Source organism: Pseudonocardia sp. MH-G8 (assembly GCF_002262885.1).
Taxonomy (GTDB): Bacteria; Actinomycetota; Actinomycetes; order Mycobacteriales; family Pseudonocardiaceae; genus Pseudonocardia.
Map to the genome: position 1 here is coordinate 190,382 of NZ_NKYF01000003.1, position 230,686 is coordinate 421,067.

A 230,686-nucleotide genomic window follows, 5' to 3' on the forward strand; every position below is an offset into this window, starting at 1 on the left:
ACCGACGTTGTAGCTACCCCGGTTGTAACTACCCACGTTCCCGCTGCCGACGTTGGAGTCGCCGACGTTGCCGTTGCCCCGGTTGCGGTTGCCCCGGTTCCGGCTCCCGAAGTTCCCGTTGCCGATGTTGTAGCTACCGACGTTGCCGTTGCCCCGGTTCCCGTTACCCCGGTTGCCGTTGCCCCGGTTGCTGTCACCGACGTTGCGGTTGCCCTGGTTGTTGCTGCCCCGGTTCCCGTGGCCCTGGTTGTTGTTGCCGTGGTTGTTGTTGCCCCGGTTGGCGTTGCCGGTGTTCCCGTTCCCGAGGTTGTTGTCGCCGACGTTCCCGCTGCCCCGGTTGCGGTGGCCGCGGTTGCGGTCGCCGACGTTGCCGTTGCCGGCATTGCCGTTGCCGAGGTTGCGGTCGCCCTTGTTGCCGGTACCTCGGTTGAGGTCGCCCCGGTTGCGGTGGCCGACGTTGCGCTTGCCGACGTTGTGGTTCCCGATGTTGAGGTCACCGACGTTGTGATCGCCGACGTTCTGGTCACCGACGTTGTGGTCGCCGCGGTTGAGGTCGCCCCGGTTGTGGTCGCCCACGTTGAGGTTGCCGACGTTGTAGTCACCGGTGTTGCCGTCGCCGACGTTGCCGACGCCGACGTTCATCTCCTCCTTGACCGTGCCGGTGCACCCGATGCCGCAGCCGACCAGCACCGCGTTCATCCGGGAGTTGCCCGACGGTCCGCTGCGCGGCTGCACCGCGGCCGGCTGCTCGGTGACGGCGTCGTCGATGACGAACTCCGGGGCGCTGGAGGCCTGGGACGTGGTCTGGCCGATGCAGCCGCCGCCCCCGGCGACCGTGCAGGCAGCCGTGCTGTTCGAACCGCGACGCCGCTCGCTCACCCCGAGATCGATCGCACTGGTCTCGCCGGCCGCCCGGCCGCCGCACGAGAGGGAGCCGACGGGGCAGCGGCTGTCGGCTCTCGAGCGCGAGACGCTGACCGGTCCGGAGACGTGCACCGGCCCGTGAGCGGTCATCACCGGTTCGTTGCGGTCCTGCACCAGCGTGTCGGTGTCGGCACTGCATCTGCCGCCCGCGCCCCGGGTCTCGCAGGACGTCGTGCCGACGCTGTCGCGGTAGGCGACGTCGCCGGACGCGGAGCCGGTCGTGGCACTCGCCGCCCGGCCCGAGCAGTCGGCGGTCTGGCAGGCGACCTGCGCGTGCGCCTCGCTCCACGCGATCAACGGGCCGGTGTCGCCGGTCGAGGTCGTCTTCTCGTTCTCCTCAGCCGGAGGCGGTGCCTGGGGGTCTGTGGACTGAGCGGAGCGGACCCCGGCCGCGGCGGCGCGGGTGGTCGACTCGGCCGTACGCGCGGCGAGCCACTCCTCGGCGGCGGTCGACTCGTGGTTGTTGCTCACACGTGAGGTGGAGTCCGACACGCAGCCGGTGGCGTTGGCCTCGCAGCTCGACGTCCCGGTGGTCTCGCGGACCGGGGCAGCCCCGCCGCCGGCTGCGACCCCGGTGCCCGTGGCCCGGGTGGCGCTCGCGCCCGTGCCGCCGCAACCGACGACACCCGTGCAGTCGACCACCGAAGCGGCGGAGGCGGTGCCGGTCGACCGGGCGCCGGTGGCGCTCGATCCGGACGCCTGGTCGAACGGGTCGCTGTGGTCGGCCGCGTTGTCCGCCACGGCATGGCTGTCGGCGTGGCAGGCCCCTGCGGTGACCGTGCAGCTGGACTCAACCCCACCGAGCCGCTCGACGCCCGTTGCGCCGCCCGCCTCCGCGCTCGTCGTCGTCGAGCCCTCGCCCGTGCAGCCGGCCACGCCCTCGCAGTCGACGCTCGTTCCCGTCGTGCTCGACGCGAACGCGTCGCCGTCCGACAGCACCGAGGCGCCGTCCGAGTCGTCGCCGGTCCGGGACTCCTCGATCGCGGACTCGGTACCGGTGCGGCTCTCGGACTCACACCCACCGCCGCGGACCGCGCACGACGCGGAGCCCGTGCTGCCGCGGCTCGCCCCGGCCGCCAGCCCGCTCGCAGCCCCGCTCGTCGCGGTCGTCCCGCGGCCCGAGCAGTCCGCCGCGTCGCAGTCGACCTCGACGGAAGCCGCGCTGTCGGTCTCGACGCCGTCGTCCGCCCCGTCGACCTCGGACTCCGCCACCGCACGGCACGCGCCGCCCGAGACCGTGCAGCCCGCGTCGGACTTCGCGGCCGATGTCGGAGCTGCCGTCCCTGCCCTCACCGTGTCCGCGGTAGCGGACTCGCGGTCCGCGCCGGTCGAGCCGGCCGCCGAGCCGGTGCACCCGGCACCGCAGTCGACCTCGGCCTCGGCCCGCGCCTCACCGTCCTCGTCCAGCTCCACGGAGCTGGACGTCGCACAGGCGCCGCCCTGGCACCGCGCCGACCCGCTGCCCGATGCGCCGCTGCGGATGTGCTCGTCGCGGTCGAAGTCGTCGCGGTCGAAGTCGTCGCCGCTCAGACTCGCCAGCTGTGCCGCTGCATCGGGTCCGTCTCGCCCGTTGCCGGAACTGTCGCTCTCGCACGAGCCGCCTGCGCTGTCGCACTCGGCGGACGCCTGGTCCGGCTCGGCCCGGGAACGCTGCGCGCAGTCGCCGGTGCAGCGCGCCGACGCCTGCGTGGCCGTTCCGTCCTCGTTGCGGCTCGAGGCCGCGCTCTCGCAGGCGCCGGACGCGTCGCACGACGCCGACGCCTCGTTGTCGCCCGATTCCGAGGACGCCCCGCAGCCGGACAGACCCGATATGCCCACGCACCGGTCGGAGTCGCGCTCGCCGTCGGCGTTCTCGGTCGCGGCGCCGCACTCGACGAACACGCCGCTCGACCCGCACCCGGAGACCGATCCCTCGCCCTCCAGGTCGTCCTCGGACACCGCGTCCGGGTCGTGCCCGGTGGCCTCCATCAGCTCGTCGGTGGCGTCGTACACGTCGTCGCGCTGCGCCTCGAACTCGTCGACGTCGCGCTCGTGCGCCTTCTCGCGGGTCGTGCCCGACGAGGCCTGCTCCTCCTTGGCGGCCAGTTCCTGTTCCCTCTCGGAGAGGTCCCGGTGCCCGTCGACGACCTCGTCGATCAGATCGGCCCGATCGGACGACAGCCGCTCCCGATCCGCCTCGACCTGCCTCTCCAGCTTCCTGTGTGCCGCCGCCTGCTCGGCGTACTCGGCCCCGGTGGAGGTGCCCGACGCGACGTCCTTCTTCGCCCGCTCGAGCTTCCGCTCGCTGCCGTCGAGCTCGATCTCACCTTCGAGCACCCGCTCGGTCCGCTCCGCCGAGTCGTCGGACTCGCGATCGGAGTCGTCGCGATCACGGTCATCCTCGGATGCCGACTCGCGCAGCAGGCTCATCACCACTTCGCCGGACGGAGGACCGCGGCTGTCAGCGTCCGAGTGCCGGGACGACCGCGCCGGCTCGGACCGGCGGGCGGCCCTGCTCCGCTCTCCGTCCTCACCGAGCCGGGCCCGGACCGTCCACGCGCCACCGGACGGCTCGTCCTCACCGGATGCCTGCGAGAGCGCGTCCCGCGTGGCCTCGACCGCCCGGCGCATCTCCCCCTTCCCCGCTCCGGCAGCGCTGTCGAGCGCCTCCTCCACGAGTCCGGTCACGGCGCGAGCGACGTCGTCGCCCTCGTCGGTGTCGCCCTCGTCGGCCCTCTCCCGGACGACGTGCGCGGTGCGCCGCCCATCGTCCTGAGCGGCCCGGTCGCGGTCGCTCTCCTCCCGATCGTGCTCGCGGACCCGTTCTCGAACGGCCTTGCGGACCGCTCCCGCGATCTCGGCCCCGCTCTCCCCTGCGCGCTCGCGCGCCCGGCCGCTCAGCTCCTCCGCGAGCTCCGTCCGGTCGCGAGATCCTCGCTCCTCGCCGCGTTCCGCGGAACGCCGTTCGAGCGCCACGCGCTCGTCACCGGTGTCCTCGCCGGCCGCGTCGGGCCGCCCCCGGTCTTCGAACCGCTCGTCATCGTCGCGGGCGGACCCGCGCCGCCCGCTGTCGCGGTCCTCACGATCCCGGTCGAGGCGACCGACGCGCTCCGCGACCTCGTCACGGATCTTCCGGACGCGCTCGTCCGCTTCCTCCGACCCCGCCCGCGCATCCCCGGCTCGGCTGCGTACCTGCGCAGCGGAACCGACCATTTTCTTGTCAGCATGCTGCGAACGGTCGCGACCGGCCTTTTCGCCGTCGTCGTCCCCCCGGTCCCGCACCTCGGACCGCCGAGCGGCCGAGTCCCGGTCCAGCGCGTCCCAGCCCGCGTCGTTCCGGTCCGCGGCGTGACGGCCCTCGGCCTCACGGCTCCCAGCGTCCCGACCGACCGCGTGCCGCCTGTCGGGCTCGCGATCCGAGGCGCTCCGGCGTCCGGCTGCCCGGTCCCCGCCGTCCGCGCCATCCCGGTCCGCGGCGCGATGTCTCGCGGCCTTCCGGCCATCGGCGTCTCGAGTCGGGGTCTCCTCGACTCCGGCGCGATCGTCCTCGGCGCGCGGGGATCCGTCAGCACCCGTGCGTGACGACGACTCGCGGTTGATCTCACGATCCGCCGCGCTGTCTCGTTCGTCGGCGCGATCGCCCTCCTCGCGAGGGTCTTCCTCACCGGGTTGCGAGCGCGAGTCCCGGTGGCCTCCGCGCTCGCGGTCGTCGCCCGAACCGCGCTCCTCCGGACGGCGCCCCCCGGAAGCGTCGACCCGTTCGGAGTCGGACCGGCTGTCGCGCTCGCTCGCCTCATCTCGGCCGGCGCGGCCATTCGAGCCGTCCGCCGTCCGCTCCCGGGCCTCCTGCCGATCCGACGTCTCGTTCTCCGGGTCGGCTCCCCGCTCCTCCTCGGAGGCGGACTCCCTCTCGCGCTTCTCGCCCGACTCGTCCTGCGTCGAGCCCCTCTCGACCGAACCCTTGCCTCCCGAACGCTTCTCCCCGTCGGGCTCCCGCGCTCCGGACTCCTCGTCGGCCTTCTTCGCGTCGGGCTTCTTCGAACCAGGGCTTTCGTTGTCGGATTCCTGGTCCTCGTCGTTCGGCCGCTTGCCGGAGTCCTCCGCCTCGGACTTCTCCTCGTCGGAGTCCTTCTTGCTGGACTCTTTCTCGCCGGCGCCCTTCTTGTCCGACTTCTCCTTGCCCGACTCCTTCTTGCCCGACTCCTTCTTGCCCGACTCCTTCTTGCCCGACTCCTTCTTGCCCGACTCCTTCTTGCCCGACTCCTTCTTGCCCGACTCCTTCTTGCCCGACTCCTTCTTGCCCGACTCCTTCTTGCCCGACTCCTTCTTGCCCGACTCCTTCTTGCCCGACTCCTTCTTCCCGTCCGACTTCTCACCCCCCGAGTCCGACCCTCCGGACCCGGAGTCGTCGCCGCCCGACCCTCCGTCGCCGCCGCCGCCGGCCGGCCTGATGCCACTCGCCTTCAGCAGACCCTGCTCCACCGCCGCAGCGGGCGCCGGCGCAGCCGCGACCGCCTGGGTCGCCGTCAGGAACGCCGCTCCGACCCACAGCACGACGACCGCGCCGGCGAGCGTGCAGGCCCATCGCAGCGCCTGCCACAGTCGATCCGCGAGCGAGAGTCGCAGTCGCACAGCGTCGAGGTCAGCGCGCCGAGCGGGGCCGAAGCCCGCGCCCACTGACACCACACCCATGACGGAATCTCCAGACGTTCACCGCAGCACGCGGAACAGGAAGAAGGATCAGAGAGGGGCGCGCGACCGAAACGGGTACGCGAACGCCCGAGGCACGGGGATCCGCTGCACGTCACGCCTGAGGCAGTGACCCGCTGCGCGGCCGTTCCGCACCGGGCCTCGCTGCGCACCAGTTGCGACACGTCAGCAACCAGCACAGCCCAGCGAGGGCAGCGATGAGACTGCAGGCACCGCACGTACGACCGACGCCGCGCGGATGACCTACCGATGCCTTCTTGGTGACATCTCGGTGGCGCAGCTCCCGCCGGCCCCTCGGGCGCCTGGCCGCCGGAGGGCGACCGGCATCGCGCGGGGCCTCGTCGTCAGGTACTGCCGCGAGGACCGTGACGTGATCACCAGTTCGGTGCAGGAACGGCCGGATATCGCCGCCTTTGCACCAAGCCGACGATCACGGACGGTGGAGCGTTCCGCTGAACCCGCTCGCCGTGGTCGCTGAACCGACCAGATCACGCCGGGCCGCCCGTCGAATTTCGTCGGATGCTCGGTACGCCTAGACCGGGGAGGCGGAGGCGGCAAGGAGCGGATGCACGGTTGCGACGACCATTCGGCCGGCGTCGTCGATCTGCACCCGATCGGCGCGGACCTCGGCGGCTGCGCCGTGCAGAATCTGGTGGATCACGCTGACGAGCCAGGTGACCGGCAGGTCGGTGCGGAACACGCCCTGGGCCTGGCCGCGACGCAGGAGTTCCTCGACGCGCGCCGCGGGACCGGCGTGCAGCTCCCGGATCCGTGCAGCGGGCAGGGTGTGCTGGGCGGCGGTCAGCAGCGCGATCGACTCGGCGATCAGGGACCAGCTCGACTCGAGCAGCCGGGTCACCGCGTGCCGCGCATCCCCGGTCAGATCCACCGCCGAGAGCGTCCGTTCGCCGGCCCGCAGGCCGTCGACCACCGCGGCCTCGACCAGCTCGGCCCGACTGGAGAAGTGGCCGTAGAGCGTCATCCGCCCCACCCCGGCGGCTCGGGCGATGTCGTCGATCGTCGCCTCCGGGTCGGCGCCCAGGCTGCCTCGTGCCGCGGAGACGATGCGGGCGATGTTGCGTTCGGCGTCCGCACGCCGGCGCGGACGGGCGTCAGCGGTGGCCATGTTCGCGATCCTAACAACTTGTACGCCGACGTACAGGATAGTAGCGTCGGTCCCATAACTCGTACTCCATAGCGCGAGCTGTTGCCGGGGAGGTCGTGCGGTGCCCGAGGCCGAGGAGTCGCCGCCGACGTCCGACCAGCGCCGTCGGGCATCCGGGGGATTCCAACGCTGGCTGCCGTGGCAGGGGCCCACCACCCGCATCGACCTGGCACTGATCGGCGCGATCCTCGGAGTCGTCGGGCTGGGACTGGCGATGAGACCGCTCAAGCCGTTCCTGCTCGCCGACCACCCGGTGCTGCTCGGGTTCGTCACCGGCGACCTGGTGGCGATCGGCGCCGGTGACGCCTTCGCCCGCATCGGCGAGGTGCCGCTCTGGCTGGTCATCGCGGCAGGGGCACTCGGGATGGTGAAGTTCGACTGGCTGACCTGGTGGGCGGGACGGCAGTGGGGCGCGGGCATCATCAGGATGTTCACCGCAGGCGCGCACGCTCAGCGCTTCGCCGCCCGGGCCACGCGGTGGAACCCGTGGCTCCTGCGGCTCGCCGTCGTCGTCGCCGTCCTGCCCGGTATCCCGACCCCGGTGGTGTACGCGGCGGCCGGCTGGGCCCGGATGCGGCTGGGCACCTTCCTGCTGCTCGACTTCGTCGGTGCGGCACTGATGACCGCCTCGGTCGCCGGCCTCGGCTACAGCCTCGGCCAACGGGCCGTCGACGTCGTGCTGTTGATCGACCGGTACGCCTCGATGGTCAGCCTGTCCCTGATCGCGGTGGCGTTGCTGATCCCCGTGTTGAAGCGATGGGCAACCCGCTCGACGGTGACCGCTGAGGAGCGTTGAAACGCACGGTCAGCAGCTCGTGCAGGCGCAGGTTGAGCTGGACCATCCCGGGTGGACCCCGCACCCGCAGGGTGGCCGACTCGGCGAAGCCGTCCGGGGTCTTCGGGTTCGCCGCCGCGACCGACACCACCTCGTCCGGCCACCGGCCGACGTCCGGCCGGACCGCCGGGTCGAGGTAGGGCCGGTGTCCGGCACGCACCGCGGCGATGTCCCGGACCAGTACGTGGTCCGGCTCGCTGTCCCCGCCCCACAGCATCGCCCTCGGGGCGAGGTCCGGACGGGCGCGCAGCAGCCGGCCAAGACCGACGATCTTGTTCGCCGGCGCGTCCTCCTCCTGCGGACCCGGAAGCTTGAAGTACGAGATCGGCGTCGACCCGTGCGGCGCGACCTCCCAGCCGTAGCGGCCCACCAGGTACATCGGGTCGTCCCCGGGGATCTCCAGCTTCGTGGTGAGCAGCTCGACCGGTGAACCGGAGATCAACCCGACCGCGACACCCTGCGCCTGCCCCAGCCGGGCCAGCGACCGCAGCAACACCCCCACACCCGGCAACGCCTGCCGCTCTCCTGGGAGCAACGCCGCAAGGTCCTCGTGACCGTCACCGAGATCGATGTGGGTGAACGTCTCGTCGAAATCCCAACCCACGAGCGCGTCAGGCGCCTGCGTGACCACCCTCGCCACCGCCGCGTCGATCTCCTCCTCGGTGGAGAACCGCCAGCCGTGCTCCCACTCCGGCATCCGCGCGGCCAGCTCGCCGTACAGCTCGTGGAGCCGGTCCCGCGCCGTCGTCAACTGCCGGGCCGCCCTCCGGCGCTGCGCCCCCGGAGCCGACGCCCACAACCGCTCATCGGCCGCTTCGAACGCCCGGGAAGCGCGCTCCAGCCGCACCGGCAACGGCGGGCCGCGGATCGGCAACAACCGTTCCGCCCACCGCCGCAGCGCGGCAGCCACCGCCGCGCGCCTGCTCCAGAGCAGAGCAGCAGCCCCGACCGCAACCGCCACGCCGACCGCCATCGGCCCGTGCTCGGCCAGGCCTGGCCACCACCCCGCGAGGTTCCCCGACCAGAGCACGGCAGCCGGCACCAGAACGGACTGCAGCGCGCCACCGCTCGCCCCGGTTTCCGGCGCATGACCGGTCAGCTCGTTCCACGCGTCCTGCCACCGCGCGGCGAAGCGGGGGTGCAGGTTCAGGTCGGACACGCCCTCGACCGGGACCCAGCGGATGTCGTCGCTCTCGTCGGTCGGTGTCGGCCTCAGCAGTTCGTCGGTCTCGGCATGCACCCAGGTGTACTTCCAGTTGCTGTGGTCGTCGTCGACGTACTGCCGACCGGTCAGCCGGTACTGGCCGGAACGGATCCCCGACTCCTCCTCGGCCTCTCGCTGAGCCGCCTGCACCGGGGTCTCACCCTCGTCGATCCCGCCACCCAACAGGCCCCACGTCCCAGCGTGCTGATTGAGCCCGGACCGAAGCTGCATCAGCACCCGCACACCGTCATTCGCACGGTGCGTCAGCAACAGACCAGCCGCTCCCTCGCGACCCCAATGGATCTCGCCACAGACCGCGCAGTGCATGAATTCGACGAGCTCTGCCGAGCCGTCGCCGTCCGTGCGGGGCTTGTCGGTCGATGGCGCACCCTTGCGTTCGTTCCCGGTCTCGTGCGCCGGATCCCGACGTTCCGCGTCGACCGGTTCCGCCAACATCCCGCGGTCCCGCAGGACCCCCGACATCGGCCGTCCACCCAGCCAGTTCCCGTCGTAGAACGGCTGCACCCACGCACCGGAATCCTGGGTCACACGGCGATCCGACTCACGAATCAGCGGGCCGTACTCGGGATGGCCGCGAAGCCACGAGACGAACGCCGACCACTCCCACCCACCGGCCACGATGTCGGCCACCGACAACGTGCGCGTGTACTCCACCGAGGCGGCCGCAAAGCCCAACGCGGCCTGCACCTCCACAGGATCCAACGAGCTCGCGAACACCCTCAGCTCGAACGTCGCCTCGTTCCGGGTGTTGATCGCCCTGCGCTTCGACCCGCCACGCGAACCCAGGGCGTAGTCCCTGACATCCCGCCGGTCCAGCTCGGTGAACCTGGCGTACTTGACGGAGTTCCGGCGGGCCACCGCCGCCACCTGGCCCGGGTTGCGGTGGATGAACTTCATCCACCGATAGACGTGCGCCGGCGAGTCGAACCCTGCTCGGCTGATGTGCACGTGGATTCCCAGCTCACCGTCGACGCCGGCGCCCGAACTCCGTAGCTCGTCGAGCAGCCCCCATGGGAAATGCCGCATCGCCCACGGGTACGACATGGGGTGCGTGACGATCTCGAACCCGTGTTCGATCGACAGGTCCCTCTTGAGATATCCCAGACCGCTCAGCCGCCGATCCGCGTGGAGCGCGATCTTCGCATGCCCGTCGAGCGGGGTGTTGATCTCCAGTTCCAGGCCGAGATACAGCGGCCCGGCACCGTAGAACACCGGCTCCGGCTTGTAGTACGGCGCCTCGACCACCCGGTCCGCAAGTACCTGCACCGGTACCGCTTCCGCTTCCGCACTCTCACCAGCCCGCCCGAACCGCGAACGCATCCGGTCGGCTGCCGCGGAAAGACCGCTGCGCACCTGGACGGCAAGCCCACGACGGGTGGCCGACGCGGCGACGTACTCCGCCGCCAGATCCGCGGCGTTGGCGTCGTGCCGGGTACCGGAGTGCTCGTCACCGTCGACGTGGAAGTCCAGCTCGTGCCACAGCAGCCGGTGCCACCAAGCGGCGAACCGCGGATCGTCGGCGATCAACCGCTCCACCGTCCGCGCCACCCGCACCGGTATCACGATCACCCCACCGGGGGCGTGCACCGCGTGCCGCCACCCGAACGCGAGCAGCACACCGCCATCACCCAGGTCGTCGTCGATGACCCGCACCAGCCCGATTCCCTCCGGCGGGCCACGAGCCAGGTGCGGGAACTCCTCGGCCGACAGCGGACGGGCACCGCCCAGCGCACCCGGCAGCCGCGCCTCCAGCTCGATCCGCACCGGATCAGGCAACCCGCCCACCGCGACGCCGCCACCGCCACCGCCGGGTTCGTGGGCGGCGGGCGGGCCGTCGACCGCCAGGACGGCGGCCGTGAGGTCGTCGACCCCTCCCGCGAGGTGAGCGGCGTCGGCGAGCCGGACCGCCGGCCACGCGGAACCGTCGCCGTCGATGGCACCGGCCAGGTCCTTCGGGGTGGGCAGGTAGCGCCACCCGCCGTCGGTGGCGAGCACGATCCAGCCCGGTCCGGCGGGGCGGCGCGGGCGGACGGTGGGCTCCACGTGGAAGTCCGTCGCCAGGTAGCGGGTCATGACGGCGCCGTCGACGATCGAACCGCCGCGGGTGTGGTCCTCGGTCCACTTCTCGCTGCGGAGAGGGTCGGCGGACGACAGCCAGTAGGCGCGGGCGGTGCCGACGTGGCTGGTCGTGAACGTTCCGTCGGCTGCCACGTACAGGGCCACGTAGGACACGGCCTGGTGGCCGGTCTCCCGGGAGTAACCGGCGGTGAGAGCCTCGTATGCGGCCTCATGGGCGTGTGCCAGCGCCTCATCGGGGGTGCGGCCGGATCCCTCCTCGAGCGCCGCGCGGTAGGCGGTGAGGAAATCGTGCGCGGCGGTACGGGAGCCGGGATACGAGTACACGCCGTCGACCGCCACGGCCACCCGGTCACCGCCCGGGAGCACGACCAGCGTGGCGGCGTCCTGGTTGCCGCGGTTGGGCCGTCCCCGGCGGGTGGCGGCGCTCATGTCACCCTCGGCGAGGTCGTAGTCGCCGTGGGGGTGGGCAGCTCCCTCCGGGAGCGGGATGACCGACTCCCCGTCCGGGGCGGGCGCGACCCGGACATCGCGGATTCCCGGGTGGGCGGCGAGCAGCCGCTCCTTGGCCCGGCGAGCGGTCTCCATCACGGTCCAGCCACCGAAGGTGCGGTAGAGCTTTGACTGCTTGCGATCCCCCGACCGCCACGCCTCGGCCTGGTTCAGGTCGTGGCGTACCAGCATCAGCCGCGCCGCGACCCGCACCGCGTCCCGTTTCGCCTCGATCTTCCGGATCGCGATCTCCAGCTGCTCCCGTTCGGCTCCGTGGCTGAGCGGGGCGAGCCGGGCCTCGAGCCCGGCCAGGACGGCGTCGAAGCGGTTCAGCCGGAGGCGGAACCCGTTGAGCTCGCCGGTGATCTCGCGCAGCCAGGCCTCGACGGAGGGGGGCGGCCGGTCCGCGCCGGGGGCGTTCGCCAGTGCCGCGTCGGCGGCCGCCAAGGTCCGGTCGGCCTGGTGCGGGTACGACCCCACCGCGGCCAGGTCTGACGCCGCCCGCAGCAGGGCCTCGCGAAGCTGCCCATACGCCTCGACCCGGACGGCGACCGCGGTGGACAGCAGCTTGCTCACATCCTTGGGCAGACCAGCACCCACCTGGTCGGTGCGGAACCATCCCAGCCGCAGCACCTGCTGGTGGAGCCGGTCCGCACGCTCCGCCTCCCGGATCAGGGCAGCCAGATGGCGCCGGTGGTGCCGGGGCAGCACGAAGTGCTGCCAGCCGTGCACGACCCAGCCCCGCGCTGCGGATCTCACCTGGACCGTCACGGGGCGGTCGTCCGGCCAGCGCGACCGGCCCTCCGGGTGCCGCAGCCAGTACCCGAGGCCGGCCACGCCGCGGATCACGATGAGGGTGCGGATGTCGTCGCGCCAGCCGTCCTTCCACAACCGGAACACCAGGTCCGCCTCGTGCAGCAGGGCACGCAACGCCGCCACCGCATCCCGCTCGGCGATCGTGCGGCCGGCCATCTCGAGGCGCGCACCGGTGAGCGGGGCGAGTCCGGCTCCACCGGGCAACGCGGCCGGGTCGACGCGGACCGCGCGCCGCAGCCGCGGACCGGCCGACCGCCACTGGGCGGCCAGCCTCGCATCGGCGCGGTAGCCGGTCTCCTCGTCACCGGTCAGCACCCCCAGCTCGGCCAGCTCCCTCAGGGTCTGTGCCCAGCCGGTGCCACCGACCTGCTCCGCCAACTCCTGCGCGGTGACCGGCCCTCGGTGGCCGAGGACGACCAGCAGCCGATCCAGGACCCTCGACGGGGGGCTGCGCGGGGACCCGGCGGTCGCCCCGCTGATCGCATGGGCCCATTTCCTGCGGTTGTCCCTGCGGACCACGTCGGCGAGACCGACCTCGATCGACAACAGCGCCGCTGCCTCCAGCCAGCCCATGGCGGCCCCCAACAGCCGCAGATCCGTCTCCTGCGCTGCCGTGACGTTTCCGGCGACACTGCGGCGACGCTGTTCCGCGAGCTGCGCCACCAGCTCCCACGGATCGCTCTTCGGTGTGGTGGCACCCGCACGGCGGAACCGCCCCTCCTCGCGCGTCAGCTCCTCCCGCGCCGCCTGGCGGTCCGGATGGTCCTTCTCGAGGTCGGCGATCGCCTCCAGCAGCTTCCTCCGCGGCTCGTCCAGATAGTCCACGCGCCGCTGGATGCCGTCCTTCGCAGCTGCGGCCAGCAGCTCCCGCCACAGACGGTGGCCCCGTCCCGGCCGGTCTGTCCGCCCGCGCGCCGCGTCACCCGCGAACGTCCGCAGAATCGTCACGAGCTCGGGGCGCGACCCGTCGCCCTCGGCGGTGAGCAGCCCCCACACCTCTCCGCGGGCCCATTCCGCCAATCGATGTGCGAGCTCGGAATGGCGCTCGACGGCCTCGGCGTCGGCCGCGCGCCCCACGATCCGCAACCTCCGCGCGACCCGCCGCAACGCGTCGAGGTCGGCGTCCAGCTGTGTCGCCATCAGCATGACCTTCACGACGTGGTGCGCACGGCGGGCCTTCGCCGCCGCCTGCTCCCGCTCCCAGGCCTCGCCGACCCCGTCGTGGCCGAGTGTCTCCGGGGCCCACTCCGGCGCCGGCTCGGGAATCGGGGCGAACATCAGCTCCCGGAGCAGAGCTGCCAGGTCCGAGTCACGCGCCCACCCGGCCGCCTCCGCCGTCGCCAGTAGCTCGCCGCGACTCTGCCGATAGCTCTCGACGCGCTGATGCATGCGGTCGCCACGCCACCACGCCGGCCGTGGCGGCGACCGCTGCTCACGCGAGCTCCGGGCACCGTAGTAGCCGGACCGGTGCTCGAGCGGGTCGCGCACCAGCTTGTTGAACAGCCACATCGCGACCGCAACCACGGCGAACCCCACCAATACCTCGGTGAGCGAGTCGTGCTCCACGATCCACGCCCGGTCCATCCACGCCCGGTTGATGATCACCGCGGACAGGCCCGCCAGCACGGAGTCCAGCAGCTTCCACGCCGTCAACCGGGTGTCGACCTGCGAGAAGTTCTTGGTGTCGACCGCGACCCAGTCCAGGAACCGCTGCCGGAGTCCCGGCCGCAGCTGGTTGGCCTTCGACTTCGCACGCGGTGCCAGGTGCTTGCCGACCCAGGCGTTGGCGTTGTCCGTGAACACCGTCGGGATCGCATAGACCAGGGCCGCGATGGCGAACGTGGCGAACACGCTGCCGGCGGAACCGAGCGAGCTGATCACGAGGTACACGCCCGTCGACAGGACGCCGCCGATGCCGCCCTTGAACAGGCGGGTGAGTCCGGTGTCCTTGGCCTGTGACAACGCGTTCAGCAAACCGAACACGATCGACATCGCAATCGGCAGCCACGGCCCCGTGGCCACGTCGAACGCCCGCATCACACCGAGGACCGCCGAGATCACGTAGACGGCGATGGCGGACGCCCAGGCCAGCTGGCGCGGCGACCGGGTCTCCATACCGGACTGCCGGTTCGCGTGCTGACGGCGCAGCACGTACCGGAAGGTCAGGCCGGCATTCACCAACGGCACCAGCAGCGCCTTGACCCCGAACAGACCGGCCTGCACCGCGAGCGTGCCCACCCACAACGACCCGGCCCACCCGAGCAGCGCCGGCCCGAACACGCCGGCGACGGACCCGACGACCGCACCCAGCGCGACCTGCATCCACGGCGGGCCCCGGGTCTGCCGTGGCGTCCACCACGCGATCACCACCATCATCGCCTGCCCTGCCATCGCGATCATCAGGCCGGTGGGTCCGAGCACCGCGCCCGCCCCGAGCAGCCCCGCGCTCACCCCGGTACCCGCGGCGAAACCGGCGACGAGACCGGCGACCGCCGCCAACCGCGCCAGCCGGCGCTCCGCCACCGGGTGGCCATGTCGAGCAGGGCCTTCCCCCGCCACGTCGAGACCCAGCCGGGCGGGCAGCCCGACCCCGATCCCGGCGACGGACCGGCCCTCGGCGGCCCGGCGCACCACCTGCTCGGCCCGCTGCCGGGACACACCGGCGGCCACCGCGATCGTCACCGCGTCGGATCGGCGGGTGCGATCGCCGTCCTGCGGGCGCTCTCCGGCCATCGTCCGCTTCGTCTCCTCGGCCTCCTTCCACCGGGCGGCGGCGAGAGCGACGGCCGGGTGCGCCTGCGCGAACCGCACCGCCACGACGACGGCCGCGAGGGAGAACCGGAGGTCGGCGCCGAAGGCAGGCGGCGGCGCCCCTTCGCGCAGCGCACCCGCCCGGTCCACGAGCGTCCGCGCTGCATCCTGGCCGACGCCGAACTCCTGCCCGATCCGCCGGATCAGCTCGTCCCGGGTCAACCGCTGGTCCCCGCGAGCAGTCGCGGCGTTGCGATCCATCAGCCACCTGAGCCAACCCAGCTGTTCGGCCGTAGCGGCGGCCACGGCGCGGCGCTGCTCGCGACGCAGCTCGTGGGCCGCACGCACGACGATCGCCCGTGCACTGGCAACCCCGCGGGCCTGCTGCCACAGCGTCCACTCGGCCCGCCACCGCCCGCGGACCCACCGGAGCCCGGCGACCGGCCCGCCGCGCAGACCGCTGACGAGCTTGCCTCCGCCGGCCGCCGCCTTCTCCCGCACCAGCGCGCGCAACCCGATGAACACCGCGACGGCACCCGCGACGGCCAGTCCGACGATCCCCACCGTCCGCCACGGCAGCTCGGGCACCGTCACCGGTGGCGGTGCCGGAGTCGGGACCGGAGTCGGGTCCGCCGCCGGGGGCGGGAGCGGGGTCGGGTCCGGCGCCGGTGTCGTGCCCGGAGCAGGGGGCTTCGTCGGGGTGGGGCGTTGGCCCTCCTCGCCCGGTCCACCAGGACCCCTGTCGTCGCCCGGCGAGGGCTCCGGGACCGCGCCGGGCACCGTGAACCAGTCACCCATGCGGACGCCCGTGTCGGAGAGGTACGCGGGGTGGATGAGGCCACGACTCTCGACGGTCGGGAACCGGTCGCCCAGTGCCTGCGCCAACCGGTCCGGGTCGATCCCCAACCGCGCGGCGACCACGTCGAACGAGTCCCCGGGCTGCACCCGGTACACCCCGTTCCACTCCGCCGGAACCGTGAGCGACTCACCGGTTCGGATCAGGTCCCGGCTCCCCACCGTCGGGAACCGGCCGGGGTCCGCATCCACGAACGCCCGCACCGACACGCCATAGGCGCGCGCCAGCATCGTCAGGCTGTCGTCCTTCTCCACCTTCGTGGTGTGCTTCTCCGCCGCCGGGACCTGCTCGGACGGGGCGCGGGGAAGCCGAACCGGCGCCCCGAGCACCCGATCCGCCGGAGCGGACACCACCCCACCGGTCGAGACCTGATGCGATGTGGCCGATCCCGGCATCGTCGTGTGAGCAGCGGCCCCAACGGCGGCACCACCGAGGACCAGCAGACCGGCCGTCACCACCGCGACAGCCCCGCCCAGCACCGCTCGAAGCGGCGGAGCCCGGCTACGGAGCAGACCGCGGACCCGTTCCACCACCCGACCGCGATCAACCGCAACCCAACCCAGCGCCGCGACCAACCCGACCGCGCCCACCACCAGCCCACCCGCCAACCAGGAGGCGCCGATGCCGGCGGCGACCGCCATCGTCAGCACCACGCCGAGGGAGGCCGACCCTCCCTCCCCGGCGTCCGGCGAATCACGGTCCGGCTGCCCGGCCCCGCCCGGACCCTCACTCAGGAGCGCCCGCACGATCTCGAGCGCGCGCTCCGCACGCACCCTGGGTGTCAAGGTCTCTTGCAGAGGCGAGTTCTCGTCCCAGGGGTGCTCGAGAACCACCCCGAGCCACCCACGCTCGTCCTCGGCCCGCATGCCGTTGGCGACATACTCGGTCAGGGCGGACTCCACCCGCCGCAACAACTCCTCGCGCAGCCCGAACAGCGCCACCGACCCGACCACGACCCCCTTGAACAGCGCCCGCAGCTGCTCCTTGTCCCCCGGCATGCGGCGGACACTCGAATGGCGCAGCACCAGATCGGCAGCCAGCACCTGCCAGAGTCGCTCCCGGATCGACTTCACGATCCCGTCGAGCCGCCTCGCCTCCTCCTTCGCCTGTGCGACGTCGGGCAGGTGGTTGATGTACTCCGAGTCACGCGGCGACCGCGGCCCCCGCAACGCGCTCAGCTCGGTCCGCCAGGACTCGACCGGCGCTGTCTCCGTGTCCACATCCAGCGCGAACAACTTGTGGGCGAACCACGTGAGATCCGTCCGGTCCTCGGAGAACGACTCAAGATCCATCTCGACCCGCCACACGACGTCCTGGGCCTCTCGGAGCAAACCCACGTCCACCAGATCGACCCGCAGCGCACGCTCCCACCTCGACCGCGGCCCGCGGCGTTTCAGGCCGGCCACCACCGCGTCCAATTGCTTCCGTGCGTCATCCGCGAACACCTTGGCGGTGGCCATATCCGGCGACAGCTTCACGATCTCCGCCGACCGCAGCACCGACTCCAGCTGACCGTTGCGCCGTTCGGCCGCCGCACGCGCGGCCCGCATCGCGTCGAGCACACTCGCCACACCGCCCACGACCAACGACACCACCGCGGCGGTTACAGCGGCTGGGCCCAGCTCGGGTGCGGTGCCGGCGGCGAGCAGCGGGGCGGCGACCGCAGAACCTCCCGACACCAGAACCAGCACGGCAGCCAGCACCACCGTGGCACCGATCCGTCGCCCCAGAGCGGCAGGCGGACCGCGCTTGAAGGCCTTGCGTCCAACGTTGACCGTCCATCGAGCGGTCCATCGCCCGGTGTCCTCGACGCCGTGTACCCGCACCGAGCGGCCCTGGTCCAGCCGCGCAGCGACCCCAGCCGAGTCGAGGGTCTTACGCGGACCGCGCGTAACGACCGGGGCGGCGAAAGCATCCGCCCGCGCGATCGCCTCGGCCCGGTGGCGGTCACGGCGAGCAGGGTCACCGAACCCGGCGGCGCCCTCCTCGTTGTTCCGGATGAAGTCGCCGGCGGCCGCCATCGACGCGGTCAGCGCGACACCCAATGGTTGGGGCCGGCCCGCGGCCTCGGCGGCGAGCACCGACTCGATCCAGGCGAGGTCGGCCAGCATGCGCCGGCGGGCCCCCTCGTCCAGCGCGGTCGCCAACAACGCATCTCCGCGCCGGAGCACATCCCCCACCAGGGCGATGACCTCGCCCTCACCCAGCCGGCCGTAGACAGCCGGGTCGAAGTGCAGCATGAGCCGCAGGTAGCTCTCCAGCGAACCGTCCGGGGTCAGCTCCGGCATCCGCGGGTGGATCGAATACAACCCGAATGCGAGCTCCGGCCAGTACCGGTCGGCCTGATCGAAGTCGATCTGGACCGCCCGGCCGTGCTCGTCGACGACGACGTTGTTCGGAGAGGTCCCATCCCAGTTGCCCGGCAGGGCGTTGCGCACCATGTTCACGGCGAGCTGATCGAAGACGTCGTCGCGGATGCCGGAATCGAGCTCCGACCACGCGGCGGGCGTGATTCCCGAAACGGGGTCGCTCAGCAGCCGGAACTGGCGATTCGACGCGGCCTCGACCACCGGGTGCTTCATAGTGCGACCGCGCTTGAGTACGAACCGTCGTCCGCCGATCTCGACCAGCACGACACGCAACGAACCGGGGAAGATCTCGATCACCTCGGGGTCGGGAGTGCCGCCCATCCGCTCCATCGGCACCCCAGCCGCAGTCGGGGCGTTCGGCCCGCGCACCGACCACCCACGCACCAGCGGACGCAACCAACGCCACCCGGCCACCACTGCGCCCAGCAATCCCGACCCGGCCACCACGGCGCCCGCCACAGCCGGATCCGCAAGCCACCCGACCAGCGTCACTGCGGCGGCGCCCGCGCCAAGGGCCGCAGCCCAGCCCACGTGCGTCTCCCCGGACTCCTCCCGGCGACGCGGATTCCCATCGCTCTCGTCAGCGAGCCCTGCCGCACCGGACTCACCCGTACTCCGCGTCGGCGTCTCCGGCGATTCGACAACCCGCACCCCACCCGCCCGGAGCGCAGCCACGACGCGGTCGCGCAGCACCTCGTGGCCGGCGACCTCGGAGCCATCCACGTCGCCCGCGAATCCCCGAAGCCGGAAGGCCAGCAACCCGCCGGCGTCCACGCCCATCTGCGCGGAAGCGGCCAGCACCTCATGACCCCAGCCCTCCGGGACGGCTTCGGCCTGCCGCATCCCGGTCCACGCCGCCGGCTCGCTGCGCTCCACCTGCGGCGTGATCCACACGGTGCCGTCGGCAACCACCACCACACGGAACCGCCGGTACGGGTTGGACACGACCAGGTCGATGACCTCGGGAGCGCCGACCGCGGCCGAGGCCTGCCCACCGCGCGACCTCCGATCCGTGCCCGCACCGAACCGGAAGATCTCGACCGCGTGCCGAAGGCCGACCCTCCGCACCCACAACATCAATCCGGCGGCGGTCATCAGAGCCATGAAGCCGGCCCTCCACAACGAATCCGTCCCCTGGTCGATCGCGAAGTCAATGCCCCACTGCCTTGTTTCCTCGGACGAGTTCCGCGCGCGATTTTCATCCAGTCGCTGCTCCAGTTCGTGGAGACCCGACGACAACTGCCGTGCCTCCGCAGCGATCAGCACGATGTCGAGCTCGGCGAGAGCGCCGACGTGGTCGGCGACCGCGACCCGGACATCGGCGGGATCAATTGCGGGATCCTCGAGCCGGGCCCGCAGCTCCCCGGCCGCCGATACCGCGCCTGCCGGATCGTCGATCCCGCCGAGAACAGCGTCGACCTCGCGCGCGATCCTCGCCGCGGACTCGACGATCGGCGCCGCCCCTTCGACGGATCCGGCGGCCTCGCCCAACTCCTCCGCCCGGCGCCCGATGTCCCGGATCTCCTCGTAGCGGTGCCGGTACTGGTGTGTGGGGCCCTCCATCTCCGCCAGCCAGCCACCCAGCACCTGCCGCTCGGCAGCCCCGGTCGGCGACACGACCCGCTCACGTTCACCCAGGCGCCGCTCCAGGTCCTCGAGCACCCGCTCCCGCTCCGGCAACTCGGCGATCCGCGCCTCCGCAGCGGCGATGTCCGCCTCGACGAGCGCGATTCGACCGTCCAGCCCAGCACCCGCGACCTCGTTCGAAAGCCCCATGGACGACTCGTGGAGCTCGACCGCCATGAACACCACGACGAACACATCGGCTTCCACGCCGGAGGCCCGTTCCCGGATCCGATCGACGTCCGCATCACCCGCCAGCACGTCGCCCCGTACCGACAGCATCCGCGCCCGGCCGGCAACCGCAGCACCCCGCTCACCCGCGTCGTTCAACAGCCTCGTTGCCCGATCCACCAGGTCTGCGAGTCGCTCCGACACCTCACCGTCCCGCGCCGGTGCACCCACGACGCTGTCCGCCGCCGCATGGGCCGTAGTCGATCCCGCCCCGGCGGCCGGCCCGCCGAGCACCGCCGTCGCGGCGAACACCACCACCGCGGCTCCTCGCAGCAGCCGCCAACCAGCCATCGGCGTGGCCTCCACGACCGCAACGCGCACCGTCGCCGCTCTGCCCGGAGGCGCCCGAGCACGCACCCACGCCAGCACCGCCGACGCAGCCCACGAGGTCACCATCACCAGACCCGCGGCCGTCAACACCGGCATGCTCTGGACGAACCCGGCCACCACCCCCACCGCACCCAGCAGCAGCGCACCACCCGCGAGGGTCCCGACCGACACCCGCCCGGCGTCGTGGCGCGGCGCGTCATCCGCATCGGGAAGGCGCGGCGACATCTGCGCGACCAGCTCCCCGAGGAGCTCGTGCAGGGGGCGCCGGTCGAGCCCGAGCGCCGTGCCCAGCTTCTCGGGTAGCAGGCTGGAGTAGGCGGTGGTCGCGGCTTGCCGCACCGCCTCCTCGATGTCTGCTGCATCTTCCGTGGCGTGCTCGACCGTGGGCGGAGCAGCCGCGGTCCCCCAGTACAGGAGCCGCGCGGCCAACCCGAGCGACTCGACCTCGCGCAGCGTCACCCCAGCCGGTGCGGCGCGCGCCTCGATCGCGCGAGCCAGGTCCTCGACGGTGCGCCTCGTCTGCTCATTGCGGTGGCCACCCAGTCCGGCTGTCCGCCATGTGGCAACGACGGCGCGCGCCAGTGTGGGTATGCCTGTTCCGTCCAACGCGTTCGCGAGGGAACGCAGCTCGGCCCGCGCGAGCACGACCGACGTCGCCGCCGCGTTTCGGATGCGGAGTCGGCCAACAGCGCCCCGGCCACGGCCGGTGCCGAGGATCAAGGTGGGGAAATCGCGGCGAGGCAGCTTCCAGCGCCGGGTGGCGGGGTACTCGCCGAGGCCCCTCCGGATCACGTCACGGCGGACCTGCCTGGGGATCTTCCAGGCGTGGATGCCCCGATCCCGGAGGGTCGACTCCAAGGCTGCGACCGCGGCCCGCTCCACCGGGGTGATGCCCTCCGGCCCGAGCCGCTGGACGGTCAGTGCGGCCAGGTCCGTGCCACGCGGCAGCGTCCGGTCGCCGGCACGCACCTGCTGCCGCAACCCTCGACGGGCCTCCCGCCAGAGCTTGGTCAGCTCAGGTTTCGTGCGGTAACCCCGGTCGATGTCCCCCTCTGCCAGACCCAACCGCACGAGCGCATCCAGCGACTCGGCCCAGCCGAGGCCACCGTAGGTGGCCTGTAGCCGCGCCGGGTCGACCCTGCCCCACCGCCGACCTGCGAGCACCGAGAACCGCTCCAGCAGCGTGGTGGGAAGTCGCAGCGATGAGGTGTCGCGCCCCCACATCAGTGCGGCAGTCAGGGCGGCGTAACCCACCCCGTAGACCAGGTCCCCCAGGTCCGGAGAAGTCAACGTGTCGAAGATGCTGTACCCGAAGTAGTTGAGACCCCACTGCGTCTCGCTCGTCGCGTTCAGCAGCACCGCCAACGGCACCAGCACGAACGGGATCCAGAACCGAACGAACGACCTCAACTCCGCCCGCGCGAGGTAGGTCTTCCCGGAGAAGTCACGCTCGTGCCAGAACCGCGCGACAACGACCAACGCGGTGGCCATCAGGCTGAGCGACAGGTTCCCGGCGTGATCGAACACGTCGAAGGGCTCAGGCAGCATGTCGCGCAGGTTCAGGACCGCGGTGTTGGCGAACACGTCGATCCGCTCGGGCAGGATCCCCGCCAGCGCCAGGCCGCCCTGGGCCAGCCAGCTCAGCACGGCTCCGACGCCGAAGCTCACGACGATCCACCGCCAGCGGGCGACGAACCGGCCGGACGCGAGGCCCGCTTCCTGGGCCGCACGCGCTCTGCGCAACGCCCCGGCGAATCGTGCCGGGAAGGCACCGTGGCGGGCCTGCGCGAGCACCCCGTACCACCAGGCACCGTCCAACCTGCCTGCGCTCAGGTGTGCGACGACCTCGTCCAGCATCGCCTTCGTGATCACGGCCGCGCCGCGATCGGCAGACCAGGACACGGGCCGCGCAGATGCGGGCGTCTGGCCGTCCGCCACCAACACCCTCATCCCGGGTGGGCCTCGCGGCATCACGTACGGCGCCATCTCCAACGGAGTCATCCGGCCGCCAGTCGCCGGCACCGCATGCACGTCCGGCCGGTCCGCGCCCGGCGGGCCCGCCGCCACAGCCGCCGCGCCACCGTCGGCCACCGCGCTGTGCTGCGACGCCCGCGCCTGCCGGTCCATGCGCCGCTTCCGCAGATCCGCTGCGATGCCCGCTGCTACCAGGGTCACAACGACGGTTCCGGTCCCTGCCCATCGCCCCCACTGGAATCGCCACTCGGCCTGCGGCTCGGCCACCTCCCAGCGCGCATTCAGCTCCGCCAGCTGCGCGTGCAGCGCGGGCAGTTCGGAACGCAGCTTCTCGCCCGACGGAGACAACCGACCGAGCCGCCCCTCCAGCTCGTCGGCCTGCCCGGTCAGTTCGTCGAGCCGTCCCGCCAACCCATGGGCCGGGACGCCATCCAGGGTGGTCCAGAGCTCGGACGTCTCATTGGACAGCCTCGCGACCGTAGGCCCGTCCGAGCTCAACCCCGCGAGGCGCGCTTCGAGTCGGTACGCATCCCGCGAGACCTGGAAGCCCGCGCCCTCGCCATCGAGCAAGCCCGCCCGTTCCGCCAGGTCGTGCGCCGCCGACCGCAGCTCCTCCTGGCGATCAAAGTGATCATCCAGCGCACGGGTGCGCTGCATCAGGTCCAGGGCCCGCTCCTCGAGCCGGGCGATCTCATCCGCCCGGACCGCCGTCCAGGCCTCGTACCGATGCTCCAACTGCACCGTCAGGCCGCCGAGCCGCGCTTCCAGCCCGGCCAGCTCCGACCGCAGCTCCCGGTCCGGGGTCAACTCCGCGAGCCGGTCCTCGAGCGCATCCAGGCGTTCCGACACCTTGCCGACCGGCGCTCCGTCGAGCTCGACGCTCAGGCTCAGAACGTCGTAGCCGAGGCTCCCGAGGTCGGCCCCTCGATCAGCCAGCTCCGCAGCCCGCGCCTCGATCTCGTTCGCATCCTTCGCGATTCCGCCGGCCCCGGCGTCACCGGCGGCACCGGCGAACCGGCCCGCTTCGCGGGCAACGTCTTCCGCTTCTCGGCGCAACTCGTCGCCGCCCCGGTACACCCCCTGCGCCTCCGACACGCGCCGATCCAGGTCGTCGACCCGATCCCGCAGCCGCGACCGTTCGTCGGCCCGGTCGGCCGCCACACCGGACGACGCCCCCTGCTCCGACACCCCCTGCTCCGACACCGCGTGCGCGCTGTCCGAACCCGCAGCCGCGAGGGGCCCGCCGAGCACCGCCCCGCCGGCAAGCACCGACGCCACAGCTCCCCGCACCAACACCCGACCGGCGAGCGCAGCCCGGCCACGGCCCCGTGGCGCGAGCACCGGATGCCGCCAGGTGAACCCGAGCAACCCCACGGCGGCCAGCAGCCCCAACCCGACCGCCGCGGCGACCGCCCCAGCCGGCCCCGCAAGCCACCCGGCCAGAGCCACGGCGGCGGCGCCCGCACCACCAGCCGCTGCCCATCCCACGGTCGTCTCGCCGGACTCCGGCCGGTGAAGCGGATTCCCCTCGATCTCGTCGACGCGTCCGGCGTCACCGGCCTCCTCCGAAAGTCCCGTCGGCGCGTCCTGCGTCCCGGCAACCCGCGCCTCACCTGCCAGTTCGATCTGCTGTTCGCGCAGGCGCAGGTGCTGGTCGTCGAGGTACTTGCTGATCTCGTGCACCTGCCGGGTGCCGACGCCGAGCCGCTCGTGCAGTTCTTCGGGCACCAGCTTCGCGAAGGCGGCGGCGAGGACATCGCGCAGCGGGTCACCGACATCGATCTGATAGGACAAGGTGCCTACGAGGTGGACCCTCTCCCTGGGCTGGGACGGACCCGCGGCACTCGCCCAATACAACAGCGGAACGGCGATCCCGACCAGCTCGCTGATCCGCAGCGCCTCGGCATCCACCACCCCAGCCAGGTACGACTCCACAGCGAGCGACGCCACCTGGTCTGCCAGAACGTAAGGCAGATACGGGTTCTCCTCGGTGAGGCCCCCCTTGCCCCACCTCTTACTCATGCCCTCCGCCACGTCGTGGCGAATCCGGTTGCGGTCAGCCCGGGACAGCCCCAACCCGTCGATGGCGGTGTCGAGGCTCTTCTTCGCGCTCTTGATCAACGGCTGGAGCGCGTCCTTCGCGACGGCGGTGGGCGCAACCCGGTCCAGCATGGCCAGGTAGCGCTGGTCGAGGTGGACAGCCACCAGCCGCTGCCAGTCCGGCCGGTTGGCGAACAGCGCGACGACACGGTCCCGCTCGGCCAGACGGTCGGCGATGATCCGCCAGGACTCCTCCCAGCCGCGACTGTCGATCTCGTCGCGCACCCGCTGCGACAGCCAGGTCGGCTGCCGTTGCTCGTCCACCGGCATGGAGGAGCGCCCGGCCACCCGACCCGCGAGCTCGGCGATCACCCGGCGCTGCTCTCCACCGAACCCGTCCCACCCGGCGTACAGCGCCTCCGTGAGCACCTGCAGGACGCCCCAGGCATCCATGGCGTAGACGACGAGCTCCGTTCCCTCGGTGCGGGCGAGCTCGGTCACCTTCCGACCACTCGGATCGGTGATCGGTTCGTGCAGGAGCCGCAGCCGCACCGCCGGGGCCGGGGCCGTCCGGTCGAGGGGCTGACCACGCAGGATCGCGAGCGTGTAGGCGACGTAGCGCCGCAGCGCCGCCTGCTGGGCAGGGAAGCCGACCGGCGTCCGCGCGAACCTCGCGCGCTCGGGATCGAGATGGTCGGCCCAGGTCTCCCGCGTTGCCTGGTCGAGATCGACCGCACCGAGCAGGGACACGATGTCCGGGAGCGCCGCGAGGATCGCGTCGTTGCCCGGCAACCGCCGCTCGGCCCGCGGGGCCGTCCTCAGCGCCTCGAGTTCCTCCGCCATCGTTCGGGCCTCGGCGAGGAGCTCCCCGGCCGTCGCGGCATCGGGTGCGCGGTTCAGGGCCGCGGGCAACGACTCCAACAGCTCCAGCTTCGCGGACCGCTGCCGCGCGCGCTCAGCCGCCGCGGTGTGCCCGCGCACGCCCGCGTACCAGTCCACGATCCGAGCCAGGGCGTTCACCTGCGCCGAGGCCGCGGCCCGCGCGTCGTGCAACCGGCCGACCAGGTCCCGCGCCTCACGCAGCCGCCCGTCCTCATCGAGGGTCACACCCTCGACGCGGCGTCGGTGCTCGTACAACACCAGTGCCTGCGTGAAATAGGTGGCCCGCCGCACCCCGTCGACCAGGTCCGGCATGAGGCGGTCGACCTCGGCGAGCAGGTCGGAGAACAGCACGAACAGGGGCTCGCCGTTCTGATCCGTCGTGTAGGCGAGCACATCCGTGAAGTGCTCGAAACCGTTCCGTGGCAGCACGACCACACCGGGGAAGCTCGTCCCGAGCATCGGCGACGCCCGCATCAGCAGGTCCGGGTCATCCCGGAACATCCGGGCGAGCTTCGCCTCGAACACCGCCTTCCGCAGGCCCCGCAGCTCGTACCCGGTGTCCGACGAGTCCGCCAACGACCCGGTGCGGACCCTCCGGGGCCCGCCGGGCCGTCCCGGGCTGTTGCTGTCGGGGACACCGTTGCCCGAGCGCCGACCGGCCCCGCCGTGCCTGCCCTGCGAGCGGACGGCCGTACCGGTCATGACCGCGTCGGGCAGCGCACCGGCCTGGCTGCGCCACGCGTGCACCAGCTCCGACGTGTTCGTCTCGGCTCCCGAGCTCCGGGCCGATCCGGAATCGCCGGTGGCCCCGGCACCCGCAGGCCCACCGAGCAGGACCGCCGCGATCCCGAGGGCCGCGAGCATGCGCCGCGGTGCGGGCGGAGCACGCGTGCGAACCGCGTTCCACAACCCCTGCGTCGCCACCACCACGCGTGCCCGCGACAGCAGCCCCGCCCGCCAGGCCCGCACCACCAGCGCTGCGAGCCCGATCGCCGCGGCAGCGCCCGCCAGCGCCAGGACGACCGTGGCCGGGAGCGTGGGAAGCCCGATCGCCAGGGCGAAAGCGACCGTGCCGAGATCGAAGCTCCGGTATCCCGACCCGCGTCGGGACTGCTCGGTCCGGAACTCGTACCGGATACCGGAACCGAACCGCAGCAGATCACCGTCCGCGAGCCGGGTGGGCCGCGTGACCGACGCGCCGCCGACCCGCACCTCGGCGTCCCCGAACGGAGCGACGTACCAGCCCCCCGCGGTGTGGTAGATCACGGCGTGGACGTCGTCGTCACCGACACCCAGTTCCAGGTCGGCACCGCCGCGGCCGATCACCAGGCTCGCCCGGACGGGGTATGTGCCACTGCGCTCACGACTGTCCAGGGCGTGCAGGCCGGCCCGGCTGTCGGTCCACTCGGCGCCGTCGGGCAGCCGCACGACCATCCGGCCGCGCTCGGTCAGCACGACCCGGCGGTTGCCTGCGAACGCGCCGACGAGCAGGTACCGGTCCGGCAGTGACAGCCCCGCTGTGCTCGCCCAGCCGGAGCGCTTCAGCAGGTCGGCCATGCCGGCGGGGACGGCCGCATCCCGGAGCGCCCACCCGATCTTGAACCCGCCTTCCGGGTCGACCAGCGTGGTCATCCCCATGGCGCGAAGCCGGTCCTCGGGCTGTCCCCACGCCAGGTCCTCCCCGTACTCGCCCTCGTACCCGAGTTCCGTGTCCTCGTCGGGCAGCAACCGCCGGTCCAGGGCCTCCCGCCACGCCACGGTGCCGTCCAACCGGGCCAGCTCCTGGCCAGTGGCCCGGTCGAGCCGGGACAGCGTCGCCCGGTACGTCCACCACCGGTTGCGGCTGACCCGCTCCAGCACCCCGCGCAGCGACGCCAACCGGTTCACGAGCGACACCAGCCGGGGCACGTCGAAGGCCGCGCGCGCCCGCTCGATCTCCCACCGCGTGTACGCCACGGCGGCCGCCCGGCCGATGCGCCCGCCCAGGTTCCAGCCGCGTTCCACCGTCGGCCGCACCCGGAACGACAGCAACCAGAGCATGTTCCCCAGGAGCATCGGGGCGGCGGCCACCACGTCCGCACCGAGCGCGAGACCGAGCAGCCCCACCCCGAACAGGGCCGTCCCGGCATGCGCCGACGGGTAACCGTCCAGGCCCAGCCGCCGGGCCAGCTCCGCGCCTGCATGCTCCCGTGGCAGGCCACGGACGAGCCTGCCGACGCCGAACAGCGTCAGCAACAGCGCCCCCGTGGCGATCACCACCTGCCCGATCACCGTGCCGACGCCGGGTGCTGTGGCGGCAGCCGCGATCGGGAGAGCCGCCGCGGGGGCCGCACCCGCGACCAGCACCACAACGGCGAGGGCCGCCGCCAGAGCCTGCCGCACCCACGACGCCCGCGCGCGGGTCGTGGTCTCCGCGCGCACGATCGGAGCCTCCGTGAGGTGGGCAGGCGGGACCGTCACCGCGAACACGACACCGTCCGGCGAGACCACCATGCGGTCCGGCTGCTTCCAGTCGGCGACGGCATCGCGGATCTGCGACTCGGTCACGCCCAGCCGGGCCACCAGGCCTGCGATCGTCGCGGCGCGAGCCTCGCCCAGGCTCAGCTTGACCTTCATGGCCAACGGCAGATCATCGGCAAGGCCGCGTTCGTGCGCGTCGTGGGGCAGCCCGTCGACCTCGGTGAGGCCATCCCGGTGGAACCCGTTCTCGTGCGCGTCGAACCGCAGCCACCACGCGTTCGGCAGCAGCCCCAGCCGGGTCATCCGGACGAGGTCGGCGTAGGTCTCGGCGAACATCACCCGCCGGCCCTGCGGCGCGAGTAGCGGATGCCGCCAGGTGAACCCGAGCATCCGGCCCGGCAGGTCGTGCAGCTCCCTGGGCAGCACCGTGAAGGCCGTGTCGTTCTCGATCAGGTCGATCGGCTGCCCGGTGACCGGGTTGACGAACTCGCCCCGCACCTGCGCCATCGCGTACAGCTCGGGCAACGACGCCTCGAACGCCGCCACCTGCACGTCGCTGAGCGGGGCACCGAACATCGCCGCGCCCGCGTCACTCGCGGGGGCGCGGTCACCGGTGGCCCGACGATCGGTGCCGGGGACAGCGGTGCCGGGGATGTCGTCGTGAACGGCGTGCGGGGGTGGGCCGCGCGCCGTCGTGTCCACCTCGACGGCCGAACCCTCCGCCACCGGTCGGGCCGCGGCCGGGCCGGCCGGGGAGTCCGGCGTGCTCCCGCCCGCGGTGGGCACGGCGTCGTTCGACCCCGTGCCACCCGTCCCCGCTCCCCCCGCCTGCCCGGCGTGTGAGGTGCTCGGCAGGCCGCCTGCCACGTTCTGGCGGGTGCTGCCGTCGCCGACCGGGGACGGGCCGGCCCGGGGCTGCTCCGGGTCGGTTCCGACCGGGAGCACGCCGCGCAGCGCGTCGAGCTGCCGGCGGATCTTGCGTTCCCCGCGCGTCGAGCTCGGGGAGCCCAGTTCCGACAGGAGAGCGTCGATCACCCCCACTGCTGTCCGGTAGATCGCCGGGTCGGGGCTGTCCACCGCGCGCCGGTCCGGGTTGACCCACGTGAACGGGTCGTTGCGGCTCAGGTCGGCCCGCCAGCCCCCCAGCCCCACCGTGCCCCTGAGGATCAGCCGCCCACCCACGTAGACGGCCGGGCGGTGAGTCGCGGTGATCCTCAGCTCGTCGATGTCACGGCCGGCGGTCTCCGCGGTAGGGCCGTGGGGGACCGCGCCGAACGCGGGGTCGCCGGTGGCAGCGAGGTACTGCGACCCGGTGTCGTCGCGGATCACGACGCCGAGCTCCGTCAGCTGATCCAGTGCGACCTTCAGCCGGTCGGCGAGCTCGCCCTGCCCCGTCCGCACGGCAGCCCGGTACTCCAGCCAGATGGTGCCGGCCGCCTCGGCGAGGTGCCGGATCTCCGGGCTGCCGTACATCTCGTGGCTGTCCGGCATGACGTACCACCGGCCGTCGTCGCCACGGTAGGCGTGCAGGATCCCGACGGTGTCCGCTGCGGCGAGAACGTCCTCCACGCTGCGCCCGAGTGCCTCGGCGAGGTCCGCGGCCGGCATCGGGCCGTGGTGGCGGCCGAGCCGCTGCCAGATGTCCCGGAACAGGTTCTCCCGGTCGACGCCGGTCCTCTGGAGGGTCTCGGCATCGACCCACGGGGTCCCCTCCGCGCCGGCATCCCGGAGCGCACCGACCCATTCCGTGGAGAACTCGCCGATCCGCGCGATCTCCTCGTCGGTGAGACCACTGTCCGCAGCGCGACGCACCGCAGCGTCGAGGCGGCGCTGGGCTGCGGCGTTCTTCCGCAGCGCCTCCGCGTGCGTTCCCATCGCCGCATCGGCCGCGGCCTGCAGAGCCGCGTAGGCACCTTCCTCCTCGGCCGCCGCGCGCTCGGAGTCGAGGCCCTTGACCATGATCCAGAAGGCGTACTCGCCCAGGTGGGTGATCTGGATGATCAGGGAGGGCGCCATCCCGTCGAGGTAGGCCTGCCGGACCGCAGGCTCCATCTCGGCCACCTGACGGCGGGCTGCTGCCGTCAGGTCGGCGAAGGCCTGGTCCGCGTCCTCGATGGCGGCAACCAGCTCCGCCTCCCCCGTGGCTGCGCTCCTGGGCGAGGCGGACGAACGGGTGGCGACGGCGATGTCGTCGACCGGGACCCCGGCAGCGCGCGCCTTGCCGATGGATCGCTCCAGCATCGCCGGACGCAGGCGCCTGACCAGCTGAACGTGTTCGTCCGCAGCTGCCAGCGCCGACTCGGTCGCGGCCAGGGCGGTCTCGGCGGTGACCAGGTCCTGTCTCGCCCTGCCGAGCGCTGCCCGGGCCTCCCCGTGCGCGGCGTCCACCGCCGCAACTGCATCCCGCAGTGTCGTGGCGACCGCGGCGGGGTCTGCCGGCGTCTCGGGCTCGACACCGGTGAGCAGCCGGTCCAGCTGCTCGGCCGACAAGCGGGTGATCGCGCGGATGTCGTCGGTCGGCAGGCCTTCGCGGTAGGCCTGCCGGACCGCCGGTGCCAGATCGCGGGCCTCGTTCGCGCCCGACTGCACCAACGCGGCGCGGGCGCGGTCCACGGCCGTCGCGGCCGCTGCCACCACGTCCCGGGCATCGACCCGGGCCTGCCAGGCCTGCCGGTGCCGGGACGTGGCCACTGCCAGCATCCCGTCCACCCTCGCCACCGCACCCTCCAGCGCGACCGCGCTGACGGCCCGGATGCTCCGGTCCACCTGCTCGCGGGACAAGCCGGTTGTCGTGGCGATCTCGGCGACGTCCATCCCGGCGTCGTGCGCCTCCCACACGGGTTCCGCCAGAGCCGCCTGTGTGCTCGCCACGACCTGCACGACGTGGGCGCGGGCGCCGTCCACGGCCTCCCCGACCAGCGCGGCCTCGTTGCGCAGGGCCACGGCCACCTCGTTCAGCCGGGTCAGGCCCTCCTCGAACGTCGCGGGTGGAGCACCCGGTCCCGGCAGGGACCCGTCCTGCGCGATCCGGGCCACGTCGGCCGGGTCGAGCCCCAGCAGAGTGGCCACGGCCCGGTGGCGCAGCTCGGTCACCTGCTGCGACGGGGACGGGGTCGCGAACAACCACCGGATCAGGTTCTGGCGCCGCTCGGTCCAGGCGTTCACGGCGTCGGTCCGCCGCTGCTGCGCCGCCTGCAACCGCTGCTGCGCCGCATCCTGCGACGCGTCCACCGCGTTGGTGACGGCCAGGAGCCGGTCGGCCGGGGCCGACGAGGTGTGGGCGCTCCCGGCGGGATCCGCGGTCGCCGGCTCGACGGCCCGGTCCTCCAGGATCGCGGAGACCTGATCCGTGGTCAGACCGACGGCCTCGGCGATCGCGCCGACCGACAGGCCCGGTCCCCCGGTCAGCGCCTTCACGAACGGGGCCAGCTGGGCCGGGCGCTCGTCGGCCGCTTCCCGGACCGCCGCGCTGCGCATGTTCTCGAGGTCTGTGACCAGCGTGGCGAGTCGCTCCTCGAACGAGGTGTCCGGGTCGCCGGGGTCGCGCCGCTCGTTCTCCAGTGCGGGCTGGTGGAGAGCGGCCTGCACGTCCTCGACCGGGACACCCAGCGCAGCGGCCGCCTTCTGCTGCTGCGCCGCCGCGTCCTCGGGTGAGAGCGGCGCGTGGTCCAGCAGCGACCGGACGCCGGCGTCCCGCCTCCGGACGAGATCCGCCTCCTGCTGCCGCGCCGCCTCCTCGTCCAGCGCACGCGCGATCCCGCGCAGCAGTGCCTGCGCCAGGATTTCCTCGACCCGCTCGAGGCTCATGCCGGTGAGCTGGGCGATCCTCTTCGGGGGCAGCGCCGTGCCCCCGGTGCCCGCCTGCTCGACGAGGCCGGCGAGCGCCTCGTCGTTCGCGTCCACGGTCTGCTGCCGCTGCTGCGCCACCTCGGTCAGCCCGGCCAGCCGGGCGCCGAACGTGCCCACGGGCACGTGCAGGTCGGGTGCGTCGGCGTCACGGGGGCCACGCGCGATCTCGGCGACCTCGTCGGGGTCCATGCCCAGCACATCGGCCAGCTGCCGGCGCCGGTGCGAGACCTCGGCGTCGGCCTGCGGGTCGTCCGCGAGCAACATCCGGATCGCCTCGTTGCGGAACGCCGCCCACGCGGTGTCGCCCGCGGCGACCGTGGAGCCCGCGGTGGCGAGCTCGTCGTAACGCCTGCGGATCTCGTCGACGGAGCGGTGGACCCGGCGCAACACCCGTGCCGGGATGATCGCGGCCACCCGCGACGCCGCCCGTCCGTCGGCAGGTGTCAACGGGTGCTCCACCTGCCGGGTCACCAGCTGCTGCAGCCGCGCGTTCTGCGCGGCGTCCAGCCCGGCGACGTCCTCGCCCGCCCGAGCGGTGGCCAGCGACGGCAGGTCGATGCCGAGCGGGTTCGCGGCCCAGGTCATCGACGCCGCCACCGCCGCCGCGTTGGTGATCCGGCCCGGCGCATCCTCGTGCGACGTCGAGAGCCGCGGGCCGTTGTTGTGCCGGGCGACCTCCACCAGCATGGCGTTGTCCGCAAGCGCCTCGCCCGTCAGCGGCCCGGACCTGGTGACCGCGGGCCCGGTCGTCTCCTCGACGACGTACTCGAACTCGTCCGGCAGCACCCGGTCCTCGTTCGACCGCAGCGTGAACGACATGCCGTGCTCACCCTGGCGGCCCGAACGGCTGCGGCGCTGCATCTCGGCACGCACGTTCGGGGCGGTCCCCAGGTCGAGGGTGTACAGGCCGCCGCCCTCGACGTTCAACGCCGCCTTCTCCGCGGCCGCCTCCTGCGTGGCCTGCTCCTTCAGCCCGGCACGGGCTGCCTCGTACTCCGGGCTGCCCTCCTCGATGTCCGGGTTCTTCTCCCGCCACGCCGGCAGGAGCTCGTTCTCGAAGACCCAGTCCGCGTTCCCGCCCAGCTTGATGTCCTGGCCCCGCAGCTCGAGGCTGGTCACGGTGATCCGCCCCCGCCTGCCGGCGTTGGCCTCGACCCGCTTCCGGTCACCGATGTTCTCGGCCGTCAGGACGTCCACCTGGTGGCCTCGCGATCGCAGCTCGGCGGCGACCGCCTCGGCGTGTGCTGGCGACTCCGCGCGCAGGAGGACCGGGAAGCTCTCGCCCTTCCCGCCCTGATCGTGCACGTCCGGGTCCGGGTCCCGGTCCGGCTCGATCCCGTTGCGCCGGAGGAGGTCGTGTCCGCTGACGTTCTCGTCGTGTGCGGCTTCGACGACCGTCAGCCCACGGTCGTCCGCCTCGGCCCGTGTTCCATAGGCCTCGTCGATGTCGTGGGCTCGGCGGCGGATGTCGGGTTCGGGCGTGACGACGTCCTTGCCGAGCTTCGTCCAGTCGGCCTCGTCACCGGCCGAACCGGTGGAACCGGACCACGGTGTGTCCTCGAGCAGGTCGTCCAGACCCATGTGGTGGATCGTGTTCGTCGGGGACTTGACACCGCGCTCACCGAAGTAGCGCATCTCGAGAACCTCGTGGACGCCACCGGGGTAACGCTGGTTGAGCTCCGGATACCCGGTCGCCGCGTTGATCGGGAAGATGCCGCGGTGGACGGTGCCGTCCTCGGTGGTCACCGTGGTGACGAATGCGCTGCGCTCTTCATGACCGTTGGCGCGCAGGGCGGCCTCGGTCCAGCTCTGCAGCGCGGGTTCGGCGTCGAGATCGTGCAGCGCGCCGAGGCGGGTGCGCCCGGACTCGGTCAGCCTGCCCGTCCTCGGGTGGTAATGCCCGTTCGGGTTGTCCGCGGTGACCGGTTCGAGCCCCTTGGCCGCCTGCTCGCCGAGTCCGATCTCCTTGGTCGGGAGCCAGCCGTCCTCCGCCGCACTCGCGATGCGCCAGGTCGTGTTCCTACCGTCGAGGATGAGACTGTCGACCTCGGGGATGACCCAGAAGTCCGGCTGCACATAACCGTCCGGGCCGCCGGTCAGGGTGTGCGCCTTGGCGAACGCGAAGGCATCGGTCGCCCCGAGGACGATATCGGCCTCGGCGAGCACCTTCGCAATGCGGTGCGAGGGCATCGACTCGTGGATGTAGCCCACCGTGACGGGCTTGCCCACCTTGTTGGTGATCCCGGCGGCCAGCCGGCGGACGACCAGTTCCGAATCGGCGGCCAAACCCCTGTTCGGGAACGCCATGTAGACGCGATCGCCGTCCAGCGCCACGCGCGTCAGCCCACCCATGGCGTCGACAACCGTCTTCCCACCACCGCTGACGATCTGCACGACCTTGCCGAGCGCGACGCCGACGCCCCCGATGATCTGGTCGTTGCGCAGCTTCCCGCCCGCGGGGATCGGCCTCGACTCACCGCGCGCCTCCCGGCCCAGGATCCCGACCGCGTCGGCCTTGGCCTGCTCGTCGCTGATCTCGCCGCGCTCGCGCTGCCCGCGAATCTCCTTCAGCGCGAGATCGGTGTCGACGAACCGGGGATCGGAGCTCTCCGCGACGCGCGCCCGGTCGAGCGGGTCGGCGTACTCCTGCGCGGTTCTCCGGTAGGCGGCCTCGTCCTCCCGACGCACCTCGCGGGTGCTCTCGACAGGATGGGGATGACCATCGCCGGGTGGGCCGTGGACGCTGCCGGCACCGGTCATCGGCTCCGCGCCGGCGATGCCGGCGCCGCCGGCCACGGTCGGGGCGTCGGCGCTGGTCGCGGCGACGCCCTTCGGAACCACCGCCGCGGGCGGGACCTGCTGCGGTTCACCGTCGGCGTCACTCTTGGCCGCCTTGGCTCCGACGTAGTCGGGCAGCTCCACGTTCCGCGCCACCCGGCCCCCGCCGAGGACCGTGACCGCCTTCGCCCGCTCCCGCACCTTCGCCGCGGCCGCGCCGGAGAGCGGCACGTTGCTGTCGACGTCGTAGTAGCGGACCGCCCCGTTCTCGTACTTCGCGTACACGAGGTGGGCGACGTCCGAGCCCTCCACCCAGACCCAGACCCCGGCGCCGCCGGGCGCGGCGGCGACATCCTGATCGACGGTCGCTGCGGTCGTCGACTTCGTGTGCCCGTCGTGAGCAGCCTCCAGCCGGCTCGCGACCACCGCGGAACTCTGGTCCTCCGGGCGTGCCGCCGGCACCTCGTCCAGGGCGACATCGGCCTGGTCGTCGGCAGCGGCGCGCGCCTCGAGGACGCAGGCGCAGTTGTCCTCCGGTCTCAATGACGGCGTCTCGGCAGCAGGCCGGTCGACCGAGGTCATCGACTCCGGCGGGGTACCGGCCTTCTTCTGCCGGATCAGCTGATCGATCATGGCGGTCCGCCCGGCGTTGACGTACGGCCTCCGGTTGACGTCACCGCCACGGGTCGTTGCGCGCACCATCGCCGCGTCGACCGCGCTGCCGACCTCCATCTCGGTGTAGGCGCGACCGAAGTTCATGCCCAGCTTGTTGTAGGCCAACGACGTCGAGAGCAGGCCCGGAACGTAACCGCGCCAGGGTGTGAGACGACCGGTGAGACCACGCGTCCACAGGAACCGGGCACCGGTCCGTCCGGTGGCCAGAACGGTGGCCAGGCCGTCGAGCCCGGCAGCCCCCGTCGCATACGCCTTCGACGCGATACCCGGCTGGTGGAAGGCCGCCACTGCCCTCCCCCGGATCCGGAGACCGGCGGATCCGGCACGGATCGTCGGCACCAGGGGCTTGGCCACGCTCAGCGCCGCCGCACCCAGACCGCGCCCGGCCCACACGAACGGCTTGAACGGCCACATGGTCACGCTCCCGGACCACAACAGAACGTTCGAGATCCTGTTGACGCGGGCCGCCGTGGAGAGAGCGGCGCGGGAGGCCGCGGTGGCGCCCACCGCCGCACCCTTTCCGCCCAGCGAGATCAGCTTCATGCCTGCGCCGACTCCCATCAGCGGCAGCGTCACCGTGCCGGCGTCCTCCAGGAAGGTGGAGACGGGCGCGTAGTAGTAGTCGTCCGCGATGGTGGCCCAGTCCGGACCCCACCGACCGTCGTGCTGGATCCAGCGGTCCTGGAACCGGTAGCCGGACAGGAAGATCCCGCCGGTGATCGGCGCGACCCTCGCGCCGTACTCGAAGCCACCGCGAACGGTCCCGTCCACCTCGCTGGGCATCAGTTCGGGCAGCTCGTCGAAGTAGCTGAAGCCGGACACGGCCATGTATCCCAAGAACGACTCGTCGTCCTGCCGCTCGCGTACACCGCCGATGCCACCACCGGCGGCCATCGCGGCGACGAGACCGGCCATCCCGCCGTCCTCGAGGATGTCGATCCCGAGGCGTTGCGCGTACGAGGAGATCGACTCGCCGTGCTCGTACTCCGGCAGGTCGCCGGTCACCGCCGCCGTGGCGAACCCGACCGGGCTCAGCTTGTTGAACGGGGACAGCTCGCGGCCGTTCTCCGCTTCGGTCTTCACCCCTTCCACGAGACCCGGGATCATGTTCGCCGCGACGTTCCCCAGGTCGTCGGCGAGGATCGCCGCGAACCTCCACCCGTTCCTCCCGGTGGTCGCCGTCAGCCCCGTCGCCTCGGTGTCGCATGCCCCGGCCCGCACACAGGTCTTGGTGAGCCCCTCCCGGTCCGGCGCGGAGGCGCTCAGGTGCAGGCTCTGGTCCGAGTCGCCCCAGGACCGGGCGTGCTCCGGTTCCGCCGTGCCGGCACACCACCCGTTGCCCGCCGAGCGGCAGTCGGAGGAGGTGTCCCAGCCCGCCAGGCCGAAGAGCGTGTGCAGGCCCGCTTCGGTGTGCGTGCGGAACCCGCCCCGACAGGTGCCGTTGCTGTCGACGCACATCCCCGACGCCGAAGCCGTGCCGAGGCGCCCGTCGTCGCCGCCCGTCGCGGCCGACGTGACGCTGACGCCACACCGCCCCGGTAGGCCCATCCCACAGTGCTTGTCCGCAGCAGCCGTGTTCTTCCCCGAGTCGGCGGTTGCCGTGACATCGGCGGAGTACGTGCAACGGGCGGTGCCGGTGCACCATGCCTCGGCCTCCGCCAGGCCGTTCTCCTCGTCGACCGAGGCGTTGGCGGCCAGCGAGCACGATGTCGAGCCGACGTTCCCCGAGTCGTGGCAACCGGCGCCCGCTCGTGCCGCCAGACCGTCCGCCGCCGCCTCGGCGGTGGTGGAGCCCGCGACGCGGTAGCCGCAGTTCGCGGGGTCACCGTTCGTGGCACAACCCGCCCCGAGCTCGACATGCGCCGGCAACGTCTGCGCCCGGGCCGGGACGTGGCCGCCGCAGACGCCAGGCAGGCACGGCGTGCTGACGACGGTCGTGGCCGGGACGTACTTGGCCGTCGAGTGGGACGAGCACTCCGGGCCCTGTGTGCAGTCGGAGCTCTGGACCGCCATCCCGCCGGGCAGGGTGATCGAGGCCGTGGTGTGGGTCTCGACGCGCGTGCACCTGCTGCTGCCCGAGGCGTCGCAGTCCGCGTAGGCCGCGACCGTGCCGTTCTCCGGGTCGTAGGACACCGACGCGACGGTGGTGCAGGCCTTCGTGGTTCCGGTGCACTGCGCATCGGCGGTGCCCGTGTGCTTCGTGGTGGAGGTGGTCCGGTCGAGGCTGCCGAACGCCCAGGAGTCGTGCGTGCAGGTGCCCGCAGCGGGCTTTGCGCAGTCGGAGGTGGCCGCCACGTACGCCGGTACGGGCTTGCGGATCCGGTCGCCGTTCACGTCGGTGACATAGACCGGTTCGCCGCTCTTCGTCGTCTCCCAGCTCGCCGGGACGTAGGCGAGCTGCCCGCTGGCCTGGCACGACCCGGCGGTCGCCGTGCAGTGCGAGTTCAGGCCGCCCAGCACCGACCCCTCCTTCGCCGACCCCGGTGCGACCTGGCCGGGACCGACCAGCCAACCGGTGAGGTGCGCTTCCGAGGTGACGCAGGCGGTACCGCCCGTGTGCTCGCAGCTCGCCCAGGTGGCGGCGTTCCCGGTCTCCGGGTCGTAGTAGCCGGCGACCGAGGTGAGGCACGTGCCGGTGGTACCGCGGCACTCGCTCACCGCATCCCCGTCGAGTCGGCCCTTTGCGGCGCCGAAGTCGCGCACATCGATGTGGGCCTCGGTCCTGGAGTACTGGGTGCAGACCGCGGACCCCGTCGTCGCGCAGCCGACGCCGAAGTCGAGCTGCGGCATCGTCTGCTCGCCGGCCTTGCCCGTGGTGGACGGGTGGTACTTGGCGACGCCGAACACCGCACACGAGTCCGTCGTACCGTCGCAGCGCACCCGGTTCTCGCCGGAGAAGTGGCCGCCGACCCCGTCGACCTTGCCGGTGATCTCGCTGAAGTGACTGCACGTACCGCCCTCGGTCCCGCAGGCCGACTGCACGTCCATCCGGCCGGTCTTCGGGTCGTAGGAGGCCGTCGCCGACGAGCTGCAGTAGCCGCCCGACGTCCCCCCGGAGCACTCCGATCCCGCGCGGCCCGTCTGGCCCCATGCGGCCTTCGCCGCGTGGGCCCGCGTGGAGTACCCGACGGCGCAGTCGGCCGCACCCGTGCAGCCCGCACCCGCCGTCGCCCAGCCCTTGCCCGCCTCGGCCTGCGCGGTGACCGTCAGCGCGTTGCCCGACCCGTATCCGGAGGCCGAACCCGTGGCGTGGGCGTTCGCCGAGCTGCTGTGCACGCCGTCGCCGTAGGACGCGGCGGCGTGGGCCGCACCGGACGTGGACCAGTAGCAGTTCGGCGCGCCCTGGCACGACGTGACCGCGGTCGCGTACCCGGGCCCGGCCTGAGCCTGCGCGGCCACGTTCACCTGGCCACCACCAGGACCCGTGCCCGAGTCCGAACCGGACGCGTACGCCTTCGCCCAGTTGCCGCCGTACGCCGCACTGTCGGATGCCGTACCTGAATACGACCACCGGCAGTTCGCCGAACCGGCGCACTGAGCCGCCGCAGCCGCATAACCCGGCCCGGCCTGGGCCTGCGCGAGCACCTCGACCTGACCACCACCAGGACCCGAACCGGAATCCGAACCCGACGCGTACGCACTCGCCCAGTTGCCCCCGTACGCCGCACTGTCCGACGCCGTACCCGAATACGACCACCGGCAGCTCGCCGAACCCACACACTGAGCCGCCGCAGCCGCATAACCCGGCCCGGCCTGAGCCTGCGCAGCCACCTCGACCTGACCACCACCAGGACCCGAACCGGAATCCGAACCCGACGCGTACGCATTCGCCCAGTTGCCCCCGTACGCCGCACTGTCGGATGCCGTACCCGAGTACGACCACCGGCAGTTCGCCGCACCGGCACACTCGGCCGCCGCGGCCGCGTAACCCGGCCCGGCCTCGGCCTGCGCGGCGACCGCGACGTAACCGTCGCCCTCACCGCCGCCGCCGGAACCCGACGCGGATGCATGCGTGCCGTAGCCGGCCGCGTCTGCGGCGGATGCGCTGTAGAAGTGCTCGCACCACGTGCCCCTGGCGGCCTCGCAGCCGGAGGCGGCCACGGCCTGCCCGTCCTCGGCCTGCGCCACCGAGAAGTTGCTGCAGTAGCCGGAGCGGCCGCGCCGGCCGCAGTCGCCGTTGGCGCGGGCCCGCTCGTCACCGACCTGCACCTCGGCGCCGGTGGTGGCGCGGAAGCGGCACGTCGCGCCCGTGCCCTGGCAGGAGGCCTGTGCTTGGGCCCGGCCGTCTTCGTCGACGAGCGCGAGGGCGCTGGTGGTGCAGCGGCCCGAGCCGTTCCCCTTGCAGATGCCGTACGCCTCGGCGCGCGCACCGCCGGCCCACGCCTCGGCCCTCGTGTCGGTGCCGAACCGGCACTTCGAGCCCTTGCCCTGGCACGATGCCGAGGCCACGGCCTCGCCCTTCTCGGTGATCTGCACCGCCGCGCTCGTGGAGCAGCGGCCACCCGCCTCCCCGCGGGAGCGGCACTCGGCGAGCGCCCTCGCCGTGCTGTCGTCGATGTGCTTCACGGCCGTCGTGCCGGTGCCGAAGCGGCACGTCGAGCCCTTGCCGCCCGCACAGGACGCCGTGGCCTGCACGCCCGTCTCGGTGAGGGCAACCATGGAAGCCGACGAGCAGGTGCCGGTCGTGCCCGCTCGGCAGACCGCCCGAGCCTTGCCGCGGGTGTCCTCGTCCATGGCGTTGCCGACGGTGCGCGTGCGGCAGCCGGCGCCTGCGCAGTCCGCGCTGACCTGGCTTGCCCCCTTCGCCACGTAACCGCCGGTCGACGAGGCGCAGAAGCCGCGGGCACTGCAGGTGGCGGTGGCCTTCCCGGCCACCGTGCCGGTGTTCGACCCATTGGCGTTCGTCCTCGACGTGGTCCGAACCTGGCACCCGGCCGAGGTCCCGTCGTCGCACCGCCCGGTGATCGTGGCGTTCGTGGCGACGAACGGGTCGTTGCCCTGGCCGACCACCTTCGTGGTGGTGGTGGTCAGCTGCGCGGTGCACACGCCGCGGCATCCGGTGGCGCCGCGCTCGGTGGTGGTGCTGCGGCGGCCCTCGGGGCCCGCGATCACGGTGGCGCGGCCGGTGCTCGTGCCCCGGCAGCCCGCGTCCCGGCAGGCGATCTCGGTGGTCACCCGGCCGTTCACCGTGTAGCCGGGGATGTCCCACTTCTGGCCCTTCCGGGCCGCGTAGGGCTTGCCGGCCTTCGCCTTCGGGTCGACCTTCGTCTCGCCGGCGTTCGGGATGACCACGGCGTCGGCGTGGCCTGCGACGGCACAGCCGCTCGTACCCGCGCGGCAGGTGGAGGTCTCGGCCGCCGCGCCGGGGGCCTGGGCGGTGACCGTGACTCTGCAGCCCTGACCGGCGCACTCGCCCGTGAACGACGAGTCGGACCAGATCGCCGGGGCGTCCTTCACCGGCTTCGCCGCCAGCCTGGCTGCGGCGCGGGCATCCTTGCGGGCCTCACGCGCCTGCTTCGCCAGCTTCACGGCGGTCTTGCGTTGCTGGGCCGTCGCGCCCTTGCGGGCGGCGGCCGCGGCCGCCTTCTTCGCGGCCTTCCCCGCTTGCCGGGCCTGCTGGGATGCGTCCTCGGCGGCGGTCTTGCGCTGCTCCTCGTAGATGTCGGCCACGACCTGGCCGGTCCCCGCCGCGGAGCTGCCCGTCACCGTGCAGGCACTGCCCGAGGTGACGCACTCGGCGGAGGTCAGGGACTTGCCCGGAGGGCCGCGAGCACTGCCCGCGCCGTTCCTGCCGATCGAGTCGTCGCTCCCCCACGCCGCGTGGCGGGCGCCGCCGGTGCAGGCGGTGCCGCTCGCGCAGGCCAGCGTCGCGTCGGACATCGACCAGCTGGATGCGCCCGAGACCGTCGGCGCCCCCGAGCCGGCCGACGAACCACCCGGCGCGACCGGTGCAGGCGGGGTCGAGGCGCCCCGCTCGCCCGCCGGCGCGTCGCCGGGGGTCTCGCTCTCGGTGACCGTCGCGTTGGCGGTCGACCGGCCGGTCATGATCGGGGTGATCTCGTTGGCGTTCGGGTCGGAGGACGAGCCGGAGTTGACCACGGCCTGGCAGATCCCGCCGCGGATGTTCGTGCAGGCGCCGACGGCGTGGGAGCCGCGCGCGTCCTCCGACACGGCCGGGTTCCGCGCTTCGGCGGCGGTGCGGACCGAGCCGTTGCAGACCGCGCCGGACTCGCAGACGAGGACACCGCCCGCCACCGAGGCGGCCGACGGGCCGCGGCCCTGGCGCTTGCCGTTGACCTCGCCCGCGTCGGCGAGCATCGTCACCGCGCCCGGGCCGGACGCGGCGGTCGAGATCGAGCGGACCTCGCAGTGGGCGTTCCGCCCGGCGTTGCAGCTGGCCTGGTCGCTCGAGGTCTCACGCTTGCCGCCCGCGACGGCGCCGTCCCACGCGGTGGAGGTGGTGCGCACGGTGCCGGAGCAGCGGGCGTCGCCCTCGCACTCCAGGTGGCCGGTGGAGGTCGAGACCGACGACGGCCCCTTCTTCGAGCCGGACACCGCGTAGTCGGCGGCGCTCGACGCGGCCGACGTGCTCTCCCCGCCGCAGGCACCGTTCGTGACCCAGCACTCCATGGTGTCGCCGCTGCCGCGAGCGTGCTTCGAGACCGCGAGGTCCTTCGCGCTCGTAGAGCTCGAGGTCGAGACCGCACAGCGGGTGCCGTCGCTCTCACACGTGCCGCTGGCACTCGACCGGGAGACCGCGACCGGGCCGCCGACCGGGGCGAGCCCCGCGGCCTTCGCCTCCTGCCTGTTCCGGTTCTCCACCGACGTGCCGGACGTGCTCGCGCACTCGGCGCCCTCGCCCTGCGCGATGCAGGCCGAGCGGCCGGTGCTGCTGCGGCCCTTGACGTCGCCGGTCGCGGCGCCGGACGTGACGCTCTTCGTGGAGCCGAGGCACTGCACCCTGTCGCAGTCGAGGCTGCCGGTGGCGGTGGCGTCGGTGCGCAGCCGGTCGACCGGCGTGCCGGCCGCGGTCCGGACCACGGACCGGTCGAGCTCGACACCGGCCTCCGCGTCGCAGCTGCCGCCGGTGACGGCGCACGTCTCGGTGGCGCGGGCGTCGCGGTGAGCCGCCCGGCCGATGGCGTCGATCGCACCGTCCGTGCGGGCGGTGCCGGCCGCGGCACAGTTCGCGCGACCGTCGCAGTCGATCTCGAGGGTGGCGGTGCTCGCAGCGGAGCTGCCGTTGTCGCCATCGAGGTTGCGAGCCGCGGCGTCCGCCTCGCTGGCCCCCCGGCAGTCGCCGCCCGCCACCGTGCAGACGACCTCGGCGTCGGTCCCGGCCCGCGGCTTCGCCGGTACGGCGACGAGCTTGTTGCCGCCCGCCGCGTCCGGACGCCGGACCCACGTGGTGCGGTCGGCGCCCGCATCGGTGGCGAGGTCGCCGGTGCAGTCGGCGGTGTCGCAGTCGACCTCGGCGACGGAGCGGAAGCCGTCCTCGTCGTCGACCTCGATCGTCGTCGTGGTCTCGCAGCCGCGGACCGCGTCGCAGTTCGCCCGCGCGATCGCGTCCCCGTCACCCGCGCCACGGGGGCCCTTGCCGTGGCCCATCCCGTCGGCTGCCGAGCCGGTGCTCTTGCTCTGGCAGGTGCCGTGGATGCCGCACCCGGTGCCGGCGCCCTCCGGGGTCGCCACGCTGTGCAGGCCCACCGTGCGCAGCGCGCCGTCGGCCTTGGTCCAGGCCGCGGTCTGCACGCCGTCTGCGTCGCGGCTGGTCGCCGTCGACCCGCAGGCCTTGTCGGCGCCGGCGAGGTCGCAGGTGGCGGTCGCCTTCGAGGCGCCCTTGCCGGCGGCGACCTCGATCCCGGGAGTCAGGCCGGCGATGCCCACCCAGTACTCCTGGTCCTGCTTTCCGTTGCGGCTCTCGGCCATCGCGCCGCAGCCGACGAACGCGCCGTCGGCCGCGCAACCGCCGATCGCACCCTCGCCGTCCAGCTCCTCGGACAGGAGGTCCGCGTCGCGGTCGGTCGCGTCCATCAGACCGTCGGTCGTCTCGGCCACCGACGTACGCAGCTTCTCGTACTTCGCCGCGTGCTGCTGGTAGGCCTTCTTGCTCAGCGTGCCGTCGGCGACCTGCTTCCGCTCCTTCTCGAGGCGGGACTCCCAGGTGGTCACCTTGTCGTGCCCGGAGACCACCTCGTCGACGAGTGCCGCGTCCTCGGCGTCGACGTCGCGGCGCTCGCGGTCGACCTCCCGAATCAGCGTCCGGTGCTTCTTGACGATCTTCTTGTACGCGGCGCGGGACATCTTCCCCGCCTTGGTCGCCTTCTCGGCCTTCGCGAGCCGGTCCTCGCTCCTCTCCTGCCGGATGCGGTCGGCGAGGAACTCCTCGGTCTCCTCATCCGTGCCGCCGTCGGTGTCGACGCGCTGGCCGGCCTTCTCCGAACCCGGCTTCGCGAACTTCCGGTTCGCGCGGTTCTCGACCGCCGCGTGCACCGCGTCCGCGACCTTCTCGATCTGGTCCGGCTCGACACCCTTGTCGACGGCGACCTTCGCGACGTCGCGCAGCAGGCCCCGCACCTGCTTGGTGGAGGTCTCGCCATCGGCCTTCCTCGCGTGCTCCCCGATCAGAGCGTCGATGGCCCGGCGGACCGTCCGGCGCTCTTCCTTCTTCGCAGCCGCCTTCTTGGCGTTCAGCTTCTTCTTGGCGTTCAGCTTCGCGGCCCGCGCAGGCTCGCCCTTCCTCGTGTCCTTCTTCGCGGCTGCCGGCTTCGTCGTATCGCGCGCGTCGACGGAGCGCTCGGCGCGCTTCCCCGCGGCAGGCCGCTCGGCGCCGTCACCCGCATTCTTCCCGCGGTCGCCCTTGGCAGGCTTCTTCCTGCCGTCGTCATCGCGATCCTTGCGGTCGCCAACCCGGCTGAGCTCCTTCTTACCGCCCGCGCCTTTGCCGACCTTATCCTTGCCCTTGCCGGCCTTGGGCTTGGACTTCTTCTCGTCGTCGCCCTTCGACTTGCCCTTGGACTTGGACTTCTTCTCGCCGTCGCCCTTCGACTTGCCCTTGGACTTGGACTTCTTCCCGTCGTCGCCCTTCGACTTGCCCTTGGACTTGGACTTCTTCTCGCCGTCGCCCTTCGACTTGCCCTTGGACTTGGACTTCTTCTCGCCGTCGCCCTTCGACTTGCCCTTGGACTTGGATTTCTTCTCGCCGTCGTCCTTCTTCTTGCCCTTGGACTTGGATTTCTTCTCGCCGTCGTCCTTCTTCTTGTCGCCGGCGTTCTGCTTCTTCCCTCCCTTCGTCGCGTTCGCCGACACGGCTGCGGCCGGGACGGTCGCGGCGGCGTGGGCGGTCGAGGCGAGGAACGCCGACCCGATCCACATCACCGCGACGGAGGCGACGACCGCCAGGGCCCACCGGACGACCAGCAGCACGCGGTCCCGCGTCGAGAGCTCCAGCCGCACGGAGGCACCAACGCACGCGGGGAGGCCGGTGGCCTCTCCCTCGTGAGCGATGAACCTACGCATCGGAACTGACTCCCGTGAGTCGCTGGAACTGCTGGGTGGACGTGCCGGACCCGCGGCGACGCCGCTGACACCGCAAGAGGACATGCACAGACGAGGCCATCCGCACGTCGCGCCTTGGGCAGCGACCCACGCACCGGGCGGATGGACCGACCCGGCTTCCTACCTCTCGGCCCGGACCTTCCCGTTGCGCGACGTCAGCAACTGGTGGTCCGGCGATCGAGGGGTACTTTCGGCGTCGCAGGTGTACAGCGGGTATCTCCTGGCCCCCTGCCGGGTTATGACTTGGTTGCCTCTCCGCGTGTGGGCCTCGACCCGGTCACCCGCTTCGGGCGGTCACCCGGTCCAGCCATCGAGCGCCACAAGGGCGGCCCCCGACAGCAACGGCGCACGCTCCTGCTGTGCGGTCCGGGCGCACTCCCCGATCAACGGCTGTTCATCAGCCCGCCGCCGACCGACTCGGAGCAACTGTGCAGCAGTTCCGCATTCCGGAGATCGCACCGGTGCCGGGCGGAACGGACGCCGTTGTGGAGGGCCGCGCTCACGGCGTGGATGGCACCATCGGCACCCACCTCGCCTCGATGGCGGGCGTGATCGAGGAGAGCGCGTCACTCGATGCCGCGGTGGCGACGGGGACATCGGGGTTCGCCGTGGTGTCGGGCGGTGACGAGTTGCTGAGTGTGCCGGTGCCGGTGGTGCGGGAGCCGGATTCCGGCGGCCTGATCGGGACCGGATTCGAGGGCGACGCCGCCACTTCGCTCTTCGTCGTCGAAGGCGACATGGTGATGTCAGCGGTCCTTTCGACCGCGGCGGCCAAGGAGTTGACTGCAAAGCGGCGGCTGATCCGACGAGATATCGGTCGCCCGGCGGACGACTTGCAACCGGCTATCGGTAATCGCTAGGGTGCTGTGAACCATTCTCTACGAGAGGAAGTGACATCGAGTGGGTATGATGCATCGGATCGCCGATCGAGTGCTCGCGAGGATCGCGCCGGAAGTTCCGGCGGCCGCGTGCAAGGAAGAAAGCTGGTGCCACCGCTACAGCACTGGCTGCGCCATCCGGACCTGCTACTACGGCTGCGGGCGCCCCACCTTCTGCCGCAAGGGCATCGGCTGCGGGCCGAACTGCTAGCAGGCAGTCGGCGCGTAGCGTCGTCCGGCGGTAGCCGAATCCACTGATCACCGGATTCGGCTACCGCCGGTTCTGTTCCCGGTCCATCTCCTTCGCTTGAAGACTCGGATCGGCACCGTCCCGCGGCTGGATTACCCGCATCTGTTCCGTCGCCGCTTCGACGTCGTCATCCGCGGGTCTGCGTCGCAACGTGTCCGGGTCGAAGGGTTCTGATCTCGACGATCCGCCGGCGGCGGTCGAACACCAACAACTGGCGGCGCGCTTCCGCGAAACCCGAGATCGGTCCACCTTGGTACCGGCCACGAGCCGTCAACTCCCGGACGGCACCCCCGAGCGGGCATCGGGTGAGTGCGCCGCAGAACAGGCTCCCCGCAGGTCAGCTTGCCTTTCGGTAGACGAACTCCTCCAGCGTGGTGAGGGTTTCGTTTCGGTTGTCGCGGTGCCGCAGGCAGTACTTCGTGGGGTACCAGCCGGAGCGCTGCCACGCCTGGGGTGCCTTGATGTCGACGCAGGTGTCCTCGATCTCCCCGCCCCGCAGGCCGTTGAACTGCTCGAGGTTCACCATCGGCTCGTAGAAGGTGATCTCGCCGTTCCAGCTGCCGTAGATGAAGGTGCTGGTGAACTCGCCCCCGTTGAGCTCCGGGGTCTTCGTGTCGAGCAGGTGGTTGCCCATGGCCGGCTCGACCGCGTCCAGGTCGGCGTAGTCGGGGTGGCGGTACTTCTCCTCCGGGAGGATCTTGCCCAGCTCGTAGTCCTCGCAGTTGGTGAGCTGCGGGCACGGCCCAGGACGGATCGCGGTCCGCTCCCGGTTCGAGTTCATGTAGAAGTGGACGTCGAAGTGCGCGGTGTCCCAGACGCCCGGCGGGATGTGTCCCATGGGGTTCCAGTTGGCCAGCACGTAGGTGAAGGGGCTGTCCACCGCCTTGGTGAAGATCGGGTTCAGCGGAAGGTAGCGCTCGTGTCCGCCGGCGCACTCCATCTCGCCGATCGTGCCGTCCTGGTCCTTGTCGTAGCACCACAGGCGGCTGGACATCGGGTCGTAGGGCAGCCCGTCGAAGGTGCTGTCCTCGGCCAGGAGCCCGATCACCTTCGGCTCGAGGCCCACGCTCTGCGAGAACGCCGTGACCTTGCCGTTCCCGAGCGACTCGCTCTTCCCGTACAGGGCGCACGGACCCTCGTAGGAGTCGGTGTCGGTCAGCAACCTGTCGGCCACCTGCCGCGGCACGCTGACCGTCAGCTCCACCGGGGTGCCCAGGAGCACCTTGCACATCGTGACCAACGACCCGCTGGTGGCGGGCGCACCCAACGCGGGCTGCGCGGTGGCCGGAATGGCCACGACGCCCAGCAGCAGGGCGGTGGCCACACCGGCCGCGACTCTGTGGCGCCGGAATGCTCCCCCCAGCATCCGACCGACTCGAGCTCTCATTGCATCCTCCGGTGTTCGTAGTGGCCGACCGAGCGAAATCGGGGTCGCCCGGCGATCAGTGGGACAGCACGGGCGTCCACGACGGACGCGAGTTGAGCGCGGCAACGTCGGAGCTCGTCGTGCGCTTGTAAGCCGCGCCGATCTCCTCGAGCTCCAGCGCGGACAGCACGTCCTCGACGCGCGCGAACCCGTCCGGAGCCCGCTCGGCCACCGTGCGCAGGATCCGCTCCGGGCCGAGGGCGCGGTTGGCCAGGACGATCGCCGCGGTGGGTTCGCGCCGGTCGGCCTCGTAACGCGCGAGTGCGGTGGACGCGTCGGGCGCGGAAGCCAGGTGGTGGGCCAGCACGCGGGCGTCCACGATGGCCTGCGAGCCGCCGTTGGACCCGATCGGGTACATGGGGTGTGCCGCGTCGCCCAGGAGGGTGGTCCGGGAGGTGCCCCACCGGTCCAGCGGATCCCGGTCCACCATCGGGTACTCGAGGATGCGCTCGCTCGCCCGGATCAGCTCCCGCACGTTCAACCAGCGGAGGTTCCAGTCCGCGTAGTGCGGGAGGACCTCGTCGAGGCGCCCGGCCGCGGTCCAGTCCGCGGGGCGCGCGTCCTCCGGGGAGGCGACCTCCGCGACCCAGTTGATGGTCACGGAACCGTCGACCGTCGGCGAGATCGGATAGGCGACGAACTTCGCCACCGAGTTGCAACCCGCCATGATCATGCTGCGTCCGGTGAGGAACGGGGCGCGTCGTGCGGTGCCACGCCACATCCGGATGCCGCTGCGGACCGGGGGGCCCTCGTCCGGGTGCAGGTGCGCGCGAACAGCGGAGTACAGGCCGTCCGCCCCGATCACGACGTTCGCCGGCTCGCGCCGCACCTCGCCGGTGACGCGGTCGCGCAGCGTCGCCACCACCGCATCGGCCGCCTCGTCCTCCTGGAGGCTCTCCAGCGACGTGCTGGTGGTGACCGCGTGCGGCCCCAGCCGTTCCCGTACCGCACGCAGCAGCAACATCTGCAGCTCGCCACGGTGCACCGAGTACTGCGGCCACCGGTAGCCCGCAGCGAGACCCCGCGGTTCTCCCCAGATGCGGTTCCCGTGACGGTCGTAGTGGATCAGCTCCGCGGTTGCCACACCGATCGTCGCGAGTTCGTCCCCCAAGCCGAGCTCGGTGAGTTCGCGGACGGCATGCGGCTGCAGGTTGATGCCGACACCCAACGGGGCCAGCTGGTTCGCCCGGTCCACCAGCGCACACCGGATCCCCGCCTGGTGGAGGCTGAGCGCGGTCGCCAGCCCCCCGATCCCCGCGCCGACGATCAGTACGTCGGTCAGCGTGTCGATCACGGCTGCGCCTCGGGCACCGCGGAGTGAACGGCATCTTCCATGTACTTCTCGTGCACCATGGCGACCGGGATCCCGCCCACGTCCATGCGGGCCGTGACCTCGAAGAGCACCTCGGTCTCCTGGCCGCCTGCCCATGCCCGGCGGATCACCTTGAGCGTGTGCCGGCGTACCTGCAGCCGGGCCAGGATCAGCCCCAATGGTGTGTCGGTTTCGGACAGCTCGGACGCCTCGGGGCGAGGCAAGCGGCTGAGCACGACGATCGACGTCGCCGCGGAGAGGACGGTGCCGCGAGCGTCCAGCAGGCACACCTCCCGGCGCTGCACCGGCGCGGTGCACCACATGTCGAGGTCCGCGAATTCAGAATCGGCGAGCATGTCGTCCCGGCGGCTCACCATGCGGAGGTTGATGGGGCTGCCGGTCCAGCCCGAGAGCGTCTTGGTAGCGGAATCGGAGTCGCGCAGCAGCCTGATCAGCCGGTCCTGGTCCCGGCGGAGGCCGTGGATCAACGTGGGGTGAGACATACAGGTTCCTTGGCGTTGACGGCCAGCCGAGGGGGAGCGTCTGGCGGACGGCGGTGGGATGCGAATTCGTCCCCGATGATCTCGGGTCAGCTACAGCTCAACTTCCGTGTCGATCACGCAACTTCACTCTCCGAAGTGGGAGCATCACCGCGAGTCAAACTTTGTTACCACGGCGACGATTCCACAGTCAGATCAACGAGACGCCGGAACGTTAGCAACAGTGATCCACGGCACCGCAAATCGCGGTGTCGTGATCTATGACACAGAACCTTCGATACCCAGAACCACATTTACACATGCCGAACTCGCCGAGTGGCGACCACCCTCCACCGGCGCGATGACCTGCATAAACAAAGAATTAAGCAAGCGTTCAGTTGTGCTTAGGAACAACCACCCCCTCGGGTGCTCGATGAATCCGCGGGGTGGTGGTCAGTTCTTCGCCGGCATGCCCTGACGCAGGGTGATCCGGGAACGGATCACCTCCGCGAAGGCGGTGGCGTTGCACACGGGCACGACCAGTGCGCCGTCCCGGTGCCGGACCTCGACGACGTCGCCTTCGCCGGCGAAGTACTGCGCGCCGCTGTCGAGCCGGATCCACGGGCCCCCATCCGGCCGCGCCGGACGTACCGACACGTCCATCACGTCGTCGAGCCGGACACCGATCCCGCTCACGGACCCCGGACCCGGGCGCAGGACCACGACGACGTCCCGGCCGGTCAGGCGCACCTCGTCCGGCAAGGCCCACGCGGGCGTGCCCACCTGATGCCCCGATCGGACCTTCGCGGTCACCTCGACCGCCATCTCGCCGAGCTCCGACCGCAGCGGGTACCGCAACGCTCGGGCCGCCAGCACGACGCAGGCCAGCTGCGTCACGACGAGCACCACCGCAGGCAGCGCCTGCACCGGTCCGTCGGTGACGGCGCCGCTCGCCAGCCCGAACGCCACGGCGGTCGGCAGGACCACACCCAGCGCTCGCCTCAGCCAGCGGGCCGGGCGACGGTGCACCGCGTCCCGCCACTCCAGCCGGCCGCACGCGATCGGCGCCCCGATCACCAGAGCTACGGCGCACGCCGCCTCGACCGGTGCGACGCGGCTCCGCACGACCACCGTCAGCACAGCGACCGCCGCCGCCACGTACAGCGCCACGGCCGACCCCAGCCAGAACCATTGGCGACGAATGCGGTCCGCAATCAGCCTTGCATTGGAACTACTCACTCCAGAACCCTCCACGATTCGGAATTCCTGCCAGCCGATGAATGTCGAAGGCAGGACGTGGAGGTCCCCGGCTCCTTGTCTGCGTCCCTGCACGGAGAGGCGTCATGAGGCGCCTCCACCCGATGTCGAACCAGACCTCGGTGGGCCGCGATTGCGCACGACGGCAACGGACCACCGAATCGCGGAACGGGCCGCCCGACCCGGTTCCAGCGCATACCCGACGGAGCTCGGGCCTCGCTCGTCCAGGGCGCCGTCGACCGGGAGCGGGTGATCATCGTCGGTTCTCACCGCGGCTTCGATGGCGGCGATCAGCTCTGCGGCGTCCCGACGGTGCCGCTCGGCCGTCCAGCCGGACCCGTCCAGGTGATGGATCTCGTGGTCCCGGACCGCCTGCCACAGCCCGGACGCGCGCACCGCGGGCACCCGTTCCGCGACCACCACGAACACGCGGCGCCCGCGCCCGTCCCGCAGACCGGCCGCCCACACCCGGCCCGCCATCTCGTCGGCCGTCTGCCGGTCCACGCCGTCGCGCTGCAACCACCGCGCCAACCGGGCGCGCGACGGCGTCCACAGCCGTTCGCCCCGGTCCACCGCGAGCGGGGGCCCCCGGATCCGCAGGAGCCCGCCCGCCCACCGGGCCACCCGCAGCCGACGCGCCTGCCGGACCAGCACGCCGTGCACCCGTGCCTCGGCCTCCGGGCTCAGGCCGTCGGCGAGCATGCCGCCACCGGCCGCGCCGCTGCTGTAGGTCGCCCCGCCGTCCCACGCGGTCGGGCCCTCACCCCACAGCGGCACCGGCCACGCCGCCGCCGTCCGGCGGGCCAGGTGCACCTCGGCGGACACCGTCCGGTCGAACCGCACCCCGGTGCGCGGCGCCTGGTGGTCGGCGGCGAAGAGCGTGACGTACGCGGTGCCGCCGCCGGCCGGGACCCGCACCTCGCTCCCGGTACGGCGCACCAGGCCGTCGCGCACCGTCACCCGGCGCAGCACCAGCTCGTAGTCGGCGCGCACACGCACCGTGTCGACGGTGCCCTTCTCGTAGAGCGTGGTCTCCCGGCGCAGGCCACCGGCCCCGGCGACCCGGCGCGAGCCCTGCTCCCCGTGCGAGCCGGCGACGGTGAGGCCGAGACCGGCCGGGGTGAACCCGGCACCGCGGCCGATCGGGCGCAGCTGCCCGGTCGTCTCGCCGTACCCGGCGGTGGCCTGGTCGCGGAACACCGTGCGGATCTCGACGTCCTCCCGGCCGGTGACGACGTCGTGCTCCTCGAACAGGGCCGCCCGCAGCCGTACCTCGACGTACTGCGTGGGCCGGCCGGGCACCGGGAACCGCCCGACCAGATGACCGTCGCCGCGGACCATGCGCGGCAGGAACACCGACAACGCCACCGGGGACAGCGCGTTGTGCAGCTCGGCACCGTTCTCGTGCACGCCGAGCGGGCCGAGCAGCCGGGGATGTGCCAGCGCCTGCCGCAGCCGCGAACCCAGCGTGCTGCTCCCCCGCGCATCGACGCGGACCTGCTCGGGTAGCCGGAACGGCCGCGCCGGGGTCACGGTGCCGCCCGGCGTGACAGGCCCGTCCTCCGGGGTGGCGGCGGTAGCCAGCCCGTCGGGCACCAACCGGACCATCGTCCCGGACACCGTCACCGGCGCGGGCGCGATCGGGTCCACGGCTGCGGACACGCGACGGAACAGGCCGGTCCGCAGCCCGGGCAACGCCACGCTGCGCTCCACGGTGATCTCGAACGTGATGCCGTGCTGGATGCGGTGCGCCCCGTCGAACGAACCCAGCCCACGCAGCGTCGTGACCTGGTCCCCGGAGTCCCCGGCGCTGGTGCGGGACCGGTCCGTGAACACGCTGCCCGACACGCCCTGCCCGACCGGCTCGCCCGTGCCGGAGAGCCCGCCGCCGATGCTGCGGCTCGTCGAGCGGCCGAGCCCGCGCTGCGCGTACGCGTAGTCCTGGATCAGCATCACGACGGTGTCGGTCCGTCCGACGCGGATCGGCTCGCCGGTGAACCGCGCGCGGATGCGGACGTCCACCCACTCGGCGCCGCTCGACCCGACGCCAGGGCGCACCCGGACCGGGGACCGCGGGCCGAAGCCGTCCGGCCCGAGCATCGCGTCGATGTGCCCGCGCCAGCGGGTCCCGCCCAGGGTGTCGGCGAGCCAGTTCCAGGCCAGCCCCTCACCGCCGTCGCCGTCCGCCCCGGACAGAGCGTCGGCCGGCCGCGAGCCGGCCGGCCGGTCGTCCAGGAGGTCCCACTGCACGGCGCCAGGGCCGAAGGCACCGGGGACGACGCTCTCGATCGCCTGGTGGACCTCGTCGAACAGCGTGGTGGGGCGCCCGTCGTGGACGAGCTCGGCGTCCTCGAACAGGCTCTCGGCCATGTCCGTCGAGAAGTTCTCGGGCAGGACGACGCGCTCCTCGTCGCGGTGCCGGCGGCGCCCGGCCGCGAGCACCTCGTGCAGCGGCGGCACCACGCCGGTGTGCGTGCCGGACGGGTCGAGCCGGGCCGCGAAGGCAGCCGGCGTGTGCCCCTCCGCCGACGCGCCGACCGCCTGCCCGGCCCGGCGGGCGGCACGCAGGTCGCGGAGGTAGACCGGCACGAGCCCGTGCGCGAGCCGGTCGTCGAGCGCCAGGTCGTGCTGCAGCCAACGCTGCACCGCGTCGGACACCTGCTCCAGTGGGATCGCCCGCTCGCCGCTCTCGGCGTAGACCTGCAACGCGTCGCGCTCCGGCAGGGCGTAGACCACCGTGCCATCCACCGGTGCGGATCGCTGCCCACCGACCTCCACGGCGATCCGCAGGCCCATCCGGTGTACGTGCTGCGTGCCGACCTCGATCAGCAGCCGCTCCCGGCCCGAGATCGACAGCCACGACCACGACCGGCCCCGCGAGCCCGAGTACGCGCCGTTCGCCGACGCGGAGCCGACGAACGGGAGCCGCCCGAAGGCGGCCTTCAGCACACCGCTGAACCCACGGTTGCGGGCGTTGGCGGACTCGGCGCCGTTGCTGCCCAGAGTCAGGTTGATGTCCCCGAGGACCAGGTCGGCAGCGGTGACGAAGCGGGACTCGCCCGCACGCCCGCGCAGCACCACCGGCACCCAGCGGCTGAACCCGGTGGCCACGTGCACCGCCCGAACCCGCGTCCGCAGGCCGGCCTCCAGCAGCTCCAGCAGCGACGAACGCAGGCTCAGCACCGTCGTGAACTCGCGGAGCTGGTGCACCGCGGACGGGTCGAGCCTCCACCCCGTCGGCAGCCGGGCCTCGGTCGCGGCCACGACCTGGTCGAGCAGGCCGTCGGCATCCAGCGCCAGCGTGGTCATCCGGCGCAACGTCCGCGCCGATGTCGGGTGGCTGTCGATCCCCCGGTGCGGCGTCGCGTCCGGCAACAGATCGTGCGGGAACAGCAGCTCGGCCGGCACGTCGCCGCGGCCGGCGTCGACGACCTTCCCGCTCCGGCGCTGCAGCTCGACGACCAGCACGTGCTCCATCCGGAACACCGCGGTCGGGCCGGTGCCCTCCACCAGCGTCACCACGTTGCCGGTGGCGCCGCCGTTGCGCCCGGAGCTGTGGCCCCCGCCGCCGTTCAGCCCGGCGGTCAGCGACGTGCCTTCCTGGCCCTGTGCGGTCGCGGCGACGGCACCGGCGTGGCCGACGGACTGCCCGCCGGACTGGCCGACAGTGTTGGACTTGATGTCCAGGCCGACCGCCGTCCATGCCGTCGTGTGCCCCCGGTAGGCGACGGTCTCCCACCGCGGCACGAGCCGGGTCCGCAACACCGAACCGTCCGACAGCGTGAGCGCGAGCTCGGAGGTGACGGCCTGGCCGTACCCGGTCTCCAGGGTCGACGCCGAGAGGTGCTCCAGCACCGCGCGCTGGTTGGCCAGCTGCGCACCCAGCGTGCGCCGGTTCGTCGACCAGCCGGCCGGCTCCTGCGGCGGGACGAGCTGTTGCTCCCGCAGCAGGTCCAGCACCTGGTCCCGGACGGTGTGCACGCCGGTCATGTCGCGGACCAGACCGTGGCCCGGATCGCGGACACCGCCCGGGCCGAACCACTCCGGGAGCTCGGCCCTGCGGCCCGCCGGCGCCGCCGGGTCCAGGTCACCGCGCACCGCGGTCGTCCCGGCGGAGACCGTCACCGCTCCGGCCGCCACCGGCAGGCCGTAGCGGTACGCCGCGGCCTCCGGCATCCGCAACAGCGCGTGCCCCGCGGACTCCACCCGCCTCAACCGGTGGCCCGGCTCGTCGACGCGCCGCACGTGCACCTCGAAGCTCAGCCCGAGCCGGTAGCTCTGGGTGTGCCCCGAGTACCGGTGCACACCCGGGTGGATCGTGACCTCACCGGTGCTCGACCCGACCGAACGCGTCCACGACCTGCTGCCCTCGCCGCCCACACCGCCCACACCGCCCGCGCCGGCAACGAACCACTCGGCCACGCCGGCCATGAGCTGCGCGCCCCTCGCGCCGAACAACGCACCCGCCACGACCGCCGACGCGGCCAGCACGAACGCGACCGACAGCTTCACCGCCCGCGCCCGGCCCGAGGACTGCGCCCCGCCGACCGAGCCGAACCAGACGTGCAGGTCCTCCAGGAACTCCTTCGGCGTCGGCAGACCCACCAGCAGACCGGCGCTCCCGTCACGGTCGGTCGGGATGACCTGCACCCTCGCCCGGGCGGTCAGGTGCGCCAGCGCGCGGCCCGCGTCGTCGGTGACGGTGCGCTGCACGCCGGCAGGGTCGTTCACGGCAGTGGCCAGCCGTCCCGGAAGCTCGTCGACCAGGAACGCCTGAACCTGTGCCCGGGTCAGCTCACCCCCACCAGCGATCGCGGCGACGGAGGCGTCGGCCAGCTGCTGCCGCCCGGTCACGCTGATCGGGGCGTGGTGCGGCAGCTCGGTCTGCTGCCGCCGCTCCACCGGCAGCTGGGTGGTCGACGGCGGCGCACGCGCCTGGTAGGCGTGCGACACCCACAACGCCAGCAGGTCGGTCTCGACCGCCCGGGCCGGATCCCCGCGAGCCGCGCCCTGCCCGGGCACCCGGTCCACCACCACCCGGCCGGCACCCGGCTCGGCACCCTCGTCGGCGCCGCGCGCGCTGACGACCCACGTCACGCGTGTCTCGAACAGCAGCGAGTCACCCCGGTTGTCGGTCACCCCACCGCCGAGCGCGTACCCGCTCGCCGAGCCGGCGGTCGATTCGGTGCGGCCCCGGCTGCCGGTCACCCCGGCAGCGCCGACGTCGACGCCGACGCTGCGCGCCGACGTCGCGGCAACGGAGAGAAGCCCCTGAACGAGCGCACCCAGCATGACCTCCGACGCCCGGCGGCCGTACCCCAGCTCCGGACGCGCCACCTCCGCGAGCCCATCCGCACGCAGCTCGATCCACACCTGCGCCACAGCCGGACGCGGGCGGCGCAGCAGCCACCCGAGCACCGAACGCCCGACCACCGGCTCCCGGATCGCCAAGCCCTCCGGCGACGCAACGTCACGGAAGCTCGCGCGCACCGTCGCGTCCAGCTCCTCCGCGGTGTAGCGGCGCCGCGCACCCTGCGCCGCCAGCTGCGCGTTCACCGTCCGGGTCAGGCCGCGCAGGTTCGGCAGCCGCCCGGTCGGCACCCCGGCCGGGATCGCCTCCCGCGACGGCTGCGCTGCCTCCCACGCCTCCCGGTACACCTGCGCCGCCCCCGCCGCCGAACGCGCGAGCCGGACGAGATCGCGGACGTCGTCCCGGTCCGGCGCCCCGGCCACACCCGCCAACCGGGCGGCCAGCCGCTCGTAGGCGCGCCCGGCCTGCTCCGCCGCCGTCCACGCCCGCTGGTAGGCGTCCCGGCTGCGGGTGGCACGCTCCCGGGTCTCCTCCACGACGGCCGCCTCGGCCGCCGCCTTGCTCGGCTCGGTGGCCCCCCGATCGGACCGGCCGGCCGCCGCCGACGCGATCGCCGCGGCCGGCGGCGTGGCCTGCTCCTGCTTCGCCGAGGCCAGCTCGTCGAGCGCGGAGCCGGCGTTCCCGAACACGATCTGCAACTCGGCCACCAAGCCCGCGAGCCGCTGCAGCGCGACCGCGCGCTCCGCCACCGGCACCACGCTCAGCTCCGACGCCACCCGGCCGATCTCGGCGACGAGCGGCGACAGGTCCTCGTGCAGCACGGCGCGCCGCCGCTCCGCCACCTCGACGGCCGCCGCCACCTCGTCGACCAGCCTCGTCCCGGCAGCGGTGAGACCCCCCGCACGCGCCGCGGGCAGGCCGCCGTGGTGCGCCAGCACGTCCTCGACGACCCCACGTACGAGGTCCCGCTCCGGGCCGGCCACGGCCGCGAGCGCGTTGATCGCTCCCGTGAGCGCAGACCCGCCGCGCGCCCGCGCACGCTGCCCGGCCACCCACGCCGTCGCTTCCAGCGCGACCTGCTCGTCCGGCAGCCGCGCGTCGATCTGCTCGGTCAGCGCCACCTGGGCCAGGCGGACCTGCGACGCGGGCAGCCGAGCCGGGCGACTGCCCGCACCCCACACCCGGACGCTGCCATCGCCCTGCCACTCCGGGCGCGCACCCAGGCGAACCGCCGCCGCCGTCCAGGCCTGCAGACCCGGCCAGGTGCCGCGCACCAGCGCATCCAGCTCGGCGAGCAGCGCCATCGCACGAGCGACCTGCACCCGCGACGCCCGGCGAGCCCGCAGCTCACCGACCAGGACGGCCAGCTCCTCGAGCACCCGGCCCGTGGCCTCGCCGGCCGCAGAGCCGGGGACATCGGCCGACAGCGCAGCCAGCCGCTCCCGGCCACGCCCCAGCGCCACCGTCACCCGCACCGCGGCGACCGGCCACCCCGCCCGACGCGCGAGCTGCCGATCCGAGGCACCCGCGACCGACGCGGTGACGATCGCGTCCGCCAACCCCGCGGTACGCCCTGTGCGCCGGGCCGCGGAGACCGCTTTCACCGCGTCGCGACGGGCAACCCGGTCCCCGCGGGCGGGGACCCGCCCGCGCAGGCCACCGATCAGCAGTGCCCCGACCCGGAGCACGAGGATCGCGACGCCCAGCGCCAGCAGTGCCTGGACCCAGGAGCCGTCCCCGTTCGGTGGGGCCCGCGGCTCCTCCGAACCGTGCGGGGCGGGGGTCGCCCCGCCGTCCGCCCCACCCGGCGTCCCGCTCTCCGACAGCTGCGGCTTCTCCGACGGCACGGGCTGTGCGGGCCCGGGCCTGCTCCGCTCGGCCGGGCTCGGGTGCGCAGCCGGGAACGCGAGGACCTCACCCGGCCGGATGAGATCGCGGCTCCTCCCCTCGAACCGCTCGCCCTGCCCGGCCGCGAGCACCTCCACCCCGACCCCGAGAGCATTCGCGATGCGGGTCAGGTGATCACCTCGCTGCACGGTCCACGTGCCGTCCCCACCCGCGGGGATCCACAGCCGCAGGCCGGCCTCGATGTGGTCGAGGTTCGCCCCCGGCGGGAACCGATCCGGGTTCGCCGCCGCCAGCGCATCGACGGACACACCGAGCGAGCTCGCGAGCCGCGACAGCGAGTCGCCCGGCTGCACCAGCACCCGTTCCCGCCGCTCGCCACGTACCTCCGTGACCGAACTCGTGGACATCGCCGGCGCGTCCGGCGACGCCACCGCCGGCTCGACCGGACCTGCCAGCAGCGCCAGCCCGAACGCGCCGATCACCGTCGCCATGGCCGGCCCGGAGAGTCCGCCGCGGGGCGGACCCCGCGCCCACCACCCACGCACCCACGCGACCGCTCCCGCGATGTCCGCGATCACCCACCCGATCGCCACCGGCGCCGCGAGCGACACGACCACCACCACGGCGGAGAGCCCGGCCGGTGCTGCGCCCGCCGCCAGGAACAACACCGCCACGAGCATCGCGACCACCACCGCGACACGGCGGACCCCGGTACTCGCCCGAGCACGCCCCGCAGCGGCGGGAACAGCGTGCCGCAGCCACTCCAGGGCGCGACGCACCGCCGAGCGAGCGGCGGCGAGCGCGGACGGCGCGTCCCGGGCCCGGTTCCCCGGAGCGGCCGCCGCGAGCTTCCACAGTTCCTCCGGGGCGCGGTGGCGCTCCGGCAGCCGGGCGACGTCCGGGCCCACGGCGAGCACGGCCATGGTCAGCGCGGCGCGCTTCGCCGGCGTCGCCCCGAGCAGGTACTCGTGCATCCACGCGGCGCCGCCCCGGCCGGGATCCGCCGCCATCCACGCGGGCCGGCCGTCGGCGAACACCCTGAGCCACCCGCGGGACTGCTCGCCGGAGAACACGAAGTCGACGTCGTGACGGAGCGGTTCCATCAACTCGGCCAGCCGCGCCACCACCGCACGCTCCCGCGGGCCCCGGGCCGACGCGCGGGCCAGGCGGGCGAAGACCGCCTCCAGCGCCGTCACCTGCTCGGCAGTGAGCGGCCGCAGGCCGGTCGGATCGTCCCAGAGCGGTTCCGACCCCGGCATCCGGACCGACGGCGGCGCGACCGGCCGCCGGAATCCCGCGAACGCCCCGGCCGCCACCCGTTGCGCGACGAACCAGACGAGGCCGACAAGGAGCTCCACGACCAGCATGGCGTGCAGCGTCCCGGTCGCCCAGCCCACCAGCATCGCCGAGAGTACGGAGATGCCCACCAGCACCGGGACCAGGGACGGCTCATCCTCCGCGGTCGGCGGTGCAGCACCACGGCGCCCGGAGATCTGCTGCCGGCCACCGGGGCGGATCCCGACCTTCGCCGCCACCGCGCCCGCCCGGACCGCGTAGGCGACGGCTGCCAAGGAGGCGACCGTGACACCGGCCAGCACACCCCAGATCCCGAACGTGTGCGCGACGGCGACCCCGATCGGGAGGAACGTGACGATGCCGCCGACGCGGCCGATGCTCGGCGCCGCCCGTAGCGGGTTCTCACGAGAGCCGCGCTCGCCCGCCAGAGCCGGTAGTTCCTCGCCCCGCCCGCTGATGATCAGGCCGATCGCCGCGCGCACCGGCGAGTCGATGCGGAAGTAGCTCGAGTGGGCCCCGGTCCACCACCCGTTCCCGGTGCCCGCGTCGATCACGGTGGCCCCGAACGCCGGGGAGGCCGGGTCAGCGCCGTGCAGCACCCGCGCCACGAAACGGATCGGGTCCCCGGCCGCCCTGGCCACCCAGACACGCCGAGGAGCGAACTGCACCCCCGGCTCGCGCTGCAGCTGCGACACGTGCCGTGCCGTGGTGCCCGGAACTCCGAGCAGGATCAGGTCGCCGACGGACGGGCCGAGCGTGCGCGCCGTGTGCCCGGCCACGACCCCGGCATAGCTGTGCGCGACCACGGTGACGTGGGCGTCGGGACGGATCCTGGTCAGCTCGTCGAGGAACGCCCGCAGGCGCGGGGCGGCGGCCTTCGCGTAGGAGCCCCGCGCTGCCGCGACGAAGTTCGCCGGCATGTCGTCGTCCTGCCAGACGATGGCTGCGACCCGGCCCGCCCCCGCCTCCTCCGCGTCGCGCAGCGCCAGGTAGGCGTCCTCGACATGCGGCTGGATCGTGGACAGCCGCTGCTTCGCCCCGTACAGCGACACCACGATGTGCTCGGCACGCACGACGTCACCGATCGCGACGATCGCGTGTCCCAGCTCCTCGAGGTCGAACCCGAGCAACGTCAGCCCGCGATGTGTCGCCAGGAGCCTGCGCAGCTGCGCCCGTCCGACGGTCAGGCTGCGGGTCCGCGGGCTGGTCCACCAGCGCAACGCGGACACGCGCCCAGGCACCAGCCGCCGCTCGGTGTCGTCCCAGGCGGCCCGCGCCTGCGCGGACGACTCCCCGACCCAGCGCGCTGCCGGACCGTGATCCGCGTCCCGCGGCGGCCCCGCACGGGAGTCGGCCACCCGGGCCCCGAGCGCGTCGAGCGCAGCTCCGGGCCTGGCCAGGGCCTGCCGGTGGTGCATGGCACGGACCGACCACCACGCCACCACGATGCGCATCAAGGGCGGCACCAGTGCGAACGCCGTGCCGGCGAGGACCGGCCACAACAACGCCGTCAGGACCGGGAGCTCGGGAGCCGGAACCCCCACCGGAACGGCTCCTGCCGCGGGCCCCGAGAAGAACAGCGCAGCCAGCGCGAGGGTCAGCGCCACCGTGAACACCGCGGCGCGGACCGGCCGCGGGTGCTCGGCCGCCCATCGCCGGAGCTGGGAGATCGCGGCACCGCGGCCCCACGTGGCCACCGCGAACGCGGCGGCCAGCATTGCCAGGCCCGCGGCACCGATCTGCAGCGACACCCCCGACCAGCCCGGTGGCAGGCCGGTCCCACCGTCCCAGATGTGCAAGCCCGCCCAGGCGCTTCCCACCATCGACAGCGCCTTGAACTGCTGGGCCATGTTGTTGGCGTGGTCGCGTTCCCGCTGGTCCGCGATGTGCTGCTTCAGCAGGGCGTTGACCGCGAGGATCATCCCGACCGCGCCCGCCTCACCGGCGAACGCGTTGATGCTGATCCCGGCGACCGGGTCGCCGAACACGTGCTGGCTCAGCACCACGCTCGCCACCCCGGAAGCGATCACCAGCGCCGTACCCAACGTGAACGCCCGCGGGTACTCGGCGAAGAAGTCCCGGCTCGCGGCCGCGTTCTCCGCGCCCCGCTGCCTGCGCTGGGTGAACCTGTCGGCGGCCACCGCGAACAGCAGCACCAGCACCTCGCCCGCGATCAGCCCGTAGTTCAGCACCGCTTCCAGCGCCTTCGGTGCGTGGGCCCGTTCCAGGGCGTGCGGCCACAGCTCGTCGAACGGACCCAGCACCATCGCCGTGAACCCGTAGGTCAGCACCACGGCCGACACGAAGGGGTCGCGCAGCGACCGCAACGGCGAGACCAGCACCGACCTGCCGAGCTCGGCCCACGACGCACGGTCGCGCCAGTCGAACGGCGGCGGCGCCCGCCCAGGCGGATGGATCAGCCACAGCACCGTCGCCAGCACCACGGCCGCCGCGGCCGTCCACAGCACGGTGACGCCCAGCCCGGCGATGCCGAGCAGGAACACGTGCAGCGCCAGCACCGTCGAGGCGGCCCCCGCGGATCCCAGTGAGAACAGCGCCACCGCCGCGGTCGGCCACAGCACCCGCTGCCCGAGTCGCCGGCGAACCCGGTTGGACTCGTCCAGCCACTCGTCCGTCCCGTTGAACAGCTTGATCCACATCGAGGCGGCGAGCCCCAGCACGAACGCCACCGCCGTGAACGCGGCCGGGCCGGACACGACCGCGAACGCCGCGTAGGCCGCCCCGATCAACAGCAGCGACGCGACCGCACGCACCCGTGCAGGGATGTAGTCCCACAGCGAGCCGAGGATGACGATGCCCGCGGCATTGCCCACCAACGCCGCGATGAACATCGTCCCCTCGCCCATCCCGGCGAGCTCGGCGAACCCCCGGGTCGAGTACAGGCCCGACAGCATCAGCCCGCTCGACGCCGCCGCGACCGTCCCGAACACCCAGCGATGCCCGGTCGAGAACCCACCCCGGAACTCCGCGAGACGTTCCCCGACCGGTCTCTCGGCAGCTCGGTGACGGGGCACGTACGTGGACCGCGACCACACGTACGCCACCGCGAGGACGGCCGCGGTCCCGGCCACGGCCCACCAGACCCCGGGCGCCGTCTCGACCGACGCCGCGGTGAACGCCACATCGGCGGAGCCCGCCGCCACCCCGGCCGCCGGCAACACCCCCGCCGGCCCCAGCGCCACCGCCACCGCCACCCCGATCGCCACACCGAGCAGCACCACCACCCCGGTCCGCACCGGATGCGCCGATACCCAGTCCCGGAACGGACCTGTCGCCGCCCGCACCCGCGACAGCACCGTGCGCGAACCCCTCGGCACGGTGTCGGCGCCGTCGCGCTGCTGCACCCACAGCTCGGTCAGCAGCTCGTCGAGGACGAGGTTGAGCAGGACCATCCCGTGGGCGCCCGCGACGCGCAGGTCGGCGCCGGCGGCGAAGTCCGGGTCGACGCCCGGGTGGAGGACCGCGACGGACAGGACCTCGCCGGGCCCGCGCTCGACGAGCTCCTCGTAGGCGGTCCCGTCGAGCTGGTCGGGTCTGCGTCCCTCCCGGACCCCGCCGAGTTCGTACGCCCAGTCGCCCAACGAGTCGCCGCCGGTCAGCAGCGCCGCCGGGTGGATGTCGAGGCCGCTGAACAGGCGGGGGAACGCGGTGAGCTTCGTGGGGCGGGCCCACGGGGAGGTCACGCTGAACAGGCCGGTCGTGTGGTCGCGCACCTCGAACCCGGCTTCGACGGCCGCCGCCCGCAGGTTCCGGAACGCCCGGATCGTCTCCTCGTCCGTGTTCTGCCTGCGGTACGTGTCGGCGATGCCGAAGCGCTCGTGATCGGCCATGCGGTGCACGGTGATGCCCGCGGCCATCGCCTCCGCCACTGTGATGCCTGCGGCCGTCACCTCCGCCACTGTGATGCCCGCGGCCGCGGCATCCGCCCGGAGCGCGTCGAGCATGTCGTGCCAGTCCGACAGCGCGTGGTGCGGGTGGTACGTGCGGATCTCCGGTCCGCCCTCCGGCCGTAGGCGCACCTCACGGCCGTAGCGCCCGGCGAGGAAGAAACGGTCGTCCTCGGTGAGCCCCAGCTCGTATCCGACGCGCAGGATGCTGCTGCCGGAGATCAGACCGATCCGCACGTCCAGGTCCACGCCGATCCGGGCCATGGAGCGCAGCAGGGCCTGCACACCGGGCAGCGCGCGGCGGTCGTGGTCGGTGAGGGTCTCGTCGAAGTCCCAGGCCACCACCAACCCCGGCCTGATGATCCGGGGCAGGACGGCGCGGATCTCCTCCTCGGTGCTGGCCAGGTCGTTCCCGTCCTCGGCCAGCGCGCGGTACAGCTCCGACAACCGGTCCCGGGCGGTCGCCACCTCCTCCGCGGCGGCGCGCCGTTCCGCCGCCGACCCGGCGGCCCGCAACCGCTCGTGGGCGGCGTCGAACTCCCGTGCCGCCTGCTCCAGCCGTGGGTTCGGTGTCGCGACGGCGGGGGCCGTGGCCTGCTCGTCGTAGGCGCGCCGCAGATCCCGCACCACCCGGGTCAGGGCGGGGTCGCCGATCGGCCCGACCAGCCCGTCCAGCCGTGCCAGGTCCTTGCCGAGGCCGCTCAGGTCACCGCTCTCGAGGCCTGCACGCACCTTCGCCAGCCGCCCCGCCACCTGCTCCTCGAACTCGACGAGCACCGCGTACCGCGACCAGAACGCCCCCGCACCGGGCAGGCCCTGCAGCGGAACCGCGACATCGTTCAGCAACGTCTCGCGGAACGCCTTGCGGTCGCCGTCGGTCCACACCTTCCGGCCGCTGATCACGTCCTGCACCTGCGCACCCAGCTCGTGCAGGATCAGCTCCACCGGGCGCACCTTCGCCTGCTGCTGCTCCGCCTTCCACAGCATGTCGGGGTAGGTCCGCGCCAGCCTCAGCGAGAAGGCCAGCTGCCGGGCGCTCCGGGCCTGCGCCCACGGCTGCCGGCGCCCTGCCGCCCAGAACGTGAGCCCATGCCACACCACCCGGTTCAGGAACGGGTTGTCGGCAACGCTCGGGATCACCGGCGTCCTGGCTACACCCCTGACCAGGCCCCGGATCTCTTCCATCGCCTCGGTGAACAGCACGATCGCCTGCTCGCCGCCCAGCGTGAGCGAGTAGGCGACCAGTTCGCTCTCGCCGGGCAGGCCCTTCCGCGACACCGTGACCACCGGTGTGTGCGTGACGCGCTGGGTGCCGTCGGTGTTGCGGGCCCGGTCCGCCGAGTCCCACGCCTCGACGACCCGGCGTGCCAGCTCACCCTCGGGATCGTCCAGATCCCTGCGATGCCGGAACCGCACCTCACCGCTGCGGTTCATGGCCAGCGACCCACTGCGCCGGAGCCAACGAACCCCCAGCGACACCACCCACGCGGTCAGACCGCCGACCATCACCACCCAGCCGAGCGAGACATCGAGAGCCTGCGACAGCAGCCCGTCGCTCCCGGCCACAGGAGCGACCTGCGCGACCGTCTGGACACCCGGTGCCCCGTGCCCTTCCGAAGGGGCCACCGCGATCCCGAGCGCCACCACCAACCCGGCCCCCACCACGACCGCAACCCGCCAGAGCACCCCGGTCGGCAACACCGCGAGCAGGTCTGCGAACCACGCTCCCCACCAGTACTTCGCCAGCAGGATGTGCTCGCGGGCCTGGCGCAGCGTCGCCAGCACCGTGTCCGCGGTCAGGGAGGCGATCCCGATGCCACCCACGCCGGTGCCACCGGCCAGCCGGTGCAGGCGCCACAGCACGGCGGCGGCCACGAGCCCGGAGATCGTGGTGATCGCGGCCGACGGGCCCGATCCCGAGCCCACGATCACTGCACCGAGCACGATGGCCGCCACCAGCGGTGCCACGTCCCCGAGCAACGACCGGAGCACGACAGGCGGGCTGTGGACCAGCCGCGCCCGCCACTGGGCGAACCGCGACATCCCCCGCACGACCGCCGTCCCGAGGACAACGACCACCCCGGTGACGACCAGCGGCCCCCAGTGCCCGGGCCACAGTGCCAGCGCCCCCCAGTACAGAAGGCCCACGTTGCCCGCCGCGCCCATCACCCTCAGGTAACCGAGGTCGATCCGGCCCGGGCGGACCGCGTTCACGATGCCCAGCACGCTCACGTAGCCGAACGCCACCGCCAGCACCACCGTCACCGACAGCAGCACGGGATCGAACGCCACCCACCCGAGTTGGTAGATGTAGAGCAGGTTCCCCAGGTTCGACGTCACCGGGTACGCCACCCACGTCGTCAACCGGTCGACGACCCGGTGCACCCGGGCTCCGCGCCGGCGCAGGTCGTTGTAGGCCAGGTTCGCTGCGAAGAGACCGAACAGCGACACCGTCACCGCGTACAGGCCGAAGATCCAGGCCTCCAGACCGGACCCCGTGAACGCCGACCACACCATCCACGCCGCGTTCACCACGAACGTGCCCAGCAACGCCACCGCCCGTGCCGCACCCGCCACGCCCGGCCGGTGCGGGATCAGGTTCAGCCCGCCCCGCACCATGAACGCCGCGCTGCTGGCGACTGCCGTGAGCACAACGGTGAGCACCACCGGCAGTGCCGCCGACAGCGGGACCGACAACGCCACCACCAGCACGGCCCCAAGGGCCGCGACCACCACCCGCGCCCGTTCGACCTTCCCCGGGGTGCTCGCCGTCGGGTCAGCGGCCGGCGGGGGTGCCCGTTGCTGCCCGTCGTGCCTCGGACGCACCGGACCCCGTGTCGCCGGGTGGGTCGCATCCTGTGCCCCGTTCACCGGGGCGTCGCTCCCCGCACCGGGCACGTCACCCGTCTGGCCGGATCCACCGCTGCCGGTCCCCGAGCCGCCGCCCGTGGCCGACGGGCCCGAGCCGCCGCCGCTGTCGTCACCGGGCCCGCCGTCCCGGTCGGGCCCGCCCTGGTCGGTGTCGTCCGGACCGGAGCGGCCGCCCAGGATCGCGCGTGCCCGGTCCCGGATCAGGCCCGCGACCCGCTTCGCGGCGGCTCCTGCCGACCTCGCCCGCTGCCACAGCGGGTTCAGGTCGAGCAGGAGCCCCGTGAGCAGGAGCGTGGCCAGGGCGCCCCCGACGACGACCGAGATGTTGCCGGGCCAATGGAAAGCGTGCTCCACGGACACCGCGAGGGTGGCGCCGAGGAAGTAGAACACGGCCTTGGCCTGGGCGCCTGCCAGCTTCGTGGCGATCTTCTCCCGGTCGGTGAGCCGGCCGGACCTCGTGATGATGTCGTTCAGCGTGACCAGCAGACCCGTGGTCGACATCTCCATCGCCCACAGCGCGACGATCGCGGCCGGCACCTCGAACAGTCCCAGGTACATGGCGGTCCACCCGGCGGCCGCTCCGAGGAGCATCACCCCGGCGATGGCCAGAGCGGTCAGGACCGGACGCCGGCTCGCCTGCTCGGTGTCCTCGGCGGCCGCATCCGACTCGATCTTGTTCCGGTTGAGGAGGTCGGCGATCCCGAACACCGCCGCCACGACCAGCCCACCGCCGACGAACGCGAACCGGCCGGCGGCGATCTCCCCATCGGACGCGTGCGCGGCCTCGAAGAACGGCCGCCACTCGGCGTCGATGGAACCCATCGTGAACGGGTAGGCCGCGTAGATCGCGGTGACGCTCAGGGCGAACCGGTTCCGCGTGACGACCTGCAGCGGCTCGACCAGCTGCTCGCGGAACGTCGGTGCCGCCGGCCGGTCCCACCGGACGGCGGGGGTCACCAGCCAGGCGAGTCCGGCGACCACGAGCGTGACCGCGGCGATGACCGCCGGCGTGGTGCCGACGGAGGTCCCGACCAGCTGTTCGGCGGTCCACAGCAGCCCAGAGAGGACGGCCACCATGCCGAGCACCGCGAAGCCGACGACGCCGCCCTCGAAGACCACCTTGCGGCCGCTGTCCCGCCGCAGCGTGGTCGTGCGGCCCACCCACGCCTGGAAGATGTCGAGGGCGAAGAAGTTGCCGCTCGTGACGACCCCGGCCAGCACCGCGGCCCCGAAGTAGGCGGGCGCCGAGCCGGGGAAGGCCGCGAACACGGCCAGCACCACCACCATGCCCAGCAGCGACGCCGCCGTCATCGCCCGCGGCGACAGCCGGTACCACAGCCCTCCGAGCAGCGAGTTCCCGGCCATCTGTCCCAACGCGGCCGCCGAGAACAGGCTCAGGAACGCTGCCAACCACGTGACCTCGAGCGCGGTGGCGACCTCCGGGACAGCGGCGAACACCGTCATCACGTACATCGGGGTCAGCAGCAGACCGATGACCACGAACGCCACCGGCACGTACATCCAGCGGTGCAGGGCCGACGTGCCACCACGCCACCGCGCGTTCCACCCGGCCTTCCGGGCGGTGTCGATGTGCCGGTCCAGCGCGGCCAGCCGGTCGACGGCCGCATCGCCCACGACGTCCGTCGTCGCGGCGATGTCCCGAAGGTCCCGTTCCAGGACCCAGCGGGCCGGCAGCTGCTCCACCACCCAGCGGTTCGCCGGGATCCCCCGGATCGCCGCCGCGCGTGTGTCGAGCGCTTCGCGCAGCTCGCCGGCGGTGGCCGGCGGGCCGCGGGCCGAGCCGGCGCCTGCCTGCCGGCCACGCCGGGCGGCGAACCAGCCGGCCACGGCCGTGCCGAGCCGGGCGATCCCCCTGGTGCGGTCCGGGACGTCCGCGTGGTCGGCGCCGAGGATCTGCGCGACACGCTCGGCCGAAAGGCCGGTCTCCTCGGCGATCCTCGCCCTGGGCAGGGCGTCCGCGGCCCTCCGCACCGCGTCGGCGAGCGCGTCCTGCCGCGCCCGCGCCAGCTCCGCCGACGCCCTCGCGACCTGGTCCACCGCGGCCCGCAGCGCCGCCCTCGCCTCGTCCAGCTGCCGGACGAGCTCCGCCACCTGCGCCGCGGGCCCGCCCGAACCCAGGTCCGGTGTCGTCGCAGGCAGCTCCCGGTCGCGGGCGATGGCCGCCACGTCCCGGCTGTCCATCGCCAACGCGTCGGCGACGCGCGCCCCGACCTCCTCCGGCGCCGCCCTCACCACCGCTCGGATGCCACCGACGAGCAGCTCGTACACCGCTCCCTCGGCCTCGACGGACGCCGCAACCGCGTCGCTCAGCCGCGTCGCGGCCGTGTCCGCGAGCGATGAGCCCACCTCCTTGACGGCCGCCCTCAGCTCCCGCAGGCGCAGGCGGGCGGCGCGCCGCGCCGGGGCATCCCGAGTCGGGTCGGCGCCCTCGGGTCCGGCGCCGTCGGGCACCACGTCCTTGACCGGCTGCACCGCGCGCAGCGCGTCGGTGACGTAGTCGATCTCGGCCGGGGTGAGCTGCCGCAGGTCGAGCACCCTGATCCGGGACCGGCGCTGCGCCGCCTGCTCCTCGTACCCGACCCTGGGCAGGAACACCTCGACGGCGGCCGCGACCGTGACGATCCCCTCCGACCGGAGCGCGCGGCGCAGCCGCGGGTCGAGGGACATCCGCCGGAAGATCGACAGTGCCGTCTGCTGCCCGTCGTCGTCGACGTACCTGCGCAGCGCCGCCGTGATCTCGTCGATCTCCCGGTCGGTGAGATCACGGAACTTGGCCACCTCGATCTTCTCGAGCCGCTTCGCCGCCCATTCCGCACGAGCGGGCCCCGGCAGGAACACGGCGAGCGCCGTGGCGAGTTCGCGGATCCCGGCGGCGCGCAAGGCGACGAGCAGGGCCGTCGGGGAGGCCAGGCCGGGGCCCCGGAGCCAGGCGGGTCCGCGCGGCCCCAGCTGCTCGTGCAGCGCCTGCCCGATCGTCGTCAGGCCCGCCACCGCCGTCGCCAGCACAGCCCGCTCGTCGCGGTTGAGCGGACGCCGCACCGTCTCGCCGCCCGGGTCGACGTCCTCGACGAGGATGCGGTCGTACAACGCCCGGTGCGCGCTGATCGCATGCGGCCCGCGGACCGGGTGGTCGAGGACCACCGCCACCACCGACCCGATATCGGCGTAGCCGGCCTCCTTCAGCGCCGTGAGGATCGCCTCCCCGCGCTTCGGCGACAGTTCCACCAGCCTCGCCCGCAGGTCGTCGAGCGGAGCGGTCCGGGCGCGGTGGATCCCCCACGCCGACAGCCACTGGAGGGTCACGGCGACGGTCGCGATCACCGGTAGGACCCACAGCACGGGGTGCACGGCGAGCCCGGCCACGCCGTCGAACCAGGTGGCGAACCCGGAGCCGGGCCCGGCAGCCCATTGCGTCGACTCGACGTACACCCAGATGCCGACCGTGACCGAAAGGCCTCTGGCCGTGTTGACCAGCGTCGCCCCGGCCGCGCCGCCCGTCCAGGCGTTGTGCGTGATCCGCGCCCAGCCCGTGTGCAACATGCCGTAGGTGAGCAGGGCCAGCGCGGGCCAGAACGCGGGCCAGATCGCCAGCCACGCCGCCAGCCCCACCACCGGCACCGCGAGCCAGGCCAGCCCGACCAGGATCCGGCCCTCGTCGATGCGGTCCGCACCCCGCACCGCCCCCAGCCGAGGCGCCATGCGCTTCCAGATCGCCGGCGCGCCACCCAGCCAGGCCGCCAGGCGCGGCACGAAACGCAGGATCATCGAGGCGGCCCCCACCGTGGCCAGCGTGACCACACCACCGGCGGGCGAGCCCGTGTCCAGGAACGCCAGCATCGCGGCGACCGCGCTCAGGTCCAGCTGGTCGACGAGCAACGCGAGCGTCCCCCCACCGATGGCGAAGGTCGGGAGCCCGGTCAGCAGCGTGAGGATCTGGATCGCGGTCAGCCACCGCCACCAGCCGCCACGGGTCCCGAGCGCGGCGTCCCGGCCGTGCCGGAGCAGCGCGACGAGCGCCGCCGCCGACCGCCGCAGCCCGGCAGGCGCACCCGCGATCCCCGAGGCCAGGCCACGGATGCGAGTACCGAGCCCGACCCGCGGTCCGGGCTCGCGGTCCAACCCGCTCGCCAGCACCGCCAGCACCGCGACCATCGCGACGGACATGGGCACGGCCATCGCCAGGAAGCCGCCGCCGACACCGAGCACGAGGAACAGCCCCAGGACCAGGCTGCCCAGCACGAGCTGGCCGAGCTTGTACGAGCTCTGCATCCGCGCGGACCGCAGCGAGCGGGCCAGCGGGTCCGTCTCCGGGAAGTAGGCGTCGAACATCGCCCGCGCCGGGCCGCCCATCACCGCGTGCCACACGCCGAGGGCCACGAAGACCGCCACGAACGGGCCGGCACCCGTGCCGCCGAGCAGACCGGCGCCGAACAGCGCGGCCACGCCGGCCACCGCTGCCGGGGCGACCCACCACATCGACCGGATCGTCCGGTCGCCCAGCTGTGCCAGGAACAGACCTGCCAGCGGCGACGCCGCGGTCAGCCCGGCGGCCATCTCGTCCACGTTCCTGACGCCGAAGTGCTGGCCGATCTTCTCGGTCGCGGTCGGGAGCTGAGACGTCTCCGCGGCGCTCGCGTGCAGGAACCCGAGCATCGAGACCATGTTCCCGCGCACGAACCCGAGATCGATCTGCGTCGTCGCGCGGGCGAGCCGGTCCGGCGCGTAGCCGGCGGCCGTCCCGCGGTTCAGCACCGCGTGCCCGGCCACCTGCCGCCGAGCCTCGAGCTCCTCCAAGGCGGACCCGAGCTCCGCCAGCCGCTCGTCGCGACGCGTCATCGGCCGGCGGGAACGGATCAGACGCTTCCGCTCGGCGGTCAGCTGCTTGCGCTGCCGGACCATCGTGCGGAACTCCGTGAAGAGCTCCCGGTACGCCCGGCCTCGACCCGTCACGGTCGTACCGGCGAGCCGGTCGAATTCGCCGACGGCGGAGCGCAGGAACTCGAACGCCTGGTCGGCGGTCGGTTGCGTGGACTCGAGCGCTGCCTCCGGGTTGCGCAACAGCACCGCAGCGGCTGCTGGTGGCGCCCGCGCCAGGAGTGCACGCAGCAGCCTGCTCGGCGCCCAGTGCCCCTCACGGCTGGTCGACTCCACCAGCAGCGGCTGCGGCCCCTCGGCCAACGCCTCGATCAGCTTCTCGAGCTGGACACGGTCCTGGTTCGCGATCCACTCCGCGACGTCCGCCACCCACCGGCTGCCCGGCTCCTCACGCCGGAGGTCCGCCAGGACGGCGTGCAGCCGGTCCACCGTCATGTGCGGCCCTTCGGCATCGCCGGGGTTGCGGGCTGCGTCGAACCGCCATGCCTCGACGAACGCCCCGAGCAGCAGGAGCTCCCGACCGGGCCGGCCCGCGGGGGTCGTCTCCCACTCCCGGACCCGACCCGCCCACGCCCGCTCGTCCGCGCGGACCCGCCACCCGAACCACGCCCATCGGACCAGCACCAGCACGGGCGCTGCCGGGATCAGCCACCCGGCCAGCAGCGCCGCCCCGACCGGGAGCGGCAGCACCGGTAGCACCAGACCCGCGACGGCCAGGACGACGCCGGTCACGGCCGCCCACCGGGCCGCCCGCACCTGCCGCGGCGAGCCCACCCCGGCGACGGCCCGCGTCACCGCCTGCTGGCCGGCCGCGACCGCCACCAGCGCGACCGGCACCGCCACCACGGGACCGAACGGCCCGGCCAGCACCGCCACCAGCACGCCGGCAACGACGGTCGCCCCCGAAGCGGCCCACCGTCCGCGGGCCGCGACCGACCCACGCAACCCGAGCCGGATCGTCCGGATCCGGTCCGCCTCGTGACGGTCGTGCTCCCGGAGCTCACGGGCGGCCTCGGCCGCGCGCCGCAGTGTCACCGCTGCGGCCCCGTCCGCCGCGCCGAGCGTCTCGAGGAATGCCAGCGCCCGGTCCACCCGCGTCCAGTGCCGCCGTTCGGCCGACATCCACGGCCGGTCCAGCCCCAGCCGGGACACCAGCGCGAACCACCGCCCGGCCGGACCCCGGCCCGTGACCACCCGGTGCAGAGCCCGCTCCGCTGCCTCGCCGGACCGACCCGCCGCCGCGGCAGCGACCGCCGCATCCCGCGCACCCTCGATGGCCTCGACCTGTTCGCGCGCATCCCGCAGGGCGGCGTGGCCCTCCTCCGCGCGGAACCTCTCCGCCGTCGCCGCGATCAGCAGGTCCCACGCCTGGCCGGCCGGGCCGACGACGGCGACACCCAGTTCCGCACCGACGTGGTCGCCGAACGGCTCGGTCACGTTGCCGCGCCCGATCTCTCCCGCCCTGGCCAGCAGCTGCTCCGTGTGGCGCCCGGAAATCCCGAACGCCTTCTCGATGCGGGTGACCAGCGCATCGTCGGAGAGCCGCGCCTCCGGCGCGATCCGCTTGTTGAACAGCAGTACCCACGCCAACCGGCGCAGCATCCGTGGCGAGACCGACTCGACCGCGACGACCTCGGCCGCACGCAGTCTCCGCTGCGCAGCCCGCGCCAGCGCACCCAGCCGTGCCGCACCGTCGACCAGCTCACGCCAGGACGGCGGACCCCGCGACCGCACGTCCGCCGGTGCGTTCGCCGCACCGTCCCGGGCTCCCCCGGGCGTGTGGTTGCCCGCCGCCGCGCCGTCCCGGCCCTCGTCGGGCACCACCCCGGCCGGGCCACCCGGCCCACCGTCGGTGGTGCCGGCACCCGCCGTCGCCCGACCTGCGGGCCCCTGGGTCTGCGCGAGCCGCCGCTCGGCCGAGGCGATGTAGGCCTCGTAACGCGCGACCAGATCGGCGAGCCGCTCGTCGAACGTCCCCGGGGGAGCCGTCGCGTCCGCGGGCACCCCGTACCGGGCCAGGATCTCCTCGACATCGGCCACCGTGATCCCGAACGCCACGGCGACCGCCCGAACCTGCCGCGCCCGCAACGACTCCGCCTGTCCACTGCGCCTCGCGGCACCCACCACACCGACCGGCCGATCACGAACCCACCGCCCCACCAGTACCGACACCACCAGCGCCGCCACCACCAGCGCCCCGACCCCCCCGATCGCGGCGCTCGCCTGCCCGAGCACCTCCCCGACGACCGGGGCCATCCCGCCGACCAGGAGCCCCACCGCCGCCATGGCGGCACCGACGACGGCGACCACGCCGGGCCGGGCGGAACCCTGCTCGGACCGCGATGTGCCGAACAGGTGCCGGAGCGGGCCTGCGCGCACGGCGGACACCGCCCGGTGCCCGGCCGCGGCCGCCCAGAGCGCGGCACGCGCCACGAGGGCGAACGGCAGCGCGTAGATCACCGCCCACATCCACGCCGGGCCGATGGCCAACAGGGATGCGGGCAGGAGGTGCACCACCGACGACCACTGCGCCATGACGTCGAGGAGGCGCTCGGGCCACACCAGCCACCCGAGCGACGAGGGGAGGTGCGCGACCAGCCGGCCCCACATCCCGAGCAGTTCGGCAGTCCACAGAACCAGCACGACGTCCCGCGCGAGGGCCAACGCGGTTCTCGACCGCCCGAGGCGACCCGACGCGGGAGTGGCCGAGCCGAAGTACCAGGGGAGCAGCAACACGCCCAGCCCGGCGGCCAACGCGGGGAGGTACCAGAACGGGTGCCCCGAGCGGTCGGCGAGCACGGCCCGGGTGCCCGTGGTCTCGGCGATCCACCCGCGGTACGGCACCAGGCTCACGCCCAACTCGACGCCCGTGGCGCCGGGATAGCCGGCGGAGATCACACCGACCTGCACCGGGCCGGTCGCGCTCCGGTACACCAGCGGGCCACCGCTGTCGCCGGGCACGCTGTGACCGTCGACGCCGATGGTCCGCAACCCGGCCCCGCCCGAACGTGCCATCGACAACGCCGCACGACGGTGATCGACGTGGTGGGCGGCGCCACGTGAGACGACCCGGGTCTGCGCGACCGTGGTCAGGGTGGAGCCGGCCCGGTCGAGGCTGCCCAACCCGTACTCGTCGAGCATCGCGCCGACCGGGGCTTCGTCCGCCGCGATCCGGGCGTAGGTGCTCCCCTCCGGAGCGTTGCTCGTCAGGTGGAGCAACGCGAGGTCCTCGTCGGGGTGCAGAACGATCCGGTCCACGCGCCGCAGCGCGTGCAGCGTCGGGTCGGACGGGTCACTGGAGATCCACACGCGCGCCTTCTGCGCCTTGTTGTCCTCCTCGACGACGTGCCGGGCGGTCAGCACCCACCGCTCGTCGATCAGCGATCCCGACCCGTGGAAACCCACCCCGTCGACAGCGATCTGCACTCCCCACGCCGACGACGCCACCGGAGCGCCACCTTCGACGGCATGCGCCGCCGCCACCGGCATGCCGACCAGCAGCGACCCCGCCAACCCGATCCCCGCAACCCGCGCCGCGATCCGCCGCAGCACGCCGGCCCGTCCCCACTTCAAGTGGGCGCGCGCCACCATCGGCCGCACCCAGAACCACCCGACGACGACCGCGGCAACAACGAGCCCGGCAACCGCGGCGGGCGGGGTCGACGAGAGATGCGCCCTCAGTTCCTGGCCACCCAGGAGCGCGAGTAGTGGCAGCACCAGCGCCGAACGCACGCCTGTCTGCCCCGGGAACGGGTGGTCGAGGACGGTGTCGACCTGCTCGCGGGTGAGCCCGGTGATCTCGAAGATGATCTGCCGGGAGACGCCCTCGGCATCGGCATGGCGCATCGCAGCGGCCAGCGGCCCATCCCGATACTCGGACGCCTCGTCCGCGGCCATGGCGTGGGCCAACGCCACGCGGGCATCGTCCAGCCGCGCCGCCGCCACCTGGGCTTCCCGCCGCACCTCAGAGCCCTGGGCAAGGGAGGACACGCCCGCCGTTGCGTTGGCCAGAGCGAACATCCGCTCGGCCTCCGCCAGGTTGACCTCCGCCTCGCGGACCTTCCCCGAAGCCTCCCGGAGCCGCTGCGCCAACATCTCGTCCACCTGGCGCACAGCGGCCCGGAGATCAGCCACTGCCCGCGGCTCGGGCTCCTCGCGTTCCGGGCCGCGGAACGGCGCACCGCGGAAGGTCACCGAGTGGACCTCGCCCCGCTCGTCCCTGGTGGTGACGCGGTCGCCATTCACCAGGGGCCGCACCGTCTCGACCTTCTCGCGGTTGACGTAGGTGCTGCCGGCCGACCCGTAGTCGTGCACGGACCAGCGCTGCGAGCCCTTGCTGTAGACGATCCCCGCGACAATGCGATCGGACTGATCAGCACGGCCGAGGTAGAGGTACGGGGGCCCGTGCACAAGATCCCGGACCTCGCCGTCCGCCGCCTCGAGCCGCCCGGCGAAGATCCGGTTCGCGGCGGAGATCCGGCCCGACAGCGTGCCCCCGACCCGGAATGTCACCTCGTACTCCAGCACCGCCGCCCGCAACTCCGCGGGGACGTTCCGACCGATGTAGATCGTGGTCTCGCCGTTGCGAGTGAGCGTGTAGCCGTACACGTCCAGCACGCCGGAGGCATCGAAGTCGATGTCGTACCGCACCGGCACCCGCCCGTGGTGCGGGACGTCGGCGTACTCGGGCTCCCCGCCGGACTCCGGCATGGCCAGGAGGAACTCCTCGACCAGGGCCTGTTCGGCTTCGGCCAGCCCATGCCGGTTGTCCGGCCGGAACGTCAGCGGCCCGTCAAGCGGACCGACGTGGTCGCGCCACCGGCCGTCCAGGCGCCTGGGGGCCCGGGACTTGCGCCCCCGCCACGACGGGAACGCGACCGCCCCCGCGATCACCGCAACGAGCGAGATCCACACCGGCGCGGGCACCGAGAACACCCGCTTCCGCAGGCGATCCGTCCAGCTCAGCGGCTCCAGCACCGCCCGGCTGCCCACGGTCGCCGCGATCCACTCCCGGTAGGCCGCGGCGCTCACCACCTCGTGGATGCTGATGGCGGCTCCACTAGTCACCCCGACCACGACCGGCCCGTCGCCGGACTTGGCGACCGCCGGCCCACCGCTGTCACCCGGACGCACATACCCGTCGATCCCCTGGATGTGCTCCACACGTGAGCCCGGGTACTCGCCGCCTTCGGTCACGTCATGGCGGAAGACCTGACCGACCGCGACCCGCGCGGAGGAGCTCAGCTCGCCGTCGCCGGTCCGCCCCCACCCGTAGGTCTTGACCCCGGCGCTGACCGGCGGGGCACCGGCCGCGATCCGCGGGTAGTCCACCTGCTTCCCGAAGTCGACGGGTTCATCCAGGCCCACCAGCGCGAGGTCGGCCACCGGATGGACGTGCACCTCGGCAGCCCGGCCGTGGCCCGCGACGAACAGATCACCCTCATGGCCCTCCACGACGTGCCGGGCGGTCAGCACCCACCCCGGGGCGATCAGCGTGCCGGAGCCGGAGCCCGACTCGGTCTGAACCTTGACCACCCACAGCGTCGACTGCGCAGCTTCCCCGCCCTCGATCGCCGTGGCCCGCGCTGGCATGCCGAGTACCAGCGTCGAGGCCGCCAGCAGCGCCGCGGCACTCGCAGCGAGTGGCGGACCGCGCTCCCTGATCAGCCGCTCCATCCACCGACCGACCCCAACCGCCGCGCGCACAACGGCTGCACCGTAGTTGTCATCCGTGGCCGGACGGAGGCTCTCCCACCTCCGGTCAGCCGCGGTCGGAGCGGGTTCGGCTGCGGCGGTTGCGGGACTCGCGTCGGTGCTGGAGGCAGCAGTAACGGACGGTCCGCTCGTTTCCTGGGTGGAGGGGGACAGCTTCGGTGCAGCCGGGGAGCGCACAAACGCGTCGCCCCGCGCCGTCGCCGGGCCACTGGGGCTCCTGGAAGAGCGGGTACTGAACGGTCGTTTCCACGACGCACCTCCTGTTGAGAGGGCAAGCGGGACCGTCCCGCCGTGCCCGACTGCGTTCTCGGTCGGCGGGACGCGGCCCGCCGCCGGGGGGCCACGCACCAGCACCACAACCCCGATCCCGACCGCGACCAGCCCCAGCACCACGGCCACGCCGGTCATGACGGCGACGGGCAGACCGCTGACCGCCGGCACCCCCGCGATCCCCTGGCCCCCGATCGACGACGCAACCGCCAACGACGCCAGCGCGCCGAACGAACCGCCGCCCCGCGGTGCGGTGCCCACCACCGTGCGGTCCTGCACCGCCCGCTCGATGCGCTGCCGAAGCCCCTCGCTCCGGAGGCTCGCCGGGTCGAACACCCACGGGGAGAACACGCCGTTCGCGCCCAGCAGGTCGAGGCCGAGATCGACGAACGCCAGGTCCAGCTTCCGCGCCTCCGGATCCTTGATCCCGGAGAGGATCTCCTGGACCGATTCGATCAACCGGTCCGGACCGTCAGCCCTGATCAGCCGATCCCCGAGAACTCGTTCGGCGGCCATCAAGACGATCGCGCTACGGGTGGCGGCCGGCATCAACGACCACTTCGTCTTGTCGAGCCAGGCCGGCATCGCCAGATTCCTGGCCTCCAGCACCGTCCGCAGAACCGCGAAGCTCGGTGCACCCGCCGCACCTGCCTCGGCAGGCAGCTTCGCGGCGTAGTAGGGGAGGCCGTAGCCGGCGGCCGCCAGCGGGAGGAACGCCCACACCCGATTCCAGTCGATCACGCCACCGGTCGCCGCGGCAGCGATCCGGTTCACCTCGGCCGTTGCCAACATCTGACGCAAGCGGTCGGCGTTCATGAACCCGCGCAGCCCCGGCACCCGGGAGATGAACCCGAGCAGCGCCCACGCTCTCCGCAGCCGGGATCCACTCGCGCTCAGCTCCGGGTGCTTGGCCAGGCTCACCGCAGTGTTGGTCACCAGTCGTCGAAGCGCGTCGGGAACGGTTCTTCTGTGTACGAAGGCCTGAACCGCCGCAAACACCACGCCGGCAACCACAGGCCACCACGTCCGAGCGAAGTGCGTGATCCGCTCAACCCGCTCATGGCGCTGCCGGCGCTCGTCCAGCTGCGTTTCCAGGCGCTGCAACTGGCGGCGCAGTTCCTCGGTCTCGCTGCGCACCCCGGCGGAGGACTGCTCGAGCCGGTCCAGCTTGTCCTCCTCGAATCCGAGGAGGACGGCCTGGTCCGAAAGAGCCCCGGCCAAGTCGGTGTCCGGCCCGTGCTTCAGGAGATGAACGCGTGCGAAGGCGTGCTCGCGGTACGCGGGAGTGTCTTCACCGATGGTCGCGAGGACCAGGAGACGGTCCCCGAGACCGTCGGCGTCGCGCCTGATCCGCCAGGTTTCGTCGTCACCGTCGTTGGTGAGGCTGTCTGCCGCCTCACGAACCTCATAGGCCCTGTCCTTCACGGAAAGGATCTCTGCGTAGAAGTCGGCCCAGGCGTCGGCTCTCCGTGCCACCTTCTCCGCGCGAGCGACGAGCCGATCCCGTTCCGCGTCATGGGCCGCCACCCATTCGGCAGCCAACTGCTCCCACTCGTCGGTGACCGCATCCAGCTGCTTCCGAGATTCGGGCAGCGATGCGCGCAACTGCGGCGCCATCGTCGACACTTCGCCGAACCGGGACTCGAGCCGCGCCAGGCGCCTCTTCCCCTCCGCGACGGGCATGTCATCCAGGTTCGAACGCAGCGTCAGCACAGTCGTGTGCAGATCGCGCACGGGCGCCCAGCGCCCGGAGATCCCAGGGATCTTGTCCATGATCTGCCCGGCCCGCTTGTCATCCGTCCCGTGGGAGAACTGCCGCACGGCCTCGTCGATTTCGTGGACGGCATGAAACAGCGGATCGTTCAGGCCCGACTGGACCTCGAGGGCCTCGGTCCGGTCCGCCAGGTCGTCGACCTGGTGCCACAACGCCACCCGGTCCTGCCCGTGCCGGACCGATACGATCTGACCCGCCGCAGCGGCTCCCTGCTCGCCGTACGCCGGGCCCACCCCGAGCACGGTCACGAACAACGTGAAACCGACGAACACCGAAGCCTGAACCGCCCGCCAGACCCCAGCAGGCGGGGCAAGGTTCGCCCAGCCGCGCACCACCGGCCGCATCCACAGCCACCCGGCCGCCACCGCCAGAACAACCACCAGCGGCACCGCATGCGCCATGGCCTGCGCGAAACCAGGTCCGTTGATCGGCGCCCACGCACTGATCGCGAACGGCAGCGCCAGCGAACCGAACCTACCGCCGTGGTCGCCACTCCGGCGGAGCCACGACTTGACGATCTCCAGCGTTCCGCGGAACGGCCGCACCAGGCGAGCCTCGTCGCCATCGGCGAGCAACTCATCGAAGCTCGCCATCATGAACGCGTACTCGTTCGGGAACCGATCGAAGGCCGTGTGCTCGAGGGCTTCGACCGCACGCTTCGCGTCAAAGATGTCCGCCCGGCTCAGCTGAGGATCAGCGAGATGCCACGGAGAGGCCGCGAACGGGCTGTGCCTGAACGTATACGCGTGATCGATGCCAACGAACGTCCAGGACCGTTCCCCAGCCTGAACAATCAGATTGGAGAAGGACCGGTCCACGTTCCCGACCACTCGGTCAAGAAGGATCAGACGCTTACCGGGTTGGGTTTCCAGCGCCCGGGAGAGGATCTCCCCGTAAGACACGTTCAGTTCTGTTGCCGTGCGCCCCGCCAGCTTCGGCATGACGATGACGTTCGCGTTCAGCCTCAGCACGGGAGCCACCGGCGCCCGGATTGCCGAGGCGACGGCGTGCACCAGCACCTCGTAATCGATCTTCGCCGGAGTAGACCACTTGTACACGAATTCCCCGGCACGATCCTTGACGATCAGAACGAAGGAGTCGCGACCTTCGTCAGGAACGGAGACCGAGATGTACTGAGGGTGCCGCTCCTCGATCAGCGACCACATCAGTTCCCAAGGACGCGTAGCGGGTGCGCCGTCGGCGGCAGGTGGGGCTCGCTCCGCGCGCCCGTGCACCATCGGCCGCAACCAGCGCCACCCGGCAGTGGCCGCCACCACCACTGCAGCGAGCGTGACCACCACGACCGCGGGGCTCGGCGAAAGCGCCGCCATCAATCCGTTGCCACCGGTCAGGACCGTGATGGCAGGGATCGCCAGCGCCAGGTGAGAAATGCGGATCTCCGCGCAGGCCGAGCATCCTCGTAGGTGCCGCTTGGCCATCCTGATCTTCCATTCGGTCAAGCTGCCGTGCACCAGTGCCGGGATCATGCTGCGGCACGCCGTGCATTCTTCATCGATCACCTCCGATCCTTGCCGTTCGTCATACGCCTTGCGCAGCTCCTGGAGTGCCCGGTACTTCAACGCCGAGACCGCGCTCGGGCTCCGGCCGAACTCGGCGGCGATCTCGGCCGGCTTCCGGCCCTTCATGATGGTCTCTTCGAGGACCTTCCGGTGGTCCTCGTTCGGCAGGACCTCCAGCGCGGCCTTCGCCCACTGCCCGTCCAGCTCCCGTACGTAGGAGTCGGCTGAGTCCGGCGCCAGATCACCGTGCTTCCACTCCATATCGGTGTCATTGACCAACGACACCTCACGCTGGCGGTACTTGCGCCACACATCGGTGATCTGATTGCGAACCGCGGTGGCCCAGTACGCGCGGACACTGTCGATCCGCATGCCGTCGGGACGGCGCAGCTGCTCGAGGACTCGGACGAACGCCTCGGAGACCACGTCCTCGATATCGGATGCCCGTCCGTGGCTGCGCGCCGCCGCGAGCGCGGAGTCACGGTGGCGAAGGTAGAGCTCGCCGGCGGCCTGCTTCCCGGCTTCCATCTCGGCTTCCGTAGCTTCCGGCCGGGCGGCAGCGTGAATGGCTGAGATCTCGGGCTCGCGCCGGTCGTCCTTGTCCCTCGCACCGACGTACTCGGGCAGGTCCAGGATCGGGGCCTGGTCGCGGCGCATGCCCGCCACCAGGGCTGCCCGCGTGTTCACAGGCGCCTCGGTCAGGACCTGGTCGCCGTCGTAGTAGCGCATCCCGCCCGGGGTCAGCTCCCCGTAGATCAGGTGCGACCGGCCGCGGTGGTCCTTGTCCCACGTCCACACGGCGACCTTCGTGCCGACCTCGCCGTTCGGCAGGTACTCGTCCAGCTCAGTCTTCGACGCCCGCTGGAACGTGCCGTTGCACTTCTCTTCGAGGCGGGTGCGCACCGCGTAGGACTGCTGGTCCTCGGGCTTCGCACGCGGAAGGGCGTTCAGGTCGACCATGGCCTGGTCGGCCGCGTCGAATCGCGCCTCGATCTCGCAGACGCAGTTGTCGTTCTCGGTCAGCGGCGATGGTGGGCCGTGCGCCCTCGCCTCGACCTCGGCCGCCGAGCCCTTCCCCGACGGCTCGGCGGGAGCCTTGTCCGCGACCTCCGCCGGAGCGATCGGGGCCTCGCCGGGGACATCGGACTTCGCGCCACCGGCACCGCCGTCGGTCCCGGAGCCCGCATCCTGCGCTGCCCCGGACAGCACGTTGGTGCCGGACGGTACGGAACCGACGCCCGGCTCGCCCACGGCAATCCAGGTGGGGAACCGGCGCTCTATGGGCTGCAGCGGGTAGCCGAGGTACATGAAGTCCCTGGGGGACCAGGTGTCGCCGCTGCTGTTGCCGGGGCCGGCCGAGCGGCTTTCCGGACCGGCGATGCCCAGGGTCCGCCTGTTCTCCTCGCCCAAGATCCACAGCACGTCATCGAGCGTCATGCGGCCGAACTTCGCTATTTCACCAGGCTGGTAGCCGGCCTCCAACGCAGCCAGCATCACTGCGTTCCGCCACCGGCGCGCGGCCAACCAGTTCGAGACGGCTACGTCCAAATGGTCTTCTTCCCACTGCCGGTATGCGTTTCTCAGCTGGGAGAGCGCAGCTGAGGCGTCCCCCTGTTCAGCCGGCTCGACGTCGGAAACGATCCGTTTGATCTCCTTATGTGAGAGTTCGGTGATCAACGAGATCCGGTAGAATGTCACACCATTCGCGTAGGCCAGCCGAATCTGCGGCGCCAGCGCATCTCCGCGGTCGGACGCCGTGGACCTCAAATCGATGAACCTATACTCGACCTTGGCCGAGGCCGAGGCCACTTCGAAACGGACGGCGCCGCGGTCCATCCCTGACAGGTCGGGAACCTGGTCGCCGTTCGTCGAATCCGGCGACACACCGCCCGCACCGCGGCGCGATCGGGCGTCCGTTCCGGTGCCCGCAGTCGTCGAGACGGCGCCGCCGTTGTTGCCTCCCTCGGGGCCATCCAAGATCGACTGCATCTGCTGGGCAGTGATGCTGGTGATGGTGATGGTGGAGACGATGTCGAAGATGACGTCGCGCGGAACACCCGCAGCATCAGCACGCCGCATCAATCCGGCGAGCCTCTCCTCCTTCGACTCCTGGATTCTGTCCAGTGCCTCGGCTGCCTCACGCTCGGCCTTCTCGGCGGCCTGCACGCCCGGATCGCTGTCCGAGGTCGCCACTGCCCGCGCAGCCTCAGCGTCCTTCCGGGCCCGGTACTCCGCTCTGAGGGCCGCACGGTTCGCCTCGCGCTCCGCCTGCACCCCGGCCTTCAACTCGGCCTCGGCAGCGGCGACGGCACCACCGGCCCCGGTACCCCCCGGCCCGGGACCGACGCCCGACGCGTCCGCGCCCCCACGACCGGACCTGCTTTCGTCATCCGTCACCGGCGAGGCGGGACGTCCCTGACGATGCTCATCCGGGGCCGTCGGTGAGGCAGCTCCGTCGACGCCGGCCGGCGCGGGGTCGGTGAACAGCGCGGCGATGCCCGGGTCGCGAACCTCGGTATCCGCCTCGTCCCTCGCCTGGTCGGCCTTCTCCCCTGTCGCATCCGGCGCGACAGGAGCAGAGCGGCTGCCGGCGCCGTCGTCAGCCTGGCGCACGACCGCGTCCTGGTACGCCGTGCGCAGCGCCTGGTACTGCTCCTCCTCGAAGGCGTTGGCCTCGGCCAGCGCGGTCTTCGCCGCAGCGCGTTCCTCATCGCTCACGGGCGGGCTCGGGGCATCGCTGCGGGCGACGAGCGCCGCGACCTTGTCCTGGTCGAGGCCGGTGATCTCGCCGATCTCGTCGACGGTGAGCCCGCCCTGGTAGGCGGCACGCACGGCCGGAGCCAGGGCCTGCGGCTCGCCCACCTCGGCGTAGTCGCTGAGCAGCCGGGCGAGCGCGTCGTGCTCCTCCTGGGCCCGAGCCTGCCCTTCATCCCCGTCGAGCATCTTCCGCGCTCGATCCTCGGCAGCCGCGGCCGTCTCCCACCTCGCCTCGGCCTCGACGACGGGCGCCTGCGCGGCCTTCGTCGCAGTCCGCAGCCTGCGCGCGGCGGCCGCCCGCTCGTCGTCGGTGGCCGGCCGGGGAGCCCCGTCGCCGGGGAGCGCGCGCAGGACCTGTTCGAGCTGCTCCGGCGACATGCCGGTGATCTGCAGGATCTCCTTCTCGGAGAGACCGGCCAGATGCGCCCACAGCACGTCCGCGGCGAGAGCTGCCCGAACGCCGTCCCGGGCCTCATCCAGCTCCCGCTGCGCAGCCTCCCGCTCCTGCTCGGCCGCGGTGAGGGCATCCGCCGCCCGCCCGGCCGCGACGCGCGCCTCGCCCGCCGCGCCATCCCGAACGATCTCGGCGACCTGCTCGTCGGTGAGGCCGGTGATCTCGACGATCCGGTCGGTGGCGAGCTCGGCGTTGTGCGCCCGCCACACCGGGACCGCCAGCCGCTTCGGCCGCTGCTTCGCGAGCTGCTCCAGGCGCATCTCGGCGACCCGCTCGTCGACGGCAGCGCGCAGGACCTCGCGGTCGGCCAGGTCGACGACGAGCTTCAGGCCGGTGAGCCGCTGCCCGAACGTGCCGGCGGCCGGGCCGAGCTCTGGTGCGTCGGCCGACCCCGGCGTCTGCACGATCATGGCCACGACCGGGAACGGCAGCCCGACCGCGTCGGCCACCTGCCGGATCGCGGCGAGCCGCTCCCGCTCCGAGGCGAACGTGAGCCCGGCGAAGAGCCACCGGATCCCGCGCCTGCGCAGGTCGTCCCGGCGCGCCTTGGCCGCGTCCAGTTTCCCGTCGGCGTCCGTCCGGCGCTCACGCCACGACCGGACCTCGTCATCGAGCGGCTTCACGGCCTGCGTCAACCGGTCCTCGGGGCCGGCCCCGTCTCCCAGGCCCGTCCCGTCGATCAGCGCGGTGATCCGGTCGACGCTCAGGCCGGTGATCTCGGCGATCTCCTCGGCGGTCAACCCGTTGTCCCGCGCCGTCCGGAGCGCCTTCAGCAGCTCGGGCGAGTTCTGCGCCGCGAGCTCTGCGATCTTCTCCTCAGCCATGAGCATCGCCGTGAAGTGCGCGTTCCTGACGGCGTCCACGAGCTTCGTCCGCCGCTGCTCGAACGGCGTGTCCGCGTCGGCAAGCTCCGTGTACCGGTCGTCGGCGGGAATGTCGTCGCCCACGGCGTCGAGCACGGCGATCAGATCCTCGGTCGAGATCCCCAGCTCGGCGGCCAGCCACCGGTACAGCTCCTGCCTGCCCTTCTCGTCCAGGCCCTCCTGCAGCGCCCTGACACCAGCCGCGAACTGCGTCCAGACGGGCTTCGCCCTCTGCGTGGAAAGGTCGTTCCGCAGCAGCTGCGTGGCGACGATCTTCTCGACCTCGTCGACCGTGAGCCCGGTGAGGCCCGCGATCCGCTCCACGGGCATCCCGTCCCGCGCGGCAGCCTCGAAGACTGCCCGCTCCAGCTGCTCTCGAGCAGCCACCGGGTCGTCGCCGCGCCAGGCCTCGTTCTGTTCCTGCAACCAGTCCAGCCGCTCGGCGGACGTTCCGTCCGGAAGCCCGGTCTGCGGGTCCGACAGCGCCTCGCCCGCCACGATGTCCGCCACCGTGTCGAAATCGGTGCCGAGGGCCAGGGCCAGCCGGCCGAGCAGGCCCTCCTCCCACGCGGCCATCTCCTCGATGCCCTGCTCACCTGCCGGGTCGATCCCGCGCGCCTCGAGCTCGACCATCTTGGCGTTCCGGGCGTCGGCGACGGTCTTGCGGACGGCGGCGTCCCGCTCCCCGAACGTCCGTTCGGCCGCCGCCACTCCCGCGGTGCCCTCGTGGAGCCGGAGCCTCGGGCCGGCCACTCCGGTCACGCCGTCGGGCATCACGGCGATCAGCGCCGCCAGCCGGGTGATCGCCACCACGGTGGCCTGGTGCTGGAAGTCGCGTCCCTCCTGCTCCATGGACTCGCCCGCGCCGGCGAGGCTCTGTTGGGCCACGGCCGCCTGCTGCGCGGCGATCTCGGCATCCTGGGCGGCGCCCCACTGCTGGTTCGGATCGCGGTCGACACCCCGGAGGCCGTCGGAGAGCCGCTGCAAGGCGGCCGCCGCGCCGGCATGGTCACCTGCGGCGATCAGCTCCTCGACGTTCGCGATCGCGTCCGGTCCGATGCCGAGCTCGGCGGCGGTGCGGCGGTTCCGGCCGGTGGCCGCCCGCTGGTCGGACTGCGCGGACCCGGGGCCGGCCACGTTGCGGTAGGCAGCGAGGGCCTCGGCGAGCGCGGCCTCCGCGGCCGTGAACTCGGCGGCGGCGCCGACCGCGTTCACGCCGGTCCGGGACGCCCACACCAGGTCGGTCCGGGCGGCGACCGAGCGCCGTGCGGCAGCGTGGACATCGCCTGCTGCGGTACGGATCGCCTGCTGTCGTGGAGTGACCGGGGCGCTCACGTCCGTCGGCAGCGCCGGGTCAGCGGTGCGCGAGACGGACCGCTCGTAGCGGGACCGGATCTTGCCGTTCAGCGCGCGGTCGAGTTGCTTGTTGTGCTTCTTGGTGGCCTTCGTGACGACACGCTCGACTACCTTCTTCGCCACCGCCAACGGCAGTTCGTCCCGGTTCCGGTACTGCTTGAGCCGCCACGTCATGAACCATCCGAGATTCCGCTGCACGACCGGATCCTCGAGCGAGAGCCACAGCTGCGCGGCACCTGGATCGCCGTTCCGTCCGGCGCGCCCGAAGTTCTGGTCGATGCCCCGCTCGGTCTCGAACATGTTCGACACGGTGACCCGCAAGCCGCCCACGTCCCGCACACCTGGCGTGATCTTGATGTCGGTGCCTCGGGCCATCAGGTTGGTGGCCACGGTCACCGTGCCTTCCCGACCCGCGGCCGCCACGACCTCCTCCTCGGACCAGATGCGTTCTTCCAGCGCGTTCAGAACGTTGACCTCGACGTCCTCCCGCAGCATCGCGGCGAACTGCTCGGCCTCCAACGGCGTCGAGAAGTTGATCAGCTCGGCGGAATGCGGGTTGGCCTTCATCCGCTCGGCCACCTCGTCGGCCTGCGCCCGCAGTTTCACCTCATGGCGGATGAACACCCGCACCGGGAGTTTGCGCAGCTGGCGCCGCTGGTTCGTCGGCAGTTCGACGACCGTCTTCTTGTAGTGCGTGCCGAACAGCTCCCACACCGGCAGGGCGGTACCCGTCATGCCCGCACCGTCGTCGTAACGCGCCAGTTGTTCCTTCATCGTGGTCGAGGACTTGGTGTATTGCGGCGCCGAGATCGGCAGCTCGTGCTTGGCCTCGATCGCCTGGTGCAGTCCGCCTTCCCACTTCTGTCCCTCGAGGGACCGGCCCTTGAGCCCGTCGTGGATCTCCACGACCAGGCCGTCCTCGAGCGAACCGTCCGGGCGGCGCACCGCGCCCAGGTCGGTGACGCGCTCGCCGTTGCGCCGCCGGACCACGTAGTCGACACGGAAGACCATCCGGTCTGCGTCCGCGGCGGTCTCCAGATCGCGGACCATCTCGTCGGTGAGCTCGGGCAGGTCCAGGGCATCAGCGATCTTGCGGCGGTTCCCACGGGTGATCGTCGTCCACCCGCCGACGTGATTGCCGATGAGGCCCTTCCGCTGCAGCTCCGGCAGCTTCTCGCGGGCCCAGTTGACCTGATCGGTGAGGGCGTCCGGCAGGGAGCCGGCGATCCGCAGTGCGGTGCGGCCGTCGTCGAGCATCAGCTCGTCGGCCTCGTCGACCAGGTAGAACTTGTGCTTGTCCTGGATCTGCACGCCCAGGTCCTCGTCGTACATCTTCCGGAACGGGTGGTCCTTGGCCTCGCCGATCACGACGTCGCTGCGGTAGACGTTCTTCAGCGTGCCCATGGACTGGCCCCGGCCGCGCACGATCCCGACCGTCAGACCCAGCTCGTCGGCCAGCGGCTTGTAGACCTTGGCCGCGTCGAGGGTTCCCTGGATGTCGCGGGTGTACAGGTGCACCCCGCCACCGCGGTTCTCGAAGGCCTGCTTGAACATCACGACCGCACCGGTGATCGTCTTGCCCTCGCCGGTCTTCATCTGCACGATGCGCCCGCGGCCCAGGAGGATGGCCCCGGCCAGCTGCACGTCGTACAGCTCCATCCCCGCTGTCCGCCGCAAACCCTCGGCGACCAGGGCGAAGTACTCGGCGTCACTCAGCTTCTCGCCGCTCTGCGCCCGGTCCCGCAGCGCGCGGTAGGCCGCGGGGTCCTCCGCAAGAGCGGCCCACGCCGCACGGATGTTGTCGATCTCGGCGAGCACGCCCTTCTCGCGAAGCAGCTGCTGCTTCTCCAGGTCCCACAGCGCGGCGTCGTACTCCTCGACGGCCTTCCGGTACTGCTCCTCGGCCTTTCGAACCTTCTCGTCAGCGGCTTTCCAGTCCTTGTGGGCGGCGGCCTTCCCCTCCTTCGAGGTGGCACCGGCCCGCCGGGCAGCGGCAACGGTCCGTTCTCTCCTGGCCTGGTGAACGGCGTCCTTGGCCTTGTCGCGTGCGCCCAGCTTGTCCTGCTGCTCCTCGCCCAGGTCCTTGATCGGACGCAGTTCGCTCGCCAGCGACCGGGACTCACCCTTGATCGTGCCGCCGGGCCGCTGCACCCACCGCTTGCCGTCCTTGTCGGTGACGATCTCGAAGCGGGCCGTGTCTCCGGCCTCGATCCGATCCATCTCGTCACTGCGCAGGGCCTGGGAGAGCTCCTCCGGGGACATCCCGAGCTCGTCCGCGAGCTGCTCGACCGGCTTGGCCTCGTTCAGTGCCTGGTCGGCGTCGTCGGCGAGCTTGCGCTGCGCGGGCGAGGCCACCGGCTCGTCGGTCCAGTGCAGCGGGTTGCTCCAGCTCACCGTGCCCGTCGGACCGACCACCCGGCGACCCGTGCCGTCGAACCCGACCTCCACGAGGCCCGACCGCTGGTTCGCCAACGCGCGCAGCAACTGCCGCCGCGACACCCCCAACTGCGCGGCCATCTCGTTCAGCCCCACCCGGCTGTTGTCGAGCCGCATGAACGCCTCGGCGGCGTCGACGAGCTCCTGCTCCCGGCCGACCTGCCGTTCCTTGGCCCCACCGGTCCTCTCGCCGGCACGCCGCCCCACGGCAGGTGAACCGTCCACAGCGGGCCGGTGTCCCAGCCGGGACCCCGAGCCGGTGCCGCCATCGGCCAACTCACGCAGCACCGCGTCCCGGATCTCGGCCTCGCTGACCTTCAGCTCCTTGGCCAACTGCGCAACGCTCTTCGCTTCCCCGGCCTTGTGCGCGAGCACGATCCGGGCGGCCAGGTCGCGCTGGGCGGCCGCACCGCGTGCCCGGTCAGCCGCGCGATGCTGCGTGATGTCCAGGTACGAGCGCTCGATCCGGTCGCGCCTGGCCTCGAGCACCGGGTCGGTGACGCCGTGTTCCCGCTCGTAGGCCCGGTTCTGCTGCTCGAGTTCGGCCCACCGCTCGACGGCGTAGGCCTCGACGGCTTCGTCGGTGTCGGTCCGCAGCGAGTGCGGACTGCGACGGGTGAACGGGTCACGGCCACCGGTGCCGGCGAGGTTGCGGTACGCCGTGGGCAGGCCGCCGATTCCGTCGAACACCAAGGACCGGCTGCCTTCCGCCAGCCGTCCGAGCCTGCTCGCCCAGGCTGCGCGTCGCTCGGCGCTCTTCGCCGAACGGTCCGCGCGGCGCACTTCGGCTACTCTGCCGTCACGGCTGACCGTGAAGCGCAGTGGGCCCGGCTTCACACTCGACTTCTGCAGGCTCCGTGCCAGCGGCGCGGCGAGCATGCCGGGCGAGCCCGCAGCCCGGACCGCCAAGCCCGGCACCTTGAACGGCGCCATCGTGATCTGTACCGGGATCTCGGCGACGGTGGCGGCGGTGTCGAATGCATTCGCGCGCCGCAGCGCCCGGTCACGCCGGTCCTGCAGCGCCCGGACCGTGTTCAGGTTCTCCGCGGAGTGCGGCTTGCCCTTCATCGCGGCCAGCCCCTTGGCCGCCAGCGACGCCTGCGCTGTCGCGCTCCGCGCACCGGACCGCAGCCCCATGCCGACCGGCGCGGCGACCGCCGTCAGCGGCAATGAGTCCTCGAACGCCGTGAGCAGCGGGTGCCTGGTGTAGTCGTCCTTCGCGCTGCCGTCACCGAGATACCGGTGGCCGATGTTCGCCAGCGGGGTCCGGATCATGGAACCAGTCAGCGGGTAGACCCGGTTGTAGAAGTCGGTGTCCGACTCGTCCGGCAGCCGCGAATGCGACGAGGCGCCCGGATCGAACATCGTGTATCCCGGGGGCGCCAGCATCGCTCCGACGTCCCGGTGCTCGATCGCCGCGATCTTGTCCTTGCCGTGGTTCTGCGCCTCGATCGGGCCGCCGCCCGCGACGAGGAACGGCAGCGAGACCGAGCCCGCCACCATGGTCACGACATCCCGGAAGGTGTTGTTGCGCTGCTGCTCCCGGCGCAGTGCGGGCATGGTGGCGTCCACGTCGGTGCTGGCGCCGAACTTGCTGATGTGCTTGTCGTAGCGGCGGGTCGCCTCGGCCGGGAGCCAGTGCGCGAGATCGAGGACCTTCCGGGACCCGGACATGAAGTCGTCGTCGTTCTCGCCGACCATCTCCGTGATCTTGGACTTCTCAGCGGCAGGCAGGTCCTCGACAACTCCGGCCAGCCAGTCACTGTTGAACTGCTTCAGGACGGCGTCCCGGCCACCGCCGGGGGTGAACCGCTCCGACCATCCGATCATGCCGTCGACCAGCTGCTTCGCGGTCTGCGGGACAGCGTTCTGCGCGGCGACGTCGTGCCAGGACTTGTCCTTGCCATAGGACCAGGTCGCGGCGGCGAACACGAGTTCGTCCGGGTTCAGGCCCGCCAGCGGGCTGCGCGCGTCGTCGGCGGCCCGGTCGATCCAGCCGCTGTCGAGGGCGCGCTTCGCGCGCATCCCCAGCGCGATGTCGGCCGACCCCGTGGACGGCAGCCGCATGTTGCCGATGCCGACCGGGGTGGTCACGCCGGTACCGGCGTTGCCGGCCACCATCTTCGGCGGCTCGTACAGCGTCCGGTGTTGCGGCATCTCGGCCGCCGCCTCGTAGCCCTGCCCGACGAACCCGGTGAACTCGACGATCGTGGTGAGCGCATCGGCGTACCGCTCGGCCTCCTTGGCCGACGCGTTCGGTCCGAGGCCGGGCAACCTGTCACCAAGGCCGAGAACCGTGTTGTCGCTGCGCTGATTCCGCGCGAGCGCCTTGCGCACCGCCGGGTCTGCGATGTGCTGCGCAAACACCTTGTCCAATGCGCGCAGCCGGCTCCGGGACCGCTGTGTGTCGTCGGCCCCACCCAGCTCGGTCTTCGCGCTCTTCCGCACGAGCGCGGCGTACTCACCGTTCAATGCGGTCTGCCGGGCGTTCAGTTCGTCCGCGTCACCGGGGCCGCCCGCTTTGTAGGACTTGACGTCGGCGGCGAGGTCCTTGCTCTTCTTCAGGAGCTGAGCTTCGAACCGGTCGACCGCTTCGCGGGCCGCCGTGAGATCGTCGAAGTCCACGGCCGCGGCCGCCTGCGCGTCCTTCTCCAGGTCGGTGAGGGCCTTCCCCGCGACCTTGACGGGGTCGCTGTCGAACATCCCGATGCCGTTCGGGTCGATGGCGACCAGGACCTCGCGGGCCATGTCCTCGTCCCCGGCGAACTCCTTCTCGGCGACGCTGTCGACGTTCGGGTCCCCGAACTGGCGGAACGTGTCCGCATCCACCATGGCGTCCGTGCCGCGCTCCACTCGAGCGCGAATCACCGGGTCATCGATCTTGTTGTACTCCGCTGCAATGCGGTACACCTCGCCATGGGTGAGCATGCCGCCCTTGCGCTGCTCGGCGCGCTTCACGACCTTCTCGATCAGAGCCTCGGAGGGGCCGGCGATCTTCGCGCCCTTGCCCGTGCGCCATTCCTCGTACTCCAGACCGTCGAGGCGGCGCCCAACAGCCTTGCCCCGGTCATGCATGCTCTGCGTCAGGCCGAATGCGCTGGTGATCGCCTCGGTGGGCTCGATCCACTCAGCCTCATAGCCCTTGGGATCGGCCTTGCCGAAACCCGACTCGTCGCAGCTGCCGCCGTTGCCTGCCTGGCAGGAGTAGCGGGTGCCGTAGCCGTCCTGCTCCGCGTACATCAGCGCGGTGCGGCCGCCCCGGCCCGAGTTCACGATCCCGTGGCCGTAGGCGTCGTGGCCCGAGGCATCACCCTTGCCGTTGAGGAACACGGTCGCGCTGCCGCCGGTGCCGTCCTTACGGCGCAGCAACTGCACGAACGCGTTCTCCGCACCCGCGTTCGGGTCCGTCGTGACGGTCTGAACGTCCTTCCCGCCGTTGCCTTCCCAGACATCCGAGCCGGTGCAGCTCCCGCCCCGGTGCGCGACACACTCGTTGATCCGGTTGCCGCTTGCCTCGACCACGTGCTCGGCCGCGCAGTCGTCGCAGTCGATCTCGACGCCGCCGGGGGCGTGCACCTCGCCCACACCGTCCAAGCCGATCGAGGCGCCGCTGCTGCCCTTGGCCTTCTTCGTGACGATGTCGACGGCGCCGGAGGCCATCTTGTCGTCGTAGGCACTGTCGGGGATCCCCAGGCCGGCCTTGTTGCCGGAGGGATTGGCCTTACCTTCCCTGTCGTTGTAGCCGCGCTCGGGCACGCGCGGGAACATGGCTTCGAGGGTCTTGTCCTCGGCCCGGCCGGAGATCTCGAAGCCCTCGGCGGTGCGGACGTACCCCAGGCCGTCGTACTTGAGGCGCATGGGGCTGCCCGTACCGTCCCGGCCGACGAACTTGACCTTCGGCGCACTGATCTCGAAGACGTCGCGGCCGAACTTGCTCTTCGGCACGTGGCGGCCCTTGGCGGTGATCAGGCCCGCACCGTTCGGGAGGCCGGTCTTCCAGGTGCCCGGAGTTCCGTCCGCGTCGAGCGCCATGACCGGGGAGCCCTTGCGGTCGGTCAGCGCCGTGAAGTTCGTGACGTCCGGGGCGATGTGCGTGAAGTTGAACGTCGAGGCGGTCGCCCCGTCGGTCTGCGACCCGCGGCCGCGAACCGTGATCACGCCATTGCCCGACGAGCCACGGCTGATCCCCGCGAACGACTCGCTCGATGCCCGATCCGGGCCCTGGCTGTTCGGCGCGACAGCGGGGTTGGAGACCGTGAAGGTCTTCTTGCCGCGGTTCGGCGTGTAGGAGGCCCGCGGGCCGCCCCTCTCACCCTCCGAGCACGCCTTGGTGCACGTCACGACCCCCGACCACGCATTCGGGGTCACGACCTCGACACCGGGCTTGGCATCGGCCGGGACGGGCTCGTTCGCACCCACGAACCGGCTCCGGACCGGTTTGCCCGGGATGCCGTAGTCGTCCTTCGCATCCGGCACCGTCATGCCGGCCCGCGCCCCGGACTCCTCGTCCTTCACCTGGCCAGGCGCGCCGTCCTCGGCCATCTTGATGCCCGGCTTCTTGCTGTCCGGCTTCGAGCCCGTTGCGGACGCGATCTCCTTCAGCTTCGCCAGCACCGACTCCTGCTTGTAGGACAGGCCGATGTTCACGTAGGTCGCGGGCCCGGTCACCACCGACAGCCGCGAGCAGTCGCCGGAGCAGCCGACGTCGTTGCCGCTGCGGTGGACGCCGCAGCCGGTGGAGCTGGTGCAGGTGCCCGACTTGTGCTGGCTCCACTTGCGGAACGGGTCGAACCAGGTCTTGGGCGTGGTCCAGTGTGCGGTGAACTCGATGTGCGCCGTGGCGGTCTTGCTGCAGTGCGCCGGGTTCGAGCAGGACACGTTCGCCTGGGCGTACCCGGGACCGGCCGTGGCCTGCGCGGCCACCCAGCCGCCGCCGGACCCCATCCCGCCGCCTCCGGAGTCGTGCGCGTACGCAGACGCCCACGAACCCGGTGCGGAGGCGTAGTCCGATGCGGTCACCGACCAGGAGTGCGAGCAGGAGGTGCCCGCGCTACCGGTGCACGAGGCGCCGGCCTGCGCGAAGCCGCCGGTGGCCTGCGCGGTGGCGCCGACCGCTACCCAGCCGCTGCCCATCCGCCCGCCGCCGTGGCCGGACGCGCCGGCCGACGCGGCCCCGTTCGCGGCACCCGCCGAGACTCCGGCGCGGTAGTGGTGGTGGCAGTGGGTGCCCGTGCTCCCCTGGCAGGACGCCGCGGCCATCGCCTGGCCCGCGCCGACCGTCGCCTGGGCGGAGACCGCGACCTGGCCGTGGCCGCGTCGACCCCCGCCGTGGCCGCGCGCCGTGGCGTAGGCGGCGCCGCCGGCCGAGCCCGCGGTGGCGCGGGCCCGGTAGGAGTGGCGGCAGTGCGCGCTGCGGGTGCCCGTGCAGGACGCCGCCGCCATCGCCTGGCCGGGCGCGGTATTGGCCGAGGCGCTGGTGGCGCAGTGACCCGCCCGCTGGGAGGCACAGCCACCGAACGCACTCGCGTGCTGGGCGCCCGTATCGCTGTGCGCGCGGCTGACCACGCGGTAGTGACAGGACTTGCCCGCGCACGAAGCGGCGGCCTGTGCGGCGCCGTCGGCGGCACCGACCTGACCCGTCACCCGGCAGGTCCCGGTCGCGCCGGTCCGGCAGCCCGCTGCGGTGCGGGCGCTCGCGCCGCCGTCGCGGGCAAGGCCGTGCAGCCGGGCGCGGCAGCCGTTGCCCTCGCAGTCGGCGCTGACCTGCACCGCGTCCTTCATCGCGTACCCGGCGGTCGCAGTCGCGCACGCAGTGTTGTTGGAGCACTTGGCCGTCGCGCGGGCGATCGCCGGGGCACCCTTGGTGTACGTGTGCGACCAGGCGCGGGTGGCGCAACCGGTGCCCTCGCACGACGCGGTGATCGACGCGCTCGTGGAAGCGGCCTTCTTGGTGGCCGTGCGGGCGGTGTTCACCGTCAGCTGCGCGCTGCAGTTCGTGCAGCGGGTGACGCCGTGCGCGGTGGTGGAGCTGTGCCGCTTCTCCGGGCCTGTGTGCGGGGCGGCGTCGCCGGTGATCGCGGCGCGGCAGCCGGTGCCGGGGCAGGAGACCTGGGCGGTGGTCTCGCCGGTGTTGCTCGTCTTCGCGTCGCCGGACGCGGTGGCCTGGATGGCGGCCTTGCAGCCCTTGGCGCCTGCGGTGCAGGTCGCGGTCTCACGGGCGTGGCCGGGGGCCTGCGCGGTGAGCGTGACCCGGCAGCCGGGGCCTGCACACTCGCCGGAGAAAGAGGAGGTCGACCAGAGCGCCGGGGGGTTCTTCACCGGCTTGGTCGTCTTGCGCTGCTCCTTGATGACGTCGGCCACGACCTGGCCGGTCCCCGCCGCGGAGCTCCCGGTCACCCGGCACGCGCCGGCCGAGCTGACACAGGTGGCGGAGGTCAGGGACTTGGCTGGTGGGCCGCGGGCGCTCCCGGCGCCGTTCCCGTCGGTCGGGGTGTGGCTACCCCAGGCCGCGTGCGTGGCGTGGCCCGAGCAGCGGATGCCCGCAGCGCAGTCAAGGGTGGCGTCGGACATCGCCCAGCTCGACGCGCCCGACACGGTCGGGGCGCCACCGCCGGCCGAGGAACCCGGCGCGGTGGGGGCGAGCGGGGTGGCGCTGTGCGTGCCCGGCTTGGCGGGCTCCTGCGTCGTGCCCTCGGTGACCGTCGCGTTGTCGGTGGAGGCGCCCGTCATGATCGGGGCGATCTCGTTCGCGTTCGGCGCCGTCGCGGAGCCCGAGTTGATGACCGCGGTGCAGGTGCCACCGGAGACCTTCTCACAGCCGCCGACGGCGTAGGAGCCGTGCTCGACCGGTGACACCACGGGCCTGATGGCGCCGGCAGCGGTGCGCACCACGCTGTCACCGCACGCGGCGCCGGCGCAGGTGAGCGTCGCGCCCGCAGCGGACGCCGCGGACGGGCCGTGCCCGAGCCGCGCCGGGTTGACCGAGCCGTCCTTGGCGAGCATCGCGGTCGCCCCCGGACCCGACAGGGCGGTCGACGTCGAGCGCGCCTCGCACTGGGCGGTGCCCGCGCAGGAGGCCTGGTCGGTCGAGGTCACCGGAGCGCCGTTGTTCACGGCGCCGTCGAAGGCCTGCGAGGTGGTGCGGACGTGGCCCGCGCAGGCGGCGCCGCCGGTGCAGCTCAGGTAGCCGTCGGAGGTGGAGACCGTCGAGGCCCCCCGCTGGCCGGCCACCGCGTACTCGTTCGCGGACGAGCCCAGCGAAGTGCTGTGCCCGCCGCAGGTGCCGCTGCCCACCACCGTGCACTCGGCGCTCACCCGCGAACCCCGGTACTCCTTGGAGTAGGTGGCGTTGCGGGCGGCCACCCCGGTGGCGGTCTGGACGGTGCAGCGGACGTCGCCGTTCGCGCACGTGCCCATGGTGTCCCCGGTGGCCTTGACGACCGCGACACCCTTCGTGCCGTAGCTGGCGGCCGTGTTCACGTCGCCGCCACACGTGGCACCGGAGCTCTGCGCGATGCAGCTCGACGTGGCGATCCCGGACTTGACCCGCACATCGCCCTTGGCGGTGCCGCTCGTGGTGCCGCGCAAGGCCGAGAGGCAACCGGCGGTCGCGCAGTCGAGATCGGCGTGCGCGGCCACGTTCGTGGTGAACTTCGGCCGCAGCGCGCCGGTCTTGGTGCGCACGGCCTCACGGTGGAGCGCGACCTCGGACTGCGCGGCACAGGAGCCGCCCGCGACCGAACACTTCTGCGCGGCCGCGGTGGAGCGCACCACCTTCTTGCCGTTCTTGTAGATCGGGGCGGCGTCGGCGGTGCCGGTCGAGCGCACCTCCCCGGTGCCGCGGCAGCCGGCGGTGGCGCAGTCGACGTCGAGCCCGGCGCGCACAGTGGTGTCGTTGGTGGTGGCCGTCGCGGCGCCCTCGCCCACCTCCACCCAGGTGTCGACATCGCAACCGGTGGTGGCGGAGCAGGCGGTGCGCGCGCTCGACGTACCGTGCGCGGCGCTGCGCAGGCCCAGCCGCTCGGCCGCATCGGTGCGCCCGGTGCTGTCGCTCGCGCACCGGCCGTTCCCGATCCCGCACTCCGACTCGGTGCGCTTCGCGGTCGCGGTCGCACGCTGGGTGCACCCGCTCAGATCGCCGGTGCACGCCGCGGACGAGACGAGCTTGCCGCGCTGCGCCCGGGACGAGCAGCCATCGAGATCGCAGGCCGCACCGGCCTTCGACCCGCCCAGGTCCGCGGTGACCCGGAAGCGCTTCGTCAGCCCGTTGATGCCGATCCAGGACTGCTCCGCGGTGTCGCCGTCCGCCGACCGTGCCGCCGCACCGCACGCGACGAACGCACCTCCCGCGGCGCACCCCGCGGTCGCGCCCTCGTCGTCGAGCTCGGTGGGCACGTCGAGATCGCGGTCGCTCGCGTCCAGGAGGTCCGCGGTGTCGTCCGCGACACCGGCGCGCAACGACCTGTACTGCGAGGTGTGGGTCCGGTAGGCACTTCGGGTCAGGGTGCCCGTGCCCACCTTCTTCTTCTCCCGCGCGAGCCGGGTCTCCCATCGGGCCACCTGACCGTGCCCGGCGACGACCTCGTCGACCGCGGCGGCGTCGTCGTCGGCGACGTCCTGCCGGGCGACCGCCGCGGCCTGATCGATGGAGCGGTGCTTCGCGGCGATCTTGCGCAGCTTCGCCTTGCCCGCCTTCGTGGTGGCCTTCTTCTTGGCGGCGGCCACCGCCGCCTCACTCCGCGTGAGCTTTACCTGCGCCGTCAGATACTTCTCGGTGGCATTGTCCGTCTTCGCGGACGGGGTGGTGGTCGGCCGCCGATCACGGTCCGTCCGCTCCGAAATCACGTCGTTCACGACGTTGGTCAGGCGCGCGACCTCATCGGCCTTGATGTCCCGCGCCGCGGCCTTGCGGGCGACCTCGTTGACGATGCCCTTCCGCTTTGCGGCGGGCCGCTTCTTGACAACGTTGGTGATCGCTTCGCGAACAGTCGGGGCCGACGGCTTCTTCTTGCGCGCAGCGGCGGGCTTGACTGCCTTCGCCTTCGCGGGCCTCACTTGGCGCTTTCCCTCGGCCACGGAGTCGTCGTTCTCGCCACGGGCCGCACCGATCGACGCCTTGACCTTCTTCACCGCTTTCGCGACGGCCTTCTTCTTCTCGGCGATCTTCTTCTTCACGCCGGCCTTGCCGGGCTTCTTCGTGTCGGCCTTGCCGGACTTCTTCTTGTCCGCCTTGCCGGACTTCTTCTTGTCCGCCTTGCCGGACTTCTTCTTGTCCGCCTTGCCGGACTTCTTCTTGTCCGCCTTGCCCGACTTCTTCTTGTCCGCCTTGCCCGACTTCTTCTTGTCCGCCTTGCCGGACTTCTTCTTGTCCGCCTTGCCGGACTTCTTCTTGTCGGCCTTGCCCGACTTCTTCTTGTCCTTCTTCTTGTCGCCGGGCTTCTTCTCGGCGCCCGTGCTGGTACCTCCCTTCAGCACGGCACCTTGAGCCGCTGCCGGAACCGCCACCGCTGCCGAAGCGGGCGAGGCGAGAAACGCCGACCCGAACCACAGCACGACGACCGCGCCGACCAACGTCAGCGTCCACCGCACCACCAGCCACGCCTGGTCCCGCACCGACAGCCGCAACCGCACGGAGGCAGCAGCGCACGCGGGGAGGCCGGTGGCCTCTCCCTCGCGAGCGATCTGCCCAGACATGCGATGACTCCAGACGGACGAGACGGAACGTGGACGAACCTGCGGCGAAGCCGGAAAAGCGCAGGGAAGGAAGAACCGTGCACGTCGCGCCTGAGGCAGCGACCCGCATCTGGACGGATCACGTCAACATCCAGAGGTCGTACGCTGGGCCGGAGCTCCCGATGCGCATCGTCAGCATCGTTCGATCGGCCCAGCCCGCCCGGAGGCGGAACGGATCGGACGCTAGCAGATGATCGACGACATCCACCGGGCGATGAGACGCGCGTCACGTCTGACTCCTGTCGACGTCCATACCCGCCATCTCGGCCACGCACCTCGTCGACGACCTGCGAACCCGGACGTGCGCGCGAGCCGAGAAGGAGGCCGAACCCATTGCGAGCGACGAACAACTTCTCCGCGGACGCGCCCGGACGGTTCCTGGAGGAAGGTCATGGAGACCCTGGAGGCCTGAACATCCAGAACGGGCCACGCCGTCGTCTACCATCGACGACCGTCGAAAACCCGCCCATCGAAAGGCCCCGCATTGTCCACCAAGACATACAACGGCCACCGTATGACCTCGCGCGTGGGCGTCGACCCCGAGCGGTTGACGGCCGTCGTCCGCCTGGTGCAGATCAGTGGCGCCGTACTCGGGGCCCTGCTCATCGCCGGATCCTTGGTCCTGGCGTCCGTGAACGGCGGATTCGAATGGACGAGCTTCAACGAGACCCGTCAGGGCCAGACCGCGTTGACCTACCCGGCCCTGGGACTCGTGTTCGGACTGATCTTCCTCATCGGCCCGTTCACCTTGAGACTCGTCATCCGGACGACGGCGGGTGAACAGCTCTACCTCAACGGCACCGAACTGACGATCGTGAGCCCGGGAAACCGCGAGACCAGCGTATTCAACCTGACCCGCGCCCGGGCGCAGGTACGACTGGACGCCCCGACCGGGTCGAACACAGGTCGCGCCGAGGCGAGTGGCAAGGCGGGCGGCAAGGCGGGCGCCGATGTCGGCACGCTCCGGCCGGTGCTGGCGCTGTTCCGGGATTCCGACAACCGTGAGTTCATCATCGAGCTCGCCAACCTGCATACCCGGCAGATGCGTTCGGATCGGGAGATCCTGATTCTCGAAGGCGCCATGCGGTTCGCCGCCGATCCCGCGACTCAGCGGGCGGCGGCCCAGCTGCGTACCGTGGCCCGCTGGACAAGGCTGCCGGTGATCCACGAAACCTGGCCGGACGCGATACCGACGAGTCCGTACGACACGATGTCGGCGCCGACCCCGCGAACCCGGGTCGCCAGCGGCGTTCCGGCACCCGAGATCGAGATCGTGGGACCGAACCCCACCTGAACCGGGTGATCACCGTGAGCTCCTCGCCGGGTACGAGATCCGCGAGGCGTACGAGAACCGGTGCGTGCGTCAGAGGGTGGGTGCGGTGCCGGGTGCCACCGCGCCGTAGCCCGCCTCCCTGAACGCCTCGCCCCACGGGGCCCACGAGGTCGCGTGCGGCCAGAGCCCATGGATGCGATCAGCTCTCGAAGGTTCGTGGTAGGAGATCAACATCCCCACCGGAAAGACCTCGGCCCTGACCGTACTGCTGGTCAGGGCCGAGGTCCGTGCTGTGCGCCCGAAGGGATTCGAACCCCTAACCTTCTGATCCGTAGTCAGATGCTCTATCCGTTGAGCTACGGGCGCGTGCTGTTCAGTTGTACCCCATGCCGTGTGCGACCCGGAAGTCGACCCACGCCAGCGCGGAGGCTCCGGGATTTGAACCCGGGATGGGGGGTGACCCCAAACCGCATTAGCAGTGCGGCGCCATAGACCAGACTAGGCGAAGCCTCCCGGGGCCTCTCGGCCTCCAGCACGCTCCAGAGTACATGGGCTCGTCCAGCCGCTTCACGACCCCCCGGCTGCGAGCGCGAGGAACGGTCCGAGCGCGTCCGGGTTCTGCAGGGCGCCGCGGCTCACGGCCCGGTCGGCGGCCACCCCGGCCAGGATCTTCTTGACCGGGACCTCGCACTTCTTGCCGTTCAGCGTGCGGGGCACCGCCTCGACCACGACGAAGCGGTCGGGGACGTGCCGGGGCGACAGCTCGGTCCGCAGCGCGCGGCGCAGCCCCGGCTCGACGTCCTCGAGGGCGACGCCGTCGGCGAGCACGACGAAGCACAGGAGGGCTCCCTCGTCCTGCGCGCCGAGCTCGGTGGTGTCGATCACAAGCGAGTCCAGTACCTGGTCGAAACCCTCGACGACGGCGTAGAAGTCGGCGGTGCCCATGCGGACGCCGCCGCGGTTGAGGGTGGAGTCGCTGCGCCCGTAGATGACGAACGAGCCGCGCGACGTGCGCCGTACCCAGTCACCGTGGCGCCAGACACCGGGGAACTCGTCGAAGTACGCCTCGCGCAGCCGCACGCCGTCCGGATCGTTCCAGAACTCCACGGGCATCGACGGCATCGGCTGCGTGATGACGAGCTCGCCGACCTCGCCGACGAGCTCCTCACCCTTCTCGTCGTAGGCGGTCACGGCGGCGCCGAGGGAGGCGCAGCTGATCTCACCGAGCCACACCGGCACCGTCGGGGAGGAGCCGACGAAGGCGGCGCACACGTCCGTGCCGCCCGAGACCGAGCAGATCTGCACATGCTCGCCCACCGCCTCACCGATCCAGCGGAAACCCTCCACCGAAAGCGGGGAGCCGGTGGAGCCGAGCGCGCGCAGCGTCCCCAGGTCGCACTCGTCGCGCGGGCGCAGGCCGGCCTTGAGGCTCGCCTGCACGAACGGCGCGGACGTCCCGAAGTAGGTCACCCGGTGCCGCTCGGCGAGCCGCCACAGCGCACCCAGGTCCGGGTGGCCCGGGTTGCCGTCGTAGAGCACCACCGTCGATCCGACGAGAAGGCCGCCGATCAGGAGGTTCCACATCATCCAGCCGGTGGTGGTGAACCAGAAGAACCGCTCGCCCGGCCCCAGCTCCATCTGCAGCCGCAGCGACTTCACGTGCTCCAGCACGATGCCGCCGTGGCCGTGCACGATGCCCTTGGGCAGCCCGGTCGTGCCCGACGAGTAGAGCACCCACAGCGGGTGGTCGAACGGCACCGGCTCGAACGCGAGCTCGCCGGGCGTGCCCGTGAACTCGCTCCACGGCACGGTGCCGTCGAGGGTCGCCTCCTCGTCGAGGTAGCCCACGAGCACGGTGGCCGCCAGCGTGGGCAGCTGGGAGCGCAGCGTGTCGACGGTCCCGCGGACGTCGTAGCCCTTCCCGCCGTAGACGTAGCCGTCCACCGCGAGCAGGACGGTCGGCTCGATCTGGGCGAACCGGTCGTGGACGGCGCGCGCTCCGAAGTCCGGCGAGCACGATGACCAGACCGCGCCGAGGCTCGCGGCAGCGAGGAACACGACGAGCGTCTCGACGCAGTTCGGCGCCAGCGCGACGACGCGGTCCCCACGCCCGACCCCGGCGCGGACGAGCCCGGCCCGCGCCCGGCCGACGAGATCGCGCAGCTCACCGCGCGTCACCTCGCGCTCGAGCCCGTCCTCCCGGGCGAACACGAGTGCGACGTCGGTGTCTGCGCCGTTGCTCAGCGCCTGCTCGGCGTAGTTCAGCGTGGCGCCGGGGAACCACTCGGTGCCCGGCATCTCGGCGCGGCCGAGCACCGCGGTCGGCGCGTCGTGGAACCGGACGCCGAGGAACTCGGCCACCGCGGACCAGAAACCTGCGAGGTCGGTGACCGACCACTCGTGCAGCGCGGCGTAGTCGGGCACGTCCACACCGCGGTGCTCGCGCACCCACTCGGTGAACTCGGCCAGCGGGCCGCGGTGCCCGGACTCAGGGGCCCACAGGACGTCGGGGGTCTCGGCACCGGTCATACGGGCAGCATGCAATCCCGGGCGGCCGCGCGCCAGAGCCCTTCCTCACAGTCAGCGCAGGTGGGAGTCGAACCAGTTCAGGGTGCGCTGCCAGGCGTCGGCAGCGATCTCGGGGTCGTCGTCGAACCGGTGGCCGCGGCGCGGGTAGACCACGACGTCCGTGGCCATCTGCGACGAGGCCGCGGCGTCGCGGAGGCGGGCGATCTCGGGATCGGGCTCGCCACCGGCCTCGCCCCCGTAGATGCCCAGCCACGGGCAGGTGAGCCCGGGTGCCGCGTCGACCAGCGCGGGCAGGCCGGGAGCGGGCGCCGCGGACACGGCCTCGTCCGCCACGGTGATGGCGGCACCGAGGGTGCGTTTGGCCGCCACGAGCAGCGCGACCGCGCCACCGAGGTCGAACCCGACCACGCCCATCCGATCCGCCGTCACGCCGTGGTCGGCGAGCCAGCCGAACGCGGTGTCGGTGTCGGCCATGACCTGCTCGCCCTCGAGCCGGTCGACCTGTTGCTGGACCTCCTCGTCAGCACCGTCGAGCTCGTCGGCGCCGTCGCGGTGGTAGAGATGAGGTGCCACGGCCAGCCAGCCGTCCCCGGCGAGACCCTGCACGAGGTTCCGCACGGCGTCGGTGACGCCTCGCGCCTCGTGCAGCACGACGATCCCCCCGCGGATCGCGCTGACCGGCTCTGCGACGGTGAGCCGCAACACGCTGCCGTCGAGCAGCGGAACGGTCTCGGTGCGGATGTCGGTCATGGTTCCAGGGTGTCACGGCAGGGTGACATGGGAAGCCCCGGGCACGGATACGGTGACGCGCATGACGCTGATCCGCCCCGACCTCGACACGCTGCCGGCGTACGTGCCCGGGAAGGCGATCCCGGGCGCGATCAAGCTGGCCAGCAACGAGGTCGCGCTGCCGCCGACGCCTCCCGTGCTGGCCGCGATCGCCGAGGCCGCGGCGGCCGGCAACCGCTACCCGGACCTGGCGGTGACCAGCCTCACGTCCCGGCTCGCGGACGTGCTCGGCGTGGCGCCCGAGCGGATCGCGGTGGGGTGCGGCTCGGTGAGCCTGTGCCAGCAACTGGTGCAGGCCACCTGCCACGAGCCCCAGGACGAGGTCCTGTTCGCCTGGCGCTCGTTCGAGGCCTACCCGATCGTCACCCAGATCGGCGGAGCCACGATCCGCACCGTGCCCCTCGACCCCGAATTCCGGCACGACATCGACGCGATGGCGGCCGCCGTCGGGCCGCGGACCCGGCTGGTGTTCGTCTGCAGCCCCAACAACCCGACCGGCACCGCCGTCAGCCGCGAGGAGCTGGAGCGCCTGCTCGCCGCCGTCGGCCCGGACGTCCTGGTGGCGCTCGACGAGGCCTACCACGAGTACGTCACCGATCCGGACGTCGTGGACGGCACCGACCTCCTCGACGCGCACCCCAACCTGGTGGTGCTGCGCACGTTCTCGAAGGCCTTCCGGCTGGCGGCCCTGCGCGTGGGCTATGCGATCGGCACGGCCGAGGTGGCCACGGCGCTGCGCAAGGTCAGCTCGCCGTTCAGCGTGAGCTCGGTGGCGCAGGCGGGCGCGATCGCCGCGCTGGACGACGCCGAGGCGCTGCTCGGCGGCTGCGCGGGCGTCGTCACCGAGCGCGCGCGCGTGCGCGAGGCCCTGCTCGACGCCGGCTACACCGTCCCGCCCACCCAGGCGAACTTCGTGTGGCTCGCCCTCGGCGAGCGGACGGCGCCGTTCGCCGCGCACTGCCTGGAGCACAAGGTGGTCGTGCGGCCGTTCCACCCCGACGGCGTGCGCGTCACGATCTCGACGCCGGAGGAGAACGACGCGTTCCTGGCGGCCGCACGCGGGTTCCGGGCGTAGGCGGGGCAGGGCGACGACCCGGCCCCGCGCGTTCCGGGGCCGGGTCGCTCGCCCGGTGGGTCAGCGGGTGACGCCGCGCCTGCCGTAGATCCCCGCGACGATCGACACACCGATCGCCGCCACGACGACCTGCATGACCAGCTCGATCCAGTCGATGCCCCCCGTGTCGGCGACACCGAAGAAGCCGGCGATCCAGGTGCCGATGAAGGCAGCCACGATGCCGACCAGGATGGTCAGCCAGATGGGGATGTTCTGCTTCCCCGGCACCACGAGGCGGCCGAGGAAGCCGATGATCGCACCGATGATGATGGCGGTGATGATCCCGGTAACAGTCATTCGAGCTCCCGACGCTAGTCCGGGCCGCACCCCTCGCGGCTCGTGTACGCATTGGGTAGCACGGAGTGACGAGGCGCGCAGGACGCAGCGCGATATCACACCCGAAGCGTTATCGCCCGATCGGGTGGCCGAGAGCACGTCGACCTGCGTTCAGTCCTCGAGGACGTACCCCTCACCGCGGACGGTGCGGATGCGCTCCGCACCGATCTTGCGCCGCAGGTAGGAGATGTAGACCTGCACGAGGTTCGGCGAGGCGGGATCCGACCACACCTCGCGCGACAACCGGTCCGGGGCGACGACATCGCCGGGCGTGGCCATGAGCGCCATCAGCAGCGCGTACTCGGTGGGCGAGAGGGCGACGGGCTGCCCGTCGACCGTGACGTCGCCGAACTCGGTGTCGACGACCAGCTCGCCGTGGCGCAGCACGGTGTTCTCGAGCACGGGCCCGAGCCGGAGACGCAGCCGGATCCGGGCGGCGAGCTCGTCGACGGCGAACGGGCGCACCAGGAAGTCGTCCCGGTCGCCGCGGAGCTGACCGAGCAGCGCCAGCCTGCGCTCGCGCGGGGTGACGGCGATGACCGGCACGGTGGGCGCTTCGGACTGCACCGCCGCCAGCACGGCCGCCTGGTCCGGACCCGGCAGGTCGACGTCGATCACGATGAGCGCCGGGTCGCGCGTACGCACGGCGTCGAGCACGCCGATGCCGTCGCTGACGAGGCTCACCGACACGCCTTCGGAACGAAGGCTGCGCAGCACGGAAGCTGACGCCGCAGTCGGGGGCAACGCCAGCAGGACATGGTCGTTCGGGGGCACGGGCACGCGCGCCGACGCAGCGGTCGACGTGTACGAGGACGCACCCCCCGGGGGAGCAGCGGGGAGCATCGCGGCCCACCTTCCCGCAGACGCACCCGCCATAACAATCGGCTAACGGAGCGACATTGCCCCGGCGAGCACCACCCCGACGCAGGAGCTGAGAGCCTTCTTACGCCGAACGGAGTACGTATCGCGCTGAAACACGCCGATCGGGTGCGTTCCGGCGCGCCGAGGCGACCCCTGGGCGCGCACGAGCAACCTCGACTCTCAGGTTTCCGAACACGACGCGTCACCGTCCCTATCGTTCGGCCCCATGCGAAGGAGAACCTCCGCTGCAGGCGGCCGCCCGGAAAGCTCGACCGACCTGATCGAGCGGGTCACCGCCGAGCGCGACGGCGTCGCCGTGAGCGCCAGCGGCCGACACCGGGTGCCGGCGGGCGACACCGACGCGGTGGTCACCAGGGAACCGCTCCCCAGCACCAACCCTCCCACCCGCCGGCTCGCACCGCTGGCTGCAGGCGCCGTGGTGATGCTCGTGGCCACGACGGTCGCGAGCCTCACGCAGTCGAGCGAGGACACGCCGCTCGCCGCGCAGGAGCTGAGCAGCGTGACCGCCCCGGCCACCGTCGCGGCACCCCCGAGCACGGCGGCTCCGACGACCGAGCCCGAGGCCGCGCCGGCCACGGAGCCCGCTCCCCAGGCCGCCGCGGCGACCTCCGACGACGAGCCGGAGAAGTCCGAGAAGTCGGGCAGCTCCGAGAAGTCCGGCAGCTCCGGGAAGTCGGGCAAGGCCGAGAACGGCGGCGGCGAGAAGGCCGCCGCCCCGCGCAGCGCCGGCAGCGGTGGTGAGGGCACGCAGGCCGCCTCCGCGCACGGCTGGAGCCAGGTCGGCGGCGACGAGTTCAACGGCGGCAAGAGCACGCAGTGGACCGTGTACGAGGGCGAGGGACACGCCGGCAACGGCCGCCGCACCGAGGAGGCGATCGGCGTCGAGAACGGCATGCTGGTCATCCGGGGCGACGGCGAGGGCAACACCGGCGGCATGTCCTGGAAGGAGGACCAGCGCTTCGGCCGCTGGGAGATGCGCGCCCGGTTCCCCAAGGGCGACGACCAGTACCACCCTGTGCTGCTCCTCTGGCCCGACGAGGGCAGCTCGGGCGACGGCGAGACCGACTTCGCCGAGACCACCAGCGCCTCGGAGAAGGTCTCCTTCTTCCTGCACTACGGCGACGAGCAGGAGTACGCGCACAAGACCCTCGACATCTCGGAGTGGCACAACTACGCCGTCGAGTGGGTGGACGGGCGCATGACCGGCTACATCGACGGCGAGAAGTGGTTCGAGAGCACCGACGAGGGGACGCTGCCTCCCGGCAAGCTGCACCCGACGATCCAGCTCGACTACTTCCCCGAGGACGGGTCCCCCGAGCCGACCGAGATGCACGTCGACTACATGCGGATCTACGAGTAGCACTTCGGCACCTCGATGCCCCCGGGCTCTGCACGATGCCCGCACGCCCCGTCCCGCCCGGCGCTCCCCACCGGGCGGGACGGGTGCGTTCAGGGGGTCAGCAGCAGCCGCGCGAGCCGGGTGTCCGACTCGTGCAGGGCCTCCCGGTCGAACGTCGAGGTGGAGGCCAGCAGCTCGTCGGCGCCCGTGCGGGCGCGCAGGTCCTCGAACTCGGCGCGGACGGTCGCGGCGTCGCCGTGCAGCGTGCGACCCACGGCGTCGGCCACGAGGTCGGCCTGCCGCGCCGACATCGGCCGCTCCGGGTCGACCGGCTCGAGCGCGGGGAACAGGCCCGTGGTGCGGGCCGCGGCGAGCGCCCAGGCCTCCGGGAGCGCGAGTTCACGCGCGGCGGCGTCCGAGTCGGCGACCAGCACGTCCAGCGACACGATCACGTAGGGCCGAGCGCCCGCGGCCGTGGCGCGGGCGCGGTAGTCGTCGAGGGCGGCGCCGACGTCCTCGCTGTCCAGGACCGGCCCGCCGAGCACGACCGGCAGACCGGCGTCGCCCGCGACCGCGAGGCCGCGGCCGGTGGCCAGCACGAACACCGGGACCGGGCGCTCGAGCCGGGGCCGCGCCGTGACGGGTGCGCGGCCCTTGAGGTAGGCGCGCAGCTCGTCCAGGTCGTCGGCGAACGTGTCGGGAGCGTCCGCGTCCCGGCGCAGCGCCCGGCGCACGGGCCCGGTGAAGCCGAGCGAGCGCCCGACGCCCAGGTCGATCCGCCCGGGGAAGAGCGCCTCCAGCATGGCGAACTGCTCGGCCACTACGAGGGGCTGGTGGTTGGGCAGCATCACACCGCCGGAGCCGACGCGGATCCGCGCGGTGCGCGAGGCGATCGCCGCCATCAGGACGGGCGGGCTGCCGCTCGCGATGCCGGGTACGGCGTGGTGCTCGGCCACCCAGAACCGGTGGAACCCGAGCCGCTCGGCCTGCTCCGCCCGCTCCACGGTGTTCCGGAGGGCGGCGGTGTCGGGCTCGCCGGCACGGGTGCGCGAGCGATCCAACAGCGAGAGCCTGACGTTCGGTGACATCACCTGGCAGAACACGTCCCGCCGGGCCGCCATTCCACCGCGACACCCGCACACCCAGACCCCGACTCGCGGGGGCCCCGCGAGTCGGGGCCCTCCCCGCGCGAGTCGGGGCACCAGCCCCGCGAGTCGCGGTGCGCGTGTGTGGGTGTCGCTGTGGGTGGGTCAGCCGTGGAGGCGCTTGGTGTGCGGGCGCGCACCGCGGGACCCGTTGGCGGTGTCGCCGCGCGGGCCGACGTGCGTGGGCTCGGCCTTCTTCGCCTTCGCGCGCCGCTCGGCGCGGTTCAGCGGGGCGGCGGGCTCGGCCGCCTCGGGACCGGGCTCCGGATCGGCGGCCACGGCGGGCTCCGGCTGCTCCGGAGCGGGTGTGGCGGGCTGGGACGTGGTGGGCTGGGACACGGAGAACCTCCGAGGTGGTGGTGACAGGGGCCGGCAGAGCTCAGAGGATCACCGGGGCAGCCTAGTGCCCCCCACCGGAAGCCCACCGAACAATTCGGCAGCCCAGCTCCACCGTGCGTCCACCGTGCGTCCACCGACTGCGGTGGCCGAGCGTCCGGTTCTCCGGTGCGGCCGACGGGGGCCGGGCCTCAGCGCTCGGGGCGCGGGTAGCGGATCAGCAGGCCGGCGAGGACGTCCGACTCCCCCAGCGCGGCGTACCCGTGCGGGACGTCGGCGGCCCACTCCACGTGGTCACCGGGGCCGGCGCGCTGCGGGGCGTCCACCGGGCCCGTCTCGAGGACCCCCGCGAACACCGTGGCGTGCTCGGTGACGCCGGCGTGGTGGGCGGGCGAGCGCTGGGCGAGGCCGGCCGGGATGCGCATCCGGTAGAGCTCGTAGGTGACCGGGCCGTCGTCGAACACGCGCAGCAGCCGCATCTCGACCGCGGCACCGTGGAGGGCGCCGGGCGGTGGTCCGAGCAGGGCGGTCAGCGGCAGGTCGAGGGCCGCGGCGACGGCGTGCAGGGTGTCGAGGGTGGGGTTGCGGACGCCCGCTTCCAGCCCGGAGAGCGTGGCTTTGCCCACGGACGCGCGGCGGGCGAGCTCGGACAGCGACAGCCCGCGCCGTTCCCGGAACTCGCGGACACGGCCACCGACCTCGGCCGCGCCCTCGGTCAGGGCGGGCCGCCCACCGCCCTCACTCGCCGCTACCACGTCGGCTATCGTCGCATCGTTCCGTAAACGGAACGAGAGGAGTGGACGTGCGGCTGCAACCCGTGCTGGCCGGCGTCGTGGCTGCGCTCGTCGGCTTCGCGAGCTCCTTCGCCGTGGTGCTCGCCGGCCTACGGGCCGCCGGGGCGGACGACCGGCAGGCGGCGTCGGGCCTACTGGTGCTGTGCCTGACCACCGGGCTCGTCGCGCTCGTACTGGGGCTGCGCCACCGGATCCCGATCAGCATCGCCTGGTCGACGCCGGGGGCGGCCCTGCTGCTGTCGACGGGGCCGCCGTCCGGCGGGTTCCCCGCAGCGGTCGGCGCTTTCGCGGTCTGCGGCCTGCTCGTCGTGGTCGCCGGGCTGGTGCCCACCGTCGGGCGGCTGATCGGGCTCATCCCCGTGCCGATCGCGGCCGCGATGCTCGCCGGCGTGCTGCTCGAGCTGTGCCTCGCCCCCGTGCGGGCGCTCGCGGAGGTGCCGCTGCTCGCCGGCCCCGCGATCGTGGTGTGGGCCCTCGTCGGCCGGTTCGCGCGGGCCTGGGCGGTGCCGGCCGCGCTGGCCGTGGCGGCGATCGCGATCGCGCTGACCGGGCCGGGTCTCGCCGGCGTGGCGATCGCACCGGAGCTCGTGTGGACCACGCCCGCGTTCGACCCTGCGACCGTCGTGGGCGTCGGGCTCCCGCTCTTCCTCGTCACCATGGCCGCGCAGAACGTGCCGGGCGCGGCCGTGCTGGCCCAGTACGGCTACCGCGTGCCGATGCGTCCCGCCCTCACCGCCACCGGGCTGGCGACGATCGCGTGCGCACCCTTCGGCGGGCACGCGGTGAACCTCGCGGCCATCAGCGCCGCGCTCGCCGCGGGCCCCGACGCGCACCCCGATCCCCAGCGCCGGTGGATCGCGTCGGTGACGGCCGGACTGGGCCTGGCCGTACTCGGGCTGGGCGCCGGGCTCGCGACGGCACTGCTCGTGCTGTCCCCGCCGGTGCTGATCGAGGGAGTCGCCGGGCTCGCCCTGCTCGGCGCGCTGGGCGGGGCGCTGTCGTCCGCCGTCGCCGAATCAGACGGGCGGGAGGCCGCAGCGGTCACGTTCGTGGTGACGGCCGCGGGCGTCGGGTTCCTGGGCATCGGCGCGGCGTTCTGGGGACTGGTTGCCGGTGCGGCGATGACGCTGCTGAATCGGCGGCGCAGTCGCGCGCAGGTCCCGGCAGCCCGGTAGGCGGTGGCCAGGAACGTCGACCGACTGAACGCAAACCCTCAGCTCGCGCCCGCGAACTGCGCGTCGACCGGCGCGCCCGTGAGCCGGTTCGCGAGGGTCGACATCGTGTAGGCGCCGATGCCGAGCACCACCTCCAGGGCGTTGCGCAGGGTGTAGTCGTGGGCGAGGAGGGCGCGCACCGCGTCGTCGGGGACGTCACCGGCGGTGGCGAGCACGTCCAGGACGAACCGGCGAAGCCCCTCCAACCGGACGTCGGCGAGCGGTGCACCGGCCTGCAGCGCGGCGATCAGCTCCTCGTCGGCGTCCAGGCGACGCAGGGTGCCGATGTGCATCGCGACGCAGAGGTGGCAGCCGTTGCGGGTGGCCATCGTCATGACCACGACCTCGCGGCACACGGGGTCGAGCGTCGTGGCCTCGAACAGGGCGCTGGCCCGCAGGAAGCCGTCGAGCAGCTCGGGCGACTCGGCCAGGCGCGCCACCGCGCCCGGCAGGAAGCCGAAGCGGCGCTCGACGCCCTCGACGGTGCGGCGGGCAGCCGCGGGCGCGGTCTCGGCGGTGTGGACGGGGAACAGGTCGGACACCCGGATCTCCTAGTATCGACAACGTGGTTGACGAAACAGTAAACCGGGTTGTCGAGTTTGTCGATGGCTGAGCACGACGAGCCGGGCTGGGTGCTCCCGCTGCTGCTCTTCGGCGGCTTCCGGACGCTGATCGACCGACTGCACGCCGAACTCGCCCACCAGGGCCACTCCGACATGCGGCCCGCGCACGGATTCGCCATGCAGGCCATCGGCGTCGAGGGCACCACGGCCAGCGAGGTGGGCCGCAGGCTCGGGGTGTCCAAGCAGGCGGCGGGCAAGACGATCGACCGGCTCGTCGACCTCGGCTACGCCGCGCGCACCGCCGACGCCGCCGACGCGCGGCGCAAGCTGGTGCGGCTCACCCCGCGCGGGATCGACGCCCTGGCCCGTTCGGCGGCGGTGTTCGAGCAGCTCCGCGCGGAGTGGACGCGGGAGCTGGGCGTCGAGCGGGTGCGGGCTCTGGAGGCCGACCTGCGCAGGGTGGTGCCGGCGGAGGCGTTCCGCCTCGACGCGGCCAGCTGGCTCGGCCCGTGAGCCTGCGCCCCCGTTGCAGTAGAGCCACTTTCACGCAACCAGATGGCATGGAAGTGGCTTTGCTGCAATCCGGCCGGGCTTTCAGCCCGTCAGGCCTCGGCGGGTCAGGAGCGGCGCCAGTTCCGGGTCGCGGCCTCGGAAGGCTCGGTAGGCCTCCATCGGGTCGACCGCCCCGCCGCGGGAGAGCAGCTCGCGGCGGAACGCCTCTCCGTTCTCGCGGCGCAGGCCGCCGTTCTCGGTGAACCACTCCACCGTGTCGGCGTCGAGCACCTCGCTCCAGATGTAGGAGTAGTAGGCCGCGCTGTAGCCGCCGCCGAAGACGTGGTTGAAGTACGTGGTGCGGTAGCGCGGGGGCGCGGTCGGCTCGACGACCCCCGCTGCGGCGAGCGCGTCGGCCTCGAACCGTTCCACGTCGTCGATCTCGACGTCCGGGGTGAGGCGGTGCCACGCCTGGTCGAGCAGCGCCGCGGCGAGGTACTCGGTGGTGGCGAACCCCTCGCCGAAGCGGCGGGCCCGGGCGAGGCGTTCCACGACCTCGGCCGCCAGCGGCTCGCCGGTCTCGTGGTGGCGCGCGTAGTGGGCGAGGACCTGCGGGTCCTCCAGCCACATCTCGTTGACCTGCGACGGGTACTCGACGAAGTCGCGGGGCACCGACGTGCCGGAGAACGTCGGGTACCGAACGTCGGAGAACAGCCCGTGCAGGGCGTGCCCGAACTCGTGGAACAGGGTGCGCACGTTGTCGACGGTGAGCAGCGTGGGCTCGCCGTCGGCGGGCTTGGCGATGTTGAGGGTGTTGAGCACGACGGGCCTGCTGCCCAGCAGGTGCGACTGGGCGACGAACGAGTTCATCCACGCGCCGCCGCGCTTGGAGTCGCGGGCGTAGAGGTCGGCGACGAACAGGCCGAGCTGCCCGTTCTCGTCGAAGACGTCGAACACGCGCACGTCGGGGTGGTGGACGGGCAGGTCGTGGCGTTCGGTGACGCGCAGCCCGTAGAGCCGGCCCGCAGCGTGGAAGACGCCGTCGTGCAGCACGCGCTCGAGCTCGAAGTAGGGACGCAGCGAGGCGGTGTCGAGGTCGAAGCGCTCGCGGCGCACGCGCTCGGCGTAGAACGCGCGGTCCCAGGCTTCGACGGGGAAGCCGGCCGCGTCCGACAGCTCCTCGGCCTCCGCCCGCGCGTTCGCCGCGGCCACGGGGGCGAGCTTGCCGAGCATCGCGTCGATCGCCTCGACCGTGCCTGCGGTGGCGGTCTCGACCGCCCACGACGCGTGGTGCGGGTGGCCCAGCAGCCGCGCCCGCTCCGCGCGCAGCGCCGCGAGGCGCAGCACGAGGTCGCGGGTGTCGTGCTCCCCGCCCAGACCCCGGCCGGTGGACGCGCGGTGCAGCCGCTCCCGCAACCCGCGGTCGGTGAGCGAGGCCAGCGCGGGCTGGCCGGTCGGGAGCACGAGGGTCAGCAGGTGGGCGCCCTCGTGCCCGCGGTCGGCGGCGGCGCGGGCCGCGGCCGAGACCGTGTCCGCGGGCAGCCCGTCGAGCTGTGCTGGATCGTCCACCAGCACGGCGGCCGCGTTGGCGCCGGCGAGGAGCCGCGCGCCGAACTCGGTGGAGAGCGCCGAGAGCTCGGCGTTGAGCTCCCGCAGCCGCCCCTGCTCGTCGGGCGCGAGGCGGGCGCCGGCGCGCACGGCGTCGCGGTGGCGGCGCTCCAGCAGGCGCAGCGACTCCGCGTCCAGGTCGAGGTCGTGCCGCGCGGCGAACAGCGCCTCGATGCGGGCGAACAGCACCGGGTCCAGCGTGATCGCATCGGCGTGCGCGGCGAGCTGCGGCGCCACCTCCGCCTCGATCTCCCGGATCCCCGGCGTGCTGCACGAGCTCACCAGCGTGAAGAACACGTTCGAGACGCGCTCGAGGGTGGCCCCGGACCGCTCCAGCGCGACGATCGTGTTCTCGAACGACGCCGGACCCGGATCGGCGGTGATCGCGTCGACCTCGGCCCGCTGCTCGGCCATCCCCGCCGCGAACGCCGGGAGGAAGTGCTCCTCGCGGATGGCGTCGAAGTCCGGGAACGCGAAGGGCAGCGGACTGGGGGCGAGGAACGGGTTGCCGGTCACCCGCGCGAGCATAGGTCCGTGACACAAGTGCAGGTCGGGGTCGGCGCGGTGGTCGTCAACGGCGGGAAGGTGCTCGTCATGCGCCGGGCGGGCGCGCACGGGGCGGGCACGTGGGGCCTGCCGGGCGGGCACCAGGAGTACGGCGAGACGCCGGAGGGCACGGCCGTGCGGGAGACGGCAGAGGAGACCGGGCTCGCGGTGCGGCCGACGGCCCGGCTGGGCTTCACCGACGACCCGATGCCCGACATCGCCCGCCACTACGTGACGCTCTTCATAGCCTGCACGTCGACGGGCGGTGAGCCGCGGCTGCGGGAGCCGGAGAAGGCGACGGCGCTGGCCTGGCTCACGCCCGACGAGCTGCACGCGCGGCGCGGGGAGCTGTTCGCGCCACTGCGCCGCTGCCTCGACGAGGGTCTGCTGCAAAACGCCTTGACCTGAACCGGGGTTCATCTCGGAGGCTGTGGGGCATGGAGGTCGCCACCCACCTCGCCCGCATCGGCATCACCCGGCCGCCCGGCGCCACGAGCGCCGCGCTCGCCATGCTGCACCGCGCGCACATGCGCTCGGTGCCCTTCGAGGACTACGACATCCACACCGGGAGGGCCATCTCGCTGCGCCTCCCCGACCTGCACGACAAGATCGTCCGGCGGAACCGTGGCGGGTACTGCTACGAGCTGAACGGGCTGTTCGCCGCGCTGCTGCGCGAGCTCGGGTTCGGCGTCACGCTGGTGTCGGCGTTCTCGCTCGACGACGACGGCACCCGCGGACCCGACTTCGACCACCTGCGGTTGCTCGTGGACGCGGCCGACGGACGCTTCATCGCCGACGTCGGCAACGGAGCGGGCTGGGCGACCCCCGTGCCGCAGGAACCCGGCGTGCACGGTGACGTGCAGGTGCACCGTGACGGCGACCTCTGGTGGACCTCCGAGCGCCGCCCGGACGGACGCTGGGAGCGCGGCTGGGCGTGGACGGCGCAGCCCCGCGAGCTGGCCGACTTCGCCGACCGCAACCGCTACCAGCAACACGACCCCGGCTCGGACTTCGTCGACCGCCGGATCGCGGTGCTCGCCACCGCGGGCGGCCGGATCTCACTGCTCAACGGCGTGTTCACCGAGATCGAGGGAACGCGGCGCACCGACCGTCCGGTGGCGCAGGCGGAGGAGTGGGCGCTGCTGGCCGACCGCTTCGGCATCGTCCTGGACCGGTCCTGGGCCGAGCGCGTGCCGCAGCTCACGCCCTGCTGACCACCGGCCGTGAGTGGATACGGGTGCTGGAGCACTCGTATCCACTCACGGCATGAGTTCGGCGGCCGCTTCCCCGATCGCGACGGCAGTGGCCGCGGTCCCGCGCCGCGGGACGACCGGCAGCACCGAGGTGTCGGCCACCCGCAGCCCGGCCACGCCGTGGACGCGCAGCTCGGCGTCCACCACCGGCCCGATCGCGGCGCTGCCGCACAGGTGCTGGGCCGTGGTCAGGTGGGCGCCGATCCAGCCGTCGAGGACGCGGTCGTTGCCCAGCACGTCGCCGCCGGGGGCCGCGCGCGTGCCGACGCCGGCGCGCAGCAGCTCCGCGCCGGTGCGTACCGCGTGACGCATCCGGCGGCGGTCGCGCTCCGTGCGCAGGTATTCGTAGGCGATCCGCGGACGGGCCCGCGGGTCGGGCGAGGCGAGCGTGATCGTGCCCCGGCTGTCGGGGTGCGCCAGCGCGCACATCAGGTGCAACGCACCGCCAGGGGTGAACGGCCGCACGAACGCGAGCACCTCGGCGTCGCCCGCCGGGTCGGCCCCGGTGTCCCAGTGCAGGGCGGCCTGGCTGCTCACGGCGTGCGGGTGTGCGGGCGGGTCGGCCGTGGTGAACGGCAGGAACACGGCCGGGTGGTCGGACCAGCCGATCCCGACCGGCAGGTCCCGGACCACGGCCGCCCCCGCGGCGCGCAGGGCGTCCGCGGGTCCGAGACCGGAGAGCAGCAGCAGGTGCGGCGTGGCGATCGCGCCCGCGGCGAGCACCACCTCCGCGGCCTCGACCACGGTGCCGTCGAGCAGGGCCACACCCCGGGCGCGCTCGCCGTCGAACAGCACGCGGGCCACCGGCGCGTCGACGCGCACGGTCAGGTTCGGCCGCTCCCGCAGGTACGCGTCGGCGGCGCTGACCCGCACGCCGTCCACGACGTTGCTGGGCAGCAGCCCGACGCCGGGTGCCGATCCCGCGTTCTTGTCCGGCTCGGCCCGGTGCCCGAGCAGGTGCGCGGCGGCGACGAACCGCTCGGTGGCCGGGTGCAGCAGCGGTCCGGCGGGCCTGCGGACCGGCACCGGTCCGCGGTCGCCGTGCCCGGGCGCGGTGGGCAGGTCGAGGTCGTGCTCGGAGCGCGCGTAGTACGGCACCAGGTCGGCCCACCCCCAGCCCGCGACGTCGGCCGGGGTGGCGCGCACCCAGTTGGCGCCGTTGATCGCGCTCGACCCACCCAACACGCGCCCGCGGGGCACCTCGACCGTCCGCTCGGGCCGCAACTGCGCGGCGTAGGACCAGTTCAGCGGGTGCCCGGCCCGGGCTCCCTCGAGCTGCTCGGGCGGCGCCGCGGCCGGCCCGGCCTCGAGCAGCAGCACCTGCCGGCCGGGGTCCTCGGCGAGACGCCCGGCGAGGGCGCACCCCGCCGAACCGGCTCCGACCACCACCACGTCGTACACGTCAGGGAGGATGCCTGTTGATGACCGATCTCGCGCAGGACCTCGCCGCGTTCGTCACTTCCGCGCCGAGTCCGTACCACGCCGTGGCCGAGGGGGTCCGGCGGCTCACCGCCGCCGGCTTCACCGAGCAGCAGGAGACGAGCCCCTGGGACGGCGCGCCCGGGGGCCGCTACCTGGTGCGTGACGGCACGCTGCTGGCCTGGTTCGTGCCCGAGGGCGCGCCGGCCGGCACCCCGATGCGCATCTTCGCCGCCCACACCGACTCCCCGACCCTCAAGGTCAAGCCCCGCCCCGACGTCGGGTCCGGCGGGTGGCGCCAGGTGGCGGTGGAGGTCTACGGCGGGGCGCTGTGGAACTCCTGGCTGGATCGCGACCTCGGCCTCGCCGGGCGCCTCGCGCTCTACGACGGCAGCACCGTGCTGGTCGACGTGCACCGGCCGCTGCTGCGGGTGCCGCAGCTCGCGATCCACCTGGACCGCCAGGTCAACCAGGGCCTGAAGCTCGACGCCCAGGAGCACCTGCTGCCGATCTGGGGCCTGGGGGCGCCGGTCGAGGGCGACCTGGTCGAGTTCCTGGCCGGGGAGGTCGACGTCGACCCGTCGGAGGTCGCCGCGCACGACCTCGTGGTGCACGACGTCGCCCCGCCCGCCCGGCTCGGCCAGGACGAGGAGCTGCTGGCCGCGCCCCGCCTGGACAACCTCGCCTCGGTGCACGCCGGCCTGGGCGCGTTGCTCGCCGCGGCCGACGACGCCGCGGGCGTGATCCCGGTGTTCGTCGGCTTCGACCACGAGGAGATCGGCAGCGGCTCGGCCACCGGGGCCGCCGGACCGCTGCTGGAGACCGTGCTCACCCGGCTCGCCGGCGGATTCGACGCCCGCGGTGCGGCGTTCGCCGGCTCCCGCTGCCTCTCGGTGGACGTCACCCACGCCGCGCACCCGAACTACCTGGGCCACCACGACCCCACCCACCGCTCGGTGCCCAATGGCGGGCCCGCGCTGAAGGTCAACGCCAACCAGCGCTACGCCACCGACGCCCCCGGCGCCGCCGCCTGGCAACGGGCGTGCCGGGAGGCAGGCGTGCCCACGCAGTTGTTCGTCGGGAGGAACACGGTGCCCTGCGGCACCACGGTCGGCCCGATCATCGCCACCCGCCTGGGCATCCGCACGGTCGACGTCGGCATCCCGGTGCTGTCGATGCACTCGGCGCGCGAGCTCTGCGGCGTCCACGACCCCGGCCACCTGGCAGCGGCCGCGACGGCGTTCTTGACCGATCCCCTCTGACGAACGGCACTCTCGGCGGCTCGTGATCGTGCCGAGCGCTGCGTGATCGGTGCGAGTCGCACGTCATGGTCCTCACGACCGCGCTCACGTACTTCTCGGGCGCCGGCTCGCCGTCATGATCGCCAAGAGTGGTGTGAGGACGACAGATCTGCCGCTCTGGCACCACTCTCGCTGATCATGGCCGCCCGGTTCGTGACCGGATGGGGCTGCGGCGTGTCCACCCTCATGATCGGCGGAATCGGGACATCAGCTGCAGGGGGAGCGTGTTGCCGAATCGGGGCCCGCGGACGCGCGATGGTGATCGCTGCGAGAAGCACCTGCCGTCGCCGCGACAGCACCCACGCACTGCTCGCACCGATCACCCGGCCCTGATCACCCCGACAAGTACGCCACCGTCGTCGCACCCGCACCCACGCACCGCTCGGATCGATCACCCGGCCCTGATCACCCCGACATGTACGCCACCTCGTCGCATCCGCACCCAGGTACTGATCAGATCGATCACCGCGGACCACGTCCGACCGGCAGCGTCGAGCACGGGCGGATGGTCATGGCCGAAGATCGACCACCATGTGCCCGTGATCGACGTAGCGCTCGCGGTGCGGGCGCCTGACCGATTCGGCATCAGCCCGGTGCAGCGCATGTCCCGATCCCGCCGATCATGGCAGCGAACGCGCCTCGAGCCAGCCCGATGATCACCGGTAGGGGGTGGATCGGGACCACCGCAAGGTGCGCGAGCACCCAGCAGGGCGGGCTCGTCCCGAACGGGCCTGGGCCCGCGCCGGGAACGGCCGCCCACCCAGCCCCGATATTCGGCAGTTGTGCCAACCCGGCCACCCCCGCCGACAGGCAGCAGCAGGGGGAACCCGGCCGACTACGCCGAAGACCAGGGCCGGGGTGTGAAGCAGTGGTCGCGAGCCGGGAACGGCGCGCCAACAGGAGATTCCACGACGACGTAGACGTGAGCGGGGTTGGATCTTCCCCGAACCCCGCTCACGTCTACGTGGTCGTGTAGCGGGCGCGGAACGCGGAACCTGGCCGGCCGCGTCCGCGGGATGCGCCACGAGCGAGACGTCAGCGGGGTTTGATCTCCAGCAGACCCCGCTCACGTCTCATTGATCATGCAACGGGCGCGGTCGGGAATGCGAGGTGGCCGTGATCAGCGGAAATGGTGCGAGGGCGACAGATCGAGCGTGTGGCCGGCCCGGGCCTCGGAGGCCCGGTGGTGATCGCTGCGAGAAGCACCTGGCGTCGCCGCGGCAGCGCCCGCGCACTGCTCGGACCGATCACCCGGCCGTGATCGCTCGAGAAGTACGCCACTGTCGCAGCGACCGCTCCCAGGTACTGATCGGACCGATCAGCTGGCCCTGATCACTCGAGAAGTACGCCACCGTCGCAGCGACCGCACCCAGGTACTGATCGGACCGATCAGCTGGCCCTGATCACTCGAGAAGTACGCCACCGTCGCAGCGACCGCACCCAGGTACTGATCGGACCGATCAGCTGGCCCTGATCACTCCGACAAGTACGCCACCGTCGCAGCGACCGCACCCAGGTACTGATCAGATCGATCACCGCGGACCGCGTCCCGACCGGCAGCGCCCGCGGTGCGGGGTCGTGACCGATTCGGCAACAGGGGTCCCTGGTTCGCTGATCAAGGCCGGTGTCGAAGGGGTTCGGGAACGGCGCGCCGGCAACCCGAACCCGGGGAGGATCTCCCACCGTCACGGGCGGGCGCGGTGCGCTACCTCCTCGCGCGACAGGTTCGGGCGGCCGCCCGTGTGGCTCACCGTCAGCACCGCGGCCGCGGAGCCGTACCGGGCGGCGGCCTCCGGGCCCTCGTGCAGGGCCGCCACGATGCCGGCCGTGAAGGCGTCTCCCCCGCCCGTCGTGTCCACCACGTCGGCGTCGCCGAGCGGGATGACGGCCTCCCCGTCCGGCCACACCACCACGTTGCCCTCGGAGCCGGCGCCGAGCACGACCATCCGCGGTCCGCGGGCCCGCAGCTCCCGGGCGACGCGCAGGGCGTCGAGGGCGGAGCCGATCTCCGCGTCGGCCCACAGCCCGGCCTCCGAGTCGTCGGCGCGCAGGACGTCGCACCGGGCGAGCAGGTCCGACCGCGCGCCCGGATCGGGCGGAGCGCCGTCCAGCACGACGGTCGCACCCGCGCGGCGGCCCCTGTCGGCGGCGGCGCAGACGGCGGGCAGCGGCTGCTGGAGCTGCACGACGACCGCGTCCGCGGTGGTGAACGCGGGTGCGGCCGCCGCGACGTCGGCGGCCGTGAGCAGCACCGCCTCGGGGAGGTCCTGCAGGTAGCGCCACCGCCCGCCGCCGTCGACGACGTCGATGATCAGCCCGGTGCGCGTGCCCGGGCAGCGGACGACCGCCCGGGTGTCGATCCCGTCGGCGACCGCGCGCGCGAGCACCTCGTCGGCGTGCCGATCGTCGCCCACCACCCCGACGAGCGCGGGACGGCACCCGAGCTGGGCCAGCGCGACGGCCTGGTTGGCGCCCTTCCCGCCGAGCACCTCGATCCGCTCCCGGACCGCGACCGCCGCGCCCGGCCCGGGCACCTCGTCCACCCGCACCGCGAGGTCCCGCGCGATCTGGCCGATCACCACAACGTCCATCAGCACGCCCACGGTCGCCCGTTCCCCGCACGGCGCGGGCGCACACGCGCATCCGCCCGTACCGTGTGGCGCGTGGATCCGGAGCCACCCCCGACCGCGACCGTCCCGGACGCCGAGACGCTGGCCTTCGCGCACCGCATGTTCGACCTCGCCCGCGAGGGGAGTGCCGCCGAGCTCGCCGCCTACGTCGACGCGGGGGTACCGGCGAACCTCACCAACGACAAGGGCGACACGCTGCTCATCCTCGCCGCGTACCACGGTCATCCCGAGACCGTGGCCGCGCTGCTGGCCCGGGGTGCCGATCCGGCGCGCGTCAACGACCGCAGCCAGACCCCGCTCGCCGCCGCCACCTTCAAGCGCTGCGGCGCGGCGGTCTCCGCGCTGCTCGACGCCGGTGCCGATCCCGCGCAGGGCACGCAGTCGGCGCTGGCCACGGCCGAGTTCTTCGCCCTGCCCGACATGCTCGAACTGCTGCAGGCCCGGGCGGCGCGTGCCGACGAGGAGGGTGTGTGAACGACGAGGAGACACTCGCCGACGGCCGCGACGTCTATTGGTTCGTCGGTGGTCCACTGGACGGCCGCGTCGATACCCGGGAGCCGTCCGACCCGGTGCCGGGCACCGTGCGCTACGTCCACCTGCACGGCGGGCCGCAGATCGTGCACCACTACGACCTGCACGAGGTGGCCGGCCACGGCGGTGAGTACCGGCTGCGGGAACCGGGCGAGCCGGGTTGACCACGTCGATCCCCGGGTAGACGGTCGAACCCGACGCCCCGGAGGGTCCGTTGCCACCCACCACGACCGCCGCGCAGTCGCTCTGGCTCGCCGCGATGCCGTCCCGGACCTACCCGCCGCCCGCGCAGGAGCGCACGTTCGACGTCCTCGTGCTGGGTGGCGGCATCAGCGGCCTCACCACCGCACTGCTGCTGAAGCGCCGCGGCGCGCGGGTGGCGGTGGTCGAGGCCGGGCGCGTCGGCGCGGGGGTGAGCGGCAACAACACGGCCAAGGTCACCGCGTTGCAGTCCACGATGCTGAGCTCCATCGCGGCCGTGCGTGGGTCCGCGGTGGCCGACGAGTACGCCGCGCGCAGCCTGGCCGCCGTCGATCAGGTCGCCGCGCTGGCCCTCGAGCTCGGCATCGACTGCGACATGCAGCGGCGCGACGCGTGCACCGTCGCGGTGCAGGACCTGGACCTGAGCGGCATCGAGCGGGAGTTCGAGGCCGCGCGGCACGCCGGCCTGCCCGTGGAGATGACCGCATCCGCCGATCTGCCCTACCCCGTCGCCGGCGCCGTCCGGCTCGCCGACCAGGTGGAGTTCCACCCCGTGAAGTACGTGGCGGGGCTCGCGGCGGCCGTCGACGGCGACGGCTGCCACGTCTTCGAGGACACGCGCGCGCTGGGCGTCACCGACAGTTCCCCGGTGCTGGTCGAGACAACGCACGGGCCGCTGCACGGCGAGCGGGTCGTGGTCGCCACGCACTACCCGGTGTGGGACCGCGGCCTCTACTTCGCGCGGATGGAGGCCGGCCGGTCCTACTGCGTGGCGGGGAAGGTGCGCGGCGCGCCCGCCCGCGCGATGTCGATCACGACCGGTGACGCGACGTGGTCGTACCGCTCCGCCGGGGATCTCCAGATCGTGCTCGGGCAGGGCCACGCGACCGGTGCGCGCGGGGTCGACGGGTCGCGCTACGCCGCCGTCGAGCGGCACCTGCGTGAGCACTGGGACGTCGAGCAGGTGACGCACCGTTGGTCGGCGCAGGACCCGATGCCCTACGACCACACTCCCCTGATCGGGACCTACCTGCCGGGCTCGTCACGCATGTACGTGGCCACGGGGTTCGCGAAGTGGGGCCTGTCCGGGGCCACGATGGCAGCGTCGATCCTCTCCGAACAGCTCGCGGGCGGGCCGGGCTCCGACACGTTCAGCCCGCACCGCCTGTCGCCGCGCGGGCTGCCGCAGCTGGCCCGGATGAACGCCAAGGTCGGCGTGGACCTGGTCGGCGACCGGCTGCTGCCCGGCCAGATCTCCTCGGCGGCGGAGCTCGCCCCCGGGTCGGCGGGCGTCGTGCGATCCGGCACCGAGCGCACCGGTGTCTACCGCGACGAGGACGGCGCGCTGCACGCCGTGTCGATGCGCTGCACGCACCTGGGGTGCCTCGTCCGCTTCAACGCCGCCGAGACCAGCTGGGACTGTCCCTGCCACGGCTCGCGCTTCGACGTCGACGGCGCGGTGCTCGAGGGCCCCGCCGTCCACCCGTTGCCCGCACGGGAACCACCGAGCACGTGAGCGGCGTCACGCATCCCCGACCGGACGGGCGCTCTCCTCGCCGTGCGGGTAGCGGCCACCGGGGGCGCCGCTACCCGCACCGGGGCGCTCGCGCAGCAGCAACGGGAGGGCCACGGCGATCAGCAGGCCGCACGCCGCCAGCAGCGGCGCCCCGCCGACGGCCCACGCCGCGTACAGCCCGAACGTCGCGAGTTCGGTGCCGAGCGAGGCCACCGACGTCACCGTGGCCCGGGAGCGGCTCGTGATCCGCTCCTGCAGCCGCGCGTCGACGACCACGAGCACCGCCCGGTAGCCGCCGTAGAACACGGCGACGGCCGCGATGCCGGCCGGGTGGCCGGCGAGCCCGGCGCCGCCGAGCAGGAGCATCGCCACGGTGAGCCCGGCGCCGAGCGCCCACGGCGGCAGGCGGGCGGCCGCTCCCGCGAGCGCGGCGCCGGCGACGCCCGCGAGGACGATCGGCAGATCCGCGAGCGGGACGAACGCCGTCGGGACCCCCCAGTCGGCGAGCAGCAGCGGGAAGTACTCCTCGACGACGTCGAACGCGCCGAGCACCGCCGCAGCCACGAGCACGGCGCGCACCGCCGGGGCGCCGGCTGCCTCCGCGACACCGGCGCGCAGCGTCTCGAGGTAGCCCGGCTCGTCGTCGGCGTCCACGCGCGGGGGCTCCGGCAGCCGCGCGGCCAGTACGGCGGCGACGAGGCAGGTGCCGACGCTCACCCAGCCCGCCAGCGGGAAGCCGCCCGCCGCGAACAGCAACGTGGCGGCGAGCGCCGCCGGGAACTGCGCCACCAGCTCCATCGCCGTGACCCACCCGTTGACCCGGGCGTACTGGTCTTCTGCGCCGACCGCCACCAGCCCGTCGTAGAGCAAGGCCTCGAGCGCGCCGGTGACCAGCGAACCGCCGCAGCCCCACAGCACGAAACCCACCGCGAAGCCGGCGAAGCCCGGCAGCAGCACCCATGCGGAGTAGCCGACGGCCTGCAGCACGCCGGCGGCGACCAGGCAACCGCGCCGGGAGAACCGGTCGGCCAGCGCCCCGGAGGGCACCTCGGTGAGCACCGCCACCGCCGACCAGATCGCGAACAGCGCGGAGACCTGCGCGATCGACAGACCGGTGGACGTGAACAGCAGCGCGTAGAGCGGGTAGATCGGCACGACGTCCGCCACCAGGGCCCACGCGACGGTGCGGCGGACGAGCGGACGTGCAGGGGGCGGCAAGGAGCGTCAACCGGGCATACCGGGCACGGTAGCCGGGATCCGGCGTGGAGCACAGCGATTTTTCCCGCGCCATGTGTGCCAGAAACCGACCTACATCGTTCGTAGCCTTCTCCTCGTCGCCGAAGCTCAACGACGGAGGAGGACGGATGATCCACGAAGCCGCGGTGTTCCAGCTGGCGGACGAGGCCGCGCAGCAGGCGTTCGGGCTTATCGGGCCCCAGGACATGGACAGCGAGCTCCCACCCCTGTTCGACATGCCCGGCGCGGATGTGGCGCTGCCGCTCCGGCAGGTGCTCGCTCACGGCGCCTACGACGAGGCGTGGATCCCCGACATGCTCGCCGGCGCGACCATGGACGAGGTCGGGAAGGACACCTTCGACGGCGACCTGCTCGGCGACGACCCGCACGCCGGCTACGCCCGCATCGCCGAGCGGGCCCGCATGGCGGCGGCGCGGGTGACCGACCGCGACGCCGTCGTCCACTGCGGGTACGGCGACGTGCCGATGTGGGACTACTTCTGGCAGCTCAACGTGGCGCGCAGCCTCGCCGCGCACGACGTCGCACGGCACCTCGGCGGGGAGTCGCCGCTGACCGAGGAGCTGGCGCAGGCGATGTGGGAGGGCACCGCGCCGGCCGCCGACATGTGGCGATCCTTCGGGATCTTCCGCGCGGAGGTCCCGGTCGCCGACGACGCTCCGTGGCGCGCGCGCTTCCTGGGGCTCACCGGGCGGCGCTGGTGACGCGCCGAACGACGCGGGCGTAGACCCGATCGGGATCACCCACTCGGCGCCCGCTTCGGCCCCGTCGCTGCTCAGCGGTACCGGGTGGTCCGGAACCCACCTGGTCCACCGACACCCGATCCGGTCGACGTCCGGCGCGGGCGCAGCGCAGCCCCAGCCCGTCACGCACAGTGTCTGCCGTGACCGGACCTGTGACCGTCGCGCACCGCGCCCCGTTGCGCGACCGCGGCATCGCGCTGGGCCTGGGCGCCGCGGTGGCCTACGGCGCGCTCACGCAGGGCGCCTTCTACGGGGCAGGGACGATGCTGCTGTTCCTGGCGGCGGCCGCAGCCCTGCGGGTGACCGTGCGTGGACGGCGGCCCGGGCCCGGGATCACCGCCGCCTGCGCCTGCCTGGTCGGCTTCGGGCTCTGGGCCCTGGTCAGCGGGTACCTCGCCGGCGACGCGCCCGCGGCGGTCCCGACCGCCGTCCTGGCCGTCGCGGCCGCCGCCGTGGCGATGTCCGCGTCCGGTCTGCCGGAACGGGCGCGGCGCGTGCTGGTCGGCGTCGTCGTCGCGGTCGCGGTCGTCGTCGCGGTCTCGGGCTGGCTGGGCGTGGCACTGCACCTCGACCCGCTCGCGCTGCCCTCGGCCGGCCTCTGGCGCGCCGCGTCGACGCTCACCTACGCCAACGCGACGGCCGCGCTGCTCGTGGTGGGGCTCGTCCTCGTGGCCACCCGGCCATCCACCGGGCACGCACCGGACCCGGTCACCGCGGTCCTGCTCGTCGGACTCGTCGCGACGATGAGCCGGGCGGGCTTGCTGGCGCTGCTCGTCGCCTGCGGCGTGCACCTCGCGGTCACCCGCCGCACCGAACTCCCGCGACGGATCGCCGCGGCCCTGCCTGCGGCCGTGCCGACACTCGCCGGGCTGCTGCCGGGGCTACCCGACGGTGCGCCTGCGCACCCGCTCGCCGCGCTCGCCGGGGCCGCTGCCGGGCTGGCCGTCCTGGTGCTGTCGCGACGCGGGGCGGTGGCCGGCCTCGTCGCCGCCGCGGTCGTCACGACCGCGCTCGTCATGGCCACGCTGCTCGCTGCGCCGTCCGTCGCCGACGCGGCGCGGGCCGTCGGCACGGACCGGGTCTCCGCGAGCTCCGCCGAGCGCGCCGATCTCGCCCGCGCCACCGCCGAGCGGTTCACCACCGCGCCGCTGGCCGGCGTCGGGCCCGGGCAGCTGGACCTGCACTACGTCGACCACAACGGTGTGCCCGTACGCGCCGGCTACACCCACGACGAGTTCCTGCAGACCGCCGCCGAGACCGGTGTGGTCGGCCTCGCGGCGGTGCTGGCCGCGCTGCTCGCGCTCGCAGCCGCCGCGCTGCGGGGCCGGACCCGGGACGGCGCGGCCGCCGTCGCGCTGCTCGCCGCGTTCGCCGTGCACAGCGCCTTCGACTTCCTCTGGCACGTCCCGGTGCTGCCACTGCTGGTGGTGCTGGTCGTCACCGTTCTCACCCCGCACCACCCGTCCGAGAGGAGCACCTGTGAAGAACCATCGCAAGATCACCATCGAGGCCGGCCTCGTGGTCGCGTTGAGCGCAGCCCTGGCCTGGTCCGGTGGCGCCGCGAGCGCTGCCCCCGACCTCGGGCAGCAGAGCCCGCCCGTGGGTGAGCAGAGCGCACCCAGCGGCACGTCCGACGACCCGTCCGACGACAGCTCCTCCAGCGGTGAGGAGCCCGACGACTCCGGGGACTCCGGCGACGCCGGCGACTCCGCGGACTCCGGATCCGGCGACGACTCGGGAGACTCCGGGGACGGCTCCGGCGATTCCGGCTCAGGTGACTCCGGCTCAGGTGACTCCGGCTCAGGTGACTCCGGCTCAGGTGACTCCGGCTCAGGTGACTCCGGCTCAGGTGACTCCGGCTCAGGTGACTCCGGCTCAGGTGACTCCGGCTCAGGTGACTCCGGCTCAGGTGACTCCGGGTCCGGCGACTCCGGCTCCGAGGGCTTGGGCGAGGCGATCGGGATCTGATCCGAACCTCCTCGACGCGGCGCGCGGCGGCGGCGATCATGGGCTCTCGCCGTCGACCCGCCGCCAGGAGGAACCGTGCTACCGGAAACGTCCGCCGGGGTGCACCTCGTCACCGGCATCCAGGCCGCGAGCAAGTCCACCGTGGCGCAGGCGCTGGCCGAGCGGCTCCCCGGCCGGACGGTGCACGTGCACGGCGACCAGTTCCGACGTTGGATCGTGCGCGGCCGCGCCGACATGACCCCGGACGCGGGCCCGGAGGCCGTCCGCCAACTGCGCCTGCGGCACCTGCTGACGGCCCGCACCTGCGACGGCTACGCGGACGCGGGCTTCACGGTGGTCGCCCAGGACGTCGTGCTCGGCGAGGAGCTCTCCGGGCTCGTCGCGGAGATCCGCAGCCGCCCGCTGCACGTGGTCGTCCTCGCGCCGCACCCCGAGGCGGTCGCGGCACGCGAGGAGGCGCGGGGCAAGCAGGCCTACGACCGGTGGACCGTCGATGCCCTCGACCGGGCCCTGCGCGAGGAGACGCCGCGACTGGGACTGTGGCTGGACAGCTCGCGGCTGTCGGTCGAGGAGACCGTCGAGGAGGTGCTGCGCCGCGACGTCGAATCCCGGATCGACTGAGAACACATTCGCCACGAGCACCATCGCGGGCAGCGGCACCGCGAATCCCGATAGCAGCCGGAGCCCGGCAGGCGAAGAGTTCGGCGTCCGATCACCACCGAGCGGAGGCGGTCACTCCCACGGGCGCTCCGTTCGCAGATCGAACGTCATCAGTCGGGTTCCGCCGACTGCATCGCTCCACGCCCCCTCGGGCGGGTCGCCCCACCACTCGTAGCCGAACTGATCGGTCCACTCGCGGTGTTCTGGCGTATCGAAGATCGTCCAGTAGAGGTAGTCGCCCTCTTGCCCAGAATCGATCGGCGGCGTTTCCGTGGTGGGATTGGTGCCGAGCTCTCCGAATCGAATGCCCAGCCGTGTGTCCCCACGAACATGCCTGAGGTAGATCGCGAACTCGTCCGTCAGCCAGCACTCGACAGTTCCAGAACGCAGACTCGGCATTGCGTAACAGTTCCACAGCAGAATCCTGGCGACATTGATCGACCACTCCTGGTCGATCTCGCCGCGAAACGGAATAGCTGGCGGTTTGTCGTCCACTGTCGGCGGCTTCACCAGCGGCTCCTTCGAGCATTTGAGGATCGACGACCCATCATGACAGGCAGCCGAAGGATCGTCAACGAGTGACTCGCTTCACGGCTTGATCGCTGCATTGACGAAGTCCGGACATCTCCACGACCCGTCGGCATTGTCACAATAGGCAGTGACAACCCCGAACTGTCCAGGGCCCGCCCACTCGCCGTAATCGATGATCACAATCACAGGTACGCTCTGCACTACAGTGCAGCCGGTGATGTAGCACTTGAACTGCCGCGCAGCACTCGTGTGCGCGATCCGGCCGTTAACCTGTGACTCAACGGAGTCCGGGCGTCGAACGATACTCTCCACAACTCCGAGATCCGTGATGCCATGCTTGTTCAAGATCTTCTCATAACCAAACCCGGCCCTCGGTTTTCCGGCGGACCAATAACCTCTGCGAAGAACGACGTCGTTGCCACGTCCATCCTCCCAGGTCTTCATCACCTCGCCCTGAATCGACACCGGCGGCGGGGCCTGCGCGTAGGAAACCGCCGGCAGACCGACCAGCACGGTAAGCGTGACGCACAGGACTCCCGCGAATCGCACGAGCCGCCGACATGGACGAGATCTCGACATTGTGGGCAGCACTCTCCCAGGTCCCCCTCAGGCGATCGAGCAACGCGCCACTCAGCAGTTGATCCACGGAGAAGTGTGGGAGGAGGGTCGTCATCGCGTGGCCGAATGGAAGAAGTCGTGCGCGCGACCACCCGTTCGGCGGACACGAACCCGCACCGGCTGCCCGCCGGGCACCGGTGGCTCGGGCGGCCGGTCGACATGATCGGTCACTGCGGTGCCAGAACCGCATCCGCGCGTCGCTGCGACCGCAGACGCTGATCAAGCCTGCAGCACGGCCGCTCCTTCCCGAAGCCGCCGCCACCAGGCACTGACCACACGACCCCCCGGTCGGGCCCGTAGCTGATCCCGCTGTCGCGTTCCTCCAATCCCGGCTCGCCAACGGGATGACAGGCTGGCCGGATGTACGGGTACATCGCCAGCATGCGGACCAAGCCGGGCCTGCGCGACGAGGTCGTCGCCCTCCTTCTCGAGGGCCTCGACGGGTTGCGCGCCACGGGCTGCCGCTCCTACGTCGTCAGCGCCTGCGCCACCGACGAGGACCGCATCTGGGTCACCGAGGTCTGGGAGAGCGCCGAGCACCACGCCGCGTCCCTGCAGCTGCCGGAGACACGCGCGGCGATCGCGCGCGCGATGCCGATGCTGACCGGCGAGTTCACGAGCCAGGAGTCGCAGGTGGTGGGAGGGCTCGGCCTCGGTCACACGGCGAGCCCCAACACCAGGGAGGACGCCGCCAGCAGGAGGTAGGCGCCCGGGAAGGCCAGTGCGTAGTTGCGGGCCCGCAGGTGCGTGAGGACCGCGCCGACGAACATGAGCGTCAGCCCGACCGCCGCCGCCGTCCCCACGAGGGGGACGCCGGCGAGTCCGAGCAGCAGTCCCGCGGCGCCGGCCAGCTTGAGCAGGCCCAGCGGCCTCAACCAGGAGCGGGGCACGCCCACGCTCGCCGAGTTGGCGAGGACGAACCCGGTCCGCGCCAGATCGGCGGCGGCCATGGCGGCGTTGGCGGCGATCGCGGCCGTGGTGACCACGAGGTACGCGATGGTCATTCCTCCTCCGACCTCCGGGTGCGGGGACGGATCATCTGTAGGGTCACGGTGGGCCTTCCGACGGGTTGACGAGGTGCGTGGCTGCCCCTCTGACGCACCCCGACCGCGAAAGGTGACCCCGTGCCACGAGATCATCGGGTGGCCGAGCGCTTCGACGCCGACCGCGACCACCTGCGGGCCGTCGCCCACCGGATGCTGGGCTCCCGCGACGAGGCCGACGACGCCGTGCAGGAGGCGTGGCTGCGCGCCGACCGGATCGACCTCGACACGGTCGAGAACCCCACCGGCTGGCTGACGACCGTCACCGCCCGCGTGTGCCTCGACATGCTGCGGGCCCGCCGCGCCCGGCCCGTGCCGTCCGCCGCGCTGGTCGAGGCGCCGGACGCGGTGGAGCCCGAGGCCGAGGCGGTACTCGCCGAATCGGTCGGTCGCGCCCTCCTCGTCGTGCTGGACCGGCTCTCCCCCGCGCAGCGCGTCGCGTTCGTGCTGCACGACCTGTTCGCCGTGCCGTTCGAGGAGGTCGCCGCCGCGGTCGACCGGTCGGTGCCCGCCGCGAAGAAGCTGGCCAGCCGGGCCCGCGAGCGGGTGCGTGGCACGCCCGTCACCGACCCGGCGCGCCACGCGGGCCACCGGCGCATCGTCGCGGCCTTCCTCGCCGCCTCCCGAGGCGGTGACCTCGACACGTTGCTGGAGCTGCTGGCCCCGGACGTCGTGCGCCGGGCCGACCGCGTGGCGGCACCGGCATCGGCGCGCTCGGTGCGCGGGGCCCGCCAGGTGGCCGACGAGACGAGGGAGTTCGCCGCGCGTGCCCGAGCGGGCGAGGTCGCGCTGGTGGACGGGAGCCCGGGCATCGTCATCGCGCCCCGCGGCCGGCTGCTCGCCGTGCTGCGGGTGCGGATCGACGGCGGCCGGATCAGCGAGGTCGACGTCATCGCCGACCCCGCCCGGCTCAGCCGGGTGGCGCTGGCGGTGGGACCGCTCCCCTGACGTCAGGGAGTCAGACCCATCCACCCGCGCTGTGCAGCGGCCCCACCACGCGCGCGATGCGGTCCGCGACCTGGCGCAGCGCCTCGACGACCTCGAGCTGGCGCCGCTCGTCCAGCCGCGCGATCGGGATCGACGCGCTGATCGCGTCGGTCGGCACGTCGGCGTAGTACAGCGCGACGGCGAAGCAGCGCAGCCCGAGGCTGTTCTCCTCGTTGTCCACCGCGTACCCGCGTTCACCGGTGGCGGCCAGGTCGTCGTCGAGCAGGGCGCGGTCGGTGAGCGTGTGCGGCGTGAGCTGGGTGAGCTCGGCGGGGATGTGCTCATCGCGCTCGTCGCCGTGGCGGGCCGCCAGCAGCACCTTCCCCAGGGACGTGCTGTACGCGGGCAATCGGCGGCCGACGCGGCTGTAGGGCCGCAGGTACTTGCTGGACTCCTTGGTGGCCAGGTAGACGACGTCCGTGCCGTCGAGCCGGCCGAAGTGGAAGGTCTCGTCCAGCTGCTCGCGCAGCTCGTCGAGGTACGGCGCGATCAGCGACAGGTACGGGTCCGAGTCCAGGTAGCTCGTGCCGGCGAGCAGGGCACGGATGCCGATGCCGTACAGCGTGCCGGTCGTGTCCGCGCGCACCCAGCCGTACTTGGCGAGCGTGCGCAGCAGCGCGTGCAGGCTGCTGCGCGGCACACCGAGCGCCTCGCTGAGCTCGCGCAGCCGCACCGGCCGGTTCTGCCGCGCGGCCAGGAACTCCAGGACCTCCACGGTGCGTGCCGCGGACTTGACCTCGCGGACCCCGGTGCCAGGCCCGTCGAGCGGGTCTGCCGGTCGTGGCGTCATGTGTTTCCCCTGTCTCCATATGAGGATGGCATGCACGATACTGCGAGGTGACAGAAGCGAGGTGACAGAAGGAGTGCCCTGTGCGTGAATCCCTCCGGGTCGTCGTGACCGAACCGATCATGGACCGGTTCCGCAGCGTCCTCACCAGGGACGGGACGAGCCCGCACCGGTGGACCTTCGTCCGCGAGCAGGACGCGCCTTCCCTGGCCGCCGACGCCGACGTCCTGGTGTGCTCCGCCGCCACGCCGCAGCTGCTCGGGGCGGCCCCGGACCTGCAGCTCGTGCACGTCACCGGCGCGGGCGTGGACAAGATCCCCGTGGGGCACCTGCCGCCCACCGCCGCGCTCGTCAACACGTTCCACCACGGCCGGTCGATCGCCGAGCACGTGCTGATGGTGTCGATGATGCTGCTGCGCCGGGTGCCGGCCGCCGACCGCGCCATGCGTCGCGGGGAATGGCGCAACGTGGTCGTCGACGACGCGCACCCGTTCGGCGGGGTGCTGGCCGGCCGCACCATGGGGATCGTCGGGCTGGGCGAGATCGGCGGGAGCGTCGCGGAGCTGGCAGGCCTGCTGGGCATGCGGGTGCGGGCGGTGCGCCGCGACCCGGGGGCACCGGCTCCGGCCGCGGTCGAGCACGTCGGACCGGTGTCGCAGCTGCACGCGATGCTCGCGGCGTCCGACGTCGTGGTGGTGACCGTCCCGCTGAACGAGCACACCCGCGGCCTCGTCGACGCCGCCGCGCTCGCCGCGATGCGCTCCGACGCCGTGCTGGTGAACGTCGCGCGCGGCGCGGTGGTCGACGAGCAGGCCCTGCACGACGCGCTGTCCGCCGGCACCATCGGCGGCGCCGGGATCGACGTGTGGTGGCGCAATCCGCGCGACGCCGACGCCCCGCCCCCGTCGAACCTCGACTTCACCGGCTTCGCCAACGTCGTGCTGACCCCGCACCAGTCCGGGCACACCGAGGAGGTCTTCGCCGGGCGGGCCGCCGACATCGCGGACAACGTCGACGCCCTCGCCGAGGGGCGGCCGCTGCGCAACGTGGTGCGGCCCGCCCTCAGACCAGCTGCTGGACGATGAGGACGACGGCGCCGAGCGCGGACACCGCGATGGCGGTGAGCCGCAGCCGGCGCCGGTCCAGCACCCGGTTCACCAGCCGGGAGAGCGCGTAGCCCGCCACCACCGCCGGGGCGAGCCACGCGGTGCGGGCGAGGACGTGTGCGTCGATGGCCCCGGCCAGTGCCAGGCCCGCGATCGACAGCGCGGAGCCCACCAGGAAGAACCCGCCCATGGTGCCGCGCAGCCGCGCGCCGGAGGAGCGCTGCCAGACCAGGGCCATCGGTGGTCCGCCGATCCCGGTGGCGGTGCCGAAGATGCCCGATGCCGCCCCGGCCGCGACGAGCGTGGGCCTGCGCGGCTCCGGCGCCCAGCCCAGCGAGGTCAGCGCCACCCCGAGCAGCACGACCCCGGCGAGCATGAGCGCCAGCCCTTGCGCGGGCAGGAACGCCACGAGCAGGCTGCCCACCACCGTGCCCGGCGCACGCCCGGCCAGCGCCCATCCCGTGCCGCGCAGGTCGATGCTCGCCCGCTCGCGGACCGTCACCAGGAGCGTGACGAGCGCGCCGGACAGGACGATGACGCCCGGCACGAGCGTCGGGTCCACCAGCGCGACGATCGGGGCGGCGAGCATGCCCATCCCGAAGCCGATCGACCCCTGCAGGCAGGCGGCGAGCAGCACCGCCACCGCGACCAGGGTGAACGCGGGGACGCTCACCGGGACCGGGCCAGCGCCTCCGGCTCGGTGCCGAGCGGGTGGACGAGCGGGTGGTGGCACTCCGCGTCGTGCCCGTCCCCGTCCCGGACCGGTGGTGGCGCCTGCGTGGCGCACACGTCGGTGGCCTTCCAGCAGCGCGTGCGGAACCGGCAGCCCGACGGCGGGTCGAGCGGCGAGGGGATCTCCCCGTCGAGCACGATCCGGTTGGCCCTGCCGTTCGGGTCCAGCGACGGCGCGGCGGACAGCAGCGCCGCGGTGTAGGGGTGGCGGGGCCGGTCGAAGACCTGCGCGGTGGTGCCGGACTCCACGATCCGGCCGAGGTACATGACCGCCACCCGGTCGGCGATGTGCCGGACCACGGACAGGTCGTGCGAGATGAAGACGTAGGACACGCCGAGCTCGCGCCGCAGCTCGGCGAGCAGGTTGAGCACCTGGGCCTGCACGGACAGGTCCAGGGCCGACACCGGCTCGTCGCACACCACGACGTCGGGGGCCAGTGACAGCGCCCGGGCGATGCCGATGCGTTGCCGCTGCCCGCCGGAGAACTCCTGCGGGTACCGGTCGGCGTCCGAGGGGCGCAGGCCGACCAGGTCCAGCAGCTCGCCCACGCGCGCGGCCCGGTCGCGGGACGTGGCGTACATGCCCCGGTGCGTGCGCCACGGCTCGGCGACGATCTCGCCGGCCGTCATGCGGGCGTTGAGCGAGTCGTAGGGGTCCTGGAACACCATCTGCACGCGGCGGCGGAAATCCAGCAGCTCCTTGCCGCGCAGCGCGAACGGGTCGGTGCCGTCGAAGCGCACGGTGCCTGCGTCGGGGCGCTCCAGCATCAGCAGGGTGCGCGCGAGCGTCGACTTGCCGCAGCCGGACTCGCCGACCAGGCCCAGCGTCTCCCCGCGGCCCAGCTCGAACCCGACCCCGTCGAGGGCGCGCAGCTGCCTGGTCCGCCGCCCGGAGCGGACGGCGAACTGCTTGGTGAGGCCCTCGACCTGCACCAGGGGCGCGGACGCGTCAGGCATGCTCGACCTCCGACGGGTGGAAGCAGGCGACCGCCCGGTCCTCGCCGGGCGGTCCGAGCGACGGGCGCGCGGCCCGGCAGTCGTCGCGTACGAGAGGGCATCGGTCCTGGTAGACGCAGCCGTGGGGCACGAGGGCGAGCTCCGGCGGGGCGCCGCCGATCGAGCGCAGCTCCTCCCCCGGCGCGACGTGCTCGGGCACCGAGTCGAGCAGGCCCTTCGTGTACGGGTGCCGGGGGGCGGCGAACACGTCCCGCACCGGCCCGGTCTCCACCACCACTCCTGCGTACATGACCGCGACGCGGTCCGCCTCCTCGGCCACGAGCGCCAGGTCGTGCGTGATGAGCACGACGGCCATGCGGTGCTCGGTGCGCAGGTCGCGCAGCAGCGCCATGATCTGGGCCTGCACGGTGACGTCGAGCGCGGTCGTCGGCTCGTCGGCCAGCAGGACGCCGGGCGACAGGGCCACGGCCATCGCGATGAGCAGGCGCTGGCGCATGCCGCCGGAGAACTGGTGCGGGTAGGAGTCCACCCGTACCTGCGGCTCCGGGATGCCGACGCGGGTCATCAGCTCGATCGCGGCGGCCCGGGCCTCCTTGCGGCCCATCCCGCGGTGGATCCGGAAGGGTTCCGCGAGCTGGGTGCCCACCGGGTATACGGGGTTGAGCGCGGTGAGGGCGTCCTGGAAGACGATCGCGATCTCCGGGCCCGCCATCGCCAGGCGGGTCCGCTCGGTCGCGGTGACGAGGTCGACGCGACCGGCTCGCGCATCGACGTGAACGGCGCCCGCGGTCACCTCGGCGACGGGGTCGAGCAGGCCGACGACCGCGCGCGCGGTCATCGACTTGCCGCAGCCGGACTCGCCCAGCAGCGCCAGCGTCTCGCCGCGGCGGGCGGTGAAGCCGACTCCGTCGACGGCACGGACGGTGCCCTCGGGGGTGCGGATGTCGACGGTCAGGCCCTCGACCTCGAGGGCGATCCCGTGAGCGCGGGCGGTGGTGTCCTCGGCGGTGGCGGTCATACCCCGGCCCCCTCGATCTTCGGCGTGTGGGTCGCGGCGCCCCGCGTCGTGAGCCGCCAGCGCTGGGCCGGGTCGGTGGCCAGGCGCGCCCACGCCGAGAGGATCGTCGCCGATACCGTCGTGAGCACGATGGCCAGCCCGGGGAAGAACGACAGCCACCACGCCGTGCGCAGGTAGGTGCGGCCCTCCGCGACCATCAGACCCCAGCTGACCTGCGGCGGCTGGATGCCGATGCCCAGGAACGACAGCGACGACTCGGCGAGCGTGACGTAGCAGAAGTCGAGCGTCGCCACCGTCAGCAGGGTCGGCAGGATCACCGGGAAGACGTGCCGGCGGATGATCTGCCCGCTCGGCGTGCCGAACGTGCGGGCGGCGTCGACGAAGCCGCGCCGCTGCAGCTCGGCCGACTCGGCGCGGGCCGTGCGCAGGAAGACCGGGATGCGGGTGATCGTCAGCACGGCGACGATCGTCGCGACGCCCGGGTCGAACACGTAGAGCACGACCACGGCGAGCAGCAGCGACGGGAAGCTCATGATGACGTCGGCGACGCGCATCGCGACCGTCTCGCGGCGCCCCCGGTGGAAGCCGGCCCACATGCCGATCGAGGCGCCGATCAGCATCGCGAGCAGCACCGTCGGCAGCGCCACGGAGAAGGTGGTGGAGCTGGCGACGATCAGCCGCGCCAGCACGCTGCGGCCCAGCGGGTCGGTGCCGAGCAGGCCCAGCCAGCCCAGCTGGTCGAACGACAGCGGGGGCAGCCGGGACAGGGCGAGGTCCTGGCGCTGCGCCGCCCCGCCGAGCAGCAGCGGCCCGAAGACGGCGCACAGCGCGGCCAGCGACAGCACCGCGGCCGCGACGACGGCCACGCGGTCGGCCAGCAGCAGCCGCGACAGCGGGGGCGTCCGGCGCCGTGGCGCGGCGGTCGCCTCGGGCGGGTTCTCCGTGGTGGTGGACACGAGCGGGCTCCTAGACGGTCGCGGCGTCGCGGACGCGGGCGTCGAGCAGGGCGTAACCGACGTCGATCAGGATGTTCATCACGAAGATCGTCACCGCGGTGAGCAGCACGGCGGCCTGCAGGACGGCGAAGTCGCGCTGCAGGATCGAGTCGATCATCAACTTGCCGATGCCGGGCCAGCCGAAGATGGTCTCGACGATGACGGCGCCGTTCACCAGCGACACCGCCAGGTCGCCCGCCACGGTCAGGGCGGGCGCGGCGGCGTTGCGCAGGGCGTGGTGGGTGACGACGCGCCGGTTGTCGGCGCCCTTGCTCCGGGCCAACCGCACGTACGGGGCGGACAGCGCCGACACCATCGCGCCGCGGACCACCTGGGTGAGCACGCCCAGCGGCCGGACCATCAGCACGAGGATCGGCAGGATCCAGGACAGGATCCCGTTGTCGGTGCCCGACGTCGGCAGGATGCCGAGCACGACGGCGAACATCCACACGCCGGTGACGGCGAGCCAGAAGTCCGGGACGCTCGCGCCCGTCATGGACAGGAACGAGGAGACGCGGTCGGCGAGCGAGTTGGGGCGGTAGGCCGCCCAGCTGCCGATGACCACCGCGCCGAGCACGGCGAGCACCATCGTGGCGCCCGCGAGCTGCAACGTGTACGGGTAGGCGCGCAGCACCATCTCCGCGGCGGGTTCCTCGGTGCGCAGCGACGTGCCGAAGTCGAGCGACGCGACGCCGGCGAGGTAGTCAAGGAGTTGCCGCCACACCGGCAGGTCGAAGCCGTTGGCCTGCGCGAACGCCTCGCGCTGGGCGGGGGTGGCGGCCTCGGGCAGGTACAGCGAGGTCGGGTCGCCGGTGAGCCGGGCGAGCAGGAACACGCCCAGGAGCACGACCAGCAGCGGCAGCGCGCTGCTCAGCGCGCGCTTGCGCAGGAACGTCGTCACGGCCGGCCTCCGGGGATCGGCGACATCTCGGCCAGCCGCATCTCGTCCCCCGTGGCGGAGTTCGGCTCGTAGGCCAGCCGCGGCGAGCGGGCGAGGATGCCGCGCATGTGCGCGATGTAGGCGTACTGGTGGACGGACTCCGGCTCCTGCGCGAACAGCTGTCCGAACGCCTCCTGCCGGGCGTCCCCCGCCTGCCCCTGCGCCCGGTCGATCAGCGCGTCGAGCTCGGGCGTGCCCCAGCTGCTCTGGTAGCCGTCGCTGCGCAGGTACTGCTCGACGCTGTTGGACGCGTCGCCCGACTGGTTGCCGTGCTGGATCATCAGCAGGTACGGGCCGGCGCCCTCGGGGAACGGGCGCTGCTGGTAGGAGTTCTGCTCCGCGGTGTCCATCATCTCGATGCCGGTCGTGAGCCCGGCCTCGCCGAGCTGGTAGGCGATGGCCTGCACGACCTGCTCGATGCGCGGGAACATCCCGCTGCGCGCGATGAACCGGATCGGGGTGTCGACCGGGACGCCGTCGGCACGTGCCTCGTCGACGAGCTGCCGGGCCCGCTCGACGTCGAACGGATCCGGCGTCAGGTCCGGGTTGAAGCCGACGACACCGTCGGGCACGAGCTGGGCCGCCGGCTGCGCGTCGCCGTTGAACAGGGCGCGGACGATCCCCTCGCGGTCGATGCTCAGCGAGACGGCCCTCCGGACGCGCATGTCGTCCAGCGGGGGCTGGTCGGCCTGGATGCGCAGGGCCGTCGTCTCGTTGTTCGGGTACGAGACGCCCAGCTCGCCTGCGCCGTCCTCAGGGCCGAGGCCGGTGGCGAGGTCGGCCTCGTCGTTGACGACCATCGCGGCGCGCACCGTGGGGTCGTCGCGCCACTGGTAGTCGGCACGGGCGAAGGCGGGCGCCTCACCCCAGTAGGTGGGGTTGCGCTCCAGCACCAGCCGGGTGCCCGCCTCCCAGGCGCCGATGGCGTAGGGCCCGGTGCCGACCGGTTCGCGGACCTTCCCCGTGGGGTCGGTCGAGGGCGCCACCATCTCCACGAACGACAGCTTCAGCGGCAGGATCGGGTCCGGCTCCGGCGTGGTGACCTGCAGCGTCAGCGGGTCCGGCGTGGCGAGTTCCAGGTCGGTGTCGCCGAAGACGTAGCCCTCGACGTCGCAGCCGATCGTGCCGTTCACGGCGCGGTCCACCGCGAACGCGGCGGCGGCCGAGTCGAACGGCGCGCCGTCGGAGAAGGTCACGCCTTCCCGCAGCCGGAACGTCCACGTGGTGGGCGCGGTCTGGGACCACGAGGTGGCCAGCAGCGGCTCGAGGTCACCCGTCGTCGGGTTGCGCTCGGCCAGCGGCTCGGTGATGTTGGAGCGCACCACGACGCCCGTGGAGGTGAGCGACGCGTCGCACGGCTCCAGGGTCGGCGGCTCATCGGTGATCACGATCCGGACGGTGTCCGGTGCGGCGCTCGCCGCCGCGCCGCCGCTGCAGGCGGTCGCGGTGAGTCCGAGTACGGCGACCATGGCCAGTGCGGCTCCCGGGTGCCGGGTTCTCGGGCGGGAGGGCATCGCTCTCCCTTCGGCAGAAGTCATCGTTGGTCCTCCGCGCGCACCGGGGTGGATCTCGCGGGACGCGACCATCCACGTATGCAGACGTCGTTTCGATCCGTGGATAACGTAGGGACGAGCGCTGGAGCCGTCAACCCCTGATCTATCTACATATGAGGACGCTGTTCACGGTTATGCTTGGTCGCTGTTAGCGTGGCACTCGCCCGCCGATGCCCCACCGTTGAGGAGATGCACGTCATGACCAGCGCGAAGTCCCGCTTCTCCCCCACCGATCTGCGCGCGGCGCTCGGCTCCGGGCTGCTGTCGTTCCCCGTCTCGCACGCAACGGTCGATCTCGAGTTCGACGAGCCGGCCTACCGGGAGCACGTCGAGTGGCTCGGCGGATTCCCCACATCCGGCCTGTTCGCCGCCGGGGGCACGGGCGAGTTCTTCAGCCTGACCACCGACGAGGTCGCCCGCGTGGTCACGGCCGCCCGCGCCGCGGCGCCCGCCGAGCTGCCGATCGTCGCGCCCGCCGGTTACGGGACCGCCACCGCCGTGGCGATGGCCCGCAGCGCCGAGCAGCGCGGCGCCGACGGGGTGTTCCTGCTCCCGCCCTACCTCACCGAGGTCGACCAGGAGGGCCTGTACCGGCACGTGGCCGCCGTGTGCCGGGCGACCTCGCTGGGCGTGGTGGTCTACCACCGCGCCAACGCCCGGTACACCGCCGCGACGATCGACCGGCTCGTCGCCGAGTTCGACAACCTGATCGGGTTCAAGGACGGCGTCTGCGACATCGACCTGCTCGTGCGGCTGCAGGCCACCCACGGCGAGCGCCTCCTCTACGTGGGCGGCCTGCCGACCGCCGAGACCTACGCCCTGCCCTACCTCGAACTGGGCGTCACGACGTACTCCTCGGCGATCTTCAACTTCGCCCCGGCGTGGGCGGCGCAGTTCTACACGTCGGTGCGCGAGCGCGACCGGGCCGACGTCCACGCCCGCCTCGCCGACTTCGTGCTGCCGTACCTCGAGATCCGCAACCGGCGCGCGGGGTACGCGGTCTCGATCGTCAAGGCCGGCCTCACCGCGGCCGGCCGTCCCGCGGGCCCCGTCCGCCCGCCGCTGACCGACCTGACCGAAGCCGAGCAGGCCGACCTCGCCGATCTCGTCGCGAAGGTGGCGACACCGGCATAACGATCACCAGCGGGGCTTGGCCACCTCGTAGCCCGGGTCGATCCGCTTCATGTAGCCGGTGTCGTCCCGGTCGCGGATCCCGCTGCGCAGGTACTGCTCGTGCAACGCGCCCAGCTTGTCCCGGTCCAGCTCCACGCCCAGCCCCGGCGAGGTCGGGACGGCGACCGAGCCCTGCGAGAACGCCAGCGCCCCGGGCCGCACGACGTCCTCCTCCGGGTCCTTCCAGGGCCAGTGCGTGTCGCAGGCGTAGGTGAGGTTCGGCGTGGCCGCGGCCAGGTGCGTCATCGCGGCCAGGCTGACGCCGAGGTGGCTGTTGGAGTGCATCGACAGGCTCATGCCGAAGGTCTCGCAGATGCCCGCGAGCAGCTTCGAGCGGTGCAGCCCGCCCCAGAAGTGGTGGTCGGAGAGCACGACCCGCACCGCGCCCTGCCGGATCCCCGGCTCCAGGTCGGCGAAGCCCACCACGCACATGTTGGTGGCCAGCGGCATCGCCACGTTGCGGGCCACCTCCGCCATCCCCGGGATGCCGGTGGTCGGGTCCTCCAGGTACTCCAGGACCCCGTCGAGCTCCTGCCCGACCCGGATGGACGTCTGAGGGGTCCAGGCGCCGTTGGGGTCCAGCCTCAGCGGGTGGTCGGGGAACGCCTCGGCCAGCGCCCGGACCGCGGCGATCTCGGCGTCCGGCTCGAACACCCCGCCCTTGAGCTTGATGGCGGAGAAGCCGTAGTCGGCGATCATGCGCTTCGCCTGGGCGACGATGCCGTCCGGGTCGAGGGCGGCGCCCCACGTGTCCGGCTCGGCGTCGGGGTGGCCCGCCCACTTGTAGAACAGGTAGGCCGAGTAGTCGACCCGGTCCCGCACCGCGCCGCCCAGCAGGCTGCTGACCGGCAGCCCGGTGGCCTTGCCCTGGATGTCCAGGCACGCCACCTCGAAGGGCGAGAGGACCGCGTCGGCGGTGCTGGAGCTGGTGACCATGCCGGCCATCCCGTGCCCGCCGGATCCGGTGTCGCCGTCGAGGGAGCTCCGCACCCGGCGGTCGAGACCGTTGAGGTCCCAGACGTCCGTGCCGGCCACCAGCTCGGCGGCCCGGCGGAGCCGGTCGAGGTGGGCACTGTCGCCGTAGGTCTCGCCGAGCCCGGTCAGCCCCTCGTCGGTGCGGACCTCCACGATGGTGCGGATCGCGAACGGCTCGTGCACACCCACGGCATTCAGCAGGGGCAGGTCCCGGAACGCCACCGGCGTGACCTCGACGGCGGCGATGCGCTGGCTCGTGTGCACGGCTACTCCGTATGCATATGTGGACGGCTATTGCTTATGCAGACGACCCTAGGAACCGTCGGCGGCGGGTGTCAACGCCGCCCGCGCCCGCCGGGCGGTGAGGAGCACCGCCACCGCATTGGCCGTGACGACGAGCGCGATGCCGAGCCAGTCGAGCGCGGCGAGCGCCTGCCCGAGCACGACGGCGCCGATCGCCGCCGCGTAGACCGGGCTGCCGCTCATGAAGATCCCGAAGAGGTGGGCGGGGACGCGGCGCAGGGCCAGCAGGTCGGCCAGGAACGGCACGACCGAGGCCAGCACGCCGGCGGTGGCGGCGTAGGCGAGGGCGGCGGGGGTCGGCGGGTGGGCGATGAGGATCGCCACCCCGACCGGCACGTACACCAGCGCCGACACGACACCGGCCGCCGCCGAGCCCTCCACGCCCGGCGTGCGCCTGCCGACGGTGCGGTTGAGCAGGATGTAGCAGGCCCAGCACAGGGCGGCGAGCAGCGCCAACCCGATGCCGAGGGCGTCGGTCGCCGGCTGCGGGCGCGTGAGCACCACGACCCCTGCGGCGGCGAGCGCCGCACAGCCCAGAGTGGCACGATGCCGGGCGCCGGCCAGCGCGACGGCCAGCGGTCCGAGGAACTCGAGGGTGACCGCCAACCCGAGCCCGATGCGGTCGATCGCGCTGTAGAGCGACACGTTCATGACGGCGAACACCGCGGCCAGCCCGAGCACCGGCCACCACTGCTGCCGCGTGAACGAGCGCAGCCGCGGCCGCCCGACCGCCAGCAGCACCACCGCGGCCACCCACTGGCGCACCGCCACCACGCCGACCGGCCCGATCACGTCGAAGGCGAGCGCGCCCGCCGCCGCTCCGGACTGGCTCGCCAGCCCGCTGCCCACCATGAGCGCCACCCCGGAGGCCCGGAGGCGGTCGGGAGCCGGAGCGGAGGTCGGGGTGCCGGTGTCCACGCCGCCAGGGTGCGCCGCTGCAGACCATTCGCAAAATGCAATGCGCGCCCGCGCAATACGCTGGACGCATGGATGTCGAGCTGCGGCACCTGCGCTGCCTCGTGGCGATCGTCGACGCCGGTGGTTTCACCGGCGCGGCCGTCGAGCTGGGCCTCACGCAGCCGTCGGTCTCCCGCACACTGGCGGCGCTGGAGGATGCGCTCGGGGCCCGGCTGCTGCGCCGCACCAGCCGGGAGGTGGTGCTCACCGCCGCGGGCGAGCGCGTGGTGAGCCGGGCGCGGCGGGTGCTCGCCGAGGTCGAGGACCTGGCGCGGGAGGTGCGCGGCGGCGCGGCCCGCCTGCGCCTGGGCCACGCGTGGGCGGCCGTCGGGAAGCACACGCTCGCGCTGCAGCGGCGGTGGGCCGCGCAGCACCCGGACGTCACGCTGCAGCTCGTGCGCACCAACTCACCGACCGGCGGGCTCGCCGAGGGCGCCTGCGACGTCGCCGTCGTGCGCTCCGCATCCGCGGTGCTCGACCCGGGGCGCATCGATCCCCGCCGGTTCGACGGGGCCGTCGTCGGCCTGGAGCCGCGCTACGCGGCGCTCGCCGCGGACGACCCGCTCGCCCGGCGGCGCCAGCTGCGGACGGCCGACCTGGCGAGCCGGGTCCTCGCGGTCGACCCGCGCACCGGCACCGGCACGGTCGAGCTCTGGCCGCCCGGCGCCCGCCCCGAGGTGGAGGAGACCCGCGACGTCGACGACTGGCTCGCCGTCATCGCCACCGGGCGCTGCATCGGGGTCACCGCGGAGAGCACCCTCACGCAGTACCGGCGCCAGGGTGTCGTGTTCCGCCGCCTGCGCGGTGCGCCGCCCGTTCCGGTGCGGCTCGTCTGGTGGCGCGACGACCGCCACCCGGCCACCGACGACGTGGTCGGGCTGCTCGTGGAGCTCTACGGCGGGTACGGACGATGACACTTCCAGAGCACTGCTCTTGACGAAGAGCGCCGCCCTCCGACATGCTTGCGGCGTCGCGAGCACTGCTCTCTCCCGAAGGGCCGATCATGTCGCACCGCCCCGTCCCACCCACCGGTACCGCGCTCCGCCGCACCGGCGCCGCCGCGTTCGCCGTGGCAGGCGCCCTCTTCGTCCTCTACCCCGCGGCGCGGCCCTACGGCGACCTCGACCCCGCCACCACGGCGGCCGCGTTCAGCTCGCCCTGGTGGCTCGCGTCCCACCTGGCTGCCGTGCTCGGCTTCGTGCTCGCGGGGACCGGCCTGGTGGCGCTGTTCCTGCGCCACCGCACCACGCCGCTCGCGGTCGCGGCCGGCACCTGGTGGCTCGGCACGGCCCTGACCGTCACCTACTACGGCGCGGAGACCTTCGCGCTGCACGCCCTCGGCACCGGGATCGAGGATCCGGCACTGCTCGCGCGGCTCGCCGAGGCGATCCGGATGGGGCCGGCGCAGGTCACGGTCTTCGCCACCGGACTCGTCCTGCTCGCGGCGGCCGGCGTGCTCACCGCGGTCGCACTGCGGTCCCTGCACGGCGCGGCGCTGCCCTTCGCCGCGGGTGCCGTGCTGTTCCTGCCGCAGTTCTTCGCCGAGCCGGGGTTCCGGGTCGTCCACGGCACGTTGCTCGGCCTGGGCTGCCTGCTGCTCGCCGCGCACCTCGCGCGGCGGCCGGCCGCGGCGCCCGTCGCGACCGGGCCGGTCGCCCCGCCGGTGCCGAGCGCGGCCTGACCGAGGCCCGGGTCTTCATGATCGCCAGATGGGGCGCGGCCGGCCGGGAGGGTCCGCGGTGATCGATCTGATCAGCACCTGGCGGCGGGCGCTGCGGCACTGGCGTACTTCTCGGAGTGATCACGGCCCGGTGATCGGTCCGAGCAGCGCGTGGGTGCTGTCGCGGCGACGTCAGGTACTTCTCGCAGCGATGGTCGTCGTTGGCACGGCGGACCACACTCGCCCACCCGCCGGGCGGCGGTGGCGAGCCCGCGCCGCGGGCCGAGCGACATGACGGCCGCGAGCGCGTACGCGCTGCAGCTCGGGGTGGACGGGCAGCGCGGCGTGAACCGGGTGAACCACCTCCGGTAGGCACGCAGGAGCCCCACGACGGGTCGCCGGCCCGCGGCGTCAGGCACCAGGAACGCGGCGAGGAACAGGACGGACGAGACGCGGAGCAGGTTGCAGCCGCCGATCCCGTCGCAGCCGTCGCAACCGCCACAGCCGGAGGCCGCGTCCCCGGCGACGTCGCCGACCTCAGCGGCCCCGCCCAGCCGATCCGCAGGAGATGCGCGCTCCGACGCCTCCTCGTCACCCGGAACGGTCACCGGCGGCTCCTCCCACGTCTCGATCGCATCGGTCCGAGTGACGACCGCCGGACCACGCAACGCGGTCCGGGGTCAGGCCGTCGTGGTCACCACCAGGCCGTCCGCCACGCGTTCCACGGTGCACGCGTTCAGGTCGGGGACCACGACATCGGCGGACGTCAGCTCCGAGGCCGGGTGCGAGGTCGCCACGGCCACCGTGTGCGCGCCCGCCGCGCGGCCCGCTCCGATGCCGGCAGGCGCGTCCTCGACCACCAGGCACCGGGTGATGTCGTACCCGAGCGCGGCCGCCGCCTTCAGGTAGCCCTCCGGATCTGGCTTGCCGGCGCTGACGTCGCCCGCCGAGACGAGCACCTCGGGAACGGGCAGGCCCGCGGCGGCCAGGCGGGCCTGCATCAACACCCGCGAGCCCGACGTCACCGCGGCCCAGCGATCAGCGGGGAGGTCCCGCAGCAGCGTCCGTGTGGCGGGCAGCGCGATCACCTCGTCCAGGTCGGCCAGCTCCAGCTCCGCCAACGCCGCGACGCCCGCCGCCTGCTCCTCGACCGGCAGGAACCGGGCGATCGTGTCCTCGCTGCGCCGGCCGTGGCACACGCGCAGGATCTCCTCGGGGTCGAGGCCGTACCGGCCCGCCCAGGCCGTCCAGCTCCGGACGACCGCGCCGGTGGAGTCCACCAGCGTGCCGTCGATGTCGAACAGCACGGCATCGACGCGGAAACGCACGATCACACGCTACGTCACGGCCCGATCGGTGACGAAGGCTCAGTCCGGGCGCTTCCGGAGCGCGCGGAGCTGCTCCCGCAGCTCCTCCAGGTCCCACCGGTACTGGTTCCCGGGCGTGACGACGGTCGGCATCAGCCGGCCCTCCTTCGCCCACCGCGACAGGCTCCGCTCAGCCAGGCCGAGCGCCGCAGCGGCCTCGGGGGTGGTGAGCAGTCGGTCCGGCGCCACGCAACGGACCCTAAGCCGCCGATACGGCCTGGTCAGCCGTGATGGCGAGCACGGCGAGCAGGGCGAGTAAGACGAGCGAGGCGAGAATGGCGAGAATCGCGGTAGGCTCACCCCATGGCGTTCTGGGTCACCGCAACGGGCGAGGGGTTCGCGATGGGCGAGGCAGCAGACGAGGCCGCGGCGCGGCGCATGATCGAGTCCCAGCAGCGCGGCTCCGTGACGTTCGACGAGAACACCGGCCGGTACCGCTGGACCGTGGTGCTCGACGGCGGCAAGTCGTCGCACGGGTACGCGGAGACCCGGGACGAGGCCTGGTGGTTCGTCGAGGAGGCCCTGAACCGGCCATACCGCGGGACCCGGTACCGAGGACCACGAGGACGCTTCTCGCTCCCGCCTCAGCCGCGCTCCTGAGATCGGCCCGAGCTCATCGACGATCGTCGGAGCCCACGTTCACCGACCCTGCGCGTCGAGCCCCGCGTCGTGCACGAGCACCGCCACCTGCACGCGGTTGTTGAAGTCGAGCTTGGTCAGGATCGCGGACACGTGGGTCTTCACGGTGGTCACGCCGATGTGGTGGCGCGCGGCGATCTCCGCGTTGGACCGTCCGGTGCCGATCTCGATCGCCACGGTGCGCTCCCGGTCGGCGAGGGAGTCGAGCTTGCGCCGGGCCGCGTCGCGCCGGGTGTCCTGTTCGGTCCCGGCGACGCGGTCGATGAGGCGGCGGGTCACCTCCGGGGAGAGCACGGGCCGCCCCTGGGCCGCGTGCCGGATGGCGACGACGAGCTCGTCGGGCGGGGTGTCCTTGACCAGGAACCCGGCCGCGCCGGCCCGCAAGGCGCGCAGGACGTGCGCGTCGGCGTCGAACGTGGTGAGCACGACGACCTGCGGTGCGGGGGTCCGGGCGCGGAGGATCTCGGTGGCGGTGATCCCGTCGGTGCCGGGCATCCGGATGTCCATCAGGACCACGTGCGGACGGTGGCGGGCGGCCAGCGCGATCGCCTCCGCGCCGTCACCGGCCTCGGCCACCACCCGCAGGTCGGCGGCGCCGCGCAGCATCATGGTCAGGCCGAAGCGCACGACCGGGTCGTCGTCGGCGAGGAGCACGTCGATCGTCGGCGGCTCCATCGACCGCTCGGCCTCGCTCACGCCGACCACCGTATCCGCATGCCCAACCGCCACCCACCGGAGCCGGTCGGCCCGTGCTCGAGCCGCCCGCCCACGAGCGCGGCCCGCTCGGCCAGCCCGCGCAACCCTTCCCCGGAGCCGATCGGAGGCGCGTGGGGCTCGGGGGGCGCGGGCGGCCGATCGTTGACGATCTCGACGGTCAGGTCGTCGCCCGGCTCGCCGGTGATCCGGACGAGGACGGGCGCGCCGGGAGCGTGCTTGCGGGCGTTGGTCAGGCCCTCCTGGACGAGCCGGTAGAGCGTGCGACCCACCGTTGCGGGAACGGCGCGACCGCCGGTCGTCACGCCGGCGGCGTCGCGCAGGTCGACCGGGGTGCCGGAACGCCCGATCTCGTCGACCAGCTCGACCACGTCCTCGACGCCCGGCAGCGGGCGGTCCTCCTCGGGTGCGCGCAGGACGCCGATCACCTCGCGCAGGTCCTGCATCGCGCGCCGCGCGTTCTCCCGGACCACCTCGGCGGCCCGGGCGATCTCCTCGGCCGAGGCGCCGCGGTAGTAGGCCAGGGCGCCCGCGTGGACGCTGAGCAGCGACAACCGGTGGCCGAGGACGTCGTGCATCTCCCGTGCGAGGGCCTCGCGCGCCTCGTGCTGGGAGCGCTCGGCCCGCAGCCGGGCCTCGACCTCGGCGGCCGCGGCCCGTTCGCGCAACGAGGCGACGAGCTGCCGCCGGCTGCGCGTGAGCATCCCCCACCCGGCCACGCCGACGACGAGCGCGACCTGGAGCGCCACCAGCAACCACGACGACGTCACCGGCCCGGGACGCAGCGCCAGGAAGACGATGAACGCGAGCACGTTGCCCACGGCCACCACCGCGGTGGCCCTCGCCGAGCGGTGGACGGCCACGGTGAGCAGCGCGACCAGCGACGCGGCCGAGACGGCCAGGGAGAAGGTGCTCAGCAGGACCAGGGCGACGGCGAGCTCCACCGGGAAGCGGCGCCGCCACCACAGGGCGAGGCACCCGAGCCCGCCCGCGGCGTAGTCCAGGTGCAGCACCCAGTCGGGCAGCGTCAGCGCGGGCTCCGCCCAGTGCACGGCCGGGTAGATCCCGGCCACGGCCGCGAGCCCGACCAGCCCGCCGTCGACGAGCCGGTCCCGGACCGTCCCGCGCCCCGCGCCTGCTGTGTCGTCCATCGGGGACGAGCCTAGGCAGGCCCGCGCGTCACCACCTCCTCCCGAAGGAGGAGCCACCCTCCGACTTCGGCGGGGCGATCCCCACCCGTCGAGTGATCCACACCTGCGGGTGGCCGCCCTAGCGTCCCTGGCATGCCCCCGTTGTCACGTGTGCCCCGGTCGTCGCTCGCCGCGGTGGTCGTACCGCTGCTGCTGGTGGCCGGGTGCGCCCAACCGCCGACCGCGGCACTCGAGCTGCAGCCCGCAGGACCGTCGCCTGAGCTTGCGGAGTTCTACGGCCAGCAGATCGCGTTCGGGCCGTGCGCGCCCTACGCCACGTCGGCGGTCGACGAGCAGCTCTTCGCCGACGATCGTTTCGACTGCGCCCGCGTGCAGGTCCCGCTGGACTACACCGACCCCGACGGGCCACGCGGGGAGGTCGCCCTGCTGCGGGCGAAGGCCCGGGGGGAGAAGATCGGATCGCTGCTGGTCAACCCGGGCGGTCCCGGCGGTTCGGGGATGAACTTCGTCGCCGCGTTGGGCCCGATCTGGGACAACGTGCCGGTCGGCGAGCGGTTCGACGTGATCGGGTTCGACCCGCGGGGTGTGGGCGCCTCGACCCCGCAGGCGGAGTGCTTCACCGACGCCGAGACCGACCGGGGCGAGCAGCCCTCGCCCTACCTCTTCGACGTCACCGACGCGCGGACGGCCGGCGAGATCGCCCGGCACTGCGCGGAGCGCACCGGCGGTGTGGACGCCCTGACCAGCGTCGGGAGCGGCAACGTCGTCCAGGACATGGATGTCATGCGCGCGGTGCTGGGCGACGAGAAGCTGAACTATCTCGGCTACAGCTACGGCAGCGAGCTGGGCGGGATGTACGCCGAGAGGTTCGGCCAGAACCTGCGGGCGATGGTGATCGACGGTGCCGTCGACCCCGAGAGGACCGAAGCCGAGTTCCGGCAGTCCCAGTTCGTCTCCTTCCAGAAGGCGTTCGACGAGCTGGCCGCCTCGTGCGCGACCGACGCGGGCTGCCCGCTGGGCACCGACCCGGCCCGGGCCACCGAGGTGTTCCAGGACCTCGTGCGCCCGCTGCTCGACCGGCCCGCACCCACCACCGACGGTCGCGGGCTGACCTACGAGGACGCGATCCAGGCCGTGCAGCCGGCCCTGTTCACCGAGGCCCAGTGGCCGATGGTCGTCCAGGGACTCACCGAGCTGTCCGCCGGGCGCGGTGACGTCCTGCTGGGGATGCGCGACGCCGCCCTCGGGCGCGGCCCCGACGGCGGGTACGGGGGCGCGCTGAACGTCGATGCGAACCTCGCGATCCGGTGCATGGACAACCCGCGACGCAGCCCCGAGGAGAACACGGAACTGGCCCGGGAAGCGCGCGAGGCCGCCCCGTTCCTGGACCCCGGACGCCCGGTGGAGCAGGTCCACTACGAGTGCGAGGCCTGGCCGGAGCCGGTGAGCCGGTCCCTCCCGTGGCTCGACGGCGACGTCGACGTGCCCCCGACCCTGACGGTCTCGGTGACCGGTGACCCGGGCACCCCGCACCAGGGCGGGGTGAACATGGCGCGCCTGCTGGGCGGGAGCCTGCTCACCGTGGAGGGCGCCCAGCACGGCGTGGCGCTGTTCGGGCAGAGCCCGTGCGTGGACGGGATCGTCACGGACTACCTGATCGACCTGCAGACCCCGCCCGCCGACGCCCGCTGCACCCTGTAGGCGATCATGCTCAAGAAGGTCAAGCGTCGCCTGCAGCTCGCGAAGGTCAAGCCCGGCGACGGGAGCAGGCTCGCGCAGTACCGCGTCTGGCAGCTGTTCTCCCGATCCCTCTTCGGCCTCGAACTCCCCGACCGTTCGGGGCGCTGTCACGTCTTCGAGGTCGACGTCCGGCACATGGCCGACAGCACGACCAAGAGGCGCCCCGCCGCGCTCTACCGGGACGGCATCCAGATCCACTGCGCCAACGTCCCCGTGGCGTTCCCGGTGCCCGGCGGCGTCATCGAGGTCGCCACCAGCCCGTACGGGCTCAAGCGCATGCACCACGTCCGCGACGACGGCGGCGTGCGCATGTTGCGTCCGCACCCTCGTTCGGCGGAGGGACTTCGGGCGAGGTTCGATCGGCGGTTCCCCCGCACCAGCGCCTCCATCGGTGCCGTGGCCGTCGTCGTACTCCTGGTGGGGCTCGCCGTCACCCTGTCCGTGACCGTGGAGGCGATCACCCGGGTCCCCCTCGTCGCCGAGCACGTCGGCGCGTTCACCTCGCCGATCCACCTCCCCGGGTGGGCGAAGGTCGCGCTGCCGGCCGCGGGGTTCGTCGCTGCTCTCGAACGCTCCCTGATGCTCCGCAACCAGTGGCTGGCGAAGGTCGGCGCGTAGGTGCCCTGGCCGTCCGCACGAAGAGGAGAACGAGTGTTGTCACGTCCGATCCGGTCGTCACTCGCGGCGGTGGTCCTGCCGCTGCTGCTGGTGGCCGCCGGGTGCGCCGAGCCCACTGCGCCGGCCGGCCCGCCGCCGGCGGCGGAACTGGCCCGCTTCTACGACCAGGAACCCGCCTGGGCGCCGTGCGAAGACCCGGGGTTCGAGTGCGCCCGGGTGGAGGTGCCCCTGGACTACGAGCGTCCCGACGGGCGGACCGCCCAGATCGCGATGCTGCGGATCCCGGCACGGGGCGAGCGGATCGGATCCCTGTTGTACAACCCGGGCGGCCCCGGCCAGTCGGGGACGAGCGTGCTCGCCACCATGCTGGCGAAGCCGTTGGCGACCAGCCCGATCGGCGAGGGGTTCGACGTCGTCGGGTTCGACCCGCGCGGGATCGGCGCCTCGACCCCGGCCCTGGACTGCCACACCGACGCCGAGCGCGGCGACGACGCGATGTTCGTGTGGCTGCGGGCCGAGGACCGGACCGAGGAACAGACCCGCGGGCTGGCCGAACGGTGCGCGGAGCGATCGGGGGGCATGGACGTGCTGGAGCACGTCGGCACCCGGGACGCCGCCCGGGACATGGACATCCTGCGCAGCGTGCTGGGTGACGACCGGCTGAGCTTCCTCGGGCAGAGCTACGGCACCCGGCTCGGCGCGGTCTACGCCGAGGAGTTCCCGCAGAACGTCCGGGCGATGGTCCTCGACGCGCCGATGGACCCGGCGGTGGGTACCGCCGAGCGGTACACGGCGCTGTTCGCCACGTTCCAGCAGCGCTTCGACGACCTCGCCGCGTTCTGCGCCACCGACCCGGCGTGCCCGCTGGGCACCGACCCGGCGCGGGCCACCGAGGAGTTCCAGAGCATCGTGCGCCCGCTGCTGGACTCCCCGGCCCCGGCCATGAACGGGCGGACCCTCGGGTTCGACGGTGCCATCGAGGGGATGATGGCGGGCCTCTACACCGAGGACGCCTACCCGACCCTGGTGCAGGGCATCACGGAACTGGCGGCCGGGCGCGGTGCCGTCCTGACCGCGCTGCGCGACGTCTACGTCGGCCGAGGACCCGATGGGAGCTACACCAACTGGGTCGAGGCGTTCCAAGGGGTCAACTGCCTCGACGAGCAGCGCCGGACCCCGGACGAGGAGACCGCGCTGAAGCGCGCCTGGTACGACGCAGCGCCCTTCCTGGACCCCGGTCGTCCGGTGGGCGAGACCCACGACCGGTGCGAGCACTGGCCCGGCCGGCCCACCCTCGGATTCCCCCACGCCGACGGGATCGAGGGACTGGCCCCCACCCTGACCGTGGCGGCCACCGGCGACCCGGCCACGCCGTACGAGGGCGGGATCAGCCTGGCCGAGTCGCTCGGGGGCAGCCTGCTGACCGTCGACGCCGCCCAGCACGGCTCGGTCCTGCTCAGCGGGAACGCGTGCGTCGACGGCATCGTCGCCGACTACCTGACCACCCTGCGCACGCCACCCGACGGCGCCCGGTGCGCGGGATGAGCGGTGCGCTGCACCCGCGTCGTGATCATGGGCAGTTCAGGCGCCGTCGACGAGCTGGCCGACGGTGTCACCGACCGAGCGCTTGTGCCACAACGCCAACTTCGACGCACGCTCGGCGTCGCGGGCCCGCAGCGCGGACATGATCCCCTCGTGCTCGGCCTGCGACGTCGCGAGCCGCTTCGGCACCAACCGGAACACCCGCTGAAAACCTGAGTGCCGACTCCAGATGTCCATCGTGAGGTCCCGCAGCATCTCGTTGCCGCACGCGGCGACGATGGTCTCGTGGAACTCACGGTTGAGGTCGGAGAATCGTGGCCCGTCCTGGGCGTCGACAGCCTCTTGCATCCGCTCCATCAGCACCTCGAGCTCGCCGAGCGCCGCCTCGGAGAGGCGTTCGGCGGCCAACCCGGTCGCGATGCTCTCCAGGTGTGAGCGGATGAAGTAGGTCTCCTCCACCTCCCGGGCGGTCAGCGTGGTGACCCGGGCGCCACGGTAGGGCTCCGTCTCCACCAGGCCGTCTCGCTCCAGCATGCGCAACGCCTCGCGCGCCGGGATGTCGCTGGACTCGTACTGGGTCGCGATCTCCCGCAGCACCAACCGGGCGCCGGGCTCGATGTCGTTGGACAGGATGCGCTCGCGCAGCGCCCGGTAGATCGTCTGCGACTTCAGGTCAGCCATCGCCGACCGCTCCTTCCCAGGCGATCAACGCCCACGACCTCAGCGTGCCGGGCACCCCCGCCTCCCGGTCCGAGGAGGACCGGCTTCGCAGATCCATTGCTACCACGTTTTATATCAGATATGTTCCGCGGCACCTGCTGATGGGAGTCTCGCGATGAAGCGAATCTGCGCACTGGCTGCGGCGTCGGTGCTCGCGCTCACGGCGTGCGGCGGCGGTGGTGGCTCCTCGGCAAGCACCGACGAGGGCATCCGTGTCGCCCTCGGCGACATCGAGTCGGTGGAGACCCTCGCCCTGATGATCGCCCTGGAACGGGTGCGGGAGCGCGGGACCCCGGTGGAGCTGATCGAGCTCGCCGACGAGGACCTGGCGAATCAGGCGGTGGTCGGCGGACAGGCGGACGTGGGTCTCGGCGCGCCCTACGGCCTGATAGAGGGCTCCGGCGCACCACTGCGGATCTTCTGCCAGCTGCAGACCCTGCGCTTCTTCCCCGTGGTCGACAAGGCCGCCTACCCGGACTGGCAGGCACTGGACGGTGAGACCTTCACCGTGCACTCCCGCGGTTCCGCGACCGAAGCGCTCGCGTCCGTCGTCCAGGAGCAGGAGGGCATCGAGTTCGGCGAGATCAGCTACGTCTCGGGCGCCGAGGTGCGGGCCACCGCGCTGCTGCGCGGGAACGTGAAGGCCACCGTGCTCGACATCCCGAACAAGAACTACGTGATGGCCGAGGCCCCGGGCAGGTTCCACATGCTGCCCACGCCGGACACGGGCGCGAGCGACGAGGTGCTGTTCGCGAACACCGAGTGGCTGAAGTCGAACGAGGACGACGTCCAGGTGCTGCTCGAGGAGGCCCTCACCGTCTGGCGCTCGATCGTGGAGAACCCCGCGTACGTCCAGGAAGAGCGGCAGCGTCTCGAGCTGCTGGCCGACCTGCCGGCGGAGCTGGAGACGCAACTGCTGCCCTACTACGAGCAGGCCGCCGAGGAACGTGTCTTCACCCAGGACTGCGGTGGTAGGGAAGCCGTGCAGGCCGACTTCGAGTTCTACCACACGGCCGGCCAGCTCACGGCCGAGCCGCAGGCGCTCGCGGCGGAGGACTACTGGGCCTTCGGACCCATGGAGAAGGCCCTGACCGCCCTCGAGGGATCGGGCGGATGACGGTGGCGGCAAGCACCGTGGCGAGCCGCGTCGGCCGGACGGCGGCGATCACCGGCCGGGGAGCGCGCAACCCCTGGGTGCTGCGGGTCGGCTCGATCCTGCTGGTGCTCGCCCTGTGGGAGTGGGGCGGCACCGCGGGGGTCAGCATCGCCTTCCCCAAGTGCAGCGACACCTTGGCGGCCTTCGCCGCGATGGTCGCCGACGGCACGTTCGCGGCCGCCTACGCGGAGACGGCCGGCCCCCTGTTCGTCGGCGTCCTCCTCACCGGCATCGGCGGCGTCCTGGCCGGGCTCGTCATGGGGCTCTCACCTCGCGCCGAGTGGATGGGGCTGCCGCTCTTCATCGTGCTGCAGGCCTCACCATCGGCGGCGATCGTCCCGCTGATCACCTTCGTCTACGGCATCGGCTTCGCCGCCAAGGTCTTCGCGGTCGTCCTCCTCGCCGCGCCCGTCATCGTCCTGAACTCCTACCGGGGCATCGCCCACACCCCGCGTTCGCCGCTGGAGATGAGCAACGCGTTCCTCGCCAGCCGCTGGCAGCGGGTGTGGAAGATCGTGATCCCCGCCGGGAGCGGGCTGATCTTCGCCGGCCTGCGGCTCGGCCTCGCGCAGGGCTTCACCGGCGCCGTCCTCGCGGAGCTGATCATCACGCCGACGGGAGTGGGAGATCTGATCACATATAACCGCTCGGTGGCCGACTATCCACGGATGTTCGCAGCGATCTTGTCGATCATCCTGGTCGCGAGCGTCAGTGTGACGGCCCTGCAACGCCTGGAGCAGCGCCTGTTCCGCCCCGAGATGAGGCTGGCATGACCGATGGCACGACGTCCCGGGCCGCTACGGCGGACCGCACCGACAACACTCCCGCCGCGCGGGTCGTCGACCTCGTCAAGGACTTCGGCGGTGGGGTCAGGGCGATGGACGGCATCACCTTCGACATCCCGAGGGGCGAGCTGACCAGCATCATCGGTCCGAGCGGTTGCGGAAAGACCACGACGCTGAAGATCATCGCGGGCCTCGCCGAGGCAACCTCGGGACGGGTGGAGGTCAACGGCGTCCCGGTCACCCGACCGGGTCCCGACCGGGCCTTCGTCTTCCAGGACTTCGCGCTGATGCCCTGGGCCACCGTGCTGCGCAACGCCGCGTTCGGTCTGGAGCTGCGCGGCGTCCCGCGCAAGGAGCGCGAGGAGATCGCGAAGGAGTACGTCGGCAAGGTGGGTCTCGCCCGCTTCGAGAACTCCTACCCCCACCAGCTGTCCGGAGGCATGCGGCAACGGGTCGGGCTGGCCCGGGCGCTCGCGGTCGACGCCGACATCCTGCTGATGGACGAGCCCTTCGCGTCGGTGGACGAGCAGATCCGACGCAGGTTCCAGGAGGATCTGCTCCGGCTGCTCAGCGACGAGAAGAAGACCGTCCTGTTCGTGACGCACTCCATCGAGGAGGCCGTCTACGTCTCGGACCAGGTCGTCATCCTGACCAGAGGGCCTTCGCGCGTGTCGAAGGTCGTGCGGCCCGGTGTCGACCGCAGCGGCGGCTCGGACAGCATCCGGCGCAGCCCGGAGTACCTCGACTGGGTCGAACAGATCTGGTCCGAACTGCAGAGTTACCTGGAGACGTGACGATGACGGTCCGAGGTCATCGCATCCCGAGCGGGTTCTCCCTGCTCGTGTGGTTCGTCCTGTGGGAGATCATCGGTCGGCTCGAGCTCGTGTCACTGATCCCGCCGTTCACCGACGTCGTCGTCGCACTCGTCGAGGTCGTCCCGTCGTCCGCCTTCATCGAGGCCGCGACGATCACCCTCCAGGCCTTCGCCATCGGCATGGTGCTCGCCCTCGTCGTCGGGATCGGCGTCGGCATCGCGATGGGCAGGAACCGCACCGCCGGATCCGTGATGGGCATGTGGGTGAACATCTTCGAGAGCTCGCCGCTGACCGCCGTGGTGCCGGCGCTGATGGCGCTGCTCGGCTTCGGTCTCCCCACGATGGTCGTCACCGTGTTCCTGTTCTCCGTCTGGGTGATCGCGCTGGACACCCAGGTCGGTGTCCAGCGGGTCAACCCCTCGCTGGTGGAGATGGGCCGGTCCTTCGGCGCCTCTCGACGGGCGCTCTACGCCCAGATCATCTTCCGGGCCGCGCTGCCGGAGCTGCTGGCGGGCATCCGCCTCGGCCTCATCCGCGGGCTGAAGGGCGTCATCATCGGGCAGCTGCTGATCGCCGTGGTCGGCGTCGGCTACCTGTTCGAGCTGTACTCCCGCAGCTTCCTGATGCCGGAGTTCTGGGCGTTGCTGATCGTGCTGTTCACCTTCGCCTTCCTCGCCTCGGAGGCGGTGGCCTACTTCGAACGAAAGGTGTCCTTCTATGCCTCCAGTCGGTGACCAGGCGAGTTACGCCATCGCGGCGCCGGTCGTCACGACCGTTGCCGTGGTCGGCACCGACGCGACCTTCCCGGTGGCCCGCGTCTTCTGCGTCGGCCGCAACTACGCCGAACACGCCATCGAGATGGGCCACGACCCGGACCGCGAACCGCCCTTCTTCTTCATGAAGCCGGCGAACGCCGTCGTACCCACCGGCAGCAGACTCCCCTTCCCGACGCAGACCCAGGACCTGCACCACGAGGTCGAGCTCGTCGTCGCGCTCGGTGAAGGTGGGCGGGACATCGACGTGGACAAGGCGCTGAACCACGTCTTCGGGTACGCCGTGGGCCTCGACATGACCCGGCGCGACATGCAGGCCGTGGCCAAGAAGCTCGGCCGTCCGTGGGACATGGCCAAGGGGTTCGACCAGTCTGCGCCGACCAGCCCGATCCGGCCGGCGGCTGACATCGGACACCCTGCCGAGGGCGCCATCTGGCTCCGGACCAACGGCGAGATCCGCCAGCAGGGCGACCTGGGGCAGCAGATCTGGAAGGTGCCCGAGACGATCAGCTATCTGAGCACGCTGGTCGAGCTGCGGCCCGGTGACTGCATCATGACCGGCACCCCGAAGGGTGTCAGCGGGGTGCAGCCGGGCGATCGCCTGGAGGGCCACATCGACGGCGTGGGCGACCTGACCGTCGAGTACCTGGGGTAGAGCCGGCTACCTGTGAGGCGGCGGGTCTCCGCGTGTGGAGCGAGGCGCGGCCCTCGGTCCGCTCGTGCTCCTCGCCCTGCCACCGGTGGATGGAGTGGACCGCGGAGAAGTTGTGGACGCTCGAGCACAGGTGCCGGTCGACGAGCTCGCGCGTGAAACGGCGCAGCCAGTCCGGGTCGGGTGCGGTGATGACGACCTCGCAGAGTTCGGTCATCCCGCATCCTCCTCACGCTCTCGGATGAGGTCGTCCATCGCCCGCGCGGAGTCCTCGCGTGTCTTCCCCATCGTCGCCCAGCCGGACATGGTCTCGTCGTCGTAGCCGAGCCCGACCCAGCGGCCGACCATCGAGTGGCCGTGGGGATGCTTCATGTACAGGTACATCGTTCCCTTGGAGCGGACCGCGCCCTCGTTCGCCGCATACCAGCCGGTGAGGACCTGGTTGTCCCAGAAGCGGAGTTCACCGGTCCAGAGGTAGCCGCCCTGCTCGGCCGCCAGGCCGCGCTGGGTGGCCACGATGTTGACCAGGTCGCCCTCCTGGCGCATGTGCACCGACTGCGTCGCGATCTTCTGCTCGCCGGGCCTGCCACGACGCCCTGGCGGGGCCGGAAGCGCCGGCCAGAAGCATGGTCATCGGTTGGGTGCACTGGCGGCCACATCCGGCCGTTCGTGCACCCAACCGATGATCACCGCAGCTCCCGGCCTGCAGGCCGGTCTCGGTGCCGCTGCGGACCAGCCGGTCGAGGGTGTCCTGGACCTCGCGCTGGAGTGAGCTCACTGGAGGCCGTTGGCCAGGGTGATCGAGGTGCCCGTCTGGCAGCGGCCCTCGTCCGAGACGAGGTACAGCACGGCGTTCGCCACGTCCTGCGGCTCCAGGAGCCCGGGCCGCGGCCGGCCCTGCGCGAACATCGGCTCGACGTCCTCCCGGGTCGGCTCCTCCAGGTCGGGCCGGATCACCCGGTACGTCGCCGGATTGTGGATCATCGCCGTGTTCACCCCCGCGGGCAGGACCGCGTTGACGACGATCCCGTCCCCGGCGACCTCGTGCGCCAGCGACTTCACCAGCGCCACCACACCCGCCTTGGCGGCGGCGTAGTGCCCCGCGTTGGTGGCACCCGATCCGGCGACGATCGACGAGACCGCCACGATCCGGCCGGAGCCGCGCTCGATCATGTGCGGGAGGACGGCCCGGAACGCGGTGAACACGCCGGTGAGGTTCACGTCGATCATCGTGCGCCACTGCTGCTCCGACATGGCGGCGATCGGGCTCGCGCCGCTGATGCCCGCGTTGGCCACCAGCACGTCGATCCGGCCGTACGCCTCGATCGCCCGGTCGGCCACGCCCTGCATCGCCGCCAGGTCGCGGACGTCCGCGGTGACGGCCAGGCAGCGCCGGCCGAGCTCCTCCACCGCCCGCACGGTCTGTTCCAGGTCGTCCGGCGTGGCCAGCGGGTACGCGACCCCGTCGAGCGGCGCGGCGATGTCGCACACGACGATGTCGGCGCCCGCGCGGGCGAGCGTGACCGCGTGCGCGCGCCCCTGCCCACGCGCCCCACCCGTGATGAGCGCGATCCTGCCGTCGAGTCCACCCATGCCGTGCGCCTCCCGTTGCTCAGAAACCGATCTACAGGTGGAGACCGCCGCACGAGCGGCAACTCATCGGTGGACGGCGAGGCGCGGGATGACCGAATCAGGACAGCGGCCGCTGAGGGCGGCGGGGTTCCGACCACCACGCGGTACTGCATGGCTTCCCCTTCACGCGCAGGCATGGACCGGGGAAGCCGCCTTGCTCATTGCGTGGTGGTGCCTTGCGAGCTGTCAGGGCTGGGAGCCGACGCCGCTTGCTTGACTGCCTGGTACATCGAGCGAGCTGCCTCCTCCTCGGAGTCGGCGAACCCGTACAGCTCGGTCTCCGTGCTCGCGAGCCACGCGTTCCACCACCAGCGGTGGTGCCGCTCGATGTAGACGACGCGGGTATCCCACCGAAGATCAGACGACCACTCGGCGGTCATCGGACGGTCCAGACGTCATGGCCGCGACGTCGGTGGTCCTTCCCGGTCCGGTGGACGAAGAGGCTCTTCAGGTTCGCTCTGTTCGACATACGCACCCCGTGAGACGCTGGAGCCCAGATGATCGGCATGTGTCGTGAAACGCACACCGACATTAGCATGCAACGTTTCATGCAAGAGAGGTGGGACCGTGGCAACATCGGCCGCTGCTGCGCTCCGGTGGCTCATCGGCTCTGAGTTGGCCCGCTACCGCGAGGAGGCGCGACTCTCGCTCAATGAGGCCAGCGCTCGGACCGGGATGGGCAAAGCGAAGCTGCACCACCTGGAGAGCGGACGCCAGGCGCAGGACCCGGACGACATCACGACCCTGTTGAGCGCGTACGCGGTGCCCGCGAAGGACATTGACCGCCTGACCACGCTGACCGGCCGCGCTGATGAGGCCACCTGGTGGGCACCGTGGGCTCAGGTCGTGCCGGACTGGCTGAAGACGTACGTCGGTCTCGAAGGGCTCGCCGAGTCGTTGTTCACGTTCGAGGCGCTGGTGATCCCTGGGCTGCTCCAGACGCAGGAGTACGCGGCGGCGATGACGGCGAGCGCGAAGTCGCTCCGTCCTGATCACGGTGAGCGGTTCGTCAAGTTCCGCATGGCGAGGACACGGCGACTCACTGACTCCGAGCGCCCGCTCTCGTTCCACGCAGTGATCCCGGAGGGTGCCCTACGTCTGGCGGTCGGGACGCCCGACGTCCGACGGGACCAGCTACAGCACTTGCTCTCCATGGCGGATCTTCCGACCGTGACGGTGCAGGTCGTTCGACCTGAAGACGGCCCTCACTCCGCGCTCGGGGGCGGATTCGTCACGCTCGACTTCGGCTCTGCCGCTCGCCCCGTGGTGTACATCGAACTGAAGGACGGTGCGGTGTATCTCCAGGAGGAAACCCAGGTAGATGCCTATACGATGGTGGCCAACGACCTACGCCAGGTCGCCATGAGTCCTGGGCAGTCCCGCGAGTTAATCGCAAGCATGTTGTAGTAGCGAGGGAGGCGCACACCATGATCACCGACCCCGGTCCGAGGTGGCGCAAGAGCAAGGCCAGCCAAGGTAACGGCAACTGCGTCGAGATGGCCGCCCTCCCGGACGGCCGGGTCGGAGTCCGGGACTCCAAGGACCCGAGTGGCCCCGTCCTGACCTTCACCCGTGCAGAGCTGCGTGCCTGGCTCCACGGTGCCCGCTCAGGCGAGTTCGACGATCTGACATAGCACAGCGGTCACAACCGCCCCCTGGTCGCCCCTTGGCCAGGGGTTCCTGCTGCCTGGGGACCGTCCCCACGGTGGCAGGCTGCCCGGCGGAAGCGAGGCAGAGCAGCCGAACCGTGAGGAAGCCCCGCCCGGCGGAGGAGGCCCCGCAACGGCTCCCAGGAGCCGAGAGCGAATGCGCCTGCAGACCTGTTGCGCCCCGGCAGTGTGATCGACACGATCGCGCGTATGACGAGGGACGAGCCACCGGGCCGCGTGATCGTTTCCGGGATGCCGGGGATGCCTTCTCAGCGTGCCCTGTTGCCGCGGTCGACACCGGCCGCCGTGGGGGTGTCGTCCCGCGCGGTCGCCGCGCTGCTGGACCGGCTCGAAGCACAATCCATCGAATGCCACTCGATCATGGTGGTTCGCCGCGGTCACGTCCTCGCCGAAGGCTGGTGGGCGCCGTACTCGGCCGAACGCCCCCACCTGCTCTACTCGCTGACCAAATCGTTCACCTCGATCGCCGTCGGGCTGGCGATCGCCGACGGACTGCTCTCGCTGGACGACCGGGTGGTGGACGTGCTGCCCGACCACGTGCCGGCCGACGTCTCCGCGCAGGGACGCCGCATCACCGTCCACCACCTGCTGTCCATGACGGCCGGTCACGGCACGGACAGCCTCGACGAGGCCTGGCAACTGGAACCGGGCGACCTGGTCAAGGGCTTCCTGCGCGTACCGTTCACCGAGGCCGAGGGAACACGGCACACCTACGACAACTCGACCACTTTCATCCTGGCCCGGATGGTGGAACGGGTCACGGGCCACGGCCTGCCGGAGTTCCTCGACGAGCGCCTCTTCACGCCCATGGGTGTCGGCCACGCCGAGTGGGACCGGGTGGCCAGCGGCGCCGCCTTCGGATTCCACGGGCTGCACCTCACCACCGAGGCCGTCGCCGCGTTCGGCGAGCTGCTGCTGCGCGGAGGCCGCTGGGGCGAGCGGCAGCTCGTCCCGCGCGAATGGGTGGAGCTCGCCACCAGGCGGCACGTCGACACGCTGCCTCCCGCGGACGAAGCCGGGAACCCCGACTTCCTGTGCGGCTACGGCTACCAGTTCTGGATGTCGCGGAACGGCTACCACGGAAACGGGTCCTACGGCCAGCAATGCGTGGTCGTCCCGTCGCACGACCTCGTGGTCGCCGTGACCAGCGGCCACCCGAACGAGGATTCGCCGGCACAGGTCGTGCACGACGCCATCCGGGAATGCCTACTGCCCGGTGTGGACGTGGCGGGTGGTGACGGCTCCACGGACGACGAGCTCCTCGCCGAGCGGCTGCGCCGGCTGTCGCTCGCGCCCGTGCCGGGCTCGGCCGAGCCGGGCCTCCTCGTCACCGCGAGGCTCGACGCCTCCGCCGAGGATTCGCCACTGCCCGACGGGACCAGGGTGGCCGTCGATCCCGTCGATGGTGGCTGGCTCCTGCGACTCGGGTCGGATCTCGACATCGAGACTGGCCACGGCCACTGGCGGGAGAGCTCGCCACTCGGGCGCCCCATCGTCGCGGCAGGCGCCTGGCAGGGCGGCACATTCGTCGCCGAGCTCTACGTCATCACCACCCCGCACCGGGTCCGGCTGGTGGTCGACGCCGAGGCGCAGACAGCCGTGGCGACGTGGAGCACCGTGCCCCTGACCGGCCCCAGCCTGGAACTGCACGTGACCTCGCCGCTGATGACACGGCCCGACGTCGCGTAGCCGGCCGGTAGCGACCAGTAGGCCGGCGGCCGGCGGGTCGTCAGCCCCTGCGGTGTGCTCGCCGGGCGGACCGCAGAACGCCTCCAGGTCCATCCACACCGGCCGGTCCAACCGCGGTGGCGGCGTAGCGGTTGTGCCGCTCCAGGCTTGTACGACATGGCTTCCCCTTCCGCCGTGACGGCCGGGGGGGGAAGCGGCCTCCCTCGAGGAACGTACGTCCGGCTACTCGGGCCGGGCTCGTAGAAGCTGCTCGCGCAGGTCGCTCACCAGCCACCTGTACTGACCCGGGCGCTTGTCGCCGCCCGGGGTCACCAAGGCGGGGGTTACCCGCCCCTCTTTGGCCCACCTCGCCAGCGAGCTTGCGGACACGCCCAGCGCGCGGGCTGCCTCGCCCGTGCTGACCAGACGCTCTGCGCTCCCCACGGGTCGACGCTATGTCGAGCCAGATGCCCTGGTCACGCCTATTGGTCCTGTTGGGACGGATACCGCAGATGAGCCCGTTAGGCTAGTTTGGCCAAATGACGTTCTGGTGGACGGCGATGCCGGGAGGCGGGTGCACGATGGGTGAAGCGCCGGATGAGGCAGAGGCGCGGCTGGAGATTGCTCGCGCGCAGGGGCGTGCTTCGGTGCGCTTTCACGAGCGGAGCGGCCGGTACCGCTGGGCCATCGTGATGGACGACGAGAAGACTTCTCACGGCTGGGCCGACACGGAGTCGGACGCCTGGTGGTTCGTGAAGGAGGCCGTGAACAGGCCGTACCGGCTGAGCTACCAACGAGCCCCTCGGGGGCTGTTCAGCCAGCCGCCCGAGTCCTAGAGCACCGTCAGAGGCTCGCTCAGCGGCCCCCGGCCCCCTCCGGGATGGGGGATTCCTCGCTGTTCGGGCCCCTCCACATTGGCCGTCCTACTGTCCAGGAGCGGCGGAAGCGTCGCCACCGGCTCGACGCTCACCGGCGAGCGCCTCGCGGCGTACGTCGGGCGGGTGGCCGGTCAGACGACGGCGCCGGCCGGCCCCGCCAGCAGCGTGACGCCTGCCATCGCGAAGTTGGCCAGGTCGGCCCGGGTCGCCCGGCCCTCCGGTCCCGCCATGCCCGCGCCGTAGGCCGCCTCGGACTCGTACTCCATCACCGCCACCAGGTAGTACTGGGGCAACGTGCCGTCCGGGCCCGGTCCGGGCCTCGTCACCGTGTAGCGCTGCAGGCCGGGGATCGTGGCGGCGAGCGGCGCGTGGACCCCGTCGTAGTGTCCGTCGAACCGGGCGGGATCCTCGGGGTGGTTGTAGAGCACGGTGACCTGGAACACGAGACCTCCTCGCCGAGGGACAGGAGCCATCTCTAGCGCATCGATGGCGGCCCGAGGCAACGGTGAGGGCGAGATCACGGGACCGGGTAGACGATCTCGGCGGCGATCCGGGCACTGTCCTGCGCGAACGGGACGAGGCCGAGCCGGAGCCCTGTGTCTCCGGCAGATCGAACCTCAGAGCCGTCTGAGCGCGTCCAGAGCTGCAACCGCATCTGTCAGGACCGCGGAAGCGGAGGGATTCGAACCCCCGAACCCTTGCGGGTCTCTCGCTTTCAAGGCGAGTGCATTCGGCCGCTCTGCCACGCTTCCGCCGGTCAGGGTAGCGGGCGGCGGGTCAGCGCACGCGAAGGTCCACCCACGTCGCGTGGTGGTCGGAGACGTCGTTCAGCCGCGCCAGCGGGTCGGCGGCCACCGGCCAGAACACGCCGCTGCTCAGGACGTCCAACGGGCGGGAGGGCAGCACGTAGTCGACGCGCAGGTTGCCCGGCTCGGGCTCGGCGAAATCGGCGGTGTCCAGGCGCGGGTCGCCCTCGTGGCCGGCGTTCGCCGCTTCGGCCGCACCGTCGGAACCGGGCGCGGGGTCCTGCACGCGGTGCGCGGTGAGCAGTTGCTGCGCGGCGCCGGGGACCGAGTCGCCGTCGAACGGGTCGGAGTTGTGGTCGCCCAGGATCACGAACCGTTCGCCGCCGCCGAGGCCGCCGCGGCCGCCGGCGTCGTCGTAGAGCGCGTCGGCGTCGCGACCGGGCTGCACGTAGTGGCGCCAGAACGCGATCTCGTCGGCGTTGCGCAGCCCGTTGCGGTCCTCCGGGCCGTCGAACGTCGGCGGGGTCGGGTGGGCCGCCAGCACGTGCAGGGTGCGCTCGCCGATGCGCACGGGCACGTCCCAGTGCGACTTCGACGACAGCGGCAGCGCCGCCAGCTCCTCCGGGGAGTAGAAGCCCTCGGGCAACCGGGCGCCGGGCAGGTCCTTCCACAGGAAGTGCTGGAACGTCCGGGCCGCCGCGGTATCGATCGGGAAGCGGGAGAGCACGAGCATCCCGTACTGGCCGGGGAACTCCCCGAACCCGAGCGCATCGTTGCCGCCGCCGACGGTGCCGTCGTTGTCCAGGTCGAACCCGCTCGGCACGCCCGTGTTGACCGGTGCGGTGAACGCGTGCGGGTACTCGATGGGCTCGGCGCCGTTCTGGCCGCGCTCGAGGTAGTTGTCGCGGAAGAGGTCCACGGCCGCGGGGTCGTGGTCGAACTCGTTGACCAGCAGCACGTCCGGCCGCACCCGCTGCACCACCTCGGCCACCTCGCGGGCCTGCGGGTCGTCCGGCGTGGACAGGTCCGCCACGAGCTCGCCCTCGGCGGCCCGGTTGAGCGACGCGTTGAACGTCGCGACCCGGACCTGCTCGGGCGGAGCGGCGGCCGCGGGCCCGGCAAGCACGACGGGGGCGACCAGCGCGAGGAGCGCAGGGAGCACGCGGGGCAGCGGCATGGCGTGCGGCGACATGGGCGTCACCCTGACAGGCGAGCGTGAACGCCCGATGACGGCGGACGGGCACCCAGGTGTGGTGGGATCTGCACGAGCGCGGGAGGCGGCATGCGGTTCGACGAGAACGCCCAGCTGGACACGTCGCAGATCGACGACCTGCGCGGCGGCGGAGGTGGTCGCGGGGGCGGGGGCCTCGGCGGGCGCGTGGCAGCAGGCGGTGGTGGGCTCGGTGTCGTCGGCCTGATCCTCTACTTCCTGCTGACGCAGCTGGGTGGCACCGGCGGTGGCGGCGGGGGGTACGCGCTGCCGGGCGGCCTCGGAGGGCTGGCCGAGGGCGAGACCACCGACACCTCCCAGGCGGCGCAGAGCTGCCGCTCCGGAGCCGACGCCAACTCCGAGCTGGACTGCGAGGTCGTCGCCGTCGTCAACTCGCTCGACGGCTACTGGAGCGACGCGCTCGCCCGCTCCGGGGTCACCTACCAGCCGCCGCGCACCAACTTCTTCAGCGGCTCCGTGCGCACGGGCTGCGGCAGCGCCTCCTCGGCCGTCGGGCCGTTCTACTGCCCGGGCGACAACGAGATCTACATCGACCTCAGCTTCTACCAGGAGCTGGAGAGCCGCTTCGGTGCGCAGGGCGGTCCGTTCGCCCGGGCGTACGTGATGGCGCACGAGTTCGGGCACCACATCCAGGCGTTGCTCGGTACGAACTCCCGGGTCCGGCCCGGCGAGACCGGTCCGACGTCGGGCTCGGTGCGCCTCGAGCTGCAGGCCGACTGCTACGCGGGGGTCTGGGCTGCGCACGCGGAATCGACGCCGACCGAGTCCGGGGAGCCGCTGATCACCGGCATCACGCAGGACGACATCGCGGCCGCCCTGGACACGGCGGCCCGCATCGGCGACGACTACATCCAGAGCGAGCTCGGAGGCGGCCAGGTCGACGAGAGCCAGTTCAGCCACGGCAGCTCCGATCAGCGCGAACGCTGGTTCACCACCGGGTACGAGACGGGGGACCCCGCGCAATGCGACACGTTCGCACGCGGCGTGGACCTCGGATAGCCGCTCAGGCGTCGAGGCCGAGCAGGGGGCGGCAGGCGTCCAGGCCCTCGACCTGCAGCGTCCACGACGGGCGGACGAACTCGTCGGGAGTGAGCAGCAGGCGCACCTGCTCGGCGCGCTGCTCGCGCCGCGTCTCCCACAGGGACCCGTCGGCCCGGTAGCCCAGCTTCGCCGAGACCCGGCGCGAGGCCACGTTGTCGGTGAACGCCCCGGAGCGGGCGCGCACGGCACCGAGGTGGTCGAACGCGAAGGCGAGGACGGCGGCGCGCATCTCCGTGCCGATGCCGCGGCCCTGGTGGCGCAGGCCGATCCAGGAGCCCGTCTCGACCTCGCGCAGGATCGAGAAGTCGCGGCCGGTCAGGCCCTGCGTACCGATGACCCGCCCGTCGAGGCGGACGAGGAAGTTGATCGGCCAGCGCTCGGGGGCGAGCTGGGCCCGCTGTCCCCAGAAGAACTGCAGTGCACCCCGGCCCAGGTCGCGCGGGTCGGCGTCGGTCCACGGCGCGGAGAAGGGCATCTCCTCCGGCGGGTGCACCCCGTGGTGGGCTTCCTCCACGAGCTCGAGCAGCCCCGCGTCGTCGTCGGGGCGAAGCTCCAGGCGCGGGGTGCGCAGCACGAGGTGACGCAGGGGCCAGGGCTCAGGGTGGTTCGGCTCCGGGCTGTTCATGGCGCCACCTTGCCGGAGCGGCGCGACCGCCCTCGACCGAATAGCGTCACGGACATGCGTGCGATCACTGTGCGGAAGCCGGGCGGCCCGGAAGCACTCGAGTGGACCGAGGTCCCCGACCCGGTGGCGGGGCCCGGCGAGGTGGTGCTCGACGTCGCGGCGAGCGCGGTGAACCGGGCCGACCTGCTGCAGCGCCAGGGCAACTACCCGCCGCCGCCGGGCGCCTCCGACATCATCGGGCTGGAGTGCTCCGGCCGGGTCGCCGCGCTCGGCGAGGGCGTCACGGGATGGACGGTCGGCGACGAGGTGTGCGCCCTGCTCGCCGGCGGTGGCTACGCCGAGAAGGTCGCGGTGCCGGCCGCGCAGCTGCTGCCGCTCCCGTCCGGCGTCGACCTCGTGACGGCCGGGGGGCTGCCCGAGGTGGCGTGCACGGTCTGGTCGAACGTCGTGGCCGCCGGGCGCCTGTCGGCGGGCGAGACGTTCCTCGTGCAGGGCGGGAGCAGCGGGATCGGGACGCACGCGATCCAGGTGGCCAAGGCGCTCGGCGCGCGGGTGGCCGCCACCGCCGGAACGCCGGAGCGCCTGGAGCGCTGCCGCGAGCTCGGCGCCGACATCGTGATCGACTACCACGACGACGTGCCCGCGGCGCTCAAGGAGGCCACCGACGGGCGTGGCGCCGACGTCATCCTCGACAACATGGGGGCGAAGGGCTTCGCCGCCAACCTGAGCGCTCTCGCCACCGACGGTCGACTGCTGATCATCGGGATGCAGGGCGGCACGAAGGCGGAGTTCGACATCGGCAAGCTGCTGCGCAAGCGCGGCAGCGTCACGGCGATGGGCCTGCGCGGGCGTCCGGTGGACGGCCCGAACGGCAAGGGCGCGGTGGTCGCGGGCGTGCGCGAGCAGGTGTGGCCGCTGCTGGCCGACGGCCGGGTCCGCCCGATCGTGCACGCCAGTGTTCCCATGCCCGACGCCGCGCAGGGCCACGCCCAGCTGGAGGCCGGCGGCGTCGTCGGGAAGATCCTGCTGACCCTCCCGTGAGTGGATACGGGTGCTCCAGCACTCGTATCCACCCACGGCTGGTGGATCGGTACCGTGGTGCGGTGAGCCAGCCAACCGAGCACAACAGCGGCGACAACGGCGAGCAGCAGGTCGTGGTCATCGGCCCCGACGGGCGGCCGGTCGGCATGGCCCGGGTGCCGCAGGACGGCGAGGACGCCGGGGAGCAGGGTGTGGACTCCATGGTCGAGCAACCGGCCAAGGTCATGCGGATCGGCACCATGATCAAGCAGCTGCTCGAGGAGGTGCGCGCCGCGCCGCTGGACGAGGCGTCGCGCAACCGGCTCCGCGAGATCCACGAGAACTCGATAAAGGAGCTCGAGGACGGCCTCGCGCCCGAGCTGCGCGACGAGCTGCACCGCCTCAGCCTCCCCTTCACCGACGACTCCACGCCGTCCGACGCCGAGCTGCGGATCGCGCAGGCGCAGCTCGTCGGCTGGCTGGAGGGCCTGTTCCACGGCATCCAGACCGCCCTGTTCGCGCAGCAGATGGCCGCCCGCCAGCAGCTGGAGCAGATGCGCCGCGGTCTCCCGCCGGGCGCCGCCGCGCCGCAGCCGGGCCAGGAGGGCGGCGGCCTCGGCCGCGGCACCGGCCAGTACCTCTAGTTCCGACGGGGCGAGCAGTGGCAGGAGGCGGTGTCGTGGCCGCCGGTACGAGGAGCACCGTCGCCTCGTCGGGCCGACGTCCGGAAGGTCCCGAACGGGCGGTGTCCCGGCGCGCGATCAGCAGCCGCCGGTTGCAGACGGTCGCGACCGCACCGCCGGACGCGCCCCCGACCGCCGCCGGTACCCTCGCCGGGTGGCCCAGACGATGACCACTGGCGACGACCGGGCCGAGGACTCCACCTCGGCCGGGCCCGTGGTGGTCGATGTGCCCGACTCCCGGAGCTGGCGACGCGCGTTCGGCGACCTCGCGCAGGGCTGGCGGCAGCGGCCGCTGTGGGGCTACCTGGGCTGGCAAGACATCAAGCAGCGCTACCGCCGCTCGGTGCTCGGACCGCTGTGGGTCAGCATCAGCATGGCGGTGGTGGCCACCGCGATGGGGATCCTCTACGGCGCCCTGTTCGGCGAGGACATCAAGACGTTCCTGCCCTACGTCGCCACGGGCCTGCTGATCTGGTACTTCGTCGACGGCTGCATCCGCGAGGGCAGCGAGGTCTTCATCGCCAACGAGGGTCTGATCAGGTTCCTGCCCGCCCCGTTGAGCCTGCACGTCTACCGGCTGGTGTGGCGCCAGACCCTGTTCTTCCTGCACAACCTGGTCGTGTGGGCCGTCCTGATGATCATCTTCCCGCACCCGCTGGGCTGGTCGCTGCTGCTGGCGATCCCCGCCTTCGTGGTGCTCGTGCTCAACGGCGCGTGGATCGCGGTGCTCGCCGGGATCATCGCCACCCGGTTCCGGGACATCCCGCCGATCATCGCGAGCCTGACGCAGCTGCTGTTCTTCATGACGCCGATCGTCTGGCAGTACGAGACGCTGCTGAAGAACCCCGCGGTCGCCGAACGGGCCCGCATCGCGGAGTTCAACCCGGTGATGCACTACGTCGCGATCCTCCGCCAGCCGCTGCTGGGCCAGGAGATCGTCTGGCGCCACTGGTACGTGGTCGGCACCATCACCGTGGTCGGGTGCTGCGCCGCGCTGGTCTTCCTCCGCAACTACCGCTCCCGCGTCGCGTACTGGGTCTGAGGAACGCATGGTCAGCATCGACATCGAGGGCGCAGCCGTCGACTTCCCGATCTTCGACGCGAAGACGCGCTCGTTGAAGAAGGCCGTACTGGGCCGCGCGGGAGGGCGGATCGGCACCGACTCGAAGGTTCCGATCATCGAGGCGCTCCGCGACATCACGGTGTCCCTGCACCAGGGCGCACGCGTGGCTCTGGTCGGGCACAACGGTGCGGGCAAGTCCACCCTGCTGCGGCTGATGTCGGGCATCTACGAGCCCACCCGGGGCCGCGCGAGCGTCGTCGGCAAGGTGGCGCCGGTGTTCGACCTCGCGGTCGGGATGGACCCGGAGATCTCCGGGCTGGAGAACATCATCATCCGCGGGCTTTTCCTGGGCATGACCCGCAAGCAGATGGAGTCGCGCCTCGACGACATCGCCGAGTTCACCGAGCTCGGCGACTACCTGTCGATGCCCCTGCGCACGTACTCCACGGGCATGCGGGTGCGGCTCGCCCTCGGCGTCGTCACCAGCATCGACCCGGAGATCCTCCTGCTCGACGAAGGCATCGGCGCCGTCGACGCCGAGTTCCTCGCCAAGGCCCGCGACCGGCTCAACGAGCTGGTGGAGCGCTCCGGCATCCTGGTGTTCGCCTCGCACTCCGACGAGTTCCTCGCCGACCTGTGCGACACGGCGATCTGGATGGACCAGGGCACCATCCGCGAGCACGGTCCGCTGCGCGACGTGCTGCGCCACTACAAGGGACGTGACGTGCTGGCCGAGATCGACGCCCGGTGAACGCAGCTCCACTCGCGCCCGGATCGGTCGTCGCGGTGGTCGTCACCCGGCACCGCACCGAGCTGCTCACCGAGTCGCTCGCCGCGCTGACGAAGCAGGGCCACCCGATCGCCCACCTGATCGTCGTCGACAACGGCCCGGACCAGCCGGCGCAGGCCGTGGTCGAGGGCTGCGGCCTGCCCGCCACGTGGATCCCGTCGTGGACCAACCTCGGCGGCGCCGGTGGCTTCGCTCTCGGCATGCTGCACGCGCTCGCCATGGGCGCCGAGTGGATCTGGATCGGCGACGACGACGGCTACCCCGCCGACGAGTCCACGCTCGCCACGCTGATCGACCTGGCCGAGCGGCGCGGGCTCGCCGCCGTCTCCCCCACCGTCGCCGACAAGGCCGACCCGGACCGGCTCGCGTTCCCCGTCCGGCGCGGGCTCACCTGGCACCGCTCGCGCGCCGAGCTGGCCGCCGACGTCCAGCACGGGGCCGATGAGGAGCTGCTGCCCGGGATCGCGGCGCTGATGAACGGCGCCCTGTTCCGCGCGTCCACGCTCGACGTCGTCGGCGTGCCGGATCTGCGGCTGTTCGTCCGCGGCGACGAGGTGGAGGTGCACCGGCGGCTCGTGCGCTCCGGGCTGCCGTTCGGCACCTCGTTGCGCGCCGCCTACCTGCACCCCGCGGGCTCCGACGACGACAAGCCGATGCTCGGCGGCCGGTTGCACGCCCGCGACCCCGACGACCCGGTCAAGCGCTACTACACCTACCGCAACCGCGGCTTCCTCGTCTCCCAGCCGGGCATGCGCAGGGTGGGCCTGCTGGAGATCCCCCGGTTCGCCTGGTACTTCCTCGTGACCAAACGGAGCCCGCGCGAGTTCGCGCAATGGATCCGGCTGGTGCGCCAGGGCCGCGCGGAGCGCTTCCGGCGCCCCTGATCAGGCCGGTCGGCCCAGCCACGCATCGAGCCGGCGGTCGTAGTCGGGTACCACCCGTAGGCTGCGTCCCACCCCGCGCGCGAGCCACCCCAGCTCGAGGAGCCGATGGGTGAGTGCCGCGGGCAGCGCTCCGGCCAGATGCGGCCGGCGCTGCGTCCAGTCCACGCAGACCCGAGCGAAGACCCGCCGCACCCGCTCCAGGTCCCGGGGGCCGACACCCAGGTCCGCCACGAGCCGACGCCCGACCGGTGTGAGCTCGTGATCGCGGTCGTCAACCATCCGCAGGGCACCGACCGCCGTCAACCGATCGCGCAACTCCACCCCTCGCCGGCCGGCGAGGTGGTCGTAGCAGGTCCGCGCCTCGGCGAGGGTGCGGGCCGCACGATCGGCGCGCAGCGAGCGGGCCGGCGTCGCAGGGGCCAGCTGTGCGATGGCCTCGATCGCAGCGGCCACCCGCGGTCCGGCCAGCTCGTGGTAGCGGTGCCGGCCCTGGGTGCGCACCACCACCAGGCCGCCCTCGACCAGACGGCGCAGGTGAGCGGTGGCGGTCGCCGGGTGCACCCCGGCGCGGCGGGCGAGCTCACCGGCCGGCAGGGCACATCCCTCGGCGAGCGCAGCGAGGATGGCGATCCGGCTCGGATCGCCGATCAACGACGCCACCGGGGCGAGATCACGATCGGGCACGGGGTCCCCGTCCATGCCACCACCCTGCCACGAGCACGATCAGTTCCGGACCAAAACGTCGCGTACCTAGTGTCGTGCTCGTCAACCACACGACGAAAGGCTCGACGACATGACCGGAACGACCACCACCGCCGAACAGATCGAGCACGTCTTCACCGCCTGGGACGACGCGCTCGGCGCGCAGGACCTCGACGCCGCGATGGCGCTCTACCGGGCCGACGCGACGTTGGAGAGTCCGCTGGTCCGCTACCTCCTGGGTACCGGCGAGGGCGTAGTACGCGGCCGCGAGGACCTCAGGCGCTTCGTCGAGCGGGTCTTCGCCCATCAGCCCGCCGAGCGGCGCCGGTACCGCACGGGCTTACTGGCGGGCGGCTCGCGGATCGTCTGGGAGTACCCACGCGAGTCACCGGAGGGCGACCAGATGGACATCGTCGAGGTGATGGAGATCCGCGACGGGCTGATCGCCCACCACCGCGTCTACTGGGGTTGGTTCAGCGTCGGGATGCTCACCGGTGGGGACCACCCGAGGTGACGTCAGCGGCGGAAGACCACCGTGCGCAGCATCACGAAGTTGATGACGGTGGCCGTGCCCTGGGCGATCACGAAGGCCACCGTCATGCGGAACGGCAGCTCCGGCAGCACGGTGAGCATCAAGCCGTTCATACCGACGTTGATCGCGAAGGTCGTGCCGTAGAGGAGCACGAAGCCGGCGAAGCGGGCCGAGCCGCCGTTGGTCGAGAACGTGAACCGGCGGTTCAGCAGGTACGCGGTGGTGGTGCCGACGATGAAGCCGACGGCCTTGGCGCCGTGCACCCAGAGACCGAGGGTGAACAGCGACAGGTAGACGCTCAGGTCGACGAGCGCCGAGAACGCGCCGATCGCCACGAACCTGCTCAGCTGCGCGGCCAGACCGCGCGGTGCGGAGCTGGGACGGGTCGCGGTCACGACCCCAGGGTAACGACGCCCTCGCGGTCGCGCCGCGGGCAGGCATGATCGTGGCGTGACCACTTCCACCGACCCGAGCCGGCCCACCGGCGTGCGCGCGCTCGCCGACGACCACGTCCGCCGCCTCGCCGACCTGGACACCCGCGTGGCGACGGGGCTGGGCACCCACCCCGGCGACGACCGCGTTCCCGACCTCTCCCCCGACGGCCAGCAGGCCCTGGACGCCCTGGCGCGCGAGACCCTGGCCGCCCTTCCCACCGCCGCAGTGACCGACGAGGACGACCGGCGCTGCGCCCGCCTGCTGCGGGAACGCCTCGAGGCCGAGCTGGCGATGAGCGACTCGGGCGAGGAGCTGCGCACCGTCCGCAACATCTTCGGCCCGCACGACCAGGTGCGCCGGCTGTTCGAGCTGATGCCGACGACCACACCCGACGACTGGGCGGTCGTCGCCCGCCGGATGGCGCGGGTCCCCGAGGCCTACCGCGGCTGGGTCGCCACGCTCACCGAGGGGGCGGCGCGCGGGCTGTTCGCGGCACCGCGGCAGGTCTCCACGGTGGTGGGGCAGCTCGACCAGTGGCTCTCCGGTGAGGGCGGCTCGTGGTTCCACACGTTCGCGGCGAAGGCGCCGGACGGCACCGCACCCGCCGTCCGGTCCGAGCTCGCGACCGCCGCCACCGCCGCCGCCGAGGCCGTCACCGCCCTGCGCGAGCACCTGGCCGGCACCTACCTGCCCGCCGCCGAGGGCACCCCGGACGCGGTCGGGGAGCAGCGGTACCGCATCGGTGCGCGGATGAGCACCGGCGCCGACCTCGACCTGGCCGAGGCGTACGCGTGGGGCTGGGAGGAGTTCCGCCGCCTCGACGCCGAGATGCGCCGCGAGGCCGACACCGTGCTGCCCGGCGCCGACCCGGTGAGCGCCATGCGTCACCTCGACGCCAACGGCGACGCCGTCGAGGGCGTCGAGGAGGTGCGCGCCTGGCTGCAGCAGATGATGGACACGGCGATGGTCGAGCTGGACGGCGCGCACTTCGACATCGCGCCGCCGGTGCGCGCCGTCGAGGCGATGATCGCGCCGGCGGGCAGCGCCGCCGCGCCCTACTACACGCGCCCGTCGCTCGACTTCGCGCGTCCCGGCCGCACCTGGCTGCCCACGATGGGCGAGACCCGCTTCCCGCTGTGGAACCTGATCAGCACCTGGTACCACGAGGGCGTGCCGGGCCACCACCTGCAGCTGGCCCAGTGGACGCACCTCGCCGACCGGCTCTCCACCTACCAGACCTCGCTGGGCGCGATCTCCGGCAACATCGAGGGCTGGGCGCTGTACGCCGAGCGACTGATGGACGAGCTGGGCTACCTGACGCTGCCCGGCGCCCGCATCGGCTACCTCGACGCGCAGCAGATGCGCGCGATCCGCGTGGTCATCGACATCGGCATGCACCTGGAGCTGCGCGTGCCGGCCGACTCGCCGCTGCACGCCGGGCAGCGCTGGACGCCGGAGGTCGCCCGCGAGTTCTTCGGCGCGCACTCCGGGCGGCCGCCGGCGTTCCTCGACAGCGAGATCGTGCGCTACCTCGGCTGGCCCGGTCAGGCGATCAGCTACAAGCTCGGGGAGCGCGCGTGGCTCGCCGGGCGGGACGCGGCGCGCGCGGCCCGCGGCGCGGACTTCGACCTGAAGTCCTGGCACGCCGCGGCCCTGTCCCTGGGCAGCCTGGGCCTGGACGACCTCACCGACGAGCTCGCACGCCTCTGAGCCGTTCGTCGCCTCCCGGTGGTCTCCGCCGCGCGGCCGGTGGCGGGGGCGCCGGCGACGAACCGCCCCGGCCGTCCCATGCGGATGTTGATCGCTGCGAGAAGCACCTGACGTCGCCGCGACAGCACCCACGCACTTCTCGGACCGATCACCCGGCCCTGATCACTCCGACAAGTACGCCACCGTCGCAGCACCCGCACCCAGGTGCCGATCAGACCGATCGCCGCGGACCGCGTCCGGACCAACAGCCCGCGGTGCAGGCCTGATCGATTCGGCAACAGCCTCCCCTGCAGCGCATGTCCCGATCCCACCGATCACGTGGGTGAACACGCCTCGAACCGGCCCGATGATCACCGGTAAGGGACGGAACGGGACCACCGCAAGGTGCGCGAGCACCCAGCATGGGCGGTCTCTCCGGAACGGGCCTGGGCCCCCGCCGGGGACGGCCGCCCACCCAGCCCCGATACTCGGCAGTTGTGCCGGCCCGGCCACCCCGTCGACGGGCGGGATCCTGGGAAACCCGCCGATCGCACGGAAGGCCGGGACCGGGTGTGAGGCAGCGGCCGCGAGCCGGGAACGGCGCGCCCACAGGAGATTCCATGAGCACGTAGACGTGAGACGGATTGGATTTCCTGAACCCGGAGCACGACTGGCAGGAGAGGCCACACACCCCGACTCGCCGGGGCAAGAACCCGACTCGCGGGATCTGGGGCGCGACTCGCGGGGTCTGGAACCCGACTCGAACCGATCATGCAGCGCTCAGCATGTCTCACCGCTACCGGACGAGCGCTCGGACGTCAGAAGTAGCGGCCCGCGATCCGGTAGCGGCGCCGCACCGTCACCGAACCCATCCCGGCCCGGCCGTGCAGCACGAAGTGGGGCACGCCGGGCCGTCGGACCGACGGGACGCTGCTCTTGACGGTGCCCATGCCCGCGACGACGTCGTCGACGTTGGCCGTGGCCTCGTCGGGAAGAAGGAGCTTCGCCGACCCCGCGCCCAGATCGACCTCGATGTCGATGACGGGGTAGCGGATCGTCGCGTCGCAGAAGTCGAGGACGACCGACCCCATCGCGCTGTGCACCTGCAGGCGCGCCGGCACGTCCCAGGCACCGCTGCGCTTGATGGTGGACATCCCGGCGCGCAGGACGACCGGCGGCGCATCGGACGGCACCTCCACCACGGCCGCGCCGGCGACGACGTCGGCGCCCGGCAGGTCGGCCAGCGGTGGGCGCAGGTCGGCCTCGTAGCGGGCCGCGTAGACGACCGCGAGCCGCTCCTCCAGCTCGCTCAGCGTGATCCGGCCCTCCGCGAGCGCCTGGTGCAGCTGTTGCGCGGCCTTCTCACGGTCGGCATCGGAGATGCGGATCCCGCGGGGCTCGGGCGACGACGGCGACTCGCTCACGGGCGCAGCCTAACGGCGCGTGCCCGGCGCGGGAGCCGCCCTCGGTGGAGGCGCGAGCGCGATTCCGCCGAGCGCTACCCTGGCCCGCGATGCCCGAGACCACGAGCCTGCGCGGCTGGGGACGCACCGCGCCCACCCTGGCGACCGTCCTGCACCCCCGCTCGGCCGAGGAGGTGGCGGCGGCGATCACCGCCGCGGGGCCGCGCGGGATCATCGCCCGCGGGCTCGGACGCTCCTACGGCGACCCGGCCCAGAACGCCGGTGGCGGCGTGCTGGACATGACCGGGCTCGCCACGATCCACTCCATCGACACCGACTCCGGCCTGGTGGACCTCGACGCCGGCGTCAGCCTGGACACCCTGATGCGCGCCGCGCTGCCGCACGGCCTGTGGGTCCCGGTGCTGCCGGGCACCCGGCAGGTCACGATCGGCGGGGCGATCGGCAGCGACATCCACGGCAAGAACCACCACACCAAGGGCAGCTTCGGCAACCACGTCCGCTCCCTGGACCTGGTGACGGCCGACGGCTCGGTCCGCAGGCTCACGCCGGACGGCCCCGAGTCCGACCTGTTCTGGGCCACCATCGGCGGGATGGGCCTGACCGGCGTGGTCGTGCGCGCCACCGTGGCGCTGCACCGCACCGAGTCGGCGTACTTCGTGGTGGACACCGACCGCACGGCCGACCTCGACGAGCTGATGGGCCTGCTCACCGACGGGTCCGACGACACCTACGGCTACTCGGCCGCCTGGTTCGACACCACCACGACGGGCGCGCAGCTGGGCCGCGCGGTGCTCACCCGCGGCTCGCTCGCCACGGTGGACCAGCTGCCGGCGAAGTTGCGCGGCGAGCCCCTGAAGTTCGACGCGCCGCAGTTGCTGGCGCTCCCGGACGTCTTCCCGAGCGGGTTGGCCAACCGCTACACGCTGCGGGCGTTCAGCGAGCTCTGGTACCGCAAGGCGCCGAAGCGCCAGCGGGGTTCCATCCAGAACATCACGGCCTTCTACCAGGTGCTCGACCTGTTCGGGGACTGGAACCGGGTGTACGGCTCGCGCGGCTTCCTGCAGTACCAGTTCCTCGTGCCGTTCGGCGAGGAGCCGACCTTCCGCCGGGTCGTCGAGAAGATCGCCGCGTCGCCGCACGCGTCGGGGCTCAACGTGCTCAAGCGCTTCGGGGATGCCAACCCGGCGCCGCTGTCGTTCCCCCGGCCGGGCTGGACGATCACCGTCGACTTCCCCGTGGAACGCGGGCTGCACCGCTTCTGCGACGAGCTGGACGAGCTGGTGCTCGGCGCGGGTGGCCGGCTCTACCTGGCGAAGGAGTCGCGCACCAGCGCGGCGGCCTTCCGCCGCGGCTACCCGCGCTTCGACGAGTGGCGCAAGGTGCGTGACGCCGTCGACCCCGAGGGGACCTTCACCTCCGACATGGCCCGCAGACTGGAGCTCAACTGATGATCGATGCCGTGGGCAACCCCCAGAGCATCCTGCTGCTCGGCGGCACGTCCGAGATCGGCCTCGCCGTCGTCGAGGCGTTCGCCAACGACCGGCCGCTGCGCGTGGTGCTCGCCGCCCGCCCGTCGCCGCGGCTCGACGCCGCGCGGGCCCGGTTGGAGGCACGCGGCTGCGCCGTGGAGACGGTCGCGTTCGACGCCTCGGAGCTCGACACCCACACCGACGTGGTGCGCAAGGCGTTCACCGGCGGCGACATCGACGTGGCGCTCGTGGCGTTCGGCCTGCTCGGCGACAACGAGCAGGCGTGGACCGACGTCCCCACCGCGGTCGAGCTGGCGCAGGTCAACTACACCGCGGCGGTCTCGGTCGGCGTCGCGCTCGCGGAGAAGCTGCGCGAGCAGGGCCACGGCGCGCTGGTGGCGTTCTCGTCCGTGGCGGGCGAGCGGGCCCGGCGCTCGAACTTCGTCTACGGCTCCACGAAGGCGGGGCTCGACGCCTTCTACACCGGGCTCACCGAGGCGCTGCGCCCGTTCGGCGTCGGCGTCACGATCGTGCGGCCCGGGTTCGTGCACACGAAGATGACCGAGGGCCTGTCGCCCGCGCCGCTGTCCACCACCCCGGAGGCCGTCGCCGCGATCACCGTCGACGCCGTCCGCAAGCACCGCGAGCTGGTCTGGGCGCCCGCGCCGCTGCGCGTGGTGATGAGCGTGCTGCGGCACGTGCCGCGCGCGGTGTTCCGCCGGCTGCCGATCTGAGGCGCGCGGGCGGTCACTCCGTCGGTGGGATCCGCTCCGGGGGCCAGGACGGCCCGGTGGGTTCCAGGGGCGTCTGCGGGTCCGGGGCGAAGTGCGGCACCGTGCCGTCCCAGAGGTACTCGATCCGCTCCACGCTGCCGGTCGAGGCCGTCGGGTCGTCCACCGGTTCGTAGATGAGCATCTCGGCGTAGGCGGGCAGGCGCGTGGTCGGGTCGAGGTAGAAGACGGCCTCGACCTGGCTGACCGAGGCACCCGACGTGCCCGGCAGCAGCGCGTGCGTCTTCGCCCGCTCCCCGATGGCGCGGAAGGCGTAGTTGAACAGCTGCATCCCGTAGCGTTTCCCGTCGCCGACGTCGAGTGCCTTGAACACCACCGGCAGCCGCACGTACTGCCGCCCGTCGTGCTCGGCCAGTGCGAGCGGGCCGGGCTGCAGGAAGCCGGGGTGCTCCTGGCGCATGGCGCGCAGGAACACGTCGGCCTCGTCGGGGGTGAGACCCGCGGTCAGCACGCCGGCGCTGACCGTGCCCGTGAGCTGCAGGCTGGCCTCGACCGAGGCCATCGGGTTCCCCCCGCTGACCGCGCAACCGCTGCTCTCGCTCCACTCCTGGTCGAAGTCGTCCCACAGGTACTCGACGCCGTCCGCGCACAGGGTGTTGAAGCCGTAGAGCTGGTGGTAGGCGTACTCGTCGGTGCGGAAGTCGAACCCGCCCTCGGTGACCCCGGGCCCGTAGTCCTCGCCGGCGAGGTAGGCGGGCACCTCGTCCACGGTCTCCATGCGGACGTGCTGCACGGGCTGGGTGAACAGGGTGAGCAGGAACTCGTCGAGCAGCGCGTCCGGGTCCACGGCCGCCAGGTCGGCGTCGGTGAGCGGGCCGTCGCGGTCGAGCGGCCCGGGGCGGTGCTCCACCGAGGTCACGACGGAGGCCTGCCCCGGCACCGCCGTCGTGAGCGAGCACCCGGCCGTGGCCAGCAGCGCCGCCGAGGCACCGACGGCCAGCGCCACCCTCACCCGTCCGGACACGGTCGTCGAGTCTGGACCATGCCGCCCGCCGCCGATCACCGCCCTCCCGTCGCGTGGGTGCAGTCCAGCGACGGGAGGGCGGCGTCCCCGGCGCCCGCGCGGCTCGTCAGCCGCCCGCGTGCAGGTACCCACCCCGGATGTACTCGGCGCGCTCGTGGTCGGCCCACATGTCCATCTCGCTGCGGTGCGCCGCGCGCCTGCGCTGCGCGTTGGCCAGCGCCGTGGCCAGCGTCGCCGGCCGGAACGGGGTCGCGGCGTGGCGGGGCTCCGGGAGGAGCGGCTCCTGCAGGGCCCCGGCCTCGGCGAGGGCCTGGCGCTTGGCGGCGAACCGGGCCGCGGCCGTGGCCAGCGCGTCGTCCTGTGTGACGGCGAGCGGCGGCACGAGGACGGGGCGGGCGCGCCGGAGCCCGAGCGCCCGGGCCGCGCGCACCGGCATCCGTGCCACGGCGGGGCCGACGGCGCGCAGCCGGCGCCGCGACGGCTCCTCGACCAGGTGGTGGGCCAGGGCCGAGGCTCCCACCGTGGCGAGTAGCACGAGCCCGCCGACCACGTGGGCGAGCACGGTGTGCGGCGCCAGCGCGGCGAACCGCCGCAGCGCGAGCCAGTACACCTCGAACAGCGGGATGTGCACGAGGTAGAGGCAGTACGACAGGCGCCCGCCGTAGACCAGCCACCGCGCCGACAGGACGGTGGCGGGCCCCCGGTCGGCCACCGCCAGCGCCGCCACGACCAGCGGGAACAGCAGCACTATCGCCCCACCGCGGCCCGGCCCGGCGAGCTCGCCGACCAGCAGGCCCGCGGCCATCAGCACCGGCAGCACGGCGGCGACGACCGACGCGCCCCACCGCGCCGTGGACGTCCAGGACAGCTTGCGCACGGCCAGGTAGGCGAGCGCGCCCGCGCCGAACCCGCACAGGATCCGGACCAGCCAGCTCCACGGGAAGTACGGCGTGCCGGCGCTCAGGTAGGCCCACGCCATGGGTGCCATGAGCAGCACCGCGGCGCAGGCGAGCACCACGACCGGGAGCCGCCGCATCCGGAACAGCACGAGCGCGGCCACCGGGAACAGCAGGTACGCGAGCCACTCGGCGCTGATCGACCAGGTGGAGCCCACCCAGGACGCACCGTCGAAGCGGGCGTCGTCCCACAGCTGCACCATGAACAGCTGCTGGACGTACTGGCCCGCGTCGAGCACCGGCTGCACGGCCTGGAACGCGATGTCGCCGCCGGACCCGACCATCGCCCGCACCACGAGCCAGATCCCGAACAGGTGCAGCACCAGCGCGTACGCGGGCCAGAGCCGGCAGGCCCGCGCCCACACGAACCGGGCCGTGGCGCGGGCACGCAGGGCGGGGCCGAGCTCGTCGAGGTAGGTGTAGGCGATCACGAACCCGCTCAGGACGAAGAACAGGTCGACCCCGAGCGCCCCCGCGGTGATCAGCGGCCCCAGCAGCCCGACGACCTCCGCGACGCCCGGCAGCGGGGTGAAGTGGAAATGGAACAGCACCACCCAGACCGCAGCCACGGCCCGCAGCCCGGTCAACCCTCGCAGTTCACCGGAGAAGGAGGCTTGAGTACCGGATGGGGTGGCCGTCGGCCTCGCGGTCGTCACGATCGGGAAAACGAAACCCGTCAGACCAGCGGTGCGAGTGACACCCGGAACGTACCTTCTTGGAGGCTCCCGTCACGGAGCGCATTCCCCCTGCTCGGCCGAACGGGTGGACGGCCACCGGCGTGTCCGCTGCGCATGACATGGCTGTAAGCCACGCAGCGCTACCAGCGGTCGAGGTGCAGGACCGTGTCGAGGGGCTCGCGGGGCGCGGGCCGGAACGTCTCACCGGTGAAGTACGCCGTGGGCAGCAGCACGCCCTGGCGCACCTGCGGCGGGATGCCGAGCAGCTCGCCGATCTCCTTCTCGTAGGGCAGGTGCAGCGTGGTCCACGCGCTGCCCAGGCCCCGCGCCCGCGCGGCGAGCTGGTAGCTCCAGGCGGCGGGGAGCAGCGAGCCCCACAGGCCCGCCTGGTTGCCCGCCGGCAGCTCCTCCCCCGCGGTGATGCAGGCGATGACGTGGACGGGCACGTCGCCCATCACCTCCGCGAGGTGGTCGGCGGAGCTGGCGACGCGCGTGCCGACCGCCTGGCGCTCGTCGCTCAGGTGCGCGTTGCGCTGCTCCCGGCCGACGCTGTAGCGCTCGTAGGAGCGCCGGTAGTAGTCACCGATCTGACGGCGCAGTCCCGCGTCGGTCACCACCATCCAGTGCCAGCCCTGCTGATTGCTCCCGGAGGGGGCCTGCAGCGCGACCTCGAGGCACTCGCGGACCAGCTCGAGCGGCACCGGGCGTTCCAGGTCGAGGCGCTTGCGGACCGAACGGGTCGTGCTGAGCAGCTCGTCAGGGGCGAGGGGAAGCGTCATGCCTCCAGATCATGCCGCCCGCCGTCGCGGACCGCCACGCGTCGGCCACGGTCGGTGCCGGGTCGCTCCCCCACCTGGGCGGCCCGTGAGGGTCACCTTCCGGGACACGTGACGGCCCGTGTCTAAGCTGCCCTCCGTGCTCTCGCCCGCCCGGACGGACCCCCCTTCCGGGCCGGGCAGCTCCCAGGGCCCGCACCGCGGCGGCTCGGACGGCGCCGCCACCCCCGCCAGTCCGGCGCGCGGCCCGCGGACGGCGGCCGGGCTGCTCGGCCTGCTCACCGTGCTCGCCGCGGTGGCGTTCCCGCTCGCACCGGTGCAGCAACCGGTCGTCGCCTACTCCTGGACGGCCACCGACGGCCCCACCGCGATCCCGCTGCTGCCCTACCAGCCGGTCGAGCTGACCGCCCGCACCACCTGCGCCACGGTCCGCGACGCGCCCGCCGGGCAGGTCCTGCTCTCCACCGTGCCGCTGCGGGCCGACCCGGCGGCCGAGCCGCTGCAGGGGCTGCGGCTCACCGCCGAGGACGGGCGGCTGCGGGTCGCGAGCACCGGGGTCGACCTCGGCGCGGTCGAGGTGCCGGCGGGCGGCTGCGAACTGTCCGTCGTCAGCGGCACCGCACGGACGTCCGTGCTGGTCGACGGCACGCCGGTGCTCGTCCGCGAGGGCGACGTGCGGCCGAACGTCGCGGGGGCGTTCTCCGAGGCGGCAGCCGGCGTCGACGTGGCGCTGCAGGCCGACACCCGCTTCGCCACCACGATCTCCCCGCTGAAGACGGCGATCGGCGTCGTCGGCGTGCTCGCGCTGCTCGGCGCGCTCCTCGCGCTCCGCGCTGCCGACCGCGCCGTCACACCGGCGGTGCGGCTGCTGCCCCGGCGGTGGTGGCGACCACGGCCGGTGGACGCGGCCGTCACCGCGGGCCTGGCCCTGTGGTGGGCCGTCGGAGCGGTCACCGTGGACGACGGCTTCATCGCCGGGATCGTGCGCAGCGCCGGCAGCAACGGGTTCATCGGCAACGCCTACCGCTGGCTGAACGCGCCGGAGGCCCCGTTCAGCTGGTTCTACGCGCTCTACCAGGCCTGGTCGCTGGTCTCGACCTCGGCACCGTGGATGCGGGTGCCGTCCACCGTGCTGGGCCTGCTGACCTGGTGGCTGCTGTCGCGCCTCGTGGTGCCCCGGCTGGGCCGGTTCGCGACGCGGCCGTCCACCCCCTGGCTGGCCGCGCTGGCCTTCGCCACCTGGTGGGTCCCCTTCGGGCTGGGGCTGCGACCGGAGCCGTGGGTGGCGGTCGGGGCGCTCGCGGTCTTCGTCGCGGTCGAGCGCGCCGTGGCCACCTCGCGGGTGCTGCCGCTGGCGGTCGGGCTCGTCCTCGCCGGTGCCACCACCGCCGTGACGCCGGGTGGGCTGCTCGCGTTCACGCCGTTCGTCGCGGCGGCACTGCCGCTGCTGCGGCTGCTGCGCAGGCGCCGGGACCTGCACGTGCTTCCCCTGGTGGCCGCGCTCGTGGCCGCACCGGCCGCGGCGATGTTCCTCATGGTGCCCGACCAGAGCCTCGCCGGGATGCTGGAGGCCGTCCGGGTGCGCGCCGTCATCGGCGGGGGCGAGCCGTGGTACGCCGAGTTCGAGCGGTACGCGCACCTGCTCGAGCCCGAGTCCTTCCAGGGCGCCATCGGGCGCCGTGCCGCGGTGCTCGTCACGCTGCTCGCCGCGGCCGGGGTGCTGTGGGCACTCCCACGCGCCCGCGCCGGCATCGCGGCCGGACCCGCGCGGCGCCTGGTCGTGGGCCTGCTGCTGAGCGTCGCCACGTTGACGCTGTCGCCGACCAAGTGGACGCAGCACTTCGGCGACCTCGGCGGGTACGGCGCCGCGGTGCTCGTGCTCGGCGCCGTCGCCTGGTCCGCGGCACCGCTGCGCGGCGCGCCCCGCACCCTGGCGGCCGGCTGGGCTGGTGCCACTGCGGTCGCCGCCGTGGTGGTGGCCGGCTACAACACCTGGCCCACCGTCGGAGCGTGGTTCGACCCGACGTTCAGCACGGTGGTGCCGCAGCTGGCCGGCGTGCCCGCACCGACGATCGTGCTGGTGTTGGGCGGCGCGGTCGTGGCCGGGCTGCTCGGCCGGTGGGCGTGGCACCGTGCGAGCGGCCCCGGGCACGGTGGCGCCGACACCGCGGCGCCACGCCGGCTGCCCGCACCCGCCACGATCGTCGCCGTACTGCTCGTGGGAGTGCTGGTACTGCAGGTGGGCGGGCTCGTCCGGGTCGCGGTCGCCCACCGGGACAGCTACACCCTCGCCGCCGACACCGCCGCCACGATCGCGGGCGAGCGCTGCGGGCTGCAGGCGCGGCTCTCGGCGGAGACCGACCCGGCCGCGGGCCTGCTGCCGATCGCGACCGGCGACCCGACCCGGCACGTCCTGCCCGTCGACGTGGGCGGGCGCACGCTGCCCGGGCTGGCGGTGGCCGGGCGCACGACGACCCCGTGGTTCGTCCTCGACGCGGAACAGCGCTCGCAGGCCCTGCCCGTGGTCGTGACCACCTCCGGATCGACCCGCCCGGGGGACGCGCTCCTCCTCGAGTTCGGCGACGGCGACCGGGTGCTCGAACAGAGGCGCCTCGACGCGGTGTCCGACGTCCCGCGCGACGTCCGCGAGCTCGCGCCACCCGGCGCCGACACCGTGCGGCTGACCATCGATGCACCGGTGTCCGGCGGCCGGCCGGGCGCCGTGGTGTCCTTGCCGCGCGTGCCGCGCCTGACACCGATGTCGCAGGTGCTGCCTGCGGGCAGCACCGCGATCCTCGACTGGCCGGTCGCGTTCCTGTTCCCCTGCCTCACCCCGGCGCCGCTGCCGCCCGGATCGGCCCCGCTCCCCGCGTGGCGCGTGGGCCCGCCGGCCGAGGACACCGCCGCCGGCATCACCTACCGGCCACGAACCGGTGGACCCTTCGCCGCACCACGACAACTGATCACCGAACGACGGATGGCCACCTACCTCACCGGCGATCCGCTCCGTGACGCCGCCCAGCTCTACCGGTGGATCCCGATCGGGCCACTCGCCGTGGCCCGGCCCACCACCACGGACCGCACGGTGGCGGGATGGCACCGCGACGGGCACGCCCGGGTACCGGAGGTGGAGGGGGTCGGCTGACCCCCGTCCGGCCCAACGCCCGGCCGGGACGCAGAATGACGTCCGGAGCCTCCCGCCCGACCGCGGGAGCGAGAAGATCGCACCGACCGGAGGACGGCCGCCCCGCATGCTTCGCACATCGGACAGCACGGATCGGGCGCAGAACCCGCCCGCCGCCCAGCAGCACCCGCAGGCGCGCGACGGCGGCACGCCGGCCCGGTTGCTCGCCCAGCGCGGCTTGTTCTTCGGCCCCACCGCACTCGTGCCCGAGGACCTCTACTCCGCGGTCGAGAAGGGCACCGCCCGGCGCGAGCGCGACCGGGTGACGCTCGCCCCGGGGGCCCGGGTGAGCACCAACAGCTACTTCGGGCGGTTCCACGCCACCTACTGGCAGCGTTGGACCGACGTCGGCGAGGTCGAGGTGTCGGCGGTGGCCGCCGGCTCCGGCCGGATCCGGCTGATGGCGTCGGACACCAACAAGGTGTGGCGCATCGTGGCGTCCTGCGACGTGCGGGACGCGGACGCCACCCCCGTGCGCCTGGTCGGCGCGATCGACCGCTTCGTCGACGGCGGCGGCATGTGGCTCGAGATCACCACCGAGACCGGCGAGCTCACCGTGTCGGACGTGCGCTGGACGGTGGCCGCCACCCGCCCGGTGCCGCCCACGGACGTCGCCATCTGCACGTTCAACCGGGTCGACGACTGCCTGAACACGCTGCAGGCGCTGGCCGACGACCCCGGCGCGCAGGAATGCGTCCGCACGGTCTACGTCGTGGACCAGGGCAGCGACCCGGTCGAGTCGCGCGAGCGGTTCGCCGGGATCGCCGAGGCGCTGGGCGAACGCCTGAGGTACCTGCGCCAGCGCAACCTGGGCGGCGCGGGCGGCTTCACCCGCGGAATGTTCCACGCCACCGAGGGCGCCCCCGAGGAGCACGCCGACGTCCTGTTCATGGACGACGACGTGCTGCTCGAGCCGGAGATCCTCGTGCGGCTCACGGCCTTCGCGGCGAGCACGCGCGAGCCCACCATCGTCGGCGGGCAGATGCTCAACCTGCTGCACCCCGGCCACCTGCACATCTCGGCCGAGTACGCCGACCCCGAGCAGCTCCAGATGGGCCTCAAGGTTCCCGGCGCCCTGCGCGAGGCCTACCTGCTCGGCGAGGACGAGCGGCGGTTGCCCGTCAACCAGGAGCGGCGCGTCGACACCGAGTACAACGGCTGGTGGTCCTGCCTGATCCCGGCAGCGGTCGTGCGCGCCGTCGGCTACCCGCTGCCCCTGTTCCTGCAGTGGGACGACATCGAGTACGGCTACCGGGCCCGCGCCCACGGCTTCCCCACCGTCTCCCTCCCCGGCGCCGGCGTCTGGCACGCCGACTTCGGCTGGAAGGACGGCGACGAGTGGCAGCGCTACTTCACCATCCGCAACGGGCTGATCATGGCGGCGCTGCACAGCGGCTTCTCCGTCCCGAAGCTCACCCGACGGCTCGGCCAGCTGCTGTCGCACCAGTTGGTGGCGATGCAGTACGGGATGTCGGCCACCCTGCTGAAGGCCGTCGAGGACTTCCTGCACGGCCCCGAGGCGCTCTGGGACGGCTCGGCGGGTGCGCTCGCCGAGGTGCGCAAGATCCGGGCGGAGTACCCGGAGACCGTCATGCACCCGATGTCCGAGGCCCAGGGCGACTTCCGGGAGCGGCAGGTGGTCCGGGCGGCCAACGAGCCCGGCTCCGAGACCCTGACCTGGCTGAAGCGCGCCGCGTTCCACCTGGCCGGGCGCGCGGTGCACCGCATCGGGTCCGTGCCGGCCGGGGACGCGCACTGGTGGCACGTCTCCACGTTCGAGCGCGCGATCGTCACGGACATGTCCGAGCAGGGGTTCCGGGTGCGCACCCGCGACAAGCAGACCGCGCTGGAGCTCGCCCGGCGCGCAGCCCACACGTTGCGCCGCTTCGTGCGCGAGGGGCCCGCGGTCGCGGCCCGCTACCGCGCGGAGGCCGGGCGCCTGTCCAGCCGGGAGAACTGGGCGAGGCTGTACGGGATGGACGACTGAGCGACACACGTGCGCTGAAACCCCGACTCGCGGGAGCCAGACCCCGACTCGCGGGAGGCGGGCGCCCGCCTCCCGCGAGTCGGGCATCCCTGCCCGCGAGTCGGGGTGTGGGTGCGCGTGTGTCGCGCGGCCCTGTCGTCAGCGGCGGTCGAAGACCTCGCGCGCCCAGGCCTCCCGGCTGGAGAGCTCCGGCAGCGCGTCGCGGTAGCGCCGCCGCAGTTCCGGCCAGGCCTTCGCGATCTCCCGGCACTGGCCGATCGCGGTCCTGAGCATGGCGCGGAACATCGCCGGGTCGCGACGGCGGAACGTCACGCCTCGCCCGTCGGGGGTCGAGACGGTGGCCGAGTCGAGCCGGGACAGCACGAACCACTGCGCGTTGCGGGCGGGCACGTTGCGCTGCGGCACCGCGTGGTGGGACGGGTCGGGAGCACGCAGGTTGTGCAGCACGCTCTGCGCGAGGCCCTTCACGGTGCCGACCTTGCCCTTCGGCGGCAGCGGGAACAGCTGGGCGGACAGGGCGTCCAGGTCGGACAGCGGCACCTGCGTGGCGGAGTCCAGCGGGCGGCCGTCGTCGTACTCGGCACGCTTGGCACGAACCGCAGCCAGCACCGTGGGCAGCGTCGGGAACAGCCGCTCCGGCCCGTCGAGGAAATCGCGCAGGGCCATCTCCTGCAGCGCCACCGCGGAGTACTCCAGCAGCAACAGGTGGCGCAGCGTGCGCTTGAGCGTGTCGCGCAGCAGCGCCGTGGGGTTCTCGGGGCCGTGCAGCGTGGCCGCGACGAACCGGTTCCGGTAGTGGAAGTAGGCCTGCCAGTCGCTGGTGTCGTCCTTCTCCAGGAACGACATGTGCCAGATCGCGATCCCCGGCACGGTGGCCGTGCGGTAGCCCTTCGCGCGGGCACGCAGGCCGTACTCGGTGTCGTCGCACTTGATGAACAGCGGCAGCGGCATGCCGACGTCTTCGGCCACCGCCCGCGGGATCAGGCACATCCACCAGGCGTTGTAGTCGACGTCGGTGCGCCGGTGCAGCCACGGTGTCTGGCGCAGCGTCTGGTCGGCCAGGTCGTGGTGCGGTTCGGTGCCGGGCGCATTGCGCCACAGCAGCGTGCCGCGGTCGACGACCTCGCCCATCGTCGAGAGCTGCGAGCGCGCCTGCAGCGACAGCATCTGCCCGCCCACGAGCATCGGCTCGCGGGAGTAGCGGGAGAACGCGACGGCGCGCAGCACCGAATCCGGCTCGAGCAGGATGTCGTCGTCCATGTAGAGGATCTGCTCGCAGTCGGTGTGCTCGAGCGCCTCGTACATGATCCGGGCGTAACCACCGGACCCACCGAGGTTCGGCTGGTCGATGATCCGCAGCTTGTCCCCGAGCAGCGCCGCGGCCTGCTCGAAGCCCGGCTCGTCGCGCACCTTCTTCGTGCCCTGGTCGGGCACGATCACCGCGGTGAGCGCCTCCCGCACCAACGGGTCCTCGCCGAGCGCGGTGAGCGTGGCCACGCAGTCGGCGGGACGGTTGAAAGTGGGTGTGCCGACCGTGACCGCGGCCCGGCCGGTCGGCTCGTCGGCGGCGTACCAGCCACCGGCGTGCAGCGTGAGGTCGCCCTCGGCCGTGGTGAGGTCGAACCAGTACCAGCCGCCGTCCTCGAACGGGCGCAGGTCCAGCGCCATGTCGATCTCGTGCCGGCCCGGCCCCTGCAGCACGGCCCCGCGCTCGAAGATCGGCGAGCCGTCGGACTTCGTGCGGTAGACGTCGATCCGGCCGGTGCCCTCCAGCGAGAGCTTCAGGTGCACCTCGGTGAGCCGGCTCCAGCGCCGCCAGTAGGAGGCCGCGAACGCGTTGAAGTAGGCACCGAAGGACACCTCGCTCTGCTCCGGCACCACTGCGGAGGTCCGCGAAGTGGTTCGCAGCCGGCGGGCGCTCACGGCCGAGCCGACGAGCCCGATCTTCGCGGTGGATGCGCTCATGTCCGGGGTGGGCACCGTGCTGAGCCGGATCCCGGTCCGCTCGTCCATGTACAGCGAGCGCACGCTCATGGGATCGCCGGTGCGGGGCAGGATCACCCGCTGCAGCAGGTTGCCACCGTGCGCCTGCGGTTCCGCCCCCGGTCGGGGCGACGGGGACGGACGGGTCGGCGTCTCGGAGATCGTCATCGAGGAGGGGTCCTGTGTCGTCGAGGGCCGGGTCGGCGGGGCGCGCCCGTGCGCGCCCGGTGTCCGAGAGTAGCCACGCCGCACGGGCCCCGTTCCCGGCGGGGCATCGGCGCGTCGTATCGGGCCCGTCCCGCTCGTGATCGTTCTGAGATCAGGGCCCGGCGCACTTCCCGGGGCGGCAAGCACGATCTCGCGCCGATCACGACACCGGAGATCGCCTGCATCCGCCAGGAACACCCTGTTCGGGACGTTCGGTGCGATCTCGGACGATCACGGGGCGGTTGCGGGCGGCGGGTGGTTGACTCCGGGAGGAGCGTCGGGAGGGCACGCGGTGAACGTCGGGAAGGTCGTCCGGGAGCAGGGTCGTGCCTGAGGCCGGCACGCTGCGGCGGCTCGTCGTCCCGGTGCTGCTGCCCGCCGCGGTGTTCGGCGTGGGGCAGGGCGCCGCCGTCCCGGTCGTGGCCCTGCAGGCCAGGGAGCTGGGCGCCTCGGTCGGCGTCGCCGGTCTCGTCGTCGCACTGCTCGGGCTGGGCCAGGTGCTCGGCGACCTCCCGGCGGGGCGCATCGTCGCCCGCATCGGCGAGCGCGCCGCCGTGCTGCTCGGCAGCGCCGTCGGCGCCGTCGGCGTGAGCCTCAGCCTGCTGTCCTGGTCGCCGGTCGTGCTCGGGATCGGCGTCGGCATGTTCGGTGTGGCGAGCGCGGTGTGGGGGCTCGCCCGGCAGGCCTACATCATCGAGACGGTGCCGCTCGCCCAGCGGGCCCGGACGCTGTCGGCCATGGCGGGCCTGTCGCGCCTCGGCACGCTGCTCGGGCCGTTCCTCGGGGCCGCGGTCGTGCTCCTGCTCGGCCCGCGCGGTGGTTTCCTGGTGCAGTTCGTCGCCGTGCTGGTGGCGGCCGCGCTGATGGCCGCGATGCCGGGCATCGACGCCGACCGCCGCGCCGGCGGCCCGACCCGGACGCTGCGCGCGGTGCTCGCCGAGCACCACCGGGTGCTGCGCACGCTCGGCACCGGCGCGCTCCTGATGGGCGCCGCACGCGCCTCCCGCATCGCGGTGCTGCCGCTGTGGGCCGACCACATCGGCCTCGACGCCGCCACCACCAGCCTGCTGTTCGGGGTCGGGGCCGCCGTCGACGTCGCACTGTCCTACCCGGCCGGGAGGTGGATGGACCTGCGCGGCCGCCGCCCCGTCGCCGTCGCGTCGCTGGTGGCGTTCGCCGCGGCCCACGTCGTGCTGCCGTTCGCGGGCGGCGTGGTGGCGCTCGGCGTCGTCGCCGTGCTGATGGGCCTGGCCAACGGCCTGAGCAACGGCGTGATCATGACCCTGGGCGCCGACGCCGCACCGGTGCAGGGGCGCGCCGAGTTCCTGGGCGCCTTCCGGCTATGCCACGACACCGGCATGCTGACCGGCCCCCTGCTGCTCGCCGCCGTCGCGGCCGTCGCCACCCTCGGAGCGGGCTCCGTGGTGCTGGGAGCGGTGTCGGCGCTCGGCGCTGCCGGCATGGCCCGCTGGGTGCCGCGCCGCCCGACGCAACGCTGACCCGACGAGCGTTGCGGCGTCAGTCCTCGGACTCGGTGCCCGACAGGGCGCGGCCGTCCGCCAGGTGGGGCCGCAGGCGGTTGTCGAACATGGTCAGCGCCGAGCCGATCGCCATGTGCATGTCGAGGTACTTGTAGGTACCCAGCCGGCCGCCGAACACGACGTTGGCATTGGCCGTCTCCTTGCGCGCGAGGTCGCGGTAGCGCTGCAGCTTCGCCCGGTTGTCCGGGGTGTTGATCGGGTAGTACGGCTCGTCCCCGGACTCGGCGAACCTCGAGTACTCGCGCACGATCACCGTCTTGTCCGAGCGGTAGTCGCGCTCGGGGTGGAAGTGGCGGAACTCCAGCACCCGCGTGTAGGGCACCTCGGCGTCGTTGTAGTTCACGACGGCGGTGCCCTGGAAGTCGCCGGTCTCGACGACCTCCTGCTCGAAGTCGAGGGTGCGCCAGCCCAGCTCGCCCTCGGAGAAGTCGAAGTAGCGGTCCAGCGGGCCGGTGTAGACGGTGGGCGTGCCGGCCGGGATCTGGTCGCGCACCGCGAAGTAGTCGACGTCGAGCCGCACGTCGATGTTCGGGTGGTCGGCCATCTTCTCGAGCCACGCCGTGTAGCCGTCCACCGGGAGGCCCTCGTACGTGTCGTTGAAGTACCGGTTGTCGAACGTGTAGCGGACCGGGAGCCGGGCGATGATCGACGGATCGAGCTCCGTGGGCTCGGTCTGCCACTGCTTGGTCGTGTACCCCTTGACGAACGCCTCGTAGAGCGGACGGCCGATCAGCGAGACCGCCTTCTCCTCGAGGTTCGCCGCGTCCTTCGTGTCGATCTCGCCGGCCTGCTCGGCGATCAGTGCCCGTGCCTCGTCCGGGGTGTGGGAGCGGCCGAAGAACTGGTTGATCAGCGCGAGGTTCATCGGGAACGCGTAGACCTGGTCACCCACCCGGGCGAAAACGCGGTGCTGGTAGCCCGTGAAGCCGGTGAAGCGGTTGACGTACTCCCAGACCCGCTCGTTCGAGGTGTGGAACAGGTGGGCGCCGTACCGGTGGATCTCGATGCCCGTCTCCGGCTCGACCTCGGAGTAGGCGTTGCCCCCGATGTGCGAGCGCCGCTCGAGCACGAGGACCCGTTTGTCCAGCTCACGAGCGGCCCGCTCGGCCACCGTGAGGCCGAAGAAGCCGGAGCCGACGACGACGAGGTCGTATCCCGCGTAGGTCACGGCCACCGAGGGTAGCGGGGTGGCGGACACGGTCCTGGCGGCCCCCAGCGGGTTCACGGACCTACCACCTCAGACGTGTAGGTTCGCGCCGGTTGCCGGCGACCGGCGACGGCAGCGATCCGGGGGTTCGGGCGGTGGGTGCAGGCGGCCACGTGGTGGCGCTCTACGTGCTCGCACTGTGGATCCCCGGCCTGGTGCTCGCGGCACTCGCCGGGATGCGCGGCTGGACGCTCGCCGCGTTCGCCCCCCTGCTCACCTACGCCGTCGTCGGGCTGTTCGGGCCGCTGTTCGCCGGTATCGGCATCGACTGGTCGCCCACGAGCGCGGGCCTGCTCCTCGTCGTGCTCTGCGCGGCGGCGGTGGCCGCGCGCGTCACCATCCGGTACCGCGCCGGCGAGCCGCCACCGGCCGCGGCGTCGCTGTGGAGCCGGTGGGCCCACGTCGCGGTGGCCGTGTCGCTCGCCGGGATCGTCGTGCTCGGTGGCACCGTCATCTGGACGGGCCTGGGCCACCTGTCCGCGATACCGCAGGACTGGGACGCCGTGTTCCACGCCAACGGCATCCGGTGGATCGCCGAGACCGGCGACAGCAGCCTCGTCGGGATGGGGCAGGTCAACTGGTTCCTGAACGGCGTCGAGGTCTTCTACCCCAACGCCTACCACCTGCTGGCGGCGCTGGTCCTGCGGATCACCGGCGCCGACGTGCCCACCGTGCTCAACGCGCACACGGTGCTGCTGCCCGGCATGGGCGCGCTCGTCGTCGTCGCGCTGGTACACCGGTTCGGCGGCCGGGCCGTGCTCGCCGTCGCCGCGGCGGGCTGCAGCGTCGCCATCACCTTCTTCTACGACATGCTCTGGCGCGGGCCGCTGCTGCCGTTCGTCACCGGCGCCGTGCTGATGCCACTGGCCGCCGTGCTGCTCGTCGACCTGCTCGACGCCCGCGGCCGGCTCCCCCGTGTGCTCATGAACGGGCTGCTGTTCGGGGCGGGGCTGCTCGGCATGATCGCCCTGAACCCGGCCATCCTGTTCACCGCGGCCGTGTTCGCGATGCCCGCCGTCGTCCAGCGGTGGGCGACCTGCCCCCGGCTGCTGCGTCGCGAGCCGCTCGTCGTGCTCGCGGCGGGAGCCGGTGCGGCCGTGCTCGCGCTGCCCCAGCTGCTCGGTTCCCTGGGCAGCGCCTCGGGTGAGCCGCCCTACGACTGGCCGGCCGAGATGACCCAGTCCGAGGCCGTCGGCGAGCTGGTGGCGCTGGCGCACGACGGCCTGCGCCCGCAGTGGTGGCTCGTGGCCGCCGTCGGCGTGGGCCTCGCGCGCTTCGCCCACCTGCGCGGCCTGCGCTGGACGGTGGCGTCCGGCGCCGCGTTCGCCGGCATGTTCGTGGCCGTCGCCTCCTCGGACGCCTTGTGGGTCACCGCCCTGACCCGGCCCTGGTGGAACGACGAGTGGCGCCTGGTCGGCCTGTGCGTCGTCCCGATCGGGGTACTGGCGGGCCACGGGCTCGCCGAGCTCCAGCGGGGTGCGGCCACGGGGATCAGGGCACTCGCCGAGAAGGTCGGCGCGGGCCCTCCCGAACCGGCCCGGCAGGCCGCGTCGATCGTGGCGACCGCACTCGTGTTCGCCCTGTTCTTCGTGGCCAGCAACGAGCTCTACCTGGCGCGCAACGTCGGCCGGATGCAGCTCGCCGCGCCCGACGGACCCGTCGTGTCCTCGCTCGAGGTCGACGCGATGCACGAGCTCGCGAAGGTGGTGCCGCCGGGCGAGCGGGTGCTCAACGACCGCGGTGACGGCTCGGCGTGGATGTACGCGATCGCCGGTGTGCTGCCCATCGCCGGGCACTACAACGCCTCGCAGATCGACGACAGCATCCACCTGCTGAACGCGCGGTTCAACCGCTACCCGGACGAGCGCGAGGTGCGCGCCGCGGTGGACGAGCTCGGCATCCACTACGTGATGCTGGGCCGCGGGTACGTGCGGTCGGACTGGCGGCGCGCCCCCGGGTTCATCGGGCTGGAGAACGCCGACTGGCTGCAGCTCGTCTACCGCAACCGGGACGCGGTGGTCTACCGGATCAGGCCCGATGTGCCGGCCGGGCCGTAGCCGCGGTGCAAGCTAGCGTTGCGCCGGTGTCGGGGCACACGGTGACGGGGACGAGCGCGGCAGGGCTGACGCCCGTGCCGCCCGGCGCGTCCCGATGGCCTTTCCGTGCAGCGGTGGGCGCAGGCGAGGCGGTGGCCGCGGTGGGCGCCGCGGCCGGCTCCGTGCAGCTGAGCCGCTCGGTGGTCGTCGACCCGCTGGACCGCGTCGGGCAGGTCAGCGGCCTCGCCGCGCTCGACCTGCGGTTCGTCGTGCTGGGCCTGGTGGTCGTACTGGCCGCCGTGGCGGCGAGCAGGCACCCGGCGGTGTGGGCGGTGGTGAGCCGGCTCGCGTGCGCGGCCGTGGCCGGGCTCGCCACCGGGCTGGTGGCGGGCGGTGTGCTGCTCGCGCTGCGGGGCACGGACTGGCCGCTGTTCGCCAACTGGGGCGATTCGGGCCAGCTGATCCGCTGGGCCGACGACATCCTCGCCGGCCGTGGCGTCCCGCCCGACTACCCACCCGCCGTGCTGCACGTGATCGCGCGGTGGGCCGAGCTCACGGGTGATTCCACGGCGGGCGCGCTGCGCACCACCCAGGTGGTGAGCACGGCGCTGTTCGGGCCCTTGGCATACCTGTCCTGGCGGCTCGTGCTGGCCCCGGTGTGGGCGCTGGCCGCCACCCTCGTGGCGGCGATGCCGCTGCTCGAGCCGTACAAGCCCTACACCACCGTCGTGCTGGTCGCGCTGGTCCCGGTGCTGATCGCGTTCCTGCGGGTGCTGCGCCGCGCGGGGGCGCTGAGCTGGACGCGGGTGGCGCTGGCCGGCGCCGCGACGGGCGTCGGCCTCGGTGTGCTGTTCTGCCTCTACTCCGGCTGGTTCCTCTGGTCGGCGCCCGGAGCGCTCGTGGCCGTGCTGGTCGTGTTCCCGTGGCGGGCCGCGCCGCTGCGCGGCCTCGCGCTGCTCGGGCTGGCCGCCGCAGGCCTCGTCGCCGTCGCGTGGCCGCACCTGTTCGGGCTGCTGCGCGCCGCCGGCACGGTGCAGGACCGCTACTTCTACTTCGACACCGCCGTCGAGCCCGCCTACATCGCGATGTGGCGCAACGACCTGCCCGGCGACGTCGGACCGTGGCCGCCGCCGGGTGAGCTGGCCGGCGTGGGCCTGTTCACCGTGCTGCTGGTGGTCGGGCTCGGGCTGGCCGTGGCCGTCGCGGGCCGGCGCACCGCGGTGCTCGCGCTCTGCGCGCTGATGGCGGGGGCGTGGCTGATGCGGTTCTGGATCGCCTCGCAGATGTACGCCACGCAGACGGTGCAGCTCTACCCCCGCACGACCGCGCAGATCCTGTTCTGCCTGCTGCTGCTGGCGGTGTTCGCGGCGCTGTACGGCGGGCGGCGGGTGCAGGAGGCGTGGCGCGCGCGGGCCGTGGCGGGCAACGGCAGCGGGCCGCGCCCGGCCGCCGCCACGATCGGCGCGCTGTGCGCCGCGCTGCTGCTCGCACTGTCGATGGGCTCGTCGATCGCCGACCGCTACCTGCCGCGCAACGACGGCTCGGTCGGCCTGCTCGCCCACGTCGCGCAGCACGTGCGGCAGCCCGACGGGAGCTGCCCGGACTACACCGACGGCTCCTGCGCACCGGACCCCGGCTCGCTGCTCAGCGGTGCCTGGCCGCCGGCTCGCTAGCGCGTGGACCCGGCACTCGCGTCGCGTCACCGTAGATGGGGTGGGTCACCGGAGAAGAGAGGCGTGGGCGGGGTGATCGCGGCCAGCCGCCGGTGAACCCCGTGGCCACCGCGCTCATGGATCCGGCCGACGGCGGTCGTCACCCGGGCCGGAGGACCTCCCCACAGGATGCACGCGGTGAGCGCCGGGCGCGCTCGTCGGCGACGGCGGCCGCGGCGGCACGGGTGCGCAGCGCCTCGAGATCGCCGGGCCCGAGCGCGTCGCGGCGCACGTGGTCGGTGACCTCGGCCGCGCTGGTGGTGATCTCCACGTAGTCGGCGGCCACCCGCGGGTCCGCGGTGAGGCCGGTCAGGCGCGACCAGTCGGGGTTCGTCGTGAGGAAGGTCGGGCGCACCTCGTCGAGCAGGTGGTCCCGCAGCCCGGCCATGTCCTGCGCCGCCCAGTAGCCGGCGATCCGCCGATCGGCCAGGCCCGCCATGTCGACGACCCGCAGGTCGCTCACCAGCGCTGCGCCGCCGATGTCCGGCGCCACAAGGGTGGCATCGGGGACGTCGACGACGTCGGCGTAGGAGTTGATGGCGTGGCCGGTGTTCTGCGCGACCAGGCACAGCGGCGCGGTCGGGGCCGCGCGGAACGCCTGGGCGGAATCGGCGAGCGCCAGGCCGGAGACGAGAGCGGCGCCCACCGCGAGCACCGCCGCAACCACCCGCCCGCGCGCAGCCAGGTGCGGTGCGACCAGTGCCGCCGCCGCGACGCCCGCGAGCCCGCCCAACGGCCAGACGGGTGTGGCGAACCGCAACTGCTCCATCCAGTCCGGCTCCAGCACGCCGAACGCCACCACCGCGAGCGCGAGCGGCACGAGCAGCGCCACGAACGCCCGGTGCCCCTGCCGTGCCACCACGGCGCCGACGGCGGCCACCGCGAGCATTGCCGCGGGCCACCCGACGTAGGACACGAGCTCGACGGGCCGCATCGCGGCAGCCACTCCCGGCAGGCCCTGCGACTTGGCGATCGCGGTGTTGGGCAGGTACTCGCCGAACGTCGCCAGCCGCCACGCCAGGTACGCCCCGACGGGCACCGCGAACACGAGCACGCTCAGCGCGACCGCCCGCGCGGCCCGGGTGAGGTCGGCACGGCGCAGCAGCAGGAGCACCACGAGCGGGAGGGCCGCCACGTACACGAGACCGTCCGGGCGCGTCAGCGCGGCCAGCGCGGCGAGCAGCCCGCACCACAGCGCCGTCCGTGGCGCGTACAGCCGGTCCTCGACGACCGCACGCACGAGCACCGCGGCGAGACCGGTCACCGCGCACGCCAGCAGCGCGTTCTCCAGGCCCGACACCGTCCAGATCACGAACGACGGCACCGCCGCCGTGACCAGGCCGGCCGCGATCGTCACCGCTGCCGGACGGCGGGTCAGCGCCGAGGCGGCCGCGTAGCAGGAGGCGAACACGCCGGCGACCAGCACGAGCGCCAGCAGCTTCGGGAAGGCGACGTAGTCGGGCACCCCGAACCAGCTACCGCGGTCGAACAGGCCGAGCAGGCGGCCGAGTACGAGCAGCGCGAGCCACGCCGGGTTCGAGTAGGCCTCGACCGGGTCGGCGCCGGGCTGCAGGACCGGGCCCTCGCCGGTGGCGATCGAGCGCGCGTAGGCGAAGGTGATGGCCGCGTCGTCCACGATCCAGCGGCCGTAGAGCAGAGCGTGGACGCCGACGGCCGCCGTGGGCACCGCCACGGCGACGAGCGCACCGGGCGACCGCAGCGGCGCCGCTGGTCCGTCGGTGGCGCCCGCGGCAGGACGCGCCACGGCCCGGGTCACGCGCCGAAGGCGTGCCGGGCCAGCGTGCGCAGTCCGCCGCCGCCCCGGCGGGCGGCGGCGGGCAGCCGCGTCAACGCGTTGATGCGCGACGAAAGGTGCCGCCGGGCCGTACGCGCCGCCCGGGGCCAGCCCCGCACCGCCATCCGGTCGGCCGTCTCGACGAAGAACGCCCGTTCCTCGGAGAAGCGCCTGCCGTCGGCGGCATGGGCCGACGACACCGATGCCCCGTGGCGCCGGTAGCGGAAGCAGACCTCGGGCTGCACGAGCAGCGACTCGCCGTCGAGGACGAGGTCGAGCACGAGCGCGAGGTCCTGCACCACGTCGACGCCCTCGCGGAAGCCGGCGCGGCGCAGCGGGCCGGATCGCCAGCAGATCGAGGGGAAGTACAGCCAGTTGCCGCGCAGCAGGCTCACCGCGAGCTCCTCGCCCGCGAGCACGGTGGGCTCCGAGACCCGCGGTGCGTAGACCCAGCGCTTGCTCAGGTCCACCAGCGTGCGGGCCGGCATCCCGTGGGAATCGACCACCTCGACGCCGGGCTGGACGATCGCGATCTCCGGGTGCGCCGCGTGGGCCCGCCGGACGGCGCCGACGTAACCCGGCAGCATCAGGTCGTCGTTGCCGATGATCACGGCGAGGTCGTGTTCCACCAGGTCGACGCACTGCTGGAAGTTGCGGTTGATGCCCAGGTTGCGGGGGTTGCGGTGGTAGCGCACCCGCTCGTCGCCGAGCTCGTCGCACCACTTCGCCAAAGCGTCGTCGGCGAGCTCGCCGGAGTCGTCGACGACCGTGAGCCGCCACTGCGGATCGTCCTGCGCGAGCACGCTGCGCACGGTCTCCTGCACGAGGTCCAGCCGCCCGTAGTGGGGCAGCATGATGTCGACCGTGACATCCGGAGCGACGCCGCCGGCCGTCACCGCGCGCCGTCCTCGGACGCCACGGGGGCGCGTTCGCCGTCCCCGGTGGCGACGCTGACCACCTGGGCCGAGTGCAGGCCGCGCTCGCGGTTGATCAGCTCCGCCTCCCGGATGGCGACGGTGCGCGCCAGCTCGGTGTAGCGGCGGTCGACCACGCGGAAGCGCTGGTACATGCTGAACATGCCGGCCATGAACGCCACGACCAGCGCGTAGAGCACGAGGTCGGTGCCCCGGCCGACGCCGAGGAAGTGCGCGATCACCGAGAGGTCGTTCGGCCGCATCACCGCGTACACGTTCGCCAGCGCGAACAGGACGAGCCCGATCCGCTTGCTGGCCTGCACGTACACCGCGTTGGAGCTGCGGACGAAGACGTAGAGGATGACCAGGACCGCGATGACGAGGATGAACTGGATGAGCACGGCGGGTCAGCCTCCCCTGTGGCGGACGGACAGGTCGAAGAGGATGTTGACGCCGTTCAGCAGCGACTGGCCCTTGCTGCGGGAGTACTCGGTGTATCGGATCGACACCGGGATCTCGCGGACCCGCCACCGGGAACGACCGAGGTAGGACACGATCTCCGAGGCGTGCGCCATGCCGTTCATGCTGATCTGCAGCTGGTCGGCCACGGGCCGGGTGAGCACGCGCAGGCCGTTGTGCGCGTCGGTGAGCCGCAGCTTGCGCCCCGCGGGGCTGAGCAGCACCGCCACGCGCAGCACGACGCGCTTGAGCAGCGGCACCGAGGCGGCGTGGTCGGCGAACCTGGTGCCGAGCACCACGTCGGCCTGCCCGGAGCGGGCCACCTCGAGCATCGCGGCGGCATCCTCGAGCCGGTGCTGCCCGTCGGCGTCGTAGGTGACGAAGTACTGGGCTCCCGGCTGCACCCGGGCGTAGGACAGGCCGGTCTGGAGCGCGGCGCCCTGGCCGAGGTTCACCGGGTGCCGCACGAGGTGCGCGCCGGTGCGCAGCACGACCTCCGCGGAGCCGTCGCCGCTGCCGTCGTCGACGCACACGACGTTCGGGAAGACCTCGAGGACCTGCCGGATCACCGACTCCAGCACCGGCGCCTCGTTGAAGACGGGGATCACGACCCAGACGTCGTCGTTGCGTCGGCCGTGGGCGGTGGTCACACCGTCCTCCTCCTCGTCGCGTGCTTCAGGTGATCCGGGCATGGCCGCGTCAACCTACCGGCGGCCGGCCGCGGGGGACGCACCCACACCCGCCCGCACCGCGCGCAGCGCCCGCAGGACCCCGACGAGGAGCACCGCGAGCACCACCAGTGGCCCGACGAGCTGCGCGAGCAGCGCGGCCTGGATCGCCTCCGGTCCCCCCACCAGTACCACCAGGAACACGACCGCACCCACGATCCACCCGGTCGTGACCGTGCGCTGCCGGCCCAGCGCGAGCAGCGTGGGCTGCACCACCAGCGCGAGCATCATCACCAGCGTGGCCGTCCCGAGCATGGCGAGCGTCGCCACGGACGGGCGGTGTGCGGTGTTGAACAGGAAATCGGCCGCCCACGGCCCGAGCCAGACGCACCCGGCCACGCCGAGCAGCCCCAGCCCGGCCACCAGCGCGAGCGCCTGCCAGAGCCGGCGCGTCAGCTCCCCGTACCGGCCCTGCGTGGCGGCCCGCGTGACGTGGGGCAACAACACCGCCTGCACCGGGGCGAACAGGAACAGCGGCACCCGTGCCAGCACGAACGTGGACGCGAAGACGGCGGCGGACACCAGGTCGTCGGGCGAGCGGTAGGTCACGACGACCGGGGCGAGGTTGGCCAGCAACTGGCTGAGCGCGATGGCCCCCACCAGGTAGAGCAGCGACCGGCCCATGCCCTCGGGAGGGCTCGCCGCTTCTGCGGGCATCGGGAGCCGCAGCGTGGCCACCACGCTCAAGGCCGCGATCGCCGACCCCACCGCGAAGGCGAACCCGTACGCGGACGGCCACTCCAGCGCGAGCGCCAGCAGCACCAGGCACGGCAGCAGCCGCACCGCACCTTCGACGTAGAGCGTGCGCGCGTAGGGCGCGAACCGCTGCTGCCCACCGAGCAGCCCGCGCGCCCAGTACACCGCGCCCGATCCGGCGATGGCGACGAGCAGCGCCGCCAGCAGACCCGTCCGCCATTCGAGCACCCGGCCCAGCACCAGCGGCCACGCCACGAGGACGATGGCGACGAGCGCGCCGAACGACCAGAGCGCGAGCACCCCGGCGCGGCGGGCGATCGGTCGCAGCGGCTCCCCGCGGGCGGCGGCGGCGCTGACGGCGCGGCTCGTCTCCTGCTCCAGCGCCGCGAAGATCCCGGGACCGATGATGTTCACGAGCATGTACAGCGACACGAGCGCGTTGAGCGCACCCGCATCGACCGGGCCCTCGAACACGTGCCCGACGACCGCGACGAACGCGTAGCCGGCCGCACCGAGCACCCCGAGCCCCGCGGCGAGGTGCGCCGCGGTGCCGAGACGGCCTGCGGGGTTCACGTGCCCACGGTAGAGCCCGCGCCGATGCCGCTCAGTTCCGGGCGAGGGTGACGAACTCGTTGTACGGGAAGACCCGGCCCACTGGCCGCGGGAACGGGAAGGAGTACTGCCGCGCCACCGTCAGCCCCACGGTCTCGCACAGGGCCGCGACCTCGGCGAACCCGCAGAAGCGGACGTGCGTGGCGTCGGTGGTGTAGCCCTTCTCCTGCGGCGTGATCAGCACGGCCTTGCCGCCCTTGCGCACGAACGGCAGGTAGGTGCGCAGCAGCCCGACCGCGTCCTCCTCCGTCATGTGTTCGACGACGTGCGCGGCCAGCAGGCTGTCGAAGGAACCCTCACGGGCCTGCGCTCCCTGGAGGAACTCGGCGCTCGTGTACGCCTCCAGCCCGCGTTCCCGGGCCATCGCCACGGAGGACGCGTTGTGGTCGACCCCGACGCCGTCCCCGCCGAGGTGGGCGAGGTTGCGCCCCAGCCCGCACCCGATGTCGAGCGTGCGGCCCAGGTGGAGACGACGGATGTTCCAGCGGTACGGCGCCTGCACGTCCAGCCACTGCTTCCACCGGGCCTGCTCCAGGGTCTTCAGGCGTTCGGCGTAGTCCGGGGCATCGGTGCCGGGTCGCCCTTCTGGTTCCGTCACGGTTGCCAGTGTGACTGTCGCGGACGCCGCTCGCGATGCCGCCCCCACATGGAGCAGCACGGACGGGGTCACCAGCACCGCACACCGACTCCTGCGCTCACGCACCGACTGCAGTCGGTGTGCCGGCACCACGATCGGTGTGGCAGTGGGGTGATGAGGAACGTCGAGGGGCACCAGGCCCGCGAGACGCGCGCCGGGACGCTGCCAAATATTGTGTGACACAATTGCCCGGTGCTGCCGATCCGGTTCACTCGCTCCGCCCGCAAGCACCGGATCGGTCGCGCGCACGCCGAGCACGTCATCAGGACCATCCCTTACACCCGCTATCCAGCGACCGAAGACCTCGATCCTCGGGTGGAGTGGATCGGGCCCGACGACCGTGGCATCGAACTGGAGATCATCGCCGTGGAACTGCCGGACATATGGCTGGTCATCCACGTCATGCCCACCGCGTTGAGGAGGAACCGATGAGCCGCGATCCCGAGGAGCGTGAGGTCCCCGAGATCCTCGACCAGGAGGTCGATCTCGACCGCGAGGACGTGCGGGACAGCCGGGGCCGGCGACTCGACACCGATTACGTCGAGCGTGCCGTCGCCGACGTGCGCAGTCGGCGCGGCCGCCCCTCGCTATCGGAGGGAGCAACCGGCGAACCGTCCCCGCACGTCTCGTTCCGGGTTCCGGAGCAGACCCGCCGCCGCCTCGACGAGGTCGCCCGCGCCGAGGGGCGCCCGGCATCCGAGATCGCCCGCGAGGCCCTGGACCGCTACCTCAGCGGGCACGCGTAGGTCGTCTGACCTGCCCGGCCGCAGCGCACGAGCGCCCTTTCCGAACCCGCGCAGAGCGCTCACGTCGATCTCAAGCGCGATTCTTCGGCGAGCGCCTGTGCCTGGATCGCGTACCAATGGATCTGGCACGGCCAGCGCTGCCGGACGGCATGGGCGCCGGTGAAGCACACGCTGCATCGGCCGGAGCCGTCGTCGACGTGCCGGGAGAGGAGCCGGACGGCCATCCCTGGTTGCTGGGCGAAGGCCTGGGCGAGAGCCTGGATCAGGGCTGCGGACACGTTGCGGGAAGTTATGGCGCGGTCACCGCGAGTCGTTGACACCCAGTTGACGGGCTATGCGCCGACGCCCATCCGCCAGGCCAGGCCGCGCAGATCCCGGTCGAGCGCCCTGCCCCGCGAGCGACGGTGCAGGTCGGCGACCGTCTCGCGGATCAGGGGATGCGCACGAATCCGCTGCGGAGCAAGCTTCTCGGCCCGCAGGAGCGCGGCGACCGCCTCCTCGTGGGTGGCCGTCGAGGCCGCCAGGCCCCGGCCGATCTCGGACCAGTAGTCCGCGTGCCGACCCGGGACGGGAATGGTTCGGACGTCCCAGCCCGCCGCGAGCTCGCGGACCCGACCGCCTTCTCCCGACTCCACCGCCACGGACAACCGCCACACGCGGACGTTCGTCGGGCCGAAGAGCATCCCGGCGAACCCGTGGCCGTCGGCGATCCCGGTGGCGAGGCGCTCGGCCTCATCGAGCCGCTCGGCCGCCCGGTCTGGTCGACCCATGGTGGCCTCCGAGAGGGCGGCTCCGAGGTGCAGGGCTCCGGCCATCTCCCGGCAACGCACGTCGTCCAGACGGCCGGCCAGCGCGTCGATGCTCCGGTCGGCGAGTGCGATGGCACGGGCACGACCGCTGGTGGACGCCGTGACCATCGCGGCGAATCCGTGCCATGCCGGGTCGTCCAGCTGGTCGGCGGCTTGACGGGCCCGAAGGGCGGCGAAGGCAGGAAGCCCGCGGACTCCGAGGGTTTTCGCGGTGACAGCAGCCCGCTGGTAGACGCCGCAGAGCGCCTGCAGGGCGTCCCGTCGCCGGCCGCCGCCCACGCACCCGTTGAGGTCGGCGATGAGTCCCGGGAGCAGCTCCGCCTGACGGGTGTAGTCGTTCCGGAAGCGGGCGGCGGCCATCTCGTCAAGGCGTGTGCGGATACCGGTCCACGGCTCGGTCGCCTCACCCTCGCCGACCTCGATATCGCTGAGGGCTTCCTCGATGCGGGTGAGGAACGTGCGGGCGGCAATGAGCCCGTCGGCCCGGCCTGCGGGCGGGAACGACGAGCCCAGCTCGCTCGGTGCGACGCGCAGGGCAGCGGCGAGCGATTCCAGAGTGGACCGCTTGTCCACCGGACGTTGGCCGCGCTCGATCAGGGACAGGTAGGACGCGGAGAATCCTGCGAGCTCGGCGACCGCACGCAGCGACAGGCCGCGCCACAGCCTGATCTCACGCAGGCGCCGCCCGATCGGGGCGGCGGTCACGTCGACCATCGTGAAGCTCCCACCAGCCTGCCGACGCCCCAACCGTACGCGGTCGGGCCGAGGGGCGCGTTTCGTCCGTGATCGCGCGCGAGGGTGTGGAACCACTACCTGAGCGTGTAGCTGAGCTCGACACGCGCACACCGCACGCTGATCGACGGCGGTGCCGGCAGCTACGATCCCGCCGTGCGTGCCGTCGTGACCGGTGGGGCCGGCTTCATCGGGTCCCATCTCGTGGATTCCCTGGTCGCCGACGGTGTCGACGTCCTCGTGCTGGACGACCTCAGCCACGGCGCCGCCGCGAACCTCGCCGGCTCCGCGGCGGCCGAGCTCGTGGAAGTCGACGTCCGGGACGCGGCGGGCGTGCACCGCGCCGTCACCGGGTTCGCGCCCGACCTGCTGTTCCACCTGGCCGCGCAGATCGACGTGCGCAAGTCGATGGCCGACCCGGGCACGGACACCGCGATCAACGTGCTCGGCTCGGTGAACGTCTTCTCCGCGGCGCTGGCGGCGGGCGTGCGGCGCGTGGTGAACACCTCCACCGGCGGGGCGATCTACGGCGAGACCGACGTCGTGCCGACGCCGGAGACCGTGGCCACCGACCCGCTGTCGCCCTACGGGCTGGGCAAGCGCACCGTGGAGCGCTACGGCAGCTGGTTCCGGCGCAACCAGGGGCTCGACGTCGTGACCCTGCGCTACGGCAACGTCTACGGCCCGCGCCAGGACCCGCGCGGCGACGCAGGCGTGATCGCGATCTTCTGCGACAAGGTGCTGGAGGGCGGCCGGCCCACCGTGTTCGGGGACGGCCGGCAGACCCGCGACTACGTGTTCGTCGGCGACATCGTCGCGGCCAACCGGGCCGCCGCCGCGGCCGCCGACCTGCCGCACGAGGTCTACAACGTCGGCACCGGCACCGAGGTCGACGTGCTCGCCCTCGCAGAGGCCGTCGCGGCCGCCGCGGGCGTGGACCCGGCGGCCTTCGCCCCGGAGCTCCGGCCCTCCCGCCCCGGCGAGGTGCTGCGCAGTTGCCTCGACGTCTCCCGCGCCCGCACCGAGCTCGGCCTGTCCACCCCCACCGACCTGACCACGGGGCTGCGCGCCACCCTCGACTGGGTGCGCACGCTCCCCCGGGAGACTCCGGCATGACCGCCGACACGCTCCAGGTGCACCGGACCTCCATCCCGGGGCTCCTGCACGTCGACCTCGTCGTCCACGAGGACGGGCGCGGCTGGTTCAAGGAGAGCTTCCAGCGCGCGAAGCTCGAGGCGCAGGGCTTCCCGCCGTTCGAGATCGTGCAGAGCAACGTCTCGTTCAACGCCGAGGTGGGTGTCACCCGCGGCATCCACGCGGAGCCGTGGGACAAGTTCATCTCGCTGGCCCACGGGCGGGCGTTCGCCGCGATCGTCGACCTGCGCGCCGGGGAGTCGTTCGGGCGGGTGGAGACGGTCGAGCTGCACCCGGGCAACGCGCTGTACGTGCCCCGCGGGTGCGGCAACTCCTACCAGACCCTCACCCCGGACGTCGTCTACTCGTACCTGGTGAACGAGCACTGGTCCCCCGACGCCCGCTACACGCTGATCCAGGCCTACGACCCCGGCTTGGGCATCGACTGGCCGATCGGCGAGGACTCGGCGATCCGCTCGGACAAGGACCGCGGGCACCCCCCGCTCGCAGACGTCTCCCCGATGGAGGTCTGACGGTGCGCGTCCTCGTGCTCGGCGCCGGCGGGCAGGTGGGGCGCGCCCTGGTGGCCGCGCTGCCGGGCGTCACCGCGCTCGGGCACGCCGATCTCGACATCGCCGACGCCGCGGACGCCGCCATCGACTGGCCCGCCTACGACACCGTCATCAACGCCGGCGCGTTCACCGACGTGGACGGCGCGCAGACCGACGAGGGCCGTGCGGCCGCCTGGCGCGCCAACGCCGCCGGGCCCGCCGCGCTCGCCGCGCTCTGCCGGCGGGGCGGCGCGACGCTCGTGCACCTGTCCACCGAGTACGTGTTCGACGGCCGCGCCGCGCAGCCCTACACCGAGGACGCGCCGGTGGCCCCTCTGTCGGCCTACGGCGCCTCCAAGGCCGCGGGCGACCTGGCCGTGCAGGGCCTCGAGCGCCACTACCTGGTCCGGCCCACCTGGGTGGTCGGCGAGGGCCGCAACTTCGTGCGCACGATGCTGGGGCTGGCCGCGAAGGGCGTCGAGCCGACGGTGGTGGCCGACCAGATCGGGCGCCCCACGTTCGCCACCGACCTCGCGGCCGCGATCGTGCACCTCGTCGCGGACGGGGCCCCCTACGGCACCTACCACGTGACGGGCGGCGGCGAGCCGGCCTCGTGGGCCGAGGTCGCGCGGGAGACGTTCGCGCTGGCGGGACGCTCCGACCTGCGCGTCACCGACACGACCACGGCGGAGTACTTCGCCGGCAAGCCGCAGGCCGCTCCCCGGCCGCTCAACAGCGTGCTCGACCTGTCCCGGGCGGTCGCGGCCGGCGTGAAGCCGCCCGACTGGCGCGAGCGGCTCGCCGAGCACGTCAGCTCCCGTACTTGAGCGGCTCCCACCAGGCGCGGTGCTCGCGGTACCAGGCCACGGTGGCGGCCAGCCCCTCGTCGAACGGCACCCGCGGCGCGTAGCCGAGCTCGTCGGCGATCTTCGACCAGTCCACGCTGTAGCGGCGGTCGTGGCCCAGGCGGTCGGCCACTCGCTCGACCATCGACCCGTCGGCACCCACCGCTTCGAGCAGCCGCATCGTGAGCTCGGAGTTGGTGAGCTCGGTGCCGCCGCCGATGTTGTAGACCTCGCCGTCACGGCCCTTCTCGGCCACCAGCTGGATGCCGCGGCAGTGGTCGTCGACGTGCAGCCAGTCGCGCACGTTCAGCCCGTCGCCGTAGAGCGGCACCTTCTTGCCGTCGAGCAGGTTGGTGACGAACAGCGGGATGACCTTCTCCGGGAACTGGTGCGGCCCGTAGTTGTTCGAGCAGCGGGTGATGCAGACCGGCAGGCCGTGCGTGCGGTGGAACGAGCGCACGAGCAGGTCCGACCCCGCCTTCGACGCCGAGTAGGGCGAGTTGGGCTCCAGCGGGTGCGTCTCCGGCCAGGAGCCCTCGTCGATCGACCCGTACACCTCGTCGGTGGAGACGTGCACGAACCGCGAGACGCCGCTCTGCAACGCCGCCTGCAGCAGCACCTGCGTGCCGACGACGTTGGTGGAGACGAAGTCGGCGGCTCCCGCGATCGAGCGGTCCACGTGCGACTCGGCCGCGAAGTGCACCACGACGTCGGTGCCGGCCATGACACGCGCGACGGCGTCGGCGTCGCGGATGTCGCCCTGGACGAACCGCAGCCGCGGGTCGTCGGCGACGGGCGCGAGGTTGGTGCGCGTGCCCGCGTAGGTGAGCAGGTCCAACACCACCACGTCGGCGTCGGCGAACGCGGGGTAGCCGCCGCGCAGCAGCGACCGCACGTAGTGCGAGCCGATGAAGCCGGCTCCCCCCGTCACGAGGACCTGCACGCGAACCTCCCTAGCCGGCGAACGACTTCGCCACGTCCATCACGTACTCGCCGTAGCCCGACTTCGCCTGCCGCTCGCCCAGCGCGTAGCAGGCCGCCGGGTCGATGAAGCCCATCCGCATCGCGATCTCCTCGATGCAGGCGATGCGCACGCCCTGGCGGTTCTCCAGCACCCGCACGTACTCCCCCGCCTCCAGCAGCGACTCGTGCGTGCCGGTGTCCAGCCAGGCGAACCCGCGGCCCAGATCCACCAGCCGGGCGGTGCCGCGCTCGAGGTAGGCGCGGTTGACGTCGGTGATCTCCAGCTCGCCACGGGCCGACGGCGAGAGCCCGGCCGCGATCTCCACCACGTCGTTGTCGTAGAAGTAGAGCCCGGTGACCGCGCGGTTCGAGCGCGGGTGCTCGGGCTTCTCCTCGATCGAGAGCAGCCGCCCGTCGGTGTCGGCCTCGGCCACGCCGTAGCGCTGCGGGTCGCGCACCGGGTAGCCGAACAGGACGCAGCCCGTGTCGCCCGACGTGACGTCGCCGATCGCGCGCTGCAGCAGCCCGGAGAAGCCCTGCCCGTGGAAGATGTTGTCGCCCAGGACCAGCGCAGCGGGGTCGGAGCCCACGTGCTCGGCCCCGATCACGAACGCCTCCGCCAGCCCGTTCGGCGCCGCCTGCTCGGCGTAGGAGATGCGCAGGCCCAGCTCGCCGCCGTCGTCGAGCAGCCTGCGGAACGCCGGGAGGTCCTGCGGCGTGGAGATCACCAGGACGTCCCGGACCCCGGCCAGCATCAGCACCGAGAGCGGGTAGTAGATCATAGGCTTGTCGTAGACCGGCATCAGCTGCTTCGACACCGCGCGCGTGATCGGGTGCAGCCGGGTGCCCGAGCCCCCGGCCAGGATGATGCCCTTCATCTTCAGGAGTAGACCGCGAGCACGAGCGTGCCCACCCAGAGCAGCGCCAGCACCTGCAGGACGCGGTCGCCGAGCGCGATCTCCTCGGGCTCGCCGCCGTTGCCGGAGTCGACGTCCACCGAGTAGCGCAGCACGGCGATCACGAACGGGACGATCGAGATCACCGACCACACGGTGTTGTGCCGCTCGACGCCGATGTCGAACGCCCACAGAGAGTACGTGGTGATCAGCACGGTGGCCGAGAGCGCCCAGACGAACCGCAGGTAGGAGGCCGAGTAGCTCTCCAGCGACTTGCGGATCTTCGCGCCGGTGCGCTCTGCGAGCATCATCTCCGCGTACCGCTTGCCGGCCACCATGAACAGCGAGCCGAAGCCTGCGACCAGCAGGAACCACTGCGAGAGGACGATGGCGGTGGCCGCTCCGCCCGCGATCGCCCGGAGCAGGAAGCCCGAGGCGACGATGCAGATGTCGAGCACCGCCTGGTGCTTGAGCCAGAAGCAGTAGGCGAGCTGCACCGCGATGTACACGGCGAGGACGATCACCAGGTCGATGCGCACGAGAAGGCCCAGCGCGAGCGACCCGGCGAGCAGGACCACCGCCACGGCCATCGCCAGCCGCGGCGGGACGATCCCGGCGGCGATCGGCCGGTTGCGCTTGGTGGGGTGGGCGCGGTCGGCGGCGACGTCGTTGGCGTCGTTGACCAGGTAGATGCCGGACGCCGCGAGCGAGAAGGCCACGAACGCCACCGCGAGCGACATGACGATCCCGTCGCGGAACAGGTCGCCGCCCGCGAACGGCGCGGCCAGCACCAGGACGTTCTTCACCCACTGCCGGGGGCGCATCGTCTTCAGCACGCCGCGGGCGACGGTGACCGGCGTGCGGTGCGGCACGGCTTGCTCTGTCGGGACGTCGGTGCTGGTCATCGGTTTCCCTTCCGGGCGACCCGGCGCGCGATGACCGCGACGGCGGCGCCGAGCGCGGAGCCCGCGAGGACGTCGGTGGGGTAGTGCACGCCGAGCACCATCCGGGACACGGCCATGGGCGGCACGAGTGCGACCACGAGCGGCTTGCGCAGCAGGGCGCCGAACAGCACGGCGGCAGCGGTGGTGGACGTGGCGTGCGCGGACGGGAAGCTCAGCCGGCTCGGCGTGCCGACCAGCACCTGCACCCGCGGGTGCTCCGGACGTGGCCTGCGCACCACGCGCTTGACCCCGATCGACGCCCCGTGGGCGAGGGCGACGGCGGCGGTGGCGGTGAGCCAGTCGCGGCGGCGCCTGCGGTCCACCAGTGCACCGATCGCGCCGAGCACGAGCCAGCCCGCGGCGTGCTCGCCGAACAGCGACATGCCGCGCGCCACGCGGACGACCGGCGGCCGGGCGAGCGCACCCTGGACGGCCTCCAGCACACGCACCTCGGCGACCGCGGGCGGCACCTCGATGGTGCCGTCCGGCTCGAAGATCGGAGCGGCGGGCGGGCCGGGGCGGTCGAGGAGTTCGGCCACGTGCGAGGCCTCCAGGTACGGCGGGCAGGAGCCCGCACGACCGTGCGCCCACGGCGAACGGTCGTGCGCTGTCGCCCGATGCTACGCCCGGTCACGCAGGGTAGCCGGGCGTGGTCGGGCCCGTGTCCCCCGTACGAGCCGGCGGGGGCTCAGAACCACCGCTCCAGGACGAGGGCCAGCCCGTCCTCACCGTTGCCCGCGGTGACCTCGTCGGCCACCTCCAGCAGGGCCGGGTGCGCGTTGCCCATCGCCACGCCGTGCCCGACCCAGCGCAGCATCTCCAGGTCGTTGGGCATGTCTCCGAAGGCGATGACGTCGGGCGCCTCCACGCCGTACCGCCGGGCCACCTCCGCGAGGCCGGTGGCCTTCGTGACGCCGGGCGGGGAGATCTCGACCAACCCCCGCGGGTGCGAGAACGTCAGGTCCGCGGCGTCGCCGATCACCGGGGTGAGCGCGGCGACCATCGCATCGCTGGACAGCCGCGGCTCGCGCACCAGCAGCTTCACGGCCGGACGGCTCAGCAGCTCGGTGCGCCCGACCGTGACGTCGTCACCGTCGACCCACGCGTGCCGGTACCCGGGCTCGGCCACGAACGGCGCGCCGTCCTCCGCGGTGCCCACCCGCTCCACCGCCAGGCCGCAGCCGGGCAGCGTGTCCTCCGCGGCCGCGACGAGCCGGACCAGCGCCTCCGGCGCCAACGTGCGCGCCCAGAGCACGCGATCCTCGCTCGCGTCGTAGAGCACGCCGCCGTTGGCGCAGACCGCGAGCCGCGCGACACCCACCTGGGCCACGATCGGCGGGATCCAGCGCGGCGGGCGCCCGGTGACGAGCACGAACCCCACCCCGGCCGCCACGAGCCGGTCGATCACGGCCGCGGCGCGCGGGGTGACCCGGTCGTCCGGGTCGAGCAACGTGCCGTCGACGTCGGTCGCGACGAGATGGGGGGCCTGCACGCGTCCAGGGTACGGAGCCGGACCCCGGCCGGAGCGGCGACGAGACGCAGGGCACGGCGTGCGAGCGCCCCGCCGGGGCCGGCGTCACAACCGCACCGGCATCAGCAGCGACACCGACCGCGGCGACCGGATCACCAGCGGGGCGACCGGGCCGTCGAGGGAGAGAAGCAACTGCCCGTCGCCGCCGGCGTCGAACGCCTCCAGCAGGAACTCGCGGTCCACCCCGATGCCCGCACCGTCGCCGGTGACCGCCACCCCGTCCGCGGTCGGGACGAGCACCGCCACCGCGCAGTCGGTGCCGTCCTGCTCGCGCCGCACGACGCGCGTCGGCGCGGCCGACACCGCCGCCCGCAGCGCGGCGTCCACGGGTACCGGCCAGCCGCGTTCGGGCAGCAGCCGCCGGTGGTCCGGGAACGCCTCCGGGATCAGCGTGCCCTCCAGCGTGGCGCCCTCGGCGCGCACGACGACGTCCGCGCCGTCGATCGTGATCGCGACCGGCCGGTCGGCGGGCATGCGGTCCACGAGCGCCACGGGGACGACCACGGCCACAGCGGGGCCCTCGAGGCCGCGCACACCCACCTCGGCGATCGCCAACCGGTAGCGGTCGGTGGCCACCAGCGTGACGGACCTGGGCGTCACGTCGAACAACACGCCGCCCAGCACGGGCAGCTCGGGGTCGGAGCCGACGGCGAACCGGACGGCGCGCACGGCCTCGGCCAGCTCGGGGCCGTGGACGGAGACGGTGGTCGGGGGCACGGGTTCCTCCTGCTCGATCAGGGACCGGACGCAGGAGAGCTCGCGGCGGGCGTCGACCAGCCCTTGTTCCAGGCACCGCAGGTGCCGGTCGAGCACCGCGTCGACGGCGGCCCGGTCGTGCCGGCGCGCCAGCACCTCCCGGACCCCCGCCAGCGGCATCCCCACCCGCCGCAGCGAGGCGACGAGGCGGGCGACCCCGATCTGGTCGGGCCCGTAGTAGCGGTACCCGGTGCCCGGGTCGACGCTCGCCGGGACCAGCACCCCGGCGCCGTCGTAGAACCGCAGCGCGCTGACCGACAGCCCGCTCTCCCGGGCCAGCCGCCCGATGGTCCGCAAGCTCTCCACGATCAGCGACCCTCGTGCCTCGACATGGTCGAGAGTCAACTCCTCGGACGCGGATGACTTCCAGGCCCGAGACCATCGGTCGTGTCACCGGCGAGCCGGGCGAGATCCTCCCTGAGCCCCGGGTCGGCCTGGGCGCGACGCAGGCGGGCCACGAGCACCTCTCGGCGGATCCACGATCGGCGAGCTCGCTGGACCGGCACGAGCTCGGCCACCGGGCTTCCGTTGACGGTGACCGTCACCCGCTCGCCGGCTTCGACCCGCCTCAGGACGCCGGCCGTGTCGTTGCGCAGCTCACCCGACGGGACGGAGGACATCGTCCGACCGTAGCGCCCTCATCGGCCACCGTAGGCCTGCGAGGAGCGGGTACGCCCAGGCATGGCCGACGAACGGAAGATCCTGCACGCGCTGCTCGACCGCGCCGGCACGACCTACGCCGAGCAGGCCGGGATCGGGATGAAGGACACCCCGGCCCCGCTCTACCGGTTGCTGGTGCTGTCGGTCCTGCTCTCGACGCGCATCAAGGCCGACATCGCCGTGGACGCCGCCCGCGCGCTCGCCGACGCCGGGATGGGGACGCCGCAGAAGATGCGCGCCGCGTCCTGGCAGGACCGGGTCGACGCGCTGGGCCGTGCGAGCTACAAGCGCTACGACGAGAGCACCGCGACCGCGCTCGGTGAGGGCGCGGACCTGCTGCACCGCGAGTACGGCGACGACCTGCGGCGCCTGCGCGACCGCGCCGACGGCGACCCGGCGCGGGTTCGGGAGGCTCTCACCGCCTTCCCGCGGCTGGGGCCGGTCGGGGCCGGCATCTTCTGCCGCGAGGCGCAGGACGTCTGGCCCTCGCTGCGGCCGGCGATCGACGAGAAGGCCCTCGACGGAGCGCGGCGGGTCGGGCTGCCGGCCGACGCGCGGGAGCTGGCCCGCCTCGCGCCCGGGCCGGAACTCGCACCGGTGGCCGCCGCGCTCGTGCGGGTGGCGCTGGACCGCTCACCGGCCGAGGAGGTCCGGGGCGCGACGTGAGCCAGACCCGCCGGTTCAGAGGATGGCGACGGCCACCACGAGGCCGAGTGCGACGTGCGCGGCCGCGACCACGAACGCCTGGGGCTGCAGCCGCTCGGCCGCCAGCACGGCGCCGATGTCGATGCCCGTGACCCACTCCAGCAGCCGCACGCCGCCCACCTGCGCCACGATCCCGACCAGGCCGAACACCAGCGCGGCCAGCAGGCCCTCGAGCAGGCCGCCGGGCGAGCGGTAGATCGCCACGACGACGATGAACGCCATGCTCACCAGGCCCGCGGCCGTGACCAGGACGGCGCCCGGCAGCCCGGCGCGGACCATCCGGTTCAACTTGCCCGGCGTCGTGACGTCCACGGCATAGAAGCCGAGCAGCATGAGCAGGACCCCGGCCACCGCGTAGAGCAGGATCGCGCCGATCCCGGTGCCGAGCACCCCGAGGAAGCCCGGGCTGATCTGGGCCGTCACGAGTACCTCCAGGGATGGCGCCGGAGACGGCGCAGGGGCGGGGAGTCCAGCGCGGACGGTAGCGGCCCCGGGCGTGCAGCGGGCCGACGATCCGCCACACATCCCCCGCCCCGGCGGACACACCACCCGTCCGGTGGCCGCGCCGCTCGCCCGCCCAGCCGCCCACAGGTCCTTCTCGCGCGCCGAACGCCGTCCGCCGTCCGATCAACCGGCGAACGCTGACGTTCGCAGCACGCTGACGACCGATGGTCGCGCGATCCGGACCGCCCCTCTGGACGTGACCACAGGTAACGGCATGATGACGCCCGACATGGACCGACTCCTCACCGCACCCGGCAGGCCCGGCCCGCGCGGCAACCCCCCGCAGGACGCAGGGGACGCGCCGACCGTTGCCGTCCCGCACGCTGCACGCGCCGGCGCCGACGCCAACCGGCTGGACGCCGCACGCGCGGCCGCCTTCGGCCCGGTGGCCCGGACCGGTCGCCACGGCGCCCCGGTCCCGACGGCGCCGACCAGCCCTCCACCGCCGCCCACGCGGGCGCCGGAGCCCCGGCTGGTCCGACGCATGGTGTTCGGGATCCTCGTGGGCTCGCTGACGATGCTCGGCGTCGCCACGCTGGATTCGTTCGCCGGTGCCACCGTCCCGGTGCTCGGGTCGTTCGCCGCGCTGCCCGCGGCGATCGACGAGCCGGAGGTCCGTGAGGTCCCCGCCCCACCGGCCACCCCAGGCACCTGCCTGACGTGGGGCCGGGCCGACGCGGCCGACACCCAGGTCGTCGACTGCGGGCAACCGCACCTGTTCGAGCAGGCCGGCTCCGTCAGGCTCGCGGACCAGGCCACGCTGCCCGACGACCGGCAGTGGCGCCAGCTCGTCAACGAGCGGTGCGAGCCGGTGGTCATGGACTACCTCGGTGGCAAGTTCGACCCCGACGGCCGCTACCGGATCGGCGCGCTCAAGCCGTCGCCCGCGAAATGGGCGGAGGGCGACCGGGAGCTGCGGTGCGGGCTGCAGAGCGCCTCGCGGTCCGGCGCGCTCTACCCGATCGCCGGCCGGGCCGCCGAGTCCGACCAGGCCGCCGTGCACGAGGCGGGCACCTGCCTCGCCATCGACGGCCGCACGATCGGCGACCCGGTCGACTGCGCCGGCGCGCACGCCGTCGAGGCCGTCGGCGTCGTGGACCTCTCGGAGAAGTTCTCCGAGGGCTTCCCCGCGGTCGGTGACCAGGACGCCTACCTGCAGTCCACCTGTGTGGACATCGCCAACGAGTACGCCGGCAGCGCCGAGGTGATCGCCGACAAGGAGCTCACCGTCTACTGGGACAACCTCACCGAGGAGTCCTGGAACGCCGGCACCCGCAAGGTGAACTGCAACCTCGCCGCGCTGCTGCCCGACCGCAGCGGGTTCGCGCCCGTCACGGGCCCGGTGCAGGGCGACGTGGTCGTCGGCGACGACCCGGCCCCGCCGGCGTCGAACAACCCGGAGCCCGGCGTCCCGGCCACGACGGAGACCTCGCCGGCCCCGCCGACGGACGGCCCGCCGGCGGAGGACAACACCCCGGCGCCCACCACGGAGCCGGAGGCGGAGGACCCGCCCGCCGACGACGACGAGGAAGTGCCGCCGACCAGCGCGCCGACGACGACGCCGGCGCCCACCTCGGAGCCCGAGCCGACCGACGCCACGCTGCTGCCCGCGTCGCCCGAGTCGCCGTGACGGAGCGGGCGTTCGCCGGGCACCCCCCGGCGGGCGCCCCGCATCCCGGGACACACCGATGGACATGACGCGGCGGCGGTTCGAGGAGCTCGTCTCCGACGCGCTCGACACGATCCCGCCCGAGCTCACCGCGGCGATGGACAACGTCGTGGTGCTGGTGGCGGACCGCCACGACACCGAGCCCGATCTGCTGGGCCTCTACGAGGGTGTGGCGCTCACCGAGCGCTCCTCGTCCTACGGCGGCGTGCTGCCGGACCGGATCAGCATCTACCAGGACGCCATCCTCGACGTCTGCGCCGACGAGGACGATGTGGTGCACGAGGTGGCGGTCACGGTGGTGCACGAGGTCGCCCACCACTTCGGCATCGACGAGGAGACGCTGCACGACCTCGGCTGGGGCTGAGGCCTCAGGCGGGCGTGCCACCCGCGGTCACGTCGCCGGGCAGCGGCACCGCGCTGTCCCAGTGCTCCAGTGCCCAGCCCGCGCCGTCGGGTCGCAGGACGACGAGCCCCGTGTTGGGGACGTACAGCGTCTCCGCGGTGTCGCCGAGGAGCGCGGCGGCGGCCAGGCGGATCGCCGCGCCGTGGCTCGCGAGCACGACGTCACCGGTCGCGCCGTCGAGGATCGTGTCGATCGCCGGCAGGAACCGCTCCCGGACGTCGTGGGCCGACTCGCCGCCGGGCAGCCGGGCCTCGAGGTCACCGGTCCACCAGGCCTCGTAGACGGAGGTGAACCGCTGGAGGGCGGCCTCCCCGGACCGGCCCTCGAGCTCGCCGCAGAACACCTCGTGCACGCCCTCGACGACCCCGACCTCGATCCCGTGCGCGGCAGCGACGGGCGCCGCGGTCTGCTGCGCCCGCGTGGCGACCGAGGCGTGCACGGCCGTGACCTGGTATCCGGCCAGCCGCTCCCCGAGCGCGGCCGCCTGCGCCTGGCCGAGTTCGTTCAGGGGGGCACCGGGCGGCCGGGTGTCGAGGATGTGCTGCGCGTTCGCCGCGGTCTGCCCGTGCCGCACCATCACGAGGCGGACGCCCGTCATGCGAGGCTCCCGGCCCGCAACCCGGCGAGCCATTCCTGCGCGGTGGCGAACTGCTCAACGTCGGAACCGCCGACGAGCAGCGGCGGGGTGTCCGAGCCCGGGTGCGACGCGCCGTTGCCGGCGCGCGGGTAGGAGCCGAGGAACCGGACGCGGTCGCAACGCCGGTGCAGCGCCGCAAGGGCCTCCCCCATGGCCGGCTCGGCGACGTGGCCCGTGCAGTCGAGGTGGAACCAGTACTCCGCGTGCCGGTCCTTGATCGGCCGCGACTCGATGCGCGTGAGGTCGATACCGCGCACGGCGAGCTCGGTGAGCAGGCCCAGCAGCGCGCCGGGCCGGTTCTCGGTGGTGGCGGCGAGCGACGTGCGGTCGTGTCCGGTGGGTTCCGGCGGCGGACCGGGCGGTGCCACGAGCGCGAAACGCGTGACGGCCCCCGGGTTGTCGGCGATGTCGTCGACGAGGATCGTCAGCCCGTGCTGCCCGGCGGCGAGCGGCGCCGACACCGCCGCGTCGAACTCGCCGCGGGCGACCTGCGCCGCCGCCTCCGCCGTGGATGTGGAGGACACGACCGTGGCGTCGGGGAGGTGCGCCGCGAGCCAGCCACGGGTCTGCGCGATGGCGTGCGGGTGCGACGCCACCGTGCGCACCTCCTCCGCGGTGGTGCCGGCCCGCACCAGCACGGCGAACCGGACGGGCAGCAACGCCTCCCGCACGATCACCAGTGGTGGGTCCGCGATCAGACCGTCGAGCACCGCGGGCACGGCACCCTCCACGGAGTTCTCGATCGGCACGCAGCCGGCCTCGGCGGTGCCGTCCCGGACGGCCGCCAGCACGGCGGGGGAACCCGCGCAGGGCACGAGCTCCGCTCCGGCTACCCCGGGCATCGACCGCAGCGCCTGCTCGGTGAACGTGGCGCGCGGCCCGAGGAACGCGAGGCGGGACACGCCGGTGACCCTACTGTGGGCGGATGAACGACCTGACGCTGGTGCTGGTGGCCGTCGACGCCCCCATGGCGCAGGCGTGGCGCACGCTCGCCGCCGACCGTCCCGGTCTCGTCGTGCACGAGGGCTCGGTCACCGACGTGGACGTCGACGCCGTGGTCAGCCCGGCCAACTCCTTCGGCTTCATGGGCGGCGGCATCGACGCGGTGTACGCGCGCTGGTTCCCGGGCATCTCCGGTCAGGTGCGGGCCGCCTCGGGAGCCGACCGCGGGCGCGAGCTCCCCGTCGGTGAGGCCGTCATCGTGCCGACGGGGGCGCCCCGGCCGGCCTGGCTCGTGAGCGCCCCGACGATGCGGCAGCCCGGCGAACGACTCCCCGCCGACGGCGCGGCCGCCCGGGCCGCCGCGGGCGCGGTGCTGCGGCTGTGGCGCGACGGGTCGCTACCCGACGGCCGCCGCGTGCGCGACACCGTTCGCACGATCGCGCTGCCCGGCCTCGGCACCGGCGTCGGCGGGCTCTCCCCCGAGGTCTGCGCCGCCCAGGTGGGGTCGGCGTGGGACGAGATCCTCGGCCACCCCTGACCTGACCTGCGCGACTCGCGCCCCCACGCCCGCAGGTCGCAGCCCACCCCGCAAGTCGCGCCGCACCACCCGCGAGTCGCAGCCCACCCCCGCGAGTCGCGCCCCAGCACCCGCGAGTCGCGCCCCAGCACCCGCGAGTCGCGCAGCACGCCCGCGTATGTCGCACTCACACCCTGAAGCCGCGCCCTGACCTCGGGCGCCATGTGCCGAGCCGAGGACCGCACCTGGTGCGGGGTTCACGCGCAGCGTTCACTCACCCTCAGCACTAAGGACGCGACTCGCGGGGCCTACAGCCCAACTCGCGGGGAGAGCAGCGCAACTCGCGGGGAGGGCGGCCCGACTCGCGGGTCCTACAGCGCGACTCGCGGGGATGGGCTGCGACTCGCGGGGTGGACAGCGCGACTCGCGGGGATGGGCTGCGACTCGCGGGGAGGGCAGCGCGACTCAGGGGTCGGCAGTCAGTTGAGCAGGCCGAGGTCGGCGAGCCGGGTGGCCAGGACGGGCTCCGGGTCGGCGCCGCAGCGGGAGAGCAGGCCACGGATGCCCTTCACGGCGCGCTCGGACAGCTCACCGATCTCGTGGGCGAGGGCTGGCCCGTCGGTGCTCTCGAGGGCCGAGCGGACGTCGCCGCCGGCGAGCGCCCGGGCGACGGCGACGATCAGGTTGAGGATGCCGTGCTGCACGGGCCGCGCGTCGTCGTCGACGCGGACGGCCTGACGCAGGCCCAGGGTGGTGAACACGCGGCCGGCGTCGACGACCACGCGCACGAACTCCTCGACCTCGGCCACCGAGGGCACGTCGGAGGCCCGCGGACCACCGCAACGCAGCTTGGGGGCGCAGCCGTGGTCGGCGACGCGGCGCACGGCGTCGAGCCACTCCGCGGTGGTGTCCTGGTTCACGGAGGCGGGTCGGCGCGGCTCGACGACGGCCATGACGTCCTCGGGCACGAACTCCGACACGCGCTCCAGCCAGATGCCGTCGACGTCGGGCGGAGCCGCGGTCTCGACGGTGCGCGGGGTGAGCAGGCTCGACCGCGAGAACACGGTGGACAGCGCCTTCGGCACCGCGCCGAGCCCCGTGTCGACGACCAACGACACCTCGACCGGCCGCGAGGGCACCGACCGCGCGAGCTCCTGCACGAGCGCGGGGAGCCGCGAGACGGGACAGACGAGCTGCCCGACGAGGCCGCCGTAGCGTCCGTCACGGGCGCTGAGGTACCGCGCCACGACCGCATCGACCCCGAGGGCCTCGGGCTTCGGCTGCAGCAGGCTCGTGTCATCGACCAACTGCGCGAAAAGCGGAGGGATGCCCCAGGGATCCGCGCCGGCCGCCGTCGTCACGGTCACAGACGCTAACGGGTGGGCTCGCGCGGCGTGACAGCGGCCGTGCGTTCAGGGCCTGGACACCGCTCCGCCACCCCTATAGCTTAGGCTCACCTAAGTCACGGAGGTGCCCGTTGGGATCCACGCGGCCACGACGACCGCCCGCCCCCACCGCAGCGGAGCGTGCTCGCAGCCTGGCCGCCCGGGGTGGCACCGCCTGCCTGGTCGGCACCGGTGCTCCGCAGGCCACACCGCTCGTGCACCACGTCCGTGCCGACGGTTCGGCCGTGCTGCTCCTCGACGACGCCGAGCCCGTGCTCGACGCGATCCGCGCTGCCCCCGGCGGGGAGTTCTCGGCCATGCTCGAGGTCACCGACCACGCCCCGGTCGATCTGCGCGAACCGGTGCGCGGGCTGTTGTGGATCACCGGCCGGATGCGGATCCCGGGGCCGGAGATCGCCCGGCGCATCGCCCTGCAGGTCGCCGACGTGCGCCCGCACCCCGACCTGCTGAACCTGGGCCACGGCGCCACGCTCGTCCGCCTCGACCCGGGCTCCGCCGTGCTGTCCGACGCCGAGGGCTGCGCGGCGCTCTCCCCCGTCGACCTCGCCGCAGCCTGGCCCGACCCCTTCTGCTGCTACGAGGGGCACTGGCTCGCCCACCTCGAGGAATCGCACCCGGACGTCCTCGACGTACTGGTGCGCCACCTGCCCCCCGCACTGCGCGACCTGCGCGGAGCGCGGGTGCGTCCGCTCGGCGTCGACCGTTACGGCTTGCGCCTGCGCGTGGAGGCACCGGGTCGCGACCACGACGTGCGGATCGCCTGGCTCGAACAGGCCACCACGGTGGCCGAGCTGCGGGAGCAGATGCAGCAGCTGATGGGCTGCCCGATGCGACGCGGCGCAGGCGCGGGCCCCACCCCGCCGGGAGGGCGCGCCTAGCTGACGGGGGTGCGGCCCGCGCGCACGCGATGGGTGACGCGGCGCTCGGCCACGAACGAGGCCACCGGCACGGTGCCGGCGATGAGGATCAGCACGGCGTCGAGCGGCTTCCACCGGCAGCGCTCGGCCAGCAGCAGCGTGCACACGATGTAGATCATGTAGAGGAAGCCGTGGGCGACGCCCACGATCGATACCAGCTCGGGCTGACCGAAGACGTACTTCAGCGGCATCGCCACCACCACCAGCACCAGGAGCCCGACGCCGGTGACCCAGGCGGAGATCCGGTAGGCGAGCAGGGCGGTATCGATCGACACGGTCGTCTCTCAGTCGTCGGTGTGGCGCGCGGCCAGCTGCGCCAGCATCTGGTTGTAGGCGGCGAGCTCCGGGTCGTCGTCGGCCGGAGGCGCCGCGACGCCGCGGGGGCGCGGGCCGAACGGTGACGACGCGGCTGCGGTTGCGAGCGGCTCCGCGGTGCGGGGCGCCGGGACCGGCGCGGCGACGTGGGCAGGAGCGGGTGCGGAGACGTCGGCACCCGCTCCGCCGACAGGAACCTGATCTGCAGGCGCCTCGCCTGCGGGCGCCTCCCCTGCAGGAGCCTCGCCCGGGGCTGCGTCCAGCTCGGCCGCTTCCATGCGCAGCATCCGCCACCACATGACACCGAAGAACACCGCGAAGACGGGCCATTGAAGCCCGTACCCCACGTTCAGCGCGCTCCCCATCGCCGAACCGGCACGCTGCCACTGCCACGCGGCGAGCCATCCGCAGGTGGCCATGGCGCCGAGGGTGAGCAGGTGCCACACGATCCATCGTGGAGAGAGGATCAGCTGCCGCACGCAGGCAAGACTACCCGGCTAGTAGCGTCCGCGACCGTGCCCCGCTCGAAGGCCGCCCGTAGCTGGTTCGCTCCCCCGCCACCCGGTGTCGCGCCCCTCACCGACCCCGCCGCCCGCCGGCTCGTCGGCACCGAGGTCCTGGTCGTCCTCACGGTCACGCTCGGGCTCTCGGCGGTGCGCAGCGCGCTCGCCCTGCTCGACGCCGTGCTGCAGCCGGTGCCGCTCAACGAGCAGCAGGTGGCGCTGAACGCGCCGGCCGCGCAGGCCGGGCTCGTCGACCTCGCGCTGCAGCTCACGCGCGTGCTGCAGCTCATCGGCTGGGGCGCGCTGGGCGCCTACCTGCTGCTGCGCGCGGGCTTCGCCATGCGCGACGTCGGGCTCGACCGCCGCCGGCCCGGGCGCGACGCGCTCGGCTCGGCCGGGCTCGCCGCCCTGATCGGCGTACCCGGGCTGGGGCTCTACCTCGTGGCGAGGGCGGTCGGCGTGAGCGTGACCATCGCGCCGACCACGCTCGACGACACCTGGTGGCGGCTGCCCGTCCTGCTGGCGTCCGCGTTCGCGAACAGCTGGGCCGAGGAGGTGGTGATGGTCGCCTACCTCATCACACGGCTGCGCCAGCTCGGCTGGTCGGAGAACCGCTCGCTGCTCGCCCAGGCCCTGCTGCGCGGCGGCTACCACCTCTACCAGGGCCTCGGCGGGTTCGTCGGCAACATCGTGATGGGCCTGGTCTTCGGCCGCGTGTGGCAACGCACGAACCGCCTGTGGATGCTCGTCGGCGCCCACGCTCTGATCGACATCGTCGCGTTCGTCGGGTACGCGGCCCTGTCCGGGCGGGTGGGCTGGCTCCCCTGACGCCGGTCGCCGGTCGCCGGTCCGCTCCCTCCCGTGGGGGCTCTGCCTCGTAGGGCGGGTTGCGGTGGGCGCGCTGGTCGTGGCTAGCGAAGCGTGACCTGCTTGCCCGCGAGGGCATCGCGGGCGCGGCGCTCGGCGTCGGTGAGCGGGGCGTCGTCGGCGAGGGCGGCGTCCAGACGCGCGGCGAACGCGGCCACCGGCTCCGTCCACTCCTTCGCGTGCAACTCGCGGTCGAGGTCCCAGACGGGCACGAGCAGGCCGTGTGCGCGGAACGAACCCGCGTAGCGCGCGCCGTCGGCCAGCGCCAGCTCGCCGCGGGCCTGCAACCGCGCCAATGCCGCGATCAGCTCCTCCTCCGGCTCCGGGCGCACCCAGCGCAGGTGTGCCTTCGTGCCGGTGTCCACCCAGTAGGCGGCGCGGACGCCCTCGGCCGCGACGGGCTCGGTCGGCATGATCACGGCGTTGGCGCGTTCCAGGGACGCGGCGACGTCGGGGGCCGGCTCGCTGCCGTCCTCGGCCGGCGGGATCCACCAGCCGAAGTCGGGGTGCAGGGTGACGTCCAGCATGGCCGACGGGTCCAGGACGTCCTGGATCCGCACCAGCTCACCGCCGATGCCCGGCCCGACGACGGACAGCGCGCTGCCCGGCTCGGCGTCCCGCGCCCAGCTCAGGGCCTTGGCCAGGTCGGCGGACAGGTCACCGGAACGGGTCTGCACCTGCATGCCCAGCAGGATCGCGCCGTCCGGACGCACCACCGCGGCGGCAGCTCCGGGAAGGACCGTGGCGAGCGTGACGGGCACGTCGCCCGCCTCGCGCAGCGGCAACGGCGCGGTGGCCGACGGCAGGAACTCGCGCATCGCCACCAGGTCGCACTCGGCGGCGAGGCCCTCGAACGGCCGGGGGACGATGACGTCGTCGCCCGCACCGTGGCAGGCCTTGTACCGCTTGCCCGAGCCGCAGGGGCATGGGCGGCGGGGGTTCTCACCCGCGGGCACCGCCGCCTTGTCACGTGTCTTCTTGGCCATGGTTCGGCAGACGTTAGCGGGTGCGCCGGGGGAGGATGAGACCCCCACCACCACCTCCGGAGGGCACGCTGATCCCGTTCGACCCCCGCGACGCGGACTTCCTCACCGACCCCTACCCCACCTTCGCCGCGCTGCGGGCGCTCGGTCCCGTGCACGACCACCCCGTGCTGGGCGTCCCCGTGGCGGTCTCGCACGCCGCGTGCTCGGAAGTGCTGCGCGGTCGCGACCTCGGGCGCATCTGGGTGGACGCGGAACCGCTCGCCGAGTTCCCGGCGTTCAACCTGCTGCACCGCAACTCACTGCTCGAGCGCGAGGGCCCGCCGCACGACCGGTTGCGCCGCCTCGTCGCGGGCGCCTTCAACCGCGGTCACACGGCCCGTCTGGAGCCCCGGGTGCGCGCGCTGGCCGGGGGACTCGTCACCACGCTCGCCGAGCGGATCGGCACCGACGGCAGCGCCGACCTCATCGCCGGTGTCGCCGCCGTCCTCCCGGTGGAGGTGATCGCCGAGCTGCTCGGTGTGCCGGAGCCGGAGCGCTCGGCGCTGCGCGGCTGGTCCAACACGATCGTCAGGATGTACGAGCCCGACCCCGGGCCGGTGCGGCGGGCGGCGGCCGAGCGCGCCTCCGCCGAGTTCGTCGAGGCGCTGCGGGGCCTCGCGGCGCACCGCCGCCGCCGTCCCGGCGACGACCTGCTCTCGGACCTGCTGGACGCCGGCCCGGACACCGATGGACCGCTCGGGGGTCCGAGAATCAGCGACGACGAGTTGGTCGGCACCGCCGCGCTGCTGCTCATGGCGGGCCACGAGGCCACCGTGAACGTGATCGGCAACGGCGTGCTGGCCCTGCTGCGCCACCCGGAGCAGTGGCGGCGACTGCGCGACGACCCCGCCCTCGATGCGACGGCCGTGGAGGAGCTGATCCGCTACGACCCCCCGCTGCAGCTGTTCGAGCGCACCGCCGTGGCCGACACCACGGTGGCCGGGCACCCCGTGCCGGCCGGCACGAAGATCGCCGCGCTGCTGGGGGCGGCTGCCCGGGACCCGGCGGTGTTCACCCGTCCGGACGAGTTCGACGTGGCCAGGCGACCGAACGCACACCTCGGGTTCGGCGCCGGCGTGCACTACTGCCTCGGGGCCCCGCTCGCCCGGGTGGAGGTGGCCGCCACCCTCGACGCGCTGCGCGCCACCCTGCCGGACATGCGCCTGGCCGCCGAGCCGCCGCGGCACCCGAACTTCGTCATGCGCGGGCTGCGGGAGCTGCGGTTGGCTTCTGGTTGATCCGCACCAGCAGCTCGCGGCGCTGCGGGCCGCCCGGCGCGAGCAGCCGCGTGAGCCGCAGCACGAGCCGGGCCGTGACCACGGCCGTGGCGGCGGCGACCAGATCGAGCACCGCGTGCAGGACGACACCGTCGGCGCGGGCCTGCACGCCGTCCCGGAAGGACCACAGCAGCACCACCGCGGCGAGCACCACGCCCACCGCCCACAGCGCCCACCAGGCCAGCAGCAGCCGCGACGGCCGCGGACGGCGGGCCGCAGGCAGGCCGAGGGCGCTGTGCTCGATCTCCGCCAGCACCGAGCCCGGCACCGAGAGGTTGACGCCGGGCAGCAGCCAGCCGAGCACGATCGCGCGCGTGGACCGGGCCGGCCGCACACCCAGCGCGGCCGCCGCGGCCTGGGAAGCGCGCACGCTCCACAGCACCGTGAGCCCGCCGACGACGAGGGTGAGGATCGGCGCCACGGTGCCCGCGGACGCGACGAGCGCGTCGGAAGCCGCGACTGCGCCGGCCGACAGCGCCGACTCGCGGCTGGCCAGCAGCAGCGCGTAGCGCCACACCTCGGCGGCCGCGGCGAGCAACGCGACCGCTGCCGTGGCCCACAGCATCGGCACCAGCGTGCCGACCAGGGACCGCGTGGCCCGCAGCGGATCGGAACCCGTCCGCTCCTGCTCGGCAGGTGCCCAGCCGCCGAGCGGGAACCCCCAGCGGGGCAGCACCCGGTAGCGGGGCGGGCCCGTGTACCGACGCGGCGGAGGGGACGGCGGAGGTGGGCCGAAACCCTCCGGCGGCTCGGCAATCCACCGCAGGGCGGCGAGGTAGCGGCCGCAGAACGGGCAGAACGGCCCGCCTCCGGCAGGCGCGCGACGACCGCAGCGCGGGCAGGGCGGCCCCATCCGGACCTCCCCCGCGTCGGGCGCCGACGGCTGCATCGGCGCTAGACGATCTGCGGCTCGGCGCCGCCGTCGGCCACGACCTCCCGGCCCTGGCCCGCCCACGCCAGCATGCCGCCCTCGACGTTGACGGCCGGGTAGCCCTGGCCCGCCAGGTAGGCGACCACTCGGGCCGACCGGCCACCGGAGCGGCAGACGACGTAGAGCGGGTCCTCGTCGGGCAGCTCGTCGATCCGCCCGGTGAGCTCGGACATGGGCAGGTGCGTGGCGGTGGGAGCGTGGCCTGCGGCCCACTCGTCGGACTCGCGGACATCGAGGAGCGCGGCGTCGGCGGGCACCTGTGCCACCGACACCGCCGGGGCGGCCGGACCGGTCATGTCCCCATCCTCGCACGCAGGGACGTCACGATCCGGTGAGCAGAGGGGGGCCCGACGCGACAGGGCCGTCCTCCCGGCGGGAGGACGGCCCTGTTGGCGATCAGCGGGTGTGCGTCAGTGCGAAGTGGCCTTCTCCGAGCCCGCACCCGTGAGGGAGCGGACCTCCATCTCGGCGTACTTGCCCTCCTCCACCGGGTGCCTGCCACCGACGTAGGTGCCCACGACACCGAGCACGAACGACAGCGGGATCGACACCAGACCCGGGTTGCGCAGCGGGAAGATGTCGAAGTCGGCGCCCGGGATCATGGAGCTGGCCGAGCCGGACACCGCCGGCGAGAAGACGATCAGCAGCACGCAGGACGCCAGACCGCCGTAGATGCTCCACAGCGCGCCGGTCGTGTTGAACCGCTTCCAGAACAGCGAGTACAGGATCGTCGGCAGGTTCGCCGACGCCGCCACCGCGAACGCCAGCGCCACCAGGAACGCGATGTTCTGGTTGCGGGCCAGCACCCCGGCCGCGATGGCCAGGATGCCCACCACGACCGCGGTGATGCGGGCCACCCGGACCTCGGCGTCCGGCTCGGTCTGCCCCTTCTTGATGACGTTCGCGTACAGATCGTGCGCGAACGAGGCGGACGCGGCGATCGTGAGACCCGCCACCACCGCGAGGATCGTGGCGAACGCGATCGCCGAGATGATCCCGAGCAGGACCACACCGCCGAGCTCGAACGCCAGCAGCGGAGCTGCCGAGTTCGTGCCACCGGGTGCCTCGGTGATCCGCTGTGCACCGCCGGGCACCAGCGCGGCCGCGCCGTAACCCAGCACCAGGGAGAAGAGGTAGAACAGGCCGATCAGCCAGATCGCCCACACCACCGAACGCCGCGCCTCCTTGGCGGTCGGCACCGTGTAGAAGCGCATCAGGATGTGCGGCAGGCCGGCCGTGCCCAGCACCAGCGCGAGTCCCAGCGACAGGAAGTCGATCTTCGAGAGGGCCGTCGCACCGTAGGCGAGGCCCGGGTTCAGCAGGTTGTCGCCGAGCTCCTTGGTCGTCCCCGACGCGCTCGTCACCGACGGGTTCGCCTCGACGGCCGAACCGAGCAGCGCCGAGAGGTTGAACCCGTAGATCCCCAGGACCCAGATCGTGATCACCGCTGCGCCGATCATCAGCAGGGTGGCCTTGATGATCTGCACCCAGGTGGTGCCCTTCATCCCGCCGACGAGCACGTAAGTGATCATCAAGATGCCGACGATGGCGATGACGATGCCCTGGCCGAGCACGTTCTCGTTGTCGATGCCGAGCAGCAGGGTGATCAGCGCCCCGGCACCGGCCATCTGCGCGAGCAGGTAGAAGAACGACACCACCAGCGTGGACGCCGCCGACGCCGCACGCACCGGACGCTGCCGCATCCGGAAGCTCAGCACGTCCCCCATCGTGAACTTGCCGGTGTTGCGCAGCAGCTCGGCAACCAGCAGCAGGGCCACCAGCCACGCCACCAGGAAGCCGATCGAGTAGAGGAACCCGTCGTAGCCGTTCACGGCGATCGCACCCGCGATCCCGAGGAACGACGCCGCCGACAGGTAGTCACCCGCGATCGCCACGCCGTTCTGCGGGCCGGTGAACGACCGGCCCGCCGCGTAGTAGTCGGACGCGGTCTTGTTGTTCCGGCTCGCCCGGAACACGACCACCAGCGTCACCACGACGAACGCGGCGAAGATGCTGATGTTCAGCAGCGGGCTGCCGACGCCGGCCGATCCCTCCTGGGCCTGGGCGAGAACGCTCATGCTGCACCCTCGATCTGCTCACGGATCTGCTCGGCGGCCGGATCCAGGTGCCGGTTCGCGTACCGCACGTACACGGTGGTGATCACGAACGTCGACACGAACTGGAGGAGACCGATGATCAGGCCGACGTTGATGTTGCCGAAGACCTTGATCGACATGAAGCTCGGCGCGTAGGACGCGAGCAACACGTACACGAGGTACCAGACCAGGAATGCCGCGCTCATCGGGAAGACGAAACGACGCAGCCTCCTCCGCAGGTCGGCGAACTCCGGGGTGGCCTGCATCTGCTCGTACACGGTGCCTGTCGATCGATTTCCTGTGGAACTCACCGGGTCCTCTCCGTTCGCTTCCGCCCGCGCACCGCGTCATCGCCGCGCCTTTCGGGGGCACAACGCCGCGAACGATAGTTCAGTCACACTGCGATCCCGGAATACTCCAAGTGGGTGATGGCGCGCGTCGCACACGTGTGGCGACGAAGCCACGATCGACGGAAACAGCGCACGACGAGCGGCGGACCAGCGGTGGACGAACGGTCCCGGCTGCCGGCGGGCCCCAGGAGTGTGACGTTCGGTTCACCGCATCGTGGCTCCCCGTGAAGGGCAGGTGGTCAGAGCACCGGACGCTGCTGCCGGTCGTCCAAACGGTCGCGACTCAGGCCGAGGCGTTCGGGAGCGTGCAACCGCAGCAGCACCTGGTCGGCGTCGAGGGGCCGCTGCCGGGCGGTCAGGCGGCTCACGACGATCATCGTGAGGAACGCGGCGGGCACGGTGGCGAGCGCGGGCCGGTAGAGGAGCACACCCAGCCAACCGTCACCGCCGTAGCCCGAGAGGCTCACCGCCACCGCGCCGGCCGAGGTCAGACCACCCACCATCACGCCCGCGATCCCGCCGATGGCGGTGAGCCCGCGCCACCAGATGCCCAGGACGAGCAGCGGGCAGAACGTGGATGCCGCCAGCGCGAACACCAGTGCGACGGCCTCCGAGAAGTCCAGGCGCGTGACGGCCAGTGCGAGCGCGAGCGGCACCGCACCGGCGATCACCGCGGACAGCCGGAAGTCGCGCACCCGGCTGCTGCCGAAGATGTCGGTGGAGAGCACGCCCGCGACACTCACCACGAGGCCCGACGACGTGGAGAGGAACGCGGCCCACGCCCCCGCGGCCACCAGGCCCCCCAGCAGCGCACCGGCCCACCCGCTGCCCAGGATGGCGGACGGCAGCAGCAGCACGGCCGCGTCCGTCTCGCCGCTCACCAGCAGCTGGGGGGTGTAGAGCCGCGACAGCGCGCCCAGCAGCGTGACCGCGAGGTAGAACCCGCCGAGGAGCGCGAGCACGAACACCGCGGAACGGCGAGCCGTGCGGCCGTCGGGGTTCGTGTAGAAGCGGACGAGCACGTGCGGCAGGCCCATCGTGCCCAGGAACAGCGCGAGGATCAGCGAGTACGTGGCGAGCAGGCCGTGCTCCCGCCCCTGGGGGAACGGGCTGATCCAGGTGGAGTTCTCCACCGGCGCGCCCGCCACCACCGGTACGGCGGCGCCGGCGGGGAACACCAGCTGCGCCTCGGCCGCCACCGTGTGCCTGCCGGTCTCCCAGCGCAACGGGTCGTCGTGCACCGTCACGCCGTCGACCACGCCGGTGGCGGTGAACGCGACCGGGACCTCGACCTGCAGCACGACATCCGTACGGATGTCCACGGTCGTGTCCTTCGGGAACTGCGGCGGGGCATCCTCGCCGAAGCTGCGCTGGTCCCCGAAGAAGAAGGCCAGCGCGATGATCGCGGGCAGCAGCAGCGCGGTGAGCTTGAGCCAGTACTGGAACGCCTGCACGAACGTGATCGAGCGCATCCCGCCCAGCACCACCGTGGCCACGACGACGAACGCGGCGACCGTGGCGCCCGTCCAGGACGGCAACCCGGTGACCGTGGTGACCGTGAGCCCCGCACCCTGCAGCTGGGGCAGCACGTACAGCCAGCCGATGAGAACCACGAAGACCGCGCACACCCGGCGCAGCGCACCCGACCGCAACCGGAACTCCGCGAAGTCCGGCACCGTGTACGCGCCGGAGCGCCGCAGCGGGGCCGCCACGAACAGCACCAGCGCGAGGTAGCCCGCCGTGTAGCCGACCGGGTACCAGAGCGCGTCGACACCCTCCCGCAGGATGAGCCCCGCGATGCCCAGGAAGGACGCCGCCGACAGGTACTCCCCGGAGATCGCCCCCGCGTTGGCCACCGTGCCGACGGTGCGCGAGGCCACGAAGAAGTCGGACGTGCTGCGCGCCATCCGCACGCCGAGCGAGCCGATCACGGCGGAGGCGAGCGCGACGAGGACCATGGCCACGAGCGCGATGAGGCCGACGGTCGTCACGGCACCACTATGTCAACGCGCGTCACGCCTGGCCAGGCCGGTCGAGGCGGTCCCGGGACAGGCCCAGCCGCTCGGGGGCGTGCAGGATCAGCAGCGCGCGGTCGACGTCGTACGGGATCGCCGCCCTGGTCAGCCGGCTCACCAGGATCATCGTGAGGAACGCCGCGGGCACGGTGACCGCCGCCGGCCGGTACAGCAGGACACCGAGCCAGCCGGGCGGCAGCACCGCGAACAGCGACAGCCCGACGGCGACGCCGGAGAGCCCGCCGCCGACCACGAGACCGGCGACCGCGCCCGTCGCCGTCAAGCCGCGCCACCAGATCCCGAGCACGAGCAACGGGCAGAACGTCGAGGCCGCGACCGCGAAGACCAGCGGCACGGTGAGCGCGAAGTCCAGCCGGGTGACGGCGAGCGCGAGGCCGAGGGGCACCACGGTGGACAGCGCCGCCGCCAGCCGGAAGTCGGTCCACCGGCCACGCAGCACATCGGTGAACAGCACCCCCGCGAGGCTCACCACGAGCCCCGAGGACGTCGCCAGGAAAGCTGCGGCGACGCCGGCCGCCACCAGCCCGCCGAGCAGCCAGCCCGCCCAGTTCTGCCCGAGCGCCGAGGTGGGCACGAGCAGCACCGCCGCGTCGGTCTCGCCCGTGACCAACAGCTGCGGGGTGTAGAACCGCGACATCGCCCCGACCGCCGTGACCAGCAGGTAGAACAGGCCGATCATCCCGAGGACGTGCACCGTGGTGCGCCGCGCCGCCCGCCCGTCGGGGTTGGTGTAGAAGCGGACCAGCACGTGCGGCATCCCCATGGTGCCGAGGAAGCCGGCCACCAGGATCGAGTAGATCTCCAGGAGCTGGTGGTCACGTTCACCGGTCAGCGGCGCGAGCCACTCCCGGTCCGTGGGTGGGGCACCGGCGACCGTGGGCACCGGCGCGCCGGCGGCGAAGGCCAGCGTGGTGTCCTCGGTGACCTCGTAGCGGCCGGGCTCCCAGAGGAGATCACCGCGAACCCGCTGCCCGTCGACCTCGCCCTCGGCCCGCAGGCGCACCGGCTCCGCCACGTCGAGCACCACGTCGGTGCGCACCTGCACCGTCGTGCTCTCGCGGAACTGCGGAGGCGACGGGCGGTCGAACGTGCCCGCCGCGCCGAGGAACAGGCCCAGCACCACGACGGCCGGCACCGCCATCGCCGTGAACTTGAGCCAGAACTGGAACGCCTGCACGAAGGTGATCGAGCGCATGCCCCCGCCGATGACCGTGAGCAGCACGATCACACCCGCGCCCGCGATCCCGCTCCAGGCGGGCAGCCCGGTCAGGATCGTGAGCGCGAGCCCGGCCCCCTGCAGTTGCGGCAGCAGGTACAGCCAGCCGATCACCAGCACGAACACCGTGCAGAGCCGCCGCAGCACCGGAGAGCCCAGTCGGACCTCGGCGAAGTCGGGCACCGTGTAGGCACCCGACCTACGCAGCGGTGCGGCCACGAACAGCAGCAGCGCGAGGTAACCCGCGACGAACGCGATCGGGTACCAGAGCCCGTCGGCGCCCTCCCGCAGGATCAGGCCCGCGATGCCCAGGAACGACGCGGCCGACAGGTACTCCCCCGAGATCGCGCTCGCGTTCGCCACCGGCCCGACCGTGCGGGAGGCCACGAGGAAGTCCGAGGTGCTGCGCGCCATCCGCACCCCGTAGGAGCCGATCAGCGCGGACACGAGGCCGACGACCGCGATCGCGATGAGCGCGACGAGCCCCGGGACCGTCACCGCGCTCGCTCAGTCCTGCACGTGGTCGGCGAAGTTCTGCTCGACCCTCTCGGCGGTGCGGGTGTGCCACAGCCCGAGCAGGAACAGGAACGGGTAGACGAGCACCCCGAGCAGCAGCCAGGGCAATCGGAGCCCGAGGACCTCCATCCGCCCGATCTCCGGGAGCATCGCGAACAGCAGCGGCAGGAGCCCGAGCGAGAGCCCCGCACCGATGGCGAACCGCAGGGCCACGGCGAGCTGGGACCCGATCAGGTTCGTGCGCAGCAGCTCCCCGACGCCCGTGCCCTCCTGGATGTCGACGACCGTGCGCACGGGGCGGGCCACGCCCTTGCGCTCGGCGAGGACGACGCGCACGCGCTTGCTCGCCTGCTCGTCGTCCTCGGCGGACTCCTCCGAGGGGTCGCCCGCCGTGTTCTCCGCCGCGCCCTCGGTGGGTGCCGGACCCGGGAACCGGACGCCGCGCCGCTGGTCCTTGCCCCGCTGCGCGGGCACGCGGATCGGGTTCGTCGGCAGCTTGACCACCGGGGTGCGGACGGTGAGCTCGGGGTCGAGGGAGGTGGCCGCGGTGTGCGGTGTCGCCTCGGTGGCGACGTCCTGCTCGCCTGCGCCGGTGTCCTGCGCAGAGTCCGTGTCCGCCAGAGGTGCGACCGGGGCGGTGTTCGGTGCCGACCCTCCCGCGGCCCGCGCGCGCCCGCGCGCCGCACCACGCAGCGCCGCAGCCGCGGCGACGCCCGGGCGAAGCGTCCGCGACCCCGGGGCCGCCTCCGGGCCCGAGGCGTCGGATGTCGAGGCGCCGGTTCCCTGCGGGCCGGACTCCGGACCGGTGGATGCGGGTGCCTGCTCCTCCGCCCGCTCGCCGTCGGCCGGTGCACCCGCTGCCGAGGGCATCGGTGCCGTGGCGTTCGCCTCCGCGCCCGGCGACGGCGATACGGCAGGCGATGGCGGCGCGGCAGGCGTCGGACCGCCCGGTGCGGTCTCTGCCGATGTCGACCCGATCGCGGAAGACTGGATCGGGGTCGTCGCGTTCGGATGCGCGGCGTCCGGATCGGAACCCGCCGGCTCCGGCGCATCCGAGGTCGAGCGGAGCGGGGTGGTCACGCTCGGCTGCGCACCGCTCGGCTGCGGACCCGTCGGCACATCGGCGCTCGAGGCGCCTTCATCCGCGGGGTCGCTCGTCACCGCGTCGCTCGGGGCGTCCTCAGCAGCGGTGGGGGCGGTCTGGCCGTGCGGGACCGGTCGGGGCGGGGCCGGCCGGGGCGGGGCCGGTCGAGGCAGAGTCGTCGGGTCCGGCGGCGGTGCGGCCGAGGGCGGGCTGCCGGAAGCCGGCGCGACGGCGGGCGCCGTATCGGATGGCCCCCCTGGCGGGTCTGCAGGCGCAGGGGAACCCGGCGTCCGTGCGTCGTCCGGGTCGGCCGGACCGCCCGACGGGGGCGCGGGTCCGGTGGGCGGGTCCGGTGGGCGGGCGACATCCGGTCGGGCGGTGCCGTCGCCGGGCCGGGACCACGCCGGGGCGGACGCGGTGCGTTCGCGCCGCAGGAGCTCGCCCGCCTGCGCCGACATCTGACCGCCCACGGGCCCCGGTCGAGGAGCGCCCGGCCCGGGCGTGGCGACGGAGTGCCGCGGCACGTACCCGGCCGCGCCGCCGGGCGCGCCGGGTGTGCCGTGCCGCGCGTGCCGACCGGTGCTGCCGGAGGAACGTCCCTCGGCCATCCGGCGCTGGATCTCGTCGCGCAGCCAGGAGGACCCGGTGTCGGACACGTCGTCGGCGCCCTCGCGACGTGCGCGACCGCCGGACGGCGTCTCCGACGAGGCGTCGCGGGGTTCCGAGCCGTCCTCCGGCTCGGGTGTCACCGACGGCGGAGCGCCGTCGGCGAACGTGGTCACCGCTGGCTCCACGCCTGCTTCGTTGCACGGACCAGCCGGTCCTTCAGCTCCCGCGTGTGGCGGCGGCTGACGGGGAGCTCGGCGCAGTCGGCTCCGGTGCCGACCCGGACGACGTACCCGGAACCGGACAGCCGCAGTTCGGTGACCAGCGGCAGCGCCACCAGGAAGGAACGGTGGATGCGCACGAACCCGGCGTCGCGCCAACGGTCCTCGAGCACCGACAGCGGGATGCGCACGAGGTGGCTGCCCTCGTGCGTGTGCAGGCGTGCGTAGTCGCCCTGGGCCTCGACGTAGCGCACGGCCGAGCGGGGAACCAGCTTCGTGGTGCCCGCCAGCTCGACGGGGATGACCTCGTCCTCGCTGCCCTGCTCCGGCTGCGGCTCCGTGACGGTGGCGGCGCGGTTGGCGAGGATGCGGTCGATGGAGGCGGCCAGGCGTTCGGACCGGATGGGCTTGAGCAGGTAGTCGACGGCGCCCACCTCGTAGGCGTCGACGGCGCGGTCGTCGTGGGCCGTGACGAACACGACCGACGGTGGCACCGCCATCGAGGAGAACACCCTCGCCAGCTCCAGGCCGTCCAGCCCGGGCATGCGGATGTCGAGGAACACGATCTCGACGTGGGTGCGGTCGGCGATGCGGGTGCCGCTGACCGGGTCGGACAGGCCACCGCGGGGCCCCGGTCCGGCGGTGGCGGCCTCGCGCACACCTTGCCGGCTGTTGAGGATGC

General features: G+C 72.9%; 146 protein-coding genes, 3 tRNA genes and 1 pseudogene (1 of these 150 only partly in view). 62 read left to right on the forward strand and 88 right to left on the reverse strand.

Features of this window, described 5'->3' with window-relative positions; translation table 11 throughout:
- Together CFP66_RS10720 and CFP66_RS10725 are read right to left on the reverse strand one after the other, a co-directional pair.
- Nucleotides 1-5,595 (reverse strand): annotated as a pseudogene (locus CFP66_RS10720) (hypothetical protein); the annotation flags it as partial.
- A gap of 550 nt (nt 5,596-6,145) precedes the next feature.
- The gene (locus CFP66_RS10725; protein ID WP_094922683.1) at nt 6,146-6,739 is read right to left on the reverse strand and encodes a TetR/AcrR family transcriptional regulator; all 594 of its coding nucleotides are present in this window, start codon (nt 6,737-6,739) and stop codon (nt 6,146-6,148) included.
- A gap of 100 nt (nt 6,740-6,839) precedes the next feature.
- On the opposite strand from CFP66_RS10725, the gene CFP66_RS10730 reads away from it, so the two are divergent.
- Nucleotides 6,840-7,574 carry a DedA family protein gene (locus CFP66_RS10730; RefSeq protein WP_094922684.1) on the forward strand — a complete coding sequence of 245 codons (735 nt, stop codon included), beginning with the start codon at nt 6,840-6,842 and terminating at the stop codon, nt 7,572-7,574.
- Here CFP66_RS10730 and CFP66_RS10735 read toward each other — a convergent pair.
- The gene (locus tag CFP66_RS10735; protein WP_094922686.1) at nt 7,486-44,496 is read right to left on the reverse strand and encodes an NUDIX domain-containing protein; all 37,011 of its coding nucleotides are present in this window, start codon (nt 44,494-44,496) and stop codon (nt 7,486-7,488) included. The two genes, CFP66_RS10730 and CFP66_RS10735, sit on opposite strands and share 89 nt — an antisense overlap.
- Nucleotides 44,497-45,026: 530 nt before the next feature.
- Between CFP66_RS10735 and CFP66_RS10740 the strand changes: the two genes are divergently transcribed.
- On the forward strand, nt 45,027-45,458 hold the full coding sequence (locus CFP66_RS10740) for a hypothetical protein (protein WP_094922687.1): 432 nt from the start codon (nt 45,027-45,029) through the stop codon (nt 45,456-45,458).
- 605 nt (nt 45,459-46,063) lie between these two features.
- Here CFP66_RS10740 and CFP66_RS10745 read toward each other — a convergent pair.
- The 5 genes from CFP66_RS10745 to CFP66_RS10760 form a co-directional block, all read right to left on the reverse strand.
- Nucleotides 46,064-47,092, reverse strand: coding sequence for a hypothetical protein (locus CFP66_RS10745; protein ID WP_143517212.1), 1,029 nt, complete (start codon nt 47,090-47,092; stop codon nt 46,064-46,066).
- A gap of 76 nt (nt 47,093-47,168) precedes the next feature.
- Nucleotides 47,169-48,446 carry a flavin-dependent oxidoreductase gene (locus CFP66_RS10750; protein ID WP_233159306.1) on the reverse strand — a complete coding sequence of 426 codons (1,278 nt, stop codon included), beginning with the start codon at nt 48,444-48,446 and terminating at the stop codon, nt 47,169-47,171.
- Entirely contained in the window at nt 48,443-48,967 is a 525-nt protein-coding gene (locus CFP66_RS49100; RefSeq protein WP_233159307.1) for a hypothetical protein, read from the reverse strand. Before CFP66_RS49100 ends, CFP66_RS10750 begins: the two co-directional genes overlap by 4 nt.
- A 429-nt stretch (nt 48,968-49,396) precedes the next feature.
- Complete coding sequence (locus tag CFP66_RS10755; protein WP_094922692.1) at nt 49,397-50,113, reverse strand: hypothetical protein; 717 nt, start codon at nt 50,111-50,113, stop codon at nt 49,397-49,399.
- Between the two features lie 171 nt (nt 50,114-50,284).
- Complete coding sequence (locus tag CFP66_RS10760) at nt 50,285-97,168, reverse strand: sigma-70 family RNA polymerase sigma factor (protein ID WP_094922694.1); 46,884 nt, start codon at nt 97,166-97,168, stop codon at nt 50,285-50,287.
- 565 nt (nt 97,169-97,733) lie between these two features.
- Between CFP66_RS10760 and CFP66_RS10765 the strand changes: the two genes are divergently transcribed.
- Nucleotides 97,734-98,501 carry a hypothetical protein gene (locus CFP66_RS10765; RefSeq protein ID WP_143517213.1) on the forward strand — a complete coding sequence of 256 codons (768 nt, stop codon included), beginning with the start codon at nt 97,734-97,736 and terminating at the stop codon, nt 98,499-98,501.
- Between the two features lie 272 nt (nt 98,502-98,773).
- On the opposite strand, the gene CFP66_RS10770 is transcribed toward CFP66_RS10765, so the two are convergent.
- From CFP66_RS10770 to CFP66_RS10785, 4 genes are all read right to left on the reverse strand, one after another.
- A tRNA-Arg gene (locus CFP66_RS10770) sits at nt 98,774-98,846 on the reverse strand.
- A gap of 57 nt (nt 98,847-98,903) precedes the next feature.
- Nucleotides 98,904-98,993 (reverse strand) — tRNA-Ser (locus CFP66_RS10775).
- Between the two features lie 54 nt (nt 98,994-99,047).
- Complete coding sequence (locus CFP66_RS10780; protein WP_094922697.1) at nt 99,048-101,009, reverse strand: acetoacetate--CoA ligase; 1,962 nt, start codon at nt 101,007-101,009, stop codon at nt 99,048-99,050.
- A 51-nt stretch (nt 101,010-101,060) separates the two neighbouring features.
- Nucleotides 101,061-101,759, reverse strand: coding sequence for a dienelactone hydrolase family protein (locus tag CFP66_RS10785; RefSeq protein ID WP_094922698.1), 699 nt, complete (start codon nt 101,757-101,759; stop codon nt 101,061-101,063).
- A 61-nt stretch (nt 101,760-101,820) separates the two neighbouring features.
- On the opposite strand from CFP66_RS10785, the gene hisC reads away from it, so the two are divergent.
- Complete coding sequence (gene hisC / locus CFP66_RS10790; RefSeq protein ID WP_094922700.1) at nt 101,821-102,873, forward strand: histidinol-phosphate transaminase; 1,053 nt, start codon at nt 101,821-101,823, stop codon at nt 102,871-102,873.
- Between the two features lie 60 nt (nt 102,874-102,933).
- On the opposite strand, the gene CFP66_RS10795 is transcribed toward hisC, so the two are convergent.
- Both CFP66_RS10795 and CFP66_RS10800 read right to left on the reverse strand, forming a co-directional pair.
- Complete coding sequence (locus tag CFP66_RS10795) at nt 102,934-103,209, reverse strand: GlsB/YeaQ/YmgE family stress response membrane protein (RefSeq protein WP_094922701.1); 276 nt, start codon at nt 103,207-103,209, stop codon at nt 102,934-102,936.
- 150 nt (nt 103,210-103,359) lie between these two features.
- A complete protein-coding gene (locus CFP66_RS10800; protein ID WP_369805010.1) occupies nt 103,360-104,124 on the reverse strand; it encodes a response regulator transcription factor in 765 nt (254 codons plus the stop codon).
- A gap of 211 nt (nt 104,125-104,335) precedes the next feature.
- On the opposite strand from CFP66_RS10800, the gene CFP66_RS10805 reads away from it, so the two are divergent.
- Nucleotides 104,336-105,490 carry a glycoside hydrolase family 16 protein gene (locus CFP66_RS10805; protein ID WP_094922705.1) on the forward strand — a complete coding sequence of 385 codons (1,155 nt, stop codon included), beginning with the start codon at nt 104,336-104,338 and terminating at the stop codon, nt 105,488-105,490.
- Nucleotides 105,491-105,579: 89 nt separating this feature from the next.
- On the opposite strand, the gene CFP66_RS10810 is transcribed toward CFP66_RS10805, so the two are convergent.
- From CFP66_RS10810 to CFP66_RS10820, 3 genes are all read right to left on the reverse strand, one after another.
- The gene (locus tag CFP66_RS10810; RefSeq protein WP_233159311.1) at nt 105,580-106,530 is read right to left on the reverse strand and encodes an MsnO8 family LLM class oxidoreductase; all 951 of its coding nucleotides are present in this window, start codon (nt 106,528-106,530) and stop codon (nt 105,580-105,582) included.
- A 189-nt stretch (nt 106,531-106,719) separates the two neighbouring features.
- Entirely contained in the window at nt 106,720-106,953 is a 234-nt protein-coding gene (locus CFP66_RS10815; RefSeq protein ID WP_094922706.1) for a hypothetical protein, read from the reverse strand.
- Between the two features lie 188 nt (nt 106,954-107,141).
- Entirely contained in the window at nt 107,142-107,705 is a 564-nt protein-coding gene (locus CFP66_RS10820) for a helix-turn-helix domain-containing protein (RefSeq protein WP_198961367.1), read from the reverse strand.
- 47 nt (nt 107,706-107,752) lie between these two features.
- On the opposite strand from CFP66_RS10820, the gene CFP66_RS10825 reads away from it, so the two are divergent.
- Entirely contained in the window at nt 107,753-108,919 is a 1,167-nt protein-coding gene (locus tag CFP66_RS10825) for a benzoate/H(+) symporter BenE family transporter (protein ID WP_233159313.1), read from the forward strand.
- Nucleotides 108,920-108,957: 38 nt separating this feature from the next.
- Here CFP66_RS10825 and CFP66_RS10830 read toward each other — a convergent pair whose 3' ends face one another.
- Nucleotides 108,958-109,491: a carboxymuconolactone decarboxylase family protein gene (locus CFP66_RS10830; protein ID WP_094923088.1), complete on the reverse strand. Its 534-nt coding sequence runs from the start codon at nt 109,489-109,491 to the stop codon at nt 108,958-108,960.
- Between the two features lie 72 nt (nt 109,492-109,563).
- Here CFP66_RS10830 and CFP66_RS10835 point away from each other — a divergent pair, with 72 nt between their 5' ends.
- Nucleotides 109,564-110,034, forward strand: coding sequence for a MarR family winged helix-turn-helix transcriptional regulator (locus CFP66_RS10835; RefSeq protein ID WP_094922709.1), 471 nt, complete (start codon nt 109,564-109,566; stop codon nt 110,032-110,034).
- Between the two features lie 81 nt (nt 110,035-110,115).
- Here CFP66_RS10835 and CFP66_RS10840 read toward each other — a convergent pair whose 3' ends face one another.
- Nucleotides 110,116-112,149: a M3 family metallopeptidase gene (locus CFP66_RS10840; protein ID WP_094922711.1), complete on the reverse strand. Its 2,034-nt coding sequence runs from the start codon at nt 112,147-112,149 to the stop codon at nt 110,116-110,118.
- A gap of 6 nt (nt 112,150-112,155) precedes the next feature.
- Between CFP66_RS10840 and CFP66_RS10845 the strand changes: the two genes are divergently transcribed.
- Nucleotides 112,156-112,575 carry an NUDIX hydrolase gene (locus tag CFP66_RS10845; RefSeq protein WP_198961368.1) on the forward strand — a complete coding sequence of 140 codons (420 nt, stop codon included), beginning with the start codon at nt 112,156-112,158 and terminating at the stop codon, nt 112,573-112,575.
- A gap of 29 nt (nt 112,576-112,604) precedes the next feature.
- Nucleotides 112,605-113,381, forward strand: a complete 777-nt coding sequence (locus CFP66_RS10850; RefSeq protein ID WP_094922714.1) for an arylamine N-acetyltransferase — start codon at nt 112,605-112,607, stop codon at nt 113,379-113,381.
- Between the two features lie 45 nt (nt 113,382-113,426).
- Here CFP66_RS10850 and CFP66_RS10855 read toward each other — a convergent pair whose 3' ends face one another.
- On the reverse strand, nt 113,427-114,821 hold the full coding sequence (locus CFP66_RS10855) for a GMC family oxidoreductase (RefSeq protein ID WP_233159315.1): 1,395 nt from the start codon (nt 114,819-114,821) through the stop codon (nt 113,427-113,429).
- 20 nt (nt 114,822-114,841) lie between these two features.
- Between CFP66_RS10855 and CFP66_RS10860 the strand changes: the two genes are divergently transcribed.
- Nucleotides 114,842-116,101, forward strand: coding sequence for a M18 family aminopeptidase (locus CFP66_RS10860; RefSeq protein ID WP_094922715.1), 1,260 nt, complete (start codon nt 114,842-114,844; stop codon nt 116,099-116,101).
- Between the two features lie 1,724 nt (nt 116,102-117,825).
- Here the strand turns inward: CFP66_RS10860 and CFP66_RS10865 are convergent.
- On the reverse strand, nt 117,826-118,731 hold the full coding sequence (locus tag CFP66_RS10865; RefSeq protein ID WP_094923092.1) for a PfkB family carbohydrate kinase: 906 nt from the start codon (nt 118,729-118,731) through the stop codon (nt 117,826-117,828).
- A 138-nt stretch (nt 118,732-118,869) separates the two neighbouring features.
- Here CFP66_RS10865 and CFP66_RS10870 point away from each other — a divergent pair, with 138 nt between their 5' ends.
- From CFP66_RS10870 to CFP66_RS10880, 3 genes are read left to right on the forward strand one after another with little or no spacing between them, the layout of a single operon-like run.
- On the forward strand, nt 118,870-119,244 hold the full coding sequence (locus tag CFP66_RS10870) for an ankyrin repeat domain-containing protein (protein WP_094923094.1): 375 nt from the start codon (nt 118,870-118,872) through the stop codon (nt 119,242-119,244).
- Nucleotides 119,241-119,465, forward strand: a complete 225-nt coding sequence (locus CFP66_RS10875; RefSeq protein ID WP_094922717.1) for a hypothetical protein — start codon at nt 119,241-119,243, stop codon at nt 119,463-119,465. Before CFP66_RS10870 ends, CFP66_RS10875 begins: the two co-directional genes overlap by 4 nt.
- A 50-nt stretch (nt 119,466-119,515) precedes the next feature.
- The gene (locus tag CFP66_RS10880) at nt 119,516-121,018 is read left to right on the forward strand and encodes an FAD-dependent oxidoreductase (protein WP_094922718.1); all 1,503 of its coding nucleotides are present in this window, start codon (nt 119,516-119,518) and stop codon (nt 121,016-121,018) included.
- A 6-nt stretch (nt 121,019-121,024) separates the two neighbouring features.
- On the opposite strand, the gene CFP66_RS10885 is transcribed toward CFP66_RS10880, so the two are convergent.
- Nucleotides 121,025-122,185, reverse strand: a complete 1,161-nt coding sequence (locus CFP66_RS10885) for an MFS transporter (RefSeq protein WP_233159316.1) — start codon at nt 122,183-122,185, stop codon at nt 121,025-121,027.
- Between the two features lie 197 nt (nt 122,186-122,382).
- Between CFP66_RS10885 and CFP66_RS10890 the strand changes: the two genes are divergently transcribed.
- On the forward strand, nt 122,383-122,976 hold the full coding sequence (locus CFP66_RS10890; RefSeq protein WP_094922720.1) for a hypothetical protein: 594 nt from the start codon (nt 122,383-122,385) through the stop codon (nt 122,974-122,976).
- 179 nt (nt 122,977-123,155) lie between these two features.
- Nucleotides 123,156-124,622: an O-antigen ligase gene (locus CFP66_RS10895; protein WP_143517214.1), complete on the forward strand. Its 1,467-nt coding sequence runs from the start codon at nt 123,156-123,158 to the stop codon at nt 124,620-124,622.
- Here CFP66_RS10895 and CFP66_RS50255 read toward each other — a convergent pair.
- Entirely contained in the window at nt 124,514-125,023 is a 510-nt protein-coding gene (locus CFP66_RS50255; RefSeq protein ID WP_094922723.1) for a pentapeptide repeat-containing protein, read from the reverse strand. The genes CFP66_RS10895 and CFP66_RS50255 overlap by 109 nt on opposite strands.
- Nucleotides 125,024-125,058: 35 nt before the next feature.
- On the opposite strand from CFP66_RS50255, the gene CFP66_RS10905 reads away from it, so the two are divergent.
- Complete coding sequence (locus CFP66_RS10905) at nt 125,059-125,604, forward strand: AAA family ATPase (protein ID WP_198961369.1); 546 nt, start codon at nt 125,059-125,061, stop codon at nt 125,602-125,604.
- Nucleotides 125,605-125,715: 111 nt separating this feature from the next.
- Here the strand turns inward: CFP66_RS10905 and CFP66_RS10910 are convergent, their stop codons facing one another.
- Both CFP66_RS10910 and CFP66_RS47135 read right to left on the reverse strand, forming a co-directional pair.
- The gene (locus CFP66_RS10910; RefSeq protein WP_143517215.1) at nt 125,716-126,153 is read right to left on the reverse strand and encodes a hypothetical protein; all 438 of its coding nucleotides are present in this window, start codon (nt 126,151-126,153) and stop codon (nt 125,716-125,718) included.
- A gap of 78 nt (nt 126,154-126,231) precedes the next feature.
- On the reverse strand, nt 126,232-126,687 hold the full coding sequence (locus tag CFP66_RS47135; protein ID WP_143517216.1) for a hypothetical protein: 456 nt from the start codon (nt 126,685-126,687) through the stop codon (nt 126,232-126,234).
- 465 nt (nt 126,688-127,152) lie between these two features.
- Here CFP66_RS47135 and CFP66_RS10915 point away from each other — a divergent pair, with 465 nt between their 5' ends.
- Nucleotides 127,153-127,497: a putative quinol monooxygenase gene (locus CFP66_RS10915; RefSeq protein ID WP_094922729.1), complete on the forward strand. Its 345-nt coding sequence runs from the start codon at nt 127,153-127,155 to the stop codon at nt 127,495-127,497.
- Here the strand turns inward: CFP66_RS10915 and CFP66_RS10920 are convergent.
- Complete coding sequence (locus CFP66_RS10920) at nt 127,449-127,796, reverse strand: DoxX family protein (protein WP_094922730.1); 348 nt, start codon at nt 127,794-127,796, stop codon at nt 127,449-127,451. The two genes, CFP66_RS10915 and CFP66_RS10920, sit on opposite strands and share 49 nt — an antisense overlap.
- 120 nt (nt 127,797-127,916) lie before the next feature.
- On the opposite strand from CFP66_RS10920, the gene CFP66_RS10925 reads away from it, so the two are divergent.
- Complete coding sequence (locus tag CFP66_RS10925; protein ID WP_255413844.1) at nt 127,917-128,783, forward strand: sigma-70 family RNA polymerase sigma factor; 867 nt, start codon at nt 127,917-127,919, stop codon at nt 128,781-128,783.
- A gap of 10 nt (nt 128,784-128,793) precedes the next feature.
- Here the strand turns inward: CFP66_RS10925 and CFP66_RS10930 are convergent, their stop codons facing one another.
- On the reverse strand, nt 128,794-129,612 hold the full coding sequence (locus CFP66_RS10930; RefSeq protein ID WP_094922732.1) for an IclR family transcriptional regulator: 819 nt from the start codon (nt 129,610-129,612) through the stop codon (nt 128,794-128,796).
- An 80-nt stretch (nt 129,613-129,692) separates the two neighbouring features.
- On the opposite strand from CFP66_RS10930, the gene CFP66_RS10935 reads away from it, so the two are divergent.
- Complete coding sequence (locus tag CFP66_RS10935) at nt 129,693-130,694, forward strand: 2-hydroxyacid dehydrogenase (RefSeq protein WP_198961370.1); 1,002 nt, start codon at nt 129,693-129,695, stop codon at nt 130,692-130,694.
- On the opposite strand, the gene CFP66_RS10940 is transcribed toward CFP66_RS10935, so the two are convergent.
- Genes CFP66_RS10940 through CFP66_RS10965 form a run of 6 tightly spaced genes read right to left on the reverse strand, consistent with a single transcriptional unit; the run spans nt 130,672 to nt 136,871 of the window.
- Nucleotides 130,672-131,388: a sulfite exporter TauE/SafE family protein gene (locus tag CFP66_RS10940; RefSeq protein WP_094922734.1), complete on the reverse strand. Its 717-nt coding sequence runs from the start codon at nt 131,386-131,388 to the stop codon at nt 130,672-130,674. The genes CFP66_RS10935 and CFP66_RS10940 overlap by 23 nt on opposite strands.
- Nucleotides 131,385-132,404 carry an ABC transporter ATP-binding protein gene (locus CFP66_RS10945; protein WP_094922735.1) on the reverse strand — a complete coding sequence of 340 codons (1,020 nt, stop codon included), beginning with the start codon at nt 132,402-132,404 and terminating at the stop codon, nt 131,385-131,387. Before CFP66_RS10945 ends, CFP66_RS10940 begins: the two co-directional genes overlap by 4 nt.
- Nucleotides 132,397-133,422 (reverse strand): ABC transporter ATP-binding protein, encoded by a 1,026-nt coding sequence (locus CFP66_RS10950; protein WP_094922737.1) that lies wholly within the window; start codon nt 133,420-133,422, stop codon nt 132,397-132,399. Before CFP66_RS10950 ends, CFP66_RS10945 begins: the two co-directional genes overlap by 8 nt.
- The gene (locus CFP66_RS10955; protein WP_094922738.1) at nt 133,419-134,378 is read right to left on the reverse strand and encodes an ABC transporter permease; all 960 of its coding nucleotides are present in this window, start codon (nt 134,376-134,378) and stop codon (nt 133,419-133,421) included. Before CFP66_RS10955 ends, CFP66_RS10950 begins: the two co-directional genes overlap by 4 nt.
- A 10-nt stretch (nt 134,379-134,388) precedes the next feature.
- Entirely contained in the window at nt 134,389-135,318 is a 930-nt protein-coding gene (locus CFP66_RS10960) for an ABC transporter permease (RefSeq protein WP_094922740.1), read from the reverse strand.
- Nucleotides 135,315-136,871, reverse strand: a complete 1,557-nt coding sequence (locus CFP66_RS10965) for an ABC transporter substrate-binding protein (RefSeq protein WP_094922741.1) — start codon at nt 136,869-136,871, stop codon at nt 135,315-135,317. Before CFP66_RS10965 ends, CFP66_RS10960 begins: the two co-directional genes overlap by 4 nt.
- A 237-nt stretch (nt 136,872-137,108) precedes the next feature.
- Here CFP66_RS10965 and kdgD point away from each other — a divergent pair, with 237 nt between their 5' ends.
- Nucleotides 137,109-138,044, forward strand: a complete 936-nt coding sequence (kdgD, locus tag CFP66_RS10970) for a 5-dehydro-4-deoxyglucarate dehydratase (protein WP_094922743.1) — start codon at nt 137,109-137,111, stop codon at nt 138,042-138,044.
- Between the two features lie 3 nt (nt 138,045-138,047).
- Here the strand turns inward: kdgD and CFP66_RS10975 are convergent, their stop codons facing one another.
- Nucleotides 138,048-139,322, reverse strand: a complete 1,275-nt coding sequence (locus CFP66_RS10975; protein WP_094922744.1) for a glucarate dehydratase family protein — start codon at nt 139,320-139,322, stop codon at nt 138,048-138,050.
- Nucleotides 139,323-139,370: 48 nt separating this feature from the next.
- Complete coding sequence (locus CFP66_RS10980) at nt 139,371-140,279, reverse strand: DMT family transporter (RefSeq protein ID WP_233159317.1); 909 nt, start codon at nt 140,277-140,279, stop codon at nt 139,371-139,373.
- A 68-nt stretch (nt 140,280-140,347) separates the two neighbouring features.
- Here CFP66_RS10980 and CFP66_RS10985 point away from each other — a divergent pair, with 68 nt between their 5' ends.
- Nucleotides 140,348-141,232 carry a LysR family transcriptional regulator gene (locus CFP66_RS10985; RefSeq protein WP_094922746.1) on the forward strand — a complete coding sequence of 295 codons (885 nt, stop codon included), beginning with the start codon at nt 140,348-140,350 and terminating at the stop codon, nt 141,230-141,232.
- A gap of 89 nt (nt 141,233-141,321) precedes the next feature.
- Nucleotides 141,322-141,999 (forward strand): hypothetical protein, encoded by a 678-nt coding sequence (locus tag CFP66_RS10990; RefSeq protein ID WP_198961372.1) that lies wholly within the window; start codon nt 141,322-141,324, stop codon nt 141,997-141,999.
- A gap of 71 nt (nt 142,000-142,070) precedes the next feature.
- On the opposite strand, the gene yidD is transcribed toward CFP66_RS10990, so the two are convergent.
- The 3 genes from yidD to CFP66_RS11005 all read right to left on the reverse strand — a co-directional run bounded on the left by yidD (nt 142,071) and on the right by CFP66_RS11005 (nt 143,534).
- Nucleotides 142,071-142,586 (reverse strand): membrane protein insertion efficiency factor YidD, encoded by a 516-nt coding sequence (gene yidD, locus CFP66_RS10995; protein ID WP_158228064.1) that lies wholly within the window; start codon nt 142,584-142,586, stop codon nt 142,071-142,073.
- Between the two features lie 72 nt (nt 142,587-142,658).
- On the reverse strand, nt 142,659-143,306 hold the full coding sequence (locus CFP66_RS11000) for an HAD-IA family hydrolase (RefSeq protein WP_094923104.1): 648 nt from the start codon (nt 143,304-143,306) through the stop codon (nt 142,659-142,661).
- 39 nt (nt 143,307-143,345) lie between these two features.
- Nucleotides 143,346-143,534 (reverse strand): helix-turn-helix domain-containing protein, encoded by a 189-nt coding sequence (locus CFP66_RS11005; RefSeq protein WP_094922749.1) that lies wholly within the window; start codon nt 143,532-143,534, stop codon nt 143,346-143,348.
- Nucleotides 143,535-143,648: 114 nt separating this feature from the next.
- Here CFP66_RS11005 and CFP66_RS11010 point away from each other — a divergent pair, with 114 nt between their 5' ends.
- Nucleotides 143,649-143,945: a hypothetical protein gene (locus tag CFP66_RS11010; protein ID WP_094922750.1), complete on the forward strand. Its 297-nt coding sequence runs from the start codon at nt 143,649-143,651 to the stop codon at nt 143,943-143,945.
- Between the two features lie 39 nt (nt 143,946-143,984).
- On the opposite strand, the gene CFP66_RS11015 is transcribed toward CFP66_RS11010, so the two are convergent.
- On the reverse strand, nt 143,985-144,659 hold the full coding sequence (locus CFP66_RS11015) for a response regulator transcription factor (protein WP_094923106.1): 675 nt from the start codon (nt 144,657-144,659) through the stop codon (nt 143,985-143,987).
- Nucleotides 144,660-144,676: 17 nt separating this feature from the next.
- Nucleotides 144,677-145,849, reverse strand: coding sequence for a sensor histidine kinase (locus CFP66_RS11020; protein WP_094922752.1), 1,173 nt, complete (start codon nt 145,847-145,849; stop codon nt 144,677-144,679).
- A gap of 132 nt (nt 145,850-145,981) precedes the next feature.
- Here CFP66_RS11020 and CFP66_RS11025 point away from each other — a divergent pair, with 132 nt between their 5' ends.
- From CFP66_RS11025 to CFP66_RS11035, 3 genes are read left to right on the forward strand one after another with little or no spacing between them, the layout of a single operon-like run.
- Entirely contained in the window at nt 145,982-147,550 is a 1,569-nt protein-coding gene (locus CFP66_RS11025; RefSeq protein ID WP_094922753.1) for an alpha/beta hydrolase, read from the forward strand.
- Nucleotides 147,551-147,556: 6 nt separating this feature from the next.
- Entirely contained in the window at nt 147,557-148,207 is a 651-nt protein-coding gene (locus CFP66_RS11030; RefSeq protein WP_094922755.1) for a hypothetical protein, read from the forward strand.
- A gap of 36 nt (nt 148,208-148,243) precedes the next feature.
- Nucleotides 148,244-149,752 (forward strand): alpha/beta hydrolase, encoded by a 1,509-nt coding sequence (locus CFP66_RS11035; protein ID WP_198961374.1) that lies wholly within the window; start codon nt 148,244-148,246, stop codon nt 149,750-149,752.
- 36 nt (nt 149,753-149,788) lie between these two features.
- On the opposite strand, the gene CFP66_RS11040 is transcribed toward CFP66_RS11035, so the two are convergent.
- Nucleotides 149,789-150,430: a GntR family transcriptional regulator gene (locus tag CFP66_RS11040; RefSeq protein WP_094922758.1), complete on the reverse strand. Its 642-nt coding sequence runs from the start codon at nt 150,428-150,430 to the stop codon at nt 149,789-149,791.
- Between the two features lie 154 nt (nt 150,431-150,584).
- Between CFP66_RS11040 and CFP66_RS11045 the strand changes: the two genes are divergently transcribed.
- The 5 genes from CFP66_RS11045 to CFP66_RS11065 are packed head-to-tail and all read left to right on the forward strand — an operon-like array spanning nt 150,585 to nt 154,653.
- On the forward strand, nt 150,585-151,586 hold the full coding sequence (locus CFP66_RS11045) for an ABC transporter substrate-binding protein (RefSeq protein WP_094922759.1): 1,002 nt from the start codon (nt 150,585-150,587) through the stop codon (nt 151,584-151,586).
- The gene (locus CFP66_RS11050) at nt 151,583-152,398 is read left to right on the forward strand and encodes an ABC transporter permease (protein WP_094922761.1); all 816 of its coding nucleotides are present in this window, start codon (nt 151,583-151,585) and stop codon (nt 152,396-152,398) included. Before CFP66_RS11045 ends, CFP66_RS11050 begins: the two co-directional genes overlap by 4 nt.
- Nucleotides 152,395-153,204, forward strand: coding sequence for an ABC transporter ATP-binding protein (locus CFP66_RS11055; protein ID WP_094922762.1), 810 nt, complete (start codon nt 152,395-152,397; stop codon nt 153,202-153,204). The genes CFP66_RS11050 and CFP66_RS11055 overlap by 4 nt, the downstream gene beginning before the upstream one ends.
- 2 nt (nt 153,205-153,206) lie before the next feature.
- Nucleotides 153,207-153,959 carry an ABC transporter permease gene (locus tag CFP66_RS11060; RefSeq protein ID WP_094922764.1) on the forward strand — a complete coding sequence of 251 codons (753 nt, stop codon included), beginning with the start codon at nt 153,207-153,209 and terminating at the stop codon, nt 153,957-153,959.
- Nucleotides 153,943-154,653, forward strand: a complete 711-nt coding sequence (locus CFP66_RS11065) for a fumarylacetoacetate hydrolase family protein (RefSeq protein ID WP_094922765.1) — start codon at nt 153,943-153,945, stop codon at nt 154,651-154,653. The genes CFP66_RS11060 and CFP66_RS11065 overlap by 17 nt, the downstream gene beginning before the upstream one ends.
- Here the strand turns inward: CFP66_RS11065 and cutA are convergent.
- From cutA to CFP66_RS11085, 4 genes are all read right to left on the reverse strand, one after another.
- On the reverse strand, nt 154,574-154,867 hold the full coding sequence (gene cutA, locus CFP66_RS50260; RefSeq protein WP_094922767.1) for a divalent cation tolerance protein CutA: 294 nt from the start codon (nt 154,865-154,867) through the stop codon (nt 154,574-154,576). The genes CFP66_RS11065 and cutA overlap by 80 nt on opposite strands.
- Nucleotides 154,864-155,196: a hypothetical protein gene (locus CFP66_RS11075; RefSeq protein ID WP_094922768.1), complete on the reverse strand. Its 333-nt coding sequence runs from the start codon at nt 155,194-155,196 to the stop codon at nt 154,864-154,866. Before CFP66_RS11075 ends, cutA begins: the two co-directional genes overlap by 4 nt.
- A gap of 228 nt (nt 155,197-155,424) precedes the next feature.
- On the reverse strand, nt 155,425-156,243 hold the full coding sequence (locus CFP66_RS11080; RefSeq protein WP_094922770.1) for a mycofactocin-coupled SDR family oxidoreductase: 819 nt from the start codon (nt 156,241-156,243) through the stop codon (nt 155,425-155,427).
- A gap of 197 nt (nt 156,244-156,440) precedes the next feature.
- Nucleotides 156,441-156,662: a hypothetical protein gene (locus CFP66_RS11085; RefSeq protein ID WP_094922772.1), complete on the reverse strand. Its 222-nt coding sequence runs from the start codon at nt 156,660-156,662 to the stop codon at nt 156,441-156,443.
- 187 nt (nt 156,663-156,849) lie between these two features.
- Between CFP66_RS11085 and CFP66_RS11090 the strand changes: the two genes are divergently transcribed.
- The 3 genes from CFP66_RS11090 to CFP66_RS11100 all read left to right on the forward strand — a co-directional run bounded on the left by CFP66_RS11090 (nt 156,850) and on the right by CFP66_RS11100 (nt 159,641).
- A complete protein-coding gene (locus tag CFP66_RS11090; protein ID WP_094922774.1) occupies nt 156,850-157,689 on the forward strand; it encodes a helix-turn-helix transcriptional regulator in 840 nt (279 codons plus the stop codon).
- A 20-nt stretch (nt 157,690-157,709) separates the two neighbouring features.
- Entirely contained in the window at nt 157,710-157,916 is a 207-nt protein-coding gene (locus CFP66_RS11095) for a DUF397 domain-containing protein (RefSeq protein WP_094922776.1), read from the forward strand.
- A 225-nt stretch (nt 157,917-158,141) separates the two neighbouring features.
- Nucleotides 158,142-159,641 (forward strand): serine hydrolase, encoded by a 1,500-nt coding sequence (locus CFP66_RS11100; protein WP_198961375.1) that lies wholly within the window; start codon nt 158,142-158,144, stop codon nt 159,639-159,641.
- Between the two features lie 222 nt (nt 159,642-159,863).
- On the opposite strand, the gene CFP66_RS11105 is transcribed toward CFP66_RS11100, so the two are convergent.
- Nucleotides 159,864-160,064, reverse strand: coding sequence for a helix-turn-helix domain-containing protein (locus CFP66_RS11105; protein ID WP_094922778.1), 201 nt, complete (start codon nt 160,062-160,064; stop codon nt 159,864-159,866).
- Nucleotides 160,065-160,159: 95 nt separating this feature from the next.
- Here CFP66_RS11105 and CFP66_RS11110 point away from each other — a divergent pair, with 95 nt between their 5' ends.
- On the forward strand, nt 160,160-160,456 hold the full coding sequence (locus CFP66_RS11110) for a hypothetical protein (RefSeq protein ID WP_094922779.1): 297 nt from the start codon (nt 160,160-160,162) through the stop codon (nt 160,454-160,456).
- A 173-nt stretch (nt 160,457-160,629) separates the two neighbouring features.
- Here the strand turns inward: CFP66_RS11110 and CFP66_RS11115 are convergent, their stop codons facing one another.
- The 3 genes from CFP66_RS11115 to CFP66_RS11125 form a co-directional block, all read right to left on the reverse strand.
- Nucleotides 160,630-160,941: an EthD family reductase gene (locus CFP66_RS11115; RefSeq protein WP_198961376.1), complete on the reverse strand. Its 312-nt coding sequence runs from the start codon at nt 160,939-160,941 to the stop codon at nt 160,630-160,632.
- A 224-nt stretch (nt 160,942-161,165) separates the two neighbouring features.
- Nucleotides 161,166-161,250, reverse strand: a tRNA-Ser gene (locus CFP66_RS11120).
- A gap of 25 nt (nt 161,251-161,275) precedes the next feature.
- Nucleotides 161,276-162,436, reverse strand: a complete 1,161-nt coding sequence (locus tag CFP66_RS11125; protein WP_233159318.1) for an endonuclease/exonuclease/phosphatase family protein — start codon at nt 162,434-162,436, stop codon at nt 161,276-161,278.
- Nucleotides 162,437-162,526: 90 nt separating this feature from the next.
- Here CFP66_RS11125 and CFP66_RS11130 point away from each other — a divergent pair, with 90 nt between their 5' ends.
- Nucleotides 162,527-163,474, forward strand: a complete 948-nt coding sequence (locus CFP66_RS11130; RefSeq protein WP_094922782.1) for a neutral zinc metallopeptidase — start codon at nt 162,527-162,529, stop codon at nt 163,472-163,474.
- Between the two features lie 4 nt (nt 163,475-163,478).
- On the opposite strand, the gene CFP66_RS11135 is transcribed toward CFP66_RS11130, so the two are convergent.
- Nucleotides 163,479-164,141 carry a GNAT family N-acetyltransferase gene (locus tag CFP66_RS11135; protein WP_094922784.1) on the reverse strand — a complete coding sequence of 221 codons (663 nt, stop codon included), beginning with the start codon at nt 164,139-164,141 and terminating at the stop codon, nt 163,479-163,481.
- Between the two features lie 54 nt (nt 164,142-164,195).
- Between CFP66_RS11135 and CFP66_RS11140 the strand changes: the two genes are divergently transcribed.
- From CFP66_RS11140 to CFP66_RS11160, 5 genes are all read left to right on the forward strand, one after another.
- On the forward strand, nt 164,196-165,182 hold the full coding sequence (locus CFP66_RS11140; protein ID WP_094922786.1) for an NAD(P)H-quinone oxidoreductase: 987 nt from the start codon (nt 164,196-164,198) through the stop codon (nt 165,180-165,182).
- 62 nt (nt 165,183-165,244) lie between these two features.
- Nucleotides 165,245-165,805, forward strand: coding sequence for a bacterial proteasome activator family protein (locus CFP66_RS11145; RefSeq protein ID WP_094922787.1), 561 nt, complete (start codon nt 165,245-165,247; stop codon nt 165,803-165,805).
- 205 nt (nt 165,806-166,010) lie between these two features.
- A complete protein-coding gene (locus tag CFP66_RS11150; RefSeq protein WP_094923112.1) occupies nt 166,011-166,886 on the forward strand; it encodes an ABC transporter permease in 876 nt (291 codons plus the stop codon).
- 7 nt (nt 166,887-166,893) lie between these two features.
- The gene (locus tag CFP66_RS11155; RefSeq protein ID WP_094922789.1) at nt 166,894-167,658 is read left to right on the forward strand and encodes an ABC transporter ATP-binding protein; all 765 of its coding nucleotides are present in this window, start codon (nt 166,894-166,896) and stop codon (nt 167,656-167,658) included.
- Nucleotides 167,655-168,581, forward strand: a complete 927-nt coding sequence (locus CFP66_RS11160; protein ID WP_094922791.1) for a glycosyltransferase — start codon at nt 167,655-167,657, stop codon at nt 168,579-168,581. The genes CFP66_RS11155 and CFP66_RS11160 overlap by 4 nt, the downstream gene beginning before the upstream one ends.
- On the opposite strand, the gene CFP66_RS11165 is transcribed toward CFP66_RS11160, so the two are convergent.
- The gene (locus CFP66_RS11165; protein WP_094922792.1) at nt 168,582-169,280 is read right to left on the reverse strand and encodes a helix-turn-helix transcriptional regulator; all 699 of its coding nucleotides are present in this window, start codon (nt 169,278-169,280) and stop codon (nt 168,582-168,584) included.
- Nucleotides 169,281-169,374: 94 nt separating this feature from the next.
- Here CFP66_RS11165 and CFP66_RS11170 point away from each other — a divergent pair, with 94 nt between their 5' ends.
- Nucleotides 169,375-169,797, forward strand: coding sequence for a nuclear transport factor 2 family protein (locus tag CFP66_RS11170; RefSeq protein ID WP_094922794.1), 423 nt, complete (start codon nt 169,375-169,377; stop codon nt 169,795-169,797).
- A 2-nt stretch (nt 169,798-169,799) separates the two neighbouring features.
- Here the strand turns inward: CFP66_RS11170 and CFP66_RS11175 are convergent, their stop codons facing one another.
- Nucleotides 169,800-170,210, reverse strand: coding sequence for a GtrA family protein (locus CFP66_RS11175; RefSeq protein ID WP_094922795.1), 411 nt, complete (start codon nt 170,208-170,210; stop codon nt 169,800-169,802).
- 55 nt (nt 170,211-170,265) lie between these two features.
- Here CFP66_RS11175 and CFP66_RS11180 point away from each other — a divergent pair, with 55 nt between their 5' ends.
- On the forward strand, nt 170,266-171,960 hold the full coding sequence (locus tag CFP66_RS11180; RefSeq protein WP_094922797.1) for a DUF885 domain-containing protein: 1,695 nt from the start codon (nt 170,266-170,268) through the stop codon (nt 171,958-171,960).
- A gap of 797 nt (nt 171,961-172,757) precedes the next feature.
- Here CFP66_RS11180 and CFP66_RS11185 read toward each other — a convergent pair.
- Nucleotides 172,758-173,363, reverse strand: a complete 606-nt coding sequence (locus CFP66_RS11185) for a DUF1707 domain-containing protein (RefSeq protein ID WP_094922798.1) — start codon at nt 173,361-173,363, stop codon at nt 172,758-172,760.
- Nucleotides 173,364-173,452: 89 nt separating this feature from the next.
- On the opposite strand from CFP66_RS11185, the gene CFP66_RS11190 reads away from it, so the two are divergent.
- Together CFP66_RS11190 and CFP66_RS11195 are read left to right on the forward strand one after the other, a co-directional pair.
- A complete protein-coding gene (locus CFP66_RS11190) occupies nt 173,453-174,811 on the forward strand; it encodes an FAD-binding oxidoreductase (protein ID WP_094922800.1) in 1,359 nt (452 codons plus the stop codon).
- Nucleotides 174,811-175,566: a decaprenylphospho-beta-D-erythro-pentofuranosid-2-ulose 2-reductase gene (locus tag CFP66_RS11195; protein ID WP_094922801.1), complete on the forward strand. Its 756-nt coding sequence runs from the start codon at nt 174,811-174,813 to the stop codon at nt 175,564-175,566. Before CFP66_RS11190 ends, CFP66_RS11195 begins: the two co-directional genes overlap by 1 nt.
- A gap of 13 nt (nt 175,567-175,579) precedes the next feature.
- Here the strand turns inward: CFP66_RS11195 and CFP66_RS11200 are convergent, their stop codons facing one another.
- The 3 genes from CFP66_RS11200 to CFP66_RS11210 form a co-directional block, all read right to left on the reverse strand.
- Nucleotides 175,580-176,587, reverse strand: a complete 1,008-nt coding sequence (locus CFP66_RS11200) for a hypothetical protein (protein WP_143517217.1) — start codon at nt 176,585-176,587, stop codon at nt 175,580-175,582.
- A 106-nt stretch (nt 176,588-176,693) separates the two neighbouring features.
- A complete protein-coding gene (locus CFP66_RS11205) occupies nt 176,694-178,130 on the reverse strand; it encodes an acyltransferase (RefSeq protein WP_158228065.1) in 1,437 nt (478 codons plus the stop codon).
- A 230-nt stretch (nt 178,131-178,360) separates the two neighbouring features.
- On the reverse strand, nt 178,361-178,999 hold the full coding sequence (locus tag CFP66_RS11210; RefSeq protein WP_094922806.1) for a nitroreductase family protein: 639 nt from the start codon (nt 178,997-178,999) through the stop codon (nt 178,361-178,363).
- Nucleotides 179,000-179,135: 136 nt separating this feature from the next.
- Here CFP66_RS11210 and CFP66_RS11215 point away from each other — a divergent pair, with 136 nt between their 5' ends.
- The gene (locus CFP66_RS11215) at nt 179,136-182,141 is read left to right on the forward strand and encodes an arabinosyltransferase domain-containing protein (protein ID WP_158228066.1); all 3,006 of its coding nucleotides are present in this window, start codon (nt 179,136-179,138) and stop codon (nt 182,139-182,141) included.
- 106 nt (nt 182,142-182,247) lie between these two features.
- Complete coding sequence (locus CFP66_RS11220; RefSeq protein ID WP_094922809.1) at nt 182,248-184,167, forward strand: glycosyltransferase; 1,920 nt, start codon at nt 182,248-182,250, stop codon at nt 184,165-184,167.
- Between the two features lie 138 nt (nt 184,168-184,305).
- On the opposite strand, the gene CFP66_RS11225 is transcribed toward CFP66_RS11220, so the two are convergent.
- The gene (locus tag CFP66_RS11225; RefSeq protein WP_094922810.1) at nt 184,306-186,318 is read right to left on the reverse strand and encodes a glycosyltransferase; all 2,013 of its coding nucleotides are present in this window, start codon (nt 186,316-186,318) and stop codon (nt 184,306-184,308) included.
- Between the two features lie 365 nt (nt 186,319-186,683).
- Here CFP66_RS11225 and CFP66_RS11230 point away from each other — a divergent pair, with 365 nt between their 5' ends.
- A complete protein-coding gene (locus CFP66_RS11230) occupies nt 186,684-187,856 on the forward strand; it encodes an MFS transporter (RefSeq protein ID WP_094922812.1) in 1,173 nt (390 codons plus the stop codon).
- Nucleotides 187,857-187,875: 19 nt separating this feature from the next.
- Here CFP66_RS11230 and glf read toward each other — a convergent pair whose 3' ends face one another.
- Nucleotides 187,876-189,114 (reverse strand): UDP-galactopyranose mutase, encoded by a 1,239-nt coding sequence (glf, locus tag CFP66_RS11235; protein WP_233159360.1) that lies wholly within the window; start codon nt 189,112-189,114, stop codon nt 187,876-187,878.
- Between the two features lie 86 nt (nt 189,115-189,200).
- Between glf and CFP66_RS11240 the strand changes: the two genes are divergently transcribed.
- Together CFP66_RS11240 and CFP66_RS11245 are read left to right on the forward strand one after the other, a co-directional pair.
- Entirely contained in the window at nt 189,201-191,162 is a 1,962-nt protein-coding gene (locus CFP66_RS11240; RefSeq protein WP_143517218.1) for a DUF6541 family protein, read from the forward strand.
- 113 nt (nt 191,163-191,275) lie between these two features.
- Complete coding sequence (locus CFP66_RS11245; RefSeq protein ID WP_094922817.1) at nt 191,276-192,814, forward strand: hypothetical protein; 1,539 nt, start codon at nt 191,276-191,278, stop codon at nt 192,812-192,814.
- A 139-nt stretch (nt 192,815-192,953) separates the two neighbouring features.
- Here CFP66_RS11245 and CFP66_RS11250 read toward each other — a convergent pair whose 3' ends face one another.
- The 6 genes from CFP66_RS11250 to CFP66_RS49105 are packed head-to-tail and all read right to left on the reverse strand — an operon-like array spanning nt 192,954 to nt 198,655.
- Nucleotides 192,954-194,630 (reverse strand): hypothetical protein, encoded by a 1,677-nt coding sequence (locus CFP66_RS11250; protein WP_094922819.1) that lies wholly within the window; start codon nt 194,628-194,630, stop codon nt 192,954-192,956.
- Complete coding sequence (locus tag CFP66_RS11255; protein ID WP_233159320.1) at nt 194,627-195,544, reverse strand: glycosyltransferase family 2 protein; 918 nt, start codon at nt 195,542-195,544, stop codon at nt 194,627-194,629. Before CFP66_RS11255 ends, CFP66_RS11250 begins: the two co-directional genes overlap by 4 nt.
- Nucleotides 195,541-195,963 carry a DUF2304 domain-containing protein gene (locus tag CFP66_RS11260; RefSeq protein WP_094922820.1) on the reverse strand — a complete coding sequence of 141 codons (423 nt, stop codon included), beginning with the start codon at nt 195,961-195,963 and terminating at the stop codon, nt 195,541-195,543. The genes CFP66_RS11255 and CFP66_RS11260 overlap by 4 nt, the downstream gene beginning before the upstream one ends.
- A 6-nt stretch (nt 195,964-195,969) precedes the next feature.
- Nucleotides 195,970-196,671, reverse strand: a complete 702-nt coding sequence (locus CFP66_RS11265; protein ID WP_233159321.1) for a glycosyltransferase family 2 protein — start codon at nt 196,669-196,671, stop codon at nt 195,970-195,972.
- 54 nt (nt 196,672-196,725) lie between these two features.
- Nucleotides 196,726-198,018, reverse strand: coding sequence for a hypothetical protein (locus tag CFP66_RS11270; RefSeq protein ID WP_094922823.1), 1,293 nt, complete (start codon nt 198,016-198,018; stop codon nt 196,726-196,728).
- A gap of 31 nt (nt 198,019-198,049) precedes the next feature.
- Complete coding sequence (locus CFP66_RS49105; protein ID WP_233159323.1) at nt 198,050-198,655, reverse strand: bifunctional 2-polyprenyl-6-hydroxyphenol methylase/3-demethylubiquinol 3-O-methyltransferase UbiG; 606 nt, start codon at nt 198,653-198,655, stop codon at nt 198,050-198,052.
- 231 nt (nt 198,656-198,886) lie between these two features.
- Between CFP66_RS49105 and CFP66_RS49110 the strand changes: the two genes are divergently transcribed.
- A complete protein-coding gene (locus CFP66_RS49110) occupies nt 198,887-199,126 on the forward strand; it encodes a hypothetical protein (protein ID WP_143517219.1) in 240 nt (79 codons plus the stop codon).
- Nucleotides 199,123-199,440 carry a ribbon-helix-helix protein, CopG family gene (locus tag CFP66_RS49115; RefSeq protein ID WP_158228067.1) on the forward strand — a complete coding sequence of 106 codons (318 nt, stop codon included), beginning with the start codon at nt 199,123-199,125 and terminating at the stop codon, nt 199,438-199,440. Before CFP66_RS49110 ends, CFP66_RS49115 begins: the two co-directional genes overlap by 4 nt.
- Nucleotides 199,441-199,499: 59 nt before the next feature.
- Here the strand turns inward: CFP66_RS49115 and CFP66_RS11280 are convergent, their stop codons facing one another.
- Together CFP66_RS11280 and CFP66_RS11285 are read right to left on the reverse strand one after the other, a co-directional pair.
- Complete coding sequence (locus CFP66_RS11280) at nt 199,500-199,718, reverse strand: hypothetical protein (RefSeq protein WP_094922826.1); 219 nt, start codon at nt 199,716-199,718, stop codon at nt 199,500-199,502.
- A 54-nt stretch (nt 199,719-199,772) separates the two neighbouring features.
- Nucleotides 199,773-200,954, reverse strand: coding sequence for a helix-turn-helix transcriptional regulator (locus CFP66_RS11285; protein ID WP_158228068.1), 1,182 nt, complete (start codon nt 200,952-200,954; stop codon nt 199,773-199,775).
- A gap of 183 nt (nt 200,955-201,137) precedes the next feature.
- Here CFP66_RS11285 and CFP66_RS11290 point away from each other — a divergent pair, with 183 nt between their 5' ends.
- Genes CFP66_RS11290 through rfbD form a run of 3 tightly spaced genes read left to right on the forward strand, consistent with a single transcriptional unit; the run spans nt 201,138 to nt 203,493 of the window.
- Nucleotides 201,138-202,097 (forward strand): NAD-dependent epimerase/dehydratase family protein, encoded by a 960-nt coding sequence (locus CFP66_RS11290; RefSeq protein ID WP_094922830.1) that lies wholly within the window; start codon nt 201,138-201,140, stop codon nt 202,095-202,097.
- Nucleotides 202,094-202,648 carry a dTDP-4-dehydrorhamnose 3,5-epimerase family protein gene (locus CFP66_RS49120; RefSeq protein WP_233159324.1) on the forward strand — a complete coding sequence of 185 codons (555 nt, stop codon included), beginning with the start codon at nt 202,094-202,096 and terminating at the stop codon, nt 202,646-202,648. The genes CFP66_RS11290 and CFP66_RS49120 overlap by 4 nt, the downstream gene beginning before the upstream one ends.
- Before the next feature lie 2 nt (nt 202,649-202,650).
- Nucleotides 202,651-203,493, forward strand: coding sequence for a dTDP-4-dehydrorhamnose reductase (rfbD, locus tag CFP66_RS49125; RefSeq protein ID WP_233159325.1), 843 nt, complete (start codon nt 202,651-202,653; stop codon nt 203,491-203,493).
- On the opposite strand, the gene rfbB is transcribed toward rfbD, so the two are convergent.
- From rfbB to CFP66_RS11330, 7 genes are all read right to left on the reverse strand, one after another.
- Nucleotides 203,477-204,454, reverse strand: a complete 978-nt coding sequence (rfbB, locus tag CFP66_RS11300; RefSeq protein ID WP_094922831.1) for a dTDP-glucose 4,6-dehydratase — start codon at nt 204,452-204,454, stop codon at nt 203,477-203,479. The genes rfbD and rfbB overlap by 17 nt on opposite strands.
- A 10-nt stretch (nt 204,455-204,464) precedes the next feature.
- Nucleotides 204,465-205,352 (reverse strand): glucose-1-phosphate thymidylyltransferase RfbA, encoded by an 888-nt coding sequence (gene rfbA, locus CFP66_RS11305; protein ID WP_094922833.1) that lies wholly within the window; start codon nt 205,350-205,352, stop codon nt 204,465-204,467.
- Nucleotides 205,353-205,354: 2 nt separating this feature from the next.
- Nucleotides 205,355-206,275 (reverse strand): decaprenyl-phosphate phosphoribosyltransferase, encoded by a 921-nt coding sequence (locus CFP66_RS11310; protein WP_094922834.1) that lies wholly within the window; start codon nt 206,273-206,275, stop codon nt 205,355-205,357.
- Nucleotides 206,272-206,811: a phosphatase PAP2 family protein gene (locus tag CFP66_RS11315; RefSeq protein WP_369805025.1), complete on the reverse strand. Its 540-nt coding sequence runs from the start codon at nt 206,809-206,811 to the stop codon at nt 206,272-206,274. The genes CFP66_RS11310 and CFP66_RS11315 overlap by 4 nt, the downstream gene beginning before the upstream one ends.
- Nucleotides 206,812-207,002: 191 nt before the next feature.
- The gene (locus CFP66_RS11320) at nt 207,003-207,806 is read right to left on the reverse strand and encodes an HAD family hydrolase (RefSeq protein WP_094922836.1); all 804 of its coding nucleotides are present in this window, start codon (nt 207,804-207,806) and stop codon (nt 207,003-207,005) included.
- Nucleotides 207,807-207,890: 84 nt separating this feature from the next.
- Nucleotides 207,891-208,907 carry a MerR family transcriptional regulator gene (locus CFP66_RS11325; protein ID WP_198961377.1) on the reverse strand — a complete coding sequence of 339 codons (1,017 nt, stop codon included), beginning with the start codon at nt 208,905-208,907 and terminating at the stop codon, nt 207,891-207,893.
- Nucleotides 208,908-208,942: 35 nt separating this feature from the next.
- Nucleotides 208,943-209,221, reverse strand: a complete 279-nt coding sequence (locus CFP66_RS11330; RefSeq protein ID WP_094922837.1) for a type II toxin-antitoxin system Phd/YefM family antitoxin — start codon at nt 209,219-209,221, stop codon at nt 208,943-208,945.
- Nucleotides 209,222-209,282: 61 nt separating this feature from the next.
- Here CFP66_RS11330 and CFP66_RS11335 point away from each other — a divergent pair, with 61 nt between their 5' ends.
- On the forward strand, nt 209,283-209,927 hold the full coding sequence (locus CFP66_RS11335) for an endonuclease (protein WP_094922839.1): 645 nt from the start codon (nt 209,283-209,285) through the stop codon (nt 209,925-209,927).
- Nucleotides 209,928-209,942: 15 nt separating this feature from the next.
- Here the strand turns inward: CFP66_RS11335 and CFP66_RS11340 are convergent, their stop codons facing one another.
- The gene (locus tag CFP66_RS11340) at nt 209,943-210,389 is read right to left on the reverse strand and encodes a DUF350 domain-containing protein (protein WP_233159327.1); all 447 of its coding nucleotides are present in this window, start codon (nt 210,387-210,389) and stop codon (nt 209,943-209,945) included.
- Nucleotides 210,390-210,666: 277 nt separating this feature from the next.
- On the opposite strand from CFP66_RS11340, the gene CFP66_RS11345 reads away from it, so the two are divergent.
- Both CFP66_RS11345 and CFP66_RS11350 read left to right on the forward strand, forming a co-directional pair.
- On the forward strand, nt 210,667-212,100 hold the full coding sequence (locus CFP66_RS11345) for a septum formation family protein (RefSeq protein WP_143517221.1): 1,434 nt from the start codon (nt 210,667-210,669) through the stop codon (nt 212,098-212,100).
- Nucleotides 212,101-212,158: 58 nt separating this feature from the next.
- Nucleotides 212,159-212,503, forward strand: coding sequence for a metallopeptidase family protein (locus CFP66_RS11350; RefSeq protein WP_094922843.1), 345 nt, complete (start codon nt 212,159-212,161; stop codon nt 212,501-212,503).
- A 4-nt stretch (nt 212,504-212,507) separates the two neighbouring features.
- Here the strand turns inward: CFP66_RS11350 and CFP66_RS11355 are convergent, their stop codons facing one another.
- Both CFP66_RS11355 and pheA read right to left on the reverse strand, forming a co-directional pair.
- On the reverse strand, nt 212,508-213,140 hold the full coding sequence (locus CFP66_RS11355) for a histidine phosphatase family protein (RefSeq protein WP_094922845.1): 633 nt from the start codon (nt 213,138-213,140) through the stop codon (nt 212,508-212,510).
- Entirely contained in the window at nt 213,137-214,081 is a 945-nt protein-coding gene (pheA, locus tag CFP66_RS11360) for a prephenate dehydratase (RefSeq protein WP_094922847.1), read from the reverse strand. The genes CFP66_RS11355 and pheA overlap by 4 nt, the downstream gene beginning before the upstream one ends.
- Before the next feature lie 23 nt (nt 214,082-214,104).
- Here pheA and CFP66_RS11365 point away from each other — a divergent pair, with 23 nt between their 5' ends.
- The gene (locus CFP66_RS11365) at nt 214,105-214,659 is read left to right on the forward strand and encodes a macro domain-containing protein (RefSeq protein WP_094922848.1); all 555 of its coding nucleotides are present in this window, start codon (nt 214,105-214,107) and stop codon (nt 214,657-214,659) included.
- 458 nt (nt 214,660-215,117) lie between these two features.
- On the opposite strand, the gene CFP66_RS11370 is transcribed toward CFP66_RS11365, so the two are convergent.
- Nucleotides 215,118-216,005 carry a hypothetical protein gene (locus tag CFP66_RS11370; RefSeq protein ID WP_094922850.1) on the reverse strand — a complete coding sequence of 296 codons (888 nt, stop codon included), beginning with the start codon at nt 216,003-216,005 and terminating at the stop codon, nt 215,118-215,120.
- Nucleotides 216,006-216,115: 110 nt separating this feature from the next.
- Here CFP66_RS11370 and CFP66_RS11375 point away from each other — a divergent pair, with 110 nt between their 5' ends.
- A complete protein-coding gene (locus tag CFP66_RS11375; RefSeq protein ID WP_094922851.1) occupies nt 216,116-216,922 on the forward strand; it encodes a DUF2470 domain-containing protein in 807 nt (268 codons plus the stop codon).
- Here CFP66_RS11375 and CFP66_RS11380 read toward each other — a convergent pair.
- Nucleotides 216,919-217,236: a DUF3817 domain-containing protein gene (locus tag CFP66_RS11380; protein ID WP_094922853.1), complete on the reverse strand. Its 318-nt coding sequence runs from the start codon at nt 217,234-217,236 to the stop codon at nt 216,919-216,921. The genes CFP66_RS11375 and CFP66_RS11380 overlap by 4 nt on opposite strands.
- Before the next feature lie 9 nt (nt 217,237-217,245).
- A complete protein-coding gene (locus CFP66_RS11385) occupies nt 217,246-217,755 on the reverse strand; it encodes a hypothetical protein (protein WP_094922854.1) in 510 nt (169 codons plus the stop codon).
- Nucleotides 217,756-217,791: 36 nt separating this feature from the next.
- Between CFP66_RS11385 and CFP66_RS11390 the strand changes: the two genes are divergently transcribed.
- On the forward strand, nt 217,792-218,607 hold the full coding sequence (locus CFP66_RS11390; RefSeq protein ID WP_094922856.1) for a CPBP family intramembrane glutamic endopeptidase: 816 nt from the start codon (nt 217,792-217,794) through the stop codon (nt 218,605-218,607).
- Nucleotides 218,608-218,690: 83 nt separating this feature from the next.
- Here the strand turns inward: CFP66_RS11390 and CFP66_RS11395 are convergent, their stop codons facing one another.
- Nucleotides 218,691-219,632 (reverse strand): DUF5926 family protein, encoded by a 942-nt coding sequence (locus CFP66_RS11395; RefSeq protein ID WP_094922857.1) that lies wholly within the window; start codon nt 219,630-219,632, stop codon nt 218,691-218,693.
- Between the two features lie 35 nt (nt 219,633-219,667).
- On the opposite strand from CFP66_RS11395, the gene CFP66_RS11400 reads away from it, so the two are divergent.
- Complete coding sequence (locus CFP66_RS11400) at nt 219,668-220,909, forward strand: cytochrome P450 (protein WP_094922859.1); 1,242 nt, start codon at nt 219,668-219,670, stop codon at nt 220,907-220,909.
- Here CFP66_RS11400 and CFP66_RS11405 read toward each other — a convergent pair.
- The 8 genes from CFP66_RS11405 to CFP66_RS11440 all read right to left on the reverse strand — a co-directional run.
- Nucleotides 220,869-221,837: a DUF4328 domain-containing protein gene (locus CFP66_RS11405; RefSeq protein ID WP_094922860.1), complete on the reverse strand. Its 969-nt coding sequence runs from the start codon at nt 221,835-221,837 to the stop codon at nt 220,869-220,871. The two genes, CFP66_RS11400 and CFP66_RS11405, sit on opposite strands and share 41 nt — an antisense overlap.
- Nucleotides 221,838-221,842: 5 nt before the next feature.
- The gene (locus CFP66_RS11410; protein WP_094922862.1) at nt 221,843-222,175 is read right to left on the reverse strand and encodes a rhodanese-like domain-containing protein; all 333 of its coding nucleotides are present in this window, start codon (nt 222,173-222,175) and stop codon (nt 221,843-221,845) included.
- A gap of 114 nt (nt 222,176-222,289) precedes the next feature.
- Nucleotides 222,290-223,957, reverse strand: coding sequence for a cation acetate symporter (locus tag CFP66_RS11415; RefSeq protein WP_094922863.1), 1,668 nt, complete (start codon nt 223,955-223,957; stop codon nt 222,290-222,292).
- Nucleotides 223,954-224,241, reverse strand: a complete 288-nt coding sequence (locus CFP66_RS11420) for a DUF485 domain-containing protein (RefSeq protein WP_094923120.1) — start codon at nt 224,239-224,241, stop codon at nt 223,954-223,956. The genes CFP66_RS11415 and CFP66_RS11420 overlap by 4 nt, the downstream gene beginning before the upstream one ends.
- A 323-nt stretch (nt 224,242-224,564) precedes the next feature.
- A complete protein-coding gene (locus tag CFP66_RS11425; RefSeq protein WP_198961378.1) occupies nt 224,565-226,316 on the reverse strand; it encodes a cation acetate symporter in 1,752 nt (583 codons plus the stop codon).
- Nucleotides 226,317-226,338: 22 nt separating this feature from the next.
- Nucleotides 226,339-228,075 (reverse strand): cation acetate symporter, encoded by a 1,737-nt coding sequence (locus CFP66_RS11430; protein ID WP_233159328.1) that lies wholly within the window; start codon nt 228,073-228,075, stop codon nt 226,339-226,341.
- Nucleotides 228,076-228,084: 9 nt separating this feature from the next.
- The gene (locus CFP66_RS47155; protein ID WP_143517223.1) at nt 228,085-228,963 is read right to left on the reverse strand and encodes a hypothetical protein; all 879 of its coding nucleotides are present in this window, start codon (nt 228,961-228,963) and stop codon (nt 228,085-228,087) included.
- Between the two features lie 992 nt (nt 228,964-229,955).
- On the reverse strand, nt 229,956-230,686 hold the 3' portion of the coding sequence (locus CFP66_RS11440; protein ID WP_094923124.1) for a LytTR family DNA-binding domain-containing protein. Its footprint extends 145 nt past the window's final position; only the last 731 of its 876 coding nucleotides appear in the window; its start codon lies beyond the right edge, outside the window — the gene reads right to left on this strand; the stop codon is at nt 229,956-229,958.

What these genes read in the sequence shown, in the direction of transcription:
- CFP66_RS10725 (WP_094922683.1), bottom strand. Translation starts at nt 6,739, where the DNA reads ATGGCCACCGCTGACGCCCGTCCGCGCCGGCGTGCGGACGCCGAACGC.
- CFP66_RS10745 (WP_143517212.1), bottom strand. Translation starts at nt 47,092, where the DNA reads ATGCTGGGGGGAGCATTCCGGCGCCACAGAGTCGCGGCCGGTGTGGCC.
- CFP66_RS49100 (WP_233159307.1), bottom strand. Translation starts at nt 48,967, where the DNA reads ATGTCTCACCCCACGTTGATCCACGGCCTCCGCCGGGACCAGGACCGG.
- CFP66_RS10760 (WP_094922694.1), bottom strand. Translation starts at nt 97,168, where the DNA reads ATGTCTGGGCAGATCGCTCGCGAGGGAGAGGCCACCGGCCTCCCCGCG.
- CFP66_RS10780 (WP_094922697.1), bottom strand. Translation starts at nt 101,009, where the DNA reads ATGACCGGTGCCGAGACCCCCGACGTCCTGTGGGCCCCTGAGTCCGGG.
- CFP66_RS10785 (WP_094922698.1), bottom strand. Translation starts at nt 101,759, where the DNA reads ATGACCGACATCCGCACCGAGACCGTTCCGCTGCTCGACGGCAGCGTG.
- hisC (WP_094922700.1), top strand. Translation starts at nt 101,821, where the DNA reads ATGACGCTGATCCGCCCCGACCTCGACACGCTGCCGGCGTACGTGCCC.
- CFP66_RS10795 (WP_094922701.1), bottom strand. Translation starts at nt 103,209, where the DNA reads ATGACTGTTACCGGGATCATCACCGCCATCATCATCGGTGCGATCATC.
- CFP66_RS10800 (WP_369805010.1), bottom strand. Translation starts at nt 104,124, where the DNA reads ATGGCGGGTGCGTCTGCGGGAAGGTGGGCCGCGATGCTCCCCGCTGCT.
- CFP66_RS10805 (WP_094922705.1), top strand. Translation starts at nt 104,336, where the DNA reads ATGCGAAGGAGAACCTCCGCTGCAGGCGGCCGCCCGGAAAGCTCGACC.
- CFP66_RS10835 (WP_094922709.1), top strand. Translation starts at nt 109,564, where the DNA reads ATGGCTGAGCACGACGAGCCGGGCTGGGTGCTCCCGCTGCTGCTCTTC.
- CFP66_RS10840 (WP_094922711.1), bottom strand. Translation starts at nt 112,149, where the DNA reads ATGCTCGCGCGGGTGACCGGCAACCCGTTCCTCGCCCCCAGTCCGCTG.
- CFP66_RS10850 (WP_094922714.1), top strand. Translation starts at nt 112,605, where the DNA reads ATGGAGGTCGCCACCCACCTCGCCCGCATCGGCATCACCCGGCCGCCC.
- CFP66_RS10860 (WP_094922715.1), top strand. Translation starts at nt 114,842, where the DNA reads ATGACCGATCTCGCGCAGGACCTCGCCGCGTTCGTCACTTCCGCGCCG.
- CFP66_RS10865 (WP_094923092.1), bottom strand. Translation starts at nt 118,731, where the DNA reads ATGGACGTTGTGGTGATCGGCCAGATCGCGCGGGACCTCGCGGTGCGG.
- CFP66_RS10870 (WP_094923094.1), top strand. Translation starts at nt 118,870, where the DNA reads ATGTTCGACCTCGCCCGCGAGGGGAGTGCCGCCGAGCTCGCCGCCTAC.
- CFP66_RS10890 (WP_094922720.1), top strand. Translation starts at nt 122,383, where the DNA reads ATGATCCACGAAGCCGCGGTGTTCCAGCTGGCGGACGAGGCCGCGCAG.
- CFP66_RS50255 (WP_094922723.1), bottom strand. Translation starts at nt 125,023, where the DNA reads ATGATCGCCGCCGCCGCGCGCCGCGTCGAGGAGGTTCGGATCAGATCC.
- CFP66_RS10915 (WP_094922729.1), top strand. Translation starts at nt 127,153, where the DNA reads ATGTACGGGTACATCGCCAGCATGCGGACCAAGCCGGGCCTGCGCGAC.
- CFP66_RS10920 (WP_094922730.1), bottom strand. Translation starts at nt 127,796, where the DNA reads ATGACCATCGCGTACCTCGTGGTCACCACGGCCGCGATCGCCGCCAAC.
- CFP66_RS10930 (WP_094922732.1), bottom strand. Translation starts at nt 129,612, where the DNA reads ATGACGCCACGACCGGCAGACCCGCTCGACGGGCCTGGCACCGGGGTC.
- CFP66_RS10945 (WP_094922735.1), bottom strand. Translation starts at nt 132,404, where the DNA reads ATGCCTGACGCGTCCGCGCCCCTGGTGCAGGTCGAGGGCCTCACCAAG.
- CFP66_RS10950 (WP_094922737.1), bottom strand. Translation starts at nt 133,422, where the DNA reads ATGACCGCCACCGCCGAGGACACCACCGCCCGCGCTCACGGGATCGCC.
- CFP66_RS10965 (WP_094922741.1), bottom strand. Translation starts at nt 136,871, where the DNA reads ATGCCCTCCCGCCCGAGAACCCGGCACCCGGGAGCCGCACTGGCCATG.
- kdgD (WP_094922743.1), top strand. Translation starts at nt 137,109, where the DNA reads ATGACCAGCGCGAAGTCCCGCTTCTCCCCCACCGATCTGCGCGCGGCG.
- CFP66_RS10985 (WP_094922746.1), top strand. Translation starts at nt 140,348, where the DNA reads ATGGATGTCGAGCTGCGGCACCTGCGCTGCCTCGTGGCGATCGTCGAC.
- CFP66_RS10990 (WP_198961372.1), top strand. Translation starts at nt 141,322, where the DNA reads ATGTCGCACCGCCCCGTCCCACCCACCGGTACCGCGCTCCGCCGCACC.
- CFP66_RS11010 (WP_094922750.1), top strand. Translation starts at nt 143,649, where the DNA reads ATGGCGTTCTGGGTCACCGCAACGGGCGAGGGGTTCGCGATGGGCGAG.
- CFP66_RS11015 (WP_094923106.1), bottom strand. Translation starts at nt 144,659, where the DNA reads ATGGAGCCGCCGACGATCGACGTGCTCCTCGCCGACGACGACCCGGTC.
- CFP66_RS11020 (WP_094922752.1), bottom strand. Translation starts at nt 145,849, where the DNA reads ATGGACGACACAGCAGGCGCGGGGCGCGGGACGGTCCGGGACCGGCTC.
- CFP66_RS11025 (WP_094922753.1), top strand. Translation starts at nt 145,982, where the DNA reads ATGCCCCCGTTGTCACGTGTGCCCCGGTCGTCGCTCGCCGCGGTGGTC.
- CFP66_RS11030 (WP_094922755.1), top strand. Translation starts at nt 147,557, where the DNA reads ATGCTCAAGAAGGTCAAGCGTCGCCTGCAGCTCGCGAAGGTCAAGCCC.
- CFP66_RS11040 (WP_094922758.1), bottom strand. Translation starts at nt 150,430, where the DNA reads ATGGCTGACCTGAAGTCGCAGACGATCTACCGGGCGCTGCGCGAGCGC.
- CFP66_RS11045 (WP_094922759.1), top strand. Translation starts at nt 150,585, where the DNA reads ATGAAGCGAATCTGCGCACTGGCTGCGGCGTCGGTGCTCGCGCTCACG.
- CFP66_RS11050 (WP_094922761.1), top strand. Translation starts at nt 151,583, where the DNA reads ATGACGGTGGCGGCAAGCACCGTGGCGAGCCGCGTCGGCCGGACGGCG.
- CFP66_RS11055 (WP_094922762.1), top strand. Translation starts at nt 152,395, where the DNA reads ATGACCGATGGCACGACGTCCCGGGCCGCTACGGCGGACCGCACCGAC.
- CFP66_RS11060 (WP_094922764.1), top strand. Translation starts at nt 153,207, where the DNA reads ATGACGGTCCGAGGTCATCGCATCCCGAGCGGGTTCTCCCTGCTCGTG.
- CFP66_RS11065 (WP_094922765.1), top strand. Translation starts at nt 153,943, where the DNA reads ATGCCTCCAGTCGGTGACCAGGCGAGTTACGCCATCGCGGCGCCGGTC.
- cutA (WP_094922767.1), bottom strand. Translation starts at nt 154,867, where the DNA reads ATGACCGAACTCTGCGAGGTCGTCATCACCGCACCCGACCCGGACTGG.
- CFP66_RS11075 (WP_094922768.1), bottom strand. Translation starts at nt 155,196, where the DNA reads ATGCGCCAGGAGGGCGACCTGGTCAACATCGTGGCCACCCAGCGCGGC.
- CFP66_RS11080 (WP_094922770.1), bottom strand. Translation starts at nt 156,243, where the DNA reads ATGGGTGGACTCGACGGCAGGATCGCGCTCATCACGGGTGGGGCGCGT.
- CFP66_RS11085 (WP_094922772.1), bottom strand. Translation starts at nt 156,662, where the DNA reads ATGACCGCCGAGTGGTCGTCTGATCTTCGGTGGGATACCCGCGTCGTC.
- CFP66_RS11095 (WP_094922776.1), top strand. Translation starts at nt 157,710, where the DNA reads ATGATCACCGACCCCGGTCCGAGGTGGCGCAAGAGCAAGGCCAGCCAA.
- CFP66_RS11100 (WP_198961375.1), top strand. Translation starts at nt 158,142, where the DNA reads ATGACGAGGGACGAGCCACCGGGCCGCGTGATCGTTTCCGGGATGCCG.
- CFP66_RS11110 (WP_094922779.1), top strand. Translation starts at nt 160,160, where the DNA reads ATGACGTTCTGGTGGACGGCGATGCCGGGAGGCGGGTGCACGATGGGT.
- CFP66_RS11125 (WP_233159318.1), bottom strand. Translation starts at nt 162,436, where the DNA reads ATGTCGCCGCACGCCATGCCGCTGCCCCGCGTGCTCCCTGCGCTCCTC.
- CFP66_RS11130 (WP_094922782.1), top strand. Translation starts at nt 162,527, where the DNA reads ATGCGGTTCGACGAGAACGCCCAGCTGGACACGTCGCAGATCGACGAC.
- CFP66_RS11135 (WP_094922784.1), bottom strand. Translation starts at nt 164,141, where the DNA reads ATGAACAGCCCGGAGCCGAACCACCCTGAGCCCTGGCCCCTGCGTCAC.
- CFP66_RS11140 (WP_094922786.1), top strand. Translation starts at nt 164,196, where the DNA reads ATGCGTGCGATCACTGTGCGGAAGCCGGGCGGCCCGGAAGCACTCGAG.
- CFP66_RS11150 (WP_094923112.1), top strand. Translation starts at nt 166,011, where the DNA reads ATGACCACTGGCGACGACCGGGCCGAGGACTCCACCTCGGCCGGGCCC.
- CFP66_RS11155 (WP_094922789.1), top strand. Translation starts at nt 166,894, where the DNA reads ATGGTCAGCATCGACATCGAGGGCGCAGCCGTCGACTTCCCGATCTTC.
- CFP66_RS11165 (WP_094922792.1), bottom strand. Translation starts at nt 169,280, where the DNA reads ATGGACGGGGACCCCGTGCCCGATCGTGATCTCGCCCCGGTGGCGTCG.
- CFP66_RS11170 (WP_094922794.1), top strand. Translation starts at nt 169,375, where the DNA reads ATGACCGGAACGACCACCACCGCCGAACAGATCGAGCACGTCTTCACC.
- CFP66_RS11190 (WP_094922800.1), top strand. Translation starts at nt 173,453, where the DNA reads ATGCCCGAGACCACGAGCCTGCGCGGCTGGGGACGCACCGCGCCCACC.
- CFP66_RS11195 (WP_094922801.1), top strand. Translation starts at nt 174,811, where the DNA reads ATGATCGATGCCGTGGGCAACCCCCAGAGCATCCTGCTGCTCGGCGGC.
- CFP66_RS11210 (WP_094922806.1), bottom strand. Translation starts at nt 178,999, where the DNA reads ATGACGCTTCCCCTCGCCCCTGACGAGCTGCTCAGCACGACCCGTTCG.
- CFP66_RS11220 (WP_094922809.1), top strand. Translation starts at nt 182,248, where the DNA reads ATGCTTCGCACATCGGACAGCACGGATCGGGCGCAGAACCCGCCCGCC.
- CFP66_RS11225 (WP_094922810.1), bottom strand. Translation starts at nt 186,318, where the DNA reads ATGACGATCTCCGAGACGCCGACCCGTCCGTCCCCGTCGCCCCGACCG.
- CFP66_RS49115 (WP_158228067.1), top strand. Translation starts at nt 199,123, where the DNA reads ATGAGCCGCGATCCCGAGGAGCGTGAGGTCCCCGAGATCCTCGACCAG.
- CFP66_RS49120 (WP_233159324.1), top strand. Translation starts at nt 202,094, where the DNA reads ATGACCGCCGACACGCTCCAGGTGCACCGGACCTCCATCCCGGGGCTC.
- rfbA (WP_094922833.1), bottom strand. Translation starts at nt 205,352, where the DNA reads ATGAAGGGCATCATCCTGGCCGGGGGCTCGGGCACCCGGCTGCACCCG.
- CFP66_RS11310 (WP_094922834.1), bottom strand. Translation starts at nt 206,275, where the DNA reads ATGACCAGCACCGACGTCCCGACAGAGCAAGCCGTGCCGCACCGCACG.
- CFP66_RS11330 (WP_094922837.1), bottom strand. Translation starts at nt 209,221, where the DNA reads ATGTCCTCCGTCCCGTCGGGTGAGCTGCGCAACGACACGGCCGGCGTC.
- CFP66_RS11335 (WP_094922839.1), top strand. Translation starts at nt 209,283, where the DNA reads ATGGCCGACGAACGGAAGATCCTGCACGCGCTGCTCGACCGCGCCGGC.
- CFP66_RS11350 (WP_094922843.1), top strand. Translation starts at nt 212,159, where the DNA reads ATGGACATGACGCGGCGGCGGTTCGAGGAGCTCGTCTCCGACGCGCTC.
- CFP66_RS11355 (WP_094922845.1), bottom strand. Translation starts at nt 213,140, where the DNA reads ATGACGGGCGTCCGCCTCGTGATGGTGCGGCACGGGCAGACCGCGGCG.
- CFP66_RS11365 (WP_094922848.1), top strand. Translation starts at nt 214,105, where the DNA reads ATGAACGACCTGACGCTGGTGCTGGTGGCCGTCGACGCCCCCATGGCG.
- CFP66_RS11395 (WP_094922857.1), bottom strand. Translation starts at nt 219,632, where the DNA reads ATGGCCAAGAAGACACGTGACAAGGCGGCGGTGCCCGCGGGTGAGAAC.
- CFP66_RS11400 (WP_094922859.1), top strand. Translation starts at nt 219,668, where the DNA reads ATGAGACCCCCACCACCACCTCCGGAGGGCACGCTGATCCCGTTCGAC.
- CFP66_RS11405 (WP_094922860.1), bottom strand. Translation starts at nt 221,837, where the DNA reads ATGCAGCCGTCGGCGCCCGACGCGGGGGAGGTCCGGATGGGGCCGCCC.
- CFP66_RS11410 (WP_094922862.1), bottom strand. Translation starts at nt 222,175, where the DNA reads ATGACCGGTCCGGCCGCCCCGGCGGTGTCGGTGGCACAGGTGCCCGCC.
- CFP66_RS11415 (WP_094922863.1), bottom strand. Translation starts at nt 223,957, where the DNA reads ATGAGCGTTCTCGCCCAGGCCCAGGAGGGATCGGCCGGCGTCGGCAGC.
- CFP66_RS11420 (WP_094923120.1), bottom strand. Translation starts at nt 224,241, where the DNA reads ATGCAGGCCACCCCGGAGTTCGCCGACCTGCGGAGGAGGCTGCGTCGT.
- CFP66_RS47155 (WP_143517223.1), bottom strand. Translation starts at nt 228,963, where the DNA reads ATGCCCTCGGCAGCGGGTGCACCGGCCGACGGCGAGCGGGCGGAGGAG.